Source organism: Klebsiella sp. 2-CIP_Kleb. (assembly GCF_050378715.1).
GTDB classification, from domain to species: domain Bacteria; phylum Pseudomonadota; class Gammaproteobacteria; order Enterobacterales; family Enterobacteriaceae; genus Klebsiella; species Klebsiella quasipneumoniae.
Genome location: NZ_JBNRLG010000001.1, coordinates 1407744 through 1636930, shown reverse-complemented (window position 1 = coordinate 1636930; position 229187 = coordinate 1407744). Strand labels below are relative to the sequence as shown.

The window sequence follows — 229187 nt, the reverse complement described above, 5'->3', positions numbered from 1 at the left end:
CCTTCCAGGCGGGGGTCACCGGCAGCACCGGGCCATTGAAGCCACCGGCTAGCAGGTTGCGCATCATGAGATAGCCAGCGCGCTGCGGTTTCATTGATGCGCCAATAACGGCGATGGACTTTGGTCGCAGCAGTGCTTCCAGGCCTCGTTGGCTCATACCGGTCTCCTTTCATCCCAGTGACCGAATGATTTTAAACGTTTTCCACCTGGTCCGCTGTGATACTGCCCTTATGCTGGGTTTTTCCCGCCAGGTAACGGGTCCGGAAGCGGGTGAAGTGTTCGCCAAGCGCTGCGGCGGCCGGTGCATCGCCCGCCAGGTCCAGCAGGGCGATGGCCACTTCCGCGGTACAATATTGTCCATCGGCGTGCGCCTCGCGCAGATGGTAGGCTGAGATGCGGGACAGATCGACGGAGATTATCGGCAGCGCGTCCAGATAAGGGCTCTTACGGAACATTTTACGCGCTTCGGTCCAGGTGCCGTCGAGCATGATAAACAGCGGCGGTTTGCCAGACGGCGGCGCGCTCAGGACCTGGCGCTCCGGCCCGGCGTAGGAGGCGGGGAACACCACCATCGGCTGGTAATCGGGATGGGCGACCAGGTCAAGCAGCCCCTGCGGCGGCTCGGTTCTCGACCATTGATAAGCCTCGGTATTCGGCAGAATATCGGCGATGAGCCGACCGGTGTTGCTGGGCTTCATCGGTTCCGTATCAAACATCACCAGGCAAAAGCGGCTGGTGGACTGCGCCGGCGTTAACGTGGCGCACAGACACTGCTTGAGCGGCAGCAGACAGCGCTGGCAGCGGCGGATGCGATTACCGCGCGCAAGGAAAGGGCGGGTGGCTCGCGCGAGACGTTCGGCGCGCAGGCGAAGGACAGCGTTATCAGTCATGGGAGTCGCTAATGAAAAGCGCTATTGTCGCAGAGGCTAAAACGGGGCACAAGCGGTGCCCCGGAAGGATTACTGCTGTCCGGCTTCGTTCAGCCAGCTATCAAATGGCGCTTTTGGCACCGCGCCATTGAGCATGTCGATCACTTCGCCATTTTTGAACATCATAATGGTCGGGATGCTGCGGATACGAAACCGTGCGCTAAGCTCACGTTCCGCTTCGGTGTTAACTTTCACAAAGCGCATCTTCCCGCTACGCTCTTCCGCAACGTCTTCAAAGATCGGCGCGAAGCTACGGCAGGGACCGCACCATGGCGCCCAGAAATCAACAACGACCGGCAGATCGTCCTTTAAGAGTTTATCCAGCGTTGCCCCGGTCGCGTTGATGACGTCGCCGTCAAAAAGATCGTGACCGCAGCGTCCGCACTTTGCGCCATCCGCGCTACGATCGTCCGGGAGGCGGTTCAGAGCCTGACAACTGGCACAAACGGTATTCATAACTAACCTCTGGTTATGGGTTGCAACGTGGCACGTGGCCGATATGTTTCTGTGATGTTACATATTATCGATTAAGTGTTATTTAAGGACAATGCGTTTTGTTCGATGAGTGCAATAGAGGCCGGCTTTTAAACGAAATCATGGCGAAGCGATGACACATCGGGTAATCTGCGCGCTTCGCGCAGCGCAGGTGGAGAAAATTGATGAGCGACGAACTGAAAAATAAAAGCGGCAAGGTCAAAGTGATGTATGTCCGCAGTGATGATGATTCTGACAAACGCACCCATAACCCACGTACCGGGAAAGGGGGAGGTCGTCCAGGAAAATCTCGTGTTGACGGCCGCAGCCGCCCTGCGCGTGACGAACGAAACAGCCGCGGTGACGATCGTAAACGCGATGACCGCAAGCGCGATGATTTTCATCGTGACGATGCGTCCCCGTGGCGTACCGTTTCCCGCGCCCCTGGCGATGAGACCCCGGTAAAAGAAGATCACGGCGGGATCAGCGGGAAGAGTTTTATCGATCCGGAAGTGCTGCGTCGCCAGCGCGCGGAAGAGACCCGCGTGTATGGTGAAAACGCCTGTCAGGCCCTGTTCCAGAGCCGCCCGGAAGCTATTGTCCGCGCCTGGTTTATCCAGAGCGTGACGCCGCGTTTTAAAGAGGCGCTGCGCTGGATGGCGGCTAACCGTAAAGCCTATCATGTGGTTGATGAAGCCGAGCTGGCGAAAGCCTCCGGGACCGATCACCACGGCGGCGTCTGCTTCCTGATCAAAAAACGGCACGGCACCTCTGTTGCCCAGTGGGTCGCGAAGGCCGCAGAAGAAGATTGCGTTCTGGCGCTGGAAGACGTGGGTAACCCGCACAACCTCGGGGCGATCATGCGCAGCTGCGCGCACTTCGGCGTGAAGGGCGTTGTGGTTCAGGATGCCGGCGTGCTGGAGTCCGGCGCGGCGATCCGTACGGCGGAAGGCGGTGCGGAACATGTTGAGCCGATCACCGGCGACAGCTTCATCGATACTCTTGATCAATTCCGTCAGGCGGGCTACGCGATTGTCTCGACCTCCAGCCATAATGGTACCCCGCTGTTTAAAGCCGAGCTGCCGAAGAAAATGGTGCTGGTGTTAGGCCAGGAGCGCGATGGCCTGTCGGATGCAGCGATCTCCAGCGCGGACCTCAGCGTCGCCATCGATGGTACCGGCAATGTCGAAAGCCTGAACGTCTCTGTGGCGACCGGCGTTCTGCTGGCGGAGTGGTGGCGTCAGAACAAGGCGTAATACCTGTCCCTGAATAAAAAAAGCCAGCTGATGCTGGCTTTTTTATGGCTGTTGATCACTCGCTTTCGGCGGGAAGGACCGGCATCCAGTCAATCGGCGCTTCGCCGCGCTCGGTCAGCCACTGATTGGTCTGCACGAAATGGTTGCTGCCAAAGAAGCCGCGATGTGCAGAGAGCGGTGACGGGTGCGGCGCCTTCAGTACGCAGTGGCGCTGGCGATCGATAATCGCGCCTTTCTTCTGTGCATGGGAGCCCCACAGTAGAAAGACCACTCCCTCGCAATGCTCATTGATTAACGCGATTACCTTATCGGTAAACGTTTCCCAGCCGAGACTGGCGTGCGAGTGCGCCTGCCCGGCGCGGACGGTCAGGACCGTATTCAGCAGGAGCACTCCCTGGCGCGCCCAGCTTTCCAGGTAACCATGGGTAGGGCGGGTAAAGCCAGGGATAGTGGCCTCGAGCTCTTTGTACATATTTAGCAGCGAGGGCGGGATGGCGACGCCCGGGCGAACCGAGAACGCCAGACCGTGGGCTTGCCCCGGGCCGTGATAGGGGTCCTGGCCGAGAATGACGACTTTGACATCGCCCAGTTCGGTAAAGCGAAACGCATTGAAGACGTCTTTTTGCGGTGGATAGATGGTGATCCCGGACTGGCGCTCTTCGGCGACGGTCTTCAGAGTATTGAGAAAATAGGGTTGTTGCTTTTCATCCGCCAGCACGTCATGCCAGGTTAAAGGGGTGGTCATCTTGCTCTCCTGCAAAGGGTCATTGCTATAGCTTAACGGCTTCTTTCTACAGAATAAAATCGGCACGGCTCAACGCGGGCCTTCATGCAAAAAAAATTGAAAATTTACAAAATTATTTATAGCAGCGCATGGCGTAACTTGATGTAAAACAATAAAATCCTTGCATACCCACTTAGAGTGAGTGGTTTTTATTGATTTACATCAAAGAATGCCGAAGGTGCGGCTGATATATATACACTCATACAACAATGGTTTTACCAATTGGCCGCGAAGAGGCCAAAATCGAATAAACACTGCCTGGGAGGCATCAAATGATTACTGGTATCCAAATTACTAAAGCGGCAAACGACGACCTGCTGAACTCTTTCTGGCTGCTGGATAGCGAAAAAGGCGAAGCGCGCTGCCTGTGCGCCAAAGGTGGTTTTGCGGAAGATGACGTGGTGGCGGTCAGTAAACTGGGTGAAATCGAATACCGTGAGATCCCGGTAGACGTGAAACCAGAAGTTCGCGTGGAAGGCGGTCAGCACCTGAACGTTAACGTGCTGCGTCGTGAAACTCTGCTGGACGCGGTTGAGCATCCGGAAAAATATCCGCAGCTGACCATTCGTGTTTCTGGCTACGCGGTGCGCTTCAACTCCCTGACGCCGGAACAGCAGCGCGACGTTATCGCTCGTACCTTTACCGAAAGCCTGTAAGGCTAACGCCAGATGTGAAAACGCCGGGATAACCCGGCGTTTTTTTTTACTCTTCGTTGGGCGCTGATGGCGTCCCGGCTGCGCTTGGTTTCCGGCGCTTACCGATATTTTTCGTATCGCGGTGGCGCTTTTTCACCCGCGGCTTTTCTTTTTCTTTCTCTTTTTTCTCGGCGCGTTTCGCCAGCACTTTCTTCGATGGTTTACCGGTCAGCTTCTCGCTTGGCGCGCGGGTTTTTGGTCGCAATTCATCAATCACCCGAGCTTTCAGCGGTTCTTCAACGTAGCGGCCGATCTTGCCCAGCAACAGGTGGTCGTGCGCTTCAACCAGCGAAATCGCGGTGCCTTTCTTACCTGCACGCCCGGTACGACCGATACGGTGCAGATAGATGTCGGCGGTGCGCGGCATATCGAAGTTAAAGACGTGGCTGACGTCCGGAATATCGATACCGCGGGCGGCGACGTCGGTAGCGATCAGCACGTTTACGCGGCCATCGGTCAGACGCTTGATGGCTTCGTTACGCTTGGCCTGCACCATCTCGCCTTCCAGCCAGCAGGTGTTAATCCCGGCTTCACGCAGCCAGTTGGCCAGCTCATGCACGCGCTCGCGCTTGCGCACAAAGACGATAGCGCGGGTAGCTTCCGGCTGTTGCAACAGATTCACCAGCAGTTTGGTTTTATGTTCGATATCGTCAGCGCGGTAGTACCATTGATGGATTTTCTTGCGCTCGCGAGTCGACGGGTTAGCGGAAACTTCAACCGGCTCCTCCAGAAGACGTTCGGCGAAGTCTTTGATCGCATCGCCTTCGAGCGTCGCGGAGAACAGCATGGTCTGCTTGCGCCAGCGGGTTTCACCGGCGATGGTTTCGATATCCTGCGCAAAGCCCATGTCCAGCATGCGGTCGGCTTCATCGAGGATTAGGGTCTCGACGGCGCGGCAGTCGAAGTTCTCTTCTTTTATATACTGCAGCAGGCGACCAGTGGTGGCGACCACGATGTCCTGGTTTTCGCTGAACACTTCTGCGTGGTTCATGTAGGCTACGCCGCCGGTAATGGTGGCGATATCCAGATGGGTATGCTTTGCCAGCTCGCGGGCGTGGTCAGCCACCTGCATCGCCAGCTCGCGGGTCGGCGTCAGGATAAGAATACGCGGCGGGCCGGATTTCTTACGCGGGAAATCGAGCAGGTGCTGCAACGCTGGCAGCAGATACGCCGCCGTTTTACCAGTGCCGGTCGGCGCTGAACCGAGGATGTCACGGCCATCGAGCGCAGGCGGAATAGCGGCGGCCTGAATGGCTGTCGGGCGAGTGAAACCTTTATCCTGGAGGGCCTCCAGCAGGTTTTCGTCGAGTTCAAGTTCGGAAAAAGTCGTTACAGTCATGTTCTACCTCTGAGTGGGCCGCCGATTATAGACGTTACTGACGTAATGTTCATCTGTTTGTAAGGCTATCTGTTCTCCGGTATTGTGCATAGCCTTACGTTCAGGAGTTTTTGTCGGCAAGGTTATTGAGGATGTCTCAGTCGAAGTTTGCGCTGCCGCGCAATGGTTTTACCTTCAAACAGTTTTTTATCGCCCACGATCGTTGCGCGATGAAGGTGGGTACCGACGGCATTTTGCTCGGTGCCTGGGCGCCGATTGCCGGGGTGAAGCATGTGCTGGATATTGGCGCGGGCAGCGGCCTGCTGGCGCTAATGCTCGCCCAGCGTACCGGCGATGATGTATGTATCGATGCGGTTGAACTGGACGCAGAGGCCGCCGCCCAGGCGCAGGAAAATGCTCTCGCGTCGCCATGGGCTGCGCGGGTTGAGGTCTGTCAGGCCGATATTCATCAGTGGCAGCCGCCGCAGACCCGACGCTATCAACTGATAATCAGTAACCCGCCCTTTTTTGCGGAAGGGGTGCCTTGCGCCACCTCTCAGCGGGAGCAGGCGCGGTATACCACTACGCTCGATCACGCTTCTCTGCTGACCTGCGCCGCTGAACATATCACCGAAGAAGGCTTTTTTTGCGTGGTGCTGCCGGTAGATATCGGTAATGCGTTTATCGAACGGGCAACCGCGATGGGCTGGCACCTGCGACTGCGCACTGACGTGGCGGAGACCGAGCTGCGGCCGCCGCACCGGGTGCTGCTGGCTTTCTCCCCGACGGCGGGGGAGTGTTTCAGCGACAGGCTGGCGATTCGCGGGCCAGAGCAGCAGTATTCTGAAGGCTTTACCGCTCTGACCGAGGATTTTTATCTCTTTATGTGAGCCAGGGGCGACAGTATCGACGGGCCGCTGTTCGGCAGCGACTGCGGATAATCGAGGGTGTAATGCAGACCGCGGCTCTCTTTGCGCAACATCGCGCAGCGTACGATAAGCTCCGCCACCTGCACCAGATTGCGCAGCTCCAGCAGATTATTCGAGACGCGGAAGCGGGCGTAATACTCATCCAGCTCCTGCTGCAGCATGGTAATGCGCCGCAGGGCGCGCTCCAGCCTGCGGGTGGTGCGCACAATCCCCACGTAATCCCACATCAGCAGCCGCAGCTCGTGCCAGTTATGCTGGATAACCACCAGTTCATCCGGGATCTCCACCTGACTTTCATCCCACGCCGGCAGGGTGCTAACCTTCTGGGCCAGCGGCAGGCGTCGGGCAATATCTTCCGCGGCGGACCAGCCGTAAACCAGGCACTCCAGCAGCGAGTTCGAGGCCATACGGTTCGCGCCGTGCAGCCCGGTATAGCTGACTTCGCCGATAGCGTATAACCCATCGACGTCGGTGCGGCCATTATCATCCACCATCACGCCGCCGCAGGTGTAATGTGCGGCAGGGACGACCGGTACCGGATCTTTGGTTAAATCAATTCCCAGGCCGAGCAGCTTCTCGTAAATCATCGGGAAGTGCTGGCGAACAAACGCCTCGGGTTTATGGCTGATATCAAGGAACATACAGTCCACGCCAAGGCGCTTCATCTCATGATCGATGGCGCGGGCGACGATATCGCGTGGGGCCAGCTCGCCGCGCTCGTCAAAGTCCGGCATAAAGCGGGTGCCGTCCGGGCGTTTAAGGTGGGCGCCTTCGCCGCGCAGCGCTTCGGTAAGCAGGAAGTTGCGCGCCTGCGGATGATACAGCGCGGTGGGGTGAAACTGATTAAATTCCAGATTCGCCACCCGGCAGCCCGCCCGCCAGGCCATCGCGATACCGTCTCCGGAAGAGACGTCGGGGTTAGTGGTGTATTGATAAACCTTGGCGGCTCCGCCGGTGGCGAGCACCACCGCCTTCGCGCTGCAGGTTTCCACGCGCTCTTTATTGCGGTTCCAGATCCACGCCCCGACCACCCGGCGCGTGCCTGGCAAGCCAATCTTATCCGATACGATCAAGTCGACGGCATTGCTGCGCTCAAGGATGCGGATATTGGGGTGGGCGAGGGCTTTATCGACCAACGTCGTCTCCACCGCTTTGCCGGTAGCGTCGGCGGCGTGGAGAATGCGCCGATGGCTGTGGCCCCCTTCGCGCGTAAGATGATAGCTCTCTTCGCCATTGGCCTGGACCTGAGTGTCAAACAATACGCCCTGATCGATAAGCCACTGGACGCATGATCTGGCATTGCTGGCGACGAAGGTGACCGCATGGCGATCGCATAACCCTGCGCCGGCAATCAGGGTATCTTCGACATGGGATTCAATACTGTCCGTCTCGTCGAAAACGGCGGCAATCCCGCCCTGGGCATAGAACGTAGAACCTTCGCTGATCGGCCCTTTACTCAGCACGGTCACCGAACTGTGCTCTGCCAGGCGCAGCGCAAGGGAGAGGCCGGCAGCGCCGCTGCCGATAATCAACACATCACAAGAGAAGTCAGGAGTGGTATTCATCGTCTTTGTTTAATTTACTAAACACATTTAGCTCACAATAGCACCAGCTCGTGAGGAATCGTACATTTTTTTTGGCGGGCGTTGTGACGGCTAAACAGCAGGCGAGCGGAAACGGTCTGGAGCACGGCGAAAATGAGACGCGTGGCAGGTTGATAGCATTGGATTTTATAGTGAAATAAACGCCGTGTTACGATACCCTTCAGACGGGCCTGCGCTTTTTCTTATTGACTAACCTATCGTTTAGCAACCAGGGCATATAATGATTGATAACGATCTGCCGCCGTTGCCAGACAAAAAACAAAAAGCGTAACGGAACTTTATTGTTTTCATACACTCCAACAGTCAGCTTGCTCATAATGCAGATTTTGGGTGGTGTTTTGAAGACGCATGGGAATTGGGTTTGGGGAGACATTACCTCGGATGAGCGAGCAGTTAACGGATCAGGTCCTTGTTGAACGGGTCCAGAAAGGAGATCAGAAAGCGTTTAATTTGCTGGTAGTGCGCTATCAGCATAAGGTCGCGAGCCTGGTTTCCCGCTATGTACCGCCGGGCGATATCGCTGACGTCGTTCAGGAATCGTTCGTTAAGGCATGGCGTGCGCTGGACTCTTTCCGGGGAGATAGCGCTTTTTACACCTGGTTATACCGTATCGCCGTCAATACGGCGAAGAATTATCTGGTTGCTCAGGGACGCCGTCCGCCGTCCAGCGATGTTGACGCCAACGAGGCGGAAAACTTCGAAAGCGGCGGAGCGTTGAAAGAAATTTCGAACCCTGAGAACTTAATGTTGTCAGAAGAACTGAGACAAATAGTTTTTCGTACCATTGAATCGCTCCCGGAAGATTTACGCATGGCAATTACGTTACGGGAGCTGGATGGCCTGAGCTATGAAGAGATAGCCGCTATCATGGATTGTCCGGTTGGGACGGTGCGTTCGCGTATCTTCCGGGCGCGAGAAGCTATTGATAATAAAGTTCAACCGCTTATCAGGCGTTGACGATAGCGGAATACTGGAAAAGGGTATCAGGCATGCAGAAAGAAAAACTTTCGGCTTTAATGGATGGTGAAACGCTGGATAACGAACTGCTCAACGAGCTGAGTCGTTCTTCTGAGATGCAAAAAACCTGGGAGAGTTACCACCTTATCCGCGATACGCTGCGTGGCGATACCGCAGAGGTGCTGCAATTTGATATCTCCGCCCGGGTGATGGCCGCCATTGAAAATGAGCCCGTTCGTCAGACGGCGCCGCTTATTCCTGAATCTCAGCCCGCACCACACCAGTGGCGGCAGATGCCGTTCTGGAACAAAGTGCGTCCGTGGGCCAGCTCACTAACCCAGATGGGCGTTGCCGCCTGCGTATCGCTTGCGGTTATCGTCGGCGTCCAGCACTATAATGGGCAGTCTGATGCCGCTCAGCAGCCAGAGGCGCCGGTGTTCAATACGCTGCCAATGATGGGCAAAGCGAGCCCGGTAAGTCTTGGCGTACCGGCTGACGCATCAGCAGGTAGCGGCCAGCAGGCTCAGGTCCAGGAACAGCGCCGGCGGATTAACGCCATGCTGCAGGACTACGAACTGCAGCGCCGCCTGCACGCTGAGCAGCTTCAGTTTGGCCAGGCCCAGACTCAGCAGGCCGCAGTCCAGGTGCCGGGTTATCAAACTTTAGGAACGCAATCGCAGTAATGAAGCAACTTTGGTGTGCCATGTCGCTCATGGCAGGCAGTCTGTTGTTCTCTGTCAACGCCTCGGCTGATACATCGTCCGGGGCGTTGTTGCAGCAGATGAACCTGGCCAGCCAGTCCCTCAACTATGAGCTCTCGTTCGTCAGCATCAGCAAACAAGGCGTTGAGTCGCTGCGCTATCGTCACGCGCGACTGAACAATCAACCGCTGGCGCAGCTTCTGCAGCTGGACGGTCCGCGCCGGGAAGTGGTCCTGCGCGGTACGGAAATCAGCTATTTTGAACCCGGCCTCGATCCGTTCACCCTGAACGGCGACTATATCGTCGATTCGCTGCCGTCGCTGGTTTACAGCGATTTCAAACGTCTCAGCGCAGCCTATGATTTTATCTCCGTGGGCCGTACCCGTATCGCCGACCGCCTCTGCGACGTGATCCGCGTCGTGGCTCGCGACGGCACGCGCTATAGCTTTATCGCCTGGCTGGACGCTGAGACTAAGCTGCCGCTGCGCGTTGATTTACTCGACCGCGACGGTGAAACGCTGGAGCAGTTCCGGGTCGTCTCTTTCAACGTTGGTGATAACGTTAGCGCCAGCATGGAGACGCTGGCAAAAGCGAATTTGCCGCCGCAGCTGTCGGTGCCTGAAGGGGGCGACAAAGCCAACTTCAACTGGGCGCCGACGTGGCTCCCTCAGGGCATGACTGAGGTTTCCAGCAGCCAGCGTCGTCTACCCACCTTTGATGGTCCGGTAGAATCACGTCTCTATTCCGACGGCTTGTTCAGCTTCTCGATCAATATCAACCGCGCCACCGCGGCCAGCAGCGACCAACTGTTGCGCACCGGCCGACGCACCGTCAGCACGACGGTACGCGATAACGCGGAGATCACCGTGGTGGGCGAACTGCCGCCGCAGACGGCGAAGCGTATCTCAGACAGCATTAAATTCAAGGCAGTACAATGATCAAAGAGTGGGCCACCGTGGTTTCCTGGCATAACGGCGTGGCGCAGGTGCACTGCGACGTTAAAGCCTCCTGCAGCAGTTGCGCCTCCCGCGCCGGCTGCGGCAGCCGGGTATTAAACAAGCTGGGGCCGCAGACCAGCCATACCATCAGCGTGCCCTGCGAGCAGCCGTTGACGGCGGGGCAAAAAGTGGAGCTGGGGATCGCCGAGAGCAGTCTGCTGGGTTCGGCGCTGTTGGTCTACATGGCGCCGCTGGTGGGGCTGTTTGTGATGGCGTCGATTTTCCAGGTGCTGTTTGCCAGCGATATCGCGTCACTTTGCGGCGCGCTGCTGGGCGGCGTCGGCGGGTTCCTGGTGGCGCGCGGTCTGTCGCCGCAGCTGGCAGCGCGCCAGTCGTGGCAGCCGGTGATCCTGAGCGTCGCGTTGCCGCCGGATCTGGTGCGTATCGAAACGCCTTCCTCCGACATGGGTCAGTGATTTCACTGGCCCTTATCTTTATTTACCCTTCCTGTTACAACGCCACAATTTCTGCGGTTATGCTGGATCTAACAGCATTTCCTGGTTTCAAGGATGTAGTGTAGAATGCGGCGTTTTCGGATTAAAAAACGTCAGGCACAGTACAGCGGCCTCATGATACTCGTAAGGCATAATTAACTCTAAATATGAAGAATATACGTAACTTTTCGATCATCGCTCACATCGACCACGGTAAGTCGACGCTGTCTGACCGTATCATCCAGATTTGCGGTGGCCTTTCTGATCGTGAAATGGAAGCCCAGGTTCTGGACTCCATGGATCTTGAGCGCGAACGCGGGATCACCATCAAGGCGCAGAGCGTCACCCTGGACTATAAGGCCAACGACGGTGAGACCTATCAGCTGAACTTTATCGACACCCCGGGCCACGTGGACTTCTCCTATGAAGTCTCCCGTTCCCTCGCCGCGTGCGAAGGCGCGCTGCTGGTGGTTGACGCCGGGCAGGGCGTAGAAGCCCAGACTCTGGCCAACTGCTACACCGCCATGGAGATGGACCTGGAGGTCGTTCCGGTACTCAACAAGATCGACCTGCCTGCGGCCGACCCTGAGCGCGTAGCGGACGAGATTGAAGATATCGTCGGGATCGATGCCCACGATGCGGTGCGCTGCTCGGCGAAAACCGGCGTCGGCGTGACCGACGTGCTGGAGCGTCTGGTGCGCGATATTCCGCCGCCGGAAGGCGATCCGGACGCGCCGCTGCAGGCGCTGATTATCGACTCCTGGTTCGATAACTACCTCGGCGTGGTGTCGCTGGTGCGGATTAAAAACGGCACCATGCGCAAGGGCGATAAGATCAAGGTCATGAGCACCGGCCAGGTCTATAACGCCGACCGTCTGGGCATCTTTACCCCGAAACAGGTTGACCGTACCGAGCTGAAATGCGGCGAGGTAGGCTGGCTGGTCTGCGCGATCAAAGACATCCTCGGCGCGCCGGTGGGCGATACCCTGACCGCCGCCCGCAACCCGGCAGACAAAGCGCTGCCTGGCTTTAAGAAGGTGAAACCGCAGGTGTATGCCGGCCTGTTCCCGGTGAGCTCCGATGATTATGAAGCTTTCCGCGACGCGCTGGGCAAACTGAGCCTCAACGACGCCTCTCTGTTCTACGAGCCGGAAAGTTCTACCGCGCTGGGCTTCGGCTTCCGCTGCGGCTTCCTCGGCCTGCTGCACATGGAGATCATTCAGGAGCGTCTGGAGCGTGAATACGATCTCGACCTGATCACCACCGCGCCGACGGTAGTTTACGAAGTGGAGACCACCTCCAAAGAAGTTATCTACGTCGACAGCCCGTCCAAGCTGCCGCCGCTGAATAATATTCAGGAGCTGCGCGAGCCGATCGCCGAGTGTCACATGCTGCTGCCGCAGGAGTTCCTCGGCAACGTGATCACTCTGTGCGTGGAGAAACGTGGTGTGCAGACCAACATGGTTTACCACGGTAAACAGGTGGCGCTGACCTACGAAATCCCGATGGCGGAAGTGGTGCTCGACTTCTTCGACCGTCTGAAGTCTACCTCCCGCGGCTATGCGTCGCTGGACTACAACTTCAAACGCTTCCAGGCGTCGAACATGGTACGCGTCGATGTGCTGATCAACGGCGAGCGCGTCGATGCGCTGGCGCTGATCACCCACAACGATAACGCGCCGTATCGCGGCCGCGAGCTGGTGGAAAAGATGAAAGATCTTATTCCGCGTCAGCAGTTCGACATCGCGATTCAGGCGGCCATCGGCAACCACATCATCGCGCGCTCTACCGTGAAACAGCTGCGTAAAAACGTGCTGGCGAAATGCTACGGCGGTGACGTCAGCCGTAAGAAAAAGCTGCTGCAGAAGCAGAAAGAAGGTAAGAAGCGTATGAAGCAGGTCGGTAACGTTGAACTGCCGCAGGAAGCGTTCCTCGCCATTCTGCACGTTGGTAAAGACGGCAAATAACCCTAAGGAGTTGGCATGGCGAACATGTTTGCCCTGATCCTGGTGATTGCAACCCTGGTGACGGGCGTTTTATGGTGCCTGGACAAGTTCATTTTTGCACCGAAACGTCGTGAGCGTCAGGCCGCTGCTCAGGCAGCGACCGGCGAGCAGCTGGACAAAAAGACGTTGAAGAAAGTCGGCCCGAAACCGGGCTGGCTGGAAACCGGCGCATCGGTTTTCCCGGTGCTGGCGATCGTTCTGGTGGTACGTTCATTCATTTATGAGCCGTTCCAGATCCCATCCGGTTCGATGATGCCGACTCTGCTGATTGGCGATTTCATCCTGGTGGAGAAATTTGCCTACGGCATTAAAGATCCTATCTATCAGAAAACGCTGATCGAGACGGGTCATCCGAAGCGCGGCGACATCGTGGTGTTTAAATATCCGGAAGACCCGCGCCTGGACTACATCAAGCGCGCGGTGGGGCTACCGGGGGATAAGGTCACCTACGATCCGATTGCCAAGCAGGTCACTATTCAGCCGGGCTGTAGCTCCGGACAGGCCTGCGGCAACGCGCTGCCGGTGACTTACTCCAACGTGGAGCCGAGCGATTTCGTTCAGACCTTCTCCCGCAGCAACGGCGGCGAAGCGAGCAGCGGTTTCTGGCAGCTGCCGAAGGGCGAAACCAAAGCCGACGGCATTCGCCTCACCGAGCGTCAGGAGACGTTGGGCGACGTCACGCATCGTATTCTGATGGTGCCGATTGCTCAGGATCAGGCTGGCATGTATTACCATCAGAGCGGTCTGCCGCTGGCCACCTGGATTGTGCCGCCGGGTCAGTACTTCATGATGGGCGACAACCGGGATAACAGCGCCGACAGCCGTTACTGGGGCTTTGTGCCGGAAGCAAACCTGGTCGGAAAAGCCACCGCTATCTGGATGAGTTTTGAAAAGCAGGAAGGTGAATGGCCGACCGGTGTGCGGTTATCGCGCATTGGTGGAATTCATTAATGTCATCTGCTGAATTCACGCCGCTGCTGTTATCGCAGCGGCGTGAATTATTTAGTATTTAAATCCATTCAAACTAACGACATCCCGTGTCGTTGCGTATAGAATATCCCCCCGAAGTTTTTGGTTGTCGCTCTGCCGGGTGACACTGCACACGAAAGCGTATTGGTCTGTTTCAACTTCCTGTTTGAAGCGTATGCTCAGGTCGGTTTCGTGTGCTGCATCTTTGACGCATTCATTTATTGGTAACGCATGAACCCCATCGTAATTAATCGGCTTCAACGAAAGCTGGGCTACACTTTTCATCATCAGGAGCTGTTGCAACAGGCATTAACTCACCGCAGTGCCAGCAGCAAACATAATGAGCGCCTGGAATTTTTAGGCGACTCCATTTTAAGTTTCGTGATCGCTAACGCGCTGTATCATCGCTTTCCTCGCGTGGATGAAGGCGACATGAGCCGTATGCGCGCGACGCTGGTGCGCGGCAACACGCTGGCGGAAATCGCCCGCGAGTTTGAGCTGGGCGAATGCTTGCGCCTCGGGCCGGGCGAACTGAAAAGCGGCGGTTTCCGACGCGAATCGATTCTCGCGGACACCGTTGAAGCGTTAATTGGCGGGGTTTTCCTCGACAGCGATATTCAGAACGTTGAACGCTTAATTCTCTCCTGGTACCAGACTCGTCTGGACGAAATCAGCCCGGGCGATAAGCAAAAGGATCCGAAGACGCGTCTGCAGGAGTATCTGCAGGGTCGTCATCTGCCGCTGCCGTCCTACCTGGTGGTCCAGGTGCGCGGCGAAGCGCACGATCAGGAATTTACTATCCACTGCCAGGTCAGTGGCCTGAGTGAACCGGTGGTTGGCACAGGTTCCAGCCGTCGTAAGGCGGAGCAGGCTGCCGCCGAACAGGCGCTGAAAAAGCTGGAGCTGGAATGAGCGAAGAAAAAAGTTATTGTGGGTTTGTCGCCATCGTGGGTCGTCCAAACGTTGGCAAATCCACGCTGTTGAATAAGCTGCTTGGGCAGAAGATCTCGATCACCTCCCGTAAAGCGCAGACCACCCGTCACCGCATCGTCGGCATCCATACCGAAGGGCCGTATCAGGCGATTTACGTCGATACTCCGGGCCTGCATATGGAAGAGAAGCGCGCCATTAACCGCCTGATGAACAAAGCGGCCAGCAGCTCGATTGGCGATGTTGAACTGGTCATCTTCGTGGTGGAAGGCACCCGCTGGACGCAGGACGACGAGATGGTGCTCAACAAGCTGCGCGACGCGAAAGCGCCGGTGATCCTCGCGGTCAACAAGGTAGATAACGTGCAGGAAAAAGCGGATCTGTTACCGCACCTGCAGTTCCTCGCCAGCCAGATGAACTTCCTTGATATCGTGCCGATGTCGGCGGAAACGGGGACCAACGTCGACACCATCGCGGCGATCGTGCGTAAGCATCTGCCGGAAGCGATCCATCACTTCCCGGAAGATTATATTACCGATCGTTCCCAGCGCTTTATGGCCTCCGAAATCATCCGTGAAAAACTGATGCGTTTCCTTGGCGCTGAGCTGCCGTACTCCGTCACCGTGGAAATCGAACGTTTTGTGACCAACGAGCGCGGCGGTTACGACATCAACGGCCTGATCCTCGTCGAGCGTGAAGGGCAGAAGAAGATGGTGATTGGCAACAAAGGCGCCAAAATCAAAACCATCGGTATCGAAGCGCGTAAGGACATGCAGGAGATGTTTGAAGCGCCGGTGCACCTCGAGCTGTGGGTCAAAGTGAAATCCGGCTGGGCCGATGACGAGCGCGCCCTGCGCAGTCTCGGTTATGTTGACGACCTCTGAGTTAACGCAACGTGGATGGATGGCAGCGCGCCTTTGTCCTGCATAGCCGACCGTGGAGCGAAACCAGCCTGATGCTGGACGTCTTCACGGAAGAATCCGGTCGCGTGCGCCTGGTTGCCAAGGGCGCACGCTCCAAACGCTCGAATCTTAAAGGCGCTTTACAGCCCTTTACCCCCTTGCTGGTTCGCTTCGGCGGCCGCGGCGAAGTCAAAACCCTGCGCAGCGCGGAAGCTGTCTCGCTGGCGCTGCCGCTCAGCGGCATCACCCTCTACAGCGGTCTTTACGTTAACGAGCTTATCTCCCGTGTGCTGGAGCACGAAACGCGCTTCTCCGAACTCTTTTTTGACTATTTGCACTGCATTCAGGCGCTCGCCGGGGCCAGCGGCTCGCCGGAGCCGGCGCTGCGGCGCTTTGAGCTGGCGCTGCTCGGGCACCTGGGCTATGGCGTGGATTTTCTCCACTGCGCCGGGAGCGGCGAGCCGGTGGACGACACCATGACCTACCGCTATCGCGAAGAAAAAGGCTTTATTGCCAGCCTGGTGATTGATAACAACACGTTTACCGGGCACCATTTGAAAGCGTTGGCGAGTCGCGAGTTTCCTGATGTTGATACGCTGCGCGCCGCGAAGCGCTTTACCCGTATCGCCCTGAAGCCCTATCTCGGCGGCAAACCGCTCAAGAGCCGGGAATTGTTTCGCCAGTTTATGCCCGCGCGAAAGGCGCGAGCGGATAATACGAAGAATGATTAACGAGGATTGTCATGGCTGAATTACTGTTAGGGGTCAATATTGACCATATCGCGACCTTGCGTAACGCCCGCGGCACCGCCTACCCGGATCCGGTTCAGGCGGCTTTCATTGCCGAACAGGCCGGCGCCGACGGCATTACCGTGCATCTGCGCGAAGACCGCCGCCATATCACCGATCGCGATGTGCGTATCCTGCGCCAGACGCTGCACACCCGCATGAATCTTGAAATGGCGGTCACCGAAGAGATGCTGACGATCGCCTGCGAAACCAAACCGCATTTCTGCTGCCTGGTGCCGGAGAAGCGCCAGGAAGTGACCACCGAAGGCGGGCTGGACGTCGCCGGCCAGCGCGACAAGATGCGTGATGCCTGTCAACGCCTGGCGGATGCCGGCATCCTGGTCTCCCTGTTTATCGATGCGGATGAAGCACAAATTAAAGCGGCAGCGGACGTTGGCGCGCCTTATATCGAAATCCATACCGGCTGCTATGCCGATGCTAAAACCGACGCCGAGCAGGCGAAGGAGCTGGAACGCATTGCCAAAGCGGCCGCCTACGCCGCCAGCCTCGGCCTGAAGGTTAATGCGGGTCACGGTCTGACCTATCACAACGTGAAAGCGATTGCCGCGCTGCCGGAAATGCATGAGCTGAATATCGGCCACGCGATTATTGGCCGCGCGGTGATGAGCGGCCTGAAAGAGGCGGTCGCGGAAATGAAGCGTCTGATGCTGGAAGCGCGCGGCTAATGGCCATTCTCGGGCTGGGTACCGACATCGTCGAGATCGCCCGCATCGAAGCGGTGATCGCCCGCAGCGGCGATCGCCTTGCCCGCCGGGTGCTGAGCGACCATGAATGGAGTATCTGGGAGCAGCATCAGCAGCCGGTGCGTTTCCTGGCGAAACGCTTTGCGGTCAAGGAAGCGGCGGCGAAAGCGCTGGGGACCGGGATCCGCAACGGGCTGGCCTTTAATCAGTTCGAAGTTTACAACGATGAGCTGGGCAAGCCGAAGCTGCGGCTATGGGGTGAGGCGCAACGGCTGGCGGAACGGTTGGGGGTGAGCCATATTCATGTCACGCTCGCCGATGAGCGCCATTACGCCTGCGCCACGGTGATTGTCGAAAGCTAAGCGCGACGGCGGTTAAATTTTATCCGCGTGGTGCATCAGGACGAATTTATCCCACAGCTGTTCTTCACTCTCGACGTGTGCCGGATCTTTCAGAATAGTATTCGGGATCGGGCACACCTTCTGGCAGGTGGGCGTATCGTAATGGCCCACGCATTCGGTGCAGCGGTCGCTGTTAATTTCATAAATGCTGTCACCCATCGAAATGGCCTCATTGGGGCACTCCGGCTCGCACATATCACAGTTGATGCATTTTTTGGTAATTAACAGCGCCATCAGGAAAATCTCAGAAACAACACAAACAGGGCGGGCATTATACGCCCATTTTCTGCTCAGACCAGCTTTTTCACCAGCGCTTCGCTATGGCGAATGCGCTCCGGCGCCCGCTCCAGATCCTGCTGCACCAGCCCCATAAACAGCAGGTCGGTGAGCATCATTTGCGCGCTGGTAGAAGAGATGGCCGCGCTGCGCGTCGCCTGCTCTTCGGCGATGGTGTACAGGCAGTGGGTCGCCTGCTGCTGCAGGGCGTTAGGGCTAAAGCCGGTGATCGCCAGGATCCTGGAGCCCACGCGCAGCGCTTCACCGGCCGCCATATTGATCTCCCGACGCTCGCCGGAGTAAGAGATCGCCAGCAGCAGATCGTCGCTGGACATGGCCTGCACCGTCGCCAGCAGGGCGTGCATATCCTGCTCCGAAACAGCATTAACGCCGATCTTCATCAGCTTCCAGCTAAAGTTACGCGCCACCAGGCCGGACGCGCCAATCCCGGTGACGATCACCCGCCGGGCGTTGCGCAGCAGCGTGACGGCTTCCCGCAGCGTCTCTTCAGTGTTGACGTCCAGCGAGGCATGCATGGCGGCGACATTGTCTTTAATGAGTTTCTCGCCCACCAGACGCAGCGGGTCGTCACCGCGAATGTGGTTATGTACCGGGACGGAGTGCGGATCCGGGCTGCTGGCCAGCGCTTCACTCAGCGCCAGCTTCAGCGCCGGGAAGCCTTTGAACCCCAGTTTTTGGGCAAATTTAACCACGCTGGACTGACTCACCCCGGCTTCCGCCGCCAGCTGCTGCGAGCTGAGGTGCCGGGTGTCATCGGGTTGGCTCAGAATAAAATCGGCCAACTTTTTGTCGCTCGCCGCCAGGGTGGGATAGCGCTGACGAATACGCGTTAAACAGTTCATTGGAGCTCCGCTGGAGCCGTCCGGCTCGTGACTGAAAGAATTTTTATTCGATTATAAGGGGTATACCACGAATTAAAAATTCATAAGCCACAATTTTTCCTTCGCCTGCTAATTTAATTCTTCCTTAACGGCAGGGATGTTTTCCCTCTTCATGGCATAAGACTGTTAAGCTTACCCTAACGAGAAGCGAATCCTGAGAGAAGGGGGCAGTTTGCAGCACAGTGAACGGAGAGTGGTGTTTTTCGATCTGGACGGAACCTTGCATCAACAGGATATGTTCGGCAGTTTTCTGCGCTACCTGCTGCGCCATCTGCCGCTGAACCTGCTGCTGGTGGTGGCGATGGGGCCGGCGATCCTTGCCGGGCTGGCGGTGTGCGGGCGGGCGGCGCGCTGGCCGATGAGCCTCCTGCTATGGGCGTCAACCTTTGGCCGTCGCGAGGCGGTACTGAAGCGGCTGGAAGCGGAGTTTGTCGGCTGGTTTCGTCATCATGTGACAGCGTTTCCCGTGGTTCATGCACGGCTGACGGCCTACCTGACCAGTACCGATGCCGACGTCTGGTTGATCACCGGCTCGCCGCAGTCGCTGGTGGAACAGGTCTATCGCGATACCCTCTGGCTGCCGCGGGTGAATCTGATAGCCAGCCGCACCGCGCGCCGCTGGGGCGGCTGGGTATTGACCCTGCGCTGCCTGGGCCATGAAAAGGTGGTGCAGCTGGAGAAAAAGATTGGCGCACCGCTGCAGCTGTATAGCGGCTATAGCGACAGCGAGCAGGATAACCCGTTGCTCGGCTTTTGCCAGCATCGCTGGCGGGTCACTCCGCAGGGAGAGCTGCAGCAGCTGGAGTAATAGTGTGTAATTGATAGCTCCCATGTATAATGCGCCCCGCTTTTTCTGCTGGAGTGGCCGCTGTGTCTGACCTCGAACTCAATGATGAATACTGGATGCGTCATGCCCTGACGCTGGCGAAGCGCGCCTGGGAAGAGGGTGAGGTACCGGTGGGCGCGGTGCTGGTGCATAACAATCAGGTCATTGGTGAGGGCTGGAACCGGCCGATAGGCCGTCACGACCCTACCGCCCATGCGGAAATTATGGCCTTACGCCAGGGCGGACTGGTGCTGCAAAACTACCGGCTGATCGATGCCACGCTATACGTGACCCTCGAGCCCTGCGTGATGTGCGCGGGGGCGATGGTGCACAGCCGTATCGCCCGCCTGGTGTTTGGCGCCAGGGATGCCAAGACCGGCGCCGCCGGCTCGCTGATGGATGTTCTGCACCACCCGGGAATGAACCATCGGGTTGATATTAGCGAAGGCGTGCTGGCGGAGTCCTGCTCTGCCATGCTGAGCGACTTCTTCCGCTGGCGGCGGGAAGAGAAAAAAGCGCTGAAGAAAGCCCGGGAGCAGAACGGGGAAAGTTAATACAGGTGGCCCGGGAGTTTCATCCGGGCATTATCCATCTGTTTATCGGCGCGAAACTTGAAAAAGGGCAGGGTGGTCTCCTGCGGCTGTTCGAGCTCATTGGGGAGCACGGCCGGGTAATCTTCCGCCAGGGCCAGCGTTTGCTGCTGCTGGCGCTCCTTCTCTGACAAATAGCCGACAAGGCTTATCTGATATTTGCGGATGTTTTCCACATAGGCGTAGGCCTCATGGCCGCGGGCATAGCCGTATTTTAGTTTGCTGTAATAGGGTTTCTGGCTCAGCAGCGGTAAACGCAGCTTAACGTCCGCCCAGCTGTTAGGATTGCCTTTCTGTTTGCGGGTGAGCGCCATGGCGTCCAGCATATGGGCATAGCCCATATTGTAAGCGGCCAGCGCAAACCAGATGCGTTCATCTTTCGGGATCGAATCCGGCACTTTATCCATCATATCCTGTAGATAGCGCATGCCGCCGTCGATACTCTGCGCCGCATCGGTCCGGTCAGTCAGCCCCAGACTTTGCGCCGTATTGCGCGTGAGCATCATCATGCCGCGCACGCCGGTGGGGGAGGTGGCCTGCGGATCCCAGTGGGATTCCTGCCAGGCAATCGCGGCCAGCAGGCGCCAGTCGATCTCGCGGGCGTACTTTTCAAACAGCGGCTGCACCTCCGGAAGAATGTTTTCCACCGCGCGCAGGAAGGTGCGGGTATCGACGTAATCAAAATCGTTGCCGTGGCCGAGGTACTTCTCCTCCAGGCGCGCCAGGGTGCCGTCTTCATTGATGTTGTTGAAGAAATCAAGCATCGCCGCCGACAGGGAATTATCATCGTCCCGGGCGCTGAACCAGGTGACCGGCTGTTCGTCGGTGATATCGAGGGCTACCGCCAGCTCCGGATGGACGCGCTGAAACAGGCTGACGGCCACCGAGTCGGCGATGGTGTTATCGAGTTTGCCGTCAATCACCGCCTGCATCAGCGCCGTGGTGCCGCGTTTTTCGTCCACGCGCCAGGCAAGATCCGGGTATTTCTCGGCTTTTAAGGTCTGCAGGTCGTTGATCGCCACGTGGCCCGGAGCGATGGCGAGCTGCTCGGCGGTCAGCGCCGCGAGGGTGCGCGGCCGGGTATTGCCGACGCGGTAGACCAGCTGTTGCGAAACAGAATAGTAGGTGGGGCCGGCCTGATAGTTTTTCACCCGCTCCTGGTTATAGACCAGCCCGGCAGCCAGCATATCGGCCTGACCGTCGTCGAGGTCGTCAAACAGCTGGCTGATGTTCTGCCGGACGGTTATCTTAAGCGTCACGCCGAGGTAGTCGGCAAACTGCTTCGCCAGTTCGTAGTCCAGGCCGAACGTTTTATTGTTCATGGTGGCAAAGGTCATCGGCGAGTTGATGGTGCTGATGCGCAGCTCGCCGCGAGCGATAATACCCGCCACCCGGTTCTCGGGTATACCGGACCAGGGGATCGACGGCCACAGGGCAGCCGCCAGCAAAAGGGTGACAATGCCGATGAGCAGATAATTAATCTTTAATTTTTTCAGCGCGTTAATCTTCTGCAGCTTCAGGTTCCTCAGCAGGCGATGTCCGGAAAAAACGCAAGGTTGTCGTCGAATGAGCGGCATTCTGCTTAAGAATGCGCCAGTTGGCAACTTATTCGCGATAGGCGTCACATTTATTGATAAACAGCATCAATGATTTTATTTCTACGCAAACGGTTTCGTCGGGGCGCAGGATTCACTATAATGACGCCCGTTTCCCCCCCTGGCTCACCCTGAAAGCTTCGAAGACGAGAGACTTATGATGGAAATTTTGCGTGGTTCACCTGCACTGTCGGCATTCCGTATTAATAAACTGCTGGCACGATTTCAGGCGGCCAACCTTCCGGTAAGCGCCATATACGCCGAGTATATTCATTTTGCCGATCTGAACGCCCCGCTGAGCGCTGACGATCGCGAGCGCCTGGCGCGACTGCTTAAATATGGCCCGAGCTTAAACAGCCATACCCCGACCGGTAAATTACTGCTCGTGACCCCTCGCCCTGGCACCATCTCTCCCTGGTCTTCTAAAGCTACCGATATCGCCCATAACTGCGGCCTGGCTCAGGTTGTGCGTCTGGAGCGCGGCGTGGCGTATTATGTTGAAGCCTCGACCCTGAGCGAAGCGCAGTGGACCGCGGTGGCGGCGGAACTGCACGACCGCATGATGGAGAGCGTCTTCGACGCGCTGGAAGCGGGCGAAAAGCTGTTCGCTCACCATCAGCCGACGCCGGTGACCAGCGTTGACCTGCTGGGCGAAGGGCGTCAGGCGCTGATTGACGCCAACCTCCGTTTGGGTCTGGCGCTGGCAGATGACGAAATTGACTACCTGCAGGACGCGTTTACCCGTCTGGGACGCAATCCGAACGACATCGAGCTGTACATGTTCGCCCAGGCGAACTCAGAGCACTGTCGCCACAAGATTTTCAACGCCGACTGGATCATCGACGGCGAACAGCAGCCGAAGTCGCTGTTCAAAATGATCAAAAACACCTTCGAAAAAACGCCGGACTACGTCCTGTCGGCCTATAAAGACAACGCCGCGGTGATGGAAGGGTCTGAAGTGGGGCGCTATTTTGCCGACCACCAGACCGGGCGCTACGACTTCCATCAGGAGCCGGCGCACATTCTGATGAAGGTGGAAACCCATAACCACCCGACGGCCATCTCCCCATGGCCGGGCGCGGCAACCGGCTCCGGCGGCGAGATCCGCGATGAAGGCGCCACCGGCCGCGGCGCGAAGCCGAAAGCGGGTCTGGTGGGCTTCTCGGTTTCCAACCTGCGCATCCCGGGCTTCGAACAGCCGTGGGAAGAAGATTTCGGGAAACCGGATCGCATCGTCACCGCCCTGGACATCATGACCGAAGGCCCGCTGGGCGGCGCGGCGTTTAACAACGAATTTGGTCGTCCGGCGCTGAACGGCTACTTCCGCACCTATGAAGAGAAAGTCACCAGCCATAACGGCGAAGAGCTGCGCGGCTACCACAAACCGATCATGCTGGCCGGCGGTATCGGCAACATCCGCGGCGAGCACGTGCAGAAGGGCGAGATTACCGTCGGCGCGAAGCTGATCGTGCTGGGCGGCCCGGCGATGAACATCGGCCTCGGCGGCGGCGCGGCGTCTTCCATGGCCTCCGGTCAGTCCGATGCCGACCTCGATTTCGCCTCCGTCCAGCGTGACAACCCGGAAATGGAGCGTCGCTGTCAGGAGGTGATCGACCGCTGCTGGCAGCTGGGCGACGCCAACCCGATCCTGTTTATCCACGACGTCGGCGCCGGCGGTCTCTCCAACGCCATGCCGGAGCTGGTTAGCGACGGCGGCCGCGGCGGTAAATTCCAGCTGCGCGATATCCTGAGCGATGAGCCAGGCATGAGCCCGCTGGAGATCTGGTGTAACGAATCGCAGGAACGTTATGTCCTGGCGGTCGCCCCGGAGCAACTGCCGCTGTTCGACGAGCTGTGCCGCCGCGAGCGCGCGCCTTATGCGGTTATCGGCGAAGCCACCGCCGAGCAGCACCTGAGCCTGAGCGACAGCCACTTTAACGATCAGCCGATCGATCTGCCGCTGGACGTCCTGCTTGGTAAAACGCCGAAAATGACCCGCGACGTGCAGACTCTGAAAGCCCAGGGCAGCGCGCTGGATCGCCAACCGATCACCATCGCCGACGCGGTTAACCGCGTACTGCACCTGCCGACGGTGGCCGAGAAAACCTTCCTCGTGACCATCGGCGATCGCACCGTGACCGGCATGGTCGCTCGCGACCAGATGGTCGGCCCGTGGCAGATCCCGGTGGCCAACTGCGCGGTAACCACCGCCAGCCTCGACAGCTACTACGGCGAAGCGATGGCGATGGGCGAGCGCGCCCCGGTTGCTCTGCTGGACTTCGCCGCCTCCGGCCGTCTGGCGGTTGGCGAAGCGCTGACCAACATCGCCGCCACGCAGATTGGCGAGCTGAACCGCGTGAAGCTGTCGGCTAACTGGATGGCCGCTGCCGGCCACCCGGGCGAAGACGCTGGCCTGTATGAGGCGGTGAAAGCGGTGGGCGAAGAGCTGTGCCCGGCGCTGGGCCTGACCATTCCGGTCGGCAAAGACTCAATGTCGATGAAAACCCGCTGGCAGGAAGGCAGCGAGCAGCGTGAGATGACCTCTCCGCTGTCGCTGGTGATCTCCGCCTTCGCCCGTGTCGAAGATGTTCGTCATACCGTCACGCCGCAGCTCTCGACGGAAGATAACGCCCTGCTGTTGATCGACCTCGGTAAAGGGCACAACGCGCTGGGCGCGACGGCGCTGGCGCAGGTCTATCGCCAGCTCGGCGACAAGCCGGCTGACGTGCGCGATGTCGCGCAGCTGAAAGGCTTCTGGGATGCGATGCAGGCCCTGGTGGCGCAGCGTAAACTGCTGGCCTACCACGACCGCTCCGACGGCGGCCTGCTGGTCACCCTGGCGGAAATGGCCTTTACCGGCCACTGCGGTGTGGAGGCGGATATCGCCGCGCTGGGCGACGACCGTCTGGCGGCGCTGTTCAACGAAGAGCTGGGGGCGGTGATCCAGGTCCGCGCCGCAGACCGTGAGGCGGTGGAAGCCATTCTGGCGGTTAACGGTTTGGCGGACTGTGTGCATTACCTCGGTAAAGCGGTCGAGGGCGATCGCTTCGTGCTGACCGCCGGCGGTCAGACGGTGTTTAGCGAAAGCCGCACCACGCTGCGCATGTGGTGGGCGGAAACCACCTGGCAGATGCAGCGTCTGCGCGACAACCCGGCCTGCGCCGATCAGGAGCACGAGGCGAAAGCCAACGACGCCGATCCGGGCCTTAATGTGAAGCTCTCGTTTGATATTAATGACGACGTCGCCGCGCCGTACATTGCCACCGGCGCGCGTCCGAAAGTGGCCGTCCTGCGCGAGCAGGGGGTGAACTCTCACGTTGAAATGGCGGCAGCCTTCCATCGCGCCGGCTTTGACGCCATCGACGTGCATATGAGCGACCTGCTGGCGGGCCGCACCGGTCTGGGCGATTTCCATGCCCTGGTGGCCTGCGGCGGCTTCTCCTACGGCGACGTGCTGGGGGCAGGCGAAGGCTGGGCGAAGTCGATTCTGTTCAACGAGCGCGTGCGCGATGAGTTCGCGACCTTCTTCCATCGTCCGCAGACCCTGGCGCTCGGCGTGTGCAACGGCTGTCAGATGATGTCCAACCTGCGCGAGCTGATCCCGGGCAGCGACCTGTGGCCGCGCTTTGTGCGCAACCAGTCTGACCGCTTTGAAGCGCGCTTCAGCCTGGTGGAAGTGACGCAAAGCCCGTCTCTGCTGCTGGAAGGCATGGTTGGCTCGCGGATGCCGATTGCCGTCTCCCACGGCGAAGGGCAGGTGGAAGTGCGCGACAGCGCGCATCTGGCCCAGCTGGAGAGCAAAGGCCTGGTGGCGCTGCGCTTCGTGGATAACTTCGGCAAAGTGACCGAAACCTATCCGGCGAACCCGAACGGTTCCCCGAACGGTATCACCGCCGTGACCAGCGAAAGCGGGCGCGCGACCATCATGATGCCGCACCCGGAACGCGTCTTCCGCACCGTAAGCAACTCCTGGCACCCGGAAAACTGGGGCGAAGACAGCCCGTGGATGCGTATCTTCCGCAACGCGCGTAAACAGCTGGGTTAATCTTCCCGAAGCGTGTCACGCGAACGTATCGGCCCCCTGCTCAGGCAGGGGGCTTTTTTTTATCTGTGACGGCCGGCACGCCAGGGTGTCGGGAATCACCGACAACCGGCATATTGCGGTGTCGTCAAAAGGCGACACTTAAGTTATTGATTTAAATGATGAGTAACTTGGGATACATTTGGTGTCGCTAATTGGCGACGCTATGGATAAAAAGTGTACTGTGCTGGGGTGGCTGGCTTTTATGGTTAAAGCCATATATATCAATGTGTTAATAAAATGTTTGGAAAGGTGGCATAGTTCATGCATAATAATAACCAGTGGCTCATTCACCTTCTTATGTCAGCCCCTTCGGGACGCGCTACATAAACTTCGAATGACGCACAAACAGGTGCCTGCCGTCCAACTCCTGATAATAGCCTGGCTTTATCAGACATCGGGCGAAACGTCGAGTAAGGCACCGCCTCATTCCTGAACAAAGCCAGGCCTTGCGCCTGGCTTTGTTGTTTCTGGGGCGCCGTGGCGACGGGTATCGCTTTTCTCCGGCGCGCTCCTCAGTTAGCATCGACCAGAGCTAATGATTGAGACCACACCTTTGAAGCGACTCTCTCTTTTTCCCCGTTCGCTGCGTCAGCTGGTGACGCTCTCCTTTGTGCTGATCCTGCTGCCGTTACTGGTGCTGGCCTGGCAGGCCTGGCAGAGCCTCAATGCCCTCAGCGCCCAGGCGGCGCATATCAACCGTACGACGCTGGTCGATGCCCGCCGCAGTGAGGCGATGATCAATGCCGCGCTGGAGATGGAACGCAGCTATCGCCAGTACTGCGTGCTGGACGATCCGACGCTGGCGCGCGTCTATCAAAACCAGCGGCAGCGCTACAGCCAGATGCTGGACGCGCACGCCGGCGTGTTGCCGGACGAAAAGCTCTGGCAGGCGCTGCGCCAGGATGTCAGCGATCTGGCGCAGCTGCAGTGTAACAACAGCGGCCCTGACGCCGAGGCAGCCGCCAGACTGGAAGTTTTCGCCAGTAATAACAGCGACATGGTCCAGGCGACCCGGGCGGTGGTCTATTCCCGCGGCCAGCAGCTGCAGCAGGAGATTGCCGAGCGCGGCCAGTTTTTCGGCTGGCAGGCGCTGGTGCTGTTTCTGCTGAGCCTGGCGCTGGTGCTGCTTTTCACCCGCATGATCATCGGCCCGGTGAAAGGTATCGAAAGAATGATCAATCAGCTGGGCGCAGGGAAGTCGCTGGACGACGCGGCATTGTTTACTGGCCCGCGCGAGCTGCGCTCGGTGGGCAAGCGCATCATCTGGCTCAGCGAGCGCCTGGCATGGCTGGAGTCGCAGCGGCATCAGTTTCTTCGCCATCTGTCGCATGAGCTTAAAACCCCGCTGGCCAGTATGCGTGAAGGCACCGAGCTGTTGGCCGACCGGGTCGCCGGACCGCTGACGCCGGAGCAGCAGGAGATCGTCGAGATCCTCGACAGCAGCAGCCGCAACCTGCAAAAGCTGATTGAACAGCTGCTGGACTACAACCGCAAACAGGCCGACGGCCCGGTAGCCCGGGAAGCAGTGGACCTGGTGGAGCTGGTGGAAAACGTCGTGGCGGCGCACAGTTTGCCTGCGCGGGCTAAACTGATGCATACCGAGCTGGCGCTGCGGGCGCGGCATTGTCTGGCGGAGCCTGCGTTATTGATAAGCGTAATGGATAATCTCTACTCCAATGCGGTGCACTATGGCGCTGAATCCGGTAACATTCGTATCCATAGCTACCGGCACGGAGAGCAGGTGCGTATTGATGTCGCCAACAGCGGCGAACCGATCCCGGCCGCGGAAAAGAATATGATTTTTGAGCCTTTTTACCAGGGAAGTCACCAGCGTAAGGGGGCCGTTAAAGGCAGTGGGCTGGGGTTAAGCATCGCCCGCGACTGCGTCCGTCAGATGCAAGGGGAGCTCAGTCTGGTTGACGCCCCCGCCGGGCAGGTCTGTTTTCGCATTACGCTTCCCTCAGCGCCGGAATAATCCAACTAATGAATCGATATCGGGGAACTATGTCCCAATTCCTGGCCTGGCGCCGTTCCCTTAGCGGATGGCTGCTCTCAGGCATTGCTTGTCTGACGCTGGCGGGGTGTTCCGCCGGCTTCTCGCCGCATAGTGCGGAAGGTGCCGCCGCCCCCGGGCAGGCGCAGCACCAGGTGGCCGATTTTGTCGCCGTGGACTGCGCTGATATCTGGGCGCACAGCAGCGATGCCAGCGACAAAAACCCCCTCTACTGGCTGCGGGGCATTGACTGCGCCGATCGTCTCGCGCCGGTGCAGGCGCGAGCGGAGGCGAAACGCCATACCGACGACAGCTGGCAGGACGCATTCCGCCGCGGCATTCTGCTTGCCGATGCCAAAATTACCCCTGACGAGCGCCGCGAGTTGGTGGCGCGTCTCGACACCTTCAGCCCGCAAATCGCCGTTCAGGTCCGCCCGCTATATCAGCTCTGGCGCGACGGGCAGACCCGTCAACTGCAGCTGGTGGAGGAGCGAGCCCGCTACGCGAAGCTTCAGCAGTCCAGCGATAGCGAGCTGGAGACGTTGCGCCAGCAGGAGCAGTCGCTGCGCCAGCAGCTGGAGCTGACCACCCGTAAGCTGGAGAATCTGACGGATATTGAACGCCAGCTCTCCAGCCGCAAGCCGGGCGGCAATTTCGGCAGCGAAAAAGTACCGGAGGTGATCCATGACGATCCGTAAACCGGCGCGTTTGCTGCTGGTGGATGACGATCCGGGGCTGCTGAAGCTGCTCGGCATGCGTCTGGTCAGCGAAGGCTATAGCGTGGTCACCGCCGAGAGCGGACCGGAAGCGCTGCGCGTGCTGGGACGTGAGAAAGTGGATCTGGTGATTAGCGATCTGCGGATGGATGAAATGGACGGCCTGCAGCTGTTCAGTGAGATCCAGAAGGGGCAGCCCGGCATGCCGGTGATCATTCTCACTGCCCATGGCTCGATCCCCGACGCGGTGGCGGCCACCCAGCAGGGCGTCTTCAGCTTCCTGACCAAGCCAGTTGATAAAGACGCCTTGTATAAAGCCATTGATGAGGCGCTGGAGCAGCGATCGCCAGCCACCGACGAAGCGTGGCGCCAGGCGATTGTCACCCGCAGCCCGCTGATGCTGCGCCTGCTCGAGCAGGCTGGGATGGTGGCGCAGTCCGACGTCAGCGTGCTGATTAACGGCCAGAGCGGGACCGGTAAGGAGATAGTCGCCCAGGCGATCCACAACGCCAGCCCGCGTCATGACAAGCCTTTCGTGGCGATTAACTGCGGCGCGCTGCCGGAACAGCTGCTCGAGTCCGAACTGTTCGGCCATGCTCGGGGCGCCTTTACCGGCGCGGTCAGCAACCGCGAAGGGTTATTCCAGGCCGCCGAAGGCGGCACGCTGTTTCTCGACGAGATCGGCGATATGCCTGTCGCCCTGCAGGTGAAGCTGCTCCGCGTCCTGCAGGAGCGTAAGGTTCGCCCGCTCGGCAGCAACCGCGATATCGAGATCAACGTGCGGATCATCTCCGCCACCCACCGCGACCTGCCGAAGGCGATGGCCCGCGGCGAGTTTCGCGAAGATCTGTTTTATCGCCTCAATGTGGTTAACCTGAAGATCCCGCCGCTCTCCGAACGCACGGAAGATATTCCGCTGTTGGCCAACCATCTGCTGCGTCAGTCCGCCGATCGCCATAAGCCGTTCGTGCGGGCATTTTCCAGCGATGCAATGAAGCGGCTGATGGCCGCCAAATGGCCGGGCAATGTGCGCCAGCTGGTGAACGTGATTGAGCAGTGCGTGGCCCTGACCTCGTCGCCGGTGATCGGCGATGCGCTGGTGGAACAGGCGCTGGAAGGCGAGAACACGGCGCTGCCGACCTTCGTGGAAGCGCGCAATCAGTTTGAGCTGAACTACCTGCGCAAGCTGCTGCAGATTACCAGGGGCAACGTCACCCACGCCGCGCGGATGGCTGGACGCAACCGCACCGAATTCTATAAGCTGCTGTCGCGCCATGAGCTCGACGCCAATGACTTTAAAGAGTAGCTCCGCAACATAGCGCAAGATATGATACGGTAAGCAACCGGTTACGCGACTAAGACAGGAACACCATGAAAAAGATTGATGCGATTATTAAACCTTTCAAACTGGATGACGTGCGTGAAGCGCTGGCCGAAGTCGGCATCACCGGGATGACGGTAACGGAAGTGAAAGGCTTTGGCCGCCAGAAAGGGCACACCGAACTCTACCGCGGCGCGGAGTATATGGTGGATTTTCTGCCGAAAGTGAAAATTGAAATCGTGGTGACCGACGATATCGTCGATACCTGTGTGGATACCATCATCCGTACCGCGCAGACCGGTAAAATCGGTGACGGCAAGATCTTTGTCTTCGACGTGGCGCGGGTCATTCGTATCCGTACCGGCGAAGAAGACGACGCGGCGATTTAACGCTCGCCGCTCGCTGCAGTATTGCCGGGTGGCGCTGCGCTTACCCGGCCTACAAATCCCCGCGGCGTCGGGGCTTACAGCACCTTATGCGGGCCGAAGCATTCGTAATGAATGTGGTCTTTATTGACCCCTAATTCTACCAGCTGCTTCGCTGCAAACTGCATAAACGCTACCGGGCCGCAGAGATAATACTGCATCTGCGGGTCGCGAATAGTTTCCGCCACCGCCGCTAAATCCATCAAACCTTCGCTATCAAAACGTCCTGCCTGACGGTCAGCCTCGCTCGGGTTGCGATACCAGACGTGAGCGGTAAACGCCGGCAGCGCCGCGCCGAGCGCCTGCACCTCATCGGCAAAGGCGTGGACCTCGCCATTTTCCGCCGCATGGAGCCAGTTCACCTGACCCTGATGATGGCTCTTCGCCAGCGCATCCAGCATCGCCAGCATCGGCGTTTGCCCAACGCCGCCGGAGATCAGGGTGACCGGCGTCTGCGGCTCAACATTAAGGAAGAAATCCCCCGCCGGGGCGGCCAGATAGACCACATCGCCTTCGCTGGCATGGTTATGCAGCCAGCTGGAAACCTGGCCGCCTTCCTCGCGTTTAACCGCGATGCGGTAGCCCTTACCGTCCGCTTTGCGGGTCAGGGAGTACTGGCGAATTTCCTGATATTCGAAGCCTTCCGGCTTCAGCCAGATGGCCAGATACTGCCCAGGCTGGTAATCGGCGACCGGCTGGCCGTCGACCGGCTCGAGCTCAAAGCTGGTGATAAGCTGGCTGCGCGGGGTTTTCTTCACGATGCGGAACGCGCGAGTCCCTTCCCAGCCGCCGGTTTTACTGGCGTTTTGCTGATAGATCTCGGCTTCGCGGCCGATAAAGACGTTCGCCAACACCCCGTAGGCTTTACCCCAGGCATCGAGCACTTCCTGGCCCGGACTGAACATTTCATCGAGGGTCGCCAGTAGATGGCTGCCAACAATATTGTACTGCTCCGGTTTGATCTGGAAGCTGGTGTGTTTCTGGGCGATCTTTTCCACCGCCGGCAGCAGGGCAGGCAGGTTATCGATATTGCTGGCGTAGGCGGCAATGGCGTTGAACAGCGCTTCTCGCTGGTCGCCATTGCGCTGGTTGCTCATATTGAAGATCTCTTTGAGCTCCGGGTTATGCGCGAACATCCGATCGTAGAAATGGGCGGTTAACTTTGGTCCAGTCTCTACCAGCAGAGGGATGGTGGCTTTGACCGTAGCGATGGTTTGAGCGTCGAGCATAGTGTGCTTCCTTGGGTGTTATCTTAATGATGTATTTTAAATGCATCTTAAGGAAATAACCCTGCGTTGTAAATGGTTCTTTAACACTTTCCGCCGTTGCAGTTACAACATGAAGAATTTGCATCACAATCCTGAAAAGAAATCCGTTGATACTGAGAGAGGCGTTATTGCTCAAAGCCTTGTGTCATGCGGAGCCAAACGTTTGCGTAAAATCCTTTGTCAAGACCTGTTATCACAGAATGATTCGGTTATACTGTGGGCCGTTGTCCAATCGGACCGCCTTTTTAGGCCGAAATTTTATTGTTAGCTGAGTCAGGAGATGCGGATGTTAAAGCGTGAAATGAACATTGCCGATTATGATGCCGAACTGTGGCAGGCTATGGAGCAGGAAAAAGTACGTCAGGAAGAGCACATCGAACTGATCGCCTCCGAAAACTACACCAGCCCGCGCGTAATGCAGGCGCAGGGCTCTCAGCTGACCAACAAATACGCTGAAGGATATCCGGGCAAGCGTTACTACGGCGGCTGCGAATACGTCGACGTGGTTGAGCAACTGGCTATCGACCGCGCGAAAGAGCTGTTCGGCGCTGACTATGCTAACGTCCAGCCGCACTCCGGCTCCCAGGCTAACTTTGCCGTCTACACCGCGCTGCTGCAGCCGGGCGACACCGTGCTCGGTATGAACCTGGCGCAGGGCGGCCACCTGACTCACGGCTCCCCGGTTAACTTCTCCGGCAAACTGTACAACATCATCCCTTACGGTATTGATGAGTCCGGCAAAATTGACTACGACGACATGGCGAAGCAGGCTCAGGAACACAAACCGAAGATGATCATCGGTGGTTTCTCCGCTTACTCCGGTATCGTTGACTGGGCAAAAATGCGTGAAATCGCTGACAGCATCGGCGCTTACCTGTTCGTCGATATGGCGCACGTGGCAGGCCTGATTGCCGCTGGCGTATACCCGAACCCGGTTCCGCATGCTCACGTCGTGACCACCACCACCCACAAAACCCTGGCGGGTCCGCGCGGCGGCCTGATCCTGGCGAAAGGCGGTAGCGAAGAGCTGTATAAGAAGCTGAACTCTGCGGTATTCCCAAGCGCGCAGGGCGGCCCGCTGATGCACGTTATCGCGGCGAAAGCGGTGGCGCTGAAAGAAGCGATGGAGCCAGAGTTTAAAGTTTACCAGCAGCAGGTTGCGAAAAACGCCAAAGCAATGGTGGAAGTGTTCCTGAACCGCGGCTACAAAGTGGTGTCTGGCGGTACTGAGAACCATCTGTTCCTGCTGGACCTGGTGGATAAAAACCTGACCGGTAAAGAAGCTGACGCCGCCCTGGGCCGCGCCAACATCACCGTCAACAAAAACAGCGTGCCGAACGATCCGAAGAGCCCGTTTGTGACCTCCGGTATCCGCATCGGTTCTCCGGCTGTGACTCGTCGCGGCTTTAAAGAAGCGGAAGTCAAAGAGCTGGCTGGCTGGATGTGTGACGTGCTGGACAATATCAATGACGACGCGGTCATTGAGCGCGTGAAAGGCAAAGTGCTGGATATCTGCGCCCGCTTCCCGGTTTACGCGTAAGCGTTAGCGTTGACATCAAAAAGGCCGCGTTTGCGGCCTTTTTTGCATCTGCAGATTAGCGACGGTCGAGGGAGATTGCCCCGGGGCCGGTGATTGCCAGCAGCAGGAAGGCACCGGCGATGCTGACGTTTTTCCAGAAGTTAATCATGTTCGGCAATACCGCATCGCCAGTCATATCCCAGTAGTGATGGCCAATCACCGCCGTGCCCAGGGTGTAGAAAATAAAGATGACCGCCAGCGGGCGGGTGAAAAAGCCTAGCACAATTAAAATCGCGGCAGGCACTTCCATAATGACGGCGATAATCGCCGCCAGGGTCGGCATCGGCGCGCCGGAGGCGGCCATGTATTGCACCGTACCGCTAAAGCCCAGCAGTTTGGGGTAGCCAAAAAGTAGAAACAGAACCACCACGGCGATGCGGGCGATGAGCAGTAGCAGAGAGCGGGATGCGCCAAAATCAAAATAGCGGAGTGTGTTCATAATCAGCTCGTTATGAGAGACGTGTGATTTAAACGTAATACACAAAGTTGCCAGCCGCCATAGCAGGAAAATAATAATGTCGCGCTTCGTTTCATCAGGATTTCGCCGTATCGTTGGTCGCACTTTGATGCCCGGTTATCGGATTTTAGTTAATACAACCGGTGACGGAGTGGGGAGTGCTCCGTGATGCGCGTCACGATTTAAAGACAAATGTACTCAACTTCCATATAGAGAGTGAGACACAGGTTTACTCACGATGGGGTTTATCGCCAGACTATCGCCACCATTCGGGAGGAAATCATGGTCTTGCACTCCACGCGCTGGCTGGCGCTCAGTTATTTCACTTACTTTTTTAGCTACGGTATTTTTCTGCCCTTCTGGAGCGTCTGGCTGGCCGGCAACGGGCTGACCCCGGAAACCATCGGCATTTTGCTTGGCGCCGGTCTGGTGGCCCGTTTTCTCGGCAGCCTGCTGATCGCCCCGCGGGTGAGCGACCCCTCCCGGCTGATCGCCGCGCTGCGCGTGCTGGCGCTGTTAACCTTGCTCTTCGCGCTGGCCTTCTGGGCCGGCAGCCACGTGGCATGGCTGCTGGCGATTATCATCGGCTTCAACCTGTTCTTTTCACCGCTGGTGCCGCTGACGGATGCTCTGGCCAATACCTGGCAAAAGCAGATCACCATGGACTATGGCCGGGTGCGGCTATGGGGCTCCATCGCCTTTGTGATTGGTTCGGCGCTGACCGGTAAGCTGGTGAGCCTGTTCGATTACCGGGCGATCCTGCTGATGCTAAGCCTGGGCGTCGCCTCGATGCTGCTCGGCATGTTGCTTAAGCCGTCGGTGATGCCTCAGGGGGCGTCGCGCCAGCAGCAGGGGGCCGGAATGGCGGCCTGGCTGACGCTGGTGCGCCAAAGCTGGCGCTTTCTCGCCTGCGTTTGTCTGCTGCAGGGGGCGCACGCCGCCTACTATGGCTTTAGCGCCATCTACTGGCAGCAGGCCGGCTATTCTGCCTCGGCGGTCGGTTATCTGTGGTCGTTAGGTGTGGTGGCGGAAGTGGTGATCTTCGCGCTAAGTAAAAAGGTGTTCCGCCGCTTTAGCGCGCGGGATCTGCTGCTGCTCTCTGCCCTGTGCGGGCTGGTTCGCTGGACGCTGATGGGCTGGACCACAGCGCTGCCGGGGCTTATCCTCGCGCAGATCCTTCACTGCGGGACCTTTACGGTGTGTCATCTGGCGGCGATGCGCTATATCGCCGCCCGCCAGGGCAGCGAAGTGATCCGCCTGCAGGCCGTCTACTCCGCGGTGGCGATGGGCGGGAGTATTGCCATCATGACCGTCTTCGCCGGTTTCCTCTATCAGCACCTGCACCAGGGCGTATTCTGGGTGATGGCCCTGCTGACGCTCCCGGCGATGGCTATACGGCCAAAAGCGGTGGCGGCCTAGTCCTCGAGCATCGCGCAGATATGCTGCTGCTGGCGTTCGGTGAAGCAGTTCTCCGCGTGGATCAGCGGCGGTGAAAACAGCGGCAGCGCCGTCGCATAGGGAGTGACGATAAGCGTCACCCCTTTGGGCGCGCCTTCCTTCTGAAAGCGCTCTACGCTCTGGTATTTGATATTCAGCGGCAGCAGCGTCAGTTCGCGCAGCTGCTGCTCCAGGGCCGCTTCCATATCCGGATTATCATCGGTCAGCAGCAGAACCTGCTTCTCATGCAGGTCGCTTTTCTGCATCAGCCAGGCGCCAAAGATCACCGCGATTAAGCTGGTCTCTTCCTCATTAAAACGGACGTGCCAGGCCTCCTCGAATTCGCTCAATGCCGCCTGGGTGGTGCGTAGTAAACGAGGATAGAGCCGGCTCACTTCCTCCGTGAGCGTGCTGTCGATGCCGATGGCAAACACGCTGCGGATCAATGCCTGCGACAAGTGAATATAAAGCTGGTCGCTCAGCCCCTGCTCGTCACTGAACGACCTGCCGGCGAGCATCTGAAAGCGGTGGATCAGGCCGGAAATAGCCAGCCGCAGGCGTCGATCCTGCGGGTGACCATCGCGAAGCGGATCGGGGGTTTTGAGCATCATAAACAGCAGCGAGAGGAAAAAAGGCTCTCCGACATGCGGCGGAGCGCCGACCCGGCGCTGCCAGTGGCGGACAATCTCCTGCGCCAGAGTGAACTCGGCGGCGGTCTGCGCCCAGCGTTGCTGTTCATCATTGAAGTCGGGTGAATAGCCCCGGTGATGCTCAAGCAGGCAGTACTGCAGGTACAGGCGCAGAAACTGGACGTCCCGGCAGTCGAACTGGCGATTGAGCGCTCGCGCGCAACGGTTCACCAGCGCCTGCAGGTTGGTATCATCGTACAAGGTACGGGCGATGCCTTCCTGTTTAAGCTGCGTTTTCAGCGCCGGGGTAAAATGATGGTTAACGAACTGCGGGCACAGGCGCAGCCCCCGCCGCAGCGCATGCAGCAGGCATAAACGTTGGTCGAGCGCGGCGCCTTCAATCCGATAGCTGCCGTCCACCTGTGACCGAAGGGTCAGGCGGTGGTAACGCTGAATTTCGCGTCCGGTCTCCTCGATATCCTGCCGGGCCGTGGTCTCATCAACGAGGTTGATTCTGCCAAGCCGTTCAGTCGTTACCGACTGTCCGGGCAGATAAAACATCAGGAGCACCTGGCTACGGCGCTGTGGACTGGAAAGCGCAGATGGTGGTTCAATGACGGTCATCATCTGGTAAGTTCCAGTTAGGGTTTCCGCTAAGGATAGACAATGACGGCGGCGGGGGCAGGGAAGTGCGCCCGCTTTAGCTCAGGATTGCTGGCGAAGTTCACAGAATTTTTCACGTGAGGAACAGATGAACAGAGTGAAACAATGCACCAGCGCGGCGTTTTTCATGGTTTTATCATGGACAGCCGCTGCGCATCCGCATAGCTTCATCAGTTTGCAGAGCGAGCCGGTGGTCAAAGACGGCCTGCTGAGCGCCTTTAAAATGCGCTGGACAATGGATGAAATAACCTCCTCGGATCTGCTTTACGACGCCGGAAACGCTAAACCGGGCAGCGAAGTATGGAAAAAACTGGCGGCGGAGGTGATGGCCAACGTGCTCGGCCAGCACTATTTCAGCGAGCTGTGGCACAACGGCCAGCGGGTGAAATTTGACAATCGCCCCGACGGCTACGGTCTTGAGCGCGACGGCCTGCAGGCGGTACTGACCTTCACCCTGCCGCTGGCGACGCCGCAACCCGTTGCCGGGCAGACATTTACCTTTTCCACTTTCGATCCGACCTACTATGTCGATATGTTTTATGACAAAGATAGCGATTTTTCCCTGCCCGCCGCGCTGCAGGCCGTCTGTAAGGCAACGGTGATGACGCCAAAACCGAATGACAAAATGCTCTCATACGCCCAGTCGCTGGATAAAGCGGATGCGCCGCCTGAGGATATGGCGCTGGGCAGCTATTTTGCCCAGAAGGTGACGCTGACATGTCAGTAATTTTTACCCCGCGCACGCGCACTTCGCGCTGGAAAGCGCTGTGGCCGCTGGCGCTGCTGCTGGCCGTGAGCGTAACGGGCGGCATCTGGCTGTGGCTGGCCTGGCCGCAGGTGCTGATGCAGAGCGCGGTCTGGCAGCGCGCGCTCAATCTGGAGCTCAGCCGCCTGCTGCAGGCGGTGGCGGAGAACCCGGCTGCGGCGGGGCTGTCGCTGCTTGGATTCAGCTTCGTTTACGGGGTGCTGCATGCCTTAGGGCCCGGCCACGGCAAAATTGTCATTACGACCTGGCTTGCCACCCATCCCTCAAAGCTGAAATCGAGTATTAACCTGACGCTGGCCGCCTCTTTGTTGCAGGGGCTGGTGGCTATCGCGCTGGTGGTGGTGGTGCTGGCGCTACTGCAGCTGCCAGCGCGCCAGCTGCATCTCAGCAGTTTCTGGCTGGAGAAGGGCAGCTATTTGCTGGTGGGCGCGTTAGGTCTGCTGCTCTGCTGGCGGGCGCTGAAAAAGCTGCGTCTGCTGCTGAGCCGGCCAACGTTTACCGCGTTCACCCCGCATCATGTTCATAACGAACACTGCGGCTGCGGGCATCAGCATTTCCCGGCCCCGGAGCAGCTGCAGGCCGGCGACGACTGGCGGGCTCGCACCGTGATTGTCCTGTCGATGGGCATGCGTCCCTGCTCGGGGGCGATCATGGTCCTGCTGTTCAGCAAAGTGATCGGGGTGTTCAGCTGGGGGATGGCGGCGGCGCTGGCGATGGCGGCAGGGACCTCATTGACTATCACGGCGCTGGCGCTGCTGGTGCACAGTTTTCGCCAGCTGGCGGTGAAGCTGGGTCAGCATCAGGCACCGCCGCTGTGGCGCCAGGTAGGCTGGCTGACGCTGGCGCTGGCCGGCGGCGTCATTTTGCTCGCGGCGGCAGGCGTGATGTGGTTCAGCGCCGTCCCGGCCGGCGGCGGGATCCGTCCGTTTTAGCCAGGCGTCGGGCGCAAATCCGAAAGTGGGCGCCGGCGCTTGCCGCTGACGCGGCGATGCTCTAGTTTTCCGCTTTTCGGCGGATGACAAGGAGTCGCTATGGCCGCAAATATCGTTTCTCCCGCGCAGAACGGGCGGTTCTATTATGGCTGCGCCGGCGCCGCCGGGCTGCTGGCGGGCCTGGCGATCGTCTTCTGGTTTCCAGCCCTGGCCAGCTGGTGGCCGTCCGATCTGGTGCGCGTCTACCACGCCATGCCGTATGTTATGCGATTCGGGGTGACGAGTGTCGCGGATATCCCGCTGGTGGCCTACGCCACCCTGACGCTGTCAGGCTTCGTGCTGGCCTTTTGCCATCCCGGACACAGTAAACTGCCCATCGTCGCCTGGGCTGTGCATAACCAACCCTCGCCGCGGGAGATGGTCGACTGGATCCTGCGCAGCTGGGCGTTGCAGTTGGGTTTTCTGGTGATCATTTTCTGGCGTTTCGCGTTTATGAGTAAGCTAAGCAGCGACAGGCTAATGCAGATTGCGGGCATCTGTAACGACGTTTGCTATCTGGCCACGCTGGTGCTGGCAGCAATACTGCTGCGCGACGGCTGGCGCGGCGTTAAAGGCGTTGCCGCACCGGCAGGCAATATTCGCATTCCGCTGATCGTTGCCCTGAGTTTTTATCTGCCGTTTCAGCTGGTATGGATTTTACTCAGTGCGCAGCAGTATGAGCTGCCGCTGTGGGGATGGCTGCTGCTGGTTCCGGCGATGGTGGGCGTGCTGCTCGCTCGCCTGGCGACGGTAGGAATAGCGCTGTGTTTCCGGTGCTGGCTGGGGCCGCAGGGCTGCCTGCGCTGGCGCGGACCGCTGGCTTTATTTAGCGGCCTGACGGTGCTCTGTATTGGCGGTAATGCGGTGATTCGCCAGATCCTGAGGATGCTGTCATGACATAAAAAAAGGAAGCCGCGGCTTCCTTTTTGACATCAGTAAGAGATTAACGCTTCAGCGCATCGCTCAGCTGCTCGCGCATGTTCGCCAGCATCGCTTTTACCACGCGCGGGTTACCGGCAACGATGTTGCCCGTCAGCATATAGTTATGACCGCCGGTGAAGTCGCACACGATAGCGCCTGCTTCACGAGCGATCAGCTCGCCTGCGGCGAAATCCCATGGTTTCAGGGCGATTTCAAAGTAACCGTCAACGCGGCCGGCGGCAACGTAGGCCAGATCCAGTGCGGCGGAGCCGGTACGGCGGAAATCGGCGCATTCGGTGAACATGTTGCCGAGAATATTCATGTAAGTGGTGGCGTGCTGCTTCGCCTTGAACGGGAAGCCGGTCGCGATGATGGTGCCGTCGAGGTCGCGAGCGTTGCTGCCGCGCAGACGGTAGCCGTTCAGCTGCGCGCCCTGGCCGCGGGTCGCGGTGAACAGTTCGTTACGCATCGGATCGTAAACCACCGCGACTTCAGTACGGCCTTTGATGCGTACGGCGATGGAAACAGAGAAGTGCGGCAGACGTTTAACGAAGTTGGTGGTGCCATCCAGTGGATCGATAACCCATTGAACATCCTGCTCTTCACCAGCGTGTTCACCGCTTTCTTCGGTGATAATGGTGTGCTGCGGGTAAGATTTGCGAATGGTTTCGATAATAATCGCTTCGGCGGCTTTATCGACGTTGGTCACAAAATCATTGCTGCCTTTCTGGCTGGTTTCTACGGTGTCTGGCGTTTCGTAGTGTTTGGCAATTAAATTACCCGCCTTGCGCGCGGCGCGCACGGCGATGTTCAGCATCGGATGCATCGGTCTCTCTCACTGGATGTTAAAGAACGGGAAAAAACGGCGCATATAATAACAGCGAAATCTGCTTATGTCTCCGTTTTATGGTAGCATGCCCGAATAATCTTTAGCCGAAGAACCATAATGCTGCAAAATATTCGAATCGTACTGGTAGAAACTTCCCACACCGGCAATATGGGCTCCGTTGCCCGCGCGATGAAAACCATGGGCTTAACCAACCTGTGGCTGGTCAATCCGCTGGTGAAGCCTGATTCCCAGGCCATTGCTCTGGCTGCGGGCGCCAGCGACGTCATTGGCAACGCGCAGATCGTCGATACCCTTGATGAAGCGCTGGCGGGCTGTAGCCTGGTGGTTGGCACCAGCGCGCGCTCCCGCACGCTGCCGTGGCCGATGCTCGACCCGCGCGAATGCGGTCTGAAAAGCATCGCCGAAGGCCAGCATGCGCCGGTGGCGCTGGTGTTTGGCCGCGAGCGCGTTGGCCTGACTAACGATGAACTGCAGAAGTGTCACTACCATGTGGCCATCGCCGCCAACCCGGAGTACAGCTCGCTGAACCTGGCGATGGCGGTGCAGGTTATCGCCTATGAAGTGCGGATGGCCTGGCTGGCGGCGCAGGAGCAAGCGCAGCCGGCGGTTGAACATGAAGAGGCGCCGTACCCGCTGGTGGACGATCTCGAGCGATTCTACGACCATCTTGAGCAGACGCTGCTGGCGACGGGCTTTATCCGCCCGAATCATCCGGGGCAGGTGATGAACAAGCTGCGTCGTCTGTTCACCCGCGCACGTCCGGAAAGCCAGGAGCTGAACATCCTGCGCGGCATGCTGGCGTCTATTGAGCAGCAGAATAAAGGTAAGTAAGAGCGTTAACGCCGGATGGCGCTTCGCTTATCCGGCCTACGAATCTACATCTCTGTTGTAGCCCGGGCGAGGCCTTTGGCCGACCCCGGGAGCGGCTCGAAATTAATAACGGCACGGAAAGCCAAATACCTGACTAAAACAGTCAAGTAAATAGTTGACCAAATTACTCGGGAATGTCAGACTTGGCCCTGCTATGCAATACCCATATTAATAAAAAGCCCGGCCAGGGGCGAGTTTGAGGTTAAGTAAGACATGAGACTGACATCTAAAGGGCGTTATGCCGTGACCGCGATGCTTGACGTTGCGCTCAACTCTGAAACGGGCCCGGTGCCGTTGGCAGATATTTCAGAGCGTCAGGGAATTTCGCTTTCCTATCTGGAACAGCTGTTCTCTCGCCTGCGTAAAAATGGCCTGGTTTCCAGCGTTCGTGGCCCAGGCGGTGGTTATCTGTTAGGTAAAGATGCCGGCAGTATCGCCGTCGGCGAAGTCATCAGCGCCGTGGACGAATCCGTTGATGCCACCCGTTGCCAGGGCAAGGGCGGCTGTCAGGGCGGCGATAAATGCCTGACTCACGCGCTGTGGCGCGATCTGAGCGAGCGCCTGACCGGCTTCCTGAACAATATCACCCTCGGAGAACTGGTGAATAACCAGGAGATCCTCGATGTTTCCGGTCGTCAGCATCAGCACGAAACCCAGCGCAATGCGCGCACCCAGGACGCGATCGACGTTAAACTGCGCGCCTGAGTGACCCGTCCCGTTTCGGGCTGCGGCTGACAGGGCGAGGCAGCGCGAAACGGCGGGACAACGATTATAAAGAGCTTTCAGAATCAGGCCGGGATGCTCCGACATTCCGTGTACTCGGTCGTACATCAAGCCGGTTGCCTGATTCCTTGCATTGAGTGATGTACGGAGTTTAAGAGCAATGAAATTACCGATTTACCTCGATTACTCCGCAACCACGCCGGTGGACCCGCGTGTTGCCGAGAAAATGATGCAGTTCCTGACCATGGACGGGACCTTTGGTAACCCGGCCTCTCGTTCCCACCGTTTTGGCTGGCAGGCTGAAGAGGCGGTTGATATCGCCCGCAATCAGATTGCCGAGCTGGTCGGTGCCGACCCGCGCGAAATCGTCTTTACCTCTGGTGCGACTGAATCCGACAACCTGGCGATCAAGGGTGCTGCCAACTTTTATCAGAAAAAAGGCAAGCACATCATCACCAGCAAAACCGAGCATAAAGCGGTTCTGGATACCTGCCGTCAGCTGGAGCGCGAAGGCTTCGAAGTGACCTACCTGGCGCCGCAGAGCAACGGGATTATCGATCTGAAAGAGCTGGAAGCGGCGATGCGTGACGATACCATCCTGGTTTCCATCATGCATGTGAATAACGAAATCGGCGTGGTGCAGGATATCGCTACCATCGGCGAGATGTGTCGCGCCCGCGGTATCATTTACCACGTAGACGCCACCCAGAGCGTGGGCAAGCTGCCTATCGATCTCAGCCAGCTGAAAGTGGACCTGATGTCCTTCTCCGGTCACAAAATCTACGGTCCGAAAGGCATCGGCGCGCTGTACGTGCGTCGTAAGCCGCGCATTCGTATCGAAGCGCAAATCCACGGCGGCGGCCACGAGCGCGGTATGCGTTCCGGTACTCTGCCTGTTCACCAGATCGTCGGCATGGGTGAAGCTTACCGTATCGCCAAAGAAGAGATGGAAAGCGAGATGGCGCGTCTGCGCACGCTGCGCAACCGTCTGTGGAACGGCGTGAAGGATATGGAAGAAGTGTACCTCAACGGCGACCTTGAGCAGGGCGCGCCGAACATTCTTAACGTCAGCTTCAACTATGTTGAAGGCGAGTCGCTGATTATGGCGCTGAAAGACCTGGCGGTTTCCTCCGGTTCAGCCTGTACTTCCGCGAGCCTTGAGCCATCCTACGTGCTGCGCGCGTTAGGCATGACTGATGAACTGGCGCACAGTTCTATTCGTTTCTCTTTAGGTCGTTTCACTACCGAAGAAGAGATTGACTACGCCATCAACCTGATTCGTAAATCCATTGGCCGTCTGCGCGAGCTTTCTCCACTGTGGGAAATGTTCAAACAGGGCGTGGATCTGAACAGTATTGAATGGTCACATCACTAATTCGGCACCAATAAGGAGAATTCATCATGGCATACAGCGAAAAAGTTATCGATCATTACGAGAACCCGCGCAACGTCGGCTCTTTTGACAACAGCGACGAGAACGTCGGCAGCGGCATGGTCGGCGCGCCGGCCTGCGGCGACGTGATGAAGTTGCAGATTAAAGTCAACAATGAAGGTATCATTGAAGACGCGCGCTTCAAGACCTACGGCTGTGGTTCTGCTATCGCTTCCAGCTCCCTGGTCACCGAGTGGGTGAAGGGTAAATCCCTGGACGAAGCGCAGGCGATCAAGAACACCGATATCGCCGATGAACTGGAACTGCCGCCGGTGAAAATTCACTGCTCTATTCTGGCGGAAGACGCGATTAAAGCCGCGATTGCGGATTACAAAAGCAAACGTGAAGCAAAATAATTAGTTGAGGTTTTGTTATGTCGATTACTCTTAGCGACAGTGCAGCAGCGCGAGTCAATGCCTTCCTGGCAAACCGCGGAAAAGGGTTTGGCCTGCGCCTGGGCGTGAGAACCTCCGGCTGCTCAGGTATGGCCTATGTACTGGAGTTTGTTGACGAGCCGGCGGCTGAAGACACCGTGTTTGAAGACAAAGGCGTGAAGGTCGTGATCGACGGCAAAAGTCTGCAATTCCTCGACGGCACGCAGCTGGACTTCGTCAAAGAAGGCCTTAACGAAGGGTTTAAGTTCACCAACCCGAACGTCAAAGATGAGTGCGGCTGCGGCGAAAGCTTTAACGTATAATCGGTACACCCCAACCCCACCGCGGTCACGCCGCGCGTGGGGTTTTCGTTTAGATGCATGACCCTGAGGTTACTATGGACTATTTCACCCTCTTCGGGTTACCAGCCAGCTATACCCTCTCGCTTGAACAACTGGCTGTCCGGTATCAGGATCTGCAGCGCCAGTACCATCCGGATAAATTTGCCAGCGCGCCCGCTGCGGAGCAGCTTGCGGCGGTTCAGTATTCCGCCACCATTAACCAGGCCTGGCAGACGCTGCGCCATCCCCTGACCCGCGCAGAATACCTCCTCTCGCTGCATGGCTTCGATCTGGCCAGCGAGCAGCATACCGTTCGCGATACCGCGTTCCTGATGGAACAGCTGGAACTGCGCGAAGAGTTGGATGAGATCGGCCAGGCGAAAGACGAAGCGCGGCTGGAAAGCTTTATCAAACGAGTGAAAGCGCTGTTTGATACCCGCCATCAGCTGATGGTTGACCAATTGCATAATGAGAGCTGGGAGGCGGCGGCGGACACGGTGCGTAAGCTCCGTTTCCTCGATAAACTGCGCAGCAGTGCTGAAGAACTCGAAGAAAAACTGCTCGATTTTTAATTTTCGGAAGCAATTATGGCCTTATTACAAATTAGTGAGCCCGGCCTGAGCGCCGCGCCGCACCAGCGTCGTCTGGCGGCCGGTATCGACCTGGGCACCACCAATTCTCTGGTGGCTACCGTGCGTAGCGGCCAGGCCGAGACTCTGCCCGATCATCAAGGCCGCTATCTGCTGCCGTCGGTGGTGAACTACCACGCATCGGGGCTGACCGTCGGCTATGACGCCCGGCTGAACGCCGCCCAGGATCCCGCCAACACCATCAGCTCCGTGAAACGGATGATGGGGCGCTCCCTCGCCGATATCCAACATCGCTATCCGCATCTGCCGTATCAGCTGCAGGCCAGTGAAAACGGCCTGCCGATGATCCAGACCGCCGGCGGCCTGCTGAACCCGATTCGCGTCTCCGCCGATATTCTGAAAGCGCTGGCTGCCCGGGCCACTGAAGCGCTGGCCGGCGAGCTCGACGGCGTGGTGATCACCGTTCCCGCTTATTTTGATGACGCCCAGCGTCAGGGGACCAAAGACGCGGCGCGTCTGGCGGGTCTGCACGTGCTGCGCCTGCTTAATGAACCGACCGCGGCGGCTATCGCCTATGGCCTTGATTCCGGCCAGGAAGGGGTGATTGCGGTCTACGATCTCGGCGGCGGCACCTTCGATATCTCTATTCTGCGCTTAAGCCGCGGGGTGTTTGAAGTGCTGGCTACCGGCGGCGATTCCGCTCTCGGCGGCGATGACTTCGATCATCTGCTGGCGGACTACCTGCGCGAGCAGGCAGGCTTCAGCGACCGTAGCGACAACCGCCTGCAGCGTGAGCTGCTGGATGCCGCCATCGCGGCGAAAATTGCCCTTAGCGATGCCGAGGTGGCGCACGTTGAGGTCGGCGGCTGGCAGGGCGATATCACTCGCAGCCAGTTTAACGATCTGATCGCCCCGCTGGTAAAACGCACGTTAATGGCCTGCCGCCGGGCGTTGAAAGACGCTGGCGTTGAGGCGCAAGAGGTGCTGGAAGTGGTGATGGTCGGCGGTTCGACCCGCGTGCCGCTGGTGCGCGAGCGCGTAGGCGAATTCTTCGGCCGCACTCCGCTGACCGCCATTGACCCGGACAAAGTCGTCGCCATTGGCGCGGCGATCCAGGCCGATATTCTGGTCGGCAACAAGCCGGACAGCGAACTGCTGCTGCTCGACGTTATCCCGCTGTCGTTAGGGCTGGAAACCATGGGCGGTCTGGTGGAGAAAGTGATCCCGCGTAATACCACCATTCCGGTGGCCCGCGCCCAGGAGTTCACCACCTTCAAAGATGGCCAGACGGCGATGTCCATTCATGTGATGCAGGGCGAGCGTGAGCTGGTGCAGGATTGCCGTTCGCTGGCGCGCTTTGCGCTGCGCGGTATCCCGGCGCTGCCGGCGGGCGGGGCGCATATTCGCGTCACCTTCCAGGTGGATGCCGATGGCCTGCTGAGCGTCACGGCGATGGAAAAATCGACCGGCGTGGAAGCCTCTATTCAGGTGAAACCGTCTTACGGTCTGACCGATGGCGAAATCGCCACCATGATTAAAGATTCGATGAGCTACGCCGAACAGGATATTCAGGCGCGCATGCTGGCTGAACAGAAAGTAGAAGCCGCACGCGTCCTGGAAAGCCTGACAAGCGCGCTGGCCGCCGACGCCGCGCTGTTAAGCGCCGCGGAGCGTCAGGCTATCGATGCTGCTGCGGAGCAGGTACGCGCCGCCGCGGCAGGCGACGACGCCGACGCCATTAAAGAAGCGATTAAAAATATCGACACACAAACCCAGGAATTCGCCGCCCGCCGTATGGATCAGTCGGTCCGTATCGCGCTGAAAGGCCAATCCGTGGACGAGGTTTAAAATGCCAAAAATTGTATTTCTGCCCCACCAGGACCTGTGTCCGGATGGCATCGTTGTGGAAGCTGAGACCGGTGAGACTATTCTGGATGCGGCGCTGCGTAGCGGCATCGAGATTGAACACGCTTGCGAAAAATCCTGTGCCTGCACCACCTGCCACTGCATCGTGCGTGAAGGCTTTGACTCGCTGGCGGAAAGTACCGAAGATGAAGACGATATGCTGGATAAAGCCTGGGGACTGGAGCCTGACAGCCGCCTGAGCTGCCAGGCGCGCGTCACCGACGAAGATCTGGTCGTTGAGATCCCGCGTTACACCATCAACCACGCACGCGAGCACTAATATGGCACTGAAATGGACCGACAGTCGTGAAATCGGCGAAGCGCTGTATGACGCTTACCCTGACCTCGACCCAAAAACCGTTCGCTTTACCGACATGCATCAGTGGATTTGCGATCTGGAAGAGTTTGATGATGATCCGAACGCATCCAATGAAAAAATTCTCGAGGCGATTCTGTTAGTCTGGTTAGACGAAGCCGAATAATTTTCGCGTCATGATTTATGCGGCGGTATAAAGTCGGATGAATCATCGAGCGAGAGAACGTTACGGGCTGCCATACGGTGGCCCGTTTGCTAAGAAGGATAATGATAATGACCGAAGCCATGAAGATTACGCTTTCCACTCAGCCAGCCGATGCGCGCTGGGGAGAGAAGGCGTCTTACAGCATTAATAATGATGGCATTGCCCTGCATCTCAACGGTAAAGACGACCTGGGCTTGATTCAGCGCGCGGCGCGTAAAATTGACGGCATGGGCATCAAGCATGTCGCGTTAAGCGGCAAAGGCTGGAACACCGACCGCGCGTGGGCGTTCTGGGCGGGCTATAAAGGCCCGAAAGGCACCCGAAAAGTTGAATGGCCGACCCTGGACGATGTGCAGAAAAGCGAGCTGGATAACCGTCTGACCATTATTGACTGGGTGCGCGACACCATCAATGCGCCGGCGGAAGAGCTGGGCCCGGAACAGCTGGCGCAGCGCGCCGTCGACCTGCTGTGCAGCGTGGCGGGCGAAAAGATGAGCTATCGCATCACCAAAGGCGAAGATCTGCGTGAGCAGGGCTATCTCGGCCTGCACACCGTCGGCCGCGGCTCCGAGCGTCCGCCGGTTCTGCTGGCGCTGGACTATAACCCGACCGGCGATAAAGAAGCCCCGGTATACGCCTGTCTGGTAGGTAAAGGCATCACCTTTGATTCCGGCGGCTACAGCATCAAACAGAGCGCCTTTATGGATTCAATGAAGTCTGATATGGGCGGCGCGGCGACTGTCACCGGCGCTCTGGCTTTCGCCATTACCCGCGGGCTGAATAAGCGCGTGAAGCTCTATCTGTGCTGCGCCGACAACCTGATCAGCGGCAACGCTTTCAAACTGGGCGATATTATTCATTATCGCAACGGCAAAACCGTCGAAGTGATGAACACCGACGCCGAAGGTCGTCTGGTGCTGGCGGATGGCCTGATTGACGCTTCGGCGCAGAAGCCTGAGCTGATCGTCGATGCCGCCACCCTGACCGGCGCGGCGAAAACCGCCCTCGGCAACGACTACCACGCGCTGTTCAGCTTTGACGATGCGCTGGCGAATCGCCTGCTGGCGAGCGCCCAGGCGGAAAATGAAGCGTTCTGGCGTCTGCCGCTGGCCGAATTCCACCGTAATCAGCTGCCGTCTAACTTCGCGGAACTGAACAATACCGGCAGCGCCGCCTATCCGGCCGGCGCCAGCACCGCGGCGGGCTTCCTGTCCCACTTCGTGGAAAACTACCACCAGGGCTGGCTGCATATCGACTGTTCGGCAACCTACCGCAAATCGGCCGTTGAGCAGTGGTCGGCGGGCGCGACGGGGCTTGGCGTACGTACTATCGCCAATCTGCTGACGGCTGAGTAATGGCCTTGCCGGGTAGCGCTACGCTTACCCGGCCTGGAAAATCCGCAGGCCCGTGCGGACGTCGCGCCGCCGGGCGATTTTTGAAGTAGCCAAACTATGTCCGAAACCAAAAACGAATTAGAAACCCTGCTGGAAAAAGCGGCTACCGAGCCCGCTCATCGTCCGGCATTTTTCAGCGCGCTGCTTGAGGCCACCGTCTGGGTACCGGGCAGCGCAGCCGATGGCGAGCAGATTGTCGAAGATAGCGCGCTGGATCTGCAGCACTGGGAAAAAGATGACGGCACGTCGGTCATTCCGTTCTTCACTTCGCTGGAGGCTCTGCAGCAGGCGGTGGAAGACGAACAGGCTTTCGTGATGATGCCGGCCCGCACGCTGATGGCGATGACTCTCGGCGAATCGCTGTTCCTCAACCCGAAGCTGCCGAGCGGTAAAGAATTCACCCCGCGGGAAATCAGCCATCTGCTCGGGGAAGAGGGCAGCCCGCTCAGCACCCAGACGGTGCTGGAGGGGGGCGAAGCGCTGCTGCTGTCTGAAGTCGCCGAGCCGCCGGCGCAGATGGTGGATTCGCTGACCACGCTGTTCAAAACGCTGAAAACCGTCAAGCGGGCGTTCCTGTGCTCGATCAAAGAGCACGCCGACGCGCCTGCTAATCTGCTTATCGGCATTGAAGCGGAAGGGGATATCGAGTCCATTATTCAGACCACCGGCAGCGTGGCCACCGATACCCTGCCCGGCGATGAGCCGATCGATATTTGCCAGGTGGTAGACGGCGAGAAGGGCATCAGCCACTTTATGATTGCCCATATCACGCCGTTCTATGAAAAGCGCTGGGGCAGCTTCCTGCGCGATTTCAAACAAAACCGCATTATCTGACAGCGGGGGCGCCAGCCCCCGGTTTCGCTATACTTTCAGCTCGATGCCAAAGCGGGTTGGTAAAGATTAATGCAGGGCGGCAACGATTCGCGGATAGGCTGACACCATGTGATAGAGCAGAAATCCCGCCACGCACAGCGTGACGATGCCGTTGAAGAGCGCCATATCCCCGCGCCAGGCCCGGCACCTTTCCTCTCCCAGCAGATAGCGTAGCGCTGCTACCAGCCCGGCGACCAGCATAAACGCCAGTAACACCCCCACCATCTGCGCGCTGACAATATACCAGCCCAGCGGCGTATTCACGCCCCGGGCGCTCATCAGCGCGATCTGCGCCGGCAAAATCGTCTGGAACCCGAGGGTGAGGAGCATCAGAAGGCGCAGATCCGCCAGCTGAGCATCGAATGTGCGGGCCAGACGTCGGGCGTCACGCAGCAGCAGCCCTCCTGATGTCACCGCCGCGGCAACGCTGATGTGCTGGAGAATAAAAATATATAACGCCAGGGTCCCGGATCCGACCCGGGACAAAAAGAACAGATTGCAAAAGACCATGACCAGCAGGCCAAATTTCGTCACCCAGGCACGGAGTACCTCGCCGGGCCAGCGGCGGCTTGACGCCGGATTGTGCATCATCCATGCGGCAAGCGTCGATTTACCATAACCGGGCGCGAGCAGCACCATCAGAAAACCCAGCAGCGCCTGATGACCATAGGTGATCAGCGGGACGTCTGCCAAAGTGACGCCGAGAAAGCGGGTATAGACGGAAACGGGCGCAGGAACCAGGCTTAACCATGTTCGGTTCCATTGCGGCCAAAAATAGAGGATCGCGCCGCCGACCAGCAGGCCAGCGATGCCTCCCAGCCAGGGAAGGCGCGGGGAATAAGCAAAATGTGGGTTGGAGACTAATGCCATTTTCACTCCTTGTGGTGACATTAGGTTAGGGATTAAGCGCTCCCTCCTGGAGCTGGCCCCGACGGCGCCCGTTAAGCGCGCTTTCGGCGGGAGATGGTGAATTAGTCAGGGCAACCTTCGAGCCTGGCGTAAAGATCCTCATGAAGATATTCCAGCTCCAGCAAGGCGCCATCGCGTGCCTGGTTGAGGGCTTGCTGATGCTGCCATTCGTCGTGGCTCTCCTCTCCACCGGCAAAAATCTCCTGCAGATATTCAATCAGTGACGATTCTGCCAGCCAAAGGTCATTCTCTTTACCCTCGAAGCGGACGACAGGATATTCACCCTGTTCATCACGCTCGGTGACATAGATAAATACCTGCTGATCCCCGGGATGGCAGAGGCGAATCAGGGCAGGAAGACGCGGATCGTCGTTCCAGACGGGCATCAGCTCTTCAATATCCAGCCCGATCATATCAAGGCCATTCATATAATAAGCATCTTCATCCAGCGAGTCGGAAAGCAGGACGCCATGTTCATCAATGGCGTCCAGAACCGATTCCAGCACCCGTTGACCGTGGGGGCTTGTCAGCTGGCAATCGTAAGCCAGCAGCGCTTTCAAACTTTCCGGAAGCGCCACGGTTTCGCTATTTTGCGGATCGCGGTATTTCCGTACTCGCAGGCGATCCACTTCCTCTACGGGCATCGGTTTTGGGGTGGGATTGCGGTTGTGCTTGTGTACGACATCCATGAGATCCGGTAATGAAAAAGCCATCATTCAATTTCCTTATATAGTGGGCGGCAGTAAAGCGAACCCGGCAGGCGCAAGCCCTGCGGCAGCACAGAGTAACCGGTTTAGCGGCTGGCAGGAGAAAGAGGCGGGGAAAATCAGAAATTATTTAGTGGCCGCGGAACGGGGGCCCGCGGCCATGCGGCGTTTACTGAGCGGCAGGAGCCGGTTCAATCGGCAGATCGCTGCGCGCCCCCCATTCGCTCCATGAGCCGTCGTACAGGCAGACGCCGTTCACGCCAAGCGTGGTGAGCGCCAGCACCACCACCGCCGCCGTCACGCCGGAGCCGCAGCTGGCGATAATGGGCCGGTCAAAATCGACGCCCTGACGCAAAAAGATGTCGTTCAGCTCGTCGACGGTCTTCAGCTCGCCGTTAATCACCAGATCCGTCCACGGCACGTTAAGCGCGCCGGGGATATGCCCGCGCCGCAGGCCCGGGCGCGGTTCGTCAGCCTGGCCGTTAAACCGGGCCGCCGGACGCGCATCGACAATCTGCGCCGACCCTTCATGGCTGACCAGCAGCACGTCGGTCAGGCGCTTAATTTGCTGAGGATCGAAGCGCACGTCGAATTCCCCTTCGTCCACCTCCGGCACCCCTTGTTCCAGCGGCAGTTCGTCGCGGCGCCAGCCCTCCAGTCCACCGGCCAGAATCGACACCTTCTCCACGCCAAAGGCGCGCAGCATCCACCAGGCGCGAGGCGCGGAAAACAGATTGCCTTCGTCATAAACCACGAGGTGCTTATCGCTGCAAACGCCCAGTTCGCGCATGGCGACGGCAAACGCCTCGGCGCGCGGCATCATATGCGGCAGCGGGCTGGTGTGATCGGACAGCGCCTCGATATCGAAAAACAGCGCGTTCGGCACATGGCCGGCGCGGTACTCCGCGGCCATATCGCGCAGGGCCTCCTGTCCGGCGGGCGCCATGCGGGCGTCGATAATCTGGATCTCCGGGTCATCAATATGTTCCGCCAGCCAGTCGGCGGCGACAAAAAACGAGGTGGACATAGGTGCCTCCGTTTTACTATTCATGACTGAATTGTCGGCGTTTTATCGGGTGCTGACAAGTTAAGGACGCCAGAGTGGGGACGACGTCACGGCACTTTTCTGATTAATCGGCAGAAACCCGCGTCATCACTGTTGAGAAGCGCCGCCTTAACGCATAATAAAAAGTGATAATTTGCATCAGGCCCACCGGCCGAGGGGTTAGAAGGATGAAACCATTTCGTTTAGCGGCGCTGTCACTGGCGCTCCTTACCGCATTTTCATTAACCGGGTGTGATGACAGCGGTGCACCGCAGGCTACGGCCCCGACGCCGGCCGCCGATAGCGGCCCTGGCGCGGCGGCAAAACCGGACAGCGCCCAGCTGGCGGCGCTGGCGGAAAAAAGTCAGGGCAAAGCGCTGACGCTGCTCGACGCCTCGGAGGTGCAGCTGGATGGCGCCGCGACCCTGGTGCTAACCTTTTCCGTGCCGCTGCAGCCGGACCAGGATTTCTCCCGCAGCGTACACCTGGTGGATAAGAAGAGCGGTAAGGTAGATGGCGCCTGGGAGCTGGCGCCGAACCTCAAAGAGCTGCGTCTGCGTCACCTGGAGCCAAAGCGCGAGCTGATTGTCTCGGTCGACCCGACGCTGGTCGCCCTGAACAAGGCGACGCTCGATAAACCATTCGAGAAGACTCTGACCACCCGTGATATCGCGCCAAGCGTTGGGTTTGCCAGCCGCGGCTCGCTGCTGCCGGGCAACGTGATCGCCGGGCTGCCGGTGATGGCGCTGAACGTCGATAACGTCGACGTGAACTTCTTCCGCATTAAGCCGGAATCGCTCTCGGCCTTCGTCAGTCAGTGGGAATACCGCAATTCATTAAGCAACTGGGAATCCGACGAGCTGCTGAAGATGGCCGATCTGGTATACAGCGGCCGCTTTGACCTCAATCCGGCGCGCAATACCCGCGAAAAGCTGCTGCTGCCGCTGAGCGACATCAAGCCGCTCCAGCAGCCTGGCGTCTACGTGGCGGTCATGAACCCGGCGGGTCATTATAGCTACAGCAACGCGGCGACGCTGTTTACCCTTAGCGACATCGGCGTGTCGGCGCATCGTTACCACAACCGGCTGGACGTCTTTACCCAGAGCCTGGAAAACGGCGCCGCCCAGTCTGGTATCGACGTCCAGCTGCTCAACGCCAAAGGGCAGACCCTGGCGCAGGCGAAAAGCGATAGCCAGGGCCACGTCACCCTGCAAACCGATAAAGAAGCCGCGCTGCTGCTGGCGCGCAAAGAGGGGCAGACCACGCTCCTTGACCTCAAACTGCCGGCGTTGGATCTGGCGGAGTTCTCCATTGCCGGCGCGCCTGGCTTCAGTAAACAGTTCTTTATGTTTGGCCCACGGGATCTCTATCGTCCGGGCGAAACGGTGATCCTCAATGCGCTGTTGCGCGATAGCGACGGCAAGCCGCTGGCGGAACAGCCGGTGAAGCTGGAGGTGGTCCAGCCGGATGGCCAGGTGATCCGCTCGGTGATGAGCAAGCCGGTTAACGGCCTGTACCAGTTTACTTATCCGCTCGACAGCGGCGCGGCCACCGGCATGTGGCACATTCGCGCCAGCACCGGCGACAATCAGCCCCGCGAATGGGATTTCCACGTCGAAGACTTCATGCCGGAACGCATGGCGCTGAAGCTGACGCCGCAGGCGGCGCCTGTCACGCCGAATGCCGATGTCGCCTTTGGCGTCAGCGGCGCTTATCTCTACGGCGCGCCGGCCAGCGGCAACCAGCTGCAGGGCAAACTGTTCCTGCGCCCGCTGCGCGACGCCGTCGCCGCTCTGCCGGGCTTCCAGTTCGGCGATATCGCGGAAGAGAATCTCTCCCGCAGCCTTGATGAAGTCCAGCTGACGCTGGATGAAAACGGCCATGGTGAAGTGACCACCTCAAGCCAGTGGCAGGATAGCCATTCGCCGCTGCAGGTGGTGTTGCAGGCGAGCCTGCTGGAGTCCGGCGGACGTCCGGTCACCCGTACGGTTATGCAGCCGATCTGGCCTGCCGAGGCGCTGCCGGGGATCCGCCCGCAATTTACCCTGAAGGACGTTTACGACTACCGCACTGACACCACGGTGAAGCAGCCGGTGGTGGATGAAAACAGCAACGCCGCGTTTGATATCGTCTATGCCGACGCCAAAGGCGAGAAAAAAGCCGTTTCCGGCCTGCAGGTACGGCTGATCCGCGAGCGCCGCGATTATTACTGGAACTGGTCCGACAGCGAAGGCTGGCAGTCGCAGTTCGATCAAAAAGATCTGCAGGAGGGCGAGGAGTCGCTGGATTTGCAGGCCGGCCAGATCGGTAAAGTGAGCTTTCCGGTAGAGTGGGGCTCCTATCGCCTGGAGGTGAAAGGACCGGACGATGTCGTCAGCAGCGTGCGCTTCTGGGCGGGCTACAGCTGGCAGGATAACAGCGAAGGCACCGGCGCAGCGCGTCCGGACCGGGTCACCATGAAGCTGGATAAACCGAGCTATAAGCCGGGTGACACCATCAGGCTGCACATTGCTGCTCCGGCGGCGGGTAAAGGCTACGCGATGGTGGAATCCAGCGAAGGGCCGCTGTGGTGGCAGGAGATTGACGTACCTGCCGAGGGGATGGACCTGTCGATCCCGGTGGATAAAGCCTGGAATCGCCACGACCTCTACCTCAGCACGCTGGTGGTTCGTCCTGGCGATAAATCCCGCTCGGCGACGCCGAAACGCGCGGTGGGCCTGCTGCATCTGCCGCTGGGCGATGAAAACCGTCGCCTGACGCTGGCGCTGGAGGCCCCGGATAAAATGCGCCCCAACCAGCCGCTGACGGTGAAAGTGAAAGCCAGCGTCAAAGAGGGCGAGGCGCCGAAACAGGTGAACGTTCTGCTCTCGGCGGTCGATAGCGGGGTGCTGAATATTACCGATTACGCCACCCCGGATCCGTGGAACGCCTTCTTTGGCCAGAAACGTTATGGGGCGGATATCTATGATATTTACGGCCAGGTCATTGAAGGACAGGGACGTGTGGCCAGCCTGCGCTTCGGCGGCGATGGCGACGAGTTAAAACGTGGCGGTAAACCGCCGGTTAATCATGTGACCATCATCGCCCAACAAGCGCAGCCGGTGGTGCTGAACGATCAGGGCGAAGGGACGGTGACGCTACCGATCGGTGATTTTAACGGCGAACTGCGGGTGATGGCTCAGGCCTGGACGGCGAATGACTTTGGCAGCAGCGAAGATAAAGTGGTGGTGGCCGCCCCGGTCATCGCCGAGCTGAACACTCCGCGCTTCCTCGCCAGCGGCGACACTACGCGTCTGGCGCTGGATCTCAGCAACCTGACCGATAAACCGCAAACCCTGCAGGTGCATCTTGCCGCCAGCGGGCTGGTGTCCTTGACCGAGGGTCAACTGCCGCCGGTGCAGCTGGCGCCGGGGGCACGCAGCACGCTGTTTGTGCCGGTGAGCGCGCTGGCGGGCTTCGGCGATGGCCAGGTGAACGCCACGATCAGCGGCCTGAGCCTGCCGGGGGAAACCTTCGCCCCGCTGCAGAAACAGTGGAAAATCGGCGTTCGTCCGGCGTTCCCGGCGCAGACCGTCAACAGCGGCGCCGTGCTGCAGCCCGGCGAAAGCTGGCAGGCGCCAGCGGCACAATCGGCAGGTTTCGCCCCGCAGACGCTGCAGGGCCAGCTGCTGCTCAGCGGCAAGCCGCCGCTGAATCTCGCGCGTTATATCCGCGATCTGAAAGCCTATCCTTACGGCTGCCTTGAGCAGACCGCCAGCGGTCTGTTCCCGTCCCTGTATACCAGCGCGGCGCAGCTAAAGGCGCTGGGCATCAGCGGCGATAGCGACGAAAAACGCCGCGCGGCAATTGATGTCGGCATCTCGCGCCTGCTGCAGATGCAGCTGGAAAACGGCGGCTTTGCGCTATGGGATAAAGAGGGGCCGGAAGAGTACTGGCTGACCGCTTACGCCATGGATTTCCTCGTTCGCGCCGGCGAGCAGGGTTACAGCGTGCCGGTCAACGCTATCAATAAAGGCAATGAACGCCTGCTGCGCTACCTGCAGGAGCCGGGGCTGATGACCGTACGCTACAGCGACGACGCCCAGGCCAGCCGCTTTGCCGCTCAGGCCTATGCCGCGCTGGTGCTGGCGCGTCAGCAAAAAGCCCCCCTCGGCGCCTTGCGTGAAATCTGGAGCCGTCACGACCAGGCGCGATCCGGCTTGCCGCTGTTGCAGCTCGGCATCGCGCTGAAAACCATGGGCGATGCGCCGCGCGGCGACGCCGCGCTGAAGCTGGCGGTTGCCACCCCGCGTCAGGATGAGAAACGCTGGCTGGGCGATTACGGTAGCCCGCTTCGCGATGACGCCCTGAAGCTGGCGCTGCTGGAAGAGAATAAGCTGCTGCCGGAGGTGCAAAATCAGCTTTTGAGCACGCTGTCGGAAGAGGCCTATGGCCAGCGCTGGCTGTCGACCCAGGAAACCAACGCCCTGTTCCTTGCCGGACGGACGCTGGCCGACCTGCCGGGCAGCTGGCAGGCGCAAACCTCGCTGCAGGCAGAGCCGCTGACCGGCGACAAAGCGCAAACCCGCAACCTCGACGGCGATCGGCTGGCGGCACTGCAGGTGAGCAACACCGGCAGCCAGCCGCTGTGGCTGCGCCTCGACAGCAGCGGCTATCCGCAAAGCGCGCCGCAGCCGGGCGGTAACGTCCTGGGGATTGAACGAACTATTTTCGATACCCAGGGACAGCAGAAATCGCTGTCATCACTGCGCAGCGGCGAACTGGTACTCGTCAAGCTGGAGGTGACCGCCAAACGCAACGTGCCTGACGCGCTGGTGGTTGATCTGTTGCCAGCCGGTCTGGAGCTGGAAAACCAGAATTTGGCCAACAGCAGCGCCAGCCTGCAGGAGAATGGCGAAGCGGTGCAAAACCTGCTTAACCAGATGCAGCAGGCGGATATTCAGCATATCGAGTTCCGCGATGACCGCTTCGTCGCCGCAGTCGCGGTCAATGAAGGTCAGCCGGTGACGCTGGTCTATCTGGCGCGAGCAGTGACGCCGGGCACTTATCAGGTCCCGCAGCCGCAGGTGGAATCGATGTATGTGCCGCAGTGGCGGGCGACCGGAGCGGCCAGCGGCCCGCTCACCGTGACGCCGTAAATGCGCGTATTGCCTCGGGTAAAACGCTGCTGGCGCGGGCTGGCGGCGTTTATCTTTCTGCTGTGGCTGGCGGTGCTGGCGGCCGATCGCCTGTGGCCGCTGCCGCTGCGGGACGTTACGCCCGCCCGCGTGGTGGTGGCGGAAGACGGGACGCCGCTGTGGCGGTTTGCCGACGCGCAGGGCGTCTGGCGTTATCCGGTCACTCTCGCCGACGTGTCGCCGCGTTATCTTCAGGCGCTCATCCAGTATGAAGACCGCTGGTTCTGGCGCCATCCGGGGGTCAATCCCTTCGCTGTAGTGCGCGCCGCCTGGCAGGATCTTACCTCCGGGCGGGTCATTTCCGGCGGCAGCACGCTTACCATGCAGGTGGCGCGCCTGCTCGATCCCCACCCCCGCACTTTCGGCGGCAAGCTGCGCCAGCTATGGCGTGCGCTGCAGCTGGAGTGGCATCTGTCAAAAAGCGACATTCTGACCCTCTATTTGAACCGCGCGCCGTTTGGCGGCACCCTGCAGGGTATCGGCGCGGCCAGCTGGGCCTATCTCGGGAAGCCGCCTGCCAGGCTTAGCTACGGCGAGGCGGCGCTGCTGGCAGTGCTGCCCCAGGCGCCCAGCCGTTTACGTCCGGACCGCTGGCCGCAGCGGGCCCAGGCGGCGCGCGATAAAGTGCTTGCGCGTATGGTCAGTCAGGGCGTCTGGCCGGAGCAGGCGGTAAAGGAGGCGATGGAGGAGCCGGTGTGGCTGTTTCCGCGCCAGATGCCGCAGCTGGCGCCGCTCTTCGCCCGTCGGGCGCTGGCGAGCAGTGGTGATGAAAAGGTGGTGACGACCCTCGATGCCGGACTCCAGCGGCAGCTTGAGGATCTGGCGCTGAACTGGAAATCGCGCCTGCCGCCGCGCAGTTCGCTGGCGATGGTCGTGGTCGATCACACGGATATGAAAGTCCGCGGCTGGGTGGGTTCGGCGGATATTACGGACGACAGCCGCTTTGGCCACATTGATATGGCGTCGGCGGTCCGTTCGCCGGGGTCGGTGTTGAAACCCTTCATTTATGCGCTGGCGATGGATGAGGGGCTGATTCATCCGTCGTCGTTATTGCAGGATGTGCCGCGGCGCTTTAGCGATTATCGCCCCGGTAACTTTGACAGCGGCTTTCACGGCCCGGTGAGCGCCAGCGAGGCGCTGGTGCGCTCCCTGAATCTACCGGCGGTCCAGGTGCTTGAAGCCTACGGGCCCAAACGTTTCGCGGCGAATTTGCGCAATGCCGGGTTGCCCCTGATGCTGCCCGCCGGCGCCGAGCCAAATCTGTCGTTGATCCTCGGCGGCGCCGGGGCGAGGCTGGAAGATATCGTCGCGGCATACAGCGCCTTTGCCCGCCACGGGAAGGCGGCGCGGCTGCGCATGAAGCCCGGAGACCCGCTGGTGGAAAGGGCGCTGCTATCCCCGGGGGCGGCGTGGATCGTCCGGCGCATCCTGGCCGGCGAAGCGCAACCGGTTCCCGATGCCTCACTCCCGCAAGTGGCGCCGCTGGCCTGGAAGACCGGCACCAGCTACGGGTATCGCGATGCATGGGCGGTGGGTCTCAATGCGCGTTATCTGATAGGCATCTGGACCGGGCGTCCGGACGGTACGCCGGTGGTGGGGCAGTTTGGTTTCGCCAGCGCGGTGCCGTTGCTCAATCAGGTCAATAATCTGCTGCTCGCCCGCCCGGCGATGAGCCGCGGCGGCCTGCCGGTCGATCCGCGCCCGGCTACGGTCAGCCGCGGGACGCTCTGCTGGCCCGGCGGCCAGGCGCTGCCGGCGGGCGACAGCAACTGCCGTCGTCGCCTGGCCAGCTGGCTGCTGGAAGACATCCAGCCACCGACCCTGCTGCTGCCGGGGCAGGAGGGCGTGCGCGGGATCCGCTTCCCGGTGTGGCGTAATGAACACGGCGAACGGGTGGCGGCGGATTGTCCCGGGGCGCGCGAAACGGTGGTTGAGGTTTGGCCGCTGCCGCTGGAGCCCTGGCTACCGCCGGGTGAGCGTCGCGCCGCGCGTCTGGGGCCGGCATCAAGGGCATGTCCGCCGCTGCAAACTCAGGATGTCGCACCGCTGGTGCTCTCCGGGGTCCGCGAGGGGGCGGTGATTAAACGTCTGCCGGGCGAGGCGCGGGTGATGTTGCCCCTGCAAACCAGCGGTGGGGAAGGGCGGCGCTGGTGGTTTATCAACGGCCAGCCGATAGATGCCGCCGGCGCGAGAACCACGCTAACCCTGGATAAGCCCGGCGAGTGGCAGCTGGTGGTGATGGATGAGGCAGGGCAAACGGCGGCCGCGCGTTTCACCCTGCAATAACCAGGGTAAATTTGTTGTTGGCGGTTTGTGTTTTCAATACTCATCTTATTTTAACAAAATGTTACCTTCATCCGTAGGCAGGGGCGGGGATGCTCATTATAATGCGCGCCAGGCCATACGATCGTATGTGCAACAACAGAACATTTAATTAGAGGTAATCATGGCTATTGAACGTACTTTTTCCATCATCAAACCAAACGCGGTGGCAAAAAACGTTATTGGCAGCATCTTTTCCCGCTTTGAAGCTGCAGGGTTCAAAATCGTCGGCACCAAAATGCTGCACCTGACCGTTGAGCAGGCTCGTGGTTTCTATGCTGAGCACGAAGGTCGCCCGTTCTTCGACGGTCTGGTTGAGTTCATGACCTCCGGCCCGATCGTGGTTTCCGTCCTGGAAGGTGAAAACGCGGTTCAGCGTCACCGTGATCTGCTGGGCGCGACCAACCCGGCAAACGCGCTGGCGGGTACCCTGCGCGCTGACTACGCTGACAGCTTCACCGAGAACGGCACCCACGGCTCCGACTCTGTAGAATCCGCTGCTCGCGAAATCGCGTTCTTCTTTGCTGAAGGCGAGGTTTGCCCGCGCACTCGCTAATCCTCGTCGTCTTTTCGACCGTCGCGGCGTTGGCTGCGCGCGTTCACCCCGGTCACATAGTTATCTATGCTCCCGGGGATTAATGAGAGGCTCCTGCCTCTCACCGGAGGCCAGCCTACGGCTGGTCAAATTCGTTCCCGACGAATTTGTCACTTGCTTGCCGCCTTGCGACAATCGAAAAGCCTTAGAGGATTGAGCAGTCAGTTACAGATTTTTTATCATTGCTTTGTGCAAACGTGGCAATGATGCGCCAGAATTTGTAGAATATAGCGCCCCTGGACGAGCTGTCGCTCTCCGGGGCGTTTCTTTTTCAACCCACCTGGGGCCATAACGTGTAATAACGAGGCCGGAAAACATTATGTCTGAACAAATTGTCACGCCTGATACCGCCGCTCTGACGGTGCCGAACAAAGATGCCAAAATCAACCTGCTGGATTTAAACCGTCAGCAGATGCGCGAGTTTTTCAAAAACATGGGCGAGAAGCCTTTCCGCGCCGATCAGGTGATGAAATGGATGTATCACTACTGCTGCGATGACTTTGATGAGATGACTGACATCAACAAAGTCCTGCGCAGTAAACTGAAAGAAGTGGCGGAGATCCGCGCCCCGGAAGTAGTTGAAGAACAACGCTCAACCGACGGGACCATCAAATGGGCGATTGCCGTTGGCGATCAGCGCGTCGAGACCGTCTATATCCCGGAAGAAGACCGCGCCACCCTGTGCGTCTCCTCCCAGGTAGGCTGCGCGCTGGAGTGTAAATTCTGCTCCACCGCCCAGCAGGGCTTTAACCGCAACCTGCGGGTTTCCGAAATTATCGGCCAGGTCTGGCGCGCGGCGAAAATCGTCGGCGCTGTGAAGACCACCGGCGTACGTCCGATCACCAACGTGGTGATGATGGGCATGGGCGAGCCGCTGCTAAACCTCAACAACGTCGTTCCGGCGATGGAAATCATGCTCGACGATTTCGGCTTTGGCCTCTCCAAACGTCGCGTCACCCTGTCGACTTCCGGCGTGGTGCCGGCGCTGGATAAACTCGGCGATATGATCGACGTCGCACTGGCGATCTCCCTGCACGCGCCGAACGATACCATTCGTGACGAAATCGTCCCGATCAACAAAAAGTACAACATCGAGACCTTCCTCAACTCGGTGCGCGGCTATATTTCGAAGTCCAACGCCAACCAGGGCCGGGTGACCATCGAGTACGTGATGCTGGATCATGTCAACGACGGCACTGAGCACGCCCACGAACTGGCGGCGCTGCTGAAAGATACGCCGTGTAAGATCAACTTGATCCCATGGAACCCGTTCCCGGGCGCGCCGTATGGCCGCAGCTCTAACAGCCGCATCGACCGTTTCTCCAAAGTCCTGATGGAGTACGGCTTTACGACCATCGTGCGTAAAACGCGCGGCGACGATATCGACGCCGCCTGCGGTCAGCTGGCGGGCGATGTTATCGACCGTACCAAGCGCACGCTGCGTAAGCGGATGCAGGGCGAAGCGATTGACGTAAAAGCGGTCTGACAAATGATGGCCCGTGCAGCGCAGGCGGCACGGGCCATATTTATGACCTATAGCCAGGCGAAATACGCTGATTCGGTTAATAATTACGGTGCGTTTTTGTCGACTTTGAGGCAGTATGTAGCGGCACAACAACCGCTTAGCATTCAATTTTGATTCGTCTCTGTGATCGCGCGGCTGACAGTCCTATACTGTGAGGCTGACGTACCACAGATGTCTCGCGGCGCCGGCTTTTTCCCGCGCTGAACTTTAAATTTCACGTACCAGTAGTTGTAGCGAATGAATACTGAAGCCACTCAAGATCATCAAGAAGCAAACACCACGGGCGCGCGTCTGCGTCACGCCCGCGAACAACTCGGACTTAGCCAGCAAGCGGTGGCAGAACGCTTATGCCTGAAGGTGTCCACGGTTCGTGATATTGAAGACGATAAGGCGCCTGCCGACCTCGCTTCCACCTTCCTGCGCGGTTACATCCGCTCCTATGCTCGCCTCGTACATATTCCAGAAGACGAGCTGCTGCCGATGATGGCCAAGCAAGCGCCCATCCGAGCGGCGAAAGTCGCGCCAATGCAGAGCTTCTCTTTAGGTAAACGTCGCAAAAAACGTGACGGCTGGCTGATGAGCTTCACCTGGCTGGTGCTGTTTGTGGTTATCGGCCTGAGCGGCGCCTGGTGGTGGCAAGACCATAAGGCGCAGCAGGAAGAGATCTCCACCATGGCCGATCAGTCTTCCGCTGAGCTGAACAGCGGCGACACCAGTAGCCAGAGCGTGCCGCTGGATACCAGCGCCCCGGCAGCCCCGACCGCCGATAGCGCTGCGAACAGCGCGCCAACCGATACCGCCAGCGCCCCGACCACCAGCGCACCGGCTCAGACGCCAGCGGACAATAACGCCGTTGTCGCGCCTTCCCAGGCCAATGTCGATACCGCAGGCGCAGCCCCGACGGCGCCGGCTACCCCGGCCACGCCATTGCCGACCGATCAGGCGAACGTGACGAACCCGGCGGCATCGGCGCAGGATCTGGTGATGAACTTTTCCGCCGACTGCTGGCTGGAAGTGAGCGATGCCACCGGCAAAAAATTGTTCAGCGGCCTGCAGCGTAAAGGCGGAAATCTGAACCTGAGCGGTCAGGCGCCGTATAAGCTGAAAATTGGCGCCCCGGCTGCGGTAGAGATCCAGTATCTGGGCAAGCCTGTCGATTTAAGTCGTTTTATCAGAACTAACCAGGTTGCGCGTCTGACCCTTAATGCCGAATCATCACCGGCGCAGTAACAGACGGGTAACGCGGGAGATTTTTCATGCATAACCAGGCTCCGATTCAACGTAGAAAATCTAAACGTATTTACGTTGGTAATGTGCCAATTGGCGATGGGGCTCCCATCGCCGTTCAGTCAATGACCAATACGCGCACCACTGATGTGGCTGCGACCGTAAATCAAATCAAAGCGTTAGAGCGCGTAGGCGCGGATATTGTCCGCGTCTCTGTTCCGACGATGGACGCCGCCGAGGCGTTCAAACTGATCAAACAGCAGGTCAACGTCCCGCTGGTCGCCGATATCCACTTTGACTACCGTATTGCGCTGAAAGCCGCAGAATATGGCGTCGACTGCCTGCGTATCAACCCAGGCAACATCGGCAACGAAGAGCGCATCCGCATGGTCGTAGATTGCGCACGGGATAAAAACATCCCGATCCGCATTGGCGTCAACGCCGGCTCGCTGGAAAAAGATCTGCAGGAAAAATATGGCGAGCCGACGCCGCAGGCGCTGCTCGAATCCGCTATGCGCCACGTTGATCATCTCGATCGCCTTAACTTCGATCAGTTTAAAGTCAGCGTTAAAGCCTCTGACGTCTTCCTGGCGGTAGAGTCTTATCGTCTGCTGGCGAAACAGATCGATCAGCCGCTGCACCTCGGGATCACCGAAGCGGGCGGTGCGCGCAGCGGCGCGGTGAAATCGGCGATCGGCCTTGGGCTGCTGTTGTCCGAAGGGATCGGCGATACGCTGCGCGTCTCGCTGGCGGCGGATCCAGTGGAGGAGATCAAGGTTGGCTTCGATATCCTCAAATCGCTGCGTATCCGTTCCCGCGGTATTAACTTCATCGCCTGCCCGACCTGTTCGCGTCAGGAGTTTGACGTTATCGGTACGGTGAACGCCCTGGAGCAACGTCTGGAAGATATCATTACCCCGATGGATGTTTCGATCATCGGCTGCGTGGTGAACGGCCCGGGCGAAGCGCTGGTTTCCACCCTCGGGGTGACCGGCGGCAACAAGAAAAGCGGCCTGTATGAAGACGGCGTGCGTAAAGATCGCCTGGACAACAACGACATGATCGACCAGCTTGAAGCGCGGATCCGCGCCAAAGCCTCGATGCTCGATGAAGCCCGTCGGATTGACGTTCAACAGCTTGAAGCAAAATAACGTGTTGGGAAGCGATACGCTTCCCGTGTATGATTGAACCTGCGGGCGCGAGGCGCCGGGGTTCATTTTTGTATATATAAAGAGAATAAACGTGGCAAAGAACATTCAAGCCATCCGTGGCATGAACGATTATCTGCCGGGCGAAACCGCTCTCTGGCAGCGCATTGAAGGCTCACTGAAGCAGGTGCTCGGTAGCTACGGTTACAGCGAAATCCGTTTGCCGATTGTAGAGCAGACCCCGTTATTCAAACGCGCGATCGGCGAAGTGACCGACGTGGTTGAAAAAGAGATGTACACCTTTGAGGACCGCAACGGCGACAGCCTGACGCTGCGTCCGGAAGGGACAGCGGGCTGCGTACGAGCCGGCATCGAACATGGTCTGCTGTACAATCAAGAACAGCGCCTGTGGTACGTCGGGCCGATGTTCCGCCACGAGCGTCCGCAGAAAGGCCGTTACCGCCAGTTCCATCAGATCGGCGCCGAAGTTTTTGGCCTGCAGGGGCCGGACATCGATGCGGAGCTGATCATGCTGACCGCGCGCTGGTGGCGTGAGCTGGGCATCTCCGATCACGTTAGCCTTGAGCTGAACTCCATCGGTTCGCTGGAAGCCCGCGCCAACTACCGCGACGCGCTGGTGGCTTATCTCGAGCAGTTTACCGATAAGCTTGATGAAGACAGCAAACGCCGGATGTATACCAACCCGCTGCGGGTGCTGGACTCCAAAAACCCGGACGTGCAGGCGCTGCTGAACGACGCGCCGGCGCTCGGCGATTATCTCGACGAAGAGTCGAAAGCCCACTTTGCCGGCCTGTGCGCGTTGCTTGACGATGCCGGGATCCGCTATACCGTCAACCAGCGCCTGGTGCGCGGTCTCGACTACTATAACCGCACCGTGTTTGAGTGGGTGACCACCAGTCTCGGTTCCCAGGGCACCGTCTGTGCCGGCGGCCGTTACGACGGTCTGGTTGAGCAGCTTGGCGGTCGTGCCACCCCGGGCGTGGGCTTCGCCATGGGGCTGGAACGTCTTGTTTTACTGGTCCAGGCAGTGAATCCGGAATTTAAAGCCGATCCTGTTGTCGATATATACCTGGTAGCCTCCGGAACCGATACTCAGTCCGCCGCCATGCGTCTGGCTGAGCAGGTTCGCGATGCGCTACCCGGCGTGAAACTGATGACCAACCACGGCGGCGGCAACTTTAAGAAGCAGTTCGCCCGCGCTGATAAGTGGGGCGCACGCGTCGCGCTGGTGCTGGGTGAGTCAGAGATCGCTGACGGAAACGTGGTAGTGAAGGATTTACGCTCAGGTGAGCAAACTACCGTAACGCAGGAGAGCGTTGCCGCGCATTTGCGCACACTTCTGGGTTAATCTCCCGGGAATTATTAGTCAGGAGAAGGACTGCGTGGAAACTTTTAACAACGAGAACGATCAGGTCGATGCGCTGAAGCGCTTCTTTGCCGAAAACGGCAAAGCGCTGGCGGTCGGGGTGATTTTAGGGATTGGCGCGCTGGTTGGCTGGCGCTACTGGACCTCCCATCAGCAGGATACCGCCAGAGACGCGTCGCTGGCTTACGAACAGGCGACTTCCGCGCTGAAATCAAATACGCCAGAAGTGCTGTCAGGGGCGGAGAAGTTCGCGGCTGACAATAAAAATACCTACGGCGCCTTCGCTTCTCTCGAGCTGGCACAGCATTTTGTTGAACAGAACGATCTGCCGAACGCCGAAAAGCAGCTTCAGCAGGGGCTGGCTGCCGCGTCTGATGATAATCTGAAATCGGTTATCAGTATGCGTCTTGCCCGCGTTCAACTGCAGATGAAGCAGGCTGATGCGGCGCTGAAAACCCTCGACAGCATTAAAGGTGAAGGCTGGACCGCTATTGTGGCTGATTTGCGCGGCGAAATTCTGTTGAGCAAAGGCGATAAGCAAGGGGCCCGTGCGGCGTGGGAAGCTGGCGTGAAAAGCGATGCTTCTCCTGCGCTCAGCGAAATGATGCGTATGAAAATGAATAATTTGTCCATCTGAGAGGGACTCGATGCAATTGCGTAAATTACTGTTGCCAGGGCTGCTTTCCGTTACCTTGCTGAGCGGGTGTTCGCTGTTTAATAGCGAAGAAGATGTGGTGAAAATGTCACCGCTGCCGACGGTAGAAAACCAGTTTACGCCGTCCACGTCCTGGAGCACCTCGGTTGGCGATGGTATCGGCGAATTTTACTCTAACCTTCATCCGGCCTTCGCCGACGGCGTGGTTTATGCCGCTGACCGTAAAGGCACCGTCAAAGCGCTGAACGCCGACGATGGTAAAGAGGTATGGTCGGTGAATCTGGCGGAGAAAGATGGCTGGTTCTCGCGTACCCCGGCGCTGCTTTCCGGCGGTGTGACCGTCTCGGGCGGCCATGTTTATATCGGCAGTGAAAAAGCGCAGCTGTATGCGCTGAATACCAGCGATGGTACCGTGGCCTGGCAAACCCGCGTCGCCGGCGAAGCGCTGTCGCGCCCGGTGGTGAGCGATGGCATGGTGCTGGTCCACACCAGTAACGGCCAGCTGCAGGCGCTGAATGAGACCGATGGCGCCGTGAAATGGACGGTGAACCTGGATATGCCTGCGCTCTCCCTGCGCGGCGAATCCGCTCCGGCCACCGCCTACGGCGCGGCGATCGTGGGCGGCGACAATGGCCGCGTCAGCGCGGTATTGATGCAGCAGGGGCAGATGATTTGGCAGCAGCGTATTTCCACGGCCACCGGGCCGACGGAAATCGACCGTCTGAGCGACGTCGACACCACGCCGATTATCGTCAACGGCGTTGTCTATGCGCTGGCTTACAACGGTAACCTGACCGCGCTGGATCTGCGTAGCGGCCAGATTATGTGGAAACGCGAGCTGGGTTCGGTGAATGATTTCATCGTCGATGGCAACCGTATCTATCTGGTTGACCAGAATGACCGCCTGCTGGCGCTGACTACCGATGGTGGCGTGACCCTGTGGACACAAAGCGATCTGCTGCACCGTTTGCTGACCGCGCCGGTGTTGTATAATGGCAATCTGGTGGTCGGCGATAGCGAAGGCTATATGCACTGGGTGAACCCGGAAGATGGCCATTTTGTGGCGCAGCAGAAAGTGGACAGCTCCGGCTTCCTGACCGACCCGGTTGTGGCCGATGGTCGACTGCTGATCCAGGCGAAAGACGGTACGCTGTACGCGATTACGCGTTAATTACCGCTGTCGTGAGTGATTAAGAAACGGCCCCTGGCAGACAGGGGCCGTTTTGACTTTTTTTAAAACGTCGTTATGACGATGTTGCTTAGTGATTGTATGAGGCATTTAACATGATACCTGTGGTCGCGCTTGTCGGGCGCCCTAACGTTGGAAAATCCACGCTCTTTAACCGCCTGACGCGCACTCGTGATGCGCTGGTTGCGGATTTCCCGGGGCTGACTCGTGACCGTAAGTACGGTCGGGCCGAAGTCGAAGGCCGCGAATTCATCTGTATCGATACCGGTGGTATTGATGGTACGGAAGAGGGCGTGGAAACCCGGATGGCGGAGCAGTCGCTGCTGGCAATCGAAGAGGCCGATGTGGTGCTGTTTATGGTCGATGCGCGCGCGGGCCTGATGCCGGCGGACATCGCGATCGCTAAACACCTGCGCTCTCGTGAAAAGCCCACCTTCCTGGTGGCTAACAAAACCGACGGCATCGACGTCGACCAGGCGATGGCAGACTTCTGGTCGCTTGGCCTGGGCGATATCTATCCTATTGCCGCTTCGCACGGCCGCGGCGTGACCAGCCTGCTGGAGCAGGCCCTGCTGCCATGGGTAGATGAGGTTAATCCGCAGGAAGAGGTGGATGAAGACGCCGAATACTGGGCAAAATTCGAAGCTGAGCAGAACGGTGTAGCGGAAGAAGAGCCGGAAGACGACTTCAATCCGCAGGATCTGCCGATCAAACTGGCGATTGTCGGACGTCCCAACGTCGGTAAATCGACGCTCACCAACCGCATCCTCGGCGAAGATCGCGTGGTAGTTTACGATATGCCGGGCACTACCCGCGACAGCATTTACATCCCGATGCAGCGTGACGAGCGCGAATACGTGCTCATCGATACCGCCGGGGTGCGCAAGCGCGGCAAAATTACTGACGTGGTGGAGAAATTCTCGGTCATCAAGACCCTGCAGGCGATTGAAGACGCCAACGTCGTGCTGCTGGTGATTGATGCCCGTGAAGGCATCTCCGATCAGGATCTGTCGCTGCTGGGCTTTATCCTCAACAGCGGTCGCTCACTGGTGATCGTCGTCAACAAATGGGACGGTCTGAGCCAGGAAGTGAAGGAGCAGGTGAAAGAGACCCTCGACTATCGTCTGGGCTTTATCGACTTTGCCCGGGTGCACTTCATCTCCGCCCTGCACGGCAGCGGCGTCGGCAACCTGTTTGAATCGGTACGTGAAGCCTACGATAGCGCTACCCGCCGCGTAAGCACCGCGATGCTGACCCGGATCATGAACATGGCGGCGGAAGATCATCAGCCACCGCTGGTTCGTGGCCGACGCGTGAAGCTGAAATATGCCCACGCCGGGGGCTACAACCCGCCTATCGTGGTGATCCACGGTAACCAGGTGAAGGATCTGCCGGATTCCTACAAGCGCTACCTGATGAACTATTTCCGTAAATCCCTGGACGTGATGGGCACGCCAATCCGTATCCAGTTCAAGGAAGGGGAAAACCCGTTCGCCAATAAGCGCAACACCCTGACGCCGAACCAGATGCGTAAACGTAAGCGCCTGATCAAGCACATCAAGAAAAGCAAATAATCATTAAACCCGCTTCGGCGGGTTTTTTGTGGCCGCCGCGCCGGTAAAAGTCAAAACTTTCCGCCATAATCCCGCGATACTTCGCCGGGAACAGACCGGCTCAAAAGTGGACTTATTATGCAGATTGGTTTTATCGGCCTTGGCGCGGTGGTAGAAACTGCCTATTTACCGGCGCTGCGCCGCCTGGGATACCGTATTGTTAGCTGCCAGGGCTATGACCTGGACTGCAGCAGAGCGCTGCCGGGGATCCAGCGCCGCAATTCGCTGTCGGCGCTGCTGGCCGAACCCCTGGATACGCTCTTCATTACCACCTCATCTCTCCAGCACCTGCCCGTGCTGGAGAGGGCGTTAGCCAGCGCCATTCCCCGCATCGTGGTGGAGAAACCGATTGTGGCCAACCTTGAGCAGGCCGCCCGGCTGCGGGCGCTGCTGGCGCCGGCCAGGGAGGCCGGTCGCGTGCTGGCCCTCGACCACTGGATGGCGCGTGGGTTAGCGCTGAACGCTCTTGCTCCGCCGTGGCAGGCGGAAGAGGAGGCCAGCGGCCTGCCGCCGCCGCACCTTTCAGCGCAGGATATCGTCTGGATCGAAGGCTATTTGCTGGAGCCAAGCGGCTTTAACGCTGCCGGAGAACCGGTCGCGCTCAACTTTGCCACCGGCGAGCTGGATACCCGGCAGCTGCGTCATCCCGACGGCGTGATCCTCGATATCGGTACCCATGTCCTGGCGATGCTGCGTGAAACCCTGCTCGGCTGCGGTGGCGATGTGACGCTGGACCTCGCCGTCCGGGCGGTGAAAGACCGTCTCGGCCGGGACATTGCTCATGGGGATATGGTCACCGCCGAGGGAGAGGCGCATCTGCAGGGACGCCTGGGCGATATCCCGCTGAATATCTGGCTTAACAAATATGCTGGCCCCGCGGGCGGGCAAAAGGGAATGCGGATAGGACTGCGGGATGGGCGAATGCTCGCCCTCGATCGCGCCCCTGATGGCGAGGTGGCGACGCTACAGGACGGTGAGCGGATCCAGCGCTGGACCCGGCCCGGAGCGATCTATGCGCACTGTCTCGATGAGCAGATCCTTGGCGCGGAGAATGTGTTTACCCGGGCGCCCGAAAGCGTGGCCGGGCTGACGTGGCGTCGGCTTGAGGAAGTGGAGTGGCTGCTCAGGTTGCAGCAGCAATTACGCGGCCCTCATTAAACCCGGAACATGGTAAAATAGATGCAGATAAACGTTGAAAGGAATGGTTATGGAACTTGATTGCCCTCTGTGCCACGCGCCGTTAGATGTCAAAGGCAGCAGCGCGCATTGCGCTCAGTGCGAAAGGGTATTTGCCCTTGAAGCGCGCTGCCCGGAATGCCACCAGCCGCTGGAGGTGCTGAAAGCGTGCGGCGCGGTGGATTACTTTTGCCAGCACGGGCACGGCCTGATCTCGAAAAAACGGGTGGAATTTATTCCGCTGGTTTAGGCGGCGATGGCTTTCTGGCCCGCGTTTTTTTCACCGGCGCAATCTGCCTCACTTCGCTTTCGACCCAGCCGTCTTTCAGGCGGGTGGTGAGCAGATCGCCGGTTTTGACCTGTTTTGTCTGCTTTAGTACCGTGCCGTCGCTCACCGAAGTGACGCTATAGCCGCGCGCGAGGGTGGCTAAGGGACTCACCGCCTCCAGATGGGTCACCGCGTGACCAAACCGTTCACGCCGCTCGCTGAGGCGGCCACGCATCGTTTCCGCCAGCCGGTATTCCAGCTGCTGGAGGCGCGATTGCGCCCGGTGGATGCGCGGCTGCGGGTTGTAGTGATTCAGGCGCTGAACAGTACGCTTTTGCCGCTGATCGGCGCGTTTCAACTGCGATTCCACGGCGATGCGCATCCGCTGGCGCAGGCGTTCCAGAGCGGTCTGCTGGCGGGCCAGCCGCAGCTGCGGGTGCTGCTGCTGCAGACGATGGAACAACTGGGTAAAACGGCGCTGGCGACTGGCGAGGAAATAGTCCATCGCCATCTCCAGCCGCTGCTGCCCGGCCTGCAGCTGGCGCAGCAGCTCCTGCTGATTGCGGCTGACGATCTCTGCGGCGGCAGAAGGGGTCGGCGCGCGCAGGTCGGCAACAAAATCAGCGATAGTGACGTCGGTTTCATGGCCAACGGCGCTGACGATAGGGATCTGGCTGGCGAAGATAGCTCGCGCCACCCGCTCATCGTTAAAACTCCACAGATCCTCCAGCGAACCGCCGCCGCGTCCGACAATCAGCACGTCACACTCCCGGCGCGCGTTCGCCAGCGCGATGGCGCGCACAATCTGCCCGGGAGCATCGTCACCCTGAACCGCGGTCGGGTAGACGATCACCGGCAGCCCGGGGTCGCGGCGCCTGAGGACATGAAGAATATCGTGCAACGCGGCACCGGTTTTCGAGGTGATGACCCCGACGCAGCGGGCGGGGGAGGGGAGCGCCTGCTTATGTTTTTGATCGAACAGCCCTTCCGCGGTTAACTGCGTTTTCAGCTGCTCATACTTCTGCTGCAGCAACCCTTCGCCGGCGGGCTGCATGCTTTCAACGATAATCTGGTAGTCGCCGCGCGGCTCATACAGGGTGATGTTGGCGCGAACCAGCACCTGCTGCCCGTGCTGCGGGCGGAACGTGACCCGGCGGTTGCTGTTGCGGAACATCGCGCAGCGCACCTGGGCGTTATCGTCTTTTAAGGTGAAGTACCAGTGGCCGGAAGAAGGCTGGCTGAAGTTAGAGATCTCGCCGCTGATCCAAACCTGGCCCATTTCGCGCTCAAGCAGCAGACGCACCGTCTGATTGAGGCGGCTTACGGTAAAAATTGCGGGGGATTGAGAGGGTAACATGTGAGCAAGATCAAACTTTAAATCAGCAGGTTATTCAGTCGATAGTAACGCGCTCAGAGGGGATGGCAAGTATTATTTGCAAAAAAGGGTAGATGCAATCGGTTACGCTCTGTATAATGCCACGGCAATATTTATCCACCCTGGTCGAGATATTGCCCATGCTACGTATCGCTAAAGAAGCCCTGACGTTTGACGACGTCCTCCTCGTTCCCGCTCATTCTACCGTTCTGCCGAATACAGCCGATCTCAGCACTCAGCTGACGAAAACCATTCGTCTGAATATTCCTATGCTCTCCGCAGCCATGGATACCGTAACGGAAGCGCGTCTGGCTATTGCCCTGGCACAGGAAGGCGGCATCGGCTTTATTCACAAAAACATGTCCATCGAGCGCCAGGCGGAAGAAGTTCGCCGCGTGAAGAAACATGAGTCCGGCGTGGTCACCGACCCGCAGACCGTTCTGCCGACCACCACCCTGCGTGAAGTGAAAGAGCTGACCGAGCGTAACGGCTTCGCCGGCTACCCGGTGGTTACCGAAGAGAACGAGCTGGTCGGCATCATCACCGGCCGCGACGTGCGTTTCGTTACCGATCTGAACCAGCCGGTCAGCGTCTATATGACCCCGAAAGAGCGTCTGGTCACCGTGCGTGAAGGCGAAAGCCGTGAAGTGGTCTTCGCTAAGATGCACGAAAAACGCGTTGAGAAAGCGCTGGTTGTGGATGAGAGCTTCCACCTGCGCGGGATGATCACCGTAAAAGACTTCCAGAAAGCGGAACGTAAACCGAACGCCTGTAAAGATGAGCAGGGCCGTCTGCGCGTAGGCGCTGCGGTTGGCGCCGGCGCGGGCAACGAAGAGCGCGTTGACGCGCTGGTGGCAGCGGGCGTTGACGTCCTGCTGATTGACTCCTCTCACGGCCACTCCGAAGGCGTTCTGCAACGTATTCGTGAAACACGTGCGAAATACCCAGACCTGCAGATCATCGGCGGCAACGTCGCCACTGGCGCAGGCGCGCGCGCGCTGGCGGAAGCCGGCTGCAGTGCGGTGAAAGTAGGCATTGGCCCGGGCTCCATCTGTACTACCCGTATCGTGACCGGCGTAGGCGTGCCGCAGATCACCGCCGTTTCCGACGCGGTGGAAGCGCTGGAAGGCACCGGAATTCCGGTTATCGCCGACGGCGGTATCCGTTTCTCCGGCGACATCGCCAAAGCGATCGCGGCCGGTGCGGCGGCAGTGATGGTCGGCTCCATGCTGGCCGGTACCGAAGAATCCCCGGGCGAAATCGAACTCTATCAGGGGCGCTCTTACAAATCCTATCGCGGGATGGGTTCCCTCGGCGCGATGTCGAAAGGCTCCTCTGACCGCTACTTCCAGAGCGATAACGCCGCTGACAAACTGGTGCCGGAAGGTATCGAAGGCCGCGTGGCCTATAAAGGCCGCCTGAAAGAGATCATTCACCAGCAGATGGGCGGCCTGCGCTCCTGTATGGGTCTGACCGGCTGTGGTACCATTGACCTGCTGCGTACCAAAGCTGAATTCGTACGCATCAGCGGTGCGGGCATCCAGGAAAGCCACGTTCACGACGTGACCATCACCAAAGAGTCCCCGAACTACCGCCTGGGCTCCTGATTTCTTCGCCCGACCTTGCGTCGGGCGATTTATTTACTCTGTTTCACTTGCCTCGGAATTAGCGTCAATGACGGAAAACATTCATAAACATCGCATTCTCATTCTCGACTTCGGGTCACAGTATACTCAGCTGGTGGCGCGTCGCGTGCGTGAACTGGGCGTCTACTGTGAGCTGTGGGCATGGGATGTCACGGAAGCACAGATCCGCGAATTTAATCCAAGCGGCATCATTCTTTCCGGCGGCCCGGAAAGCACCACCGAAGAGAACAGCCCGCGCGCGCCGCAGTATGTGTTCGAAGCCGGCGTGCCGGTATTTGGCGTCTGCTACGGTATGCAGACCATGGCGATGCAGTTGGGCGGCCATGTAGAAGGCTCTAACGAGCGTGAGTTTGGCTACGCGCAGGTTGAAGTGGTTAACGACAGCGCGCTGGTGCGCGGTATCGAAGACTCCCTGACCGCGGACGGCAAACCGTTGCTGGACGTGTGGATGAGCCACGGCGACAAAGTCACCGCCATCCCGTCTGACTTCGTCACCGTCGCCAGCACCGACAACTGCCCGTTCGCCATTATGGCCAACGAAGAAAAACGCTTCTATGGCGTGCAGTTCCACCCGGAAGTGACCCACACCCGTCAGGGTATGCGTATGCTGGAGCGCTTCGTGCGCGACATCTGCCAGTGCGAAGCGCTGTGGACCCCGGCGAAAATCATCGACGACGCCGTTGAGCGTATTCGCCAGCAGGTTGGCGATGACAAAGTAATCCTCGGCCTCTCCGGCGGCGTGGACTCTTCGGTGACCGCGATGCTGCTGCACCGCGCCATCGGCAAAAACCTGACCTGCGTATTCGTGGATAACGGTCTCCTGCGTCTGAACGAAGCCCAGCAGGTGATGGAGATGTTTGGCGACCACTTTGGCCTGAACATCGTTCACGTGGAAGGCGAGCAGCGCTTCCTCGACGCGCTGGCAGGTGAAAGCGATCCGGAAGCGAAACGTAAGATCATCGGCCGCGTCTTCGTGGAAGTGTTCGACGAAGAAGCGCTGAAGCTGGACGACGTCAAATGGCTGGCGCAGGGCACCATCTATCCTGACGTTATCGAATCTGCCGCTTCCGCCACCGGTAAAGCGCACGTCATCAAATCTCACCACAACGTGGGCGGCCTGCCGAAAGAGATGAAGATGGGGCTGGTTGAGCCGCTGCGTGAGCTGTTCAAAGACGAAGTGCGCAAGATCGGTCTGGAGCTGGGTCTGCCGTACGATATGCTCTACCGTCATCCGTTCCCGGGCCCGGGCCTCGGCGTGCGCGTGCTGGGCGAAGTGAAGAAAGAGTACTGCGACCTGCTGCGTCGCGCGGACGCTATCTTCATCGAAGAGCTGCACAAAGCTGACCTGTACAACAAAGTGAGCCAGGCGTTCACTGTATTCCTGCCGGTTCGCTCCGTCGGCGTGATGGGCGATGGCCGTAAATACGACTGGGTGGTTTCCCTGCGTGCGGTGGAAACCATCGACTTCATGACCGCGCACTGGGCGCACCTGCCGTATGATTTCCTCGGCCGCGTCTCTAACCGCATTATCAATGAAGTGAACGGTATCTCCCGCGTGGTGTATGACATCAGCGGTAAGCCGCCAGCAACGATCGAGTGGGAATAATCCCCGGCGTTAGTTGAATAAAACGAAACCCTCTGTTGTTACAGAGGGTTTTTTAATTTATGCCCAGCCTCAATCCCGTCATCCCTCACCGCTATCCATCACTGGGTGGTTTCCTGTGTCCCCGGTGAATGTACCCGGTTATGGTTCCGGCAGATGTTCAGCCGGCCCACGTTTTGCACCCGGGCAGAGGGCTGGACGCTTGTCCGGCTCTGTTTTACCCACCGATCGCGCCATCGCCAGCGCCAGTCCGGCAACGATCAGCGTTAACCCGGTGGAAATCCACATTCCACCCACGATACCCAGCCGATGGTTCAGCCATGCATAGGTAAAGGGGGCGGCCGCCGCCATCAGTTGCCCGGGGATCAGCAGGAGACCCGTGCGGCTGGCGTAGCTTTCTGCGCTAAACAGCGCCAGCGGCAGCGTCGCTTTCACAATCGTCACCAGCCCATTTATCGCGCCATAGCCGAGCACAAACCCGGCTGCGCACCCGGCATACGCCGTGCTGCTGACACCAAGGAGAAAACAGAGCGGCATGGCGAGCGCGGTAAAACGCGTCAGCGCGAGCGGGGTGATGCGTCGACCGGCCAGCACTTCCCCCAGCCGGGCGCCGGTCTGGCCAAATCCCCACAGCATTCCGATGGCAACCGGCAGGCCAAAGTGGCTGATAAACTCCGGCAGATGGGTGGAGGTGCCGGTGGAGATGAAGGTGATCAGCGCAATAAAGAGCGCATAACGTATGCCGTTACGCCGATTGCCATCCGCTGTTGGGGCTTTCGCTTTCGTCGATGAGCCGAGCCGCTGACGAGGCAGCTGATAACTCAGCCATGCGCTCAGCAGGCCAAACAGCGCATAGACCCGCAGGGCATCCTGCCAGGACATCACGGTGAGTAAAGCCTCCCCCAGCGGCCAGAAGAGGGCAGAGGCCAGACCGCCGGCGAGGGTGATTTGAGAGATGGTTTTCCGCGCCTGCTGGCCGTAAAGGTTCACTACCGCGGCGAACAGGGCATCATACAACGACAGCCGCATGCCGACGCCGGTCAGCAGCCAGGCGCCGTACCAGCCGACCAGCGAAGGGCTCCAGGCCATCATCGCGCAACTGGCGGCTATCAGTAAGGTTCCGCTGGTGACCACCAGTCGTCCGCCAAAGCGAGCCAGCAGACTGGCGACCAGCGGGGAGACCGCCGCCATGATCAGCATCGCAAGCGTCAGGCCAAGATAGATCTGCGGCGAGCTCCATCCCTTGTCGGCGGCGATAGCTCCGGCAAAGGTGCCGGGCATATAAAAAGAGATACCCCAGTTGATCAGTTGCTGAGCGCCCGCGGTGAAGGCTAGGCGTCGGGGAATAGCCGGTGTTCCCATGGTTTTTCATTCCGTTAAGAGAGTTGTCCTGAGCATACCCGGCAGGCTATTGTTCTGGCAGAGCGGCCACCTTATGCGCGGTATAAGAGAAACTTTGCATGACAACACTGAACCTGGGAAACCTGGCGACCTTCCGGCTGGTCGTACAGCGCGGCAGCTTCTCAGCCGCCGCCGACGCGCTGGGGATCTCCCAGCCTGCCGTCAGCCTGCAGGTGCGTCAGCTGGAGCAATTTTTACAGACCCGACTGCTGGAGCGCACCGGGCGCGGGATCAAGGCGACGGCGGCGGGAATGGCGCTGCTGGCCCACAGCGAGCAGATCGATCGGGCGGTGAATAGCGCGGTGCAGTCGGTCAGTGCATTTAGTCAGGAAGTTAATGGCTCACTGACTCTGGGGACCGGCGCGACGGCCTGCATTCATCTTCTTCCGCCGCTGCTGCAGCATCTTCGTCAGCAGCACCCACTGCTGACGGTGGGGGTGACCACCGGCAACACGCTGGATATCGTCCGGGCGGTGGAGGAAAACCGGCTCGATCTTGGGCTGGTCACGCTGCCCGTTCAGGGACGCAGTCTGGCGGTGACCGCCGTGGTGGACGAGGAGTTCGTGGTCATCCATCCCAGCCACGAGGCGGGGATCCCGGCGGTGTGTACCCCTGAGGAGCTGCAGGCGCTGCCGCTCATTGCCTTCGAGGCGGGCAGCGGCACGCGGGATCTGATTGACCGCTGGTTCCGTTCGGCGGGCCTGGCGGTCACGCCGGTGATGCAGCTGGGGAGCATCGAGGCGATCAAACGCATGGTGCGGGCCGGGCTGGGCTACAGTATTGTGCCCCGCATGGCGGTAGAGCAGGCGGAGGATCGCTATGGCTTAACGGTACATTCTCTGGCCCCGTCGCTGTACCGTCAGCTGGCGGTTGTCATGCGTCAGGATAAAGTGATTACCAAAGGAATGGCGGAAATGCTGCGTCTGCTGCAGGCCGTGCGCTTATAAATCGTCAGCGGCAAAACATGCCTCGTCAGGGATAGTGCCTCGGAAACGGGCGTCTCTACCTGCGGATAGTGGCGTATCCGGCATCAGGATCAACGGGTTACTCGCGGGCGGAGGGCTCGACGGTGAGCGTTGACTCCTGCGACGCTTTTTTATCCTGGTGATGATACCAGGCGCCGATGGAGGAGTAGACAAAGCGTCCAAAGAAGAAGAGAAAGCTGATAAGCAGTACGATACGGGTCATGCGACGGTTAAATCGATGTCGTTTACGCATACTGGGTGCCTGACTCACAAAAGGTTCCTTGAAGTATACCCGAAGATGGGCGATGGGGGTATTAAGGCACAGGAACGAGGTGGGGTCAATTGATGCAGATGTAAAAGTGCGGCAGTGAAAACATTAATTAATGTTATATAAGATAATCCTCGTATTTACATGCTCTCTTTATTAGCCACGAAAAGCTGAAAAAATAAGTTTTATTAATGTTGGTGTCAGCATTTGTTGATTTACATCAACAGCCTCATTCTCTTCACCACTAAAATCAGCGGACGTTACCGTATCGTTATTACTTATGCGGTCAGCATGGGGTGGTTGGATGCCTGCCTGAATATGCCTCGCAGGAGCAGAGGCTCTCTGTAGAGCACCTATGAATTTATTAAAATACTATCAACAATATCGCGACAAATGGTGGGCCTTACCGCTTCTCCTGCCTGTGTTATTATTACCCCTTGCCAGAGGGATGAATACATATACCATGCTGAATGGGCACATGGTTTATCTTTATTATCTTCCCCTGGCGCTGGTGCTCAGCCTGATGATGTTTTTCGGCTGGGCGGCGATCCCCGGTATTATCGTTGGTCTGCTGCTAACGCTGGCCCGGGGCATGACGCCGGAGCAGGCCGTTGGCGTACTGTTCCATTTTCTGATCCCCTGCGTGCTCTGCTGGGGCGGATATCGCATCTTTGTTCCCCAACGGCAGCAGGTATCGCACGGTAACGTCAGGCTGATGCCGCATCGTCTGTTCTGGCAAATGCTGCTCCCTTCGGTCATTTTTCTGATTTTGTCGCAGATCGCCGAGTATCTGGGGCTACATCCGCGCACAACGGATATGACCGGCGTCTCGCCGTTTAGTTTACGGTCGTTAATCACCTTTCAGGCGCTGATGGTGGGGTGCCTGACCGGTGTACCGTTATGTTATTTACTGCTGCGGGTAATTCGTAACCCTTTTTATTTGCGCGGGTATATTTCTCAGGTTCGCTTACAAATTGATCCAAAAATAAAGAAAATTGAAATTATCAGTTGGGCGGCGATATTAACCCTGTTGCTGGGTCTATTATTGATGCCGCTTAATGATAGCAGCACTATATTTAGTACAAATTATACATTATCCTTACTGATGCCGGTGATGCTGTGGGGGGCGATGCGTTTTGGCTATCGCTTTATCTCGCTGATATGGACGCCGGTACTGATCGCCGTGATCCATTTTCATTACCGTTATTTACCTATTTATCCAAGTTATAACACTCAGCTGGCGATCACCTCGTCAAGCTACCTGGTGTTCTCGTTTATTGTCGCCTATACGGCGATGCTGGCAACACAGCAGCGGCTGATCTACGCCCGCGTCCGACAGATGGCCTTCCTCGACCCGGTGGTACATATGCCGAATCTGCGGGCGCTGAGCCGGGCGCTGAACGGCGCGAGCTGGTCGACGCTCTGTTTTTTGCGTATTCCTGAGCTTGAGCTGCTGGGCCGCCACTACGGGGTGCTGTTGCGCATTCAGTATAAGCAAATGCTGGCGAATCACCTGCGTGCGCTGCTGGAGCCGAACGAAGCGGTATATCATCTTGCCGGTCACGATTTAGTGTTTCGTCTCAACAGCGAAGGGCACCAGGCGCGCATTCACTTAATTGAGCGCTCCTTGCGACAGTTCCGTTTTCACTGGGACGGGGTCCCCCTGCAGCCGCGGATCGGCATGAGCTATTGCAACGTCCGCTCGCCGGTGAAGCATCTGTATTTGCTGCTTGGCGAGCTGAACACGATTGCCGACATGTCGCTGGCCAGCGGCCATCCGGAGAATTTGCAGCGCCGCGGCGCCGGGCATGTCCAGCAGGATCTGAAAGACAAAGTGGCGATGATGAACCGCATCCTCAAGGCGCTGGAGCAAGACTATTTTGTCCTGATGGCGCAGCCTATCCAGGGCATACGCGGCGACAATTACCATGAAGTGTTGTTGAGGATGAAAGGCGAGTCGGGCGAACTGACGGGGCCCAACGAGTTCCTGCCGGTGGCGCACGAGTTTGGGCTGTCCACGCGCGTGGATCAGTGGGTCATTGAGCATACCCTGGCCTTTATGGATGCCAACCGGCGGGCGCTGCCCGGTCTGCGGCTGGCGATCAACCTCTCTCCGGTCTCGTTGAGCCGCAGTCAGTTTCCCGAGGAGGTCGAAAACCTGCTGCAGGCCTACAACATTGAGCCATGGCAGATTATTTTCGAGCTGACCGAAAACTATGCGCTCAGCAACCCCGAGCTAGTTTGCCAGACATTAGAGCACCTGCGGGCACTGGGCTGCCGGGTAGCTATCGATGATTTTGGTACCGGCTACGCCAGCTATGCGCGGTTAAAAACGATGAACGTCGATATTCTTAAAATAGACGGCAGCTTTATTCGCAATCTGCTCGCCAGCAGTCTTGATTACCAGGTGGTGGATTCAATCTGTCGTCTGGCGCGGATGAAGAACATGCAGGTGGTGGCCGAATATGTTGAATCGCCGGAGATACGCCAGGCGGTCATCGCGCTGGGGATCGATTATATGCAGGGCTATGATATTGGCGTCCCGGTGCCTCTGACGCAGCTGGCGGAGGGGATGAGCGCCTGAAGCCGTAAAAAAGCCGGGCGCGATGGCCCGGCTCGCATGATATCCATAGAGGCGATCAGGCGTCTGGCTCTTCTTCCGCAATTTTCAGCAGCCACTCCGGCACACCTTCCCAGTACTGCTGCTCTTTTTCCAGATCCAGCAGCACCAGCGCATTCTGGCTAAACCAGTTGTGCGGGAAGGTCAGCGTCCAGTGGTGAGCTTCCGTCTGCAGCCGTAGCGTCGGCGGCGTGGTGGTGGCCTGACGCTGGTTGTTCAGCAGCACGCCGAGGCGCAGCAGCTGGATCAGCGGCAGAAACTGCTTTTTCCTGAACAGCGTAAAGCGCGGCAGATCGTCGAGTTTTATCGCTTTGCGATGATAGCGCACCAGGGTGGCCATCAGCATCTGCTGCTCCTGGTTGAAGCCCGGCAGGTCGCTGTTCTGCAGAATATAGGCCGAGTGGCGGTGCATGCCGCTGTGGTTAATATTCAGGCCCACCTCATGGAGCATCACCGCCCACTTCAACAGCGCCGCCAGGTGCGGATTGGCCAGCTTGGGATTCTGCTCCTGCCACTGCTCCAGCATAAGGGTGGTGGTTTCCAGCACCCGGCGCGCCTGTTCGCGATCGATGTTGTACTGATTCGCCAGACTCTGCGCCGTACGGCTACGAATATCCTGGTGGCGGAAGCGGCCTTCCATTTCGTACAGCACGCCTTCACGCAGCGCGCCATCAGACAGACGAAGCTCTTTAATGGCTAGCGCGTCAAATACGCCGCACAGAATGGCCAGCCCCGGGGCAAAGACCGCTTTACGATCTTCCGAGAGGCCGGGCAGGCTGAGCGCGTCGAAGTTTTTATGCTTCAGCAGTTCACTGACCAGCATTTCGAGGCGCTCCGGCGTAATAAACCCGTCCTTCTCGCCCATAGCCACCAGCACTTCCTGGGCGGCCTTAATGGTACCGGAGGCGCCCAGCGCCACGGTCCAGCCCTGAATACGGAACTGCCAGGCCAGGGTTTCCAGTTTTTGCACCGCCGCCAGGCGAGCGCGCTGGAAATTTTCTTTATTGATGGTCCCGCCGGGGAAGTAGGCCTGGGAGAAACTCACGCAGCCCATGCGACGGCTTTCCACCAGCCGGGGCTCAAAATCTTCACCGATGACCAGCTCGGTCGAACCGCCGCCGATATCAATCACCAGCTTACGGCCGCGCTCCGGCTGCGTGTGCTCCACGCCCATAAAAATCAGGCGCGCTTCTTCATTACCGGAGATGATCTCGATCGGGTAGGGGATCACTTTTTCCGCGCGTTTAAGAAACTCTGCCGCATTGGTCGCCTGGCGCAGCGTATGCGTCCCGACGATGCAGACGCTGGAAGGGGAGAACCCCTGCAGGCGTTCGGCAAACAGCGACAGGCAGTTCAGCCCGCGGGTCATGGCTTCTTCGCTCAACACCGAGTTTTCATCGAGGCCATCGGCCAGATGTACGCGCTGTTTCAGGCGTCCGATGATCTGCATGGCGCCGTCGACGACACGGGCGATCACCATATGAAAACTGTTCGAACCAAGGTCAACCGCAGCGAACTCCTGCGGCCGAGGGGTTTTTTCGTTTATTGGCATAGGTTAGTCGGGTTGTTCGAGTGATTTGAGATAATCGTAAATCGCCATCTGAGCGCGCACTTTACGGCGATTGCCGCGCGGCACATAGCGATTACTCAGTTCTTTATCAAGATAGCGCGCTTTTACCGTATCGTTGAACAAGATATCAAAAATATCCAGCACCCGCTGTTTCAGGCGCGGGTCGAGCAGCGGGGCGGCAACTTCGATGCGATAATCGATATTACGCGTCATCCAGTCGGCAGAGGAGAGCCAGACCTGCTTATCGCCACCGTTTTCAAAACAATAGACCCGGTCATGCTCGAGGAAGCGGTCCACAATGCTGATGACGCGAATATTTTCGCTGATGCCTTCCAGACCGGGGATCAGCGAGCACATGCCGCGGATTAACAGGTTGACCGGCACGCCGGAGCTGGAGGCGGCATACAGTCTGTCTACCAGTCCTTTATCCACCAGGTTGTTCAGCTTCAGGGTAATACCGGACGGTTGCCCGTTCTGCGCATTGGCGATCTCGCGGTCGATCATCTCATACAGCAGACGACGCGAGTTCTGCGGCGACACCAGCAGGTAATCGAAGCTGACCGGGCGGTAGGGGTTTTCAATAAAGTTAAACACCCGGCGAACTTCATTGGTAATGCGCGCATCGGCGGTTAACAGCGAATAGTCGGTATAGATCCGCGCGGTCTTCTCGTTGAAGTTACCGGTGCCGATGTGGGCGTAGCGCACGACCTCATCGCCTTCTTTACGCGAGATCAGGAACAGCTTGGCGTGGATTTTCAGGCCCGGCGCGGAGAAGATAACGTGGACGCCCGCTTCCGTCAGGCGTTTCGCCCAGTGAATGTTGGCCTCTTCGTCAAAACGCGCCTGCAGCTCCACCACTACGGTGACTTTTTTACCGTTGTGGGCGGCGTGGATCATCGCGTCGATGATGCGCGAATCCTTGGCCACGCGGTAGATGTTGATTTTGATCGCCAGTACGCTGGGGTCGAACGAGGCCTGACGCAGCAGCTCCAGCACATGCTCAAAAGTATGATAGGGGTAGTAGAGCAGCACATCGCGTTCGCGAATGGCGTCGAAGCCGTTGCGGAATTTATCAAACCACAGATGACGCAGGCGCGGCATAGGTTTATTGACCAGATTGGCCTTACCCACGTTCGGGAAGCCGATAAAGTCTTTGAAGTTGTGATAGCGGCCGCCCGGCAGCATTGAGTCATAGTTGGAGATGGAGAGCTTATCGCGCAGCATTTCGACCATCGCGTCCGGCATATCGCGCTGGTAGACGAAGCGAACCGGCTCGGCGGTCAGGCGCTGTTTCAGGCTGGAGGACATCAGCTCCATCAGGCTCGACTCCATCTCATGCACCAGATCGTACTCGGCGTCACGGGTCATTTTCATCGAGTAGGCGTTCAGCGCATCGTAATCAAAGAAGCCTTTAAAGATGTCGTCCAGGCAATAGCGCAGAATGTTATCCAGCAGGATCATTGGTTTACGGCGGCGAGGCGCTTCCGGCGGCAGGTTTACGAAGCGCGGGACCTTATCCGACGGAATTTCCAGCAGGGCATAGTTGATGTTCTCCCCGCGGATAATCTCCACCGCCAGATAGGTGTAATCATCTTTCAGGAACTGCACGAGGTCCGTTTCGCGGTTAATCAGGATCGGCGAGATATGCTGCCGCAAATACTGTTTAAAGTAGTTGCGCAGCCAGGCCTGCTGATTGACGGACAGCTGGCGCTCGTTGATCAGGAAGATCTGGTTGCGCGCCATCTCCAGCAGCAGTTCGTTATACAGACTATCGAATTCCTGATCGGCCTTCAGAACGCGGGCCTGGATTTTGCCTAACAGGTGGCGAGAATGGGCGGTACTGCCTTGTTCTTCACTGATAATAATCCGGCGCTTAAGCTCAGCGAAGCGCACTTTGTAAAACTCATCAAGGTTGTTGGAGTAGATCCCTAAGAAGCGCATGCGCTCAATCAGCGGGTTACTCTTGTCCGCCGCTTCCTGCAGCACGCGCTCGTTAAAAGACAACCAGCTGAGTTCTTTTTCGATGTATAGCTTTTCCTGGCCCATTACCGCTCACACTCCGTTTTACTCACAGGACGTAGACTATTATGACGAATTTTTCTGCATAGCGATTTACTGTGTCACAACTATATGACAGTAAGAAGAATTATTTCTGTGAGATGTTTGATTAATAAACAATTTTAATTAAAAAAAAGCCCCGCGATGGCGAAAGGCGGGGCTGTTGTTCATTCTTCAGCGGCATAGCCCTGGGGGGGAAGCTGTCGTTCATCCAGCCAGGCGTGGTTGCCCACCATGCGCAGACGCCCCTCGACGAACCAGCTTATCACCAGCGGATAAATGGCATGTTCCTGGGTCTGTACCCGCGCCGTAACCTCTTCCTCGCTGTCGCCAGCAAAGACCGGCACTTTGGCCTGCAGGATAACCGGACCGCCATCCAGCTCATCGGTGACGAAGTGCACCGAGGTCCCATGCTCCTCGTCACCGTTTTCCAGCACCTGGCGATGGGTATGCAGGCCAGGATACTTCGGCAGTAACGAAGGGTGGATGTTCAGCAGTCGTCCCTGATAGTGGCTGACAAAGGCCGGGCTAAGGATACGCATATAGCCCGCCAGCACCACCAGATCCGGGGCGTAGGCGTCAATTTCATGCATCAGCTGACGATCGAACGCTTCCCGGTCGGCAAACTGACTTTGCGCCAGCGCGTGGGCCGGGATCCCGGCCGCGCGCGCGCGCTCAAGGCCGAACGCATCGGCCTTGTTACTGAATACCGCACGCAGGGTGCCGTTTATCTGTTTCCGGCCACAGGCGTCGATGATCGCCTGCAAATTACTGCCGCTACCGGAAATCAGCACCACAATGTTTTTCATGCAATGACCACACGCTGTTCGGAATCGGAGGCTTTGATATACCCGATTTTCCACGCGTTTTCACCTTTCTCGTTCAGCAGGGCAATGGCCTTGTCTGCTTCTGCTGCCGGCAGGGCGATAACCATCCCCACGCCGCAGTTAAAGGTACGGTACATCTCATGCTGGCTGACGTTACCGGCGGTTTGCAGCCAGTTGAAAACGGACGGCCACTGCCAGGAAGACTCATCAATCACCGCCTGGGTGTTGTCCGGCAGTACGCGCGGGATGTTTTCCCAGAAGCCGCCGCCGGTCAGATGGGCGATGGCGTGGACGTCAACGCTGGCAATAAGGTCGAGAACCGATTTCACATAGATGCGGGTCGGCGCCAGCAAATGGTCGGCCAGCGGTTTGCCGTCAAGGTCGGTGGTCTGTGGGTCAACGCCGCTAACTTCAATAATCTTACGCACCAGCGAATAGCCGTTAGAGTGCGGGCCGCTGGAGGCCAGCGCCACCAGCACATCGCCGTCAGCGACTTTGCTACCGTCGATGATTTCTGATTTTTCCACCACCCCGACGCAAAAACCCGCCACGTCGTAATCTTCGCCGTGGTACATCCCCGGCATCTCTGCGGTCTCACCGCCCACCAGCGCGCAACCGGACTGCAGGCAGCCTTCGGCGATGCCGTTGATGACGCTGGCTGCGGTATCGACGTCCAGTTTACCGGTGGCGTAGTAATCAAGGAAAAACAGCGGTTCAGCGCCCTGAACCACCAGGTCGTTCACGCACATGGCGACCAGGTCGATGCCGATGGTGTCGTGACGCTTCAGATCCATTGCCAGACGCAGCTTGGTACCGACGCCGTCGGTGCCGGAGACCAGTACCGGCTCGCGGTATTTCTGCGGCAGTGCGCACAGCGCGCCGAATCCGCCCAGTCCACCCATCACTTCCGGGCGACGGGTTTTCTTCACCACGCCCTTAATACGGTCGACGAGAGCGTTGCCTGCATCAATATCCACGCCGGCATCTTTATAGCTGAGAGAGGTTTTGTCGGTCACTGCGAAGTCTCCACGCGTTTGCGGTAAGCAAGAAAAATCGGCGCAATTCTAACAGGGAAAGCAAACGTTTGCGAGCCTGCTTTACAGTCGGCTTAAAACCGTTGGCGGATGGTCAAATTTGATACTGCTCACGAAAATGAAACCGGGTACAGCCTTGTGCTTGCCTCAGTGTCAGGTAATCCCCATCATATTACTGAAACCGGTTTCTGTGATTGATCGCCGTATGGATTACCGGTGATTTATGTTCGACAGGGGAGGGATGAATGAAGATTGCGGCATTTGATATCGGTGGCACCGCGTTAAAGATGGGCGTCATGACCCGCGACGGAAGGCTGCTGGAAACCGCGAAGCAGTCAATCAATGACAGCGATGGCGATCATATCTTACAGACCATGCTGTCGTGGCTGGCGGCCCACCCGTCATGCGAAGGCATTGCCATCAGCGCGCCGGGCTATGTCGATCCGCACAGCGGATTTATCACCATGGGCGGCGCTATCCGTCGCTTTGATAACTTCGCCATGAAATCATGGCTCGAGACGCGAACCGGGCTGCCGGTCTCGGTGGAAAACGACGCCAACTGTGTGCTGCTTGCCGAGCGCTGGCAGGGTAAAGCGGCGGAGATGGCCAATTTTCTGGTGCTCACTATCGGCACTGGCATCGGTGGAGCGATTTTTTGCCAACATCAGCTGATCCACGGGGCGCGTTTTCGCGCCGGCGAGTTCGGCTATATGCTTACCGATCGTCCCGGCGGACGCGATCCCCGTCGCTACTCGATGAATGAAAACTGCACCCTGCGGGTGCTGCGCTATCGCTATGCAGAACATATTGGCGCGCCGCTGGATAGCGTCACTGGCGAAATGATTTTTGACCGCTATGACGCCGGCGACCCGGTTTGCCAGCGTCTGGTCGCCGAGTTCTTCAATGGCCTGGGCCATGGCCTTTATAACCTCGTCAATATCTTCGATCCGCAGACCATTTTTATCGGCGGCGGCGTTGTGGAACGTCCTGGATTTCTGACGCTGCTGCGCCAGCATCTGGCCTGGTTCGGCATTGCCGACTATCTCGATACCGTCAGTCACGGCAACGATGCCGGCCTGATTGGCGCGGTTTACCATTTCAATCAGCACTATCGTTCGCCTGGCGACGATCGACCTTAGGGAGAGACTATGTCCGGATTTAAAGAAGGTTTTCTGTGGGGCGGCGCGGTGGCGGCGCATCAGTTAGAGGGCGGCTGGCAGGAGGGGGGCAAGGGGGTCAGCGTGGCGGATGTGATGACCGCCGGCGCCCACGGCGTGCCGCGGGAAATCACCGACGGCGTGGTGGCGGGAAAAAACTACCCGAACCATGAGGCGATCGATTTTTATCATCGCTACCCGCAGGACCTGGCGCTGTTTGCCGAAATGGGCTTCAAATGTTTCCGCACCTCGATTGCCTGGACGCGTATTTTCCCGCAGGGCGATGAACAGGAGCCGAACGAGGCTGGCCTGCAGTTTTATGACGATCTGTTCGACGAATGTCTGAAACACGGTATTGAACCGGTCATTACGCTGTCGCATTTTGAAATGCCCTATCACCTGGTCACCGAGTACGGCGGCTGGCGTAACCGCAAGCTGATCGACTTTTTCGTGCGCTTCGCCAGGGTCGTCTTCACCCGCTATCAGCATAAAGTGAAGTACTGGATGACCTTCAACGAGATCAACAACCAGGCTAACTACCATGAGGACTTCGCCCCTTTCACCAACTCCGGTCTGAAGTATTTGCCGGGTGAAGATCGGGAACCGGTAATGTACCAGGCCGCACATTATGAGCTGGTGGCCAGCGCCCTGGCGGTGAAAGCGGCGCGCGAGATCAACCCTGCTCTGCAGATAGGCTGCATGATCGCCATGTGCCCTATCTATCCGCTGACCTGCGCGCCGGACGATATGATGATGGCGATGAACGCCATGCACCGTCGGTACTGGTTCACCGATGTCCACGTGCGCGGCCGCTATCCGCAGCATCTGCTCAACTATTTTGCCCGCCGCGGCTTTAGCCTGGACATCACCGAAGCCGATCGTCAGGCGTTAACCGAAGGCTGTGTCGACTACATCGGCTTTAGCTACTATATGTCCTTCGCCACCAAAGCCACCGAAGACAACCCCTTGCTCGATTATGATGAAACCACCAGCCTGGTCTCCAACCCGTACGTGAAAAAGTCGGACTGGGGCTGGCAGATTGATCCGGTCGGCCTGCGCTATTCTCTGAACTGGTTCTGGGATCACTATCAGCTACCGCTGTTTATTGTCGAAAACGGTTTTGGCGCGATCGATGTTCGTGAAGCGGACGGCAGCGTGGATGACCAGTACCGTATCGATTATCTCTCCGCGCATATAGCGGAGATGAAAAAGGCGGTGGTCGAGGATGGCGTCGATCTGATGGGTTATACCCCGTGGGGCTGTATCGATCTGGTTTCCGCCGGAACGGGGGAGATGAAAAAACGCTACGGCTTTATCTACGTGGATAAAGATAATGAAGGCAACGGCACGCTGGAGCGCAGTAAGAAGAAGTCGTTCGACTGGTATAAGAAGGTGATTGCCAGCAACGGGGAGCAGCTATAATTCCCCCGTGGCGCTGCGCTTATCGGGCCGGCGGGGTTTGCGGTCCGGGTAAGCGTTAGCGCCGCCCGGCAGAACCCCGCGCTAAAACCGGAGCCTCGCCTCCGGTTTTTTTGTCTCTAAATCACTTTGCTTGATATACGTCAAGCAAGATGGGTATGGCCTAATCCGAAAAAAGCGGTATAATCCCGCGATTTTTTTTGTGGCTGCCCCTCAGAGGAGAAAGAGAATGAAGATTGTGGAAGTCAAACACCCACTCGTCAAACACAAGCTGGGCCTGATGCGCGAGCACGACATCAGCACCAAACGCTTCCGTGAACTCGCCTCTGAAGTGGGCAGCTTACTGACTTATGAAGCCACCGCCGATCTGGCGACCGAGAAAGTGACCATCGAAGGCTGGAACGGCCCGGTGGAAGTTGAGCAGATCAAGGGCAAGAAAATTACCGTCGTGCCAATCCTGCGCGCAGGCCTCGGCATGATGGAAGGGGTACTTGAGCACGTGCCGAGCGCGCGTATCAGCGTGGTGGGTATTTATCGCAATGAAGAAACCCTCGAGCCGGTACCTTACTTCCAGAAGCTGGTGTCCAACATCGATGAGCGTATGGCGCTGGTGGTTGACCCGATGCTGGCCACCGGTGGGTCGATGATCGCCACTATCGATCTGCTGAAAAACGCCGGCTGCACCAGCATCAAGGTGCTGGTACTAGTGGCGGCGCCGGAAGGAATTGCCGCGCTGGAGAAAGCGCACCCGGACGTTGAGCTGTACACCGCCTCTGTCGATAAGGGACTGAACGAGCACGGGTACATCATTCCCGGTCTCGGCGATGCCGGCGACAAGATCTTTGGTACGAAATAATCGCATAACGATAAATAAGCCGACTTTGAGAGTCGGCTTTTTTTTGAATAAAACACACATAACTAACCATCTCAGAGGAAAACACTATGACGCGCCGTGCTATCGGGGTGAGTGAAAGACCGCCGCTTTTACAGACTATCCCGCTTAGTTTGCAGCACCTGTTTGCCATGTTTGGCGCAACGGTGCTGGTGCCAATCCTGTTCCACATCAACCCGGCCACCGTGCTGCTGTTCAACGGTATTGGTACGCTGCTGTACCTCTTTATCTGTAAAGGCAAAATCCCGGCGTATCTGGGATCGAGTTTCGCCTTTATCTCTCCAGTGCTGCTCCTGCTGCCGCTGGGCTATGAAGTGGCGCTGGGCGGTTTCATTATGTGCGGCGTGCTGTTCTGCCTCGTCTCCTTTATTGTCAAAAAAGCCGGTACCGGCTGGCTGGATGTGATGTTCCCCCCGGCGGCGATGGGGGCCATCGTGGCGGTTATCGGTCTGGAGCTGGCGGGCGTGGCGGCCAACATGGCCGGGCTGCTGCCGGCCGACGGCCAGTCGCCGGACAGTAAAACCATTATTATCTCGATGGTGACCCTGGCGGTGACGGTGTTTGGTTCGGTCCTGTTCCGCGGCTTCCTGGCGATTATCCCGATCCTGATTGGCGTTCTGGTGGGCTATGCGCTGTCGTTTGTGATGGGCGTGGTCGATACCACCCCGATCGCCGAAGCGCACTGGTTCGCGCTGCCAACCTTCTACACGCCGCGTTTTGAATGGTTCGCCATCTTCACCATTCTGCCCGCTGCGCTGGTGGTGATTGCCGAGCACGTCGGTCACCTGGTGGTGACGGCTAATATCGTCAAACGCGATCTGATCCGCGACCCGGGCCTGCATCGTTCGATGTTTGCCAATGGCCTGTCGACGATCGTTTCCGGCTTCTTCGGCTCGACGCCTAACACCACCTACGGGGAAAATATCGGCGTGATGGCGATTACCCGCGTCTACAGCACCTGGGTTATCGGCGGCGCGGCGATCATTGCGATTCTGCTCTCCTGCGTCGGCAAACTGGCGGCGGCGATCCAGATCATCCCGGTGCCGGTGATGGGCGGCGTGTCGCTGCTGCTGTACGGGGTAATCGGCGCCTCAGGGATCCGCGTACTGATTGAATCGAAGGTGGATTACAGCAAGGCGCAGAATCTGATTCTCACCTCCGTGATCCTGATCATCGGCGTCAGCGGTGCCAAAGTGCACATCGGTGCCGCTGAGCTGAAAGGGATGGCGCTGGCCACCATCGTCGGTATCGCACTCAGCCTGATTTTCAAGCTTATCAGCGTCCTGCGTCCGGAAGAGGTGGTTCTCGACGCCGCGGATAGCGAAGAGGTTAAATAACGATCGTCTGACCGGGCGGCGATCCCGCCCGGTTCTCTCCGGACCTAAATCTGTGATAAACTCTTCGCGTTTTTCTGTAAGCCTATGTTGAGGTCCATCTGAACGCACCGGCACAGCTCTCTTTGCCACTGTATCTTCCTGACGACGAAACCTTCGCGAGTTTCTGGCCGGGTGATAATCCTTCCCTACTTGCTGCCCTCCAGAACGTACTGCGCCAGGAACACAGCGGGTATATTTATATCTGGTCACGTGAAGGGGCGGGTCGCAGCCACCTGTTACACGCCGCCTGCGCCGAGCTTTCCCAGCGCGGGGATGCCGTGGGCTACGTGCCGCTGGATAAACGCACCTGGTTTGTGCCGGAGGTGCTGGAGGGGATGGAACAGCTGGCGCTGGTCTGCATCGATAACATCGAGTGCGTCGCCGGGGATGAGCCCTGGGAAATGGCCATCTTTAATCTCTACAACCGGATCCTGGAATCAGGTAAAACCCGTCTGCTGATCACCGGGGATCGGCCGCCGCGGCAACTGAATCTTGGTCTGCCGGATCTCGCCTCGCGGCTTGACTGGGGGCAGATCTATAAGTTGCAGCCGCTGTCGGATGAAGACAAGCTGCAGGCCCTGCAGCTGCGCGCCAGACTGCGCGGCTTCGAGATGCCGGAGGACGTATGCCGCTTCCTGCTGAAGCGGCTGGATCGCGAAATGCGCTCGCTGTTTATGACCCTCGATCAGCTGGATCATGCCTCGATTACCGCTCAGCGCAAGCTGACGATCCCCTTCGTGAAAGAGATCCTTAAACTCTAGTCCGCCTGCGGAGTCAGTTCCTCCTCCGTCAGCCCGGTCAACCGGGCGACCAGATCGCGCGCCAGGCCACTGTGTAGCATAGCGGCGGCGATACGCTGCGCCTCTTCCTTCCGGCCTTCCTGACGGCCCTGCGCCAGGCCCTGCGCCAGGCCCCGCTCCAGGCCTTGTTGTTCCAGATATTCCGCAATTGTCATCAACGTCTCCTTGTGCTGCGGCGTACGTAACGCCAGCTCGCGAATGAACTTGATCGGCTCTCGCGCGTTGCCTGCCTGCACCAGATAGTGCATCAGGGCTTGTACCTGCGATTCCGTCGCCAGACCAGTCAATAATAATTCGCTCAGCTTGTCGAGGAGCTGCGCCAGATCGCGTTGTCGAATATGTTTTTGCAGTAACTCCAGCGTCGCCATGCGCTGATGGGTGGCAATGTCGTCATCCGGAATGACGGTAATGTCCGCCAGCGGAAACGCCCCGTGATAAAGGTGGCCGGCCAGCTCCGGAGCGACGAATTCATCGAGCCAGCGCAGCGAGAACGGGTAGGGGCTCACCAGACCGTGGTAGAAGAGAACAGGGATCACCAGCGGCAGCCGATCGTGGCCGGCATCAAGGTGGCGCTGCATGGCGGCGATGGCGTAGCGCATCAGACGAAAGGCCATATGCCGATCGGGCGTGCTTTGGTGTTCGATAAGCGCATAAATATAGCCGTCTCCCGCCGTGGTTTTCAGGGAATACAGAATGTCGGCGTAAAAGGGACGCAGATCGTCTTCGACAAAATGCCCGGACTCGAGATGCAGCGTACGCAGATCGCACACCTTAAGCAGCGTCTCGGGCAGGTACAGCCGCAGAAAATCGCGGGCGGTATCAGGATGGGAGAGATAGCTCTTAAATACGGCATCATGAGGCGTTGAGGTTGGTTTTTTCATGTTCATCCGTCCAGTGGATTGAGCGATAGATGAACAGTAGCACTGCAAGGCGGGCGGGAGGGATTGGCGTGGAAGATCTGGAATCGGCTACGTAAAAAAGCGCCGCGATAGCGCGGCGCGGGTGGGTTAGCTTACGATCTCGAGGACCTGCTCCGGCGGTCGGCCAATACGCGCCTGGCCGCGGCTAACGACAATGGGGCGTTCGATAAGCTTAGGATTGGCGACCATCGCCTGTATCAGCGCCGCGTCGCTGAGCGCCGGGTCGGCAAGATTGAGCGATTTATACAGATCCTCTTTCTGGCGCATGAGCTCGCGGGGGCTCTCCATACCCAGCAGCTGCAGCAGTTGACGCAGCGTCCCGGCATCCGGTGGCGTCTCAAGATAAAGCACCACCTCAGGATCGATGCCGTGGCTCTTCAACAGGCTCAGCGTTTCGCGGCTCTTCGAGCAGCGTGGGTTATGGTAAATTTTTACCGCGTCGGTCATGGGGTCTCCTTACATTTTTTGGTAGGGGCGGAAGCGGGCCTGTAGCTCACGTAGCTGGTCGATGCGGGCATCGTAGCGGGCCTGCTGCAGACTACCGAGTTTCACTTGCGAGCTGGCGCTGCTGAGCAGGGAAATCGCCTGTTCCAGCTGGCCGACCAGCGCCATGCTTTCTGCCCGCGCCGCCAGCTCCTGGTCGCGATTGCCCAGGGCGCCTTCCGCCTGAGCCAGCAGGTCCCAGCCGTTGCCATCCTCTTTATAGGTAAAGGTATAACGATTCAGGATGGTCGCCGCTTCCCCGGGCTGGCCGCCCTGCAGCAGGGCGTTGGCCAGGTTCAACTGCAGCACCGGATTGGTGCGCAGCTCGCGGGCGTTTTTAAGGCGGTTGATGGCGTCGCCGGTTTTCTTCTGCCCGAGGTCGATATCGGTAGCCAGATCGAGATACCAGGGATTTTGCGGATCGGCGCTGAGCAGCGGCTGCAGCGTTTTGCGCGCCTGGTCAAAGTTGTTGCTTTCCATCGCCAGCAGGGCGCGGCCATACTGCGCGGCATGCTGCTGGCGGATATTGCCTTTATCCCAGGCGTTGAGCAGATCGGTGCCCAGCTTATTGTCGCCGTTGGTGTACATTCCGAGGGTACGCGCCTTCGCCAGATAGAAGTCCGCTGAGGACTGCACGACAACCGGGCGCATCTGGTTGGCGCGGTTACGAGCATCGGCAAGCCGGCTTTCCGGCAGAGGGTGGGTGAGCAGCATTTCCGGCGGCCGCGTCGAGTAGCGCGACTCATCAAGCAGTTTACCCATAAACATCGGCATGGCCTGCGGGTCGAATCCCGAGCGTTGCAGAACCTGAATACCAATCCGGTCGGCCTCTTCTTCGTTCTGGCGGGTGAAGCTGATCATGCCCTGTTGGGTACCGGCCAGCGTCCCGGTCAGCGCCGCCATCCCGGCCTGCGGGCTGGCCATCGCCAGCAGAATTGAACCCAGCGCGCCGACCCAGGTCAGCGGCGCATTGCGCTTCTGATCTTCCATTGCGCGGGCAAGATGCCGCTGCGTAACGTGGGAAATTTCGTGCGCCATGACAGAGGCCAGTTCGCTCTCATTATCGGAATAGCGGAACAGGGCCGAGTGGAGGACCACATTGCCGCCGAAGAAGGCGAAGGCGTTGATTTGGTCGTTATTAATCAAGTAGAAGTGGAACGGGGTGCGCACCGAATTCGCATGCGAGACCAGACGCATGCCCAGCCCGTTGATGTATTGCACCAGCAGAGGGTCGTTGATCAGCGGCGCGCTGCCGCGCAGCTGGCGGACGTAGTAATCCCCCATCTGCATTTCCTGACCAATCGACAGCGTGCTTCCTGCGGAGGTCCCCATGTCCGGCAGGGTATCTGCGGAGTCAGCAAAAGCAGGGCCTAACGAACCCAGCGTCAGCGACGCGATCACGGTCGCCACCAGCGTTTTCTTCAACTGCCTGAACATAACCTCTGTCCTGTAATGTGGGTGTGCCAGTTTGACCGATTGTGCGACGCAATGTTCCCTGGCCGCATCCCAGCGAGTTTAGCTGGCGTTAGACACATTGAAAATAGGTTCTTCACGGCGGAGACGGGTTTGTCTGCTGCGCATCAAAAAGCGAAGTCTTTTTTGTGACATTTCGATACAATTCCTCCGTTTGTCGCCGCTTTGCGCTTCAGGGAAGGTTTTATGCTCGAGATGTTAATGCAGTGGTACCGCCGTCGATTCAGCGACCCTGAGGCGATAGCGCTGCTGGTTATTTTGCTTGCCGGTTTCGGCATCATGTTCTTTTTCAGCGGCCTGCTGGCCCCGTTACTGGTGGCTATCGTGCTGGCCTATTTGCTGGAGTGGCCGACCGTGCGCCTGGAGCGCATCGGTCTGTCGCGCACCTGGGCGACCTCGCTGGTGCTGATCCTCTTCGTGGGCATCCTGCTGTTGCTGGCTTTCGTGGTGCTGCCGGTGGCCTGGCAGCAGGGGATCTACCTTATCCGCGATATGCCGGGCATGCTCAACAAGCTCTCTGATTTTGCCGCCACGCTGCCGCGGCGCTATCCGGCGTTAATGGATGCCGGCATCATCGATGCGATGGCGGAAAATATGCGCACCCGGATGCTGACGGTGGGCGACTCGGTGGTCAAGTATTCTCTCGCCTCGCTGGTGGGGCTGCTTACGCTGGCGGTGTATCTGGTGCTGGTGCCGCTGATGGTCTTCTTCCTGCTGAAGGATAAAGAGCAGATGCTCAACGCGGTACGCCGCGTGCTGCCGCGCAACCGCGGCCTGGCCGGGCAGGTATGGAAGGAGATGAACCAGCAAATCACCAACTACATTCGCGGTAAGGTGCTGGAGATGATTGTCGTCAGCGTCGCCACCTGGATAGGCTTCATCCTTTTCGGCCTCAACTACTCGCTGCTGTTGGCGGTGCTGGTGGGCTTCTCGGTGCTGATCCCCTATATTGGTGCATTTGTGGTGACCATTCCGGTGGTGGGGGTGGCGCTGTTTCAGTTTGGCGCGGGCACCGAGTTCTGGAGTCTGTTCGCGGTCTATCTGATTATTCAGGGGCTTGACGGCAATCTGCTGGTCCCGGTGCTGTTCTCGGAAGCGGTGAATCTGCACCCGCTGGTGATTATCCTGTCGGTGGTGATCTTTGGCGGTTTGTGGGGGTTCTGGGGCGTCTTCTTCGCCATTCCGCTGGCCACGTTGATTAAAGCGGTGGTGCATGCCTGGCCGGATGGCCTGGTGGTCGACGACGACTAAGGCATTGAGGATAAAAAAAGACGCCGGGCGAGGTTCTCTCACCCGGCGTCTTGCTTTGCATCAGGCGTTTTCTTTCAGCCAGTTCAGCACCACGTCGTGGTGATTGCTGGTTTTGAAGTCATCAAAGACGTGTTCGATTTTGCCATCGGCATCGACGAGGAAGCTGATACGGTGGATCCCGTCGTAGGTTTTCCCCATAAAGGATTTTTCGCCCCAGACGCCAAACTGCTCGCAAACCTGATGGTTTTCATCAGACAGCAGCGTAAAGTTCAGCAGCTCTTTTTCGGCGAAGCGGGAGAGCTTTTCCGGTTTATCGGTGCTGATGCCCAGCACTTCCACACCGGCTTTCTTCAGGTCGTCCATGTTGTCGCGCAAGCCGCACGCCTGGACGGTGCAGCCCGGGGTCATGGCCTTCGGGTAAAAATAAACCAGGACACGCTGTCCCTGGAAGTCGGTTAAATTTACTTCCTCGCCGTCCTGGTCCGGTAAGCTAAATTTCGGTGCAAGATCACCGGCTTTCAGTGGGGTCATGGGTTAAACTCCATCCTGTTCATCATGCTGTGAATAATTAACGATGTTAATACTGCCTTGTGCGTTGAGTTCTGTACATAGGGCTTTGAACGCTTGTTCGATATTTGCTGCATTTTGCGTCGCAGGACTGTGGGCAGTTATCTGAATAAAAAGCTGCGCGGAATCACCGTCTCCCGGCTGCGTGCGGGAAACCAGTTCCGCGATATTCATATTCCATGTATCGCACAGGGCAGTGAAGCGCTCGATGATATGCGGTGAGTCCGGCACCTCAACCTGGACCCAGACGGTGTTTGGCATGGCCTGCGGGGGGCGCGCGGTGGTGCGTTTCATCACGATCAACAGCTCCAGCTCCGCGCCTTTCAGCGGCAGGGTTGATTCGATCAGGTTAATCGCATTCCACGACCCGGAAAGCAGCATGATAAACGTAAACTCATCACCGAGCATGGCCAGCCGGCTGTCTTCGATATTACAACCGCAGCTGCTGACGTGGCGAGTGATCGTATTCACGATGCCGGGACGGTCAGCCCCCAGGGCGGTAATAACCAGATAGTGTTGTAATGAGGCTGTCAAACCTGTTCTTCCTTTAAAAAGGTGAGGTAACATTAGGAAAGCATAAAAAAAACCGCCATACAACATCCCTGATGGCGTCGGGTCTCTTGCTTTTATTGCAGCTCCAAACGTAACATTGAGAATCTTGTCGCACTTCTGCTCTGAGGATGGCCCATGTTCACGGGAAGTATTGTAGCGCTTGTCACGCCGATGGATGAAAACGGTAATGTCTGCCGGACAAGCCTGAAAAAACTGATTGATTACCATGTCGCCAACGGAACCTCGGCGATCGTTTCGGTAGGGACTACCGGTGAATCCGCAACGCTGAGCCATGAAGAGCACGGCGATGTGGTGATGATGACGCTGGAACTGGCTGACGGGCGTATCCCGGTGATCGCTGGAACGGGAGCCAATGCAACCGCAGAGGCGATTAGCCTGACCAAGCGTTTTAACGACAGCGGCGTTGTCGGCTGCCTGACGGTCACTCCTTATTATAACCGTCCTACCCAGGAAGGCCTGTTCCAGCACTTTAAAGCTATCGCCGAACATACTGACCTGCCGCAAATTCTGTATAATGTGCCGTCCCGTACCGGTTGCGATATGCTGCCGGAAACCGTTGGCCGTCTGGCGGAAATTAAAAATATTGTCGGTATTAAGGAAGCTACAGGGAACTTAAGTCGCGTTCATCAGATCAAAGAGCTGGTTTCAGACGACTTTATTCTGCTGAGCGGTGACGATGCGACCGGTATGGACTTCATGCAGCTCGGCGGCGTGGGCGTGATTTCCGTCACCGCCAACGTGGCGGCGCGCGAAATGGCCGACATGTGCCGTCTGGCGCTGGCGGGTCAATTTGCCGAAGCCCGGGCGATTAACCAGCGTCTGATGCCATTGCATACAAAATTATTTGTCGAACCCAATCCTATCCCGGTGAAATGGGGATGCAAGGCGTTGGGTCTTGTGGCGACCGATACGCTGCGCTTGCCGATGACGCCTATCACCGACCAGGGTCGTGAAGCCGTTACCGCCGCGCTGAAGCATGCCGGTTTGCTGTAAAGTTTAGGGAGATTTGATGGCTTACTCAGTACAGAAGTCGCGCCTGGCGAAGGTTGCGGGTGTTTCGCTGGTTCTACTCCTCGCGGCCTGTAGTTCCGACTCGCGCTATAAGCGTCAGGTGAGCGGTGATGAGGCCTATTTACAGGCGTCACCGTTGAGCGAACTTCACGCGCCGGCGGGGATGATCCTGCCGATTCAGGTGGGTGATTACAACATTCCGGTGGCCAACAGCACCGGCGCGGTCGGCAAGGCGCTGGACATTCGCCCGCCGGCGCAGCCGCTGGCATTGGTTAGCGGCGCCCGCACCCAGTTCAACGGCGATACCGCGACGCTGATGGTCGAGAACGGCCGCAGCGGTTCGCTGTGGGCGCAGGTTACCAGCATTCTTCAGTCGAAGAACTACGTTATCGCCAAGCGCGATGATGCGAGCCAGACGCTGAACACCGACTGGGTTGAGTGGAACCGTCTTGATGAAGATCAGCAGTATCGCGGTCGTTATCAAATCTCCGTCAAACCGCAGGGCTATCAGCAAGCGGTGGTGGTCAAGCTGGTGAATCTGGAGCAGGCGGGTAAACCGGTTGCCGATCCGGCGTCACTGCAGCGCTACAGCACCGCCATGCTGAACGTCATTTCGGAAGGCCTGGACATGAACGCCACCAGCGCCCAGAACGCCGCCCAGCGCAGCGCGGGCGCCACCTTCGACGTGCAGAGCGCTGCCGACGATACGGGTCTGCCGATGCTCGTTGTTCGCGCGCCGTTTAACATGGTGTGGCAGCGTCTGCCAGGCGCCCTCGAGAAAGTGGGGATGAAAGTGACCGACAGCACGCGCTCTCAGGGCAGCATGGCGCTGACCTACAAGCCGCTGTCTGACAGCAGCTGGCAGGAGCTGGGCGCACGCGACCCGCAGCTGGCCTCCGGTGACTACAAACTTCAGGTCGGCGACCTCGATAACCGCAGTAGCCTGCAGTTCATCGACCCGAAAGGCCACACCCTGACGCAGTCGCAAAATGACGCCCTGGTAGCCGTATTCCAGGCCGCATTTAACAAGTAAACGAAAGGGCTGGAGCAATCCGGCCCTTTTAATATATAGTGACGCAAACGTGTGCGTATGCACATCATCCTTCAAATTGCCTCTTTGTTGGCCGCCTTCGTTCACCCCAGTCACTTACTTTTGTAAGCTCCTGGGGATTCGCTCAGTTGCCGCCTCGATGCACTTTGAATGATTTTGTGTATAGGTGGAAACGTATTTTTAGGCTCAATATCACTGGAGTAGTGAAAGATGAAAAAGCAAGCTGAGTTGTATCGTGGTAAGGCGAAGACAGTATACAGCACCGATAATCCGGACCTGCTGGTACTGGAATTCCGTAACGATACGTCAGCAGGTGATGGCGCGCGCATCGAGCAGTTCGATCGTAAAGGCATGGTGAATAACAAGTTCAACCACTTCATTATGAGCAAACTGGCAGAAGCGGGCATCCCTACCCAGATGGAAGCGCTGCTCTCCGATACCGAATGCCTGGTAAAAAAACTGGATATGGTGCCGGTGGAGTGCGTGGTGCGTAACCGTGCGGCAGGCTCGCTGGTAAAACGTTTAGGCATTGAAGAAGGAATCGAGCTGAATCCGCCGCTGTTCGATCTGTTCCTGAAAAACGATGCCATGCACGATCCGATGGTCAACGACTCCTATTGCGAAACCTTCGGCTGGGTGAGCAAAGAGAATCTGGCGCGGATGCGCGAGCTGACCTACAAAGCCAACGACGTGCTGAAAAAGCTGTTCGATGACGCCGGTCTGATTCTGGTGGACTTTAAGCTGGAGTTTGGTCTGTTCAAAGGCGAAGTGGTCCTGGGCGATGAGTTTTCGCCGGACGGCAGCCGCCTGTGGGACAAAAACACCCTCGATAAAATGGACAAAGACCGCTTCCGCCAGAGCCTTGGCGGCCTGATCGAAGCCTACGAAGAAGTGGCTCACCGTCTGGGCGTTAAGCTCGACTAACCCGCCCGCCGCCAGAAGATGGCCTCATCTTCTGGCGTCTCTTGCTGTTTCCTGTGGTAATCCTGCGCTGAACCGCCTACGATCTCTGCTATTGATACATAACAGGGAATGAGGTGCTTATGCGCTGGCAAGGGCGTCGCGAAAGCGACAATGTTGAAGATCGACGTGGACAATCAGGCTCGCCGTTTGGCGGCGGCGGGGGCGGCGGCTTCCGTCTGCCGAGCGGGAAGGGCGGCATTGTACTGCTGATTATTGTGCTGGTGGCGGGCTACTACGGCGTGGATTTGACCGGCATGTTGACCGGCGAACCGATGCCGCAGCAGCAGACCTCCACGCAGCGCTCCATCAGTCCGAAAGACGATGAAGCGGCGAAGTTTACTTCCGTCATTCTGGCCACCACCGAAGATACCTGGGGACCGATTTTTGAAAAGATGGGCCGCCAGTACCCTCAGCCAAAGCTGGTGCTCTACCGCGGCGCGACCCGTACCGGCTGCGGTACCGGCCAGTCGGTGATGGGGCCGTTCTACTGTCCTGCCGACAGTACGGTCTATATCGACCTGTCATTCTACGATGAAATGAAAAATAAACTGGGCGCCGATGGCGACTTTGCCCAGGGGTACGTCATTGCCCATGAAGTGGGTCATCACGTACAAAAACTGCTGGGCATTGAGCCGAAGGTTCGCCAGCAACAGCAGCATGCCACCGAGGCCGAAGCCAACCGGCTGTCGGTTAAGATGGAGCTACAGGCAGACTGCTTCGCCGGCGTCTGGGGGCATAATATGCAGCAGCAGGATATTCTGGAAACCGGCGATCTGCAGGAGGCGTTAAACGCCGCCGAGGCCATCGGCGACGACCGTCTGCAGCAGCAGAGCCAGGGGCGGGTGGTACCGGACAGCTTTACCCACGGAACGTCAAAACAGCGCTACACCTGGTTCAAACGCGGTTTCGACAGCGGCGACCCGGCGCAGTGCAACACCTTCGGCAGCGCGCTGTAATCGCCCCTGATGATGGACGAGCTGCTTGACCTCACCGCGCAGATGGCGCGGGAGGGGATTCGCCGCCTGCTGGTGCTCAGCGGCGACGAGGCCTGGACGCTGCAGCAGGCGCAGGCGCTGCGGGAGCGGCTCGGCGGCGATGGCCTGTGGGTGGGCTCCGAGCCGGTTTCTGCGCCCGGCGTGGCGCCTGGCGCCCTGAAGACGCTGCTGGGGCGGGAAGTGATGCACGCCTTTTTCGATGCCCGGCGCGGGTTTGATGTGGCCGCCCTGGCGGCCCTGAGCGGTACGCTGCGGGCGGGAAGCTGGCTGGTGCTGCTGACGCCCTCTTTCGCCGACTGGCCGTCCCGGGTGGATGAGGACTCCCTGCGCTGGAGCGATACGCCCGACCCGATCTCTACCCCCAACTTTGTTCTCCGCTGCTGTCGGCAGTTTATCGCCGACCCCGAGGTGCTGCTCTGGCGGCAGTCGGACTCGCCGCGGCTCCCGCTGGCCGTCCGGCGCCCTGACTGGCATCCCGCCGATGGTCACCCGCTGGCCGAACAGGCGGCGATCCTTGGGCAATTATTGCGTCTACCGCCTGGTATCGCAGCAGTGACGGCTGAACGAGGGAGAGGGAAATCCGCCCTCGCGGGCATGCTGCTGCGCCAGCTCGCGGGTGAGGCCATCGTTACCGCCCCGACCCGCAGCGCCGTCGACGTGCTGGCGAGCTTTGCCGGCGAGGCGTTTCGCTTTATGGCTCCTGATGCGTTGCTGTCATCGAAGGAAAAGGCGTCCTGGCTGATTGTCGATGAGGCCGCGGCTATACCGGCTCCGCTTCTCCGGCAGCTGGTTAGCCGTTTTCCCCGCACGCTACTTACCACGACGGTGCAGGGTTATGAGGGCACCGGTCGCGGGTTCCTGCTGAAATTTTGCGCCAGCCTGCCCTATCTGCAATTGTACAGCCTGAGCGCGCCGATCCGCTGGGCCGCAGGCTGCCCGCTGGAGTCGGCCATCAGCCAGCTGCTGATCTTCAGCGATGAGGCATTTCGCGACGCGCCGACGGGGGAGGTAGTCCTGGAGGCGGTCAATCAGTCCAGCTGGCAAACGCAGCCGGCGCTGCCGGAAGCGTTGTACCAGCTGTTATCCGGGGCGCATTACCGCACTTCTCCTCTCGATCTGCGGCGCATGATGGACGCTCCAGGCCAGGCTTTCCGCTGCGCTCGCGCCGGCGGTGCGGTGGCGGGCGCCCTGTGGCTGGTGGCCGAAGGGGGACTTTCTCCCGAACTCAGCCGGGCGGTGTGGGCGGGTTTTCGCCGGCCGCGGGGGAACCTGGTCGCCCAGTCGCTGGCGGCGCATGGCGGCACTCCCCTGGCGGCGACGCTGCGCGGGCTGCGGGTCAGCCGGATCGCCGTCCACCCAGCCCGCCAGCGCGAAGGGCTTGGGCAGCAGATGATCGCCGATATCGCCGCCGATGCCGCAGGTTATGATTATCTCTCCGTCAGCTTTGGCTATACCCCTGAGCTGTGGCGCTTCTGGCAACGCTGTGGGTTTATTCTCGTGCGGCTGGGCACCCATCGCGAGGCCAGCAGCGGGTGCTATACCGCGATGGCTCTGTTCCCGCTGACTGCAGCGGGGCATCAGCTCGCGCAACGGGAGGCACAGCGGCTACAGCGTGATGAATACTGGCTGCGCCCGTGGCGGCAAGCGTCCGCGCCGCTGCCGGCCGTTTCAGGGGCTATGCTTAGTGATGAGGACTGGCTGGAAGCGGCGAGCTTTGGTTTCGCCCATCGCCCGCTGGCCGCGGCGCTGGGTTGCCTCAATCGCCTGCTGTTGCAGGTCGACATCCCGTTGCCGGCCCTGCGCGGGCGTCTGCAGGGGGAAGAAGAGGCCGAACTCTGCGCCGCGCTGCAGCTAACAGGGCGTAAAGCCCTGCTGGCGAGATGGCGTCAGGAGGCCGCTGACGCCTTGCGCTTCCTCGATGCAGCGCGCGCCGAGGCGCTGCATCAGCAGGTGGCGAACCTGCAATTTTTTTAACTAACTCATTCAGTTAAATGGCATGGTCATATCTGGCGAGCGGCGTACACTGCCCGCATACACTAAGGAGACAGCCATGAAACACGATCATTTTATTGTTCAAAGCCCTGCGACGCCTGCGCAACAGCTGTTGCTGCTGTTTCATGGCGTGGGGGATAACCCGGTCTCCATGGGGCAAATTGGCAGCTGGTTCGCGCCGCAGTTTCCTGATGCGCTGATCGTGAGCATTGGCGGGGTGGAGCCTTGCGGTCCTGACGGTCGGCAGTGGTTTTCGGTGCAGGGAGTGACGGAAGAGAATCGTCAGCAGCGTATCGACGCCATTATGCCGACCTTTATTGAAATTGTGCGCTACTGGCAGGAAAAGAGCGGCATCAGCCCACTGGCCACCGCGCTGATCGGCTTCTCTCAGGGGGCGATCATGTCGCTGGAAAGCATCAAAGCAGCGCCGGATCTGGCTTCGCGGGTGATCGCCTTTAATGGCCGCTACGCGACGCTGCCGGTTACCGCAACGACGGCCACCACCATTCACCTGATCCACGGTGGTGACGATCGGGTTATCGATCTGGCGTGGGCGGTGTCGGCACAGGAGGCGCTGTTGCAGGCGGGGGGCGACGTGACCTTAGATATTGTGGACGATCTGGGGCATGCCATTGACGATCGCAGCATGCAGTTCGCGATCGAGCGACTGCGCTACACCGTGCCGAAGCACTATTTTGATGAGGCGCTGAGCGGCAGTACGCCGAAAGGGGACGATATCATCGAAATGCTGTAACCCCGGCGGGCGGGGTTACAGGCGGGCGCTACCGCGATAACGGCAAACTTACGGTTTCTTCGACTGGTCGTGCTTCGGCCAGTCGTCGTCATCGTCCCATTTATCGTTAAAATCACGGTGCGGCGGCAGATCGGGTTTGTTGTTGAGGAATTTTTTGTGGTCAACGCGGTTTAGATCTTTAATCACGTTGATAATTACCCCCACCAAAAAGACCAGCACCAGAATCCACCAGTGTTTAATAAGCCATTCCATGCGCGCTTCCTCTTTACGTCAGTACGTCAGGCGACCAGCTGTTCCATTACGCGTTGATACATCCGCGCCAGCAGCTGCAGGTCGGCGGCGTTCACACATTCATTAATTTTGTGAATCGTGGCGTTCACGGGGCCCAGCTCAACCACCTGCGCCCCCATGCGCGCGATAAACCGTCCGTCTGAGGTGCCGCCGTTGGTTAACAGCTGCGGTTTGATCTCATTATAGTGCTCAATGGCATTGACGACCGCATCCACCAGCTTGCCCCGTCCGGTAAGGAACGGCTGTCCGGAGAGCCACCACTCCACGCTGTAACGCAGCTGGTATTTTTCCAGCAGGGCGACCACCCGGGCTTTGATCGTCTCGTCCGTCAGCTCCGTACTGAAGCGGAAGTTGAACTGGACGAACATATCGCCAGGGATCACGTTGTTGCTGCCGGTACCGGACTGCACGTTGGCAATCTGCATGCTGGTCGGCGGGAAGTATTCATTGCCTTTATCCCACTCGATATTGACCAGCTCCGCCAGCATCGGCGCGGCGCGATGGACGGGGTTATCGGCAAGGTGCGGATAGGCGACATGGCCCTGTACGCCGTGAATGGTCAGGTTGCAGGTCAGCGAGCCGCGGCGGCCGTTTTTCACCACATCGCCGACCACTTCGGTACTGGAGGGTTCGCCGACCAGACAGTAGTCCAGACGCTCGTTACGCGCCATCAGCGTCTCCACCACTTTGACGGTGCCGTTTTTCGCGCTGGCCTCTTCATCAGAGGTGATCAAAAACGCCAGTCGGCCCCGGTGGTTCGGGTACTGCGCGACAAAACGCTCTGCGGCAACCACCATCGCCGCCAGCGAGCCTTTCATATCCGCCGCCCCGCGGCCAAACAGCATCCCGTCGCGGATGGTGGGTTCGAACGGGGGGTTGATCCAGCGGTCGGCGTCGCCTGCCGGGACCACGTCGGTGTGGCCGGCGAAGGCCAGCGTCTCGCCGTGGCCGCGCCAGGCCCAGAAGTTCTGCGTATCGCCGAAATCCATCGGTTCAACGGTAAAGCCGATCGCACGCAGGCGTTCAATCATTAACGCCTGGCATCCCGCATCATCGGGGCTAAGGGAAGGGCGGCGAATAAGCTGCTGAGCCAGCTCAATGACCGGGCAAGACATAGACTATACCTCGTTAAACTGCTGATAACTTGCTTCACTAAAACCCAGCAGCATAGGACGACCGGGCGCGCAGAGCAATGGGCGTTTGATGATCGCCGGCATTTCCAGCATCAATGCGGCGGCGGCATCGGCATTATCGATGCTGTTGCGCAGCGATTCGTCCAGTTTGCGCCAGGTGGTGCCGCGGGTGTTCAGCAGCGCCTGCCAGCCCAGTTCGGCAATAAAGGTATCCAGTTGCGCGCGGTCGAGGCCATCGGTGCGGTAGTCATGGAAGCGATAGTCAATCTGATGTGCTTCCAGCCAGCGGCGGGCTTTTTTAATGGTATCGCAGTTTTTAATTCCGTACATGGTGAGCATAGATAAACCTTTAACATTCAATTAAGCGGTTAACTCAGATATTTCCGAATATATAAGCCTTGTTGAAATAATACGTGATTCAGATGAATAAATATAACCTTTTACCGGGTATCTCATGCAATGCGTTAGGGTGATTAAAATTCGCCCAGCCGCGGGCATGATGTGAGGGCATTAACAATATTACGAAAATGTTGCTTGATGGTGCTCTGTATCACATAATTTTTACATACGAGACGGCATAGTGGCGGCAACCAGAGGTTTTATCTCTGTCAGCGGTCCACAAGACAATCAGAGCAATAGGGGAGCACAACTTCCCATCAGCAATGAAGTTATATAGAATCGACCATAATAATAAGAGAGGCTATTATGATTGAACATGAACTGGGGAACTGGAAAGATTTTATTGAAGGCATGCTTCGTAAATAAATTTCCGCAATGTGAGCAGGGGAATAACGCGACGTAAATAAGCGCGTCATGGTTCTGAACACATAAAGAAGGCGACCATCCAGGTCGCCTTTTCTGTTATTACGGCTCGCCGCCGTCGCCCGACGGTTTATTGCGGACGCTCCTTCAGCGGAAAGCGGCGACGCACCAGCACAAAGAACAGCGGTACGAAAAAGATGGCCAGCACGGTGGCGGAGATCATCCCGCCCATCACCCCGGTGCCGACCGCATGCTGGCTGCCGGAGCCGGCGCCGGTACTGGTGGCCATCGGCAGCACGCCGAAGATAAACGCCAGCGAGGTCATCAGGATAGGGCGCAGGCGCTGACGGCAGGCCGACAGCGTGGCGCTGAGCAGATCCTGGCCTTTCTCGTTAAGCTCATTGGCGAACTCGACGATCAGAATGGCGTTTTTCGCCGACAGGCCGATCACCGTCAACAGGCCCACCTGAAAGTAAACGTCATTCTCCAGGCCGCGCATCCAGGTTGCCAGCAGAGCGCCAATCACCCCGAGCGGAACCACCAGCATCACCGAGAACGGCACCGACCAGCTCTCGTACAGCGCCGCCAGGCACAGGAACACCACCAGCAGGGAAATCGCGTACAGGGCCGGCGCCTGAGCGCCGGAGAGGCGTTCCTGATAGGACATGGCGGTCCATTCGAGGCCAAAGCCGGTCGGCAGCTGCGCGGCCAGCTTCTCCATCATGTCCATCGCGGTACCGGTACTGATGCCCGGCGCCGCTTCACCGACGATCTCCACCGCCGAGTAGCCATTGTAGCGCTCCAGGCGCGGCGAACCGGTCTCCCAGCGCGAGGTGGCGAAGGCCGAGAACGGCACCATCGTGCCGCTGCTGTTGCGGACGTACCAGAGATTGATATCGTCAGGCAGCATCCGATATTTCGCCGCCGCCTGGACGTAGACTTTCTTCACCCTCCCGCGATCCATAAAGTCGTTGACGTAGCTCGACCCCCAGGCGGTTTGCAGCGTATCGTTGATGTCATCAATGGAGACGCCCAGCGCCTGAGCTTTACGCTGATCGATATCGACCTGCAGCTGCGGGCTGTCGTCGAGCCCGTTATGCCGGACGCGGGTCAACAGCGGGTTTTTAGCCGCCAGCTCAAGCAGCGTATCGCGCGCCGCCATCAGCGCATCGTGCCCCTTACCGGCGTGATCTTCCAGCTCCATGTCGAAGCCTGCCGAACTGCCGAGGCCGCTGATTGCCGGCGGGCTGCTGGCGATGACCCGGGCTTCGTTGATCTGATTAAACGCTTTGGTGGCGCGTTCAATAATGGCAAAGGAGGAGCCGGTTTGCGGATCGCGCTGGTCCCAGTCTTTGAGGCGCACAAACATGCGGGCTACGTTCTGCCCGTTGCCGCCGGGGCCGGAGCCAACGGTAGCAAACACTGACTCGACGTTCTGCTTCTCGTTATTGAGGAAGTAATCTTCCGCTTTCTGTACCACTTTCAGCGTCTGCTGTTGGGTGCTGCCGCTCGGCAACTGTACCGAGGTGGTGAACATCCCCCGATCCTCCAGCGGCAGGAACGAAGTGGGCAGATGCAGGAACAAGAACACCATCCCGCCGAGCAGGACGATGTAGATCAGCATCCAGCGCAGCGAGCGGTGAAGGATCTTGCCGACGAAAGTTTCATAGCGGCTGGCGCTGCGGTTAAAGGTGCGGTTGAACCAGCCGAAGAAGCCTTTTCGCTCATGGGATTCACCTGGTTTAATCGGCTTGAGCAGGGTAGCGCAAAGGGCCGGGGTGAGGATCATGGCCACCAGCACCGAGAGGACCATCGCCGCGACAATCGTAATAGAGAACTGGCGATAGATAGCGCCGGTGGTGCCGCCGAAGAAGGCCATCGGCACAAACACCGCCGACAGCACCATCGCGATCCCCACCAGCGCGCCCTGAATTTGTCCCATCGATTTGCGGGTGGCTTCCCGCGGCGACAGTCCTTCCTCGCTCATGATGCGCTCAACGTTCTCCACCACCACGATGGCGTCATCCACCAGCAGGCCGATCGCCAGCACCATCGCGAACATCGTCAGGGTGTTGATGCTGTAACCACAGGCATAGAGCACCGCGAAGGTGCCCATCAGCACCACCGGTACGGCGATGGTCGGGATCAGAGTGGCGCGGAAGTTCTGCAGGAAAAGATACATCACGAGGAAAACCAGCAGGATCGCCTCCAGCAGGGTTTTCACCACGTCGGTAATAGAAGCCTTCACGAAGGAGGTGGTCTCGTAGGCGACTTTATATTCCAGCCCGTGCGGGAAATACTGCGAGAGCTCATTGAGGCGAGCGATCACGCGCTCCGCGGTGGCCATTTCGTTGGCGCCGGAGGCGAGCTTAATTCCCAGGCCAGAGGCGGCCTGGCGATTGTAGCGGCTAAGATAGTCATACTTCTCCGCCCCCATCTCCACGGTAGCGACATCGCCGAGGGTCACCTCTGAGCCATCCTGATTGACGCGCAGGGTGATATTGCGGAACTGTTCCGGGGTTTGCAGCAGAGATTGCGCGTTGATGGTGGCGTTCAGCGCCTGCTTATCCACGGAAGGCGTGCCGCCGAGCTGGCCGACGGCAATCTGGGCGTTCTGCGAACTAATAGCGTCGGTAACATCCTTGGTGGTCAGCTGGAAGCTATTGAGCTTTGCCGGATCGAGCCAGATGCGCATTGAGTATTGCGAGCCGTAGGCGTCGATATCCCCCACGCCGTTGACGCGACTGAGCGGGTCCTGAATGTTACTGGCGACGTAGTCGGCGATATCCTGTTTATCCATACTGCCGTCGGTGGAGACGAAGGCGAGGGTCAGGATATTGGTATCGCCGGTCTTGCGTACCGTAACCCCCTGGTTTTGCACCGCCTGCGGCAGTTTACGCATCGCCGACTGCAGCTGGTTTTGCACCTGCTGTACCGCTTCGTCCGGGTCGGTACCGGCGGTAAAACTGAGGGTGATGGTCGCCTGGCCGGTGGCGCTGCTCTGGGATGACATATACATCAGGTTATCGAGGCCGGTCATATTCTGTTCGATAACCTGGGTGACGGTATTCTCCAGGGTTTGTGCGGAGGCGCCAGGATAGTTGGCTGTAACCCGTACATTCGGCGGGGCCAGATCGGGATACTGTTCAACTGGCAGCGACAAAATGGCAAGGGTGCCCGTCAGGCATAACAGGATTGCCAGCACCCACGCAAAAATGGGGCGATCGATAAAGAAATTCGCCATCAGAATGAAAACCTCATATGCACATGTTCTTGTTATTGCACAGCCTGTGCCACTTTAGCGCCAGCGCCTCCGGCAATCGTGGAGAAATTAAGGAGATAGTGTAATTTATCATGTTGCTTTTGCCGTATCGTAAAGAAACATCGACCTTTCGTGCCGCCAGGTCGGCCACACCGCTTCGCCCGCCGCACCCGGGGACGCATTATCCCTTGCCGGTGTGAAACCTGATTTCATATAAGTCAAAAAAATTGATCCAAAACGGATTCTTTCCAGAAAAAGGGTATCCTGGGCAAATGAACATTGTTCCGGCCTCGTCTTGTCGGGTAATAAATAGGCATGCGCATTAAGGGGTTATTCACCAATAAGACAAAAGGAAGCCATGAACCACTTTATATTGAGCGATAGCCGAAAATGTATCGGTTGCCAGGCCTGCGAAGTGGCCTGCGTAATGGCGCATAACGAGGAGCAACATGCGCTGACCCCGCAGCGCTTTTTGCCACGTATCACCGTGATTAAAGCAGAGGGGCAGCGTAACGCCATCACCTGCCGCCACTGCGAAGACGCCCCCTGCCTCCGCAGCTGCCCCAACGGCGCCATCGCCCAGACTGGCGACAGCGTTCAGGTCTGTCAGGAGAAATGCATTGGCTGTAAATCCTGCATGGTGGCCTGCCCGTTCGGGGTGATGGAGGTGGTGGTGACGCCGCAGGCCGCAGGCCAGGTGAAAGCCAGCGCGCAGAAATGCGATCTGTGCGCGGGCCGCGAGGCGGGACCGGCCTGTGTGGAAAACTGTCCGGCGCAGGCGCTGACCCTCGCCGACGATGAGACATTGACCACGATGGCCAGGCAGCGGCGTCTGCGTTCGGCCTGCCAGGAGGCGCAGCCGTGGCAGCGCGGCGCGGCCCCCGCCAGACAGCCCGACGCCGGCGAGAAGGTCAGGCAGATGGCGATGACGCCGCCGCGCGGAGAGCCGGATAAGCTGCCGGCGGAGGTGCGCAAGAACCACTTTGAGGAGATCTATCAGCCGTTCAGCCCGACCCAGGCCCGGCAGCAGGCCGCCCGCTGCCTGAAATGTGGAGAACACAGCATCTGTGAATGGACCTGCCCGCTACATAACACTATTCCGCAGTGGGTCGAGCTGGTGAAGGCAGGGGATATCGCCGCCGCGGTCGCCCTGTCCCATCAGACCAACTGTCTGCCGGAGATCACCGGCCGCGTCTGCCCCCAGGACCGGCTGTGTGAGGGCGCCTGCACCCTGCGCGAGGAAAGCGGTGCGGTCACCATCGGCAATATTGAGCGATTTATATCCGACCAGGCGCTGGCCAGTGGCTGGCGTCCGGACCTCTCGCAGATTAAGCTGAACGGTAAACGGGTGGCGATTATCGGCGCCGGGCCGGCCGGTCTGGCCTGCGCCGATGTGCTGGTGCGCCACGGCGTGCAGCCGGTGGTCTTTGACCGTCATCCGGAGATCGGCGGTCTGCTGACCTTCGGCATTCCGGCGTTCAAGCTGGATAAGTCGCTGCTGACCCGGCGGCGGGCGATTTTCAGCGAGATGGGCGTCCGCTTTGAGCTCAACTGCGAGGTGGGGAAAGATATCCCTCTGGCGACGCTGCTGGCCGAGTATGACGCGGTGTTCGTCGGCGCCGGAACCTATCGCTCCATGAAGGCCGGCCTGCCGAATGAAGAGGCCCCCGGGGTCTACGATGCGCTGCCGTTTCTTATCGCCAACACCAAACAGGTGATGGGGCTGGCGGAATCGGCGCAGGAGCCTTATGTTAACACCGCCGGGCTGAACGTGGTGGTGCTGGGGGGCGGCGATACGGCAATGGACTGCGTGCGTACCGCGCTGCGCCATGGCGCCCGCCAGGTGACCTGCGCCTATCGGCGGGATGAAGCCAACATGCCGGGCTCGAAAAAAGAGGTCAAAAACGCCCGCGAAGAGGGGGCGCTTTTTGAGTTTAACGTCCAGCCGGTGACGCTTGAGCTGGACGAGAACGGGCGGGTGAACGGGGTTCGCTTTTTGCGCACCGAGCTGGGTGCTCCGGATGCCGGGGGAAGACGTCGCCCGACGCCGATCCCCGGCAGCGAGTTTGTTATGCCGGCAGATGCGGTGATCATGGCCTTTGGCTTCCACCCGCACCGCATGCCCTGGCTGGAAGCTGCGGGGGTGGCACTGGACAGCCAGGGGCGTATTAAAGCCGGAGTGGAGAGCCGTTACCGTTATCAGACCAGCCAGGAGAAGATTTTTGCCGGCGGCGATGCCGTGCGCGGCGCCGACCTGGTGGTGACGGCGATGGCGGAAGGCCGTCACGCGGCGCAGGGGATCCTTGACTACCTGGGGCTGAAAACGACGCCGCTTCACTGACGACAAACCCGGCTCCGCAGCGTAGTATGAGGGCGTCCTTTTACGCTGTGGGGTCGGTATGTCACTCAATATTCACGTCATTAAAGATAAAATCCTCTCTGAGAACTGGTTCGTACTACGCAACATGACCTATGAGCTGACGCGGGCGGACGGCAGCGTCGTGCGCCACAAGCGCGAGGTCTACGATCGCGGCAATGGCGCCACCGTGCTGCTCTATAACCGTCATAAGCAGACGGTGGTCCTGGTGCGTCAGTTTCGGGTCGCCACCTGGGTCAATGGCAATCATGACGGCATGCTGATTGAAACCTGCGCCGGGCTGCTGGACAACGACGAGCCGGAGGCCTGCATTCGTAAAGAGGCAGTGGAAGAGACCGGCTATGAAGTGGGCGAGGTGCGAAAGCTGTTTGAGCTGTTTATGTCGCCAGGGGGCGTCACCGAAGTGGTGCATTTCTTTATCGCTGAGTACAGCGACGCGCAGCGAACGACCAGCGGCGGCGGGGTGGATGACGAAGCCATCGAGGTGCTGGAGCTGCCCTTTAGCCAGGCGCTGCAGATGGTCGCTGACGGGGAGATCCGCGACGGGAAAGCGGTCATTCTGCTGCAGTATTTGCAAACCTCTGGCCTGATGGCGGGGAACTCTGACAAATCCGATTGAGTCAGCGGCTGCCGTTGTCCAGGATAGGCGCCGTGGTTGGGTTTATCTGGGGTCGGGCGGTTCATGCTTTTTCGCATCATTTTTTTCCTCTTTCTGGCGGTGCTGCCTTGCTCACAGGCATGGTCGGCACCGGCGCAGCAGCGCTTCAACGACTGGCAGGTCACCTGTAATAACCAAAATTTCTGCGTCACCCGCAACGTGGGGCTGCATTATGGTCTGGTGATGACCCTCAGCCGCAGCGCCGGGGCGGCTACTGATGCCAGCCTGCGTATCGAACTGGGCGGCACCGGCAATCCGGTGGCGACGCTCGCGCCGATAGCGCCGCGCCTGCTGCTGGATGGTAAACCGCTGTCCCTGACCGACAAGCGCTGGCGCATTGAAGATAAACTCATTAAAACTGACGACAGCGTGACGATCGATGCGTTCCTCCAGCGGGTACAGGAGGGAAAAACCCTCTCGTTGGCCAACGGCCTGCAGACTATCTCCCTGCAGGGGCTGAAAGCGGCCCTGTTTTTTATCGACGCCCGGCAAAAGCGGGTGGGCAGCGAAACGGCCTGGGTTGGCAAAGGGGAGGAGCCGCCGCTCAGCGTACCGCCGGCGCCGGCGCTGCGCGCGGTGGCGAGCGCGGATACAGCGCAGTCGCCGCTGGGGCGTGATGAGCTCAACGATCTGATGGACTATGGCAATGAGCGGATGAGCAACAGTAACTGCTCCCTCGATCCGTTCCGCCGCGAAATTCGCGTCACTGCCCTGACGGATGACAAAGTGCTGCTGATGACCAGCTGCGAATCCGGGGCGTACAACACCGTCTGGCTGGCCTGGCTGGTCTCCCGCCAGCGCCCGTATGTCGCCCGCCAGGTGCGGCTAACGCTGCCATTTCAGCCGCCGGGCGAGGCGCCGCGGGAGATAGAGCTTATTAACGCCAGCTATGATGACCGCCGCCATGAGCTGGTGACCCTGGACAAGGGGCGCGCGTCTGGCGATTGCGGGATCCAGACCCGCTGGCGTTTTGACGGCCAGCGGTTCAGCCTCTCCCGCTACGCGCAGCAGCCGACGTGCGACAACTGGCAGGGGCCAGACGCCTGGCCCACGCTGTGGATCACCCGTTAAGTACCTGTTCGGCGGTGGCGACGATATGGTCGACCGTAAAGCCAAAGAACGGGAACAGCTGCTCCGCCGGGGCGGATTCACCGTAGCCGGTCATGCCGACAATCTTGCCTTTTAAGCCGACATATTTATACCAGTAGTCCGCTATCCCGGCCTCGACCGCCACCCGGGCGCTGACGTCCGACGGCAGCACCGACTCGCGCCAGGCCTCGTCCTGAGCGTCAAACACATCGGTGGAGGGGAGCGAAACCACTCGCACATTCACCCCGTTGGCCAACAATTTTTCCGCCGCCAGGACGGTGATCTCCACTTCCGAGCCGGTGGCGATGAGGATCAGGTCGGGTTTGCCTCCGGCATCCTTCAGCACGTAGCCGCCCCGGGCGATATCCTGCACCTGTTGCGGGGTGCGCGGCATCTGCGCCAGGTTTTGTCGCGACAGGATCAGCGCCGTCGGTCCGCCCTGACGCGCGATGGCCGCCTGCCAGGCGACAGCGGTCTCCACCTGGTCGCATGGGCGCCAGGTGCTGAAGTTGGGCGTCAGCCGCAGACTGGCCAGCTGTTCCACCGCCTGGTGGGTCGGACCGTCTTCCCCCAGACCGATGGAGTCATGGGTATAGACCATGATCTGCCGGGCCTTCATCAGCGCCGCCATGCGCGCGGCGTTGCGGGCGTATTCCACAAACATCAGGAAGGTCGAGGTATAGGGGATGAATCCCCCGTGTAGGGCGATGCCGTTGGCCACCGCGGTCATGCCGAATTCGCGCACGCCGTAGTGAATATAGTTGCCCGCGGCATCCTCTTTAATCGATGTCGAGCCAGACCATATGGTCAGGTTACTCGGCGCCAGATCCGCCGAACCGCCCAGCAGCTCCGGGAGGTGCGGGCCATACGCGTTCAGCGCGTTCTGCGAGGCTTTACGGCTGGCGATCTTCGCCGGCTCGGCCTGCAGCTTCGCCACGTAGTCGCGGGCGGTCGCGGCAAAATCCTCCGGCAGGGCGCCATCCATGCGGCGGGTCAGCTCAGCGGCCAGCTCCGGGAACTGCTGCCGGTAGGCGGCGAATTTCTCGTTCCAGGCGTGCTCGGCTTTTTCGCCGCGTGGACGCGCATCCCAGCCCTGATAGATCTCTTTCGGGATCTCAAAGGGGGGATGTTTCCAGCCCAGCTGCTGGCGGGCCAGGGCCACCTCTTTTTCACCCAGCGCCGCGCCGTGCGACTCCTCTGAGCCGGCTTTGTTGGGCGAACCGAAGCCGATGATGGTCCGACAAATGATCAGCGACGGCTTATCTTTCACCGCCTGCGCTTCCGTAATGGCCTGTTTGATGGCCTGAGGATCGTGGCCGTCAATGTCGCCGATCACGTGCCAGTGGTAGGCGCGGAACCGTTCTGCCGTATCATCGGTAAACCAGCCGTCGGTTTTGCCGTCGATGGAGATGCCGTTGTGGTCGTAAAAACCTATCAGCTTGCCCAGTCCGAGCGTGCCTGCCAGCGAACAGGTCTCATGGGAGATCCCCTCCATCAGACAACCATCGCCCATGAAAACCCAGGTGTGATGGTCGATAATCTCATGACCGGGGCGGTTAAACTGCGCCGCCAGGGTGCGTTCGGCGATGGCCATACCGACGGCGTTCGCCAGCCCCTGGCCCAGCGGGCCGGTGGTGGTCTCCACCCCGGGGGTATAGCCATGCTCCGGGTGACCCGGCGTTTTAGAGTGCAGCTGGCGGAACTGCTTCAGCTCTGACAGCGGCAGATCGTAGCCGGACAGGTGCAGCAGACTGTAGAGCAGCATCGACGCGTGGCCGTTGGACAGAATAAAACGGTCGCGGTCCACCCAGCCAGGGTTCTGCGGATTGTGCTTGAGAAAATCGTTCCACAGCACTTCGGCAATGTCTGCCATCCCCATTGGCGCACCGGGGTGGCCGGAATTGGCTTTCTGCACCGCGTCCATGCTCAGGGCGCGGATGGCGTTGGCAAGCTCTCTTCGGGACATAGTTTTCTCCGTGAGACTAAAGTGACAGTTTGGCGGCAAGCAGATCTTCCAGTTTGCGTTGATCGACGGCGAACAGGCGGATACCCTCCGCCAGCTTTTCGACCGCCATCGGATCCTGATTATGTTCCCAGCGGAACTCCGCCTCGCTGAGCGGCACCGGGCGCGGCAGGATCTGGCTGGCAGGGATCAGTTTGCGCACCACCGGGGCGTCGCTGGCCTGCAGCTCTTTTAACAGGGGCGGGGCGATGGTCAGCCGGTCGCAGCCGACCAGGGCGAGGATCTGCTCGGTGCGGCGGAAGCTGGCGCCCATCACGATGGTGTTGTATTTATGCTGTTTGAAGTAGTCATAGATATTGCGCACGGATTTCACCCCGGGATCTTCCTCAACCACGTAAGGATCCAGCGGTTTGCGCGCCTGATACCAGTCATAAATACGTCCGACGAAAGGGGAGATCAGATAGACCCCGGCCTCGGCGCAGGCCCGGGCCTGGGCGAAGGAAAACAGCAGCGTCAGGTTGCAGTGGATCCCCTCTTTTTCCAGGGTCTCGGCGGCACGGATCCCCTCCCAGGTGGAGGCCAGCTTGATCAGGATCCGCGACTTATCAATGCCCATCTCCTGATACAGCGCCACCAGATGGCGCGCTTTCTCGATGCTCTTCTCCCGGTTGAAGGAGAGCCGGGCGTCCACCTCGGTGGAGACCCGGCCAGGAATGCTTTTGAGGATCTCCGCGCCAAAATTGACCGCCAGCTTATCGCAGGCGTGAGTCACCTGCGCTTCACGGCCGCCTCCTTGCTTTTTCGCCCAGGCGATCGCGTCGTCAATGAGTCCGCTATAGGACGCCAGGCCGGCGGCCTTCAGCAGCAGGGAGGGGTTAGTGGTGGCATCTTCCGGATGGTAGTGGCGGATGGATTCGATGTCGCCGCTGTCGGCGACCACGGTGGTGAACTGCTTGATACTGTCTAGCTGATTCATAGATAAGTCCTCCTGGAACAAGGTGTTACATGAGTGCTTGCCGGTATGCGGTATAAATATTGATGAGGTACATAACCAAAAAGCATAGCAGACGGGGCTATTATTGGCGGCGAATCCGGGTAACATAACCGCTATAAATTGATAACAACCAGATCATAGCGATGGCCAGAGTTTGGCGGTGTTCAAAGTTTATCGCCCCGCCAGGAGGGATACTGTCTGCCACTGAAAGGTGAACGACAGGATGGTCATCACGCTTTTTCCCTACGAACGATACGTGAAAGAAAGGAATATAAAATGGATGAGCAGTTAAAACAGAGCGCCCTCGACTTCCACGAATTTCCGGTTCCCGGAAAAATCCAGGTCTCGCCGACCAAACCTCTCGCCACCCAGCGCGATCTGGCGCTGGCCTACTCGCCGGGCGTCGCGGCCCCCTGTCTGGAAATTGAAAAAGATCCGCTGGCGGCCTACAAATATACCGCCCGCGGCAACCTGGTGGCGGTGGTCTCCAACGGCACCGCGGTGCTGGGACTCGGTAACATCGGCGCGCTGGCCGGCAAGCCGGTGATGGAGGGCAAAGGCGTCCTGTTTAAGAAATTCGCCGGCATCGATGTGTTTGATATCGAAGTCGATGAGCTGGACCCGGATAAATTCATTAACGTCGTCGCCGCCCTCGAGCCGACCTTCGGCGGTATCAACCTCGAAGATATTAAAGCGCCTGAGTGTTTCTACATTGAGCAGCAGCTGCGCGAGCGGATGAATATTCCGGTTTTCCACGACGATCAGCACGGCACGGCGATCATCAGCACCGCGGCGATCCTCAACGGCCTGCGCGTCGTTGAGAAGAATCTGTCCGACGTGCGGATGGTGGTCTCCGGCGCCGGGGCGGCGGCAATTGCCTGCATGAACCTGCTGGTGGCGCTGGGGATGCAAAAGCACAACATCGTGGTCTGCGATTCGAAAGGCGTTATCTATAAGGATCGTGAGCCGAACATGGCGGAAACCAAAGCGGCCTATGCAGTGGAAGACGACGGCAAACGCACCCTCGATGACGTGATCGACGGCGCGGACATTTTCCTCGGCTGCTCCGGTCCGAAAGTGCTGACCCCGGAGATGGTGAAGAAGATGGCGCGCGCGCCGCTGATCCTCGCCCTGGCCAATCCGGAGCCGGAAATTCTGCCGCCGCTGGCGAAGCAGGTCCGCGATGATGCCATCATCTGCACCGGCCGCTCCGACTATCCTAACCAGGTCAACAACGTGCTCTGCTTCCCGTTCATCTTCCGCGGCGCGCTGGACGTCGGCGCGACGGCGATCAACGAAGAGATGAAGCTGGCGGCGGTGCATGCCATTGCCGAGCTGGCCCACGCTGAGCAGAGCGAAGTGGTGGCCTCCGCCTACGGCGATCAGGATTTAAGCTTTGGCCCGGACTACATCATTCCGAAACCGTTCGACCCGCGGCTGATCGTCAAGATCGCCCCCGCGGTGGCGAAGGCGGCGATGGACTCCGGCGTGGCGACGCGCCCGATCGCTGATTTTGACGCCTATATCGAGAAGCTGAGCGAGTTCGTCTATAAGACCAACCTGTTTATGAAGCCTATCTTCTCTCAGGCGCGCAAAGAGCCGAAGCGTGTGGTGCTGGCGGAAGGGGAGGAGACCCGGGTGCTTCACGCCACCCAGGAGCTGGTGTCGCTGGGGCTGGCCAAACCGATTCTGGTGGGCCGCCCAAGCGTGATTGAAATGCGCATCCAGAAGCTGGGCCTGCAGATCAAGGCCGGCGTTGACTTCGAGATCGTCAATAATGAATCCGACCCGCGGTTTAAAGAGTACTGGAGCGAGTACTATCAGCTGATGAAGCGCCGCGGCATTACCCAGGAGCAGGCGCAGCGGGCGGTGATTAGCAACACCACAGTGATTGGCGCCATCATGGTTCACCGTGGCGAAGCGGATGCGATGATCTGCGGGACTATCGGCGAATATCATGACCACTACCGCGTGGTGCAGCCGCTGTTCGGCTATCGCGACGGCGTCAGCACCGCCGGGGCGATGAATGCGCTGCTGCTGCCGAGCGGTAACACCTTTATCGCCGATACCTATGTCAATCACGATCCCTCGCCGGAAGAGCTGGCAGAGATCACCCTGATGGCGGCGGAAAGCGTGCGTCGCTTTGGTATTGAGCCGCGGGTGGCGTTGCTGTCGCACTCCAACTTTGGCTCTGCCGACTGCCCGTCAGCCAGCAAGATGCGTAAAACCCTGGAGCTGGTGAAGGCCCGCGCCCCGGAGCTGATGATCGATGGTGAAATGCATGGCGACGCCGCGCTGGTGGAAAGCATCCGCAACGATCGCATGCCGGACAGCCCGCTGAAAGGGTCGGCCAATATTCTGGTGATGCCGAATATGGAAGCCGCCCGGATCAGCTATAACCTGCTGCGCGTCTCCAGTTCGGAAGGGGTAACCGTCGGGCCGGTGCTGATGGGAGTCGCGAAGCCGGTGCATATTCTGACGCCGATCGCCTCCGTGCGTCGCATCGTGAATATGGTGGCGCTGGCGGTTGTCGAAGCGCAAACCGAACCGCTGTAAACGTCATAAAAAAGCCCCGGTACTCCGGGGCTTTTGGTCTGAATTGGCTTCGTTTAGATCCAAGCTTTCACTTTAATAAACTCGCTCAGCGCCGCTTCGGGGCTGCCGGCCTCCGGCTGGTAATCATATTCCCAGCGTACCAGCGGCGGCATCGACATCAGAATCGACTCCGTCCTACCGCCGGTCTGCAGACCGAACAGGGTGCCGCGGTCCCAGACCAGATTGAACTCGACGTAGCGGCCGCGGCGATAGAGCTGAAAGTGGCGCTCGCGCTCGCCGTACGGCGTGGCTTTCCGGCGTTCGACGATGGGTAAATAGGCGTCAGCATAGCCGTTCCCGACCGCCTGCATAAAGGCGAAGCAGTGGTCAAAATCCGGGGTGTTCAGGTCGTCAAAGAACAGACCGCCGATGCCGCGCTGCTCCTGGCGGTGCTTGAGATAGAAGTACTCATCGCACCATTTTTTATAGCGCGGATAGACTTCCTCGCCGAACGGCAGACACAGATCGCGGGCGGTACGATGCCAGTGGACGGCATCCTCTTCAAAGCCATAGTAAGGGGTTAAATCAAAGCCGCCGCCGAACCACCACACCGGGTCGGCGCCGGGCTTCTCGGCAATAAAGAACCGCACGTTGGCATGGCTGGTGGGCACATAGGGGTTCAGCGGATGAACCACCAGCGAGACGCCCATGGCTTCAAAGCTGCGTCCGGCCAGCTCCGGGCGGTGGGCCGTGGCGGAGGCAGGCATGGCGTCGCCATGGACGTGGGAGAAGTTGACCCCGGCCTGTTCGAACACATTGCCCTCGCGCAGCACCCGGCTGCGTCCGCCGCCGCCGCCTTCCCGCTGCCAGGCGTCTTCAATAAACGGCGCGCCATCTACGGCGCTCAGCTGCTGACAGAGGCTGTCCTGCAGCTGGAGCAGAAAAGTTTTAACCTGCGCGGCATCGGGTTTCATTAACGTCTCTTCGAATGGGCTTTCTGGTTATCGAACCAGTGGAAATAGCTGATAATGCCGTTGGCAATCGCGGTGGCGATTTTCTGCCGGAAGGCGGTGGTGCCGAGCAGTTTCTCCTCGTTCGGGTTAGTAATGAACGAGGTTTCCACCAGCACGGACGGTATGGACGGCGACTTCAGCACCACGAACGCCGCCTGTTCGGTATTGCGGCTGTGTAGCTTATGCACCGGCTTGATCTTTTTGAGGATATGCGAGCCCAGCGTCAGGCTGTTTTTAATGGTGTCGGTCTGCACCAGATCGAACAGCACCTGCTGCAGCAGATGGTCTTTATCCGTCGCTTTCTTACCGGCGACCTCGTCGGCGCGGTTTTCGCGATCGGAGAGGTATTTCGCCATGGCGCTACTCGCCCCGCGGTTTGACAGGGCGAACACCGAGGCGCCGGCGGCGCTCGGGTTGGTGAAGCCGTCGGCGTGGATCGACATAAACAGATCGGCGCCGTGCTGATGGGCAATCTCCACGCGGTCATACAGCGGGATAAAGGTATCGCCGGTGCGGGTCAAGCGGGCGTCAATGCCGTTGCTGCGCAAGATGCTGCGCACGTTCTTAGCGATCGCCAGTACCACATGCTTCTCTTTCGAGCCATTATGGCCGATAGCCCCGGTGTCGATGCCGCCGTGGCCCGGGTCGAGCATCACAATGCGGCGGGCGCCGGCCTTTTTGGCGGCGGGTTTGCTGTGTCCATTTGATGTTTTCAGTGGCTGCTCTTTTGCGCTGACCTGTGCAGTGACGCCGCTCAGCGTCATGGCAGCCAGCCCGGCTTTCAGCACCTGACGGCGCGAAGCAAGTATTTTTAAGGGTTTAAAAGTGCTCATTCGGCCTGAATTGTAAACAAGTGATGTCCAATGTTATATCGTATCGCGTTTGCCGTTACGACCATTCAAAATAAGAATTGTTTTACTTTTCATTTCAATACATGACAAAGTCATATTATGCCATTTTTTGTCGCTGATTTCGCCTGATATTGGCTATCAGTCATATTCGCGCCATAATCACTGTTTTTAACCGTCAATGGTGGGGAATACCATGGAGATTCGCGTTTTTCGCCAGCAGGATTTCGAAGAGGTTGTGACGCTGTGGGAGCGTTGCGATCTGCTGCGTCCCTGGAACGATCCGGAAATGGATATTGAGCGCAAGCTGAATCACGATGTCAGCCTGTTCCTGGTGGCGGAAGTGAACGGCGAAGTCGTCGGTACGGTGATGGGCGGATATGACGGCCATCGCGGGTCGGCCTACTATCTGGGGGTCCATCCGGAATATCGCGGCCGGGGTATCGCGAACGCGTTGCTCAACCGTCTGGAGAAAAAGCTGATTGCTCGCGGCTGCCCGAAAATCAATATTATGGTCCGCGAGGACAACGACGTGGTGCAGGGGATGTATGAGCGGCTGGGCTATGAGTACGCCGATGTTCTGACCCTGGGCAAACGCCTGATTGAAGATGAAGAATACTGAGTTTATCCCCGCCGATTTTGATGCCCATGGCCGTCTGCGCCTGCCTTTTCTTTTCTGGTGCGTACTGTTGTTACAGGCCCGCACGTGGGTGCTGTTCTTGATGGCCGGCGCGTCGCGCCAGCAGGGCGATGCGATTCTGAATCTGTTCTATCCCGATCACGACCGCTTCTGGCTCGGTTTACTTCCCGGCGTGCCGGCGGTGCTGGCCTTTCTGCTTAGCGGCTATCGTCAGCGCCTGCCGCGCCTGTGGCGGGCGATGCGCTGGCTGCTGGTGCTATCGCAAGTGCTGCTGTTGCTCTGGCAGCCGATGCTATGGCTGAGCGGCGAATCGCCCTCATCGCTGACCATTGCGCTGCTGGTCGCGGATGGCTATGCCCTGTGGTGGCTGGCAACCAGCCGTCGCCTCGGCGCCTGTTTTCGCCAGACTAGCTTTTAATGGCACTTTTTACCGATCGTGAACTCCAACATGCGTTGAATGACTCAGAAAGGATTGTGAAATGAAATCGCTACGTGTAATGCTCTGCGCGCTTCCGCTGGCGCTCACCGGCTGCTCAACGATGAGCGCGGTCAACTGGTCGGCGGCCTATCCGTGGAACTGGTTTGGTTCTTCCACCGAGGTGACCGAGCAGGGGGTGGGTAAACTGACGGCGTCCACGCCGCTCAACGAACAGGCCATTAGCGATGCCCTGGGGGGCGACTATCGTTTGCGCAGCGGAATGAAGACCGATAAGGGCAATATCGTCCACTACTTTGAAGCGCTGAAAGACAACAGCGTGGCCTTGACCATCAATGGCGACAACGGCGCCATCAGCCGGATTGAGGTGCGTGATGCCGAAATCAAAACCGCCAGCGGCGTGAAAATCGGCACACCGTTCAGCGATCTGTACAGCAAAGCCTTCGGCAACTGCCAGAAAGGCAGCAATGACAACGGGGCGGTCGTCGAGTGTCAGGCCGAGGGGAGCCAGCATATCAGTTACGCCTTCACCGGCCACTGGAGCGGCCCGGACGAACTGATGCCCTCCGACGATACGCTGAAAAACTGGAAGGTCAGCAAAATTATCTGGCGTCGCTAAATTGATCTGAAGAGACACGACGGCCCTGAAAAACGGTTACAATGGCGCGTTAGCAACGCGACAGCGTTGTGGTTGCATCATTTCAGGAGGAGCGATGTCTCAGGTTCAGAGCGGCATTTTGCCGGAACATTGCCGCGCGGCGATTTGGATTGAAGCCAATGTCAAAGGGGACGTTAACGCCCTGCGCGAAGCGAGCAAAATTTTTGTCGATAAAGTGGCCACCTTTCAGGCTAAATTCCCTGACGCCAAACTCGGTGCCGTGGTGGCGTTCGGCAATAACGTCTGGCGTCAGCTGAGCGGCGGCGAAGGGGCGGAAGAGTTAAAAGATTTTCCGGTCTACGGCAAAGGGCTGGCGCCGTCCACCCAGTATGACCTGCTGATTCATATTTTATCCGCCCGCCATGAAGTGAACTTCTCGGTGGCGCAGGCCGCGCTGGCCGCCTTTGGCGACGCTATCGAGGTGAAAGAAGAGATCCACGGCTTCCGCTGGGTGGAAGAGCGTGACCTCAGCGGCTTCGTCGACGGCACCGAAAACCCGGCGGGGGAAGAAACCCGTCGTGAAGTGGCGGTGATCAAAGACGGCGTGGACGCGGGCGGCAGCTACGTGTTCGTCCAGCGCTGGGAGCATAATCTCAAACAGCTGAACCGCATGAGCGTGCCGGATCAGGAGATGATGATCGGCCGCACCAAGGAAGCCAATGAAGAGATCGATGGCGACGAACGTCCGGTCACGTCGCACCTGAGCCGCGTTGACTTAAAAGAAGATGGCAAAGGGCTGAAAATTGTTCGCCAGAGCCTGCCGTATGGCACCGCCAGCGGTACCCATGGCCTCTATTTTTGCGCTTACTGCGCGCGTCTGTACAACATCGAGCAGCAGCTGCTGAGCATGTTCGGCGATACCGACGGCAAACGCGACGCGATGCTGCGCTTCACCAAACCAGTGACCGGCGGCTATTACTTCGCGCCGTCGCTTGAGCGTATTCAGGCGCTGTAATGTTGCCCCTCACCCTAACCCTCTGCCCAAAGGGGAGAGGGGACGGTACGGTGCGGTTATGGAATCTGCGTGTGGACTCTCTTTCTCCCTCTCGCTGAGGGAGAGGGAATCGTTCGGTGCGGTTATGGAATCTGCGTGCGGACTCTCTTTCTCCCTCTCCCTCAGGGAGAGGGGCGGGGTGAGGGCATTGGCGACTCAAGCGCTTCAAGTATCCTCTCCATCACCGCCTCTTCATACTCTTCAAACTCATTATTCCAGAAGCGTAAAACCCGCCATCCCTGACTCTGTAGCCAGCGGGTACGGCGAACATCGTAGACGCGTCTCTGATCGTGTTGACCGCCGTCCAGTTCAATCGCCAGCCGTGTTGCGCAGCAGGCAAAATCGAGAATATAGGGGCCAACGGGATGCTGGCGGCGAAACTTATAGCAAGCAAAACAGCGGTTGCGCAGTAAGTACCATAGTCGACGTTCTGTTGGCGTTAAGCTACGTCTGAGCTGACGAGCAAATATCTGTGTGTTTTTCATATAAACACAGTGCGCGCCTGGCTGCCGTTTGTCACAATGACACGTCTAATCTGCGAGCCGCTTTCAGCTAAGCTTTGCCAGGTGCTTATTCCCTTTTCGACTTCCAAATCGCCAAACGGTATATAAAACCGTTACTCCTTTCGTACCCGTTATAAATATGATGATCATCAGTAAATGATCATTTTTGATAAGGGTGCGCAATGGCCGTTAAATCACTGAAAAAAGGATATCTGGCGCTGGCGGCTTCCCTGCTGCTGGTGGCGCAGGCGCAGGCGACGGAGCTGCTGAACAGCTCCTATGATGTCTCCCGCGAGCTGTTTGCCGCCCTTAACCCGCCTTTTGAGCAACAGTGGGCGAAGGACAATGGTGGAGACAAGCTGACCATCAAGCAGTCGCACGCCGGCTCTTCCAAGCAGGCGCTGGCGATCCTGCAGGGCCTGAAGGCGGACGTGGTGACCTACAACCAGGTGACGGACGTGCAGATCCTGCATGACAAAGGCAACCTGATCCCGGCCGACTGGCAAAGCCGCCTGCCAAACAACAGCTCGCCGTTCTATTCGACGATGGGCTTCCTGGTGCGCAAAGGCAACCCGAAAAACATTCATGACTGGAACGACCTGGTCCGCTCTGACGTTAAGCTGATCTTCCCGAACCCGAAAACCTCGGGCAACGCGCGGTACACCTACCTGGCGGCCTGGGGCGCGGCGGATAAAGCCGACGGTGGCGATAAAGCCAAAACCGAACAGTTTATGACCCAGTTCCTGAAGAACGTCGAAGTCTTCGACACCGGCGGACGCGGGGCGACCACTACCTTCGCCGAGCGCGGCCTGGGCGATGTGCTGATCAGTTTCGAGTCGGAAGTGAACAATATTCGCAAGCAGTATGAGGCGCAGGGATTTGAAGTGGTGATCCCGAAAACCAACATTCTGGCGGAGTTCCCGGTGGCCTGGGTGGATAAAAACGTCAAAGCCAACGGCACGGAAAAGGCGGCGAAAGCCTATCTGAACTGGCTCTACAGCCCGCAGGCGCAGACCATCATTACCGACTACTACTATCGGGTAAACAACCCGAAAGTGATGGATTCGCTGAAGGATAAATTCCCGCAGACCGAACTGTTCCGCGTGGAGGACAAGTTTGGCTCCTGGCCTGAGGTGATGAAAACCCACTTCGCCAGCGGCGGCGAACTGGACAAACTGCTGGCGGCGGGGCGTAAGTAATGTTTGCTGTGTCGTCCAAGCGCGTGCTGCCGGGCTTTACCCTGAGCCTCGGCACCAGCCTGCTGTTTGTCTGTCTGATTCTGTTATTACCGCTCAGCGCGCTGGTGATGCAGCTGGCGCAGATGAGCTGGGCGCAGTACTGGGATGTGATCACCAACCCGCAGGTGGTGGCGGCCTATAAGGTGACGCTGCTGTCGGCGTTCGTGGCCTCGATTTTTAACGGCGTCTTCGGTCTGCTGATGGCGTGGATCCTTACCCGCTATCGTTTTCCGGGCCGCACGCTGCTGGATGCCTTAATGGACCTGCCGTTTGCGCTGCCGACGGCGGTAGCCGGCCTGACCCTGGCCTCGCTGTTTTCGGTAAACGGCATTTACGGGGAATGGCTGGCGAAGTTCGATATTAAAGTGACCTATACCTGGCTCGGTATCGCCGTGGCGATGGCTTTCACCAGCATCCCGTTCGTGGTGCGTACCGTGCAGCCGGTGCTGGAAGAGCTGGGACCGGAATATGAAGAGGCAGCGGAAACGCTGGGCGCCACGCGCTGGCAGAGTTTTCGCAAGGTGGTCCTGCCGGAGCTGTCGCCGGCGCTGCTGGCGGGCATCGCCTTGTCGTTTACCCGCAGCCTCGGCGAATTCGGCGCGGTGATTTTTATCGCCGGCAACATCGCGTGGAAGACGGAAGTGACGTCGCTGATGATCTTTATTCGTCTGCAGGAGTTTGACTATCCGGCGGCGAGCGCCATCGCCTCGGTGATCCTGGCCGCCTCGCTGCTGCTGTTGTTTTCCATCAATACCCTGCAGAGTCGCTTTGGTCGACGCGTGGTAGGTCACTAATGGCGGAAGTTACTCAATTGAAACGCTACGACGCGCCCCGCATCAACTGGGGCAAATGGTTTCTGATTGGCGTCGGGATGCTGGTTTCCGCCTTCATCCTTGTGGTGCCGATGCTCTACATCTTCATCCAGGCCTTCAGCAAAGGGTTAATGCCGGTGCTGGAAAACCTGGCGAACCCGGACATGCTGCACGCCATCTGGCTGACGGTGATGATCGCCTTGATTACCGTGCCGGTGAACCTGGTGTTCGGGACCTTGCTGGCCTGGCTGGTCACGCGCTTTACGTTCCCGGGACGCCAGCTGCTGTTGACGATGCTGGATATCCCGTTCGCCGTCTCGCCAGTGGTCGCGGGTCTGGTTTATCTGCTGTTCTACGGCTCTAACGGTCCGCTGGGCGGCTGGCTTGATGCACATAATCTGCAAATCATGTTCGCCTGGCCGGGCATGGTGCTGGCGACGATCTTTGTCACCTGTCCGTTTGTGGTGCGTGAGCTGGTGCCGGTGATGATGAGTCAGGGCAGCCATGAAGATGAGGCGGCGGTATTGCTGGGGGCTTCCGGATGGCAGATGTTCCGCCGGGTGACGTTGCCCAATATTCGCTGGGCGCTGCTGTACGGCGTGGTGTTGACCAACGCCCGCGCCATCGGCGAATTCGGCGCGGTGTCGGTGGTCTCCGGTTCGATCCGCGGAGAAACGCTGTCGCTGCCGCTGCAAATTGAATTACTGGAGCAGGATTACAACACCGTCGGCTCGTTTACCGCCGCGGCCCTGCTGACGTTAATGGCTATTCTGACCCTGTTTTTAAAGAGTATGTTGCAATGGCGTCTGGCCAATCAGGAAAAACGCGCGCAACAGGAGGGAAATCATGAGCATTGAGATTGCCAATATTAAGAAATCGTTTGGTCGCACCCAGGTGCTGAATGATATCTCGCTGGATATCCCTTCCGGACAAATGGTCGCGCTGCTGGGGCCTTCCGGCTCCGGGAAAACTACCCTGCTGCGGATTATCGCCGGGCTGGAGCATCAGACCAGCGGTCATATCCGCTTCCACGGCACCGACGTCAGCCGGATGCACGCCCGCGACCGTAAAGTGGGCTTCGTCTTCCAGCATTATGCGCTGTTCCGCCATATGACGGTGTTCGATAACATCGCTTTTGGCCTGACCGTGCTGCCGCGCCGTGAACGACCCAATGCGGCGGCGATTAAGGCCAAAGTGACCAAACTGCTGGAGATGGTGCAGCTGGCTCACCTGGCGGATCGCTATCCGGCGCAGCTGTCCGGTGGTCAGAAGCAGCGCGTGGCGCTGGCGCGCGCCCTGGCGGTAGAGCCGCAAATTTTGCTGCTGGATGAACCTTTCGGCGCGCTGGATGCGCAGGTGCGTAAAGAGCTGCGCCGCTGGCTGCGTCAGCTGCATGAAGAGCTAAAATTTACCAGCGTGTTCGTCACCCACGATCAGGAAGAAGCGATGGAAGTTGCCGACCGGGTGGTGGTGATGAGCCAGGGCAACATCGAACAGGCCGATGCGCCTGAACGCGTGTGGCGTGAGCCGTCCACCCGCTTCGTGCTGGAGTTCATGGGGGAAGTGAATCGTCTGCAGGGGGTTATCCGCGGCGGACAGTTCCACGTTGGCGCCCACCGCTGGCCGTTAGGCTATACCCCAGCATACCAGGGGCCGGTGGATCTGTTCCTGCGTCCGTGGGAAGTGGACATCAGCCGCCGAACCAGCCTGGATTCGCCGCTGCCGGTGCAGGTCCTGGAGGCCAGTCCGAAAGGACACTACACCCAATTAGTCGTCCAGCCTCTGGGGTGGTATGACGAACCGCTGAGCGTGGTGTTAACGGGCGATGAGGCGCCGTCCCGCGGCGAACGGCTGTTCGTCGGGCTGCAAAATGCGCGCCTGTACAACGGTACCGAGCGTATCGAGCCACGCGGCGAGCTTGCTCTGGCGCAGTCGGCCTGATAGCTTAAATCCATGTGCTTTTGCCGGGTGAGGTTGTGCTTACCCGGTCTGAAATTATCACGCGTCTGGTAGGCCGGGTAAGCGAAGCGCCGCCCGGCTTTTTTATTGAGTAAACATCGTGAATACACTCGAACACACCATCGGCAATACCCCTCTGGTCAAACTTCAGCGTCTCGGACCGGACAACGGCAGCGAAATCTGGGTCAAACTCGAAGGCAATAATCCGGCCGGTTCGGTGAAAGATCGCGCTGCGCTGTCGATGATCGTCGAAGCGGAAAAGCGCGGCGAAATTCAGCCCGGCGACGTGCTGATCGAAGCGACCAGCGGCAACACCGGTATCGCGCTGGCGATGATCGCCGCGCTGAAAGGCTACCGGATGAAGCTGCTGATGCCCGACAACATGAGCCAGGAGCGCCGGGCCGCGATGCGCGCCTACGGCGCCGAGCTGATCCTGGTCACTAAAGAGCAGGGGATGGAGGGGGCTCGCGACCTGGCCCTCGAGATGGCTCAGCGCGGAGAGGGCAAACTGCTCGATCAGTTTAACAACCCGGACAACCCCTACGCCCATTACATCACCACCGGGCCGGAAATCTGGCAGCAGACCGCAGGGCGTATCACCCACTTTGTCTCCAGTATGGGGACCACCGGCACCATTACCGGCGTGTCACGATTTCTGCGCGAACAGAGCAAACCGGTGACCATTGTCGGCCTGCAGCCGGAGGAGGGCAGCAGTATTCCCGGGATCCGCCGCTGGCCGGCAGAGTATATGCCGGGGATCTTTAACGCTTCGCTGGTGGATGCGGTGCTGGATATTCATCAGCAGGATGCCGAGAACACCATGCGTCAGCTGGCGGTGCGGGAAGGCATTTTCTGCGGCGTCAGCTCTGGCGGCGCGGTAGCCGGGGCGTTACGTATCGCCCGCGAAAATCCAGGCGCGGTGGTGGTGGCGATCGTCTGCGATCGCGGCGATCGCTACCTCTCCACCGGCGTGTTCGGCGAGGAACACTTTAGCCAGGGAGCGGGTATTTAATCATCGAGCAGGTCGGTGCCGTAGGAGTTATCGACCGTGCACAACCAGCGCTCCCCCTGCTTCTGAAAGACATAGGTTGCGCGTCGCGTAACCTGTGTTATTCCCTGTGCCGTCGGGATATCCAGCCGGGTCTCCATAATCACCAGTGCATTGCCGCCGCCCTCAATGACCTCCATTTTCCCCTGGGTTACTATCAGCCGGTGCTGGAAATAGTCGGCAATGGCGATAAACGCTTTGCGGATATTCTCTTTCCCTCTGACTACCATGCCCGGTTTGACGACCAGCGCGGCGTCTTCCGCGTAATAGCCCATCAGGGTATCGTAATCTTCCTGCGAGATAGCGCGATCGCAGGCTTCGATGACTGCTTTTAGGGTCAGGTCAATGTGATGCATCTCTGGTGCTCCTTATTGTGAGCGATGTGTCCGCCACCGTGAGCGTTTCATCCGTTTCGACGATCCGGGCATGCAGGTAAGACTACGCCTGTTTTCGTTTATTTTTACAGTAACTTGTCGGCAGTAGCTACCACTCCCCGATGCGTTCGACGCACTACCTGCGTCAGGGAGCGTCTAAGACCTGGGCTATATCGGCCGCCAGGCGGGCAATCTCATCGTCATTCAGGCGGCCCAGCGACAGACGTAGCCCGTGGGAGGGCGTACGAATGCCAAACACCTCCCCCTCGCGGACCAGCCAGCCGGCGCGGGCCAGGCGTAAGGCGTAGGGCTGGCTCGCCGTTGGCAGCGGCAGCCAGAAATTAAGGCCTTCGCCAGGCGTAGCATGGCTGTAGCCGTGCCGGGCCAGCGCTGCCGCCAGTTTCTCATTCTGGTGGCGATAGTGACGGCGGGTTTCCGTCATCGAGGCGATAAACGCCTCATCGGTGAGACAGGCCAGCGTCAGATCCTGCAGCAGATGACTGACCCACTGGCTGCCGGCGTTAAGCCGCAGGCGCAGCGCCGAGGAGGTGTCGATATCGCTGGCGATAAAGGCCAGCCGCAGGTCTGGCCCGAGGGTTTTTGACATCGAACGCACCACCGCCCAGCGCTGGGTGCTCGCGGGCAGAGGAGAAAACCAGGGCGTAGCCGACAGCAGGGCAAAATGGTCATCGACGATCGCCAGCACCTGCGGATAACGGACCAGCACCTCCCGCAGGGCATGCGCCCGGGTTTCCGTCAGGCTACAGCCGGTAGGATTGTGCGCGCGCGGGGTTAAGATCACCGCCCGCGCGCCGTTGCGTAACGCCTCCTCCAGCCCGACAGGATCCATCCCCTCGGCATCCACCGCCACCGGGCAGGGGGTAAAGCCAGCGTAACGCACCATATTGATGCTGCTAAGAAAACAAGGATCTTCAACCACCACGCCGTCGCCGGGGAGCAGCAAGGCGCAGAGCAGACGCTCCAGCGCGTCAATCGCCCCGCTGGCGAGGTTCAGGGCAAAGGGAACGGTTATCTCCCCGGCAAACCATGCCTCAGCCCATTCGCCAAGCCGCGGCTCGATGGGGGCATCGCCATACAGGTGGGGCATGCGGGCAATTTGGCCCAGATAGCGTGCTAAATCAGGCAGTCTGGCGGGGTCCGGATTGCCGCTGGAGAGATCGTTCAGCGGCGTCGTGGGGTCACCGCCCTCCAGCGCCGGCAGCGGATCCCGTGCTTTGATGGCCGTGCCGTTTCGTCCCTGGCTCACGGCCAGCCCGGAGGTGACCAGCCGTTTATAAGCGGCGGCGACGGTATTGCGATTCACCGCCAGCTGGCTGGCGAGCTCGCGTACCGGCGGCAGAACTTCTCCGGGCTGCAAGCCACCGCTCTGCACCAGATGGCGGATATGATCGAAGATATCGCTGGCGGTTTTTCCGGCAAACATTATTGACCTATGACAAAATGAAATTTAGCATAGGACGAATCATAATCAGAGCGTGACCCGCTGTCCAGCGGGGGGAGAAAAGATGGGCCAGCAAGATGACATACAATCAGTGCTCTTTCACGACAAAAGCCGGGCGTCGGAAGTCGATATCGTCGCCGTGCAGTCGCAGGTAGTTTACGGCAGCGTCGGCAACAGTATCGCGGTACCGGCGATTAAACAGCACGGTTTGCGCGTGCTGGCGGTGCCGACGGTGCTGTTCAGCAATACGCCCCATTATGAGACGTTCTATGGCGGCATTATCCCGGAGGAGTGGTTTGTCGGGTACCTGCAGGCGCTTGAGGAGCGCGACGCGTTGCGCGAACTGCGTGCGGTGACCACCGGCTATATGGGCAACGCCGTGCAAATTGAACGCCTGGCGCAGTGGCTGACGCGGGTCCGCGACCGCCATCCCGATCTCTGTATTCTGGTGGATCCGGTGATTGGCGATGTCGACAGCGGCATCTACGTCAAGGCCGAGATCCCGGACGCCTATCGTCAGCACCTGCTGCCGCTGGCGCAAGGGATCACCCCTAATCTGTTTGAGCTGGAGACGCTGAGCGGCCGGCGCTGTCGCAATCAGCAGGAGGCGGTCGCCGCGGCGCGAAGCCTGCTGTCGGACAGTCTCAAGTGGGTGGTGATCACCAGCGCGCCAGGAGAGGCCGCTTCGACAATCAATGTGCTGGTGGTGACGGCCGATGCAGTGCAGGTGGTGGTTCACCCGCGGGTGGAAACGGACTTGAAGGGTACCGGCGATCTGTTTTGCGCTGAGCTGGTGAGCGGGTTGCTTTCGGGCCTGGCGCTGGGGGCAGCGACGGAAGCAGCCGCCCAGCGCGTGCTGGAGGTGATGAACTGGACTGCCGCGCAGGGGTGTGACGAACTGATCCTGCCGCCGCTGGAGCAACAGAGATGAAAAGCTATCGGTTAGTGATCCGTCAGCAGGGACGCATTGTTGGTCATTTTGATACCACAGGGGAGGCGGCGCTGGAGGATGCCTGCGTGGCGCGGTCGCTGTTCGGCCTGGCCGGTGGATATCAGTGCGAACTGCTGGTCTCTGACGGCGAGCGGCGCATTCTGGAGAGCACCCCGGAAGGATTGCGTCTCATATCTCGCGAAAAATGCTATCAGCCGGTGACCCACGCGATATAAAAAAATGGCGCCTTTCGGCGCCATTTCTATGCAGCAATCATTACTTCTTGATGCGGATTACCGGGGTTTCACCCACGGTCACGCTACCGGACAGTTTGATCAGCTCTTTGATCTCGTCCATGTTGGAGATAACCACCGGAGTCAGGGTAGACTTGGCTTTCTCTTCCAGCAGCGGCAGATCGAATTCGATAACCGGGTCGCCGACTTTCACGCGCTGGCCTTCTTCAGCGATACGCTTGAAGCCTTCGCCTTTCAGTTCAACGGTATCAATACCGAAGTGAACGAACAGCTCGATGCCGCTATCAGATTCAATAGAGAACGCATGGTTGGTTTCGAAAATTTTACCAATGGTACCGTCTACCGGCGCGACCATTTTGTTGCCGGTCGGTTTGATGGCAATCCCATCGCCCACAATTTTTTCCGCAAAAACCACATCCGGCACGTCTTCAATGTTGACGATCTCACCGGAGAGGGGAGCAACAATCTCAATAGTTCCGGTGTCTTTCTTGTCATCAGAAACCAGAGATTTCAATTTATCAAACAAACCCATGATCTTCTCCTAAGCAGTAATTTGGGCCGCGCATCTCGTGGATTAGCAGATTGTTTTTTCTTCAATGAACTTGTTAACCAGCGTCATTAACTCGTCCGTTGTCGGTTGAGCAAGAGCCTGCTCTGCTAATACTTTCGCATCTTCGAAGTTCGTGTTACGAATAATCTTCTTGATGCGCGGGATGGAAATGGCGCTCATAGAGAATTCGTCCAGCCCCATACCCAGCAACAGAAGTGTAGCACGTTCATCGCCCGCAAGCTCACCGCACATGCCAGTCCATTTACCTTCAGCGTGAGAAGCATCAATAACTTGCTTAATCAGATTCAGTACAGACGGTGACATCGGCTGGTAAAGATGTGAAATCATATCATTACCACGGTCAACTGCCAGAGTATATTGCGTTAAATCATTGGTGCCGATACTAAAGAAATCAACTTCTTTGGCCAGATGACGAGCAATGGTCGCCGCAGCCGGTGTTTCCACCATCACGCCGATCTCAATGGATTCGTCAAATGCTTTACCTTCGTCACGCAGTTCCTGTTTGTAGATTTCGATCTCTTTCTTCAGCGCACGCACTTCTTCAACAGAGATGATCATCGGGAACATAATGCGCAGCTTACCGAAAGCGGAGGCACGCAGGATGGCGCGAACCTGATCGCGGAGGATCTCTTTACGATCCATGGCGATACGCACGGCACGCCAGCCGAGGAACGGGTTCTCTTCTTTCGGGAAGTTCATGTACGGCAGCTCTTTGTCGCCGCCGATGTCCATGGTACGCACGATAACGGCCTGAGAGCCACAGGCTTCAGCCACCGCTTTATAAGCCGCAAACTGCTCTTCTTCGGTTGGCAGCGCGTCGCGATCCATGAACAGGAATTCAGTACGATACAGGCCTACGCCTTCGGCGCCGTTGCGCTCAGCACCTTCGACGTCGCGAACGGTACCGATGTTGGCGCACACTTCAACCTGATGGCCGTCGAGAGTAATCGCCGGCAGATCTTTCAGTTTCGCCAGTTCGGCTTTTTCTTCCGCAACCTGAGCCTGCAGATTACGCAGCGCTTCAATTTGCTCGTTAGACGGGTTGATCAGAACCTGGTTGTTCACCGCGTCGAGAATCAGATAGTCGCCGTTTTTCACCTGAGCCGTGATGCTGCCGGTGCCCACGATGGCCGGCAGTTCCAGGGAACGCGCCATGATGGAGGTGTGGGAGGTACGGCCGCCCGCGTCGGTGATGAAACCCAGCACTTTTTTCAGGTTCAGCTGTGCGGTTTCAGACGGGGTCAGATCGGCGGCGACGAGGATGACTTCATCCTGAATCGCGCTCAGATCGATGATAGCCAGACCAAGGATGTTGCGCAGCAGGCGCTTACCGATATCACGTACGTCAGCCGCACGTTCTTTCAGGTATTCATCGTCCAGCTCTTCCAGGGCAGTGGCCTGACCGTCGATAACTTCATTGGCTGCCGCGTCGGCAGTCATGTGCTTATCTTTAATCAGGGCTATGATTTCCTGCTCAAGCTCCTCATCTTCCAGCAGCATAATATGCCCTTCGAAGATGGCTTCTTTTTCTTCACCGAAAGTTTCACCAGCTTTGGTTTTGATGACCTCCAGCTGGGCGGAGGCCTTGGCGCGGCCGCTCAGGAAACGTTCGACTTCCTGATCAACCTTATCGGCAGAAATTTTCTTCCGGTCGATGACAATTTCATCTTCCTTCAGCAGCAGTGCTTTGCCGAAGGCGATACCCGGGGATGCTAAAATGCCTGAAATCATAACCCTACCTTACTTGTGACTGATATGAAAAAGAACCCGTGAACTTACTCGAGTTCAGCCATCAGTTTAACCAGATGCTCAACAGCTTTCTGCTCATCTTCGCCTTCCGCGGAGAGGGTCACTACGGTGCCCTGGGTCAGGCCCAGAGTCTGCAGTTTGAACAGGCTTTTGGCGCTGGCGCTTTTGCCGTTGGAGGTTACAGTGATCTCAGAAGTGAAGCCTTTAGCTTCTTTAACAAACTGAGCAGCAGGGCGGGTGTGCAGACCGTTCGGAGCGGTAATGGTAACTTCTTGCTGGAACATTATATTTCCCCAACTTATAGGTTTAGTGTTGTGGACCTAAAGTCTAGTCTAACGACTCGACTTTAGCCTGTATTGTTAGCGCCGGCGTTACGTTTCCGGCCTTGGCGTCGGCAGCGCCTGGCGCTGCGAAGACCTGCGGGCCATTGACGTCTAGCACGTCATTAAACATTATGCCGCGAAAGGAAGACTTGAACCAAATCATAAAATCGATTCAGCTGGCGGAAATCCTCTTCTGAATAATTTCGCGCATCAAAATAAATGTGCTGGTTAAATACCAGACCCTACGAGGTGAATCAATGCCAGGAGGGGTAAAACTTTGACGTATGCCACAAAAAAGCACCTGAAAAGGTGCTTTTTTACACATTATTTACAAGCTGGCACTACTGTTGCAGTTCTTTCTCGGTGAAGAGATCGGCAAACAGCGCGGTGCTTAAATAACGCTCACCCGAGGAAGGCAGGATAACCACAATATTCTTATTGGTAAAGGCCTCATCTTCCTGCAGCTTCAGCGCCGCGGCAACGGCGGCCCCGGAAGAGATACCCGCCAGGATGCCTTCTTCTTCCATCAGGCGGCGTGCGGTGGAGATCGCTTCATCATTGGTGATGCCGATTACTTTGTCCACCAGCTTCAGATCCAGGTTGCCAGGAATGAAGCCGGCGCCGATGCCCTGAATTTTGTGCGGGCCCGGCTTGAGCTCTTCCCCCGCCAGCGCCTGGGAGATGACCGGCGAATCGGTCGGTTCAACCGCGACGGTGATCAGATCTTTTTTGCCCTTGGTGTTTTTAATGTAGCGGCTGACGCCGGTCAGCGTACCGCCGGTACCGACGCCGGAGATGAAGACATCCACCTGACCGTCGGTGTCTTCCCAGATTTCCGGACCGGTGGTCTTTTCGTGGATTTCCGGGTTAGCCGGGTTGCTGAACTGCTGCAGCAGCAGGAATTTTTCCGGGTTGCTGGCGACAATCTCTTCCGCTTTCTGAATGGCGCCTTTCATGCCTTTGGCGCCTTCGGTCAGCACCAGGTTGGCGCCCAGCGCTTTCAGAAGCTTACGACGCTCAATGCTCATGGTTTCCGGCATGGTTAGCGTTAGCTTGTAGCCGCGTGCCGCCGCCACGTAGGCGAGGGCGATACCGGTGTTGCCGCTGGTCGGTTCGACCAGTTCCACGCCAGGTTTCAGCACGCCGCGCTTTTCAGCATCCCAGATCATATTGGCGCCGATACGGCATTTTACGCTAAAGCTCGGGTTACGAGATTCTACCTTTGCCAGGATACGGCCGTTACCAATGCGGTTCAGTCGTACCAGCGGCGTATGACCGATAGTCAGGGAGTTGTCTTCAAAAATCTTACTCATGGCCCGTCCTTAACTGTATGAAATTTGGGGGTACGGCATCAGCATACCCGCTTAAAGAATATGCGGAAGTAAGGATTTAGCATATCTATATGCGTAAGGGAAATAATGATGTGCAAGAAGGAATAAGCGGAGATATAAGGAGCGGCGCTCGCCGCTCCCGGGGGGAGGTGTGACGACTACTTCCAGCTGGCGTGTCTGTCGCGATAGCAATCGACCCACATGGCGGTGGCGCCGCAGATAGCCACCGGGAGGATCACCAGGTTTAACACCGGGATCATGGTGAACAGGCTGGTGAGCGCGCCAAACTGCATATTCATCACCTTGCGACTGCGCAGCGCTTCGCGCATGGTCCTGAAGGGGACCTTGTGGTTATCGAAGGGGTAATCGCAGTATTGAATCGCCAGCATCCATGCGCTGAACAGGAACCAGAGTACCGGAGCCACCGTCTGGCCAACGCCGGGTATAAAGTAGAGCAGCAGCAGCACGATGGCGCGGGGCAGGTACCATGCCAGCTTCTGCCACTCACGCTTCATGATGCGTGGAATATCCTTCATGATGCCAAAGACGCCGACGTCCGGCGGGGTGGCGCCAGTCAGACGCGCTTCCAGCTGTTCCGCCAGCAGGCCGCTGAACGGGGCGGCAATCCAGTTGGCAATAGTAGAAAAGAAGTAGCCAAACACCAGCAGGATCGACAGCACCACCACCGGCCACAGCAGGTAGTTCAGCCACTGCAGCCAGTCAGGTACATGGCTCATCAGCGAAGGGATCCAGCTGTCGAGACGGGTAAACAGCCACCAGAAAGCACCGCCCATCAGCAGCACGTTAACCAGTAAAGGCAGGAAGACATAACGACGTATGCCCGGCAGCCCGATGAGTTTCCAGCCCTGCGAAAAATAGTGTACGCCGCTACGCGGGGTCGGTGCGGATGATGAAACCATAGCCAGGCATTGCTCCTTTTTTAACATCCAGTGTGAATGCTCGCTTATTTTATCGGGTCGTCAGACAATAACCAGTTAGGAAATGTTCGAAAAAACAGCAAAAAGCACGATTTAGTTCATCTTTATGTGGTGAAAGCGACCGACACACTTGCACTTGAGGTAATCGGCAAATACTCTTAGTGAGTAAATGTTTGCCGTGGTGGCAAGGTGTTAGAACAACAGAGAATATAATGATGCAGGATTTGCGTCTGATATTAATCATTGTTGGCGCGATCGCCATAATCGCTTTACTGGTACATGGTTTCTGGACCAGCCGTAAAGAACGTTCTTCGATGTTTCGCGATCGCCCACTGAAACGTATGAAGTCGCGCGACGATGAGTCGGAAAACGACGACTTTGATGATAATGTTGAAGGCGTAGGTGAAGTCCGCGTTCATCCGGTGACTCACGCTCCGCACGGCGCGCATGGGGAGCATGAAGCCCCTCGTCAGGCGCCGCAGCACCAGTACCAGCCGCCTTACGAGCGCCAGATGCAGCAGCCTGTGCGTCCTGAGGAACCGGTTCGTCAGGCGCCGCCGCCGCGCCAGGCCCCGGTACAACCGCAGGGACAACCGTCTGCGCCGCATGCGGCTCCACAGCCGGGCTGGCAACAGCCGCAACCCGCGCAGCCGCCCGTGCAACCGCAACACCAGCCGCAGCCTGTTGTGCAACAGCCTGTCGCGCCGCAGCCGGTGACCCCGACCGTCGCCCAGCCGCAGCCGGCCGCTCCGCAGCAGCCTGCGCCACAGCCTGTTGCCGCGCCGCAGCCCGCGGTGGCTGAACCGCAGCCGACAGAGCCGCAGCAGCCTGCAGCGCCGCAGCCGAAAGAGCGTAAAGAGACGGTCATCGTGATGAACGTCGCCGCGCACCATGGCGCGCAGCTTAACGGCGAGGTGCTTATCAATAGCATCCAGCAGGCCGGCTTCAAGTTTGGTGAAATGAATATTTTCCACCGCCATCTGAGCCCGGACGGCAGCGGCCCGGTGCTGTTCAGCCTGGCCAACATGGTGAAGCCGGGGACCTTCAATCCGGACAGCATGGCGGATATGATGACCCCTGGGGTGACTATCTTTATGCAGGTCCCTTCCTACGGTGATGAACTGCAGAACTTCAAGCTGATGCTGCAGTCTGCGCAGTATATCGCCGATGAAGTGGGCGGCGTGGTGCTTGACGATCAGCGTCGCATGATGACGCCGCAAAAACTGCGTGAATACCAGGATCGTATTCGCGAAGTGAAAGACGCGAACGCCTGACGTCCCGCGTTATCTCAACTCCTTCTCAACCCCCGCCTGTCGGGGGTTTTTTATCATTGATGGTGTGATATGGAACCGATCGAACAACAACTGACTGAACTGCGAACCACGCTTCGCCATCATGAATACCTGTACCACGTTATGGACGCGCCGGAAGTGCCCGATGCGGAGTATGACCGGCTGATGCGCGAGCTGCGCGAGCTGGAGAGCCAGCATCCGGAGCTGATTACCCCGGATTCGCCGACTCAGCGCGTGGGGGCGGCGCCACTGACCGCCTTCAGCCAGATCCGCCATGAAGTGCCGATGCTGTCACTGGACAACGTGTTTGACGAAGAGAGCTTTCTGGCCTTCAACAAGCGGGTGCTGGATCGCCTGAAAAGCACTGACCCGCTCATCTACTGCTGCGAGCTGAAGCTCGACGGCCTTGCGGTGAGCATTCTCTACGAAAACGGCGTGCTGGTGCAGGCGGCGACCCGCGGCGACGGCACCACCGGCGAGGATATTACCTCTAACGTGCGAACCATCCGCACCATCCCGCTCAGGCTGCATGGCGATAATATCCCCGCACGCCTGGAGGTGCGCGGGGAAGTGTTCCTCCCGCAGGCCGGGTTCGAAAAAATCAATGAAGAAGCTCGCCGCACCGGCGGAAAAGTGTTTGCTAACCCGCGCAATGCGGCGGCGGGCTCGTTGCGCCAGCTGGACCCGCGCATCACCGCGAAGCGACCGCTTACTTTCTTCTGCTACGGCGTTGGGGTGCTGGAGGGCGGTGAGCTGCCGGCCAGCCACTCGGCCCGTTTACAGCAGTTTAAAGCATGGGGATTACCGGTGAGCGATCGCGTCACTCTTTGCCATACCCCCGAGGAAGTGCTCACTTACTATCGTAAAGTCGAGGAAGATCGTCCCCATCTGGGCTTTGACATTGATGGCGTGGTGATCAAAGTCGATTCGCTGGCGCTGCAGGAACAGCTGGGTTTCGTCGCCCGCGCGCCGCGCTGGGCCGTGGCCTTTAAGTTCCCGGCCCAGGAGCAGATGACTTTCGTCCGGGACGTGGAGTTCCAGGTGGGTCGCACCGGGGCGATTACGCCGGTGGCGCGCCTGGAGCCGGTCCATGTCGCCGGCGTGCTGGTGAGCAATGCCACTTTGCATAACGCCGATGAGATTGAACGCTTAGGCTTGAAAATCGGCGACAAGGTGGTGATTCGCCGGGCAGGCGACGTGATCCCTCAGGTGGTCAACGTGGTGCTTTCCGAACGTCCGGCAGATGCCCGGGATGTTGAATTCCCGACCCACTGCCCGGTCTGTCAGTCAGACGTTGAGCGAGTGGAAGGCGAGGCGGTAGCCCGCTGTACCGGCGGCCTGATCTGCGGCGCGCAGCGCAAAGAGTCGCTCAAGCACTTTGTCTCCCGTCGCGCGCTGGACGTTGACGGCATGGGCGATAAGATCATCGACCAGCTGGTGGAGAAAGAGTACGTCCATACCCCGGCGGATCTGTTCCGGCTGACCGCAGGGAAACTGACCGGGCTGGATCGGATGGGGCCGAAGTCCGCGCAAAACGTGGTCAACGCTCTCGAGAAAGCCAAAGAGACAACCTTCGCGCGTTTCCTCTACGCCTTGGGCATTCGCGAGGTAGGAGAAGCCACGGCGGCAGGCCTGGCGGCGCATTTTGGCACCCTCGAAGCCCTGGAGCAGGCTTCCATTGAGGAGCTGCAGAAGGTCCCTGATGTCGGCATCGTCGTCGCCACCCATACTTTCAACTTCTTTGCCGAAGAGAGCAACCGCGATGTCATCGCGCAGCTGCTGGCGGAAGGGGTTCACTGGCCGGCTCCGGTGGTGGTGAAGGCGGAAGAGATTGACAGCCCGTTTGCAGGCAAAACCGTCGTCCTGACCGGCAGCCTCAGTCAACTGTCGCGGGATGATGCCAAAGCGCGTCTGGTGGCGCTGGGGGCGAAGGTGGCGGGCAGCGTGTCGAAGAAAACCGATCTGGTGATTGCAGGCGAAGCGGCGGGTTCTAAGCTGGCGAAAGCGCAGGAGCTCGGCATCGAGGTGATTGACGAAGCCGAAATGATGCGTCTGCTGGGAGAATAACGTGGATAAAGCGCAGCTGGTCGAGATCGCCAATACCGAGATGCCGTTCGGTAAATACAAGGGGCGTCGTTTAATCGATGTCCCGGAGGAGTATTTATTGTGGTTCGCGCGCAAGGATCAATTCCCTGCCGGCCATCTCGGCGAGCTGATGGCGCTGACCCTGCTGATTAAAAGCGAGGGACTGAGCGATCTGGTCCAGCCCCTGAAGAAAGCGCGTTAAGCTTTGGCAGCGTTAGTCTTTTCCTGAGCGAGACGCGCATCGGTTTGCTGTTTATAGCGCCGCGCCAGCACCGCGCAGACCATCAGCTGGATTTGATGGAAGATCATCAGCGGCAGCACCATGATGCCGAGGATGGAGGTCGGGAAGAGAATATTGGCCATCGGGATGCCGTTGGCCAGGCTCTTTTTCGAACCGCAGAAGACGATGGTAATTTCATCAGCTTTGTTAAAGCCGCAGCGGCGGGCGACGAACACGTTGACCGCGATGACGATGGCCAGCAGCACCAGGCTGACTACCACGATAAACAGCAGCGATCCCAGGCCCACTTTATGCCAGATCCCGTTCACCACCGCCTCGCTAAAGGCGGAGTAGACCACCAGCAGAATCGAGGTCTGGTCGGTCTTACCAATCCACTTCTTATGCTTCGCCACCCAGTTGCCGATCCACGGCCGCGATAAATGGCCGAGCACGAAAGGCAACAGCAGCTGCAGCATGATCTTTCCGACCTGCTCGAGGCTACCGCCTGCGCCGTGAAGGTTCATCAGGACCCCCACCAGCAGCGGTGAAACAAAGATGCCCAACAGGCTGGAGGCCGAAGCTGAGCAGACCGCCGCCGCGACGTTGCCTCCGGCCAGCGAGGTGAAGGCGATGGCGGATTGCACGGTGGCCGGCAGAATGCACAAATAAATAAAGCCGCTGTAGAGCATCGGATCGACCTTCACCGGCGCCCACCAGGCAAACAGAACCCCCAGCACCGGGAAGAGGATAAAGGTGCTGCACATCACCCACAGATGCAAACGCCAGTGGCTGCCGCCGGCGATAATTGCCTCCCGGGAGAGTTTGGCGCCATGCATAAAGAACAGCAGGGCGATGGCGGCGGTGGTGAGATGTTCAAAGAAGGGGACGAAAGCGCCACGGGCCGGGAAGAATGAGGCCAACAGGACAACGGTGACCAGGGTTGCCGTAAACGGATCGAGAATGCGGAAAAGTTTCATAAACGCTCCTGAAAAGAGATGCGCTATTGTGCTTTTTTTGATTTGAGAAATAAAATTGATTTATTGCATCTATTCATGAATTAAAAAGATGAATTACTCTCTGCGTCAGTTAAAAGTATTCGTTACCGTTGCCCGCGCCAGGAGCTTTAGCCGGGCGGGGGAGATGATTGGCTTAAGCCAGTCGGCCGTCAGTCACAGCGTCAAGGAGCTGGAGCATCAGACCGGAGTCCGTCTCCTTGACCGTACCACCCGGGAGGTGGTCCTCACCGAGGCGGGTCAGCAGCTGGCAGGCAGGCTGGAGCGTTTGCTCGATGAGCTTGCGGTGACGCTGCGCGATGCCGGTCGGGTAGGCCAGCAGCTGAGTGGCACCGTTAAGGTCGCCGCCAGTCAGACGATTTCCGCCCACCTTATTCCGCAGTGTATTGCTCACAGTAATCGACGTTATCCTGATATCGATTTTGTGCTGCACGACCGGCCCCAGCAGTGGGTCCTGGAGAGTATTCGCCAGGGAGAAGTGGATTTTGGCATCGTGATTGATCCGGGCCCGGCGGCCGATCTGCAGTGCGAGGTGGTCCTGGCGGAACCTTTTTTGCTGCTCTGCCGGGAGGATCATCCTTTTGCCAGCCTGACTGAAGTGCCATGGCAGGCGCTACAGGATGAGAGACTGATCCTGCAGGACTATGCTTCCGGCAGCCGTCCGCTGATTGATGCGGCGCTCAGCAGGCTGGCTGTCCGGGCGAACATTGTGCAGGAGATTGGCCATCCGGCAACGCTGTTTCCGATGGTGGAATCGGGAATTGGCATCAGCGTACTGCCGGCGCTGGCGCTGCCGTTACCGCAGGGAAGCCATCTGGCGGTAAAGCGACTGGCTCCGGTAATGGAGCGGCAGCTGATGCTGGCATGCCGGAAAAACCGCTCGCTGTCGACCGCCGCCCAGGCGTTATGGGAAATCGTGCGAGAAGAAGGGGGCAATCTCACCGCCGCCAGGGTTGAAGATCCGCTGTATCAGCGTTGATCGCGGTTTATCGCCACGGGGAAGCTCGTGGCCGGGGCTGTGTTCCACGCATAGCAAAAAGGCGCCTTTAGGGCGCCTTTTTACATTGGTGGGTCGTGCAGGATGACTCGACTTCGCCTCGCCCTTCGGGCCGTCGCCGCAAGCGGCTCCGTTGTCTCACTGCGTTCGACCCGAACCTGCTGCAGGTTCGAATCGTTGAGTTCGGCGCATAGCAAAAAGGCGCCTTTAGGGCGCCTTTTTACATTGGTGGGTCGTGCAGGATTCGAACCTGCGACCAATTGATTAAAAGTCAACTGCTCTACCAACTGAGCTAACGACCCGAAGTGGTGGGTGATGACGGGATCGAACCGCCGACCCCCTCCTTGTAAGGGAGGTGCTCTCCCAGCTGAGCTAATCACCCACTTCGGTACTTCACATTTTGACAGAAAATTCAGCTGGCGAGAAAGTGGTGGGTGATGACGGGATCGAACCGCCGACCCCCTCCTTGTAAGGGAGGTGCTCTCCCAGCTGAGCTAATCACCCACTTCTCAATTTTCTGTTCTACACGGCGGAGACTACGTTAAGTAGTGGTGGGTGATGACGGGATCGAACCGCCGACCCCCTCCTTGTAAGGGAGGTGCTCTCCCAGCTGAGCTAATCACCCCCGCTGTGTGGAGTCGCATTATAGGGAGAGTTGAAAATGAGTCAACGCCTTTTCTAAAGAATTCGTTCGTTCGTCGTAAAATTAAACAAAGCGATCGTAAAACCGGCGTCATAGCATGATTTATAAACAAAAATGGCAAACCGCGACGTTCCGACGGGAACAACATTGAGGAATCAGCCCACGGTGTTAGAATATTGACCCATAATTTCCACCGGACATTGCCGTCTATCGGCATCTTTATTAAACGTAAGGCCAATTCATGAAAATCAAAACTCGCTTCGCGCCAAGCCCAACCGGCTATCTGCACGTTGGCGGTGCGCGTACTGCTCTCTATTCCTGGCTTTTTGCCCGTAACCACGGCGGTGAGTTTGTACTGCGTATTGAAGACACCGATCTCGAACGCTCCACCCCGGAAGCAATTGAAGCCATCATGGATGGCATGAACTGGCTGAATCTGCAATGGGACGAAGGTCCCTATTACCAGACCAAACGTTTCGATCGTTATAACAACGTGATCGATGAGATGCTGGAAGCCGGTACCGCTTATAAATGCTATTGCTCGAAAGAGCGTCTGGAAGCGTTGCGCGAAGAGCAGATGGCGAACGGTGAGAAGCCGCGTTACGATGGCCGCTGCCGCCATAGCCACGAGCATCATGCCGACGATGAGCCGTGCGTGGTGCGTTTCGCCAACCCGCAGGAAGGGTCAGTTATTTTTGACGATCAGATCCGCGGACCTATCGAGTTCAGCAACCAGGAGCTGGACGATCTGATCATTCGCCGTACCGATGGTTCCCCGACCTACAACTTCTGCGTCGTCGTGGATGACTGGGACATGGCGATCACCCACGTGATCCGTGGTGAAGATCATATCAATAACACGCCGCGCCAGATCAACATCCTTAAAGCGCTGAACGCGCCGGTGCCGGTATACGCGCACGTATCGATGATTAACGGCGACGATGGCAAGAAACTCTCCAAGCGCCACGGGGCGGTCAGCGTGATGCAGTATCGCGACGATGGCTACCTGCCGGAAGCGTTGCTTAACTATCTGGTGCGTCTGGGCTGGTCCCATGGCGATCAGGAGATCTTCACCCGCGAAGAGATGATCGAGTTCTTCTCGCTGGGGGCGGTCAGCAAATCCGCCAGTGCGTTCAACACCGACAAGCTGCTGTGGCTGAACCATCATTACATCAATACGCTGCCAGCGGAGTATGTGGCGACCCATCTGCAGTGGCATATCGAGCAGGAAAATATCGATACCCGCAACGGTCCGCAGCTGGCCGAGTTGGTGAAGCTGCTCGGCGAGCGTTGCAAAACGCTGAAAGAGATTGCCCAGAGCTGCCGCTACTTCTATGAAGAGTTCGCTGAGTTCGACGCCGACGCGGCGAAGAAACATTTGCGTCCGGTAGCGCGTCAGCCGCTGGAGGTCGTCCGCGACAAGCTGGCGGCGATTAGCGACTGGACGGCGGAAAACGTCCACCACGCGATTCAGGCAACCGCTGATGAGCTGGAAGTGGGCATGGGTAAAGTCGGTATGCCGCTGCGCGTGGCCGTTACCGGTGCTGGGCAGTCTCCTGCGCTTGACGTAACCGTCCATGCAATCGGCAAGTCCCGTAGCGTAGAGCGTATCAATAAAGCGCTGGCTTTTATCGCTGAGCGCGAAGGCCAGGCGTCCTGACGGGGACGTAGATGATATAACGGCAGGATATACTCCTGCCGTTTTTTTTGTCTGTTATACCGGGCTGGCGATGCCGAGGCGGGCAAGAAAACCGCTAATCCCTTCCCGGGCCAGCAGGTCGCGGAGCTGCAGCTGTTCTGCCGGAGTCATCAGTTGCAGGGTTTCTGTGATTTGCCGCCAGATCGCGTCCGCCTCATTGACCAGGTAAGCGCCTGGCGATTCCGCGAGATGATTGTCGCTAAAAAGATGGCGTCTGGCGGGAATGTTAGTCAAAAACTCACGCACCGGTTGGTCGATGACCACCAGTCGCGCTCGTCCCCCTTTAACGCCGGGTATCGCTTCTGTGCGCCATTTCTTCTCCCGAACCCAGCGATTGATCGTTTGTCTGGCCAGCCCCAGGCAGTCGGCAAGCTCTGCGGGCGTCATTTTATCTTTTAGTTTCATCATGGTTTACCGATCGCGGATCCCTAACCGAAGCAGTAACCCGGTGATCCCCTCGCGCAGCAACAGCGACATAAGCTGCTTCTGCTCGCTGGGGGTGAGTTCTTTACAGAGGGTCAGCAGCAGCGATTCCAGATCGCTGTCGTGGGGAGAATAGGTGCCGGGCGTCTCCGCCACGCGCTGGGCGCTGCGGATAAACTCCCTGACTTGCTCATTGACATGGACCAGGCGCGCCTTGCCGCCCTGGACGCCAGGCCGCGGAGAGGTCTGCCAGCCTTCTTTCCGCACCCACTTATTGATAGTTTGCCGACTGTAGCCGGTCAGATGGGCGATTTCTTCAGGTGTCATTCGTTCCTTGAGCATACTATTTCCTGAGTAAATGTATGGGAATTAGCTGTCCATGTTATAGCATCCTTTTACTGGAAAAGGTGACCTGTTTAACTTCTGGCTGCGATAAGGCTCGCAATGTCAGCAGGTTGCCTGCTTTTTCAGCGATTGAATCGAGAAGGATAATTTTGCCGTTGACACCTGAGCGAGGAATTCATATTATGCCGCCCGTCAACACGACACGCTTTACGTTACGGGGCTATAGCTCAGCTGGGAGAGCGCTTGCATGGCATGCAAGAGGTCAGCGGTTCGATCCCGCTTAGCTCCACCAAATTCTGCACCCAGCGGATTTGGTTCGTAAAGAGGTCCTGTGGGGCTATAGCTCAGCTGGGAGAGCGCTTGCATGGCATGCAAGAGGTCAGCGGTTCGATCCCGCTTAGCTCCACCAAAATTCAGAACCCTCGCTTCGGCGGGGGTTTTTGTTTTTATCTATTTTCATGTAAAGCATTTTCTGCTTAAGTCAGTTAATCTCCAGCAATTAAAATCGAAAGTAATTTCAGACTTTTTCCTGATAAATCACCTTGCCTGCCCTAAATAAGCAACATAACATTTCCCCCATTAAACGTAATGAGGTTGCCGGAGTTTTAATTAACAATAATGGTTGATAAAATTAACATTAATATCAAAAAAACTCTGTTGGCCTTTATCGTCTGTTTAGTCGCTATTCCGCTGGCTCGTTTTATTTCACCGCAAACGGTTATTGATGGCAATCTTATTTATATTGCCTGGCTGCCCATTAGCGTGATGTTTTCTGTTATTTTTATCTTTGGCCGCTATGCGATTGCGCCATTAATCCTCGCATTTGCCATCACCAATTGCTTTCTTATTAAATTAACGCTACCGCAGGCGCTTATCTTACTCTTTTGTCAGCTGTTTGCGGTGTTCTTCTCCTGCGCTATTCTAAGACTGATGGTGGGTAAGCGCTGGCGCTGTGGCCCGACGGCAAAACATATGGGAGCGCGGATCTTCTGGGGCGGCTTCTTCGCGCCGGTGCTGCTGAAACTCACCATGTACCTTGCCGGGCAATATTTTGCTTTTCCCTTATCTATTACCAGCTATTTTGGCAGTATGCCATTGATTTATACCGTAATAGATATTCAAAGTTTAATCAGCGCGGCATTAATTTTTACCACTTTTTTATATTATCCAATGCGGATGATTATCAATCCACGCTACGCCCGACGTTTCTGGCGGCAGGAATGTTTACCGTGGCTGGCAGCAAAATATCGTTCCTTTACGCTATATTGGTTTATTGCGCTGGCGGTGATATTAACGCTATTGTGTGCGCCGTATCAGTCTGAATTTATTGCCGGTTATTTAGTTCCGGTGATTTTTATCGTCTACTTTATCGGGATTAGCCGAATTGGTCATGCGCTGCTGCGTATTTCATGGTCGGTCTCGGCTTTTTTACTGGTGGTGTATAACAAAAACTTTCTCCAGGGCGTCCAAAGCGAGTATTCATTATCCTTTGTGCTCTCAGTGCTGATCTCCTTTACTATCTGTTTGTTTTATATGGCAGACACCTATGCCCGTAGCGACCGCAATAAACGCCGCTGGCGTAGTCAGGCGGAAGAAGATCCGCTGACTGGCTTGCCTAACCTGCGCGCGCTGGAGAGCCATTTACAGAGCTGCCCGCAGCAGGTTATCTGCAGCCTGCGTATTCATAATCTCGACTTTCTCAGCAGGCATTATGGCCTGATGATGGGGGTGGACTGTAAACGGCAGATAATTCGGGCGCTGCAACCGCTGCTGGGGGCGGCGGATAAAGTTTTCCAGGTGCCGGGCAGCGAACTGATCCTCGTGCTTGACGGACCGGAGCCTTCGTCCCGTTTGCACCATATGGTCGCGGTTCTCAACCACAAAAAATTCAGCTGGCACAATCAGCCGCTGGATCTGGAGTTTGGCGCGGCCTGGGGCCGCGACGACGGTCAGCGCGAGGGTCTTCACCAGATGCTGGGTCAGCTAAGCTGGCTTTCCGAACAGGCGGGCAGCGAACGTCGGGTGCTGGCCCTGGATGAGGAGCAGGAGCTGGTGGTGGATCAAACCACCGAACAGGTGCGCCTCCTCATGCGCGTCAAGCAGGTGCTCAAAGAGCGGGCGCTGATGCTCTATGCGCAGCCGATTCATAACAGGGAAGGGGAGGGATATCATGAGATCCTCACCCGCATGCGCTGTGGCGATAGCGTCATTATGCCCGATCAGTTTATCCCGTTGATTGTGCAGTTTAACCTCAGCCAACGTTTCGACATGCTGGTGCTGGAGACCTTGTTCAGCGTGCTTCATCAGCACCCTGGCCAGCGATTCTCGGTCAATCTGCTGCCTGCAACTCTAATGCAAAAGGACAGCGCCGCGCAAATTATCGCGCTGTTTCAACGCTATGCGGTCTCACCAGGCCTTATCACTATTGAAGTCACTGAAGAGCAGGCCTTTTCCAATGCCGACATCAGCCAGCAAAATCTTGAAGCGCTGCGCGCGTTTGGCTGTGCCATCGCCATTGATGACTTTGGCACCGGGTATGCGAACTATGAACGACTGAAGCATCTGCAGGCCGATATCATCAAGATTGACGGCTGCTTCGTTCGCGACATCCTCACTGACCCGCTGGATGCCATTATGGTGAAATCGATTGTTGAGATGGCGCGGGCGAAACAGATGAGCGTGGTGGCGGAATATGTCGAAAGCGAACCGCAAAAAGCGCGCTTGCTGGAGCTGGGGGTGAATTATCTGCAGGGCTACCTGGTGGGCAAGCCCCGGCCGCTGGGCGAATGACGGGTAAAAAAAAGCCGGGCATTGCCCGGCTCAGAGGACTGGCGCCTGTTACAGAACCAGAGCCGCAATTGAAGCAGACAGTACGCTGACCAGCGTGGAGCCGTAAACCAGCTTCAGACCGAAGCGTGAAACCACGTTGCCCTGTTCTTCGTTCAGACCTTTAATCGCCCCGGCGATGATGCCGATAGACGAGAAGTTGGCGAAGGAGACCAGGAATATAGAGATAATGCCTTCCGCACGCGGGGAGAGCGTCGAGGCGATTTTCTGCAGATCCATCATGGCGACGAATTCATTGGAGACCAGCTTGGTGGCCATAATACTACCCACCTGCAGCGCTTCGCTTGCCGGCACACCCATCACCCAGGCGACCGGGTAGAAGATATAGCCAAGGATCCCCTGGAAGGAGATGCTGTAGCCGAACCAGCCGGTCACGGTAGCGAACAGGGCGTTCAGCGCGGAGATCAGCGCGATGAAGCCGATCAGCATCGCCGCCACGATAATCGCAACTTTAAAGCCCGCCAGAATGTATTCGCCCAGCATCTCGAAGAAGCTTTGACCTTCGTGCAGATTCGACATCTGCAGATTTTCTTCACTCTCTTCCACGCGGTACGGGTTAATCAACGACAGCACGATAAAGGTGCTGAACATGTTGAGCACCAGCGCCGCGACGACGTACTTCGGCTGCAGCATGGTCATATACGCGCCGACGATGGACATCGATACGGTGGACATCGCGGTCGCCGCCATGGTGTACATACGGTTGCGCGACATTTTGCCGAGAATATCTTTATAGGCAATAAAGTTTTCCGACTGGCCGAGGATCAGCGAGCTGACGGCGTTGAAGGACTCCAGTTTGCCCATGCCGTTGATTTTCGACAGCACGGTACCGATGGCGCGGATAACAATCGGCAGGATGCGAATATGCTGCAAAATACCGATCAAAGCGGAAATGAAGACGATAGGGCACAGAACCTTAAGGAAGAAGAAGGCCAGACCTTTGTCGTTCATGCTGCCGAACACGAAGTTTGTCCCTTCGTTGGCAAAGCCGAGAAGTTTTTCAAACATCTCGGAGAAGCCTTTCACAAAACCCAGACCAATATCGGAGTTGAGGAAGAACCAGGCCAGCAGGACTTCAATGACAAGCAGTTGAACAACATAACGAATACGGATCTTTTTACGGTCATGACTGACCAACAGGGCCAGTATAGCCACCACAACGATCGCGAGGACAAAATGCAAGACGCGGTCCATAGTTGCTCCAAATATGAGGCAGGTTAAATTTCCGTGCACATTCTATGCAACGGCTTTAAAGAAAACGAGATCAATTGCACACTATTGCAAGGAACTGTGACCAATGGCAAAAATAGTGATCAAACATCCACTTTTGTTATGTTACGTAAAGGTTTTAAAAGTTGCATTCTTGTACTACTCTTAATATTTGGCGCGATCGGGTTTTCTGACGCCCTTTTCCATATCCGGCCAGCAATTGTTCCCTCCTATCACAGCAATTATTATCTCCATTCTAAATGAACTTGATAATCATTCGCATTTTGATAGCATGAAACATAGCAAAGGCTATATTTCCAGAGGCAGAAGATGACTAGCAGTCGCGTTGAGAATAGCAGTAGTCGCGCCGCGCGCAAGGTGAAGCTCGCCTTAATGGGGCCCGCTTTCGTCGCTGCCATTGGCTATATCGATCCGGGTAATTTCGCCACGAATATTCAGGCTGGCGCCAGCTTTGGCTATCAGCTGCTGTGGGTCGTAGTATGGGCCAACCTGATGGCGATGCTGATCCAGGTGCTCTCTGCCAAACTGGGCATTGCCACCGGTAAAAACCTGGCCGAGCAGATCCGCGACCATTACCCGCGCCCGGTCGTGTGGTTTTACTGGGTACAGGCGGAAATCATCGCCATGGCCACCGATCTGGCCGAATTTATCGGCGCTGCGATTGGCTTTAAGCTGGTGCTGGGCGTATCGCTTCTGCAAGGGGCGGTGCTGACCGGGGTGGCGACCTTCCTGATCCTGATGCTGCAGCGGCGCGGGCAAAAACCGCTGGAGAAGGTGATTGGCGGCTTGCTGCTGTTTGTTGCCGTCGCCTATGTCGTTGAATTGATCTTTTCCCAGCCCGCGCTGGCTCCCCTGACCAAAGGGCTGGCGATCCCTACGCTGCCCAACGGCGAGGCGGTATTCTTAGCCGCCGGGGTGCTGGGGGCCACTATTATGCCGCACGTGATCTACTTACACTCCTCGCTTACCCAGCATCTGCACGGCGGGACGCGAAAAGAACGCTATAACGCGACCCGCTGGGATGTGGCGATCGCCATGACCATTGCGGGGTTCGTTAACCTGGCGATGATGGCGACCGCCGCGGCGGCATTCCACTTCAACGGCCATACCGGCGTCGCCGATCTCGATCAGGCTTACAGAACGCTTGAGCCACTGCTGAGCCACGCGGCGGCGACTATCTTTGGCCTCAGCCTGGTCGCTGCAGGTTTATCCTCGACGGTGGTGGGGACTCTCGCAGGCCAGGTGGTCATGCAGGGCTTCATCCGCTTTCATATTCCGTTGTGGTTTCGCCGGGCGGTCACCATGCTGCCGTCGTTTGTCGTCATTCTGCTGGGACTGGATCCAACGCGTATTCTGGTGATGAGTCAGGTGTTGCTCAGCTTTGGTATTGCGCTTGCCCTGGTGCCGCTGCTGATATTTACCAGCAATGCAAAGCTAATGGGAGACCTGGTGAATACCCGTTGGGTGAGAGGCATCGGCTGGGCGATAGTCGCCATTGTGGTGAGCCTGAACGGCTGGTTAATTGTGGGATCGCTGCTCGGGGTGGATTGATGACTTCCTGCTGCGGAATAAAGCAAAGGGGAGCCGATGGGCTCCCCTTTTCGTCTGTTAGTGATGGCCATGTCCATGACCGTGACCGCGTCCGCCGGGACCACGTCCCCAGCCGCCGCGATGGTCGTCGCGGTCGCTCCAGCCCGCGCGATAGCCGCGCTCCCAGGCTTTATCTCTGCCTTTGTCCCAGCCGCGGTGCCAGCCGTTGTCATGACGATGCCAACGGTTATCACGCCATTCATAGTGACGACGCCAGTAATCACGGTCGCGCCAGCCGCCACCGTCCCAGTAGTTACCGTAATTGTCACGATCGCCTATTTGTAATTTTACTGATGGCAGCAGGGTGATTTCACCAGCGTTAGCGACTAGTGGCGCTGCGGCCAGCAGTACTGCTGCCAGAATCAGTGACCTGAACATACTCTTCTCCTTCACGATCGGGGCCGTAAGCGGCCTGTTAACCTGATATTACGGGCCGGTAAAGACCCGTCGCATCGGACGAACTCCGAAAGCGCAGAAAAGAGCACTTTTTGCTAAAGTAACATTTGCTTTACAGCGCCAGGATGGCATCAATCGCCGCGCACTCCCCGGCGCTGAAATGACGGTTTTTCAGCATCCCTACCGCATCATCCAGCTGGGCGGTTTTGCTGGCGCCGATCAGCACGGAGGTGACTTTCTCCTCGCGCAGCACCCAGGCCAGCGCCATCTGCGACAGCTTCTGCCCGCGGGCTTCCGCCAGCGTATTCAGCTGACGAATTTTTTCTAATTTGGCGCGGGTCAGCTGCTCCGGCTGCAGAAAACGACTGCTGCTGGCGGCGCGTGAGTCTGCCGGAATGCCGTTAAGATAGCGGTCGGTGAGCTGCCCGCCGGCCAGCGGTGAAAACGCTATACTTCCCACCCCTTCGGTCTGCAAAAAATCCAGTAATCCCTCTTCCACACCGCGTTCAAACATGGAGTAGCGAGGCTGGTGAATGACGCAGGGGGTGCCGAGGTCGTTAAGGATTTTCACCGCTTCTCGCGCCAGGGCGAGCGGATAGTTAGAGAGGCCGACGTACAACGCTTTACCCTGGCGGACAAGATGATCGAGCGCGCGCATCGTTTCCGTCAGCGGTGTCTCCGGGTCCGGGCGGTGATGATAAAAAATATCGACATACTCCAGCCCCATGCGCCGCAGGCTCTGGTTCAGACTGGCCACCAGGTATTTGCGTGAACCCCAGTCGCCGTAAGGGCCGTCCCACATGGTGTAACCCGCTTTGGTGGAGATGATCAACTCATCGCGATAGGGCAGGAGGGCCTCTTTAAGGATGCGGCCAAAATTGCTCTCCGCCGATCCCGGCGGCGGCCCATAATTATTGGCCAGGTCGAAATGGGTAATGCCGAGATCAAACGCGTGCAGGAGCATCTGCCGGCTGGTTTCCACCCGCGTTTCATCGCCAAAGTTATGCCACAGACCGAGAGAAATCGCCGGGAGCTGAAGGCCGCTGCGCCCGCAGCGACGATAGGCCATCGTTTGATATCGCGTGGTGCTTGCCTGGTAAACCATTCTTCCTCCGCAGATAAAACAAGTTGTGTATACGTTTACACTAATCAATGTTTTGCGTGGAGTACACCGCTTTTTGGGCGTAACTATTGCTTTACACCGGCTTTATCGTCCCCCTTCTGGACAGGCGGATCGCTTATTCAATACTCAAATTACACCTGCACCAAAATGAGGATAATGGACATGCAACCGACCTACACTATTGGGGATTATCTGCTGGATCGCCTCGTTGACTGCGGTATTGACCGCTTGTTCGGCGTACCAGGAGATTACAACTTACAGTTTCTCGATCGCGTCATCGCGCACAGCGCCTTGGGGTGGGTCGGCTGCGCCAACGAGCTGAATGCGGCCTATGCTGCTGACGGTTACGCACGGATTAAGGGGGCCGGCGCGTTATTAACAACCTACGGCGTCGGCGAACTAAGCGCCCTGAACGGCGTGGCGGGAAGCTATGCGGAGCATATTCCGGTATTACATATCGTCGGTGCGCCCTCCACTGGCGCTCAGCAGCGCGGCGAACTGCTGCATCACACCCTGGGTGACGGCGATTTCCGCCATTTTGCGCGAATGAGCGAGCAGATCACCTGTAGCCAGGCGCTGCTGACCGCTGGCAACGCCTGCCATGAGATCGACCGTGTTCTGCGCGATATGCTGACGCATCATCGACCCGGCTATCTGATGTTGCCGGCCGATGTCGCCAGAGCGGCAGCGATCGCCCCAGCGCAGCGCTTGCTGGTGGAGGCCGCTCCGGCGGATCAAAACCAGCTCGCCGGATTCTGCGAACATGCCAGCTGCCTGCTGCGGGGCAGTCGACGCATTTCCCTGCTGGCAGACTTCCTCGCGCAACGCTATGGCCTGCAGAACACGCTCCGGGAGTGGGTAGCGAAAACCCCCGTCGCCCACGCCACCATGCTCATGGGCAAGGGGCTGTTCGATGAGCAGCAGAGAGGTTTTGTCGGCACTTACAGCGGCATCGCCAGCGCGCCGCAGACCCGGGAGGCTATCGAAAACGCCGACACCATCATCTGCATTGGTACGCGCTTCACCGACACTATCACCGCAGGGTTCACCCAGCATCTGGCGCGGGAGAAGACCATTGAGATCCAGCCCTTCGCCGTCAGGGTGGGCGATCACTGGTTCAGCGGCGTGCCGATGGATCAAGCCCTGGCTGCGCTGATGTCCCTTTCCGCACCGCTGGCGGCGGAGTGGGCGGCGCCTCAGGTCGTGGCGCCGGAAGTGGAAGAGGAGGGCGAAGGCGAGTTAACCCAGAAGAATTTCTGGTCGACAGTGCAGGATGCGCTGCGCCCCGGCGATATTATCCTCGCCGATCAGGGGACGGCGGCATTTGGCATCGCGGCGCTTAAGCTCCCCTCTGAGGCATCGCTGATCGTCCAGCCGCTGTGGGGATCGATTGGTTTTACCCTCCCGGCCGCCTATGGCGCGCAAACCGCGGCGGCAGAGCGGCGGGTGGTGCTGATCGTCGGCGATGGCGCCGCCCAGCTGACGATTCAGGAAATGGGCTCTATGCTGCGCGATAAACAAAAGCCGCTTATTCTGCTGCTGAATAACGAAGGGTATACCGTAGAACGGGCGATTCACGGTCCGGAGCAGCGCTACAATGATATTGCCCTGTGGGACTGGCGGCGCCTGCCGGAAGCCTTCGCCCCGGACGTTGCCTCGCGCTGCTGGCGGGTTACGCACACTGCTGAGCTACGGGAGGCGATGGCGGAGAGTATCACCTCCGATACTCTCACCCTGGTGGAAGTGATGCTGCCGAAAATGGATATCCCCGATTTCCTGCGCGCGGTGACGCAGGCGCTGGAGGAACGAAACAGCCGCGTTTAGTCGGTATGGTGTCTGGCAATCATTAAGGGCCTCCCGGCCAGCAGCAGCCAGGCCGGGAGCATCACAATGCACAGCAGCGGCAGCAGCGTGGTGTCCGGAACCACCACAGCGGCCATAAACAGGCTCAGCCAGCCGTCGCGGGTGACGACCAGCACCATGCCGAGGATCGCGCAGGAGACGGTAATTGCCGCCGGCACGGCGTCCACGTGGGCATGCAGCATCAGCCCCAGCGCCACGCCGACGAAGACCGCGGGGAAAATCCGCCCGCCGCGAAAGCCGCAGGCCGAGGCGAGAACCAGCGCAGCCAGTTTGACCAGCGCAATGAGCAGATAATCCGAGGCGGTCAGCGTCTGGCTGAAGGCCAACTGCTGCATCTCATCCAGCCCCTTAAACAGCGTTAAATGTCCGCCAATGGTTCCAAGGATCCCTAACAGCAAGCCGCCGAGGCCCAGCGTCAGGATTGGGTTTTTCAGGCGATGCATCAGCGTGTGCAGGCGCGGCAGACACCAGACGGCGACCATACCGACAGCGATAGCGATCAGGGCGACGATCATGCCGCTGACGATATCGACGAAGTGCATCTGGCTATAGTGCGCGATCGGCAGCGTGAAGTGGGGGTGGAAAAACAGCCCGGTCGTCAGCGCGCCCGCGGCGGCGGCAAGCATCGGGGCAAACAGACGATCCCACAGCGGCGACTCGTTGCTGCTGTTCAGGGTTTGCGAAAAAATCAGCGCGGCGGCCACCGGGGTGCCGAAGAGGGCGCCGATGGTGCCTGAGGCCGCGAGAATGGTCCAGTCCAGAGAGCTGACCCGGGGGAACAGTCGGGAGCCGACGGCGACGGCCAGCGCAATATTCACCACCATAATTGGATGCTCCGGGCCCAGGCTGACGCCGCCGGCGAGGCCAAGGATCAGCGCCGCCAGCAGCCCGGGCAGCGCGCCGGTGGCAATAGGCGCGCCGATTAACGACTCGGTCGCCGGGTCCGGCCCGGCGTGCCCCGGGCTGTAACGGACGACCAGGCCCACCGCGATCCCCGTCGCCGTGAGAATGGCGATGATCCACAGCGGGTTGTCGGCGCTCACCCCAAACTGCACAGGCAGATTGCTCCACAGGATGCGCTGCAGCAACGCGGCAACTTTCATCGCGCCGATCAGGATCAAACTGGAGGCGATGCCAATCAGGATAGCTGGCACCGACAGGATCAGCATTGTTCTGGCGCGAGGATGGAGCATGAAAATGTCCTTGTTAAAGTTCAGGAGCACTACTTTGCCTTTGTCGACGGGGACCGTCGATGCAAATGGTGCTGAAACGATAAAGTTAAGGCGGCGTCTGATACCCGTGGCCTCGTTAATAGGCTACTTTGCATTGATTACAAACTAAATGTGACCTGTGTCGCTAAACAAGGGGCGTCCGCGAGTTGGACGTTGTTGTTAAGCCGCCATGAATTTACAGTGTGCCAAAAGATTTATTTTGACTTTAGCGGAGCCGTAACGGAATGACAAAATTTGCTTTAGTAGGAGATGTCGGGGGGACCAACGCCCGCCTGGCGCTGTGTGATCTGGCGAGCGGAGAGATCTCTCGTGCAAAGACCTATTCCGGGCTCGATTACCCCAGTCTGGAGGCGGTGGTGCGCGTCTATCTCGAGGAGCATCAGGTGACCGTCAGCGAAGGCTGTATCGCCATCGCTTGCCCGATCACCGGCGACTGGGTGGCGATGACCAACCATACCTGGGCCTTCTCCATCGCCGAGATGAAGCGCAACCTTGGCTTTGCGCACCTGGAGATTATTAACGATTTCACCGCCGTTTCAATGGCCATCCCGATGCTGAAAGCTGAGCACCTGATTCAGTTCGGCGGCAGCGCGCCGGTAGCTGGCAAACCGATCGCCGTTTATGGCGCCGGAACCGGGCTGGGCGTAGCCCATCTGGTGCACGTTGATAAGCGCTGGGTCAGCCTGCCTGGCGAAGGCGGCCATGTCGATTTTGCGCCGAACAGTGAAGAAGAGGGCATTATTCTGGAAGAGCTGCGCGCTGAACTGGGGCACGTCTCCGCAGAACGCGTGCTCTCGGGGCCTGGTCTGGTCAACCTCTATCGCGCGATAGTCAAATCGGATGGTCGACTGCCGGAGAACCTGCAGCCGCGTGAGGTCACCGAGCGGGCGCTGGCGGATAGCTGCACCGACTGTCGCCGGGCGCTGTCGCTGTTCTGCGTCATTATGGGGCGCTTCGGTGGAAACCTGGCGCTGACCCTGGGGACGTTTGGCGGCGTGTATATCGCCGGCGGCATCGTGCCGCGCTTCCTGGAGTTCTTTAAAGCCTCCGGCTTCCGCGGCGGTTTTGAGGACAAAGGCCGATTTAAAGCCTATGTCCAGGATATCCCGGTTTACCTGATCGTGCATGACAACCCAGGCCTGCTGGGCTCCGGCGCGCATCTGCGTCAGACGCTGGGTCAGGTGCTGTAAGCGCATTCCTCCCGGGCTACCGCCGTAGCCCGGCAAGGCGGGGCTCCCCGTCGTCTACAGATTCATCAGCTGGCGAAACTCTTTCACTTTACTGCGACTGACCGGAACCTGAAACTCCAGGTCGCGCAGGCGTAGCACGTAGGTATTGTTAAACCATGGCTCAATTTCACGAATTTTGCTGAGATTCACACAGTACGAGCGGTGACAGCGAAAGAAATGTGCGGTGGGCAGTTTGCTGCAGAATTCGGTAATGTTCATCGGCATGACGAAAGACTCCCGGCGAGTGTAGACGAAGGTCATCTTCTCGTGTGCCTCTGCATAATAGATATCATGGATACTGGTGACGATGATCCGCTCATCTTTTATCAGATTGATGGTGTCGTTTTCCCGAGGCGCCGCGCTGGCTAGCCCGGAGGCGGCGTTATTTTGCTGCTGCCAGGCGGCGGTCAGCTTCTGCAGCATATTGATGATGCGCGACTCCTGGTAGGGCTTGAGGATGTAGTCAAACGCCTCCAGCTCAAAGGCTTCCACGGCGTGTTCTTTCCACGCGGTGATAAAAACGATAAAAGGCTTATGGGCGAACTGGCTGATGTTCTGCGCCAGCAGAACGCCGTCCAGCGACGGAATATTGATATCGAGAAAGATGGCGTCGACCTTGTTGTGCTGGAGAAATTTCAGCACGTCCAGGCCGTCGTCAAAGCTGCCGACGATCTCCATCTGGCTGTGGGTATTGATAAGCCAGGAGAGCTCCTGTTGGGCCAGAAACTCATCCTCCACAATGATAACTTTCATCTTTTCTCCGCTCATGACAACAGAGACTCCGTCAGCGCCTGCGGCGTAGAGTGATTGGGGACATAAAAGGCGATTTCCGTTCCTGGCGTCAGGGTGCGGATATGCAGCCCCTCGCCGTAGAGCAGTTTCACCCGATGATGAACGTTGAGCAGGCCGATTTTGTTACCTGGCATTTCATCGGCTTCCACGCGGGCGACCACGGCGGGATCGATGCCGTTGCCGGTGTCGCGAACGCTGATGCGAACCCGATTGCCGCACTCATTGATGCCGATCGTCACCACCCCTTTCCCTTTACATGGCTGAATGCCGTGCACAATGGCATTTTCCACCAGGGGCTGGATAAGCAGGCTCGGGATCACGCAGCTGACGTCGTCGTCAATATCATAGATGACCGTCAGTTTGTCGCCGAATCGCGCCTGTTCAATGGCGATGTAATCTTTGATCTGATACAGCTCTCGTTTGATATCGATCTGCTCATCGTCTTTTAATTCGATGTTATAGCGCAGATAGCGCGACAGATTAAAAATGAGCTGGCGCGCGGTGTCCGGATTAAGGCGAATCGAGGAGGAGATCGCGTTCAGGGCATTGAATAAAAAGTGTGGGTTAATCTTGCTTTGCAGAGCGCGCAGCTCCGCTTTGTTGGCCATCTCCCGCAGCTGTTCGGCGCGGGAAACCTCCAGCTGGGTGGAGATGATTTGTGACAGGCCTATCGCCATCTCCTGCAGCGTCGAGGTGATGCGATGGGCGTGGCAGTAATAGATTTTTAGCGTGCCGGTGACCACCCCCTTTTCCCACAGCGGGATGATCATTAAGGAGTGGATCTCCGGCGTGCGGTGGGCTTCGTCATTGTTTTTTATAATGATCTTTCCATAACGAATGGCCTGTCGGGTGGTGGGGCTGATGACATCGTCATGGTGTTGATAGTTGGCTTCACCGACGCCCACGTAGGCCAGCACGTGTTCCGTATTGGTGATTGCCACCGCGTCGGCGGTAATGTCGCGGCGGATGATGTCGCAAACCTGGCGCAGAGAATCGCTGTTGACCTGACGGAACAGCGGCAGGGTTTTGTTGGCAATGTCGAGCGCCAGTTTCGCCTGCCGCGCGGCGCTGGCCTCCTTTTCCCCTTCCACGCTCTGCACCAGCAGCACGATAAAGCCGATGCAGACGCTGCCAAGGATCATCGGGATACCAATTTTCGAGACGATATCCAGGCCGAGGCTCAGAGAGGGCGCCCAGACTATCACCAGGATCATGGTCAGGGTCTCGCAGACCATGCCGGCCAGAATGCCGATTTTCCAGCGTTGATCGCGGGCCACCTTGCGGTTAATCAACCCCGACAGCAGACCGGCGATGATGCTGGTGATAAAGCAGGGTACGGCGGTCACGCCGTCAATATCAATCAGATAGCGGTGCACACCGGCAATCACCCCGACAATGGCTCCCACCCATGGGCCAAACAGGATCCCGCCGGACATCACGGCGATGATGCGCACGTTTACCAGCGATCCTTCCACCGGCACACCGGACCAGGTACTGAAGAGCGCGAACAGCGAGAAGATGGCGGTGACAGCCAGCAGCTCTTTCGGCGTATGCGCTGATTTATGCAGCAGTTCGCGGAACAGGCGCAGGCGAATAAGGAAAAACAGGCAAATAAGCATCAGGGCCGCACGATCATAGACCGCCAGCATCATAGTAAAGATTTCGTGCATGGGTGCGCCGCGTCAGTGGCCAGAAAAGAACATGATAAAAAACCTGACGACAGAAGACCAGCCGCAGAAAAATAATGAGGAAAAGACGCACTTTTAAAAGGGGATTGATTGGTGGGGGGCGATGTACCGCTAGACAGCAGGGGAAACGATAAATACCGGTGATAGAAAAGATATCAATATGTTACCACTTGCATACAAAACGGTATTCATCCCGCGGCGTACTGCCGTATTTAGCGCAGACGATACCCGTTTTTAACGCCAGTGATTATTTTTCGTCAGGGCTCTCGACAACGTGTTTTTTTTCAGGTTATTTTCTAAACGAGCCGCAACAGCGGCAGCGTCGCTCGGACGGTCCGGGCGCTAACGTTAATCAGAGGAACCTATGGCTGAATCCAGTCCTGAACGCCGTTTTACGCGTATCGATCGTCTCCCCCCGTACGTTTTTAATATTACTGCCGAACTGAAAATGGCTGCGCGCCGGCGCGGCGAAGATATTATCGATTTCAGTATGGGCAATCCCGATGGCGCGACGCCGCCGCATATCGTGGAAAAACTCTGCACCGTCGCGCAGCGGCCTGACACCCATGGTTACTCAACTTCGCGGGGGATCCCACGCCTGCGTCGCGCTATTTCGCGCTGGTATGAAGAACGCTATAACGTCGATATCGATCCGGAATCGGAAGCGATTGTCACCATTGGTTCGAAAGAGGGGCTGGCGCACCTGATGCTGGCGACGCTGGATCATGGCGATACCGTGCTGGTGCCGAACCCCAGCTATCCGATCCATATCTACGGCGCGGTGATTGCCGGGGCGCAGGTGCGCTCGGTGCCGCTGGTGGAAGGGGTGGATTTCTTTAACGAACTGGAACGCGCCATCCGCGAGAGCTATCCGAAGCCGAAGATGATGATCCTTGGCTTTCCCTCGAATCCGACCGCGCAGTGCGTCGAGCTGGATTTCTTTGAAAAGGTTGTCGCCCTGGCGAAGCAGTATGACATCCTGGTCGTCCACGATCTGGCCTATGCCGATATCGTGTATGACGGCTGGAAAGCGCCCTCCATTATGCAGGTGCCTGGCGCGCGCGATGTCGCCGTCGAGTTCTTTACCCTGTCGAAAAGCTATAACATGGCCGGCTGGCGAATTGGCTTTATGGTCGGCAATAAGACCCTGGTGAACGCGCTCGCCCGCATCAAAAGCTACCATGACTACGGCACGTTTACGCCGCTGCAGGTGGCGGCGATAGCGGCCCTGGAGGGCGATCAGCAATGCGTGCGGGATATCGCGGAACAGTATAAGCGCCGCCGCGATGTGCTGGTGAAAGGGCTCCACGAGGCCGGCTGGATGGTTGAGTGTCCGAAGGCGTCCATGTACGTCTGGGCGAAAATTCCGGAACCTTATGCCGACATGGGCTCGCTGGAGTTTGCGAAAAAGCTGCTTAACGAAGCGAAGGTTTGCGTCTCTCCGGGGATTGGCTTTGGCGATTATGGCGATACCCATGTCCGCTTCGCGCTGATCGAGAACCGGGACCGGACGCGTCAGGCGATCCGCGGCATCAAGGCGATGTTCCGCGCGGATGGCTTACTGCCCGCCGCGAGCTAGCGCTTCGGCGAATACGCTATAACAAAAACGGGAGCCTGTGGGCTCCCGTTTTTTTGACACCGCTGCAGTCTAGATCATCAGGGCAAAAGTACCGGCCCAAACGATGACCATAAAAGAGAGACCCATAAAGAAGTATTTCACGACTCATCACTCCACGCGCTTATACGACGTTCAAATGAATTAATTGTTCTGTTTTTCAAGGGCTGTCGCCGGTGAAATCTCACCCTGCGGCAGCTCGCAATTCTGTGCGTTTAATGCTCCAGATGGCGCTAATGTACGCCTAAAAAATCAGGGAAACAAGGGGCATTTTTTTATTAATTTTTAGTTACTTACGAGTGTCGTGATTCGGCGACACATTAATTTCGCCCGGTAATAAATTTAGCGCCAGCGACGCTACCAAAACGGGTTTCTCGTTAGTGAGATTAGCGGGGCTAGTCAGGCTTGGCGCGCGGCATTCAGGTTGCCACGCGCCGCCGGTTTAATGCAGATCAGAGGCGCGCTGTCGCCACTCGGCCGGGTAGTGCGCTGGGATAAAGCGCAGCGTGAGCGCCATGAGTAACAGGACACAAAGCGCATGCCAGGACCAGTCAAGGGTGTAGTTCCCGCTCAGGCTACGCAGCAGGCCGGAAAGCCAGGGCGACAGGCCGGCGATGATAAATCCGATACCTTGCATAAAGGCTACCAGCCGGCCGGCCACCGTCGGTTGCCCGGCGTGATCGAGGGCCAGCACCAGGCACAGGGGAAACGCGCCGCCCAGACCCACGCCGCAGGCGAGGGCCCAAAGCGCTGGGAAGTGCTGCGGCAGCCAGATGAAGCCGCAGAACCCAATCAGCTGTAGCGCCAGAGCAAGCAGCAGAAGCTGGCGCCGGTCATCCTGGCGAGCCAGCGCCGGCAGCAGCAGCGCGCCCGCGGTTTGCCCAACCGTCAGCAGCGCCAGCAGCGAGCCGCTGTACTGGGCGCTGTCGCCAAGCTGCATATAGTAGGGCGGCAGCCAGGCGATTAGACTGGCGTAGCCGGCGTTGATCAGTCCGAAATAGAGTCCCAGCGTCCAGGCGCGGCGCTGGCCAATAATCGCCACCCGGGGCGCGGCGCTGGTCTGATGCGGGGCGCGGGGCAGGTGCCGACAAATCGCCAGCCAGCTGAACAGGGCGAGGAGGGCGGGGAGCGCCCACCAGGCCAGCGCATCCCGCCATGCTGTGCTATGCGACGCCAGCCATGGCGTAAACGCAGCGCCTAACCCGCCACCGCCCATTAGCGCCGCTGACCATAGCCCCATCACCAGCGGCGTCCGGCGGGCGAACAAGCGCTTAATTACCGCTGGGATGGCAGCCTGGATTATGCCGATGCCAACGCCTCCGGCCAGGGCGCTGGTGAGCAGTAGGCCGCTATTCGGAGCGATTTCCCGCAGCAGGGCGCCCGCCGCGATAATCAGCAGGCTTAGCGCAATGCTACGGTTTTGACCGACATAACGATCGACCGAACCGGCGGCCAGCGCCAGCACGCCCATCGCTATCACCGGCAGGGCGGTCAGTAGCGCGGCCAGGGTATAGCTCATCCCGCTGGCGGCACGGATCTCCGGAAGCAAAGGACCGATGGAGGTGAGCAGTGGTCGCATATTTATGCCGATCAGCACCAGGATCCCCAGCGTCAGATTCTGTCGCAACACGGCTTTCATGGCTGCTGTTCCGCCCACCGCTGATAAACTGCCAGCCCCTCCGGCTGCGGGCGATGATGGATCGGCAACGTCTGCTGCGCCAGCGGCTGCTGAAACTGCTGATAAATCGCGGCTGTGGATAGCTGGAAAGGTTCTCCGTCCTGATTGCTGTTGGCGAAAAACACTTCTCGCACGCCGGTTAAATAGAGGGCGCTAAGACACATCGGGCAAGGTTGTCCGCTGGCGTAGATAACGCACTCGCGCAGAACCTCGCTCCCCAGCCTGGCGGCAATATCGCGGACGGCATTCAGTTCGGCATGCGCCGTTGGGTCGCCGCTTAGATGAAAGGTATTGACGGCTTCGGCAACAACCTCGTCATGGCGCACCAGCACGGCGCCAAAGGGACGACCACCGTGGCTGATGTTGTGTTTTGCCAGCGTTAGGGCGCGCTGGAGATAGCGATCGTGAGCGGACATAGTCACTCCTGCATAAGATGCTGTTCAGGGAAAAAAAGCAACGGGTCGGGCGTAGAGGGTACGTAACTTGTTTCATAAGTTAAAAGACTTATTTATGATTAACCCTAGTTGAATTACTTATAGGTAAGCGGATGCTCCTGCGCCATCTTTCCTACTTTATCGCCGTGGCAGAACACCGTGGCTTTACTCGCGCCGCCGCGGCGCTGCACGTCTCCCAGCCTGCGCTGTCACAGCAGATCCGCCAGCTTGAAGCCATGCTGGAGGTTCAGCTTTTCGACCGTTCTGGCCGTTATACCCGGTTAACCGATGCCGGAGAGATCTGGCTGGAGTATGCCCGCCGGGCGTTACGCGATCTTGAGGAAGGGCGGCGCGCTCTGCATGACGCTGAGGATCTGCAGCGTGGCAAACTCCGCATTGCCATGACGCCGACCTTCACCACCTACATGCTGGGACCGCTGGTGGAAAACTACTATCGACGCTACCCCGGAGTGAAATTGCTGATTCAGGAGATGAACCAGGAGCGCATGGAAACGATGTTGCTGCAGGATGAACTGGATGTCGGCATTGCCTTTGACGAAAGCCGTTCCCGGGATATTGTCGTTCATCCGCTGCTGACGGAAACCCTCGCGTTGGTGGTGAGCCGCAGTCATCCTCTGGCCAGAGAGAACGCCCTCCGGCTGCAGGCGCTCGACGCGCAGCCGCTGATTTTACTGAGCAGCGAGTTTGCCACCCGGGAGCAGATCGATCGTTATTGCCGTCGTCATCGGCTCGAACCTGACGTGCGGATGGAGGCCAACTCTATCGGCGCCCTTCTGTCGGTCATTCGGCGCACGTCCCTTGCGACACTGCTGCCGGCGGCGATCGCCGGGCAGTTTGATGATGTAGTGGCTATTGAGCTCGAACCTGCGCTGCTGCAGCGAACGGCCTGTTTGCTACAGCGCAGGGATGCATGGCAGAGCGCCGCGGCACGCGAATTTATCGCCCTGGCGCGGGAGATTGCGCTAACGCTTGAGCAGGAAAACTGCCAGCCTCCTGCCTGACGGCCTGCGTCGCTCGGCGGCGAGCCTGGACTAACGGTGGGTTGCGCTGCTGAAGTCGGCCTCATTGGGCAGGACATCCTCTCTCAGCATGACTTCCTCCTTAAGCCTTTCCAGCACGTGATGAAAGAGCTGGGTCTTGTCTGGCTCAGCCATCTTCTGCAATTTCACATTAAATAAAGTATGGGACTGAATTAGATCGTGGATAAATTCCAGCAGTACCTCACTTTGCGGAAGGGAGGTTAATTCCTGATGGATATAACCGGTTTGTTGCCGTAGCGGATTTTTTGTGACATCCATCGGTCGGGCGCTAATGCTATGGGCAAATATTTTCTCAATTGCCTGACTGGTAATATAGAGCCGGTTCAATGACAGGGTGGGGTTTTCTGCCTCCTGCGGAATGAAGTGACAATATACAAACGGTTTCTCAGGCAGCATCATGCTGAGCCTGTTTTCATGATGAATATCGTCAGGCGCCTCCAGTAACGCCATTAAATTCCGGCTGTGCGGATGCCAGAGTCCTGACGCAGTGACCTTGACGTTGAACTGCGTGACGGTATTCCCGCGCAGGGTTTCCATGACGGGAATATCGCCATCAAGCCGCAGAATGCTATGGATATGAGAGTGTGGCGACAAGAAGGTCTCCACCGTCTCCGATGAATTGAGTGGATTAAATGTGCTGGTTACTTCTTTTTCCTGATGAGAAAGGACGGCGAGTTTTAATGTTCCCCGCGTCGGGTTAAGCTTCAGGCATAGATTGATCGCGCCGATATCATGCCAGTGAAGAATGTCTTCAATTTCGCAGTTTAATAATTTTTGCGCCCGGGGGAGAGAACAATACTCCATTGGCGGTAAATTATTTAATTTCCAGATATTCCGTTCTGTTATATTCATAAGGTTTTTTTGTTGCTGAAAAAAATAGCGGTTAGTATTGGGCGTAATCATCTAATAGCCACGTTTTATTGCCTGGGTTTAATGACCTGATTAATGAAATGCATTCACGTTGAGAATATTATATCGATAAGTTGATTATTCTTATTGTTACGTCAGATATTAACTTGACTGGGTTATCCTATCATTTATTTCGCTCGAGAAAAATAGTTTGCTTAGCGCCTGAATACAACACTTTTTTGTTATTTTTTATTAATGACTCCGACGAGGGAGAACACATCATGAGGAAAACGCGGCTCTCGAGATAAATGCCATGACGACAGGGATAACGCAAACGGACGCTCTCGGCATCCGTTTGCGGCGGCCATGCTTATCGGCTGACAGAGGGATAGCGATCCCCCGGCTGCGCGATGGCATACCAGGCCATCATCTCCGCGGTTCCCGGCTGCCCTTCAGCTGGCGCCCAGTCCATGGTGTCGATTTCAGCAAGCGGTTGATAAGCGCCTTGTTTGACTTCAAATACCATTCCTCCTGCGTCAAGTGAGAGCACCGTATGCCAGGTGCCGGGCTCCATTTCCAAGGCCGTGCAGGTTTCACCCAACACCACCCGGTTAGTAATCACGCCATGGTCATCAAAATTTAGCACCACAAAGCGGCCTTTCAGCGGCAGCAAAAGTTCAAAAGTATGTCGGTGCCGGTGCGGGCGGATATAGGTGCCGGGTTCCATAGCGATAGCCAGGCGCTGCACCGGATCGCTCAGCTCAAGGTGAAAATTGCGATGGGCACGTAAGCGCGGGGAAGTGGCTGCCGCTTCGCTCTGCTGCTGCATATCGCTAAGGGTGATCTGTTTCATACCAACGCCTGGCTCCTTTGTTGTCCAGAGAGTGTTTAATCGGCAGGGCGGTAGGTTGACGCCCAGGCCACGCGATATTGTACTCAGAAAGCGTGTTGCTGTCGGTTAATTGTCGAGGCTATCGAGTACAGGAGGACTTCTGCCAGGCAACCACACAATTCCTTCCTGCTTTTTTTGCCTGGTACAGGGCGTCGTCGGCGCGGTTAAGTAATTCAGTCTCTACCGTTTTAGGATCCTCCGTAGTGGCAAGGCCGATACTGATCGTGACGCTCTCGGGGAGTTTAACCCTGCTGCTGACGTCGCCTGGGGAGATAATAGCCTGGCGAATCCGCTCGGCGATGAGTTGCGCCTGCTGTTGGCCGACGTCAGGCAGTAATAGTGCAAATTCCTCGCCGCCTGTTCTGGCCACAATATCATCTCTTCGAACCTGATCCTGAAGAACCCAGGCTACATACTGAATAACAAGATCTCCCTGAAAGTGGCCATATTTGTCATTTATGCGTTTGAAATGATCGATGTCGCATAACAAGATAGACAATGGTTTTTGCACAGAGACCCGTTGCATTTTTTTTGTCAGCGCAAGGTAAAAATAGCGGCGGTTGTACAGCTGCGTCAGATAATCACGAATCGAGTTCTGATAGGCATTCTCATATTTATTGTTGGATAATTGATAAAGCTTAAACGCATTAAGGAAAATAATAATAATAAAGATCAGGGTGCCCAGCGTTTCGAAAAGCCTCGCTTTATACCATGTGTTTTCGCTAGCGACATCTGCGGTTGTTAAGAAAGAGAAGGTTAAGATATAAACGAAGCAGTAAAAATAGATTCCTGTCCAGAATATATTTCTGAAGCGGGTTAATGCAATCGTCGTGAAAAAGAGGAGCGTCCACATGTAAACCATTATATTACTGGCTAAGCGAATCGTTGGTTCATACAAGTGCGTTGAGGAAAATCCAACAATCAGGACGATAGCTAAAGTAAGGCTTATGCAGGCAAAGGTAATAATAATGTGATTATGGGAGGCCAGCAGGCGATGAGAACGAAATCTGTATACTAATGCCGCGGTGATGATTTGGGTGAGTGTTAAGGCGTTGCGGTAAAAGTAATACCGCAGAAATTCCTTGTATGAGATTGAGTCGTTGAGATTGCAATAAAACAGTTTGCTGTAATTTTGTAACGCAAGAATCATCATTATGGCAGAGCCAATAAAGGCACAGGCTACTGGTATGAGAAACAGACAGCGTTTATCACTTAAGTATTTTAAAGCGATAGTTATTGATATTAAAAAGTAAAATATCAATATAATAAGGGTCATGCCGTAAAACAACAACGGCGCCGGGGTCGTTATCGTGTTAATGTAGGTTGTGGTAAAATTAATTAAGCAAAATAGCGCCAGTATAGATACAATAAAAAACAACGGTGTCCGGAGCGTTGATGAGGCTGAAGGCCTGTTCATTAGGTCATACCTGTCAGGGTAAGAAAACTATGTTGTTATGATCGTGAATATCAATATTGTGAATGACGGTGAGGAGTGAGCAGTATGCTTTTCGTGCGGTTGCTGCTGACGATATCATTACGTTTTACAACTCATCTTTTCCTGTGAGTCTTTCATTTTATTTGTAAAATGATCACTGGTGTTTTCCTCTTTTTAAAAAGAGGAATGGCGCAACGGGTTTTATATCTATAAATAAATCACTTTGTGCGTTAACAGGGAGGGGCATTGATGATCAGGTCGGTACTAGCTTGAGTGAACTATCTACCGGAGCTGCAGAAAAATCATCAAAAATCGCCGTGGATCCGTCATAAAACAGGAGGGGCGTGGTGTCCCCTGCAGGAATCATGTTTATACTTAACACAATGATTTTTAATTGTTTTAATTGTTTTGATTTTTTTGTGCCCCGCAATATGCCCCCAACTACTATCAATAGATGAATTTAAGTATGTTGGCTGCTATATGAGCAATAAGGCTACTGTTCTAAATAGCTGCGCGGAATAGTAGATCACTGAAAGGGAACTCAGCCCGGATTGTGCGATCTGATCAATCGCCAAACCAACCAAAACCACCAACCGGACTGAGCGATGCCGATCATAGCACCAATACCCCGTGGCGAACGACGCCTGATGCAGAAAGCTATTCATAAAACGCGCGATAAAAATCATGCCCGCAGACTCACGGCCATGCTGATGCTTCATCGGGGTGAACGGGTCAGCGATGTTGCCAGAACTCTCTGTTGTGCCCGTTCATCCGTTGGTCGCTGGATTAACTGGTTTACGCACTCAGGTATTGAAGGCCTGAAATCCTTACCCGCAGGGCGCTCCCGACGCTGGCCTTTTGAACATATCTGCACCCTGTTACGTGAGCTGATAAAGCATTCTCCCGGCGATTTTGGTTATCAACGTTCACGCTGGAGCACCGAATTACTGGCAATAAAAATCAATGAGATAACCGGTTGCCAGTTACATGCAGGAACCGTTCGCCGCTGGTTGCCATCTGCGGGGCTTGTATGGCGCAGGGCCGCGCCAACTCTGCGTATCCGTGACCCACATAAAGATGAAAAGATGGCGGTAATCCACAAAGCGCTGGATGAATGCAGCGCAGAGCATCCGGTATTTTATGAAGATGAAGTGGATATCCACCTTAATCCTAAAATCGGTGCGGACTGGCAGTTGCGCGGACAGCAGAAACGGGTAGTGACGCCGGGGCAGAACGAAAAATACTATCTGGCCGGCGCACTGCACAGTGGCACGGGTAAAGTCAGCTACGTGGGCGGCAACAGCAAAAGTTCAGCGCTGTTTATCGCTCTGCTGAAGCACCTGAAAGCCACTTACCGGCGGGCGAAAACAATCAAGCTGATCGTTGATAACTACATTATCCATAAAAGCCGCGAAACACAGCGCTGGTTGAAAGCAAATCCCAAGTTCAGGGTAATTTACCAGCCGGTTTACTCGCCGTGGGTGAATCATGTGGAACGGCTATGGCAGGCACTTCATGACACGATAACCCGTAATCATCAGTGCCGCTCAATGTGGCAGTTACTGAAAAAGGTCCGCCATTTTATGGAAACCGCCAGCCCATTCCCCGGAGGAAAACATGGTCAGGCAAAAGTGTAGCGGTATTAGGCGCAGCTATTTAGTAGTGAAAATTTTGGCATGGATAACAGGATGTGAGTTCAGCACGCAAAACTCCTCTAAGAGATAGTTTTTCCAAATGTATTAGTCACATAGAGCGAAACCCTAGAAGAAGATGGCTGCTTTTAGCCTAAAAACCTCGTAAAATTGAGTTGATAACAATTTTGAGGACATTAGCAATGAATGCGCTTTCGGAGTTACTTTTTCGAATTGAACAAGCTTCACCCACTCAGCGTGACAAAGGTACAACCTTTGAAAATCTTTGTGTTCAGTATTTTATTAATGAACCTAAGTATGCCGAACTCTACAGCGATGTGCTGAGTTATGCCGGATGGATAGAGCAATTTGGCGATACTGTCGGGATTGCGACGAAAAAAGATGCCGGTATTGATTTGGTGGCGATTACTAAAACCGGTGACTTTCATGCCATTCAGTGCAAAAACTACAATCAGACTAAAATAGCCAAAAAAGACATTGATAGCTTTCTTGCTGCCTCCGACAAAACCTATTTTACGCTCCGGTATATTGTCGCCTCCACGGATAACTGGACGGAGGAAGCCAAAGACATGCTGCGGGACAAGGCGGTTCCGGTCACGGCATTGAGTCTGACTGACCTTGAACAAAGCGCATTAGACTGGACACAATTCGAATTTGATCCGGAATACAAACCGGTGATGAAAGCGAAAAAACAGCTCCGTCCTCATCAGGTTCCTGCGCTTGAAGCTGTCAAAAAAGGACTCAGTACGGCTGATCGTGGCAAGCTCATTATGGCGTGCGGAACGGGGAAAACATTTACCTCTCTGCGGATAGCGGAAGCTGTCGCCGGACGCGGGAAAACGGTGCTGTTTCTTGTTCCGAGTCTGGCATTGCTGAGTCAAACGCTGGATGAGTGGACACAGGATACACTGATTGATCTGCGCTGTTTCGCGGTCTGCTCTGATAGTGATGTTGGCAAGAAAAACCATGATGACAATGTTGTCGTCGGGATCAGCGATTTGAAATATCCCGCCACCACGAATGCAAAAAGCCTGGTGAATGCGTTTAATCAGCCCGATATTTTTGGCAGTGATAAACAACCTCACATGAACGTGGTTTTTTCAACTTATCATTCTGTTGATGTGATCCATCTGGCGCAAAAACTGGGCTTTCCTGAGTTTGATTTCATTATTTGTGATGAAGCGCACCGCACGACAGGGGCGACTTTTGAGGGGGATGATGAGTCTGCCTTCGTCCGCATTCATGATAATGCGTATATTGCCGGTAAAAAGCGGTTATACATGACCGCCACACCGCGCATTTTCGGCGATGATGCAAAAGAGACTGAAGGTGTCACACTCTGCTCGATGGATGATACAAACCTCTACGGTGACGACTTGTATGTTATTACCTTCTCAAAAGCCGTTCAGTTAGGGATATTGTGTGATTACAAAGTCATTGTACTCGCAGTAGAAGAAAAGCATGTCAGCCGCCGCATTCAGTCTTTACTGAAGGATGAAAACAACCAGCTTAAAGTGGATGATGCAGCAAAAATCGTGGGTTGTTGGAAAGCACTGGCAAAACAGGGACTAGCTGCCTCTGATAGTAGTCAACCTGATGCTATGAAGAGGGCTGTTGCCTTCTGTCAGGTAATTGAAAAAGATTTTCGCGGCAAAACGCATAAAGTCAGTTCAAAACTCATCACTGAAATGTTCGGGGCAGTGGTTGAAGCCTATCAGGCATCCGAGATTGAACATCTCAGGGAAACTGCGCCGGAGCAGGAGATTGACCCGTCATTAAAACTTCAGTGTCAGGTTAAGCATGTTGACGGCGGCATGAATGCCACGGAGAAAAAGTCCAAAATTGAATGGCTGAAAGCGGAAACAGATGAGAATGTCTGCCGGATATTGTCCAACGTCCGTTGTTTATCTGAAGGCGTAGATGTGCCTTCGCTGGATGCAGTGTTGTTTTTAACCCCGAGAAGCTCTCAGGTGGATGTGGTGCAGTCAGTCGGGCGTGTTATGCGTCGCGCTGAAGGTAAAGAGCTGGGCTACGTCATTCTTCCTGTTGTGATCCCCGCTGGTGAAGAGCCGGAAACTGCCTTAAACAATAATCAGGCATACCGTGTCGTCTGGCAGGTGCTGAATGCACTTAGGGCGCATGATGATCGCTTTGATGCCATGATAAATAAGCTGGAATTTAACGGCAAGGACACCGCCAGAATGGAGGTGGTTGCCGTTGCTGATAACGTGGTGAAGAAAACCAAGCGGCAGACTAAAAAATCGGAGCTTGCAGGGAAAGCACGTAAAAGTAGTGGTATTGGCTCGGCGGTTACGTCAGCGCCTGAGCAGTTTGATATTGAGTTCTCAGTCGGGGAAATTGAGCGAGCACTGTACGCCAAAATCGTCAAAAAATGCGGTAACCGCCATCACTGGGAAGACTGGGCGAATGATATTGCCAAAATTGCCCGCACCCATATCGACCGTATTCACGTTATTCTGGAAAATCCTGCCAATACGGCCGAAATCAGCGCCTTCAGTGCATTTGCGGATGAACTGCGTGATGACCTGAATAATAGCGTTTCTGACGATGAAATAATTGAAATGCTGGCACAGCATCTGATTACCAAGCCCGTCTTTGATGCCCTGTTTGCTGATTACAATTTTACCGACCATAACCCGATGAGTACGGCGATGCAGAACGTCCTGAATACGTTGCAGGAGCATCATCTCGAAAAAGAAGCCAGTACGCTGAACAGTTTCTATGAGTCCGTCAAAATGCGGGCTGACGGTATCACGACGGCGGAAGGCAAGCAGCAGATTATCGTGCAGTTATACGATAAGTTTTTCAGAAATGCATTCCCGCGAATGACGGAGCGTCTGGGAATTGTGTATACCCCTGTTGAGGTGGTCGATTTTATTATTCACAGTGTGAATGACGTGCTGAAGCAGGAGTTCGGACAAACACTGGCGGACAAAGGCGTGCATATTCTTGACCCGTTCACCGGTACTGGCACATTCATTACCCGTCTGATGCAAAGTGGTCTTATCCCGCCAGATAAACTGGCGTATAAATTTAAAAATGAAATCCATGCGAATGAAATCGTCTTATTAGCCTATTACATTGCGGCGATTAATATCGAGGCGGTTTACCACAGCATCACGGAAGAATCGGACTACACGCCGTTTGAAGGCATATGTCTGACTGATACCTTTGAAATGTATGAAAAAGATGATTTAGTCAGTGCAGTGCTGGTTGATAACAGTGAACGACGTAAGCGTCAAAAGGCACTGGATATTCGGGTGATTATCGGAAATCCGCCTTATTCAATCGGACAGTCAAATGCTAATGATAATAACGCTAATGTGGCTTATCCAATTTTGGATGCAAGGATAGAATCTACTTATGCCAAAAATTCAAAAGCCGTTTTGTCTAAAGGTTTATACGACTCATATATTAGGGCTATTCGTTGGGCTAGCGATAGGGTTGGAAAGCAAGGTGTGATTGGGTTTGTTACTAACGCAGGATATATTGATTCGAATTCTGCAGATGGATTACGTAAGTGTTTGGCAGAGGATTTCAGTAGTTTATACTTTTTCCATTTAAGAGGAGATCAGAGAACATCTGGAGAAAAATCGCGACAAGAAGGCGGGAAAATTTTTGGTAGTGGAAGTCGTGCGCCGATAGCTATAGCTATTTTAGTGAAAAATCCTGCAGCAAAAAAATATGGTCAGATTTATTTCCATGATATTGGCGATTATCTTTCGCGCGAAGAAAAATTGGAAAAAATCTCTGATTTTGCCAGCATTAACGGTATTGAAAAAATACATGGTTGGCAGTCAATTACACCTGATGCTTATAACGACTGGCTGAATCAGCGCGATGATAGTTTTGATCTCTTCTTGCCTATAGGTAATAAAAAAGACAAATCAAATAATTGTTTGTTTGTCGATTATTCTCTTGGGGTTTCAACAAATAGAGATGCTTGGGTTTTTAACTCTTCGAAGAAGAAGTTAATAAAAAACATAGAGACAACAATAAAGTATTACAATGATCAGTTGAGTGCTGGGGTTGGTGTTGATGATATTCAAATTAATCTTAATAAAATAAGTTGGACAAGAGGTTTAAAGCAAAACTTCATTAAAGGTAATAAAATTGACATCAATAATGGTGAGGTAAGAATTAGTACATATAGACCTTTTTTTAAAAATCATCTTTATTTTAGTAAAGAACTAAATGAAATGCAGTTGCGAATGCCATATTTTTTTCCTTTTGAAGGCGTTGAAAATATTGTTATTTGTGTTAGTGGAGTGGGGGCAAAAAAAGGATTTTCAACATTGGTTATGAATGGTTTGTTTTGTATGGATACAGTTGAAAAAGGTCAAGCTTTTCCTTTGTACATATACGAAAAAAAATCAGATGTCATAAGTAATAATTTGGGTTATTCAACTGGTACGAATTACTCTAGGAAAGATTCAATTAGTGATGAAGGAATTAAGATATTTCAGGACTTCTACAAAACAGAAAAGATCAACAAAAAAGATGTTTTTTATTATGTTTATGGTTTGCTTCATTCAAATGAATATCGCGAAAGATATGCTGATAACCTTTCTAAGGAGCTACCGCGTATCCCATGCGTGAAAAAGCTGGAAGATTTTTGGGCGTTCTCTAATGCAGGTTTTGACTTGGCTAGTCTGCATTTAAACTATGAAACAGTCGAACCATATAAAGCAACTATTGATACCGGTAACCTGATTTACTCCCAGTTAGGTAAAGAAGATTTTTATGTCGAAAAGATGAAATTTGCTAAAAAAGATGAAAAAGACACTGTCATCTATAATAACAAAATACGCATAAAAAACATTCCGATTGAAGCCTATGACTATATTGTGAATGGTAAGTCAGCTCTTGAGTGGGTGATGGAACGGCAAGGTGTGTCAACACATAAAGATAGTGGTATTGTGAATGATGCCAATGACTGGGCGGTCGAAACAATGGGAAATGCCAAATACCCATTAGAATTATTCCTCCGGGTTATCACTGTCAGCCTTGAGACTCTGAGGATTGTGAAGGAATTACCCAAGCTGGATATTTAGCAGTATATAAAAGGCAGGATGGGACTTAGTGCTGTCCTGCTTATACATTTTTGCTATTTTAAAATAGCAGCGATAGAGCTTAGCTGTCTCAGAAAGCATATAATTTTTTAGCTTCTGATAGTTGCCTCACCTTTAATCTTACTAACTATTTGTGTGCTGATTCGATGTTTTTCTGCTTAATTTTTTTTCGATTTTAGTGGACGCCCCCGAAAGTAGTGGTCATAAATGCTGATTTTTAGCTGATGAAACAAGCCTGACTTCCTTTCAAATATTATTCTGATTTTACGATCAATAGCTCGTTTTTTATCCGGTAGTAAGTCGCTCGGCTGATTCCAGCTGCCTTCATGATTAGTTCAGGTTTTACTCCTTGCTCCAACATCTCTCGAACGATCTCACGGGCTTCCTGATTTTTCTCCCTGCCAATGTATATGCCTTCGCTTTTAGCCCTCTCTATGCCTTGCTGTTGGCGTTTACGGCGTGTTTCGTAATCCTGTCGCGCCATTGTGGCAAGGATATCTATCAACATTGCATTTACGGCTCTCAGGATACCGCTGGTTAGGTCATTGCCTGCTATCTCAACCATCTGCCAGCTCGTTGGCAAATCCATTGATACAATGATTAACCCTTTTCGGTTGAGCGTATCTTTCAGTTCAACCCATGCGCTATGTTCCAGACGGCTCAGACGATCTATAGCTTCCACTAGCAACAGATCGCCGGGCTGGGCTTCAGACAATAGCCGCATAAGCTCTATGCGCTCCAGCTTCGCCCCGCTAGCATTTTCTATGTACTCTCCAGCAATCTGCCAGCCTTTTGATTTTGAAAATTCACGTAGGCTGGTAAGTGCTCGATCAGCGTGTTGCCCCTCAGTTGATGCTCGGCAGTAAATTCTAACGTTCATTGCATTGTCTCAATAGGGTTATGAATATAATTGCAAATGATACATAAGGCATTTTGTGTAGTCAAAATGTTCCTAGGTAATCCTATTGAGACTTTGTATCACCTTATCGTTACGGTATACCCAATTGAGACAATGATAACGGCTGGTGTTTAAGGTGATATATTGAGCTAGCCGAAAGAAACAGCCCGACACCGTTTTTACCGTATGAGATAATTTGTTGTGCTGGTGGGGGTGCTTGCCAGTACTTGGAATGGTACAAATCTGTACCATTGTTCGACGGTCTATTAACAAGGAGTGTTAAGATGGAAAAAGACCTGAAAGAGTTGCGGGAATACCTATTACTTTCCCCCGTCTATCCTGAAATTAACGATTGTTTGGCTAGTCTCTCAATGGAAGACGTGACCAATGAAGAGTTCGCGGAACGTTTGGGAATTGCTCCTGATTGGATGGATGCTATAGATACTAGCCAACTTGCTTAAGATAGGACGCGCCATTGCTGGGCGCGTTTCTCATTTCTCCCGTAGCACTACGCATACCATCTAATAAATTTCACCATCAAAATCAGTAGATTGATAAAATGTCACTCAAATCTGTAATAAGTATCACAATTTTTAAACCTAATTGAAATATAATGTTATTAGATATTATCTAATGGAGGTAGTTTAATGTCTTATGCGTTGATTGATAATGCTTCGTTAACAGCAGTCGAAAGAACACTGGGTGATATTCTTGTTAAGAATCCAGATACTATTAACGGAGATCTAGTCGCTTTTGAAAATCTTATTCAAGCGATACTTTTTTACGATACCCTGATCTGTGTAGATAATTATAAAAAAGAATATAGAGATAAACGCATTGCTAAATTTGACTTTATTAAATTTGTATCTGAAAGTGATTTTCAACTCAGTGAACTTGATCAGTTAGCACAAGTTGAATCTCGGCAAATCACTCCCGAAATTAGAGGTGGGGAGTTTGTTGACGATGATTTTAGGCAACTTGTAGAGATGCTTAAGCTGAATATGATTTGCACATGGGATCTTCGGTCTAGCGTGTATTACTTAACAATGAAAATGCTTGGTCAGCCCGGTACTCCTGAATATGCGAAATATAGTGAACTAAGTGCATCGATTTTTAATGAATTATCAGATGCTTCTGATACGAAAGGGTACTGGTCAACCGATGTGAAGCTAGTGAGTTCATCTGGACATGAATATACTGAGCGTGAATTTGAACTAGAAAGGGAAAAATCTACTCGCGGTAAAGGAGGTATGACTCGTTCACTTGAAATGTTTATCGCATCGCTAAATTGGCTGGCATATAAATCTATTTATTACAGCGTCATTGCTAAGCATTTTAAAGCAGACTCATTTATTCATCCAATAAGGCATGCATATCAATTGCATTGGATGAAAAAAACAGGTGCTTTTGGTCATGATTATACTGCAAGGTTGGTGCAATCGTTGTCTGATAAAATCAGTACTGCAAGATCTGAAATTGTAGATCATGGACGCACATCTACTATTTCATTAGATTTACCAATATTTTCTGCATGGCTAGCAAACGAAACAGGAAATGTCTCTCAAGTTATCAATTCAGCTTTAGAGCTTAGAACACATGATCATTTTCGTACGTGTCGAGATGTAATCCGAGAGATTCATGTGACCTACGATGAATCGGGGATAAGTGCAGGAAATAAAAAAGTAACAAAATTACTAAGTGATTTAGATAAAATATCTGGAGATATTAAACGAAGCTACGGTGTTCCATCAAATCAAGGTATTCAAGGCAGTTTTTTGATAAAATGTATAAATTCATTGACAGGACTCGTGGGTATTCCAGGTTTGCCTGATAAAGAGTTTGCACTGAGCACTCCTGAATTTATGAAGTCTAAACAACATAAAGCATTTTCTACCGTTTTCAAGGATGTTACTAACGAACTAACAAGCATTGAACGTTTAGGTGGGCTTCGGGATAAATTAGCGTCGAACTTTACTATTGATGATTCTTATTATACCGAGCCAAAAACAGAGGATCCGAGATTCCGTTACGTAAGTAGTAATTGGAAGCAGCCAATGTAGATATAGTTAAATGTATAATAATAAGTAATAACAATTTACAGACATTATTGAATTAAAAATATTGCGTTAGGGTATAATATCTAACGCAATTAGATTGAAAAGTTAATTAAATAGTTAGTCAGAGCTAACTTCTTGTATTGTTAGTTACACTGCCTAACCTACAGACAAAAAGCCCCTCAGAATTGTGCTTACGCGCTCAAATTTCACTGCTGGGGATTTTTACGTACATTCAACCCAAAAAGTGACCAAAAAAGTGCTTACAGAGTTGACGTTACGTTGACGTTGTTTTCTGAAAATGATCCCTTGGTGACTTATTTTATGTATTTGATTTTACGTTTTTTATTTAATGTTTTATCACTTTAAACTAACGTCAACTTATCCTTATAGAGCGATTAATTTCTATAAGTACTTTTTCTCAAAATTTGATTTTTACGGATGGAAGTCCATCAAAGAAACGTCATTTTTTTCTAAGACTTTGATCTTTCGTTTACGGTGTTAGTGGGGACTTCGGTCATCGAGCGCGATGCGCTCTTCTGACCGTTTCAATGGATAGGTTCGCCTTCTTGCGCCTCTCGCGGCGTTTGCCGCGCTCCGCGCTTTTGGCGGTTTGGCAGGCATATCTCTCTTATTATTGGTCGTTTTTTGCACTGCCTTGTCACGATCTGTCACTACTAGTAGTAATGGTCATAACCTCCGCTTTCTCTTCTGGCTCTGGATGCTCTCACTCGTGCTTTTCTTAACATCCTTAACAGCGGGTGGGTTTGTACTTTGTTCGAGTTTATTATCTGTGAGGATAGTAACTCCCTGCGCTCTGTCTCTGCCTCTTTGGTGACCGCTATCACTGATAAATCCCAATCGTGTTTGCTAATTAACGGTGCTTGGAACGGGGTGATTGGTGAGCGATTTATGTCTTGTCGTTTCAATGTACGCTGTATCTGTCGCTTAGCTTTGTAGTTGTCTTTCCTTGATGCCTGAACGGCTTTTAGTATGCGTCTTACAGCATGAAAGCCAGTGATAGAAAGTGTTTCTTTTTTTATCTCATGCCGCGCCCAGCCATTCGAATAACCCCAAACGTTGGCATCTGACCAATCATATAGGCTCTTGCTCGCCTCTCTATTAAAGTCATTTAACTTAGTTTCGGGCTTTGCCATGTAATCAATCTGTTTACCTATACACTTTGTAGGCTCTGAATATTGCTGACCTTTCAAATCTAGATCCCACTGGGGAGGAACATTTGATGGGATTGCATTGTTTGCCAGTGTTACCCATTTGCTGATAATTTTGCCAGTTTGCCCATTAATGCTTCTTTCGTTCATCATGATTATTGCGTGTACGTGCGGCTCTGACTGGTGTCGAGCCCACTCCATGACGTAAACCCACTGATTGCCTTTCGAAGTCAACCATCTGGTAAGTGCCTTTAACGCTTTGTTGAATTTCTCTGGCGTTGTTCCCTTAACGGGTCTGAAGGTAAAGGAGTAGGGGATACCACTAGTTGATTCGACATCCAGAGTAAACAAAGCTCGCCTCATTGTACGCCATTTCTTCTTTGTCCAGGCTGGTGGTATGCAGTGGTTAGCCTTTGATGATTGGCGTTTATTCTCCGCCTTTAATTCATTACGTTTGTACGTAACTGATTTCACATAAGCTAATGTGCGACCATTGATGCGATTGATTACGGCTTGTGATTTTGTGGATAGACTCGAGTCTTTATCGTATAATTCCATGTGTAAAGTTCATATATTTTAATTGCTTCAAAGCCGACTCTCGCAAAGTCGGCTTTCTGCTTTGTCAATCACAGGTATTTGGTTTCAATACCCTTGTAAACAGTTCTAAGCGTGTCTTCAGGCACTTTGCCCACCAGCCCACGCAACAACGACAACGTTATGTTTACCTTACGCAATGTCTTTACATATCTGGCGTTCGTCCTCCAGATCTTCAATGTTTCGTCTTTATCGCTGTGGTATGCTTCTAAATTGCGTTCTGTGACGTGATACGCCCCTGTTTTAAACTGCTCAACAGGAATTCCCCAATCGTTGCGTAACAGCGTTAAAACGCGACTACGTTCGTGATTTCCGGCTTTCCTTAATATGTCGTCAAACTCCTTTGGGGTAAGCTTCCTGCCACTTAGTAGGCTATCGCGTATATTTGCGGCGACCTGAGTACGTGTCAGAGTGCTCATTTTCGTCCCCCCAGAAATCTGTCGGAAAATTGATCAAGGCTGGAGGCAAGCCACACCCGGCGCTTGCGTCCATTGATGGTCTGATTTATATAGGGAGGAAAGCTGGGGATATATCGCTTTAACTGATAGAAGCGTGACTGACAGACGCCAAGATATTCTGCTGCGTCTTTAGCGGTCAGGTAATTAATCATTTTATTCCCTTACTGTTGTACCAAAATGCAATACGGGGGAGACTTCCTGTCTCCCCAAATTACTCTACAAATTTTGTGCGATTAAATCAGATCGATTACTAAGTAAGTATCGCCAGAGGCAATGCCGATAGCTTTTCCACCGCTGGTGGATTTCACATCATAAACCCAGGTGCTGGTGCTTACCTTTTGTGGCACTGATCTAATCAGTTCCGCGAAGGTTTCAAAATCAACATGGGTTACGTTCAGTTTTTGATTGGTGGGGTTCAACTGCATTCTTAATACCTAATAACGTATTGTTTGTATCCTGTTTGTTTCTGATCTTTAGTTGCTACGCGATTCGGCTATACGTTGATCGATCCAGTCATCGATCTCGCTTTCAATAAAAGCTATTGCGCGAGCACCAATCTTGACTGATTGGGGGAATTGTCCGCGGCTCATCAGAGCATATACCCACGCCTTGCTATAACCTGTGCGTTTCAAAACCTCAGATAGCCGAATCAGCGACTTTTTCATATCTACCTCGTAATACGTTGCTTGACTATGTGAGATAGTAAATCATTGTTTTTTTAAGTTTTCTGTGAATTTGGAGAAAAAGTTTTCGGGAAAGGAATTGTCCCAAATTGGGCGTTTGTTTTCGTCTCTCCAGCCAATTTGGGAACATCATTATCTTACTTTGTTATCTTTCCCAAAAAATTGGGTGCGTGCCGCTGCAAAGTCTTTTTTAGAAGCGTTCTTAGATTATCCATGGTCATGCCAGCATCATTGTATTCTTCACTGTACTTTGCGATGTTATTTGCTGCTTTCTCGCACACCGCGGATTGGTTGAGCTTTCCATTCTTTCTAACGTCCTCGCTGGATTCATATAAAGCAATCGCCAGCCCAGCAATCATTTTCCAGGCGGTGTTTTTGCCGCGCCAGTCACTGGGGATCGACCCACTTTCTGTTTCCTCTGCTATCGGTTCATCAATGTTGTCATCTTCCAGTTCGGGGAAGAAGTTCACCAACTCGGAGCGCCTGAAATAAAACGAATCGTAAGACCCATACCAATCATCCTCATCATCGTGATATAAAAAGTCTTCTCCTTTCCTAACGTTGAAAGTCCCTTCTTCCCCCGGTATCGGGCTCTCCCTGTATTCATGCCCCATAGCCAGAAGACCTAAAAACTCCACACACTGCTTTTCAAAGTCTTCATTAGTTGTAAAACCTGATACCCAATCGAACTGATAAAAGCCCAGCCCCCCTAAAGTATCGGGTTTAGCCTTGCTGAATCTGTAGTTACTTAAGATAGCGGCAGCTATCATTCTTTCATTTTCATTGTTTAGCCTTGCCAGTTCGCTGATCAGATTACCAAACCAGATTTTATCTTCTGACTCGTTATAAAACGCATCTAGTCCTGTCATCTTAGTCACGGCGTGTTCTCCTTCCGAACTCGTAAGGGCTTATATGTATTTCTCGATTGGCGTCCAGATAATCTGCCCACCATTGAAGCATTAGTTTGCGTTCTTCTAAGTAATCAGCCTTGTGCTTGTAGGCTCTTTTAACGTCTTTATATTCTTTGTGGCTCATCTGGCGCTCTACTGCGTCCTCTTGCCACAAACAGGACTCCATCAGGGAACTACAGGCTGTGGCACGGAATCCATGTCCAGTTACGTCCTCTTGCGTGTTATAACCCATTAAGCGTAATGCCTTATTTACCGTGTTTTCACTCATCACGCCTTTTGTGTTTCTTTCATTCGGAAACACAACATCGTAGCTTCCGCTTAGTTCTCTCAACTGCTCGACAATAGAAACAGCCTGACGGCTAAGAAGCACGATATGTTCGTCTTTTCCCGTCTTTGTGCCACGGGTGGAAAACCTCACACCATCGATAGGCTCTCGTTTTTTAGGGATAATCCACTCAGCCCGATCAAGGTCAAACTCTTTCCAACGGGCAAACCTTAACTCGCTTGAACGAACAAAGGTCAACATGGTTAGCTCAATGGCAAGGCGGGTAAGAGGATTACCTTTAAAGCTGCTCAATCGAGTGAAAAAGTCTGGTAAATCTCTGGGATGCAGTGCGGCATGATGCTTAGTTTCATATTGCATTAACCGGACATCGAGATCATTCGTGATGATTTCTGTCTTAATACCCCTCAGACGGGCGCTATGTATGATGTCCTTAACTCGTTGTTTAAGTCGGTTGGCTGTATCGTGTTTCCCAGCGTCATCTACCTTCTTAAACAAAGGTAAAATTGTCATCGCCTCCAGTTTGCGAATATCCGAAGTGCCAATGTGAGGGAAAATATACATTTCAAGGCTTCTAAGTACGCGTTTTCGGTGGTCTTCGTTCCACATCTGGTGGCTTTCAACCCATTGACGTCCTATCGTCTCAAAAGTGAATGCGCCTTTTTCTTCCGCCTTTGCTGCTCTTTGTTCGGCTTTGGGATCTATTCCTCTGGATAGCAGCTTCCTGGCGTCGTCTCGTTTTTCTCTGGCGTCTTGTAAGCTGATGGTTGGATATACCCCAAAAGCAAGTCTGTCTTCTTTCTTGTCTGATGGGCGGCGATACTTCATACGCCAATACTTCGAACCGGTCTGGGATAATTCAAGATAAAGACCACCGCCATCAGACAGCTTATAAGCTTTGTCTCGTGGCTTGGCTGTTTTGCACTGACGATCTGTCAATTTGTTGAGGGTGTTTCTGGTCATATTGGGGGCACATATACAATCGAACCAACAATGCCCCAAATTATGCCCCATAGACTTACTTGATTTCAATAGACGGTAATGGACGTCAAGAGAGGAAAATATCTTTTTTTTTAGATGGTTGCAGGGGATTTGTGGACGATGGTAGACGTTGGTGTACGGCGGGATGGTGTCCCCTGCAGGAATCGAACCTGCAACTAGCCCTTAGGAGGGGCTCGTTATATCCATTTAACTAAGGGGACAAGGCGGCACGAGTATAGCGTTTTTCGCCCGCCTGAGTAAGTGCCATACCGTCTGACTGCTTAAACCCTCGCCATTCTGAGCGCTTTTTTTATGCCCGGTCGGCGTTTTTGGCTTTTCCGGCGGCCTGCGCGCGGGCTTCTGCTTTTCGCTTGTTGCTCATGTCGTTACGGATCTGCGCATGGCTCAACAGCGCGAAGATGAAGGTTCCGCCGCAGATATTTCCCGCCAGCGTCGGCAGGGCGAACGGCCAGATGAAGTCGCTCCAGGGAAGGCTTCCGTTAAATACCAGATAGAGGATCTCTACCGAGCCCACCACGATATGGGTGGTATCCGCCAGGGCGATAAGCCAGGTCATCAGAATGATCACCACGATCTTGGCGGCGCCGGCAAGGGGAAACATCCAGACCATGGTGGCGACCAGCCAGCCGGAAATAATCGCATTGGCGAACATCTCCGTCGGGCTGTTTTTCATCACATCTTCAGCGATGCTGACGAAGGCCTGGCGGGTCGGCTCATCAACAACAGGCATATAATTGAAGGCCCATGCGGCCACCGCGGTGCCGATGAGATTGCCCGCCAGTACCACCGACCATAGCCGCATCAGCAAACCGACGTTTCCGGGGGTGGGATTGTGCATCACCGGCAGTACGGCGGTGACCGTGTTTTCCGTGAACAGCTGCTGGCGGGCCATAATCACGATAATAAAGCCGAAGGTATACCCGAGGTTCTCGAGTAAAAATCCGCCAGGGATCCCCTCCAGCTTGACGTGAAAAATCCCTTTCGCCAGCAGGGAGGCGCCCATCGACAGACCGGCTGCAATCGCCGACCACAGCAGGGCCAGCGCATCGCGCTCCATCTCTTTTTCCCCTTCCTGGCGAATATGTTCATGGATCGCCATAGCCCGAGAGGGAAGGCGATCTTCGTCAACTTCTATCTCTTCACCTCGCTGTTTTTCTTCACTTTCGACCTCGCGTTCGTCATCCGCAGGCTTTAATTTGTTATCGTCTGGTTCATCCATTTCACGGCCCTCGCTGACAAGTTATCTAGTTAAAGCGTAGCGGCTTTCCCTGGCGACTGGCTGGGGATACTCTTAAATCGCAAAAATGGTTACGCCAGATTTTTATCGCTCCGCTAGAATAGGAGCCCCGCGATCTCGTTATTCCCAGGCTATGATCAAATCAACAACTTGGGTGATATAGACATCGTTCAACGTGCTGTTACAATCGCTCACATCTTTACGGGCGGAAACGTTGTCTTTCCGTCATGGATGGCAACTCGCGATAGCCATAAAAACCAGGGAGACATCTATGAATTATCGCCTGTCGGCGCTTGCGCTTGGCGCCACATTGCTGGTGGGATGTGCCAGTTCCAGCTCTGGCGATCAGCCGCAGGGGCGCTCAGACCCGTTAGAAGGGTTTAACCGCACGATGTTCAATTTCAACTTTAACGTGGTTGATCCTTACGTGCTTCGTCCCGTCGCGGTGGCATGGCGTGACTATGTTCCGCAGCCGGCGCGCAATGGCTTAAGTAACTTCACCAGCAACCTGGAAGAGCCGGCGGTGATGGTGAACTCCTTCCTGCAGGGCGACCCCTATAAAGGAATGGTCCACTTTACCCGCTTCTTCCTGAACACCATCCTCGGGATGGGGGGGCTGATCGATGTCGCCGGGATGGCTAATCCGCAGCTGCAGCGCGTTGAACCGCATCGTTTCGGCAGCACGCTTGGCCACTATGGCGTCGGCTATGGTCCGTATGTGCAACTGCCATTCTACGGCAGCTTTACCCTGCGCGACGAAGGCGGCGATATGGCCGATGGCCTCTATCCGGTGCTCTCCTGGCTGACCTGGCCGATGTCGATCGGCAAATGGGCGGTGGAAGGCATTGAAACACGCGCTCAGCTGCTGGATTCCGACGGTCTGCTGCGCCAGTCTTCCGATCCTTACATTATGGTGCGTGAAGCTTACTTCCAGCGTCATGACTTTATCGCCAACGGCGGTAAGCTGACCCCGGCGGACAATCCGAACGCCCAGGCCATTCAGGATGAACTGAAAGATATCGATTCACAGTAATCGGCAAAGAAAAAAAAGGGTGAACATGATGTTCACCCTTTTTTGTTGTGTGCCGCTTATCAGAAGCGGTAGTTGAAGTTGGCGCCGTACAGCCAGGCGGTCCCTTCGGAGCGGAAGGTATACGGGCCTTCCTTGATTTCAACATGCTGCCCGTGCATATAGGAAATCCCGACGTCAACCGACGCATCCTTGTTGAACGCGTAGGTGGTACCCGCGCTCAGCCACAGGCGATCCTGATCCGGAATGGAAATGGAGCGATTGTTGGCTGGTACCGGGCTGTCATCGAAGGCGATACCGGTGCGGAAGGTCCAGTTATCGTCATAATAATAGGTGGTCCCCAACGCAAGTCGGTAGGCGTCCTTAAAGCCTTCCTCTTTATAGAACAGCGTCTGGCCGTTGCTGCCGGTGGCTTTCAGCTCCTGGAACTGACTCCAGCTGGTGTAGGTCAGACTGTAGTGGACCGCCCACTGCGGCGCTACGCGGTTATAACCCGACAGCTCCCACATTTCCGGCAGGTTAAGGGTCAGTGAACCGTCGGTGGTTTGGCCATTAGTACCTGCTGGCAGACCGAAGTTGCCGAGGATCTGGTTATAGGCTGCCGGCAGGCTGCTGCGGTAGTTACCGTCGAAGTCGATCTTGACCTCGGAACGGTAGGTTAAACCGTAGCGGTTATTTTTATCCAGCTCGTAGAGGATACCGGCGTTCCAGCCAAAGCCCCAGGCGTTGCCGTTAAGATGGGCGATCTGCGTGTCGGCCGGGATCTTCGCTACCTGGCCCGCCAGCGCCGGCGGCAGCGCGCCCGAGCCAGCGACAATCTGCCCCAGATCGCCAGCATAGCGCTCGATCTTCGCCTTAGCGTAGACCGCGTCAAAGCCTAAGCCGAAGCTCCAGTTGCTGTCGAGACGGTAGGCGCCGCTCAGGTTAAAGTTCGCGGTGGTCAGGTCGGTTTTCCCGCCCATGCTGCCGGCGGCATAGTCATCGTTGTATTCGGTTGCCAGGCCGTAGTTGGAGGTGATGGACGCCCCCCAACCAAACTGATCGTTAATCGGCGCGACAAAGTGGAAGTTAGGTACCCACGCCGTCGGGGCGATATTGTCTGCATTCAGGCTTTTGCCGGTGGGTGAAGTCCCGGAGACATTGACGCCCGGATCGACAAAAACGGCGCCCGCCGACATGGTCGGACGGTCAAACATCATAATTAATGCCGGGTTACGACTGGCATTGCCTGCATCGTCTGCGATAGCCCCTTCACCGGAATAGGCCCGACCCAGCCCTGATGAAGAGAATTCGTTGAGCTGGAAGCCTGCTGACCAGGCCTGGGTGGAAACAAGTGCGACAGCCACTGCAAGGGCAGATTGGGTAAAGCGGGTTTTCTGGCTCATGCCCATAACCTCATTGAGTTATTTTTTTTTAAACTATGTTACATGCCGTAACAGAAGCGCGGAAGTGTAGGGTCTGCGGTACAACAGAGAAATCAGACCAGTGCGCTGAGTATAGGTCTGACCAGATGAGTTGTTGCAAGTTTGTTTATGAAGTTTTTCAATTGTGATAACAGAAACGCGATCCAGCTGGCAAAATTGTCGGGGGGAAGGAGAGAGAGAAAAGGTGATTTTTGTTTTAGATCATTTTTAAGTGTGATTTCTGTCACTTAACGCCGCGATGGCGATTATCGGCTGGAGGCAGACCAGGGAGCGGGCGTAAAATAGGCACATAAATTGTCTGGCACCGCAGGTGCATATCCAGAGGAAATCTACGATGAGTAAATGTAGCGCTGATGAAACCCCGGTTTGCTGCTGTATGGATGTTGGGACCATTGTCGACAACACCGACTGCACCGCCTCATACAGCCGCGTATTCGCCAACCGTGCGGAAGCAGAGCAAATGCTCGCCGCGCTGAGCGAAAAAGCCCGCAGTGTGGAATCTGAACCGTGCAAGATTAATCCCGTCTTCGCCGACGTTGACGGCGGCGTACAGCTGGATATCGATTTTGTGTTTAGCTGTGAGGCCGAATCCCTGATCTTCCAGTTGGGTCTGCGTTAATCCCTCCGCTTAACGCCCCGTGAAAGGGGCGTTATCTTTTCCGTTCAATGTGTTTTGGCTCGCAATTTTTCGCTTCCCCGATTGGCTTAATGTAAAAAATTAGTTAACAATGCTATCAGGTCAGACCACTTGTTTGTCTTGGTTAACAGGGGAGAGTTATGAGTCAGGCATTACCGCTTATCACCCGGCAGGGCGATCGCATTGCCATTGTCACAGGGTTACGCACGCCGTTTGCGCGTCAGGCGACGGCATTTCATGGCATTCCCGCCGTTGATTTAGGAAAAATGGTGGTTGGCGAAATGCTGGCGCGCAGCGACATTCCTGCGCAAGCCATTGAGCAACTGGTCTTTGGTCAGGTCGTGCAGATGCCGGAGGCGCCGAATATCGCCCGGGAAATTGTGCTCGGTACCGGAATGAGCGTGCACACCGACGCTTACAGCGTCAGTCGCGCCTGCGCCACCAGCTTCCAGGCCGTGGCGAATGTCGCTGAAAGCCTGATGGCCGGCACCATCCGCGCCGGTATCGCCGGCGGTGCCGACTCCTCCTCTGTGTTGCCTATCGGCGTCAGCAAAACGCTGGCCCGCACGCTGGTAGATGCGAACAAAGCCCGCACGCTGAGCCAGAAACTGAAGCTGTTTTCCCGCCTGCGGCCGCGCGACCTGCTGCCGGTTCCCCCGGCGGTTGCTGAATATTCAACCGGCTTACGGATGGGCGATACCGCCGAGCAGATGGCGAAAAGTTGGGGGATCACCCGGGAACAACAGGATGCGCTGGCACATCGTTCACACCAGCTGGCAGCGAAAGCCTGGGAGGAGGGCAAACTGTCCGCAGAGGTGATGACCGCCTATGCTTCTCCCTTCCGCGAACCGCTGGAGCAGGATAACAATATCCGTAAAAATTCAACCCTCGCGGATTACCAAAAGTTACGTCCGGCCTTCGACCGTAAACATGGCACCGTTACCGCCGCCAACAGCACGCCGCTGACGGATGGCGCGGCGGCGGTGATCCTGATGACCGAGTCGCGGGCCAAAGAGCTGGGTCTGACGCCGTTGGGTTATCTGCGCAGCTATGCCTTTACCGCCATCGATGTCTGGCAGGATATGCTGCTGGGGCCCGCATGGTCCACGCCGCTGGCGCTGGAGCGCGCTGGCCTGACGCTGGCTGATCTCACGCTTATCGATATGCACGAAGCTTTCGCCGCGCAGACGCTGGCCAATCTCCAGTGTCTGGCAAGCGACCGCTTTTCCCGCGAGGTGCTGGGCCGCGCGCAGGCCACCGGTGAGGTGGATGAGAGTAAATTTAACGTCCTCGGCGGCTCTATCGCCTACGGTCACCCCTTTGCCGCCACCGGCGCGCGGATGATCACCCAGACGCTGCATGAGCTGCGGCGACGGGGAGGGGGATTTGGTCTGGTGACGGCCTGCGCGGCAGGCGGTCTGGGCGCGGCGATGATTGTGGAGGCTGAATAATGGATACTGTTTCCGCTTTTAAGCTTGAGGTCCGTGCGGACAAAATCGCGGTGATCACCATTGATGCTCCGGGTGAAAAAATGAATACCCTGAAGGCCGAGTTCGGCAATCAGGTGCGGGGACTGATACGCCAGATACGCGACGATAAGTCGGTGCGCGGCGTGGTATTTATCTCCGCCAAAGCCGATAACTTTATCGCCGGCGCAGACATCAACATGATTGCCCGCTGCCGCAGCGCGCAGGAGGCGGAAGCGCTGGCGCGCCAGGGGCAGCAGATTATGGCCGAAATCCATGGCTTGTCGATTCCGGTCATTGCCGCCATCCATGGCGCCTGTCTGGGCGGCGGACTGGAGCTGGCGCTGGCCTGCCATGGCCGCATCTGTAGCGATGACGAAAAAACCCGACTCGGGTTGCCGGAGGTACAGCTTGGTCTGCTGCCGGGTTCCGGTGGGACGCAGCGTTTACCGCGGCTAATCGGCGTCAGCACGGCGCTGGATATGATGCTCACCGGCAGGCAATTACGGCCGCGCCAGGCGCTGAAGGCCGGTCTGGTGGACGAGGTGGTGCCGCAGACAATTTTACTGCAGGCGGCGGTGGAGCTGGCGCTGAAGGGACGTCCGACCAGCCGCGAGGTGCCGGTTCGCGAACGCGTGCTGGCGGGCCCCCTCGGTCGCCATCTGTTATTTCAGTACGTCGGCAAGCAAACGCAGCGCAAGACCCAGGGCAACTACCCGGCGGTGAAGCGAATTTTGCAGGTCGTCGAGAATGGTCTGGCCCACGGCTGCAGCAGCGGTTACGCCGAAGAGGCCCGCGCGTTTGGCGAACTGGCGATGACCCCGCAGTCGCAGGCGCTGCGATCGATCTTCTTTGCCAGTACCGATCTGAAAAAAGACCGTGGCGCCGAGGCGGAACCCGCTCCGCTGAGAAGCGTTGCAGTCCTGGGCGGCGGCCTGATGGGCGGGGGGATCGCCTATGTGACCGCCTGTAAAGGCGGACTGCCGGTGCGAATTAAAGATATTCAGCCGAGCGGGATCAACCACGCCTTAAAGTACAGCTGGGATCTGCTGAACAAACAGGTTCGCCAGCGCCGACTGCGCCCCAGCAAGCGCGATCGTCAGCTGGCGCTGATCACAGGCACTACCGACTATCAGGGCTTTGCCCATCGCGACGTGGTGATTGAGGCGGTATTCGAAGACCTGGCGCTGAAACAGCGGATGGTCAGTGAAGTGGAGCAAAACGGCGGGCCGCAGACTATCTTTGCCTCGAATACGTCGTCGTTACCAATAGGCGATATAGCCGCCCATGCCAGCCACCCTGAGCGGGTGGTCGGCCTGCACTTTTTCAGTCCGGTGGAGAAAATGCCGCTGGTTGAGGTGATCCCGCATAAGGGAACCGATCCGCAGACCATTGCCACGGTGGTGCAACTGGCTAAACGTCAGGGGAAAACGCCGATCGTCGTGGCGGACAAAGCGGGCTTCTATGTGAACCGCATTCTCGCGCCGTATATAAATGAAGCGATGCGTCTGCTGGTGGAGGGAGAACCGGTTGAGGTGATTGATAAGGCCCTGGTGAAATTCGGTTTTCCGGTGGGACCGGTTCAACTGCTGGATGAGGTGGGTATCGATACCGGCACCAAAATTATTCCCGTACTGGAGAATGCCTTTGGAGAACGTTTTAGCCCGCCTGCAAACATCATTGACGCGATTTTGAAGGACGATCGCAAAGGTAGAAAAAATAATCGTGGTTTCTATCTTTATGAGATAAAAGGGCGTAAAAGCAAAAAACGGCCCGACCCGGCAGTCTATCCGCTGCTGGGCATCGACCGCCCGCAGTCGCGGTTGTCCGCGCAGCAGGTGGCCGAGCGCTGTGTGATGCTGATGCTTAACGAGGCGGCGCGCTGCTTTGATGAGCAGATCATCCGTAGCGCGCGCGATGGTGATATCGGCGCCGTATTTGGTATAGGGTTTCCGCCATTTCTTGGCGGCCCGTTCCGGTATATGGATACTATCGGCGCGGGTGAAGTTGCCGCGATCCTGCAGCGCCTGGCCGCCCAGTACGGCCCACGTTTTACACCCTGTGACACTTTGTTACGCATGGCCGAACAGGGGACCACCTTTTGGCCAGCGGATGAACGGCTGACCTAAGTTGTGGTCAAAGAAGGTAAATCCGGCTGCGGATGACGCTGTTGATTGGCTGTTTTGTAAACAATCATTGACTATACTTACGCCATTGAGGTAAAAAACAGCGTTTCATTCGTTGAATGGATCAGGCACAATGCCCGGCCACCGGGTTGCCTGCGTATTGTCTTCGCAGGCTAAACTTCGGTGCTTCTGGTTAACAAAAGCGGTGCAATATGCAAGTTTTTATTATGCGTCACGGCGACGCTGCCCTCGATGCAGCCAGCGACTCGGTTCGTCCATTAACCGTATGCGGTTGTGATGAGTCTCGTCAGATGGCAACCTGGCTGAAAGGTCAAAAAGTGGATATTGAGCGCGTTCTTGTCAGTCCCTATCTGCGTGCGGAACAGACGCTGGATATTGTTGGGGAGTGCATGAACCTGCCGAAACATGTCGACGTGATGCCGGAACTCACGCCGTGCGGCGATGTAGGTATGGTGAGCGCCTATCTGCAGGCGCTGGCAAATGAAGGCGTGGCGACGGCGCTGGTCGTCTCCCACCTGCCGCTGGTGGGGTACCTCGTCTCAGAGCTGTGCCCGGGGGAAACGCCCCCGATGTTCACCACCTCGGCTATCGCCTGCGTCAATCTGGACGCCGACGGCAAGGGTGAATACCTCTGGCAGAAAAGCCCCTGCAACCTCAAAATGGCCAACGCCATCTGATGGCCCCCGGAGCTCGCCGTCAAGGCAGCTCCGGTGGTTGCCACTCCTCGACCTCAATCAGAATCAGCAGTGCGGCGTCACCGCCGTACTCTTTTGGCGCCTGATGAAAAGCCATAATGTGTGGATGCTGCGCCAGCCACAGCGGGGTTTGCTGTTTGAGAATGTGCTTGCCGTGCCCGTGCATCACGCAGGCGCAAAACACATGCTCGCGGCGGCAGGCGGCAATCAGCGCGCCCAGTTCCTGTTTGGCCTGCTGCTGGGTGAGCCCATGCAAATCGAGAAACAGTTCCGGCGAATAATCCCCACGGCGCAGCTTTTTCAGCTCAAAATGGCTGACGTCGGCGCGGACATATTTCGTCGAGCCTTCGGTATTCAGTAGCGGCTGAAACTCATCGGAAAAATAGTGGCTGTTGTCGGCCTGTTCCTGCAACAGACGCTTAGGGGCAACCTCGGTGATTTTCTTGCGCTGCGGGCGGTGCACGATGGTGTCCTGTTTGATCTTCCGCGTGCCGGTCATCAGCTGACGGAACAGCGCCTGATCCTCCTCGCTAAGCGATGTCTTCTTTTTCATTGTCCGCTCTCATTAATACTTTGCGCTAGTTTACCCGACTCAATATCCCTTCGGGCAAGGAAAACCTGTTTTTTCCCCCGCCACCCTACGCAAGAATGCTGATTTATCGCCGTCTTCATGGCACACTAGCCGCCGAATTTATAGCAGAGTGTGCCCTGGAGGATGTCGTGGATAAAATTTTTGTTGATGAGGCAGTCAATGAGCTGCATACCATTCAGGACATGCTGCGCTGGGCGGTAAGCCGTTTCAGCGCTGCTAATATCTGGTACGGTCACGGGACTGACAACCCGTGGGACGAGGCGGTACAGCTGGTGCTGCCTTCACTGTATCTGCCGCTGGATATCCCGGAAGATATGCGCACTGCGCGCCTGACCTCCAGCGAGAAACACCGCATTGTAGAGCGGGTGATTCGCCGCGTGAACGAGCGTATTCCCGTCGCCTATCTGACCAACAAAGCGTGGTTCTGCGGCCATGAGTTTTTCGTTGATGAGCGGGTGCTGGTGCCGCGCTCCCCGATCGGCGAACTGATCAATAACCAGTTTGCCGGTCTAATTAACCATAAGCCGCAGCATATCCTTGATATGTGCACCGGCAGCGGCTGCATCGCCATCGCCTGCGCCTATGCCTTCCCGGAAGCCGAAGTCGACGCCGTGGATATCTCCCCGGACGCGCTGGCCGTCGCCGAGCACAACGTGGAATCCCATGGCCTGATCCATCACGTGACCCCGATCCGTTCCGACCTGTTTCGCGATCTGCCGAAGCTACAGTACGATCTGATCGTCACTAATCCGCCGTATGTCGATGAAGAGGACATGGCCGACCTGCCGGAAGAGTATGAGCATGAGCCGGTTCTGGGTCTGGCCTCCGGAAGCGATGGCCTGAAGCTGACGCGCCGCATCCTCGGCAATGCGCCGGATTATCTCAGCGACGACGGCATTCTGATTTGTGAAGTCGGTAACAGCATGGTACATCTGATGGAGCAGTATCCGGACGTGCCGTTTACCTGGCTTGAGTTTGATAACGGCGGCGACGGCGTCTTTATGCTGACCAAACAGCAGCTGATTGACGCTCGCGCGCACTTCGGTATTTATAAAGACTAAAAAAAACAACACGCCAACATAACGACAAATAATGGAGCCGTGATGGCAGGAAATACAATTGGACAACTCTTTCGCGTCACCACCTTCGGCGAGTCGCACGGCCTGGCGCTTGGCTGCATCGTTGATGGTGTGCCGCCGGGCATTCCGCTGACCGAAGCCGATCTGCAGCACGACCTCGATCGTCGTCGCCCGGGCACCTCGCGTTACACCACGCAGCGTCGCGAGCCGGATCAGGTCAAAATCCTCTCCGGCGTCTTCGAAGGCGTCACCACCGGGACCAGTATCGGGCTGCTGATTGAGAACACCGATCAGCGTTCGCAGGATTACGGCGCGATCAAAGATCTGTTCCGTCCTGGCCATGCGGATTACACCTACGAACAAAAGTATGGTCTACGCGACTATCGTGGCGGCGGTCGCTCCTCCGCCCGCGAAACCGCGATGCGCGTGGCGGCCGGGGCGATTGCCAAAAAATTCCTCGCCGCGAAGTTCGGCATCGTCATTCGCGGTTGCCTGACGCAGATGGGCGACATTCCGCTGGCCATTAAGGACTGGGAAGAGGTTGAACAGAATCCCTTCTTCTGCCCGGATCCGGAGAAAATCGACGCTCTCGATGAACTGATGCGCGGTCTGAAAAAAGAGGGCGACTCCATTGGCGCCAAAGTTACCGTCGTCGCCGACGGCGTACCGCCGGGCCTTGGCGAGCCGGTCTTTGACCGCCTTGACGCCGATATCGCCCATGCGCTGATGAGCATCAACGCCGTGAAAGGCGTGGAGATTGGCGACGGCTTCGAGGTGGTGAAGCTGCGCGGCAGCGAAAACCGCGATGAGATCACCAAAGCCGGATTCCAGAGCAACCACGCCGGCGGCATTCTTGGCGGCATCAGCAGCGGTCAGCAGATCGTTGCCAACATCGCGCTGAAGCCGACCTCCAGTATTACCGTTCCCGGTCATACCATTAACCGCTTTGGCGAAGAGGTGGAGATGATCACCAAAGGGCGTCACGATCCGTGCGTCGGCATTCGCGCCGTACCGATCGCTGAGGCCATGCTGGCGATCGTTTTAATGGATCATTTTATGCGTCAGCGCGCGCAGAATGGCGACGTGACGACGACAATTCCACGCTGGTAACCATGAAAAACACCGTTATCGCCCTGTTGGCGCTGCTGGCCAGCGCCGGCAGCCTGGCCGCCACGCCATGGCAGAAGATATCCCAGCCAATCGGCGGCAGCGCGCAGTCGATTGGCGCGTTCTCCAATGGCTGTATCGTTGGCGCCGAGGCGCTGCCGCTGAACGCTGTCGGCTATCAGGTGATGCGTACCGATCAGCGGCGCTACTTCGGTCATCCGGATCTGATTCAGTTTATTCAGCGCCTGAGCAATCAGGTGCACAATAAAGGCATGGGGACCGTGCTGATTGGCGACATGGGGATGCCGGCAGGCGGCCGTTTTAACGGCGGCCACGCCAGCCATCAGACGGGCCTCGATGTCGATATCTTCCTCCAGCTGCCGCAGACGCGCTGGACATCGTCCCAGCTGCTGAAGCCGCAGGCCCTGGATCTGGTCGCCAGCGATGGCAAACGCGTGGTACCGTCGCTGTGGAGTCCGCAAATCAGCCAGCTGATCAAGCTGGCGGCGGAAGATAGCGAAGTGACCCGCATCTTCGTCAACCCGGCGATTAAACAGCAGCTGTGCCTGGACGCGGGAAGCGACCGCCAGTGGCTGCGCAAAGTTCGTCCCTGGTTCCAGCATCGCGCCCATATGCACGTCCGTCTGCGCTGCCCGGCAGGCAGCCTGGAGTGCGAAGATCAGGCGCCACCGCCGGCCGGCGATGGCTGCGGAGCGGAGCTGCAGAGCTGGTTCGAGCCACCTAAACCCGGGTCTACCCCACCTGTGAAGAAGACGCCGCCGCCGTTGCCGCCTTCCTGCCAGGCGCTACTGGATGAGCATGTGCTGTAATGGATAGTTTTATCGAGTTGTTTTCCGTATCGCCGCTGGTGCTGGTGGTGCTTTTTTTTGTCGCCATCCTGGCCGGTTTTATTGATTCACTGGCCGGGGGCGGGGGCTTACTGACCGTGCCGGCGCTTATGGCGGCAGGCATGCCGCCGGCCCAGGCGCTGGCGACCAATAAGCTGCAGGCCTGCGGCGGATCGCTGTCGGCGACCCTCTACTTTGTCCGGCGCAAGGTGGTCAATCTCGCCGATCAGAAGCTGAATATTCTGATGACCTTTATCGGTTCAACCGCCGGCGCGCTGCTGGTCCAGCACGTGCAGTCCGATATTCTTAAGCAGATCCTGCCGTTGCTCGTGATCGGCATCGGTCTCTATTTTCTGCTGATGCCGAAACTGGGCGAAGCGGACCGGCAGCGTCGGCTCTACGGTCTTCCGTTTGCGCTGGTCGCCGGCGGCAGCGTCGGGTTTTACGACGGTTTTTTCGGCCCCGGCGCCGGTTCGTTTTATGCGCTGGCGTTTGTCACCCTCGCCGGGTTTAACCTGGCGAAGTCGACGGCCCACGCCAAACTGCTCAACGCCACCTCGAACGTCGGCGGCCTGCTGCTGTTTATTATCGGCGGGAAGGTTATCTGGGCTACCGGCTTTGTGATGATGGCCGGACAATTTATTGGCGCCCGCGCCGGCTCCCGGCTGGTGCTGAGTAAAGGGCAATCGCTGATCCGACCGATGATCGTTATCGTCTCGGCGGTGATGAGCGCGAAGCTTCTCTACGACAGCCACGGGGCTGAGATTTTGCAGTGGTTGGGAATTCATTAATGCAACAGCAACACCATTATCAGCAGCTGATCGATCTCTTCGATAGCTGCTTTGCCGCAGATTTTAATACTCGCCTGGTGAAAGGCGACGATGAGCCGATCTACCTTCCGGCAGACGATGGCACGCCATATCACCGTATCGTCTTCGCGCACGGTTTTTTTGCCAGCGCTCTGCACGAGATCTCCCACTGGTGTATCGCCGGCAAGGCTCGCCGCGAACAGGTGGATTTTGGCTACTGGTACTGCCCGGACGGTCGCGATGCAATGACCCAAAGCCAGTTTGAGGACGTCGAGGTGAAACCGCAGGCCCTGGAGTGGCTGTTCTGCGTGGCGGCGGGATTTCCGTTTAACGTCAGCTGTGACAATCTGGAAGGTGACGTCGAACCCGATCGCATCGCCTTTCAGCGCCGGGTACATGCCCAGGTGATGACTCTGCTTGAACAAGGGATCCCCGAACGTCCGGCGCGTCTTATTCGCGCACTACAACACTATTATCAAACGCCGCCATTGACGGCAGAACACTTTCCGTGGCCGGAAGACCTGCACTAAGGCCACACATTACATGACAAGAGGTAAGACGATGATCGCGGAGTTTGAATCACGCATTCTGGCGCTGATTGACAACATGGTAGACCACGCCAGTGATGATGAACTGTTTGCCGGCGGTTATCTGCGCGGCCACCTGACGCTGGCGGTGGCAGAGCTGGAAGGTGAGGGCGAGCATTCAGCTGAAGCGGTACACAGCAAAGTCAGCCATAGCCTGGAGAAAGCCATCGGCGCTGGCGAGCTGTCGCCGCCGGACCAAATTCTGGTGCAGGGCATGTGGGAAAACCTGTATCTGCAGGCAAAAAATCAGGCCTGAGCCATGTTGTAGCCCGGGTCAGGCGTCAGCCGTACCCGGGAAATTGCCTGCCCTCATGGTTTTATTTCACCGCTTTTCCCTTCAGCAGTTTTCTCACCCATAGCCGATTCGGATTCAGCGCCGCCAGGGTGTCGCTATCCAGCGGCAGCGGTTCAGCGCTCATCTGCGCCGCCAGTATCTCAGCGCTTAACGGCGCGGTGCAAATGCCTCGCGATCCGAGGGCGCCAAGCATAAACAGGTTATGAAAGACCGGCGCGCTACCGGCGCTATCCTGCCGTTCGTGGAGGTTGGCGTATTGCGTCAATGTCGCCGCATAGTCCGGGACGTTGCCGACCATCGGCAAATGATCGCGGGTGGCGCAGCGCACGCCGCAGCGGGCGTCACTTGCGCTGATATCCACGTCCTGCGGCCACTCCGCGCCCGGGAAGCAGTCGATCAGCCGTTGCCGGTTGTGCTGCTGATCTCCTTCGCTGAAGGTGGTGTCGGTTTTGCCGCGATGGTAGCTGGCGCCAATACAATGCTGCTGGTTTTGCGGATTCTGCGGCGTCAGGTAGCCGTCGTAGCACAGCACCTGGCGCAAAGCGGAAAGCCGCGGGGTGGTGGGTATATGGCTGACCTGGCCACCCACGGGATAGACGGGCAACGGCGCGGTTTGCGCAAAATCCGCGATGCGGTGGCCGTTGGCCAGCACGACCGCCTGATGATAGCGCTGGTGGTTGAGCAGCCAGCCATCGCCTTCTGCACTCAGCGTCTCGACCTGATAACCATAATGCACGTGCAGACCGCGAGTTGCCGCCAGCGCCAGCAGCTCGGCGGTGAGCTGCTGTGGACACAGCCAACCGCCGGCCGGATAGGTTATGCCGCCGCAGCCGGTCTCGACGCCGGTCAGCTCCGCGGCCTGATCCGCCGTCACCGCGCAGGCGATATCAGGGGGCAACTCCAGGGCCAACATCTGGGCGATTTTGTGCGCGCTTTTTTCATCCCAGCCAAGCTGGGTGACCCCGCACCATTGATGATCGAACAGCACCGGCAGCGCGTCGTAGGTGCGGCGGGCGAAGGTAAAGGCGGCCGGGAAAAAGCGCGCCAGCGCCGGATCGTGCTGGCTTAACAGCGGGTAGAGCGCGCCCTGGCGATTACCGGAGGCGCCCTGCGCCGGGGCGTCGTCCGCGCAGTAGAGGGTCACCTGCCAGCCGCGACGCAGCAGCGCCAGGGAGAGCAGGGCGCTGGCGATACCGCCGCCGACGATGGCCGCTTCGCGGGCCTCGCTGCCTCGGCGGGCGAACCAGGGCGCGCGCGCCGGAAAGGCCAGCGTTTGCGCCATCTCGCCGGTCAGCATCTCCCGTTTGCGGCCGAAGCCCTTGGTTTTACGCAGGGTAAATCCGGCTTCCTGCAGGCCGCGGCGGACAAAACCGGCGGAGGTAAAAGTGGCCAGTGTTCCGCCGGGACGCGCCAGGCGCGCCATGGCATTGAACAGATCCTGGGTCCACATGTCGGGATTTTTCGCCGGGGCAAAGCCGTCGAGAAACCAGGCGTCCACCTGCTGATTCAGCGAATCATCCAGCTCTCTGGTCAGCTCGTTGATATCGCCAAACCACAGATCGAGCGTCACCCGTCCGCCGTCGAGCAGCAGACGATGGCACCCGGCGAAGGCCGAAGGCCATTGCGCTTGCAGCTGTTCTGCCCATGGGGCCAGCTCTGGCCAGCGCTGGTGCGCCAGGCGGAGATCTTCCGCCTTCAGCGGATATTTCTCAAAACTGATGAAATGTAACCTTTGCAGGGTAACGTCCGGGTTATCGCGAACAAAAACGTCAAACGCCTGCCAGAGAGTGAGGAAATTGAGCCCGGTGCCGAAGCCGCTCTCCGCAACGATCAACAGCGGGCGAGGGTGGCTGGAGAAGCGCTCCGGCAGGCGATTTCCGCCGAGAAAGACGTAGCGCGTCTCTTCCAGACCGTTGTCATTGGAAAAGTAAACATCGTCGAAATCTCGGGAAACAGGTGTACCCTCAGCATTGAATTCCAGGTTGGCGGGTTGTATAGCGTTTTGTTTCACGTAAGTTACTCGAATCACAAGGCGTAGCGCGATCTTAGCGATGTGTGCCTGAGGGCGCAAATTTATACACAAAATGTCTGATCGGACTTGTTCGGCGTACAAGTGTACGCTATTGTGCGACACGAAACTTAAAATAGTGAGACTTACAGAGGTATTTAATGAAACGTGCAGTGATTACTGGCTTGGGCATCGTTTCCAGCATCGGTAATAACCAGCAGGAAGTCCTGGCATCTCTGCGTGAAGGACGTTCAGGGATCACTTTCTCTCAGGAGCTTAAAGATTCAGGGATGCGCAGCCACGTATGGGGCAACGTCAAACTGGATACCACTGGCCTCATTGACCGCAAAGTAGTGCGCTTCATGAGCGACGCCTCCATCTATGCTTACCTGTCCATGGAACAGGCCGTTGCCGACGCAGGTCTGGCGCCGGAAGCATACCAGAATAACCCGCGTGTCGGCCTGATCGCAGGCTCCGGCGGCGGCTCCCCGAAATTCCAGGTCTTCGGCGCTGATGCCATGCGTAGCCCGCGTGGTCTGAAAGCCGTGGGTCCGTATGTGGTCACCAAAGCGATGGCTTCCGGCGTTTCCGCCTGCCTCGCCACGCCGTTTAAAATCCACGGCGTTAACTACTCCATCAGCTCCGCCTGCGCCACTTCCGCACACTGCATCGGTAATGCGGTAGAGCAGATTCAGCTGGGCAAACAGGATATCGTCTTTGCCGGCGGCGGCGAAGAGCTGTGCTGGGAAATGGCCTGCGAGTTCGACGCCATGGGCGCGCTGTCCACCAAATACAACGACACTCCAGAAAAAGCCTCCCGCACCTATGACGCCAACCGTGACGGCTTCGTTATCGCCGGCGGCGGCGGTATGGTCGTGGTGGAAGAGCTGGAACATGCTCTGGCGCGCGGCGCGCACATCTATGCCGAAATCGTCGGCTATGGCGCAACCTCCGATGGCGCAGACATGGTAGCTCCATCGGGTGAAGGCGCAGTGCGCTGTATGCAGATGGCGATGCACGGCGTGGATACCCCGATCGACTACCTGAACTCTCACGGCACCTCCACGCCGGTCGGCGACGTGAAAGAGCTGGGCGCGATCCGCGAAGTGTTCGGCGATAACAGCCCGGCTATCTCGGCGACCAAAGCGATGACCGGCCACTCGCTGGGCGCGGCGGGCGTACAGGAAGCTATCTACTCCCTGCTGATGCTGGAGCACGGCTTTATCGCGCCGAGCATCAACGTCGAAGAGCTGGACGAGCAGGCAGCCGGCCTGAACATCGTCACCAAACCGACTGACGCTAAGCTGACCACCGTGATGTCCAACAGCTTCGGCTTCGGCGGCACCAACGCCACGCTGGTGATGCGTAAATACAACGCCTAATCAGCACGCGATGCACTGAGGGGAGCCACCGGCTCCCCTTTTTTGTCATCTTGACAGGGTAAGGTCCCGCAGGCACACTGCTGGCGAATCCATTAGTCTCTCCACTAATGCGTAAGCGTTTAACGTCAACCAACGCGCCTTAACCCTGATAGTCAGGTGGAGGGGGCGTGTCGCTTTGCTCGCCTTACTCTGCGAATCTGGAGTAATGCATGTCCGCAGTCACTGAAACAACATCTCATTCTTCCGCGAATTTTTCGCTTTTTCGCATTACATTCGCCGTCTTTTTGACCTATATGACCGTCGGTTTGCCGCTGCCGGTGATCCCGCTATTTGTCCATCAGGAGCTGGGATTTGGTAACACTGTGGTCGGCGTGGCGGTGGGGATCCAGTTCCTCGCCACCGTTCTGACCCGCGGCTACGCCGGGCGTCTGGCAGACCAGTACGGCGCCAAACGTTCCGTCCTGCAGGGGATGCTGGCCTGCGCCCTGGCCGGTGCGGCCTGGCTGGCCGCTGCGCTGCTGCCGCTGCCGGTGTTCGCGAAGTTGGGCCTGTTGCTGCTGGGCCGCCTGATCCTCGGGTTTGGCGAAAGCCAGCTGCTGACCGGCAACCTGAGCTGGGGGATGGGCCTGGTGGGGCCGGCCCGCTCCGGCAAAGTGATGTCATGGAACGGCATGGCGATGTACGGTTCGCTGGCGGTGGGCGCCCCGCTGGGATTGTTAATATATAGCCATTTTGGCGTGGCGGTCCTCGCCTGCGTCACCATGACACTGCCGCTCGTCGCCTGGCTCATCAACGGGACGGTGCGCAAAGTGGCGGCGCACGGAGGCGAGCGGCCTTCACTGTGGAGCGTCATCGGCATGATCTGGCGGCCGGGGATTGGTCTGGGCCTGCAGGGCGTCGGCTTTGCGGTGATCGGCACCTTCGTCTCCCTCTATTTTGCCAGCCATCACTGGCCGATGGCCGGCTTTACCCTGACGGCGTTTGGCGGCGCTTTTGTGCTGATGCGGGTGCTGTTCGGCTGGATGCCGGATCGGTTTGGCGGCGTTAAAGTGGCGATGGTCTCGCTGCTGATAGAGGCGGTCGGTCTGACGCTGCTGGGGCTGGCGTCGGGCGTCTGGGTAGCGCTGGCCGGCGCGGCGCTGACCGGATGCGGCTGTTCGCTTATTTTCCCGTCGCTTGGCGTGGAGGTGGTGAAGCGCGTCCCGGCGCAGGTGCGCGGCACTGCGCTCGGCGGCTATGCGGCCTTTCAGGATATCTCTTATGGCCTGACCGGGCCGCTGACCGGTCTACTGGCCACTTCGCTGGGCTACTCGTCGGTATTTCTTGCCGGCGCCCTCTGCGCGGCGCTGGGGATCCTCGTCACCCTCATCTCATTTCGCCGCTAGGTTGTTGTCCGGCCTGAAACCGCTGTAGTCAACACCGTGGCGTTTGGCATGAAAGGGAGCCGTGAACGCCACCTGTGCCTGCTGGGCTACAGCAGGAGCCACAGCACCAGGAGCAGGACAACCGCGCCCAGCGCCAGCTGCCAGGGCTTAGCGGCCCATGTCCGCCTGGTCACGGGCTCCTCCTGCGGGATCGCCAGCGTCTCCTGGGCGCGGGCTACCCGCAGCACAAACACCTTGTTCAACAGCGCCAGGATCTGCGCCGGGCTCAGCGTGGTCTGCGGCGTAACCTGCCAGTTGCGACGGGCAAAGTCGACAATCTTCTGCCACTCTGCGGCCTCAAGCGGCTGCTTGAGCGCTCCCTGCAGCGAGGTCAACGTCGGCGCGGTTTGCGCGCTGAGGGTCTGCCGCGCCTGTAGCCAGTAGGAAAGCGGCGTGAAGTGCGTCGCCGGGATCAGCTCCCCGGACTTGACGCCGCAAAGTTCCAGCATGGACTGCCAAATCAGCTTGCTTGGTTCGCCGGTGGCGGCCGCCAGCTTCGTCACCAGCTGATTGAGCGTGTTGTGCTCGGCTGGCAACAGCGGGCGGAGGGTCGGCGGGCGCTGCTGCGGCTGCGGGATAGACAGCTGACCACGCTGCAGCAGATGCAGAATGTGCTCCAGTTGCGTCTGGCTGAGGGCATGCAGCGCCGTTTGCCCATAATGCTGACGAATATAATCGCTCACCGCCTGACGGTTATTGCCCTGGCCGAGCAGATCGCTGAGCTGCGCCAGGGTCTGGCGATGATGATGATTGTCCTGCGCGGCGGCTAAGCGCTGGTTGAGACTGGCCTCTGCGGCGCTGAAATGGCGGGCCAGCAGGGGCGTGTCGCCTTTTAGTCCGAGATCATGTTTGACGCAGGCCCACACTTCCGCATTCTGCTGCGAGGTCAGCGCCACCAGGCGCGTGATCAATCGCTCCAGGACGGTGCGTTGCTGCATGGAAAGCGAAGGTTCGCCGGTGGCGGCAGTGCCTGATGGGCCTCGCCCAGGAGGACGGTCTGGCATATCTGCAAGGGGGTGCGTCATGATTCATCCTTTCGATATCGCGGTACTGGAACCAGGTGATGAGTATGCCTGGCGGCCAGATTATGGCACACTTCCCCGGTTAACTCTCGTTCTCAGACAGGTACTGAACTGTGAAAATCCTCGTTGATGAAAATATGCCCTATGCCCGTGAGCTTTTTAGCCGTTTAGGCGACGTGCAGGCGATCCCGGGCCGCCCGGTTCCGGCCGATGCCCTGACCGATGCGGATGCCTTAATGGTGCGCTCGGTCACCCGGGTCAATGAAGCATTGCTTGCCGGCAAGGCCATCAGGTTCGTCGGCACCGCGACCGCAGGCACCGATCATGTCGATCAGGCGTGGCTGCAGCAGGCGGGGATTGGTTTCTCCGCGGCGCCCGGCTGCAACGCCATCGCGGTGGTGGAGTATGTCTTTTCAGCGCTGCTGATGCTGGCCGAACGTGACGGCTTCGCGCTGCGCGATCGCACCGTCGGGATCGTCGGCGTCGGTAACGTCGGCGGGCGGCTGCAAAAGCGCCTGGAGGCGTTGGGTATCAAAACCCTGCTTTGCGATCCCCCGCGTGCCGACCGCGGCGACGAAGGCGACTTCCGCTCCCTCGACGATCTGGTCCAGCAAGCTGATGTCATCACCTTCCATACCCCGCTGTATAAAGAAGGGCAATATAAAACCCTGCATCTGGCGGATGAGGCGCTGATTAGCCGCCTGAAGCCCGGAACGATTTTGATCAACGCCTGCCGCGGGCCGGTGGTGGATAACGCTGCGTTGCTGAAACGACTGGAAGCCGGTCAGTCCCTGAGCGTGGTGCTGGACGTTTGGGAGCCGGAGCCGGATCTCAACGTAGAGCTTCTTAAGCGAGTGGATATCGGCACGGCGCATATCGCCGGCTATACCCTTGAAGGGAAGGCGCGCGGGACGACGCAGGTGTTCGAAGCCTATAGCGCCTTTATCGGCCATCCGCAGCAGGTGGCGCTGGATACCCTGTTGCCGGCCCCGGAGTTTGGCCGCATCACCCTGCATGGCCCGCTCGATCAGCCGACGCTGAAAAGACTGGTACATTTGGTGTATGATGTGCGCCGCGATGATGCGCCGCTGCGGAAGGTGGCGGGCGTCGCCGGTGAATTCGACAAGCTGCGTAAAAATTATCAGGAACGTCGCGAATGGTCTTCGCTGTACGTGCAGTGCAGCGATGAGCAGGCGGCGGCCCTGTTGCGCCAGCTCGGTTTTAACGCCGTGCATCATCCTGTTCGTTAATGTCTTCTTAATGCCCCTGCCGGATACTCCGGCAGGGCCGCTTTATTTCTGGAGTAAACCACCATGTCTGAAGGCTGGAATATTGCCGTACTGGGCGCAACGGGCGCCGTAGGCGAAGCCCTGCTCGAAACTCTTGCTGAACGCCAGTTCCCGGTGGGGGAGATTTTTGCTCTGGCGCGCAATGAAAGCGCGGGCGAACATCTGCGTTTTGGTGGCAAGTCGGTGATCGTCAAGGACGCCGCCGAGTTTGACTGGACCCAGGCCCAGCTGGCTTTCTTTGCCGCAGGCGCAGAAGCCAGTGCGGCGTATGTCGAAGATGCGACAAACGCCGGGTGTCTGGTTATCGATCTCAGCGGCCTGTTTGCGCTGGAGCCGGACGTACCGCTGGTGGTGCCGGACGTGAACCCGTTTGTGTTAGGCGATTACCGCAACCGCAATCTGATTGCGGTGCCCAACAGTCTGACCAGCCAGCTGCTGACGGCGCTCAAGCCGCTTATCGATCAGGGTGGACTGTCGCGCATTAGCGTCACTAACCTGCTCTCCGCCTCAGGGCAGGGGAAAAAAGCGGTGGATGCGCTGGCAGGGCAGAGCGCCAAGCTGTTGAACGGCATCCCCATCGATGAAGACGATTTCTTTGGCCGCCAGCTGGCGTTCAACATGCTGCCGCTGCTGCCGGATCGTGAAGGTAGCGTGCGCGAAGAGCGCCGTATCGTCGATGAAGCGCGCAAAATTCTGCAGGATGACGGGCTGATGATCTCCGCCAGCGTCGTCCAGTCGCCGGTCTTCTACGGCCATGCGCAGATGGTGAACTTTGAAGCGATGCGTCCGCTGGCGGCGGAAGAGGCGCGTGACGCCTTTACCCGCGGCGAGGAGATCGAACTGTCTGAAGAGGGCGAATTCCCCACTCAGGTTGGCGACGCCTCCGGTAACGCCCGTCTCTCCATCGGCTGCGTGCATAATGACTACGGCATGCCGGAGCAGGTCCAGTTCTGGTCGGTGGCGGATAACGTCCGCTTCGGCGGCGCGCTGATGGCGGTGAAGATCGCCGAGAAGCTGATTGAGGAGTACCTGTACTGATGTCTGAGATGGAGCAACAGCCGGTCTGTAAAATCGCGCTGGGCATCGAGTACGACGGTAGCAAATATTACGGCTGGCAGCGGCAAAACGAAGTGCGCAGCGTGCAGGAGAAGCTGGAAAAGGCGCTCTCGCAGGTGGCGAACGAACCGATTACCGTCTTTTGCGCCGGCCGCACCGACGCCGGTGTCCATGGCACCGGCCAGGTGGTGCATTTCGAAACCCGGGCGCAGCGTAAAGATGCCGCCTGGACGCTGGGGGTAAATGCGAATTTACCTGGTGACATCGCGGTGCGTTGGGTCAAACATGTACCGGCGGATTTTCATGCCCGGTTCAGCGCCACGGCGCGCCGCTATCGTTACGTCATCTATAATCATCGCCTGCGTCCGGCGGTATTGAGTCATGGCGTCACGCATTTTCACCAGCCGCTCGACGCCGCGCGCATGCAGCGCGCCGCGCAGTGTCTGCTGGGGGAGAATGACTTCACCTCGTTTCGCGCAGTGCAGTGCCAGTCGCGAACCCCGTGGCGCAACGTGATGCACATTAACGTTAACCGCTACGGCGCTTATGTGGTGGTGGATATCAAAGCGAATGCCTTTGTACATCATATGGTCAGGAATATTGTGGGCAGCCTGATGGAAATCGGGGCCGGTAACCAGCCGGAGAGCTGGATGGCAGAACTGCTGGCAGCAAAAGACAGGACGCTCGCTGCGGCAACGGCAAAAGCGGAAGGGTTGTATCTGGTGTCGGTGGATTACCCGGCCCATTATGATTTACCGGTGCTGCCAATGGGCCCGCTGTTTCTGGCGGACTAATAGGGTCATTAAGGGTAAAGACAAACATGGACTTGATTCACTTTTTAATTGATTTCATCCTGCATATTGATGTGCACCTGGCCGAGCTGGTCGCCCAGTACGGCGTCTGGGTTTATGCCATTCTGTTTTTGATTCTGTTCTGCGAAACCGGGCTGGTGGTGACGCCGTTTCTGCCGGGAGATTCCCTGCTGTTCGTCGCGGGCGCGCTCTCGGCCCTGCCCACCAACGATCTTAATGTCCATCTGATGGTATTGCTGATGGTCATCGCGGCGATCGTCGGCGATGCGGTCAACTACACCATTGGCCGGCTGTTCGGCGAAAAGCTGTTCAGCAATCCGAACTCGAAGATTTTCCGTCGCAGCTATCTGGATAAAACCCATAGCTTCTACGAACGTCACGGCGGAAAAACCATTATCCTCGCGCGCTTTGTGCCGATAGTCCGAACCTTCGCGCCGTTTGTGGCGGGAATGGGGCATATGTCCTATCGTCATTTTGCGGCCTATAACGTCGTCGGGGCGCTGCTGTGGGTGCTGCTGTTCACCTACGCCGGCTATCTGTTTGGCGATCTGCCGGTGGTGCAGGAGAACCTTAAGCTGCTGATCGTGGCGATCATCGTGCTTTCCGTCCTGCCGGGCGTGATTGAGATTATTCGCCATAAGCGGGCGGCGACGAAGCAGGCGAAGTAGTTTAGCCTGTGTTGCGCGTGACGGTGCAGAGCGTCACGCGCAGCGGTTTGACCACTTTTTTATCCCATGTTCCGGGATGATATGATTTAATGTGCAACATTCATGGTCTGTAAGAGGCAAAAATGGCATTATGCGCCCCTTACGACAAAACTGGCATCGACCAGGTTCAGGCAGAAAGGTTATCAATGAGCTGGATTGAACGAATTAAAAGCAACATCACTCCCACCCGCAAGGCGAGCATTCCTGAGGGTGTATGGACCAAGTGCGACAGCTGCGGTCAGGTACTCTACCGCGCCGAGCTGGAGCGCAACCTGGAGGTTTGTCCTAAGTGCGATCACCATATGCGCATGTCGGCGCGTAATCGCCTGCATAGCCTGTTGGATGAAGGTTCTCTGGTGGAACTGGGAAGCGAACTTGAGCCAAAAGATGTGCTGAAGTTCCGCGATTCAAAAAAATACAAAGACCGCCTGGCGTCCGCTCAAAAAGAGACGGGCGAGAAAGACGCGCTGGTGGTAATGAAAGGTACGCTCTACGCGATGCCGGTTGTGGCCGCCGCTTTTGAATTCTCCTTTATGGGGGGGTCGATGGGTTCCGTCGTTGGCGCACGCTTTGTGCGCGCGGTGGAGCAGGCGCTGGAAGATAACTGCCCGCTGATCTGCTTCTCCGCCTCCGGTGGCGCCCGTATGCAGGAAGCGCTGATGTCGCTGATGCAGATGGCGAAAACCTCCGCGGCGCTGGCGAAAATGCAGGAGCGCGGATTACCGTACATCTCTGTGCTGACCGACCCGACCATGGGCGGCGTATCGGCGAGCTTTGCGATGCTGGGTGACCTGAACATTGCCGAGCCGAAAGCGCTGATCGGCTTTGCCGGTCCTCGCGTCATTGAGCAGACCGTACGTGAGAAGCTGCCGCCGGGATTCCAGCGCAGTGAGTTCCTGATTGAAAAAGGGGCGATCGATATGATCGTTCGCCGTCCGGAAATGCGTCTCAAGCTGGCCAGCATTCTGGCGAAGCTGATGAACCTGCCGGCGCCGGTTGCCGCTTCGGAAACGCCTCATGAAGGCGTGGTGGTGCCGCCGGCACCGGATCAGGAACCCGAGGCCTGATAAAGCAGAGGGCAGGGCCTGGCGGCGCTGCCCTTTTTTATTCATACGCGTTAACCGTCAATTCTTGCGGGCATCATGGAAAAAGATCCTATTCCTCAGGCCACGTCGCCCCTGGCTACGTGGCTTTCTTATCTGGAACATCTGCACAGTAAAACCATCGACCTGGGGCTGGCGCGCGTCAGCGAGGTCGCGCGGCAGATGGATATCGTCAAACCGGCGCCGTTCGTCTTTACGGTCGCGGGCACCAATGGCAAAGGCACCACCTGCCGCACGCTGGAAACCGTCCTGATGGCGGCCGGCTATAAAGTGGGGGTCTACAGCTCTCCGCATCTGGTGCGTTACACCGAACGCGTGCGCATTCAGGGAGCGGAACTGCCGGAGGCGGCGCATACGGCCTCGTTTGCGGAGATTGAAGCGGCGCGGGGCGACATCTCGCTGACCTACTTTGAGTACGGCACGCTCTCTGCGCTATGGTTGTTTAAGCAGGCGCAGCTGGACGTGGTGATCCTGGAGGTGGGGCTCGGCGGCCGTCTCGACGCCACTAATATCGTGGATGCCGATGTCGCCGTGGTTACCAGCATCGCTCTCGATCATACCGACTGGCTGGGACCGGATCGCGAAAGTATCGGCCGGGAGAAAGCCGGTATCTTCCGTGACGGAAAACCGGCGGTAGTAGGGGAGCCGGATATGCCGCACACCATTGCTGAAGTGGCGAGCGAGAAGGGCGCCCTGCTCCAGCGCCGCGGCGTCGACTGGCGCTATGAGGTGGAAGGCGAGACATGGTCTTTCCGCGACGCGGGCGGGGCGTTAAGCCGCCTGCCTCTGCCTCAGGTGCCGTTGCCGAACGCCGCCACGGCCGTGGCGGCGCTGCGCGCCAGCGGACTTGCCGTGGATGACGCTATCCTGCGCGCGGGGATCCGCGACGCGATGCTGCCGGGACGCTTTCAGATAATCAGCGACGCCCCGCGGGTGATCCTCGATGTGGCGCATAACCCGCACGCGGCGGCTTATCTCGCCGGGCGTCTCAAAACGTTAGCGAAAACGGGACGCGTGCTGGCGGTTATTGGTATGCTGCATGATAAGGACATTGCCGGCACGTTGGCCAATCTGGCCCCGGAAGTCGACGCCTGGTACTGCGCGCCGCTGGAAGGGCCGCGCGGGGCGACGGCGGAGCAGCTGGTGGAACATTTGCGTGGCGGCACAGTCTATAGCAGCGTGGCGCAGGCGTGGCATGCGGCCATGGCTGACGCTAAAGTGGAAGATACCGTGCTGGTGTGTGGTTCGTTTCACACGGTCGCACAGGTTATGGAAGAGATAGACGCGGGGAGAATCGGTGGCGAGTAAGTTTCAGAACCGTTTAGTCGGGACAATCGTGCTGGTGGCGCTGGGGGTGATTATCCTGCCAGGGCTGCTGGACGGGCAGAAAAAGCATTACCAGGATGAGTTTGCCGCGATCCCGCTGGTGCCGAAACCGGGCGATCGTGATGAACCGGATATGCTTCCGGCGGCGACTCAGGCGCTGCCTTCGCAGCCGCCGGAAGGGGCGGCGGAAGAGGTGCGGGCGGGCGATGCCGCCGCGCCATCGTTAGATCCGTCGCGTATCCCGGTGAACAGCAACAGCTTCGATGACGTTCAGGAGCCGGTAGTGGCCGCGAAACCCCAGCCTAAACCTCAGCCGAAGCCGCAGCCGCAACAGCAGGCCGCGACGCCAACGCCACCGCCTGCTAAGCCACAGCAGCAACAACCGCAGCAGCAGGCGGCCCTGCCGGCGCCGACCGGCAAAGCCTATGTGGTTCAGCTGGGCGCGTTGAAGAACGCCGATAAGGTGAACGAGATCGTTGGTAAACTGCGGGCGTCGGGCTTCAAAGTGTATACGTCGCCTTCGACGCCGGTACAGGGTAAAATTACCCGTATCCTCGTCGGGCCGGATGCGTCAAAAGACAAGCTCAAGGGCCAGCTGGGCGATCTGCAACAGATCTCCGGGCTCAGCGGGGTGGTGATGGGCTTCACCCCGAACTGATTGTTTTTTCCGCGATGCGGAAAGAACGCGGCGGGGCTAAACGCCCCGTAAACCCTGTCTCAGCCGCCCTGAAGAGGCGAAAGACAGTCTGGCGTTGAATGTTTTTTCAGCGCCATTTTTATTTCTGTAGGGCAAGGAAATCCCTACGCAAACGTTTTCTTTTTCTGTTAGAATGCGCCCCGAACTGGACGACAGGGCGTAAAATCGTGGGACGTATATGGTCTGGATTGATTACGCCATTATGGCGGTGCTGGGTCTTTCTTGCCTGGTCAGCCTGATCCGCGGCTTCGTTCGCGAAGCTTTATCGTTAGTCACGTGGGGTTGCGCGTTTTATGTCGCCAGCCACTACTACGCTGATCTGTCTGTCTGGTTTACGGGCTTTGAGGATGAACGGGTTCGAAATGGGATTGCTATTGCGGCGCTGTTTATCGTGACGCTCATCGTTGGCGCTATCGTGAACTATGTGATAGGCCAGCTGGTGGAGAAAACCGGTTTGTCAGGTACCGACAGGGTATTGGGGATCTGCTTCGGCGCGCTACGTGGGGTGCTGATCATCGCCGCTATTCTGTTCTTCCTTGACACCTTTACCGGGATGGCGAAGAGCGATGACTGGCATCAGTCGCAGTTTATTCCCTATTTTACCCCCGTCATCAGATGGTTTTTTGAATACCTGCAAAGCTCGTCAAGTTTCTTGCCTAAAGTATAGACTTTAGGTCGTTGCTGAACGAGGAAAAGACGTATGTGCGGTATTGTCGGTATCGCCGGTGTTATGCCGGTTAACCAGTCGATTTATGATGCGCTAACGGTGCTCCAGCACCGTGGACAGGATGCCGCTGGCATCATCACCATTGATGCTAACAACTGCTTCCGGTTGCGTAAGGCTAACGGGCTGGTAAGCGACGTATTCGAAGCCCGCCATATGCAGCGTATGCAGGGCAATATGGGGATTGGCCACGTGCGTTACCCCACGGCGGGCAGCTCCAGCGCCTCCGAAGCGCAGCCGTTTTACGTCAACTCGCCGTATGGCATCACGTTGGCGCATAACGGCAACCTGACCAACGCCCATGAGCTGCGTAAAAAGCTGTTTGAAGAAAAACGCCGCCACATCAATACCACCTCAGATTCCGAAATCCTCCTCAATATTTTCGCCAGTGAGCTGGATAACTTCCGTCACTACCCACTGGAAGCGGATAACATCTTTGCCGCGATTGCGGCGACCAACCGCTTGATCCGCGGCGCGTACGCTTGCGTGGCGATGATCATCGGTCATGGCATGGTGGCCTTCCGCGACCCGAACGGCATTCGTCCGCTGGTGTTGGGCAAACGTGACGTAGGCGATGGCCGCACCGAGTATATGGTGGCCTCGGAAAGCGTGGCGCTTGACACCCTTGGCTTTGAATTCCTGCGCGATGTGGCGCCGGGCGAAGCGGTTTATATTACCGAGAAGGGCCAGCTGTTTACCCGTCAGTGCGCCGATAACCCGGTCAGCAACCCGTGCCTGTTCGAGTACGTCTATTTTGCCCGTCCGGACTCGTTTATCGACAAAATTTCCGTCTACAGCGCCCGCGTTAATATGGGAACCAAGCTGGGCGAGAAGATTGCCCGCGAGTGGGAAGATCTGGATATTGACGTCGTTATCCCGATCCCGGAGACCTCCTGCGATATCGCGCTGGAGATCGCCCGCATCCTCGACAAGCCTTATCGACAGGGCTTCGTGAAGAACCGCTACGTCGGCCGCACATTTATCATGCCGGGCCAGCAGCTGCGTCGTAAGTCTGTGCGCCGCAAGCTCAACGCCAACCGTGCGGAGTTCCGCGATAAGAACGTGCTGCTGGTGGACGATTCCATCGTTCGCGGCACCACCTCGGAGCAGATCATCGAGATGGCGCGCGAAGCAGGGGCGAAAAAAGTGTATCTGGCCTCAGCCGCGCCGGAAATTCGTTTCCCGAACGTGTACGGTATCGATATGCCGACCGCCAACGAACTTATCGCTCATGGCCGCGAAGTGGATGAGATCCGCCAGATCATCGGCGCCGATGGCCTGATTTTCCAGGATCTCAACGATCTGATCGAGGCGGTGCGCGCGGAAAATCCGGATATTCAGCAGTTTGAATGTTCTGTGTTCAACGGCGTGTACGTCACCCGGGATGTCGACCAGCAGTACCTCGACTACCTCGATTCCCTGCGTAACGATGATGCCAAAGCGGTTCAGCTGCAGAACGAAGTCGAAAACCTCGAGATGCACAACGAGGGTTAAGCCGTTCACGCGTCGCGGGCCTGCCGTTCCTGATGGACGGCGGGCCTTTTTTTCGCCCGGCAACGGTGCGTCAATGGTTGCGCCAACGGCTATAATCCGGCAAAGTCTGCGGCATGACGCGCAAGGGGTAACAGAACGTGAAACGACTGATTATTGGCATTTCCGGCGCCAGCGGCGCCATCTATGGCGTGCGGATGCTGCAGGTGCTGCGGGATGTGCCGGATATTGAAACCCATCTGATCCTCAGTCAGGCGGCGCGCCAGACGCTGGCGATGGAGACCGACTTTACCGTGCGTGAAGTGCAGGCGCTGGCTGATGTGGTGCATGATGCCCGCGACATCGCCGCCAGTATCTCCTCCGGCTCGTTTAAAACCGCCGGGATGGTGATTTTACCCTGCTCAATGAAAACGCTCTCGGGTATTGTCCATAGCTACACGGATGGTCTGCTGACGCGGGCGGCGGATGTGGTGCTGAAGGAGCGTCGTCCGCTGGTGCTCTGCGTGCGGGAGACTCCGTTCCATCTTGGCCATCTGCGACTGCTGGTGCAGGCTGCGGAGCTGGGGGCGGTGATTATGCCGCCGGTGCCGGCCTTCTACCATCGGCCGCAAAGCCTGGATGATGTTATCAACCAGACCGTCAACCGGGTACTCGATCAGTTCGACATTAGCCTGGAACAAGACTTATTTACGCGCTGGCAAGGGTCACAGGATTGCACCAAATAGGTGCGTGAAATGTACGCTTGCGCTGCGCTGGTGCAAATTTGTCGTCCCGATCAAATCCTCGACATTTATTTCGTCTTTTTGCGCTCAGGCGCTGCGGTTTCGCCAGTAATGCTGGTATCTTCCCTTTTAAGACAATCCTGCAACTTTATTTTAACAAATTTAACCCTGTTCCCGGCACGCACCGGGAAGATGGCACAAAAACTGCAGGATTGATCGGCAATCACCATAACAAGCAACGCACCACATCACGACACTTAAGGGTACTGTATGAAGAAGACGATTCTGGCTCTCTCTTTACTCGTGGGAATGAGCAGCACGGCCAGTGTGTTTGCTGCTCTGCCGCAGAGCATTCGCATTGGCACTGACGCGACCTATGCGCCCTTTTCGTCGAAAGACGCGAAAGGGGACTTTGTTGGCTTTGATATCGATTTAGGCAATGAACTGTGCTCCCGTATTAAGGTGAAATGTACCTGGGTCGGCAGTGATTTTGACTCCCTGATCCCCTCCCTCAAGGCGAAGAAAATTGACGCCATCATCTCCTCGCTCTCCATCACCGAGAAGCGCCAGCAAGAGATCGCCTTCTCTGACAAGCTTTATGCCGCCGACTCCCGGCTGATCGCGGCCAAAGGCTCGCCGATCCAGCCGACGCTGGAGGCGCTGAAAGGTAAGCACGTCGGCGTGCTGCAGGGCTCCACGCAGGAAGCCTATGCTAACGATCGCTGGCGCAGCCAGGGCGTTGACGTGGTGGCATATCAGAACCAGGACCTGATCTATTCCGACCTCTCCGCTGGTCGTCTGGATGCGGCGCTGCAGGATGAAGTCGCCGCCAGCGAAGGCTTCCTGAAGCAGCCTGCCGGGAAAGATTTCGCCTTTGCCGGCCCGTCCGTTAAAGACAAAAAGTACTTTGGCGACGGCACCGGTATCGGCCTGCGTAAGGACGACGCCGAGCTGAAAGCCGCGTTTGATAAAGCGCTGGGCGAGATGCGCAAAGACGGCACCTACGACAAAATGGCGAAGAAATACTTCGATTTTAACGTCTACGGCGACTAAGACTGCCGCAGGCCCGCGCTATCGGGTGGGCCTGCCGCCATGCTCGTGTAAAAGCCCTGAAAAGGTGCATCGCCAGACGCTGTGGATCATTTTAGTGCAAAGGCAGGCGCTTTTGCGGCTAAAAAATGCATAGTTAAGCGTTTGTGATGCAAAAAAATGGCCTTTCTGGTGCATAAATCTTTGCCCTCAAGGGGCGAATAATGGCACGATAACTGGTGTTAATAGTTCTAATAAACCCGTTAGAATGACAGTCTGTCGAGGATAGTTATGAAAAAACTGGCGTTGTCTCTCTCTTTAGCGCTGGCCCTTTCCAGCGTTTCCACGGTCTTTGCCGCTATTCCGCAAAAAATTCGTATCGGTACCGATCCGACTTATGCTCCCTTCGAATCGAAGAATGCGCAGGGGGAATTGGTGGGTTTTGATATCGATCTGGCAAAAGAGCTGTGTAAGCGTATTAATACCCAATGTACCTTTGTGGAAAACCCGCTGGATGCGCTGATCCCCTCTTTAAAAGCGAAGAAAATCGACGCGATTATGTCTTCGCTGTCGATTACCGAAAAGCGTCAGCAGGAAATCGCTTTCACCGACAAACTGTATGCGGCTGATTCGCGTCTGGTGGTGAAAAAGGGCAGCCCGGTAACGCCGGATCTTGCCACCCTGAAGGGTAAGCGCGTGGGCGTGCTGCAGGGTACGACGCAGGAAACTTATGGTAATGAGCACTGGGCGCCGAAAGGTATCGAAATTGTCTCCTATCAGGGGCAGGACAATATCTATTCCGACCTGACCGCCGGCCGTATTGACGCCGCTTTCCAGGATGAGGTCGCGGCCAGCGAAGGGTTCCTGAAACAGCCTATCGGTAAAGATTATCAGTTTGGCGGTCCGTCGATTAAGGACGAAAAGCTGTTCGGCGTCGGCACCGGTATGGGGCTGCGTAAGGAAGACAACGAACTGCGCGAAGCGCTGAATAAAGCGTTTGCAGAGATGCGTAAGGACGGCACCTACGACAAGCTGGCGAAAAAATATTTCGATTTTAACGTATACGGCGAATAATTCTCACGCCTCACCATTGCGCGTCCGATTCACGCGCAATGGTGGATGACAGACAGGGTAGGCAGCATGCTGTATGGGTTTTCACAGGTTATTTTGCAGGGTGCGCTTGTCACCCTGGAGCTTGCGCTCAGCTCGGTCGTTCTCGCCGTCCTGATTGGGCTGGCGGGCGCTGGCGCAAAGCTATCGAGCAATCGTCCTCTGGCGCTGGTATTTGAAGGCTATACCACACTGATCCGCGGCGTCCCCGACCTGGTGCTGATGCTGTTGATTTTCTACGGCCTGCAGATTGCGCTTAACAGCGTTACCGACGCGCTGGGCATGGCGCAGTTTGATATTGACCCGATGATCGCCGGGATTATTACCCTTGGCTTTATCTATGGCGCCTATTTTACGGAAACCTTCCGCGGCGCCTACCTGGCGGTGCCGAAGGGGCATATCGAAGCGGCCACCGCCTTTGGCTTCAGCGGCGGGCAGACGTTCCGGCGCATCCTGTTCCCGGCGATGATGCGCTACGCGCTGCCGGGGATCGGCAACAACTGGCAGGTTATCCTCAAGGCGACGGCGCTGGTCTCGCTGCTGGGGCTGGAGGATGTGGTCAAAGCCACGCAGCTGGCGGGCAAAAGCACCTGGCAGCCGTTCTACTTCGCCATCGTCTGCGGCCTGATTTATCTGGTATTTACCACCCTTTCTAATGGCGTACTGCTGCTGCTCGAACGCCGCTATACCGTTGGCGTCAAGAGGGCTGACCTGTGATTGAAATTATTCAGGAATATTGGAAATCCCTGCTGTGGACCGACGGCTATCGCTTTACCGGCGTGGCGATTACCTTATGGTTGCTGATCTCTTCGGTGGTCATGGGGGGCATCCTGGCGGTCTTTCTGGCAATCGGCCGCGTTTCGAGCAATAAGTTCATCCAGTTTCCCATCTGGCTGTTTACTTACATATTTCGCGGCACGCCGCTGTATGTGCAGCTGTTGGTCTTTTACTCCGGTATGTACACCCTGGAAATCGTCAAAGGCACTGAACTGCTGAACGCCTTTTTCCGCAGCGGGCTAAACTGTACGGTGCTGGCGCTGACCCTGAACACCTGCGCTTATACCACCGAAATTTTCGCCGGCGCGATCCGCTCGGTACCGGCGGGCGAAATTGAAGCGGCGCGGGCCTACGGCTTCTCTTCGGTCAAACTGTACCGCTGCATCATCCTGCCTTCCGCGCTGCGGATTGCGCTGCCGGCCTACAGTAACGAAGTGATCCTGATGCTGCACTCGACGGCGCTGGCGTTTACCGCTACGGTGCCGGATCTGCTGAAAATCGCCCGCGATATCAACTCGGCCACCTATCAGCCGTTCACCGCCTTTGGCATCGCCGCAGTGCTCTATTTAATTATCTCGTATGTGCTGATTAGCTTGTTCCGCAAAGCGGAAAAGCGTTGGTTGCAGCATATCAAACCTTCTTCGACGCATTGAGAACGCCATGTCCGACAATAAATTAAACGTTATCGATCTGCATAAACGCTATGGGGAACACGAGGTGCTGAAGGGCGTCTCGCTGCAGGCGAAAGCCGGGGACGTTATCAGTATCATCGGTTCATCGGGTTCCGGGAAAAGTACCTTTTTACGCTGTATTAACTTCCTTGAAAAACCGAGCGAAGGCACGATCGTCGTCAGCGGCCAGAATATTGGCCTGGTACGGGATAAAGACGGTCAGCTGAAGGTGGCCGACAAGAACCAGCTGCGCCTGCTGCGCACCCGGTTGACCATGGTGTTTCAGCATTTCAATCTGTGGAGCCATATGACGGTGCTGGAGAACGTCATGGAGGCGCCGATTCAGGTGCTGGGCTTAAGCAAACAGGAAGCGCGCGAACGGGCGGTAAAATACCTGGCCAAGGTCGGGATAGACGAACGTCAGCAGGCGAAATACCCGGTGCATCTTTCCGGCGGCCAGCAGCAGCGTGTCTCTATTGCCCGCGCGCTGGCGATGGAGCCGGAAGTGCTGCTGTTCGATGAGCCGACCTCCGCGCTGGATCCGGAGCTGGTGGGCGAAGTGTTACGCATCATGCAGCAGTTGGCGGAAGAGGGGAAAACCATGGTGGTGGTGACCCACGAAATGGGCTTTGCCCGCCACGTCTCTTCACATGTCATTTTCCTGCATCAGGGAAAAATCGAAGAGGAAGGGCATCCGGACGCGCTGTTCGGCGCGCCGAAAAGCCCGCGCCTGCAGCAGTTTCTGAAAGGTTCGTTGAAATAAACGGCTTACCCGGCGTCTGCGGGCGCCGGGTGGGATTCACGCTCCAGCCGGTAAATCCAGTCATCGTAATCGACGCCGTTCAGATGATAGGCTTTCTCCAGCACCTGCGTGCGCACAAAGCCTTGCTTCTCCAGCAGGCGCGATGATCCACGATTCTCTCCCAACACCCAGGCATTGATGGCCTGTACCCCCAGCGTGCTGAAACCATAATCGCAGATCGCCCGCAGCGCTTCGCTGGCATAGCCTTTTCCCTGAGCCTCGGGCAGCAGCGCATAGCCGACGTCGGCCTCGTGCGGATTTTTAGGGCTGATGCGAAGCCCAATATCGCCCAGCGCATCGCCGCGCTTATTACGCAGAACATACACGCCGGGATCGGCGCAGCGACTGGCGAACACGCTGCGCAACGTCTCCTCGCTTAACACTTCGCCCATAAAACGCATCACCTGCGGATCCTGGCGCAGGCGCAGAAAAAAGGGCCAGTCATCGGTAACAAAGCGGGTAAGCGAAAGGCGAGGCGTGGTGATGGTCGTCATAAAGCAGTCAATTCGAAGAAGGAAAGGCCTACCTTAGCACTTTGCTTCGCCAGGTAACACCGGCGAACCGGCCGACTGGCGATGAACTCAGGCGCTTCAGGGCGCTGGCTGTCCGGGATATGGCGATGCTGCAGCGCCAGGCTGAGGCCATCCAGGCGTGGAGCATGAGCCAGCAGAATGGAATCAGGGGAGCCAATGCTCCCCTGTGTCAGCCATTAACTCAGCACATCCTTTAGCGCTTCGTCGAGATCGTACCAGCGGAAGGCGAAGCCGGCGGCTTCCAGTCGCTTAGGCAGCGCGCGCTGGCCGCCGAGCACCAGCACAGCGGATTCGCCCATCAGCAGGCGGATGGCGGCGGCGGGAACGCGGAAAATCGCCGGTCGATTGAGCGCATGACCCAGCGCGTGCGCGAACTGCTCGTTATGCACGGGATAGGGCGAAACCATATTGAATGGGCCGCGCAGATCGTTATCCAGCAGCCACAGAATGCCGTTAACCATATCGTCGATATGGATCCAGGCCAGGTACTGTCTGCCGCTGCCGATAGGCCCACCGAGGCCGAGCTTAAAGGCCGGGGTCATTTTGCCAAGAATACCGCCCCGCGGCGCCAGTACCACGCCGGTGCGCAGCAGACAGACGCGGGTGCGCTCGCTTTGCGCTTCGCAGGCAATTTGCTCCCAGCGGGCGCAGAGCTTATGGGTAAACTCATTGTGCGGCGGCTCTTCTTCTGTCACCACCACTTCGCCGAGGTCGCCGTAATAGCCGGTGGCTGACCCGCTGATCAGCACGGAGGGAGGAGTATCGCTGGCGTGGAACAAGCCCACCAGCCGCTGAGTGAGATCCCAGCGACTATGGCATAAGCGCTGTTTCTGCTCGGCGGTCCAGCGTTTATCGGCGATGGGCTCGCCCGCCAGATTGATGACGGCATCAATGTCATTGAGGTGGTGATGGCCCTCGAAATCGCGCCACAGCGTGACGCGCGGATCGAGACGGGCGCGGGCGGTATCCGGATGTCGGGTGGAGACCGTGACGCTATGCCCAAGCTCCAGCAGTCTGGGTATCAGATGTCGGCCAATCAGGCCGGTACCACCAGTAAGCAGGATCTTCATACCACCTCCCTGACATGGTTAGCGCCGCCAGCTCATGGTCATGGATACCGAGTCGGCATAGCGCAGCGCGTGAAGTTTATCGATCTCCACTTCAGCATATGTGACCCAGTGATGTTCGCATGCGATATTCAGCACATCCTGAGTTAATTTTTCCAGCAGCGAGAAACGACCATTCTCAAGATGGCTAATGATGCGTTTGGTAATGGTGCGGTAGTTCAACGCATCATTAATGTCCTCGCTGTCGCGCGCTTTATCGGCAGGGTAGTGAATGGCCACATTCACTACCACATCCTGGCGGTTGGCGATCTCTTCCTCTTTAATACCAATAAAAGTACGCAGGCGCAGGTTCTTAATACGAATAATGGCGTCTGGTTGAGACATTGCAGGCTTCCTCCGTGGTTTAAGTCCTGCAATCATACAACAAAGCGCGACGGGCGAGCAGGGGGTTAATAAGGCTGAATTTTTAGCATCGCTTCCACCGTCGCCGGCCGCAGCTTAATGCGCTCATACCAGTTATGCACCGCCGGATAGTTCGCCAGATCGATCCGCTGGCGGACATGGCAGTTCACCCAGGGCCAGGCGGCGATGTCGGCGATGCTGTAGTGGTCCCCGCCCAGCCACGGGCTGGATCCCAGGCGGTGATTCAGTACCCCATAGAGTCGCTGGGTTTCCACCTGAAAACGCTCAATCGCGTAGGGCACGGTTTGCGGCGCTGAGTGGGAAAAATGCTGATTTTGCCCCAGCATCGGCCCCAGGCCGCCGACCTGCCAGAACAACCACTGCAGGGTGGTATAGCGCGCCCGCAGCTCCCCGCTCAGCAGCTTGCCGCTTTTTTCCGCCAGATAGAGCAGGATGGCGCCGGACTCGAAGACGCTCAACGGCGCGCCGCCGTCGGCAGGCATGTGGTCGACGATAGCTGGAATTTTGTTATTCGGCGAAATCGCCATAAACTGCGGATGAAACTGCTCCCCTTTGCCAATATCGACCCGAATTAGCCGATAGGCCAGCTGCGCCTCTTCGAGAAACAGGGTGATTTTGTGGCCGTTTGGGGTGGGTGCATAGTAGAGATCGATCATAATATTTCCCGCCGTCGTGGGTCGCAAACTGATCGAGTATAGGTGAAGCTGCGCGACCCGGGAAAAAATCCGCGAGCGGGGCGCCAGCCACGCAGCGGACGAGCAGTGACATCGCCGGTAAGACAGGCTATGTTGGTTTATTGCCCTGTCTACCAACCCTGAGGAAGTTATGAGCCAGCCTGTGATTACCCTGTGGTCCGATGCCGATTTTTTCTCACCGCACGTGATGTCTGTTTATGTCGCGCTGCAGGAAAAGAGCCTGCCTTTTAGCCTTAAAACCATCGACCTGGGCAGCGGCGAACATCTGCAGGCCGGCTGGACGGGCTATACTGCCACCCGTCGCGTACCGCTGCTGGAGGTTGACGATTTCGCGCTGAGCGAGTCTTCGGCGATTACCGAATATCTGGATGAGCGTTTCGCGCCGCCTGAGTGGGAGCGCCTTTATCCACACGATCTGCAAAAGCGGGCCCGCGCCCGGCAGATCCAGGCCTGGCTACGCAGCGATCTGGTGCCCATTCGTGAAGAGCGATCCACCGCCGTGGTGTTTGGCGGGGTGAAAATGCCGGCGCTCAGCGAGGCAGGCAAGCGGTCGGCGGAAAAACTGTTTGCCACCGCTACCACGCTGCTGGCCCACGGCGGGCAAAATTTATTCGGCGAATGGTCTATTGCCGATGCCGACCTGGCGCTGATGCTCAATCGTCTGGTTCTTAATGGCGATGAGGTGCCGGAGGCGCTGGCGGATTATGCGACTTTCCAGTGGCAGCGGGCCTCAATCCAGCGTTACGCGGCGCTTTCCGCCAAACGCGGAGGCTGATAACCCGCCGCGCTTCCGCTATCATAGAGGCATCGTAACCAGTGGAGATGGAACCTATGAAGCTGATGTTTGCCTCCGATATTCATGGTTCGCTACCTGCGACGGAACGCGTGCTTGAGCGGTTCGCGCAAAGTGGCGCCAGGTGGCTGATCATCCTCGGCGATGTGCTTAATCACGGGCCACGCAACGCGCTGCCGGAAGGCTATGCGCCGGCGGAGGTGGCCGAGCGGCTGAACAGCGTGGCGGAGCGCATCATTGCGGTTCGCGGTAACTGCGACAGCGAAGTGGATCAAATGCTGCTTCGTTTTCCCATGACCGCGCCCTGGCAGCAGGTGCTTGGCGAAGGCTACCGCTTGTTTCTGACCCACGGTCATCTTTATAGCCCGGACAATTTGCCACCACTTGCCGCTGGCGATGTCCTGGCGTATGGCCATACTCATATTCCGGTTGCTGAAAAACGCGGGGCGTTCTCTCTGTTTAATCCAGGCTCAGTGAGTATCCCAAAAGGGGGATATTCCGCCAGCTATGGGCTACTGGATGAGGGGCGTCTGCAGGTTTTAGCACTCAATGATAATCAGGTTATTGCAGAGGTCGCAATTTACCCGTAATTTAGCCCTCAATCATAAAGACGCGCCGCAAGAGCGCTTTTAAAGTAAGGTTTCCTGATGGCGGAACAGAATCATTTGGCAAGCACAGAATGGGTCGATATTGTTAATGAAAACAATGAGGTGATAGCACAGTCCAGCCGCGAGCAGATGCGCGCGCAGTGCCTGCGCCACCGGGCGACCTATATCGTCGTTCACGACGGAATGGGGAAAATTCTGGTGCAGCGACGCACCGAGACAAAAGACTTTCATCCGGGCATGCTGGATGCCACCGCCGGCGGCGTCGTGCAGGCTGATGAGCAGCTGCTGGAGTCGGCCCGTCGCGAGGCAGAAGAGGAGTTAGGCATCGCCGGGGTGCCGTTTGCCGATCACGGCCAGTTCTACTACGAAGATAAATTCTGCCGCGTCTGGGGAAGCCTGTTCAGCTGCGTCTCCCACGGGCCGTTTGCCCTGCAGGAAGAGGAGGTGAGCGAGGTGTGCTGGTTAACGCCGGAAGAGATCACCGCCCGCTGCGATGAGTTCACGCCCGACTCGCTGAAAGCGCTGGCGCTGTGGATGACCCGTAACGCCGGCAACGAGTATGATGACGCGGAAGAGAGCGAGCGCGAATAAACGCGCTAACGCGTGGCAGCAACTGCTGTTCGCCTCCTGACAAATAAAGGCAGCCATCTGGCTGCCTTTTGCTTTCTCTCAGCGGGCGATTACTTCTGCTGCTGAGCTGACTGGATCGCGGTCAGTGCGATGGTGTAGACGATATCGTCAACCAGCGCGCCACGAGACAGATCGTTGACCGGCTTGCGCATACCCTGCAGCATCGGCCCGATGGAGATCAGGTCGGCAGAGCGCTGTACCGCTTTGTAAGTGGTGTTACCGGTGTTCAGATCCGGGAAGATGAACACGGTCGCGCGGCCAGCTACCGGCGAGTTCGGCGCTTTGGATTTCGCGACGTCAGCCATCACCGCGGCGTCATACTGCAGCGGGCCGTCGATCATCAGGTCAGGACGTTTTTCCTGCGCCAGACGGGTCGCTTCGCGGACTTTTTCTACATCGCTACCCGCGCCGGAAGTACCGGTGGAGTAGGAGAGCATCGCCACGCGCGGTTCGATGCCGAAGGCAATCGCGGAGTCAGCGGACTGAATCGCGATTTCCGCCAGCTGCTCTGCGGTCGGATCCGGGTTGATCGCGCAGTCGCCGTAAACATAAACTTGTTCCGGCAGCAGCATGAAGAACACGGAAGAGACCAGCGAGCTGCCCGGTGCGGTTTTGATCAGCTGCAGCGGCGGACGAATGGTGTTGGCGGTGGTGTGTACCGCGCCGGACACCAGGCCATCGACTTCGTCTTGTTCCAGCATCAGGGTGCCGAGAACCACGTTATCTTCCAGCTGCTCGCGGGCGACGGCTTCGGTCATGCCCTTGTTCTTACGCAGTTCGACCAGGCGAGCCACGTAGCTTTCGCGCACCACTTCCGGGTCGACGATTTCGATACCGGCGCCCAGCTCAACGCCCTGCGCTGCTGCAACGCGGTTAATCTCATCCGGGTTGCCCAGCAGCACACAGGTGGCGATCCCGCGTTCGGCGCAGATGGCTGCAGCTTTCACGGTACGCGGCTCGTCGCCTTCCGGCAGAACGACGCGTTTGCCGGCTTTGCGCGCCAGCTCGGTCAGCTGGTAGCGGAAGGCTGGCGGAGAGAGACGACGGCTGCGCTCGGAGGTCGCGGTCAGCGATTCGATCCAGTCGGCGTTGATGTAGTTGGCAACGTATTCCTGAACTTTCTCAATGCGCTCGTGATCGTCAACCGGTACTTCGAGGTTGAAGCTCTGCAGGCTCAGGGAGGTCTGCCAGGTGTTGGTGTTGACCATAAACACCGGCAGGCCGGTGGCGAAGGCGCGTTCGCACAGCTTGCTGATGCGCGCGTCCATTTCATAGCCGCCGGTCAGCAGGATGGCGCCGATTTCCACGCCGTTCATCGCTGCCAGGCAGGCGGCAACCAGCACGTCAGGACGATCTGCGGAAGTAACCAGCAGCGAACCTGCGCGGAAGTGCTCCAGCATGTGCGGGATGCTGCGCGCGCAGAAGGTCACGGATTTCACGCGGCGGGTGTTGATATCGCCTTCGTTGATGATGGTCGCATTCAGGTGATGGGCCATGTCGATCGCGCGGGTGGCGATCAGATCGAAGCTCCACGGTACGGCGCCCAGCACCGGCAGCGCGCTGCCTTTTTGCAGCTGAGCCGGGTCGATCTTCACGACTTTCGCTTTGGATGAGTCGTCGAAAATTTCCGACAGGTCAGGACGGGTACGGCCCTGCTCGTCGACCGGCGCGTTCAGTTTGTTGATGATAACGCCGGTGATGCTGGTGTTTTTCGCGCCGCCAAAGCTGTTGCGGGTCAGTTCAATACGCTCGTTCAGCTGTTCTGGCGTATCGGTGCCTTGCGACATGACGAAGACGATTTCCGCGTTCAGGGTTTTGGCGATTTCAAAGTTCAGCGCCTGGGCGAACTGATGCTTACGGGTCGGCACCAGGCCTTCCACCAGCACCACTTCCGCGTCCTGGGTGTTCGCGTGATAGTTAGCGATGATCTCTTCCATCAGCACATCTTTCTGATTGCTGGAGAGCAGAGATTCAACGTGGTTCATCTTCAGCGGTTCAGCAGCGGTGGTGGTGGAGGAGCTGGCGCGAACGATGGTGGTGGTCTGGTCCGGGGCATCGCCGCCGGAGCGCGGCTGGGCGATAGGTTTAAAGACGCTCAGACGAACGCCTTTGCGTTCCATAGCGCGGATCACACCGAGGCTGACGCTGGTCAGACCTACGCTGGTACCGGTAGGAATTAACATGATAGTACGGGACACGGTATATCCTCTTTCGTTACCGCCAGTATCAGGCGGGATACAAAACAGCACCACCAGCGACCCGTCATACTCCACGTTGCACGTGCGTTGGCTCTACTTGCTCACCCCGGTCGCGTATGCGCCGGGGATCTGCTGTGTCGCCGCCTTCCTGCAGCGCGAAGTATTGCGGGTCAGGGCTGGCGGTGTGGAATTATGCGGTCAGACGGCTGGCGTCTTGCGCGATGACCAGCTCTTCGTTGGTCGGGATAACCACGGCAGGACGGGTGCCTTCTTTGTTGATGAAGCCAGACTTGCCGAAGCGGGCAGCCAGGTTACGCTCATGGTCAACTTCGAAGCCCAGTACGCCCAGTTTGCCCAGCGACAGCTCACGCACCATCGCGGCGTTTTCACCGATGCCACCGGTGAAGACCACGGCGTCGAGACGGCCGTCCATCAGCGCGGTGTAGGAGCCGATGTATTTCGCCAGGCGGTGGCAGTAGACGTCCATCGCGCGTTTAGCGTCGGCTTTTTCCTGGTAGTTGTCTTCCACGTAGCGGCAGTCGCTGGTGACTTCGGTCAGGCCCAGCAGGCCGGACTCTTTGGTCAGCATTTTGTTGATGGCGTCAACGCTCATGCCCAGGGTGTCGTGCAGATGGAAGATGATTGCCGGATCGATATCGCCGGAGCGGGTACCCATCACCAGGCCTTCCAGCGGGGTCAGACCCATGGAGGTGTCAACGCATTTGCCGTTACGAATAGCGGAAACCGAACCACCGTTGCCAAGGTGGCAGGTGATGATGTTCAGCTCTTCAACCGGCTTGTTCAGGATCTTAGCGGCTTCCTGAGTCACGTAGAAGTGGCTGGTGCCGTGTGCGCCGTAACGACGAACGCCGTGCTCTTTGTACAGGCTGTACGGCAGGGCGTAGAGATAGGATTCTTCCGGCATGGTCTGGTGGAACGCCGTATCGAATACTGCCACGTTTTTGTCTTTCAGGTGCGGGAAGGATTTCAGCGCTTCAGCGATGCCGATCAGATGTGCCGGGTTGTGCAGCGGTGCGAAGGACGCCGCGTCTTTAATGCCCTGAATCACGGACTCGTCGATGACGACGGAGCTGGTGTATTTTTCACCGCCGTGGACGATACGGTGGCCAATTGCGGTCAGCTGAGCAGACAGTTCTGGTTTTTGTGCCAGAATAGTGTTAACGATAAAGTTCAGTGCTTCGCTGTGCGCGGCGCCCGCGCCTAATTCGGCTTCTTGTTTGCCGCCGTCAATTTTCCATTTGATACGGGCTTCTGGCAGGTGGAAGCATTCCGCTAAACCGGACAGGTATTCGTCGCCGTTAACGGCGTCAAGGATAGCAAATTTCAGAGAGGAGCTACCGCAGTTCAGAACCAGTACTAACTTACTCGACATGGAAGTACCTTTTTATGATACGTGGCTAAAAAAACGTCAGTGTGTCATTAGCGTAGCGCAGGATGACCTCGACATTTATGATTAACATCATGCCTTGTTCTGTTTTCAGGCACGATGAGATAAGTACATTTGATTTTATGCCATTTTGCATAATTTTCAGCCAATGGCAGAATATGCGATAATTTGACTAGCCTGGCAAAAGAGTCTATCCGCCCTTTCAGGCGGGCACAGGATACCTGATTGCGGCATCCTTTGCCAAAATCTTTTGAACGATGTCATGCATAGTTGGTGTTTTGCACGAATTTTTTAAGTTTTATATGTAAAGTTGAGGTAAAGCCATGTCGACCCCTGAGAAACGCCCCGTTAGCTTCTTTAGCTTGTTCAACCGCGGGCAGCACTACGCGAAGACCTGGCCTCTCGACAAGCGCCTCGCGCCGGTATTTATTGAAAACCGCATCATTCGTGCCACCCGCTACGCCATCCGCATCATGCCGCCGATCGCCATTTTCACCCTCTGCTGGCAGATAGCGCTGGGCGGCCAGCTGGGGCCCGCCGTGGCCACCGCGCTGTTTGCACTGAGCCTGCCGATGCAGGGGTTATGGTGGTTGGGTAAACGTTCAGTGACGCCGCTGCCGCCTTCCATTCTTAACTGGTTCTACGAAGTACGCGGCAAACTGCAGGAGGCGGGGCAGGCGCTGGCGCCTGTCGAAGGCAAGCCCGATTATCAGGCGTTGGCTGACACGCTTAAGCGCGCCTTCAAACAACTCGATAAAACTTTCCTTGATGATTTGTAATTCACTACGGAAAACGCATATAAAAGAAGGCGCATGATTTATGCGCCTTCTTTATTTCACGCCCTACCGTGCTACAGGAGTCACAACATGGAAATGACCAATGCGCAGCGTCTGATTTTATCCAATCAGTACAAGATGATGACGATGCTCGACCCGGACAATGCGGAGCGCTACCGTCGTCTGCAAACCATCATTGAGCGTGGGTATGGGCTGCAGATGCGTGAACTGGACCGCGAGTTCGGCCAGCTGACGGAAGAAACCTGCCGTACCGTAATCGACATCATGGAGATGTACCACGCGCTACACGTCTCCTGGACCAACCTGAAAGATGCGGCGGGTATCGACGAGCGTCGGGTCACCTTCCTCGGATTTGATGCCGCCACCGAAGCGCGTTTTCTCGGCTACGTGCGCTTTATGGTCAACGTTGAAGGCCGTTACAGCCACTTTGACGCCGGCACCCATGGCTTTAACTCGCAGACCCCGATGTGGGAGAAATATCAGCGGATGCTGAGCGTCTGGCACGCCTGCCCACGCCAGTATCATCTGAGCAGTAACGAAATTAACCAAATCATCAATGCCTGAGGGAGGTGCCCGTGCAGTGTAAAGGTTTCCTGTTCGATTTAGACGGGACGCTGGTGGATTCCTTGCCGGTGGTGGAGCGTTCATGGTGCAAATGGGGGGATCGTTTCGCCATTGACCATGATGAAATTCTCAGTTTTATTCACGGCAAGCAGGCCATTACCTCCATTCGCCATTTTATGCCGGGTCGCAGCGAGGAGGATATCCAGGCCGAATTCCGTTATCTCGAGCAGATGGAAGCCACTGATATCGAAGGCATCGTCGCTCTACCGGGGGCGTTAGCCCTGCTGAATACGCTCAATGAGGCCGGGATCCCGTGGGCGATTGTCACCTCCGGCTCGATTCCGGTTGCCCATGCGCGTCACCGCGCGGCGGGCCTGCCGATGCCGGAGGTGTTTGTCACCGCTGAGCAGGTGAAGCATGGCAAGCCGGCGCCGGACGCCTATCTGCTGGGCGCCGAGCGGCTGGGTCTGCCTGCCGGGGAGTGCGCGGTGGTGGAAGACGCGCCGGCGGGGCTCCTCTCCGGACTGGCGGCCGGCTGTCGCACTATCGCGGTCAACGTGCCCGCCGATGCCCCCCGTCGGGATGAAGCCGACCTCGTGCTGAGCAGCCTGGAAGATCTGGTGGTTGAACGCCAGACTGACGGCGTGGTAAATGTGCGTCTTAAAGCGTAAACCCATGATTTCGCCCCGCGTCGTCGGGGCTTTTTTATGCCACTATGTCGACTCCCACTTGTGACAAGGAAACGTTGTGAACGGTGAATTGATTTGGGTTTTATCCCTCCTGGCCATCGCGGTTGTGCTGTTTGCTACCGGTAAGGTGCGCATGGATGCTATCGCCCTGATGGTCATTGTCGCCTTTGTCCTCAGCGGCACGCTGACGCTGACTGAAGCTTTTTCCGGGTTCAGCGATCCTAACGTGATCCTGATTGCCGCCCTGTTTATTATCGGCGACGGCCTGGTGCGTACCGGGGTGGCCACCAAGATGGGCGCCTGGCTGGTTAGCGTGGCAGGCAACAGCGAAACCAAAATGCTGATCTACCTGATGCTCACCGTCGCCGGGTTGGGCGCGTTTATGAGCTCCACCGGCGTGGTCGCCATTTTCATTCCGGTGGTCCTTAGCGTCTCGGCGCGGATGAATACCTCACCCTCGCGGCTGATGATGCCGCTGAGCTTCGCCGGGCTTATCAGCGGGATGATGACCCTGGTGGCGACGCCGCCCAACCTGGTGGTCAACAGTGAACTGCTGCGCGAAGGACTGCACGGCTTCAGTTTTTTCAGCGTCACGCCGATTGGCCTGGTGGTGCTGATCCTGGGCATCGTCTATATGCTGGCGGTGCGCTTTATGCTGAAGACGGATAATGGCGATTCCGCGCGCGATGGGCGAAAAAGAAGTACCTTTCGCGATTTGATCCGCGAATATCACCTCACCGGCCGCGCCCGCCGGCTGGCGATCCGACCCGGTTCGCCGATGATCGGTCAGCGGCTGGATGATTTAAAGCTGCGTGAGCGCTACTGTGCCAACGTCATCGGCGTTGAGCGCTGGCGGCGGTTCCGTCGGGTGATTGTTAACGTTAATGGGGTCTCGGAATTTCGCGCCCGCGACGTCCTGCTGATCGATATGTCTGCCTCCGATGTCGACTTGCGCCAGTTCTGCGGCGAGCAAATGCTCGAGCCGATGGTGCTGCGCGGGGAGTATTTTGCCGATCAGGCGCTGGATGTGGGGATGGCGGAGGTGGCGCTGATCCCGGATTCAGAGATGATAGGCAAAACGGTGCGTGAGATAGCCTTCCGCACCCGGTTTGGTCTCAATATCGTCGGCATGAAGCGCGATGGCAAGGCGATGGATGGTTCCGTGGTCGATGAGCCGCTGCAGCTCGGCGATATTCTGCTGGTGGTCGGCAACTGGCGGCAAATTGCCCTGCTGGCGAAGCGCGGCCGGGATTTCGTGGTGCTCAATATGCCGGTTGAGGTCGATGACGCTTCGCCGGCCCACAGCCAGGCTCCGCACGCGATTTTCTGTCTGGTCCTGATGGTGGCCCTGATGCTGACGGATGAAATCCCCAACCCCATCGCCGCGATCATCGCCTGTCTGCTGATGGGCAAATTCCGCTGTATCAACGCCGAAAGCGCCTACAAGGCGATCCACTGGCCGAGCATCATTCTGATTGTCGGGATGATGCCGTTCGCCCTGGCGTTGCAGAAAACCGGTGGGGTGGATCTGGTGGTTAAGGGACTAATGGACGTCGCCGGAGGCGAGGGGCCTTATCTGATGCTCGGCTGCCTGTTTGTGATGTGCGCGGCGATAGGCCTGTTTATCTCTAACACGGCCACCGCGGTGCTGATGGCGCCTATTGCCCTGGCGGCGGCGAAGTCGATGGGTGTGTCGCCGTATCCCTTTGCCATGGTGGTGGCGATGGCGGCTTCGGCGGCGTTTATGACCCCGGTCTCTTCGCCGGTTAATACTCTGGTGCTTGGCCCGGGTAAGTACTCATTTAGCGATTTTGTCAAAATCGGCGTGCCCTTTACCGTGCTGGTGATGGTGGTCTGCGTTCTGCTGATCCCGGTGCTCTTCCCGTTTTAAGAGATGCAGGCCGGGTAGGGGGCGACCGCTGCCCGGCCTGAAAAATTACAGCGGCGAATCCTGGCTGATTTCATCCAGCGACAGCTGGAAGCTCGGGACAAACACCTGCATAAAGTAATCCATCTCCGCGCTGCGCCGCGACGCCAGCGTTTTTTCCAGACGGCCTTTGGCCAGCAGAAATTCGTTGTTGCCCGCCGACAGCTCTTCGAGGCATTTCAGGTAGGCGCAGAGGGCGTCAGCCTGTTTGACGATCGACTGCTCTTCCTCACTGTAATGATGCTCGTCAATCAGCGGTTCGAAAATATCGCGCAGCTCGTCAGGCACCATATCCACCAGCTTCTGCTGGGCGATTTTCTCAATCGCCTTATATTCCTGAGCAATCTGTGAATTAAAATATTTCACTGGGGTAGGGAGATCACCGGTTAAAACCTCGGAGGCGTCGTGGTACATCGCCAGCAGGGCGATACGCTCTGGGTTGACCTGGCCGCCAAATTTGCGGTTTTTAATCGCCGCCAGCGCGTGGGCGACCATCGCCACCTGCAGGCTGTGCTCGGAGACATTTTCGGTGCGCACGTTGCGCATCAGCGGCCAGCGGTTAATCAGTTTCAGACGGGAGAGGTGGGCAAAGAAATGACTCTGACTCATAGGGACCCTTAATCAGTGACAACATCGGGTTCCATTGTGCGCAGGGATCGCCGCCGGATGCAAATGCCGGCGGCAGCACGACTAAAGCTGATGGTAGCCGGAGAGAAAGCGGCCAAAGCGGGAGATCGCCATCTCCAGGTCGTCTTCGCGAGGCAGGGTCACAATACGCACGTGATCCGGCCACGGCCAGTTAAAGGCAGTACCCTGCACCAGCAGCACTTTCTCCTGCAGCAGGAAATCGAGCACCATTTTCTGGTCGTCGTGAATATTGAAGCGTTTGGCGTCAATTTTCGGGAACATGTACAGCGCGCCTTTTGGCTTCATGCAGGAGACGCCCGGAATATCGTTGATCAGCTCCCAGGCGCGGTTGCGTTGTTCATACAGACGCCCGCCGGGAATGATGAATTCGCTGATACTCTGGTAGCCGCCCAGCGCGGTCTGGATAGCATGCTGGGCCGGCACGTTG

214 protein-coding genes, 7 tRNA genes, 1 other RNA gene and 1 pseudogene (2 of these 223 cut by a window edge) are annotated in these 229187 nt (G+C 57.2%); 136 read left to right on the top strand and 87 right to left on the bottom strand.

Translation table 11 applies throughout. The features are described from left to right. From ACQUTP_RS07915 to trxC, 3 genes are all read right to left on the bottom strand, one after another. Positions 1–157: the 5' portion of a bifunctional acetate--CoA ligase family protein/GNAT family N-acetyltransferase gene (locus ACQUTP_RS07915; RefSeq protein ID WP_023318891.1), read on the bottom strand. Its footprint begins 2495 nt before the window's first position; the window shows 157 of its 2652 coding nt (coding positions 1–157); the start codon lies at positions 155–157; its stop codon lies off the left edge, out of view. A 34-nt stretch (positions 158–191) separates the two neighbouring features. Then, entirely contained in the window at positions 192–890 is a 699-nt protein-coding gene (gene tapT, locus ACQUTP_RS07910) for a tRNA-uridine aminocarboxypropyltransferase (protein ID WP_032456473.1), read from the bottom strand. A 69-nt stretch (positions 891–959) separates the two neighbouring features. Next, positions 960–1385 carry a thioredoxin TrxC gene (gene trxC, locus ACQUTP_RS07905; protein ID WP_002914091.1) on the bottom strand — a complete coding sequence of 142 codons (426 nt, stop codon included), beginning with the start codon at positions 1383–1385 and terminating at the stop codon, positions 960–962. Positions 1386–1588: 203 nt separating this feature from the next. Between trxC and ACQUTP_RS07900 the strand changes: the two genes are divergently transcribed. Then, positions 1589–2659 (top strand): tRNA/rRNA methyltransferase, encoded by a 1071-nt coding sequence (locus ACQUTP_RS07900; protein WP_004201815.1) that lies wholly within the window; start codon positions 1589–1591, stop codon positions 2657–2659. Between the two features lie 55 nt (positions 2660–2714). Here ACQUTP_RS07900 and ung read toward each other — a convergent pair whose 3' ends face one another. Continuing rightward, the gene (ung, locus tag ACQUTP_RS07895; RefSeq protein WP_004201816.1) at positions 2715–3404 is read right to left on the bottom strand and encodes a uracil-DNA glycosylase; all 690 of its coding nucleotides are present in this window, start codon (positions 3402–3404) and stop codon (positions 2715–2717) included. A gap of 311 nt (positions 3405–3715) precedes the next feature. Here ung and grcA point away from each other — a divergent pair, with 311 nt between their 5' ends. Beyond that, a complete protein-coding gene (gene grcA / locus ACQUTP_RS07890; protein ID WP_002914084.1) occupies positions 3716–4099 on the top strand; it encodes an autonomous glycyl radical cofactor GrcA in 384 nt (127 codons plus the stop codon). A 46-nt stretch (positions 4100–4145) separates the two neighbouring features. Here the strand turns inward: grcA and srmB are convergent, their stop codons facing one another. After that, positions 4146–5477: an ATP-dependent RNA helicase SrmB gene (srmB, locus tag ACQUTP_RS07885; protein ID WP_004201817.1), complete on the bottom strand. Its 1332-nt coding sequence runs from the start codon at positions 5475–5477 to the stop codon at positions 4146–4148. Positions 5478–5608: 131 nt separating this feature from the next. On the opposite strand from srmB, the gene trmN reads away from it, so the two are divergent. Further along, positions 5609–6346 (top strand): tRNA(1)(Val) (adenine(37)-N(6))-methyltransferase TrmN, encoded by a 738-nt coding sequence (gene trmN / locus ACQUTP_RS07880; protein ID WP_004201818.1) that lies wholly within the window; start codon positions 5609–5611, stop codon positions 6344–6346. Here the strand turns inward: trmN and nadB are convergent. After that, positions 6331–7950: an L-aspartate oxidase gene (nadB, locus tag ACQUTP_RS07875; protein WP_004201819.1), complete on the bottom strand. Its 1620-nt coding sequence runs from the start codon at positions 7948–7950 to the stop codon at positions 6331–6333. The genes trmN and nadB overlap by 16 nt on opposite strands. A 319-nt stretch (positions 7951–8269) precedes the next feature. Here nadB and rseD point away from each other — a divergent pair, with 319 nt between their 5' ends. The 12 genes from rseD (at position 8270) to acpS (ending at position 17740) form a co-directional block, all read left to right on the top strand. Then, on the top strand, positions 8270–8374 hold the full coding sequence (rseD, locus tag ACQUTP_RS07870; protein ID WP_122383554.1) for a rpoE leader peptide RseD: 105 nt from the start codon (positions 8270–8272) through the stop codon (positions 8372–8374). Next, complete coding sequence (gene rpoE / locus ACQUTP_RS07865; protein ID WP_002914074.1) at positions 8371–8946, top strand: RNA polymerase sigma factor RpoE; 576 nt, start codon at positions 8371–8373, stop codon at positions 8944–8946. The genes rseD and rpoE overlap by 4 nt, the downstream gene beginning before the upstream one ends. Before the next feature lie 32 nt (positions 8947–8978). Next, positions 8979–9629: an anti-sigma-E factor RseA gene (gene rseA / locus ACQUTP_RS07860; RefSeq protein WP_004201820.1), complete on the top strand. Its 651-nt coding sequence runs from the start codon at positions 8979–8981 to the stop codon at positions 9627–9629. After that, positions 9629–10585: a sigma-E factor regulatory protein RseB gene (rseB, locus tag ACQUTP_RS07855; RefSeq protein WP_004201821.1), complete on the top strand. Its 957-nt coding sequence runs from the start codon at positions 9629–9631 to the stop codon at positions 10583–10585. Before rseA ends, rseB begins: the two co-directional genes overlap by 1 nt. After that, positions 10582–11061 carry a SoxR-reducing system protein RseC gene (gene rseC / locus ACQUTP_RS07850; protein ID WP_004201822.1) on the top strand — a complete coding sequence of 160 codons (480 nt, stop codon included), beginning with the start codon at positions 10582–10584 and terminating at the stop codon, positions 11059–11061. Before rseB ends, rseC begins: the two co-directional genes overlap by 4 nt. Before the next feature lie 185 nt (positions 11062–11246). Further along, a complete protein-coding gene (lepA, locus tag ACQUTP_RS07845) occupies positions 11247–13046 on the top strand; it encodes a translation elongation factor 4 (RefSeq protein ID WP_004201823.1) in 1800 nt (599 codons plus the stop codon). Positions 13047–13061: 15 nt separating this feature from the next. Then, positions 13062–14036, top strand: a complete 975-nt coding sequence (gene lepB / locus ACQUTP_RS07840) for a signal peptidase I (RefSeq protein WP_004201827.1) — start codon at positions 13062–13064, stop codon at positions 14034–14036. Between the two features lie 249 nt (positions 14037–14285). Beyond that, entirely contained in the window at positions 14286–14966 is a 681-nt protein-coding gene (gene rnc / locus ACQUTP_RS07835; protein ID WP_002914065.1) for a ribonuclease III, read from the top strand. Further along, positions 14963–15868, top strand: coding sequence for a GTPase Era (gene era / locus ACQUTP_RS07830; RefSeq protein WP_017900415.1), 906 nt, complete (start codon positions 14963–14965; stop codon positions 15866–15868). Before rnc ends, era begins: the two co-directional genes overlap by 4 nt. 11 nt (positions 15869–15879) lie before the next feature. After that, positions 15880–16617 (top strand): DNA repair protein RecO, encoded by a 738-nt coding sequence (recO, locus tag ACQUTP_RS07825; protein WP_004201833.1) that lies wholly within the window; start codon positions 15880–15882, stop codon positions 16615–16617. A gap of 11 nt (positions 16618–16628) precedes the next feature. Next, positions 16629–17360 (top strand): pyridoxine 5'-phosphate synthase, encoded by a 732-nt coding sequence (gene pdxJ, locus ACQUTP_RS07820; RefSeq protein ID WP_017900416.1) that lies wholly within the window; start codon positions 16629–16631, stop codon positions 17358–17360. Further along, the gene (acpS, locus tag ACQUTP_RS07815; protein WP_004201835.1) at positions 17360–17740 is read left to right on the top strand and encodes a holo-ACP synthase; all 381 of its coding nucleotides are present in this window, start codon (positions 17360–17362) and stop codon (positions 17738–17740) included. Before pdxJ ends, acpS begins: the two co-directional genes overlap by 1 nt. Before the next feature lie 12 nt (positions 17741–17752). On the opposite strand, the gene ACQUTP_RS07810 is transcribed toward acpS, so the two are convergent. Continuing rightward, positions 17753–18013, bottom strand: coding sequence for a YfhL family 4Fe-4S dicluster ferredoxin (locus tag ACQUTP_RS07810; RefSeq protein WP_004144350.1), 261 nt, complete (start codon positions 18011–18013; stop codon positions 17753–17755). Positions 18014–18069: 56 nt separating this feature from the next. Continuing rightward, positions 18070–18918 carry a MurR/RpiR family transcriptional regulator gene (locus tag ACQUTP_RS07805; RefSeq protein WP_048325378.1) on the bottom strand — a complete coding sequence of 283 codons (849 nt, stop codon included), beginning with the start codon at positions 18916–18918 and terminating at the stop codon, positions 18070–18072. Between the two features lie 211 nt (positions 18919–19129). Here ACQUTP_RS07805 and yfhb point away from each other — a divergent pair, with 211 nt between their 5' ends. After that, positions 19130–19765 carry a phosphatidylglycerophosphatase C gene (gene yfhb, locus ACQUTP_RS07800; protein ID WP_017900418.1) on the top strand — a complete coding sequence of 212 codons (636 nt, stop codon included), beginning with the start codon at positions 19130–19132 and terminating at the stop codon, positions 19763–19765. Positions 19766–19827: 62 nt separating this feature from the next. After that, complete coding sequence (gene tadA, locus ACQUTP_RS07795) at positions 19828–20337, top strand: tRNA adenosine(34) deaminase TadA (RefSeq protein WP_017900419.1); 510 nt, start codon at positions 19828–19830, stop codon at positions 20335–20337. Here the strand turns inward: tadA and mltF are convergent. Further along, a complete protein-coding gene (mltF, locus tag ACQUTP_RS07790; protein ID WP_285755179.1) occupies positions 20334–21950 on the bottom strand; it encodes a membrane-bound lytic murein transglycosylase MltF in 1617 nt (538 codons plus the stop codon). The two genes, tadA and mltF, sit on opposite strands and share 4 nt — an antisense overlap. 175 nt (positions 21951–22125) lie before the next feature. Between mltF and purL the strand changes: the two genes are divergently transcribed. The 5 genes from purL to glnB all read left to right on the top strand — a co-directional run bounded on the left by purL (position 22126) and on the right by glnB (position 30471). After that, the gene (gene purL / locus ACQUTP_RS07785) at positions 22126–26013 is read left to right on the top strand and encodes a phosphoribosylformylglycinamidine synthase (protein ID WP_043520116.1); all 3888 of its coding nucleotides are present in this window, start codon (positions 22126–22128) and stop codon (positions 26011–26013) included. Between the two features lie 592 nt (positions 26014–26605). Continuing rightward, a complete protein-coding gene (locus tag ACQUTP_RS07780; RefSeq protein ID WP_004201845.1) occupies positions 26606–28027 on the top strand; it encodes a sensor histidine kinase in 1422 nt (473 codons plus the stop codon). A gap of 29 nt (positions 28028–28056) precedes the next feature. Continuing rightward, positions 28057–28743, top strand: a complete 687-nt coding sequence (gene qseG, locus ACQUTP_RS07775) for a two-component system QseEF-associated lipoprotein QseG (RefSeq protein ID WP_004201847.1) — start codon at positions 28057–28059, stop codon at positions 28741–28743. Continuing rightward, complete coding sequence (gene glrR, locus ACQUTP_RS07770; protein WP_004201849.1) at positions 28730–30067, top strand: two-component system response regulator GlrR; 1338 nt, start codon at positions 28730–28732, stop codon at positions 30065–30067. Before qseG ends, glrR begins: the two co-directional genes overlap by 14 nt. Before the next feature lie 65 nt (positions 30068–30132). Then, the gene (glnB, locus tag ACQUTP_RS07765) at positions 30133–30471 is read left to right on the top strand and encodes a nitrogen regulatory protein P-II (protein WP_002914032.1); all 339 of its coding nucleotides are present in this window, start codon (positions 30133–30135) and stop codon (positions 30469–30471) included. Positions 30472–30545: 74 nt separating this feature from the next. Here the strand turns inward: glnB and hmpA are convergent, their stop codons facing one another. Then, entirely contained in the window at positions 30546–31736 is a 1191-nt protein-coding gene (hmpA, locus tag ACQUTP_RS07760) for an NO-inducible flavohemoprotein (protein ID WP_109882556.1), read from the bottom strand. A 325-nt stretch (positions 31737–32061) separates the two neighbouring features. Here hmpA and glyA point away from each other — a divergent pair, with 325 nt between their 5' ends. Then, positions 32062–33315, top strand: a complete 1254-nt coding sequence (gene glyA / locus ACQUTP_RS07755; RefSeq protein WP_002914027.1) for a serine hydroxymethyltransferase — start codon at positions 32062–32064, stop codon at positions 33313–33315. A 55-nt stretch (positions 33316–33370) separates the two neighbouring features. Here the strand turns inward: glyA and ACQUTP_RS07750 are convergent, their stop codons facing one another. Continuing rightward, the gene (locus tag ACQUTP_RS07750; RefSeq protein ID WP_004201855.1) at positions 33371–33793 is read right to left on the bottom strand and encodes a DoxX family protein; all 423 of its coding nucleotides are present in this window, start codon (positions 33791–33793) and stop codon (positions 33371–33373) included. Between the two features lie 300 nt (positions 33794–34093). On the opposite strand from ACQUTP_RS07750, the gene ACQUTP_RS07745 reads away from it, so the two are divergent. Next, positions 34094–35230: a 3-phenylpropionate MFS transporter gene (locus ACQUTP_RS07745; RefSeq protein ID WP_109882555.1), complete on the top strand. Its 1137-nt coding sequence runs from the start codon at positions 34094–34096 to the stop codon at positions 35228–35230. On the opposite strand, the gene csiE is transcribed toward ACQUTP_RS07745, so the two are convergent. After that, positions 35227–36504, bottom strand: coding sequence for a stationary phase inducible protein CsiE (gene csiE, locus ACQUTP_RS07740; protein WP_017900424.1), 1278 nt, complete (start codon positions 36502–36504; stop codon positions 35227–35229). The genes ACQUTP_RS07745 and csiE overlap by 4 nt on opposite strands. 124 nt (positions 36505–36628) lie before the next feature. Here csiE and ACQUTP_RS07735 point away from each other — a divergent pair, with 124 nt between their 5' ends. The 3 genes from ACQUTP_RS07735 to ACQUTP_RS07725 all read left to right on the top strand — a co-directional run bounded on the left by ACQUTP_RS07735 (position 36629) and on the right by ACQUTP_RS07725 (position 39174). Then, positions 36629–37267, top strand: coding sequence for a DUF1007 family protein (locus ACQUTP_RS07735; protein WP_004201860.1), 639 nt, complete (start codon positions 36629–36631; stop codon positions 37265–37267). After that, positions 37258–38238 carry a nickel/cobalt transporter gene (locus ACQUTP_RS07730; RefSeq protein WP_109882554.1) on the top strand — a complete coding sequence of 327 codons (981 nt, stop codon included), beginning with the start codon at positions 37258–37260 and terminating at the stop codon, positions 38236–38238. Before ACQUTP_RS07735 ends, ACQUTP_RS07730 begins: the two co-directional genes overlap by 10 nt. Positions 38239–38337: 99 nt before the next feature. Further along, on the top strand, positions 38338–39174 hold the full coding sequence (locus ACQUTP_RS07725) for a hypothetical protein (protein ID WP_108450913.1): 837 nt from the start codon (positions 38338–38340) through the stop codon (positions 39172–39174). Positions 39175–39220: 46 nt separating this feature from the next. On the opposite strand, the gene suhB is transcribed toward ACQUTP_RS07725, so the two are convergent. Next, a complete protein-coding gene (suhB, locus tag ACQUTP_RS07720) occupies positions 39221–40024 on the bottom strand; it encodes an inositol-1-monophosphatase (protein WP_002913995.1) in 804 nt (267 codons plus the stop codon). 120 nt (positions 40025–40144) lie between these two features. Here suhB and trmJ point away from each other — a divergent pair, with 120 nt between their 5' ends. From trmJ to sseB, 11 genes are all read left to right on the top strand, one after another. Continuing rightward, on the top strand, positions 40145–40879 hold the full coding sequence (gene trmJ / locus ACQUTP_RS07715; RefSeq protein ID WP_017900427.1) for a tRNA (cytosine(32)/uridine(32)-2'-O)-methyltransferase TrmJ: 735 nt from the start codon (positions 40145–40147) through the stop codon (positions 40877–40879). 252 nt (positions 40880–41131) lie between these two features. Further along, complete coding sequence (gene iscR, locus ACQUTP_RS07710) at positions 41132–41623, top strand: Fe-S cluster assembly transcriptional regulator IscR (RefSeq protein WP_002913993.1); 492 nt, start codon at positions 41132–41134, stop codon at positions 41621–41623. 178 nt (positions 41624–41801) lie between these two features. Continuing rightward, the gene (gene iscS / locus ACQUTP_RS07705; RefSeq protein ID WP_017900428.1) at positions 41802–43016 is read left to right on the top strand and encodes a cysteine desulfurase; all 1215 of its coding nucleotides are present in this window, start codon (positions 41802–41804) and stop codon (positions 43014–43016) included. 26 nt (positions 43017–43042) lie between these two features. Further along, entirely contained in the window at positions 43043–43429 is a 387-nt protein-coding gene (gene iscU, locus ACQUTP_RS07700; protein ID WP_002913991.1) for a Fe-S cluster assembly scaffold IscU, read from the top strand. A 17-nt stretch (positions 43430–43446) separates the two neighbouring features. Further along, positions 43447–43770, top strand: coding sequence for an iron-sulfur cluster assembly protein IscA (iscA, locus tag ACQUTP_RS07695; RefSeq protein WP_002913979.1), 324 nt, complete (start codon positions 43447–43449; stop codon positions 43768–43770). Positions 43771–43844: 74 nt separating this feature from the next. Then, entirely contained in the window at positions 43845–44360 is a 516-nt protein-coding gene (gene hscB, locus ACQUTP_RS07690) for a co-chaperone HscB (protein WP_004201868.1), read from the top strand. A gap of 15 nt (positions 44361–44375) precedes the next feature. Further along, entirely contained in the window at positions 44376–46226 is a 1851-nt protein-coding gene (gene hscA / locus ACQUTP_RS07685; RefSeq protein WP_004201870.1) for a Fe-S protein assembly chaperone HscA, read from the top strand. A 1-nt stretch (position 46227) separates the two neighbouring features. Further along, positions 46228–46563, top strand: coding sequence for an ISC system 2Fe-2S type ferredoxin (gene fdx / locus ACQUTP_RS07680; protein ID WP_004201872.1), 336 nt, complete (start codon positions 46228–46230; stop codon positions 46561–46563). A gap of 1 nt (position 46564) precedes the next feature. Then, positions 46565–46765 carry a Fe-S cluster assembly protein IscX gene (gene iscX / locus ACQUTP_RS07675; protein WP_002913954.1) on the top strand — a complete coding sequence of 67 codons (201 nt, stop codon included), beginning with the start codon at positions 46565–46567 and terminating at the stop codon, positions 46763–46765. A gap of 107 nt (positions 46766–46872) precedes the next feature. Continuing rightward, positions 46873–48159, top strand: a complete 1287-nt coding sequence (gene pepB / locus ACQUTP_RS07670; RefSeq protein ID WP_428902365.1) for an aminopeptidase PepB — start codon at positions 46873–46875, stop codon at positions 48157–48159. 96 nt (positions 48160–48255) lie between these two features. Then, on the top strand, positions 48256–49032 hold the full coding sequence (gene sseB, locus ACQUTP_RS07665) for an enhanced serine sensitivity protein SseB (RefSeq protein WP_004201877.1): 777 nt from the start codon (positions 48256–48258) through the stop codon (positions 49030–49032). Between the two features lie 66 nt (positions 49033–49098). On the opposite strand, the gene ACQUTP_RS07660 is transcribed toward sseB, so the two are convergent. From ACQUTP_RS07660 to sseA, 3 genes are all read right to left on the bottom strand, one after another. Then, complete coding sequence (locus tag ACQUTP_RS07660; RefSeq protein ID WP_109882553.1) at positions 49099–49941, bottom strand: hypothetical protein; 843 nt, start codon at positions 49939–49941, stop codon at positions 49099–49101. A gap of 101 nt (positions 49942–50042) precedes the next feature. Then, complete coding sequence (locus tag ACQUTP_RS07655) at positions 50043–50693, bottom strand: DUF5066 family protein (protein WP_043520429.1); 651 nt, start codon at positions 50691–50693, stop codon at positions 50043–50045. 163 nt (positions 50694–50856) lie between these two features. Further along, positions 50857–51714: a 3-mercaptopyruvate sulfurtransferase gene (sseA, locus tag ACQUTP_RS07650; protein ID WP_043520136.1), complete on the bottom strand. Its 858-nt coding sequence runs from the start codon at positions 51712–51714 to the stop codon at positions 50857–50859. Between the two features lie 206 nt (positions 51715–51920). Between sseA and ACQUTP_RS07645 the strand changes: the two genes are divergently transcribed. From ACQUTP_RS07645 to ACQUTP_RS07590, 12 genes are all read left to right on the top strand, one after another. Further along, on the top strand, positions 51921–56870 hold the full coding sequence (locus ACQUTP_RS07645) for an alpha-2-macroglobulin family protein (RefSeq protein ID WP_109882552.1): 4950 nt from the start codon (positions 51921–51923) through the stop codon (positions 56868–56870). Further along, on the top strand, positions 56871–59195 hold the full coding sequence (gene pbpC / locus ACQUTP_RS07640) for a peptidoglycan glycosyltransferase PbpC (RefSeq protein ID WP_109882551.1): 2325 nt from the start codon (positions 56871–56873) through the stop codon (positions 59193–59195). Between the two features lie 160 nt (positions 59196–59355). Next, entirely contained in the window at positions 59356–59787 is a 432-nt protein-coding gene (ndk, locus tag ACQUTP_RS07635) for a nucleoside-diphosphate kinase (RefSeq protein WP_004144312.1), read from the top strand. Positions 59788–60145: 358 nt separating this feature from the next. Further along, entirely contained in the window at positions 60146–61312 is a 1167-nt protein-coding gene (locus tag ACQUTP_RS07630; RefSeq protein ID WP_002913894.1) for a bifunctional tRNA (adenosine(37)-C2)-methyltransferase TrmG/ribosomal RNA large subunit methyltransferase RlmN, read from the top strand. A 276-nt stretch (positions 61313–61588) separates the two neighbouring features. Continuing rightward, positions 61589–62581, top strand: coding sequence for a cytoskeleton protein RodZ (rodZ, locus tag ACQUTP_RS07625; protein ID WP_004201889.1), 993 nt, complete (start codon positions 61589–61591; stop codon positions 62579–62581). A 26-nt stretch (positions 62582–62607) separates the two neighbouring features. After that, positions 62608–63729, top strand: coding sequence for a flavodoxin-dependent (E)-4-hydroxy-3-methylbut-2-enyl-diphosphate synthase (gene ispG, locus ACQUTP_RS07620; RefSeq protein WP_285755166.1), 1122 nt, complete (start codon positions 62608–62610; stop codon positions 63727–63729). Positions 63730–63820: 91 nt separating this feature from the next. Continuing rightward, positions 63821–65095, top strand: coding sequence for a histidine--tRNA ligase (gene hisS / locus ACQUTP_RS07615; protein ID WP_004201891.1), 1275 nt, complete (start codon positions 63821–63823; stop codon positions 65093–65095). A gap of 34 nt (positions 65096–65129) precedes the next feature. Beyond that, positions 65130–65750, top strand: a complete 621-nt coding sequence (locus tag ACQUTP_RS07610) for a YfgM family protein (RefSeq protein WP_004201892.1) — start codon at positions 65130–65132, stop codon at positions 65748–65750. A 10-nt stretch (positions 65751–65760) separates the two neighbouring features. Further along, positions 65761–66939 (top strand): outer membrane protein assembly factor BamB, encoded by a 1179-nt coding sequence (gene bamB / locus ACQUTP_RS07605; RefSeq protein WP_004201895.1) that lies wholly within the window; start codon positions 65761–65763, stop codon positions 66937–66939. A gap of 113 nt (positions 66940–67052) precedes the next feature. Further along, positions 67053–68531, top strand: a complete 1479-nt coding sequence (gene der, locus ACQUTP_RS07600) for a ribosome biogenesis GTPase Der (RefSeq protein ID WP_004201897.1) — start codon at positions 67053–67055, stop codon at positions 68529–68531. Between the two features lie 117 nt (positions 68532–68648). Further along, the gene (locus tag ACQUTP_RS07595; RefSeq protein ID WP_148390351.1) at positions 68649–69728 is read left to right on the top strand and encodes a Gfo/Idh/MocA family oxidoreductase; all 1080 of its coding nucleotides are present in this window, start codon (positions 68649–68651) and stop codon (positions 69726–69728) included. Positions 69729–69777: 49 nt separating this feature from the next. Continuing rightward, entirely contained in the window at positions 69778–69996 is a 219-nt protein-coding gene (locus ACQUTP_RS07590; protein ID WP_004201901.1) for a zinc ribbon domain-containing protein, read from the top strand. On the opposite strand, the gene xseA is transcribed toward ACQUTP_RS07590, so the two are convergent. Further along, on the bottom strand, positions 69980–71371 hold the full coding sequence (xseA, locus tag ACQUTP_RS07585; protein ID WP_017900437.1) for an exodeoxyribonuclease VII large subunit: 1392 nt from the start codon (positions 71369–71371) through the stop codon (positions 69980–69982). The genes ACQUTP_RS07590 and xseA overlap by 17 nt on opposite strands. Positions 71372–71529: 158 nt before the next feature. On the opposite strand from xseA, the gene guaB reads away from it, so the two are divergent. After that, entirely contained in the window at positions 71530–72996 is a 1467-nt protein-coding gene (gene guaB, locus ACQUTP_RS07580) for an IMP dehydrogenase (protein WP_004151980.1), read from the top strand. Positions 72997–73063: 67 nt separating this feature from the next. Further along, the gene (guaA, locus tag ACQUTP_RS07575; protein WP_004201905.1) at positions 73064–74641 is read left to right on the top strand and encodes a glutamine-hydrolyzing GMP synthase; all 1578 of its coding nucleotides are present in this window, start codon (positions 73064–73066) and stop codon (positions 74639–74641) included. 138 nt (positions 74642–74779) lie between these two features. Here guaA and ACQUTP_RS07570 read toward each other — a convergent pair whose 3' ends face one another. After that, on the bottom strand, positions 74780–76000 hold the full coding sequence (locus ACQUTP_RS07570; protein WP_049003905.1) for an MFS transporter: 1221 nt from the start codon (positions 75998–76000) through the stop codon (positions 74780–74782). A 73-nt stretch (positions 76001–76073) separates the two neighbouring features. Here ACQUTP_RS07570 and ACQUTP_RS07565 point away from each other — a divergent pair. Continuing rightward, positions 76074–76986, top strand: a pseudogene (locus ACQUTP_RS07565) (LysR family transcriptional regulator). Positions 76987–77083: 97 nt separating this feature from the next. Here the strand turns inward: ACQUTP_RS07565 and ACQUTP_RS07560 are convergent. Continuing rightward, positions 77084–77257: a YfgG family protein gene (locus ACQUTP_RS07560; RefSeq protein ID WP_017900441.1), complete on the bottom strand. Its 174-nt coding sequence runs from the start codon at positions 77255–77257 to the stop codon at positions 77084–77086. A 370-nt stretch (positions 77258–77627) separates the two neighbouring features. Here ACQUTP_RS07560 and ACQUTP_RS07555 point away from each other — a divergent pair, with 370 nt between their 5' ends. Then, the gene (locus ACQUTP_RS07555) at positions 77628–79856 is read left to right on the top strand and encodes a sensor domain-containing phosphodiesterase (protein WP_148390350.1); all 2229 of its coding nucleotides are present in this window, start codon (positions 77628–77630) and stop codon (positions 79854–79856) included. Positions 79857–79911: 55 nt separating this feature from the next. On the opposite strand, the gene ppx is transcribed toward ACQUTP_RS07555, so the two are convergent. The 4 genes from ppx to purM all read right to left on the bottom strand — a co-directional run bounded on the left by ppx (position 79912) and on the right by purM (position 85363). Beyond that, positions 79912–81444 carry an exopolyphosphatase gene (gene ppx, locus ACQUTP_RS07550; RefSeq protein WP_004201914.1) on the bottom strand — a complete coding sequence of 511 codons (1533 nt, stop codon included), beginning with the start codon at positions 81442–81444 and terminating at the stop codon, positions 79912–79914. Positions 81445–81447: 3 nt separating this feature from the next. After that, positions 81448–83508, bottom strand: coding sequence for a polyphosphate kinase 1 (gene ppk1 / locus ACQUTP_RS07545; protein WP_002913838.1), 2061 nt, complete (start codon positions 83506–83508; stop codon positions 81448–81450). Positions 83509–83687: 179 nt separating this feature from the next. Further along, entirely contained in the window at positions 83688–84329 is a 642-nt protein-coding gene (purN, locus tag ACQUTP_RS07540) for a phosphoribosylglycinamide formyltransferase (RefSeq protein WP_004201920.1), read from the bottom strand. After that, positions 84326–85363: a phosphoribosylformylglycinamidine cyclo-ligase gene (purM, locus tag ACQUTP_RS07535; protein ID WP_004201922.1), complete on the bottom strand. Its 1038-nt coding sequence runs from the start codon at positions 85361–85363 to the stop codon at positions 84326–84328. Before purM ends, purN begins: the two co-directional genes overlap by 4 nt. Positions 85364–85626: 263 nt before the next feature. Between purM and bglK the strand changes: the two genes are divergently transcribed. The 5 genes from bglK (at position 85627) to ACQUTP_RS07510 (ending at position 90986) form a co-directional block, all read left to right on the top strand. Then, on the top strand, positions 85627–86520 hold the full coding sequence (gene bglK, locus ACQUTP_RS07530) for a beta-glucoside kinase BglK (RefSeq protein WP_017900443.1): 894 nt from the start codon (positions 85627–85629) through the stop codon (positions 86518–86520). Positions 86521–86529: 9 nt separating this feature from the next. Beyond that, the gene (locus ACQUTP_RS07525) at positions 86530–87960 is read left to right on the top strand and encodes a 6-phospho-beta-glucosidase (protein WP_017900444.1); all 1431 of its coding nucleotides are present in this window, start codon (positions 86530–86532) and stop codon (positions 87958–87960) included. Positions 87961–88186: 226 nt separating this feature from the next. Then, entirely contained in the window at positions 88187–88813 is a 627-nt protein-coding gene (gene upp / locus ACQUTP_RS07520; RefSeq protein ID WP_004201927.1) for a uracil phosphoribosyltransferase, read from the top strand. Between the two features lie 86 nt (positions 88814–88899). Then, on the top strand, positions 88900–90186 hold the full coding sequence (uraA, locus tag ACQUTP_RS07515) for a uracil permease (RefSeq protein ID WP_017900445.1): 1287 nt from the start codon (positions 88900–88902) through the stop codon (positions 90184–90186). A gap of 98 nt (positions 90187–90284) precedes the next feature. After that, positions 90285–90986, top strand: coding sequence for a DnaA inactivator Hda (locus ACQUTP_RS07510; RefSeq protein WP_020947395.1), 702 nt, complete (start codon positions 90285–90287; stop codon positions 90984–90986). Here the strand turns inward: ACQUTP_RS07510 and ACQUTP_RS07505 are convergent. The 3 genes from ACQUTP_RS07505 to bepA form a co-directional block, all read right to left on the bottom strand. Further along, a complete protein-coding gene (locus tag ACQUTP_RS07505; RefSeq protein ID WP_017900446.1) occupies positions 90983–91906 on the bottom strand; it encodes an Rpn family recombination-promoting nuclease/putative transposase in 924 nt (307 codons plus the stop codon). The genes ACQUTP_RS07510 and ACQUTP_RS07505 overlap by 4 nt on opposite strands. A 126-nt stretch (positions 91907–92032) precedes the next feature. Continuing rightward, a complete protein-coding gene (arsC, locus tag ACQUTP_RS07500; protein WP_004201931.1) occupies positions 92033–92392 on the bottom strand; it encodes an arsenate reductase (glutaredoxin) in 360 nt (119 codons plus the stop codon). Between the two features lie 9 nt (positions 92393–92401). Beyond that, on the bottom strand, positions 92402–93865 hold the full coding sequence (bepA, locus tag ACQUTP_RS07495; protein ID WP_004201932.1) for a beta-barrel assembly-enhancing protease: 1464 nt from the start codon (positions 93863–93865) through the stop codon (positions 92402–92404). A 51-nt stretch (positions 93866–93916) separates the two neighbouring features. Between bepA and ACQUTP_RS07490 the strand changes: the two genes are divergently transcribed. Together ACQUTP_RS07490 and ACQUTP_RS07485 are read left to right on the top strand one after the other, a co-directional pair. Next, positions 93917–94033 carry a hypothetical protein gene (locus ACQUTP_RS07490; protein WP_032425793.1) on the top strand — a complete coding sequence of 39 codons (117 nt, stop codon included), beginning with the start codon at positions 93917–93919 and terminating at the stop codon, positions 94031–94033. A gap of 54 nt (positions 94034–94087) precedes the next feature. Then, complete coding sequence (locus ACQUTP_RS07485; RefSeq protein WP_004201933.1) at positions 94088–95152, top strand: AI-2E family transporter; 1065 nt, start codon at positions 94088–94090, stop codon at positions 95150–95152. Between the two features lie 60 nt (positions 95153–95212). On the opposite strand, the gene bcp is transcribed toward ACQUTP_RS07485, so the two are convergent. Beyond that, positions 95213–95683 carry a thioredoxin-dependent thiol peroxidase gene (gene bcp / locus ACQUTP_RS07480; protein ID WP_004201935.1) on the bottom strand — a complete coding sequence of 157 codons (471 nt, stop codon included), beginning with the start codon at positions 95681–95683 and terminating at the stop codon, positions 95213–95215. Positions 95684–95686: 3 nt separating this feature from the next. Beyond that, positions 95687–96253 (bottom strand): glycine cleavage system transcriptional repressor, encoded by a 567-nt coding sequence (locus tag ACQUTP_RS07475; protein ID WP_002913804.1) that lies wholly within the window; start codon positions 96251–96253, stop codon positions 95687–95689. A gap of 153 nt (positions 96254–96406) precedes the next feature. Here ACQUTP_RS07475 and dapA point away from each other — a divergent pair, with 153 nt between their 5' ends. The 6 genes from dapA to ypfH all read left to right on the top strand — a co-directional run bounded on the left by dapA (position 96407) and on the right by ypfH (position 103058). Continuing rightward, positions 96407–97285 (top strand): 4-hydroxy-tetrahydrodipicolinate synthase, encoded by an 879-nt coding sequence (gene dapA / locus ACQUTP_RS07470; RefSeq protein ID WP_017900447.1) that lies wholly within the window; start codon positions 96407–96409, stop codon positions 97283–97285. 16 nt (positions 97286–97301) lie between these two features. Further along, positions 97302–98336 (top strand): outer membrane protein assembly factor BamC, encoded by a 1035-nt coding sequence (bamC, locus tag ACQUTP_RS07465; RefSeq protein ID WP_004201942.1) that lies wholly within the window; start codon positions 97302–97304, stop codon positions 98334–98336. A 228-nt stretch (positions 98337–98564) separates the two neighbouring features. Further along, positions 98565–99278, top strand: coding sequence for a phosphoribosylaminoimidazolesuccinocarboxamide synthase (gene purC, locus ACQUTP_RS07460; protein WP_002913801.1), 714 nt, complete (start codon positions 98565–98567; stop codon positions 99276–99278). A gap of 119 nt (positions 99279–99397) precedes the next feature. Continuing rightward, positions 99398–100273 carry a KPN_02809 family neutral zinc metallopeptidase gene (gene ypfJ, locus ACQUTP_RS07455; protein WP_004201945.1) on the top strand — a complete coding sequence of 292 codons (876 nt, stop codon included), beginning with the start codon at positions 99398–99400 and terminating at the stop codon, positions 100271–100273. A 9-nt stretch (positions 100274–100282) separates the two neighbouring features. Further along, positions 100283–102286, top strand: coding sequence for a tRNA(Met) cytidine acetyltransferase TmcA (locus ACQUTP_RS07450; protein WP_428902364.1), 2004 nt, complete (start codon positions 100283–100285; stop codon positions 102284–102286). Between the two features lie 76 nt (positions 102287–102362). Then, positions 102363–103058 (top strand): esterase, encoded by a 696-nt coding sequence (gene ypfH / locus ACQUTP_RS07445; protein WP_004201952.1) that lies wholly within the window; start codon positions 102363–102365, stop codon positions 103056–103058. A gap of 48 nt (positions 103059–103106) precedes the next feature. Here ypfH and ACQUTP_RS07440 read toward each other — a convergent pair whose 3' ends face one another. The 3 genes from ACQUTP_RS07440 to ACQUTP_RS07430 are packed head-to-tail and all read right to left on the bottom strand — an operon-like array spanning position 103107 to position 104821. Further along, positions 103107–103310 carry a YpfN family protein gene (locus ACQUTP_RS07440; RefSeq protein WP_002913768.1) on the bottom strand — a complete coding sequence of 68 codons (204 nt, stop codon included), beginning with the start codon at positions 103308–103310 and terminating at the stop codon, positions 103107–103109. 26 nt (positions 103311–103336) lie between these two features. After that, a complete protein-coding gene (gene dapE / locus ACQUTP_RS07435; protein ID WP_004201953.1) occupies positions 103337–104464 on the bottom strand; it encodes a succinyl-diaminopimelate desuccinylase in 1128 nt (375 codons plus the stop codon). 3 nt (positions 104465–104467) lie between these two features. Continuing rightward, positions 104468–104821 carry an ArsC family reductase gene (locus tag ACQUTP_RS07430; RefSeq protein WP_004201956.1) on the bottom strand — a complete coding sequence of 118 codons (354 nt, stop codon included), beginning with the start codon at positions 104819–104821 and terminating at the stop codon, positions 104468–104470. A 366-nt stretch (positions 104822–105187) separates the two neighbouring features. Here ACQUTP_RS07430 and ypfM point away from each other — a divergent pair, with 366 nt between their 5' ends. Then, positions 105188–105247: a protein YpfM gene (gene ypfM, locus ACQUTP_RS07425; protein ID WP_100181659.1), complete on the top strand. Its 60-nt coding sequence runs from the start codon at positions 105188–105190 to the stop codon at positions 105245–105247. Positions 105248–105374: 127 nt separating this feature from the next. Here the strand turns inward: ypfM and acrD are convergent, their stop codons facing one another. Further along, a complete protein-coding gene (gene acrD / locus ACQUTP_RS07420) occupies positions 105375–108488 on the bottom strand; it encodes a multidrug efflux RND transporter permease AcrD (RefSeq protein ID WP_004201959.1) in 3114 nt (1037 codons plus the stop codon). Positions 108489–108864: 376 nt separating this feature from the next. On the opposite strand from acrD, the gene aegA reads away from it, so the two are divergent. From aegA to ACQUTP_RS07405, 3 genes are all read left to right on the top strand, one after another. Further along, positions 108865–110847 (top strand): formate-dependent uric acid utilization protein AegA, encoded by a 1983-nt coding sequence (gene aegA, locus ACQUTP_RS07415; protein ID WP_004201961.1) that lies wholly within the window; start codon positions 108865–108867, stop codon positions 110845–110847. Between the two features lie 58 nt (positions 110848–110905). Then, positions 110906–111502 carry a GDP-mannose pyrophosphatase NudK gene (gene nudK / locus ACQUTP_RS07410; protein ID WP_023318855.1) on the top strand — a complete coding sequence of 199 codons (597 nt, stop codon included), beginning with the start codon at positions 110906–110908 and terminating at the stop codon, positions 111500–111502. Positions 111503–111565: 63 nt separating this feature from the next. After that, entirely contained in the window at positions 111566–112612 is a 1047-nt protein-coding gene (locus tag ACQUTP_RS07405; RefSeq protein WP_032456449.1) for a DUF1176 domain-containing protein, read from the top strand. Here ACQUTP_RS07405 and tkt read toward each other — a convergent pair. Both tkt and tal read right to left on the bottom strand, forming a co-directional pair. Next, a complete protein-coding gene (gene tkt, locus ACQUTP_RS07400) occupies positions 112602–114596 on the bottom strand; it encodes a transketolase (RefSeq protein ID WP_285755158.1) in 1995 nt (664 codons plus the stop codon). The two genes, ACQUTP_RS07405 and tkt, sit on opposite strands and share 11 nt — an antisense overlap. A 16-nt stretch (positions 114597–114612) precedes the next feature. Then, positions 114613–115569, bottom strand: a complete 957-nt coding sequence (gene tal / locus ACQUTP_RS07395) for a transaldolase (protein ID WP_004201965.1) — start codon at positions 115567–115569, stop codon at positions 114613–114615. Positions 115570–115863: 294 nt separating this feature from the next. Here tal and maeB point away from each other — a divergent pair, with 294 nt between their 5' ends. After that, positions 115864–118143, top strand: coding sequence for an NADP-dependent oxaloacetate-decarboxylating malate dehydrogenase (gene maeB / locus ACQUTP_RS07390; protein WP_004201966.1), 2280 nt, complete (start codon positions 115864–115866; stop codon positions 118141–118143). A gap of 53 nt (positions 118144–118196) precedes the next feature. On the opposite strand, the gene hemF is transcribed toward maeB, so the two are convergent. Next, the gene (gene hemF, locus ACQUTP_RS07385) at positions 118197–119096 is read right to left on the bottom strand and encodes an oxygen-dependent coproporphyrinogen oxidase (protein ID WP_023318852.1); all 900 of its coding nucleotides are present in this window, start codon (positions 119094–119096) and stop codon (positions 118197–118199) included. Then, a complete protein-coding gene (gene amiA, locus ACQUTP_RS07380; protein WP_004201984.1) occupies positions 119096–119968 on the bottom strand; it encodes an N-acetylmuramoyl-L-alanine amidase AmiA in 873 nt (290 codons plus the stop codon). The genes hemF and amiA overlap by 1 nt, the downstream gene beginning before the upstream one ends. Before the next feature lie 211 nt (positions 119969–120179). Here amiA and ACQUTP_RS07375 point away from each other — a divergent pair, with 211 nt between their 5' ends. From ACQUTP_RS07375 to ACQUTP_RS07360, 4 genes are all read left to right on the top strand, one after another. Further along, positions 120180–120605: a GNAT family acetyltransferase gene (locus tag ACQUTP_RS07375; RefSeq protein WP_002913637.1), complete on the top strand. Its 426-nt coding sequence runs from the start codon at positions 120180–120182 to the stop codon at positions 120603–120605. Further along, positions 120592–121041, top strand: coding sequence for a DUF2919 domain-containing protein (locus ACQUTP_RS07370; protein WP_017900453.1), 450 nt, complete (start codon positions 120592–120594; stop codon positions 121039–121041). The genes ACQUTP_RS07375 and ACQUTP_RS07370 overlap by 14 nt, the downstream gene beginning before the upstream one ends. 61 nt (positions 121042–121102) lie before the next feature. Then, positions 121103–121678: an RpoE-regulated lipoprotein gene (locus tag ACQUTP_RS07365; RefSeq protein WP_048295270.1), complete on the top strand. Its 576-nt coding sequence runs from the start codon at positions 121103–121105 to the stop codon at positions 121676–121678. A gap of 94 nt (positions 121679–121772) precedes the next feature. After that, the gene (locus ACQUTP_RS07360; RefSeq protein ID WP_004201987.1) at positions 121773–122672 is read left to right on the top strand and encodes a Dyp-type peroxidase; all 900 of its coding nucleotides are present in this window, start codon (positions 121773–121775) and stop codon (positions 122670–122672) included. A gap of 161 nt (positions 122673–122833) precedes the next feature. On the opposite strand, the gene ACQUTP_RS07355 is transcribed toward ACQUTP_RS07360, so the two are convergent. Further along, positions 122834–123196, bottom strand: coding sequence for an endonuclease domain-containing protein (locus tag ACQUTP_RS07355; protein WP_074194558.1), 363 nt, complete (start codon positions 123194–123196; stop codon positions 122834–122836). 200 nt (positions 123197–123396) lie between these two features. On the opposite strand from ACQUTP_RS07355, the gene cysP reads away from it, so the two are divergent. The 5 genes from cysP (at position 123397) to cysM (ending at position 128235) form a co-directional block, all read left to right on the top strand. Beyond that, entirely contained in the window at positions 123397–124413 is a 1017-nt protein-coding gene (gene cysP / locus ACQUTP_RS07350) for a thiosulfate/sulfate ABC transporter substrate-binding protein CysP (protein WP_017900457.1), read from the top strand. After that, the gene (gene cysT / locus ACQUTP_RS07345) at positions 124413–125246 is read left to right on the top strand and encodes a sulfate/thiosulfate ABC transporter permease CysT (protein WP_002913626.1); all 834 of its coding nucleotides are present in this window, start codon (positions 124413–124415) and stop codon (positions 125244–125246) included. The genes cysP and cysT overlap by 1 nt, the downstream gene beginning before the upstream one ends. Continuing rightward, a complete protein-coding gene (gene cysW / locus ACQUTP_RS07340; protein ID WP_004201990.1) occupies positions 125246–126121 on the top strand; it encodes a sulfate/thiosulfate ABC transporter permease CysW in 876 nt (291 codons plus the stop codon). The genes cysT and cysW overlap by 1 nt, the downstream gene beginning before the upstream one ends. Then, a complete protein-coding gene (cysA, locus tag ACQUTP_RS07335; protein ID WP_004201991.1) occupies positions 126111–127205 on the top strand; it encodes a sulfate/thiosulfate ABC transporter ATP-binding protein CysA in 1095 nt (364 codons plus the stop codon). Before cysW ends, cysA begins: the two co-directional genes overlap by 11 nt. A 118-nt stretch (positions 127206–127323) precedes the next feature. After that, positions 127324–128235 (top strand): cysteine synthase CysM, encoded by a 912-nt coding sequence (gene cysM / locus ACQUTP_RS07330; RefSeq protein WP_048325320.1) that lies wholly within the window; start codon positions 127324–127326, stop codon positions 128233–128235. Here the strand turns inward: cysM and ACQUTP_RS07325 are convergent. Continuing rightward, entirely contained in the window at positions 128232–128627 is a 396-nt protein-coding gene (locus ACQUTP_RS07325) for a YybH family protein (protein WP_004201993.1), read from the bottom strand. The genes cysM and ACQUTP_RS07325 overlap by 4 nt on opposite strands. A gap of 163 nt (positions 128628–128790) precedes the next feature. After that, entirely contained in the window at positions 128791–130089 is a 1299-nt protein-coding gene (gene ptsJ / locus ACQUTP_RS07320; RefSeq protein ID WP_285755148.1) for a transcriptional regulator PtsJ, read from the bottom strand. A gap of 82 nt (positions 130090–130171) precedes the next feature. Between ptsJ and pdxK the strand changes: the two genes are divergently transcribed. Next, positions 130172–131038, top strand: coding sequence for a pyridoxine/pyridoxal/pyridoxamine kinase (gene pdxK, locus ACQUTP_RS07315; protein ID WP_004201995.1), 867 nt, complete (start codon positions 130172–130174; stop codon positions 131036–131038). Next, positions 131035–131274 carry a hypothetical protein gene (locus tag ACQUTP_RS07310; RefSeq protein WP_004201996.1) on the top strand — a complete coding sequence of 80 codons (240 nt, stop codon included), beginning with the start codon at positions 131035–131037 and terminating at the stop codon, positions 131272–131274. The genes pdxK and ACQUTP_RS07310 overlap by 4 nt, the downstream gene beginning before the upstream one ends. A 40-nt stretch (positions 131275–131314) precedes the next feature. On the opposite strand, the gene crr is transcribed toward ACQUTP_RS07310, so the two are convergent. The 5 genes from crr to cysZ all read right to left on the bottom strand — a co-directional run bounded on the left by crr (position 131315) and on the right by cysZ (position 136186). After that, on the bottom strand, positions 131315–131824 hold the full coding sequence (gene crr, locus ACQUTP_RS07305; RefSeq protein ID WP_000522253.1) for a PTS glucose transporter subunit IIA: 510 nt from the start codon (positions 131822–131824) through the stop codon (positions 131315–131317). A 42-nt stretch (positions 131825–131866) separates the two neighbouring features. Beyond that, positions 131867–133594, bottom strand: a complete 1728-nt coding sequence (gene ptsI / locus ACQUTP_RS07300; protein WP_004201998.1) for a phosphoenolpyruvate-protein phosphotransferase PtsI — start codon at positions 133592–133594, stop codon at positions 131867–131869. 44 nt (positions 133595–133638) lie between these two features. After that, a complete protein-coding gene (gene ptsH / locus ACQUTP_RS07295) occupies positions 133639–133896 on the bottom strand; it encodes a phosphocarrier protein Hpr (RefSeq protein ID WP_002913505.1) in 258 nt (85 codons plus the stop codon). 380 nt (positions 133897–134276) lie between these two features. Next, positions 134277–135248, bottom strand: coding sequence for a cysteine synthase A (cysK, locus tag ACQUTP_RS07290; RefSeq protein WP_004202001.1), 972 nt, complete (start codon positions 135246–135248; stop codon positions 134277–134279). Between the two features lie 176 nt (positions 135249–135424). Then, positions 135425–136186: a sulfate transporter CysZ gene (gene cysZ / locus ACQUTP_RS07285; protein ID WP_017900461.1), complete on the bottom strand. Its 762-nt coding sequence runs from the start codon at positions 136184–136186 to the stop codon at positions 135425–135427. A 230-nt stretch (positions 136187–136416) separates the two neighbouring features. Between cysZ and zipA the strand changes: the two genes are divergently transcribed. The 3 genes from zipA (at position 136417) to ACQUTP_RS07270 (ending at position 139783) form a co-directional block, all read left to right on the top strand. Next, complete coding sequence (zipA, locus tag ACQUTP_RS07280) at positions 136417–137478, top strand: cell division protein ZipA (protein ID WP_004202003.1); 1062 nt, start codon at positions 136417–136419, stop codon at positions 137476–137478. 69 nt (positions 137479–137547) lie between these two features. Continuing rightward, positions 137548–139563 (top strand): NAD-dependent DNA ligase LigA, encoded by a 2016-nt coding sequence (ligA, locus tag ACQUTP_RS07275; RefSeq protein WP_004202005.1) that lies wholly within the window; start codon positions 137548–137550, stop codon positions 139561–139563. A 1-nt stretch (position 139564) separates the two neighbouring features. Then, positions 139565–139783 (top strand): DUF3820 family protein, encoded by a 219-nt coding sequence (locus ACQUTP_RS07270; protein ID WP_004202007.1) that lies wholly within the window; start codon positions 139565–139567, stop codon positions 139781–139783. Here ACQUTP_RS07270 and ACQUTP_RS07265 read toward each other — a convergent pair. Next, the gene (locus ACQUTP_RS07265) at positions 139780–140778 is read right to left on the bottom strand and encodes a bile acid:sodium symporter family protein (protein WP_043520190.1); all 999 of its coding nucleotides are present in this window, start codon (positions 140776–140778) and stop codon (positions 139780–139782) included. The genes ACQUTP_RS07270 and ACQUTP_RS07265 overlap by 4 nt on opposite strands. Positions 140779–140866: 88 nt before the next feature. Between ACQUTP_RS07265 and ACQUTP_RS07260 the strand changes: the two genes are divergently transcribed. Next, on the top strand, positions 140867–141793 hold the full coding sequence (locus ACQUTP_RS07260; protein ID WP_064187540.1) for a LysR family transcriptional regulator: 927 nt from the start codon (positions 140867–140869) through the stop codon (positions 141791–141793). An 86-nt stretch (positions 141794–141879) separates the two neighbouring features. On the opposite strand, the gene ACQUTP_RS07255 is transcribed toward ACQUTP_RS07260, so the two are convergent. The 5 genes from ACQUTP_RS07255 to ACQUTP_RS07235 form a co-directional block, all read right to left on the bottom strand. After that, a non-coding RNA gene (locus ACQUTP_RS07255) (RtT sRNA) lies at positions 141880–142015 on the bottom strand. Between the two features lie 22 nt (positions 142016–142037). After that, positions 142038–142113: transfer RNA gene (locus ACQUTP_RS07250), tRNA-Lys, on the bottom strand. A 4-nt stretch (positions 142114–142117) separates the two neighbouring features. After that, positions 142118–142193: transfer RNA gene (locus ACQUTP_RS07245), tRNA-Val, on the bottom strand. A gap of 46 nt (positions 142194–142239) precedes the next feature. Further along, a tRNA-Val gene (locus tag ACQUTP_RS07240) sits at positions 142240–142315 on the bottom strand. 45 nt (positions 142316–142360) lie between these two features. Then, positions 142361–142436: transfer RNA gene (locus tag ACQUTP_RS07235), tRNA-Val, on the bottom strand. 259 nt (positions 142437–142695) lie between these two features. Here ACQUTP_RS07235 and gltX point away from each other — a divergent pair. Beyond that, positions 142696–144114 carry a glutamate--tRNA ligase gene (gene gltX, locus ACQUTP_RS07230; RefSeq protein WP_004202014.1) on the top strand — a complete coding sequence of 473 codons (1419 nt, stop codon included), beginning with the start codon at positions 142696–142698 and terminating at the stop codon, positions 144112–144114. Between the two features lie 54 nt (positions 144115–144168). Here the strand turns inward: gltX and ACQUTP_RS07225 are convergent, their stop codons facing one another. Together ACQUTP_RS07225 and ACQUTP_RS07220 are read right to left on the bottom strand one after the other, a co-directional pair. Next, entirely contained in the window at positions 144169–144561 is a 393-nt protein-coding gene (locus ACQUTP_RS07225) for a MerR family transcriptional regulator (RefSeq protein WP_057216533.1), read from the bottom strand. A 3-nt stretch (positions 144562–144564) separates the two neighbouring features. Next, positions 144565–144918 carry a YfeC-like transcriptional regulator gene (locus ACQUTP_RS07220; RefSeq protein WP_004202017.1) on the bottom strand — a complete coding sequence of 118 codons (354 nt, stop codon included), beginning with the start codon at positions 144916–144918 and terminating at the stop codon, positions 144565–144567. Between the two features lie 219 nt (positions 144919–145137). On the opposite strand from ACQUTP_RS07220, the gene ACQUTP_RS07215 reads away from it, so the two are divergent. The 3 genes from ACQUTP_RS07215 (at position 145138) to ACQUTP_RS07205 (ending at position 147711) form a co-directional block, all read left to right on the top strand. Continuing rightward, positions 145138–145213, top strand: a tRNA-Ala gene (locus tag ACQUTP_RS07215). A gap of 41 nt (positions 145214–145254) precedes the next feature. Then, positions 145255–145330, top strand: a tRNA-Ala gene (locus ACQUTP_RS07210). Positions 145331–145539: 209 nt separating this feature from the next. Continuing rightward, positions 145540–147711 (top strand): EAL domain-containing protein, encoded by a 2172-nt coding sequence (locus tag ACQUTP_RS07205; RefSeq protein WP_080841613.1) that lies wholly within the window; start codon positions 145540–145542, stop codon positions 147709–147711. A gap of 48 nt (positions 147712–147759) precedes the next feature. Here the strand turns inward: ACQUTP_RS07205 and nupC are convergent, their stop codons facing one another. Then, positions 147760–148962, bottom strand: coding sequence for a nucleoside permease NupC (gene nupC / locus ACQUTP_RS07200; protein WP_012540950.1), 1203 nt, complete (start codon positions 148960–148962; stop codon positions 147760–147762). A 345-nt stretch (positions 148963–149307) separates the two neighbouring features. Between nupC and ACQUTP_RS07195 the strand changes: the two genes are divergently transcribed. Further along, positions 149308–150549: an Nramp family divalent metal transporter gene (locus ACQUTP_RS07195; protein WP_004202021.1), complete on the top strand. Its 1242-nt coding sequence runs from the start codon at positions 149308–149310 to the stop codon at positions 150547–150549. A gap of 57 nt (positions 150550–150606) precedes the next feature. Here the strand turns inward: ACQUTP_RS07195 and ACQUTP_RS07190 are convergent, their stop codons facing one another. Next, the gene (locus ACQUTP_RS07190; RefSeq protein ID WP_004202022.1) at positions 150607–150966 is read right to left on the bottom strand and encodes a DUF2502 domain-containing protein; all 360 of its coding nucleotides are present in this window, start codon (positions 150964–150966) and stop codon (positions 150607–150609) included. A 130-nt stretch (positions 150967–151096) separates the two neighbouring features. Further along, positions 151097–152089, bottom strand: a complete 993-nt coding sequence (locus ACQUTP_RS07185; protein ID WP_128335711.1) for an aldo/keto reductase — start codon at positions 152087–152089, stop codon at positions 151097–151099. A gap of 180 nt (positions 152090–152269) precedes the next feature. Here ACQUTP_RS07185 and ACQUTP_RS07180 point away from each other — a divergent pair, with 180 nt between their 5' ends. Beyond that, a complete protein-coding gene (locus ACQUTP_RS07180) occupies positions 152270–153931 on the top strand; it encodes an alpha-keto acid decarboxylase family protein (RefSeq protein WP_130944536.1) in 1662 nt (553 codons plus the stop codon). Here the strand turns inward: ACQUTP_RS07180 and ACQUTP_RS07175 are convergent. Next, complete coding sequence (locus tag ACQUTP_RS07175; protein ID WP_043520431.1) at positions 153928–155163, bottom strand: ion channel protein; 1236 nt, start codon at positions 155161–155163, stop codon at positions 153928–153930. The two genes, ACQUTP_RS07180 and ACQUTP_RS07175, sit on opposite strands and share 4 nt — an antisense overlap. Positions 155164–155426: 263 nt before the next feature. On the opposite strand from ACQUTP_RS07175, the gene glk reads away from it, so the two are divergent. Further along, a complete protein-coding gene (gene glk / locus ACQUTP_RS07170) occupies positions 155427–156392 on the top strand; it encodes a glucokinase (RefSeq protein WP_004202027.1) in 966 nt (321 codons plus the stop codon). 54 nt (positions 156393–156446) lie between these two features. Here the strand turns inward: glk and ACQUTP_RS07165 are convergent, their stop codons facing one another. Together ACQUTP_RS07165 and ACQUTP_RS07160 are read right to left on the bottom strand one after the other, a co-directional pair. Continuing rightward, a complete protein-coding gene (locus ACQUTP_RS07165; RefSeq protein WP_004202028.1) occupies positions 156447–157184 on the bottom strand; it encodes a LytR/AlgR family response regulator transcription factor in 738 nt (245 codons plus the stop codon). An 11-nt stretch (positions 157185–157195) separates the two neighbouring features. Continuing rightward, entirely contained in the window at positions 157196–158893 is a 1698-nt protein-coding gene (locus ACQUTP_RS07160; protein ID WP_285755142.1) for a sensor histidine kinase, read from the bottom strand. Between the two features lie 382 nt (positions 158894–159275). On the opposite strand from ACQUTP_RS07160, the gene alaC reads away from it, so the two are divergent. Then, positions 159276–160490 (top strand): alanine transaminase, encoded by a 1215-nt coding sequence (gene alaC, locus ACQUTP_RS07155; protein ID WP_004202031.1) that lies wholly within the window; start codon positions 159276–159278, stop codon positions 160488–160490. Between the two features lie 69 nt (positions 160491–160559). On the opposite strand, the gene ypdK is transcribed toward alaC, so the two are convergent. From ypdK to ACQUTP_RS07140, 3 genes are all read right to left on the bottom strand, one after another. After that, positions 160560–160631: a membrane protein YpdK gene (ypdK, locus tag ACQUTP_RS07150; RefSeq protein ID WP_099119320.1), complete on the bottom strand. Its 72-nt coding sequence runs from the start codon at positions 160629–160631 to the stop codon at positions 160560–160562. A 337-nt stretch (positions 160632–160968) separates the two neighbouring features. After that, positions 160969–162165: a CynX/NimT family MFS transporter gene (locus ACQUTP_RS07145; RefSeq protein ID WP_004202032.1), complete on the bottom strand. Its 1197-nt coding sequence runs from the start codon at positions 162163–162165 to the stop codon at positions 160969–160971. Continuing rightward, positions 162162–162620: a nucleoside deaminase gene (locus ACQUTP_RS07140; RefSeq protein WP_285755140.1), complete on the bottom strand. Its 459-nt coding sequence runs from the start codon at positions 162618–162620 to the stop codon at positions 162162–162164. Before ACQUTP_RS07140 ends, ACQUTP_RS07145 begins: the two co-directional genes overlap by 4 nt. A 131-nt stretch (positions 162621–162751) precedes the next feature. Between ACQUTP_RS07140 and cynR the strand changes: the two genes are divergently transcribed. Further along, positions 162752–163660 carry a transcriptional regulator CynR gene (gene cynR / locus ACQUTP_RS07135; RefSeq protein WP_285755138.1) on the top strand — a complete coding sequence of 303 codons (909 nt, stop codon included), beginning with the start codon at positions 162752–162754 and terminating at the stop codon, positions 163658–163660. A 30-nt stretch (positions 163661–163690) separates the two neighbouring features. Here cynR and ACQUTP_RS07130 read toward each other — a convergent pair whose 3' ends face one another. The 3 genes from ACQUTP_RS07130 to ACQUTP_RS07120 all read right to left on the bottom strand — a co-directional run bounded on the left by ACQUTP_RS07130 (position 163691) and on the right by ACQUTP_RS07120 (position 166857). After that, complete coding sequence (locus ACQUTP_RS07130) at positions 163691–164551, bottom strand: hypothetical protein (protein WP_025999167.1); 861 nt, start codon at positions 164549–164551, stop codon at positions 163691–163693. Between the two features lie 367 nt (positions 164552–164918). Next, positions 164919–165401, bottom strand: coding sequence for a WbuC family cupin fold metalloprotein (locus ACQUTP_RS07125; protein WP_285755136.1), 483 nt, complete (start codon positions 165399–165401; stop codon positions 164919–164921). Between the two features lie 118 nt (positions 165402–165519). Further along, entirely contained in the window at positions 165520–166857 is a 1338-nt protein-coding gene (locus ACQUTP_RS07120; RefSeq protein ID WP_285755134.1) for a sensor domain-containing diguanylate cyclase, read from the bottom strand. 623 nt (positions 166858–167480) lie between these two features. Between ACQUTP_RS07120 and ACQUTP_RS07115 the strand changes: the two genes are divergently transcribed. Both ACQUTP_RS07115 and ACQUTP_RS07110 read left to right on the top strand, forming a co-directional pair. Next, positions 167481–168512: an IS630-like element ISEc33 family transposase gene (locus ACQUTP_RS07115; protein ID WP_070550106.1), complete on the top strand. Its 1032-nt coding sequence runs from the start codon at positions 167481–167483 to the stop codon at positions 168510–168512. A 197-nt stretch (positions 168513–168709) separates the two neighbouring features. Next, complete coding sequence (locus tag ACQUTP_RS07110; RefSeq protein WP_228362446.1) at positions 168710–173602, top strand: DEAD/DEAH box helicase; 4893 nt, start codon at positions 168710–168712, stop codon at positions 173600–173602. A gap of 271 nt (positions 173603–173873) precedes the next feature. On the opposite strand, the gene ACQUTP_RS07105 is transcribed toward ACQUTP_RS07110, so the two are convergent. Next, positions 173874–174500, bottom strand: coding sequence for a recombinase family protein (locus tag ACQUTP_RS07105; protein WP_070550102.1), 627 nt, complete (start codon positions 174498–174500; stop codon positions 173874–173876). A gap of 302 nt (positions 174501–174802) precedes the next feature. Here ACQUTP_RS07105 and ACQUTP_RS07100 point away from each other — a divergent pair, with 302 nt between their 5' ends. Next, a complete protein-coding gene (locus ACQUTP_RS07100) occupies positions 174803–174979 on the top strand; it encodes a hypothetical protein (RefSeq protein WP_000409797.1) in 177 nt (58 codons plus the stop codon). Between the two features lie 186 nt (positions 174980–175165). Next, on the top strand, positions 175166–176578 hold the full coding sequence (locus ACQUTP_RS07095) for a hypothetical protein (RefSeq protein ID WP_000119350.1): 1413 nt from the start codon (positions 175166–175168) through the stop codon (positions 176576–176578). Between the two features lie 671 nt (positions 176579–177249). Here ACQUTP_RS07095 and ACQUTP_RS07090 read toward each other — a convergent pair. The 9 genes from ACQUTP_RS07090 to ACQUTP_RS07050 all read right to left on the bottom strand — a co-directional run bounded on the left by ACQUTP_RS07090 (position 177250) and on the right by ACQUTP_RS07050 (position 182894). Next, the gene (locus ACQUTP_RS07090; RefSeq protein WP_123001942.1) at positions 177250–177897 is read right to left on the bottom strand and encodes a replication protein; all 648 of its coding nucleotides are present in this window, start codon (positions 177895–177897) and stop codon (positions 177250–177252) included. A 473-nt stretch (positions 177898–178370) separates the two neighbouring features. Then, positions 178371–178757, bottom strand: coding sequence for a hypothetical protein (locus tag ACQUTP_RS07085; RefSeq protein WP_048337197.1), 387 nt, complete (start codon positions 178755–178757; stop codon positions 178371–178373). Further along, positions 178754–178948 carry a hypothetical protein gene (locus ACQUTP_RS07080; RefSeq protein WP_077270265.1) on the bottom strand — a complete coding sequence of 65 codons (195 nt, stop codon included), beginning with the start codon at positions 178946–178948 and terminating at the stop codon, positions 178754–178756. Before ACQUTP_RS07080 ends, ACQUTP_RS07085 begins: the two co-directional genes overlap by 4 nt. Before the next feature lie 81 nt (positions 178949–179029). Then, positions 179030–179221 carry a hypothetical protein gene (locus tag ACQUTP_RS07075; RefSeq protein ID WP_048337196.1) on the bottom strand — a complete coding sequence of 64 codons (192 nt, stop codon included), beginning with the start codon at positions 179219–179221 and terminating at the stop codon, positions 179030–179032. Positions 179222–179269: 48 nt separating this feature from the next. Further along, positions 179270–179461 (bottom strand): helix-turn-helix transcriptional regulator, encoded by a 192-nt coding sequence (locus ACQUTP_RS07070; protein ID WP_000749077.1) that lies wholly within the window; start codon positions 179459–179461, stop codon positions 179270–179272. A gap of 155 nt (positions 179462–179616) precedes the next feature. Further along, entirely contained in the window at positions 179617–180357 is a 741-nt protein-coding gene (locus ACQUTP_RS07065) for a hypothetical protein (protein ID WP_048337195.1), read from the bottom strand. Next, positions 180350–181636, bottom strand: coding sequence for a tyrosine-type recombinase/integrase (locus ACQUTP_RS07060; protein WP_070550100.1), 1287 nt, complete (start codon positions 181634–181636; stop codon positions 180350–180352). The genes ACQUTP_RS07065 and ACQUTP_RS07060 overlap by 8 nt, the downstream gene beginning before the upstream one ends. A 164-nt stretch (positions 181637–181800) precedes the next feature. After that, a tRNA-Arg gene (locus tag ACQUTP_RS07055) sits at positions 181801–181875 on the bottom strand. A gap of 89 nt (positions 181876–181964) precedes the next feature. Continuing rightward, entirely contained in the window at positions 181965–182894 is a 930-nt protein-coding gene (locus ACQUTP_RS07050) for a formate/nitrite transporter family protein (protein ID WP_017899501.1), read from the bottom strand. A gap of 289 nt (positions 182895–183183) precedes the next feature. Between ACQUTP_RS07050 and mlaA the strand changes: the two genes are divergently transcribed. After that, the gene (gene mlaA, locus ACQUTP_RS07045) at positions 183184–183945 is read left to right on the top strand and encodes a phospholipid-binding lipoprotein MlaA (protein ID WP_004201799.1); all 762 of its coding nucleotides are present in this window, start codon (positions 183184–183186) and stop codon (positions 183943–183945) included. A 59-nt stretch (positions 183946–184004) separates the two neighbouring features. Here the strand turns inward: mlaA and fadL are convergent, their stop codons facing one another. Next, positions 184005–185327: a long-chain fatty acid transporter FadL gene (gene fadL / locus ACQUTP_RS07040; RefSeq protein ID WP_004201798.1), complete on the bottom strand. Its 1323-nt coding sequence runs from the start codon at positions 185325–185327 to the stop codon at positions 184005–184007. 373 nt (positions 185328–185700) lie between these two features. Between fadL and ACQUTP_RS07035 the strand changes: the two genes are divergently transcribed. The 4 genes from ACQUTP_RS07035 to sixA all read left to right on the top strand — a co-directional run bounded on the left by ACQUTP_RS07035 (position 185701) and on the right by sixA (position 190293). Beyond that, positions 185701–185985 (top strand): YfcZ/YiiS family protein, encoded by a 285-nt coding sequence (locus ACQUTP_RS07035; protein ID WP_004201797.1) that lies wholly within the window; start codon positions 185701–185703, stop codon positions 185983–185985. A gap of 158 nt (positions 185986–186143) precedes the next feature. Next, positions 186144–187454 (top strand): acetyl-CoA C-acyltransferase FadI, encoded by a 1311-nt coding sequence (gene fadI, locus ACQUTP_RS07030; protein ID WP_057216383.1) that lies wholly within the window; start codon positions 186144–186146, stop codon positions 187452–187454. Further along, the gene (gene fadJ / locus ACQUTP_RS07025) at positions 187454–189598 is read left to right on the top strand and encodes a fatty acid oxidation complex subunit alpha FadJ (protein WP_069135488.1); all 2145 of its coding nucleotides are present in this window, start codon (positions 187454–187456) and stop codon (positions 189596–189598) included. The genes fadI and fadJ overlap by 1 nt, the downstream gene beginning before the upstream one ends. Positions 189599–189807: 209 nt before the next feature. Continuing rightward, positions 189808–190293, top strand: a complete 486-nt coding sequence (gene sixA / locus ACQUTP_RS07020; RefSeq protein ID WP_004201794.1) for a phosphohistidine phosphatase SixA — start codon at positions 189808–189810, stop codon at positions 190291–190293. A gap of 19 nt (positions 190294–190312) precedes the next feature. On the opposite strand, the gene smrB is transcribed toward sixA, so the two are convergent. Then, positions 190313–190864, bottom strand: coding sequence for an endonuclease SmrB (gene smrB / locus ACQUTP_RS07015; protein WP_004201792.1), 552 nt, complete (start codon positions 190862–190864; stop codon positions 190313–190315). Between the two features lie 167 nt (positions 190865–191031). On the opposite strand from smrB, the gene prmB reads away from it, so the two are divergent. Genes prmB through ACQUTP_RS06985 form a run of 6 tightly spaced genes read left to right on the top strand, consistent with a single transcriptional unit; the run spans position 191032 to position 195589 of the window. Beyond that, entirely contained in the window at positions 191032–191964 is a 933-nt protein-coding gene (gene prmB, locus ACQUTP_RS07010) for a 50S ribosomal protein L3 N(5)-glutamine methyltransferase (RefSeq protein ID WP_004201790.1), read from the top strand. Between the two features lie 42 nt (positions 191965–192006). Then, positions 192007–193092, top strand: a complete 1086-nt coding sequence (aroC, locus tag ACQUTP_RS07005) for a chorismate synthase (RefSeq protein ID WP_004201789.1) — start codon at positions 192007–192009, stop codon at positions 193090–193092. Between the two features lie 2 nt (positions 193093–193094). Next, positions 193095–193919 (top strand): penicillin-insensitive murein endopeptidase, encoded by an 825-nt coding sequence (mepA, locus tag ACQUTP_RS07000; protein WP_004201788.1) that lies wholly within the window; start codon positions 193095–193097, stop codon positions 193917–193919. Further along, complete coding sequence (locus tag ACQUTP_RS06995) at positions 193919–194728, top strand: sulfite exporter TauE/SafE family protein (protein ID WP_004201787.1); 810 nt, start codon at positions 193919–193921, stop codon at positions 194726–194728. The genes mepA and ACQUTP_RS06995 overlap by 1 nt, the downstream gene beginning before the upstream one ends. Then, complete coding sequence (locus tag ACQUTP_RS06990) at positions 194728–195276, top strand: elongation factor P hydroxylase (RefSeq protein ID WP_004201786.1); 549 nt, start codon at positions 194728–194730, stop codon at positions 195274–195276. The genes ACQUTP_RS06995 and ACQUTP_RS06990 overlap by 1 nt, the downstream gene beginning before the upstream one ends. Before the next feature lie 31 nt (positions 195277–195307). Beyond that, a complete protein-coding gene (locus tag ACQUTP_RS06985; protein WP_004201785.1) occupies positions 195308–195589 on the top strand; it encodes a YfcL family protein in 282 nt (93 codons plus the stop codon). A 61-nt stretch (positions 195590–195650) separates the two neighbouring features. Here ACQUTP_RS06985 and mnmC read toward each other — a convergent pair whose 3' ends face one another. Next, complete coding sequence (gene mnmC, locus ACQUTP_RS06980) at positions 195651–197639, bottom strand: bifunctional tRNA (5-methylaminomethyl-2-thiouridine)(34)-methyltransferase MnmD/FAD-dependent 5-carboxymethylaminomethyl-2-thiouridine(34) oxidoreductase MnmC (protein ID WP_004201784.1); 1989 nt, start codon at positions 197637–197639, stop codon at positions 195651–195653. A gap of 158 nt (positions 197640–197797) precedes the next feature. Here mnmC and fabB point away from each other — a divergent pair, with 158 nt between their 5' ends. Both fabB and ACQUTP_RS06970 read left to right on the top strand, forming a co-directional pair. Then, entirely contained in the window at positions 197798–199018 is a 1221-nt protein-coding gene (fabB, locus tag ACQUTP_RS06975) for a beta-ketoacyl-ACP synthase I (protein WP_002913291.1), read from the top strand. Between the two features lie 209 nt (positions 199019–199227). Beyond that, the gene (locus ACQUTP_RS06970; protein ID WP_043520214.1) at positions 199228–200403 is read left to right on the top strand and encodes an MFS transporter; all 1176 of its coding nucleotides are present in this window, start codon (positions 199228–199230) and stop codon (positions 200401–200403) included. Between the two features lie 86 nt (positions 200404–200489). Here the strand turns inward: ACQUTP_RS06970 and flk are convergent, their stop codons facing one another. Next, entirely contained in the window at positions 200490–201467 is a 978-nt protein-coding gene (flk, locus tag ACQUTP_RS06965; protein WP_017899511.1) for a flagella biosynthesis regulator Flk, read from the bottom strand. A 110-nt stretch (positions 201468–201577) separates the two neighbouring features. On the opposite strand from flk, the gene pdxB reads away from it, so the two are divergent. From pdxB to ACQUTP_RS06915, 10 genes are all read left to right on the top strand, one after another. After that, positions 201578–202714, top strand: coding sequence for a 4-phosphoerythronate dehydrogenase PdxB (gene pdxB / locus ACQUTP_RS06960; RefSeq protein ID WP_004201779.1), 1137 nt, complete (start codon positions 201578–201580; stop codon positions 202712–202714). 63 nt (positions 202715–202777) lie between these two features. Next, a complete protein-coding gene (locus ACQUTP_RS06955; RefSeq protein WP_004201776.1) occupies positions 202778–203791 on the top strand; it encodes an aspartate-semialdehyde dehydrogenase in 1014 nt (337 codons plus the stop codon). Beyond that, positions 203791–204603, top strand: a complete 813-nt coding sequence (truA, locus tag ACQUTP_RS06950) for a tRNA pseudouridine(38-40) synthase TruA (protein WP_043520221.1) — start codon at positions 203791–203793, stop codon at positions 204601–204603. Before ACQUTP_RS06955 ends, truA begins: the two co-directional genes overlap by 1 nt. A 26-nt stretch (positions 204604–204629) precedes the next feature. Then, entirely contained in the window at positions 204630–205289 is a 660-nt protein-coding gene (locus tag ACQUTP_RS06945) for a DedA family protein (RefSeq protein WP_048295251.1), read from the top strand. 185 nt (positions 205290–205474) lie between these two features. Beyond that, a complete protein-coding gene (gene accD / locus ACQUTP_RS06940; RefSeq protein ID WP_004201773.1) occupies positions 205475–206395 on the top strand; it encodes an acetyl-CoA carboxylase, carboxyltransferase subunit beta in 921 nt (306 codons plus the stop codon). 75 nt (positions 206396–206470) lie between these two features. Beyond that, entirely contained in the window at positions 206471–207739 is a 1269-nt protein-coding gene (folC, locus tag ACQUTP_RS06935; protein WP_100050766.1) for a bifunctional tetrahydrofolate synthase/dihydrofolate synthase, read from the top strand. Beyond that, positions 207729–208415 carry a cell division protein DedD gene (gene dedD, locus ACQUTP_RS06930; protein ID WP_004201770.1) on the top strand — a complete coding sequence of 229 codons (687 nt, stop codon included), beginning with the start codon at positions 207729–207731 and terminating at the stop codon, positions 208413–208415. Before folC ends, dedD begins: the two co-directional genes overlap by 11 nt. Before the next feature lie 217 nt (positions 208416–208632). Then, complete coding sequence (cvpA, locus tag ACQUTP_RS06925; RefSeq protein WP_002913214.1) at positions 208633–209121, top strand: colicin V production protein; 489 nt, start codon at positions 208633–208635, stop codon at positions 209119–209121. Positions 209122–209154: 33 nt separating this feature from the next. Next, on the top strand, positions 209155–210672 hold the full coding sequence (purF, locus tag ACQUTP_RS06920) for an amidophosphoribosyltransferase (protein WP_004180758.1): 1518 nt from the start codon (positions 209155–209157) through the stop codon (positions 210670–210672). A gap of 137 nt (positions 210673–210809) precedes the next feature. After that, positions 210810–211394 carry a UbiX family flavin prenyltransferase gene (locus tag ACQUTP_RS06915; RefSeq protein WP_004180755.1) on the top strand — a complete coding sequence of 195 codons (585 nt, stop codon included), beginning with the start codon at positions 210810–210812 and terminating at the stop codon, positions 211392–211394. A gap of 65 nt (positions 211395–211459) precedes the next feature. Here the strand turns inward: ACQUTP_RS06915 and ACQUTP_RS06910 are convergent, their stop codons facing one another. Next, the gene (locus ACQUTP_RS06910) at positions 211460–211621 is read right to left on the bottom strand and encodes a hypothetical protein (protein WP_004140952.1); all 162 of its coding nucleotides are present in this window, start codon (positions 211619–211621) and stop codon (positions 211460–211462) included. 40 nt (positions 211622–211661) lie between these two features. On the opposite strand from ACQUTP_RS06910, the gene argT reads away from it, so the two are divergent. The 5 genes from argT to hisP all read left to right on the top strand — a co-directional run bounded on the left by argT (position 211662) and on the right by hisP (position 215741). Then, on the top strand, positions 211662–212444 hold the full coding sequence (argT, locus tag ACQUTP_RS06905; protein ID WP_004180753.1) for a lysine/arginine/ornithine ABC transporter substrate-binding protein ArgT: 783 nt from the start codon (positions 211662–211664) through the stop codon (positions 212442–212444). Between the two features lie 267 nt (positions 212445–212711). Then, on the top strand, positions 212712–213494 hold the full coding sequence (gene hisJ, locus ACQUTP_RS06900) for a histidine ABC transporter substrate-binding protein HisJ (RefSeq protein WP_002913209.1): 783 nt from the start codon (positions 212712–212714) through the stop codon (positions 213492–213494). 66 nt (positions 213495–213560) lie between these two features. Continuing rightward, complete coding sequence (locus ACQUTP_RS06895; protein ID WP_004201769.1) at positions 213561–214247, top strand: histidine ABC transporter permease HisQ; 687 nt, start codon at positions 213561–213563, stop codon at positions 214245–214247. Further along, positions 214244–214960 (top strand): histidine ABC transporter permease HisM, encoded by a 717-nt coding sequence (gene hisM / locus ACQUTP_RS06890; RefSeq protein ID WP_002913207.1) that lies wholly within the window; start codon positions 214244–214246, stop codon positions 214958–214960. The genes ACQUTP_RS06895 and hisM overlap by 4 nt, the downstream gene beginning before the upstream one ends. Before the next feature lie 7 nt (positions 214961–214967). Continuing rightward, complete coding sequence (hisP, locus tag ACQUTP_RS06885) at positions 214968–215741, top strand: histidine ABC transporter ATP-binding protein HisP (RefSeq protein ID WP_002913206.1); 774 nt, start codon at positions 214968–214970, stop codon at positions 215739–215741. A gap of 5 nt (positions 215742–215746) precedes the next feature. Here hisP and ACQUTP_RS06880 read toward each other — a convergent pair whose 3' ends face one another. Further along, entirely contained in the window at positions 215747–216274 is a 528-nt protein-coding gene (locus tag ACQUTP_RS06880; protein ID WP_004201767.1) for a GNAT family N-acetyltransferase, read from the bottom strand. A 119-nt stretch (positions 216275–216393) separates the two neighbouring features. On the opposite strand from ACQUTP_RS06880, the gene ACQUTP_RS06875 reads away from it, so the two are divergent. Then, a complete protein-coding gene (locus tag ACQUTP_RS06875) occupies positions 216394–216510 on the top strand; it encodes a hypothetical protein (protein ID WP_032425776.1) in 117 nt (38 codons plus the stop codon). On the opposite strand, the gene ACQUTP_RS06870 is transcribed toward ACQUTP_RS06875, so the two are convergent. The 3 genes from ACQUTP_RS06870 to yfcG all read right to left on the bottom strand — a co-directional run bounded on the left by ACQUTP_RS06870 (position 216490) and on the right by yfcG (position 218459). Then, positions 216490–217383: a TIGR01777 family oxidoreductase gene (locus ACQUTP_RS06870; RefSeq protein ID WP_004201764.1), complete on the bottom strand. Its 894-nt coding sequence runs from the start codon at positions 217381–217383 to the stop codon at positions 216490–216492. The two genes, ACQUTP_RS06875 and ACQUTP_RS06870, sit on opposite strands and share 21 nt — an antisense overlap. 18 nt (positions 217384–217401) lie before the next feature. Continuing rightward, positions 217402–217764, bottom strand: coding sequence for a dihydroneopterin triphosphate 2'-epimerase (gene folX, locus ACQUTP_RS06865; RefSeq protein WP_002913200.1), 363 nt, complete (start codon positions 217762–217764; stop codon positions 217402–217404). Between the two features lie 65 nt (positions 217765–217829). Beyond that, on the bottom strand, positions 217830–218459 hold the full coding sequence (yfcG, locus tag ACQUTP_RS06860; protein WP_428902363.1) for a GSH-dependent disulfide bond oxidoreductase: 630 nt from the start codon (positions 218457–218459) through the stop codon (positions 217830–217832). 169 nt (positions 218460–218628) lie between these two features. Between yfcG and yfcF the strand changes: the two genes are divergently transcribed. Genes yfcF through yfcD form a run of 3 tightly spaced genes read left to right on the top strand, consistent with a single transcriptional unit; the run spans position 218629 to position 220490 of the window. Then, positions 218629–219273, top strand: coding sequence for a glutathione transferase (yfcF, locus tag ACQUTP_RS06855; RefSeq protein WP_428902362.1), 645 nt, complete (start codon positions 218629–218631; stop codon positions 219271–219273). 56 nt (positions 219274–219329) lie between these two features. Beyond that, entirely contained in the window at positions 219330–219881 is a 552-nt protein-coding gene (gene yfcE / locus ACQUTP_RS06850; RefSeq protein ID WP_004201761.1) for a phosphodiesterase, read from the top strand. A 57-nt stretch (positions 219882–219938) separates the two neighbouring features. Then, complete coding sequence (yfcD, locus tag ACQUTP_RS06845; protein WP_002913197.1) at positions 219939–220490, top strand: NUDIX hydrolase YfcD; 552 nt, start codon at positions 219939–219941, stop codon at positions 220488–220490. A gap of 89 nt (positions 220491–220579) precedes the next feature. On the opposite strand, the gene pta is transcribed toward yfcD, so the two are convergent. Together pta and ackA are read right to left on the bottom strand one after the other, a co-directional pair. Continuing rightward, a complete protein-coding gene (gene pta / locus ACQUTP_RS06840) occupies positions 220580–222727 on the bottom strand; it encodes a phosphate acetyltransferase (RefSeq protein WP_004201759.1) in 2148 nt (715 codons plus the stop codon). 190 nt (positions 222728–222917) lie between these two features. Beyond that, on the bottom strand, positions 222918–224120 hold the full coding sequence (gene ackA / locus ACQUTP_RS06835; RefSeq protein ID WP_004201756.1) for an acetate kinase: 1203 nt from the start codon (positions 224118–224120) through the stop codon (positions 222918–222920). Positions 224121–224458: 338 nt separating this feature from the next. Here ackA and yfbV point away from each other — a divergent pair, with 338 nt between their 5' ends. The 4 genes from yfbV to ACQUTP_RS06815 all read left to right on the top strand — a co-directional run bounded on the left by yfbV (position 224459) and on the right by ACQUTP_RS06815 (position 228076). Beyond that, positions 224459–224914 (top strand): terminus macrodomain insulation protein YfbV, encoded by a 456-nt coding sequence (yfbV, locus tag ACQUTP_RS06830; protein ID WP_002913194.1) that lies wholly within the window; start codon positions 224459–224461, stop codon positions 224912–224914. An 87-nt stretch (positions 224915–225001) separates the two neighbouring features. After that, on the top strand, positions 225002–225496 hold the full coding sequence (locus tag ACQUTP_RS06825) for a YfbU family protein (RefSeq protein ID WP_004201754.1): 495 nt from the start codon (positions 225002–225004) through the stop codon (positions 225494–225496). Between the two features lie 11 nt (positions 225497–225507). Beyond that, entirely contained in the window at positions 225508–226167 is a 660-nt protein-coding gene (locus tag ACQUTP_RS06820; RefSeq protein WP_004201751.1) for a sugar phosphatase, read from the top strand. Positions 226168–226243: 76 nt separating this feature from the next. Next, positions 226244–228076: an SLC13 family permease gene (locus tag ACQUTP_RS06815; RefSeq protein WP_004201750.1), complete on the top strand. Its 1833-nt coding sequence runs from the start codon at positions 226244–226246 to the stop codon at positions 228074–228076. 45 nt (positions 228077–228121) lie between these two features. Here the strand turns inward: ACQUTP_RS06815 and yfbR are convergent, their stop codons facing one another. Continuing rightward, complete coding sequence (yfbR, locus tag ACQUTP_RS06810; RefSeq protein WP_004201749.1) at positions 228122–228721, bottom strand: 5'-deoxynucleotidase; 600 nt, start codon at positions 228719–228721, stop codon at positions 228122–228124. Between the two features lie 81 nt (positions 228722–228802). Beyond that, positions 228803–229187: the final stretch of an alanine transaminase AlaA gene (alaA, locus tag ACQUTP_RS06805; RefSeq protein ID WP_004201748.1), read on the bottom strand. It continues 833 nt past the right edge of the window; the window shows 385 of its 1218 coding nt (coding positions 834–1218); its start codon lies off the right edge, out of view — the gene reads right to left on this strand; it ends in the stop codon at positions 228803–228805.

Coding starts and splice junctions, on each gene's coding strand:
- tapT (WP_032456473.1), bottom strand. CDS start 890: ATGACTGATAACGCTGTCCTTCGCCTGCGCGCCGAACGTCTCGCGCGA.
- trxC (WP_002914091.1), bottom strand. CDS start 1,385: ATGAATACCGTTTGTGCCAGTTGTCAGGCTCTGAACCGCCTCCCGGAC.
- ACQUTP_RS07900 (WP_004201815.1), top strand. CDS start 1,589: ATGAGCGACGAACTGAAAAATAAAAGCGGCAAGGTCAAAGTGATGTAT.
- ung (WP_004201816.1), bottom strand. CDS start 3,404: ATGACCACCCCTTTAACCTGGCATGACGTGCTGGCGGATGAAAAGCAA.
- grcA (WP_002914084.1), top strand. CDS start 3,716: ATGATTACTGGTATCCAAATTACTAAAGCGGCAAACGACGACCTGCTG.
- srmB (WP_004201817.1), bottom strand. CDS start 5,477: ATGACTGTAACGACTTTTTCCGAACTTGAACTCGACGAAAACCTGCTG.
- trmN (WP_004201818.1), top strand. CDS start 5,609: ATGTCTCAGTCGAAGTTTGCGCTGCCGCGCAATGGTTTTACCTTCAAA.
- nadB (WP_004201819.1), bottom strand. CDS start 7,950: ATGAATACCACTCCTGACTTCTCTTGTGATGTGTTGATTATCGGCAGC.
- rpoE (WP_002914074.1), top strand. CDS start 8,371: ATGAGCGAGCAGTTAACGGATCAGGTCCTTGTTGAACGGGTCCAGAAA.
- rseA (WP_004201820.1), top strand. CDS start 8,979: ATGCAGAAAGAAAAACTTTCGGCTTTAATGGATGGTGAAACGCTGGAT.
- rseB (WP_004201821.1), top strand. CDS start 9,629: ATGAAGCAACTTTGGTGTGCCATGTCGCTCATGGCAGGCAGTCTGTTG.
- rseC (WP_004201822.1), top strand. CDS start 10,582: ATGATCAAAGAGTGGGCCACCGTGGTTTCCTGGCATAACGGCGTGGCG.
- lepA (WP_004201823.1), top strand. CDS start 11,247: ATGAAGAATATACGTAACTTTTCGATCATCGCTCACATCGACCACGGT.
- lepB (WP_004201827.1), top strand. CDS start 13,062: ATGGCGAACATGTTTGCCCTGATCCTGGTGATTGCAACCCTGGTGACG.
- rnc (WP_002914065.1), top strand. CDS start 14,286: ATGAACCCCATCGTAATTAATCGGCTTCAACGAAAGCTGGGCTACACT.
- era (WP_017900415.1), top strand. CDS start 14,963: ATGAGCGAAGAAAAAAGTTATTGTGGGTTTGTCGCCATCGTGGGTCGT.
- pdxJ (WP_017900416.1), top strand. CDS start 16,629: ATGGCTGAATTACTGTTAGGGGTCAATATTGACCATATCGCGACCTTG.
- acpS (WP_004201835.1), top strand. CDS start 17,360: ATGGCCATTCTCGGGCTGGGTACCGACATCGTCGAGATCGCCCGCATC.
- ACQUTP_RS07810 (WP_004144350.1), bottom strand. CDS start 18,013: ATGGCGCTGTTAATTACCAAAAAATGCATCAACTGTGATATGTGCGAG.
- ACQUTP_RS07805 (WP_048325378.1), bottom strand. CDS start 18,918: ATGAACTGTTTAACGCGTATTCGTCAGCGCTATCCCACCCTGGCGGCG.
- mltF (WP_285755179.1), bottom strand. CDS start 21,950: ATGCCGCTCATTCGACGACAACCTTGCGTTTTTTCCGGACATCGCCTG.
- purL (WP_043520116.1), top strand. CDS start 22,126: ATGATGGAAATTTTGCGTGGTTCACCTGCACTGTCGGCATTCCGTATT.
- qseG (WP_004201847.1), top strand. CDS start 28,057: ATGTCCCAATTCCTGGCCTGGCGCCGTTCCCTTAGCGGATGGCTGCTC.
- glrR (WP_004201849.1), top strand. CDS start 28,730: ATGACGATCCGTAAACCGGCGCGTTTGCTGCTGGTGGATGACGATCCG.
- glnB (WP_002914032.1), top strand. CDS start 30,133: ATGAAAAAGATTGATGCGATTATTAAACCTTTCAAACTGGATGACGTG.
- hmpA (WP_109882556.1), bottom strand. CDS start 31,736: ATGCTCGACGCTCAAACCATCGCTACGGTCAAAGCCACCATCCCTCTG.
- glyA (WP_002914027.1), top strand. CDS start 32,062: ATGTTAAAGCGTGAAATGAACATTGCCGATTATGATGCCGAACTGTGG.
- ACQUTP_RS07750 (WP_004201855.1), bottom strand. CDS start 33,793: ATGAACACACTCCGCTATTTTGATTTTGGCGCATCCCGCTCTCTGCTA.
- ACQUTP_RS07745 (WP_109882555.1), top strand. CDS start 34,094: ATGGTCTTGCACTCCACGCGCTGGCTGGCGCTCAGTTATTTCACTTAC.
- csiE (WP_017900424.1), bottom strand. CDS start 36,504: ATGATGACCGTCATTGAACCACCATCTGCGCTTTCCAGTCCACAGCGC.
- ACQUTP_RS07735 (WP_004201860.1), top strand. CDS start 36,629: ATGAACAGAGTGAAACAATGCACCAGCGCGGCGTTTTTCATGGTTTTA.
- ACQUTP_RS07730 (WP_109882554.1), top strand. CDS start 37,258: ATGTCAGTAATTTTTACCCCGCGCACGCGCACTTCGCGCTGGAAAGCG.
- ACQUTP_RS07725 (WP_108450913.1), top strand. CDS start 38,338: ATGGCCGCAAATATCGTTTCTCCCGCGCAGAACGGGCGGTTCTATTAT.
- suhB (WP_002913995.1), bottom strand. CDS start 40,024: ATGCATCCGATGCTGAACATCGCCGTGCGCGCCGCGCGCAAGGCGGGT.
- trmJ (WP_017900427.1), top strand. CDS start 40,145: ATGCTGCAAAATATTCGAATCGTACTGGTAGAAACTTCCCACACCGGC.
- iscR (WP_002913993.1), top strand. CDS start 41,132: ATGAGACTGACATCTAAAGGGCGTTATGCCGTGACCGCGATGCTTGAC.
- iscS (WP_017900428.1), top strand. CDS start 41,802: ATGAAATTACCGATTTACCTCGATTACTCCGCAACCACGCCGGTGGAC.
- iscU (WP_002913991.1), top strand. CDS start 43,043: ATGGCATACAGCGAAAAAGTTATCGATCATTACGAGAACCCGCGCAAC.
- iscA (WP_002913979.1), top strand. CDS start 43,447: ATGTCGATTACTCTTAGCGACAGTGCAGCAGCGCGAGTCAATGCCTTC.
- hscB (WP_004201868.1), top strand. CDS start 43,845: ATGGACTATTTCACCCTCTTCGGGTTACCAGCCAGCTATACCCTCTCG.
- hscA (WP_004201870.1), top strand. CDS start 44,376: ATGGCCTTATTACAAATTAGTGAGCCCGGCCTGAGCGCCGCGCCGCAC.
- fdx (WP_004201872.1), top strand. CDS start 46,228: ATGCCAAAAATTGTATTTCTGCCCCACCAGGACCTGTGTCCGGATGGC.
- iscX (WP_002913954.1), top strand. CDS start 46,565: ATGGCACTGAAATGGACCGACAGTCGTGAAATCGGCGAAGCGCTGTAT.
- pepB (WP_428902365.1), top strand. CDS start 46,873: ATGACCGAAGCCATGAAGATTACGCTTTCCACTCAGCCAGCCGATGCG.
- sseB (WP_004201877.1), top strand. CDS start 48,256: ATGTCCGAAACCAAAAACGAATTAGAAACCCTGCTGGAAAAAGCGGCT.
- ACQUTP_RS07660 (WP_109882553.1), bottom strand. CDS start 49,941: ATGGCATTAGTCTCCAACCCACATTTTGCTTATTCCCCGCGCCTTCCC.
- ACQUTP_RS07655 (WP_043520429.1), bottom strand. CDS start 50,693: ATGGCTTTTTCATTACCGGATCTCATGGATGTCGTACACAAGCACAAC.
- sseA (WP_043520136.1), bottom strand. CDS start 51,714: ATGTCCACCTCGTTTTTTGTCGCCGCCGACTGGCTGGCGGAACATATT.
- ACQUTP_RS07645 (WP_109882552.1), top strand. CDS start 51,921: ATGAAACCATTTCGTTTAGCGGCGCTGTCACTGGCGCTCCTTACCGCA.
- pbpC (WP_109882551.1), top strand. CDS start 56,871: ATGCGCGTATTGCCTCGGGTAAAACGCTGCTGGCGCGGGCTGGCGGCG.
- ndk (WP_004144312.1), top strand. CDS start 59,356: ATGGCTATTGAACGTACTTTTTCCATCATCAAACCAAACGCGGTGGCA.
- ACQUTP_RS07630 (WP_002913894.1), top strand. CDS start 60,146: ATGTCTGAACAAATTGTCACGCCTGATACCGCCGCTCTGACGGTGCCG.
- rodZ (WP_004201889.1), top strand. CDS start 61,589: ATGAATACTGAAGCCACTCAAGATCATCAAGAAGCAAACACCACGGGC.
- ispG (WP_285755166.1), top strand. CDS start 62,608: ATGCATAACCAGGCTCCGATTCAACGTAGAAAATCTAAACGTATTTAC.
- bamB (WP_004201895.1), top strand. CDS start 65,761: ATGCAATTGCGTAAATTACTGTTGCCAGGGCTGCTTTCCGTTACCTTG.
- der (WP_004201897.1), top strand. CDS start 67,053: ATGATACCTGTGGTCGCGCTTGTCGGGCGCCCTAACGTTGGAAAATCC.
- ACQUTP_RS07595 (WP_148390351.1), top strand. CDS start 68,649: ATGCAGATTGGTTTTATCGGCCTTGGCGCGGTGGTAGAAACTGCCTAT.
- ACQUTP_RS07590 (WP_004201901.1), top strand. CDS start 69,778: ATGGAACTTGATTGCCCTCTGTGCCACGCGCCGTTAGATGTCAAAGGC.
- xseA (WP_017900437.1), bottom strand. CDS start 71,371: ATGTTACCCTCTCAATCCCCCGCAATTTTTACCGTAAGCCGCCTCAAT.
- guaB (WP_004151980.1), top strand. CDS start 71,530: ATGCTACGTATCGCTAAAGAAGCCCTGACGTTTGACGACGTCCTCCTC.
- guaA (WP_004201905.1), top strand. CDS start 73,064: ATGACGGAAAACATTCATAAACATCGCATTCTCATTCTCGACTTCGGG.
- ACQUTP_RS07570 (WP_049003905.1), bottom strand. CDS start 76,000: ATGGGAACACCGGCTATTCCCCGACGCCTAGCCTTCACCGCGGGCGCT.
- ACQUTP_RS07560 (WP_017900441.1), bottom strand. CDS start 77,257: ATGCGTAAACGACATCGATTTAACCGTCGCATGACCCGTATCGTACTG.
- ACQUTP_RS07555 (WP_148390350.1), top strand. CDS start 77,628: ATGAATTTATTAAAATACTATCAACAATATCGCGACAAATGGTGGGCC.
- ppx (WP_004201914.1), bottom strand. CDS start 81,444: ATGCCAATAAACGAAAAAACCCCTCGGCCGCAGGAGTTCGCTGCGGTT.
- ppk1 (WP_002913838.1), bottom strand. CDS start 83,508: ATGGGCCAGGAAAAGCTATACATCGAAAAAGAACTCAGCTGGTTGTCT.
- purN (WP_004201920.1), bottom strand. CDS start 84,329: ATGAAAAACATTGTGGTGCTGATTTCCGGTAGCGGCAGTAATTTGCAG.
- bglK (WP_017900443.1), top strand. CDS start 85,627: ATGAAGATTGCGGCATTTGATATCGGTGGCACCGCGTTAAAGATGGGC.
- ACQUTP_RS07525 (WP_017900444.1), top strand. CDS start 86,530: ATGTCCGGATTTAAAGAAGGTTTTCTGTGGGGCGGCGCGGTGGCGGCG.
- upp (WP_004201927.1), top strand. CDS start 88,187: ATGAAGATTGTGGAAGTCAAACACCCACTCGTCAAACACAAGCTGGGC.
- uraA (WP_017900445.1), top strand. CDS start 88,900: ATGACGCGCCGTGCTATCGGGGTGAGTGAAAGACCGCCGCTTTTACAG.
- ACQUTP_RS07505 (WP_017900446.1), bottom strand. CDS start 91,906: ATGAAAAAACCAACCTCAACGCCTCATGATGCCGTATTTAAGAGCTAT.
- arsC (WP_004201931.1), bottom strand. CDS start 92,392: ATGACCGACGCGGTAAAAATTTACCATAACCCACGCTGCTCGAAGAGC.
- bepA (WP_004201932.1), bottom strand. CDS start 93,865: ATGTTCAGGCAGTTGAAGAAAACGCTGGTGGCGACCGTGATCGCGTCG.
- ACQUTP_RS07490 (WP_032425793.1), top strand. CDS start 93,917: ATGTTCCCTGGCCGCATCCCAGCGAGTTTAGCTGGCGTTAGACACATT.
- ACQUTP_RS07485 (WP_004201933.1), top strand. CDS start 94,088: ATGCTCGAGATGTTAATGCAGTGGTACCGCCGTCGATTCAGCGACCCT.
- bcp (WP_004201935.1), bottom strand. CDS start 95,683: ATGACCCCACTGAAAGCCGGTGATCTTGCACCGAAATTTAGCTTACCG.
- dapA (WP_017900447.1), top strand. CDS start 96,407: ATGTTCACGGGAAGTATTGTAGCGCTTGTCACGCCGATGGATGAAAAC.
- bamC (WP_004201942.1), top strand. CDS start 97,302: ATGGCTTACTCAGTACAGAAGTCGCGCCTGGCGAAGGTTGCGGGTGTT.
- purC (WP_002913801.1), top strand. CDS start 98,565: ATGAAAAAGCAAGCTGAGTTGTATCGTGGTAAGGCGAAGACAGTATAC.
- ypfJ (WP_004201945.1), top strand. CDS start 99,398: ATGCGCTGGCAAGGGCGTCGCGAAAGCGACAATGTTGAAGATCGACGT.
- ACQUTP_RS07450 (WP_428902364.1), top strand. CDS start 100,283: ATGATGGACGAGCTGCTTGACCTCACCGCGCAGATGGCGCGGGAGGGG.
- ypfH (WP_004201952.1), top strand. CDS start 102,363: ATGAAACACGATCATTTTATTGTTCAAAGCCCTGCGACGCCTGCGCAA.
- ACQUTP_RS07440 (WP_002913768.1), bottom strand. CDS start 103,310: ATGGAATGGCTTATTAAACACTGGTGGATTCTGGTGCTGGTCTTTTTG.
- dapE (WP_004201953.1), bottom strand. CDS start 104,464: ATGTCTTGCCCGGTCATTGAGCTGGCTCAGCAGCTTATTCGCCGCCCT.
- ACQUTP_RS07430 (WP_004201956.1), bottom strand. CDS start 104,821: ATGCTCACCATGTACGGAATTAAAAACTGCGATACCATTAAAAAAGCC.
- acrD (WP_004201959.1), bottom strand. CDS start 108,488: ATGGCGAATTTCTTTATCGATCGCCCCATTTTTGCGTGGGTGCTGGCA.
- aegA (WP_004201961.1), top strand. CDS start 108,865: ATGAACCACTTTATATTGAGCGATAGCCGAAAATGTATCGGTTGCCAG.
- nudK (WP_023318855.1), top strand. CDS start 110,906: ATGTCACTCAATATTCACGTCATTAAAGATAAAATCCTCTCTGAGAAC.
- ACQUTP_RS07405 (WP_032456449.1), top strand. CDS start 111,566: ATGCTTTTTCGCATCATTTTTTTCCTCTTTCTGGCGGTGCTGCCTTGC.
- tkt (WP_285755158.1), bottom strand. CDS start 114,596: ATGTCCCGAAGAGAGCTTGCCAACGCCATCCGCGCCCTGAGCATGGAC.
- tal (WP_004201965.1), bottom strand. CDS start 115,569: ATGAATCAGCTAGACAGTATCAAGCAGTTCACCACCGTGGTCGCCGAC.
- maeB (WP_004201966.1), top strand. CDS start 115,864: ATGGATGAGCAGTTAAAACAGAGCGCCCTCGACTTCCACGAATTTCCG.
- hemF (WP_023318852.1), bottom strand. CDS start 119,096: ATGAAACCCGATGCCGCGCAGGTTAAAACTTTTCTGCTCCAGCTGCAG.
- amiA (WP_004201984.1), bottom strand. CDS start 119,968: ATGAGCACTTTTAAACCCTTAAAAATACTTGCTTCGCGCCGTCAGGTG.
- ACQUTP_RS07375 (WP_002913637.1), top strand. CDS start 120,180: ATGGAGATTCGCGTTTTTCGCCAGCAGGATTTCGAAGAGGTTGTGACG.
- ACQUTP_RS07370 (WP_017900453.1), top strand. CDS start 120,592: ATGAAGAATACTGAGTTTATCCCCGCCGATTTTGATGCCCATGGCCGT.
- ACQUTP_RS07365 (WP_048295270.1), top strand. CDS start 121,103: ATGAAATCGCTACGTGTAATGCTCTGCGCGCTTCCGCTGGCGCTCACC.
- ACQUTP_RS07360 (WP_004201987.1), top strand. CDS start 121,773: ATGTCTCAGGTTCAGAGCGGCATTTTGCCGGAACATTGCCGCGCGGCG.
- ACQUTP_RS07355 (WP_074194558.1), bottom strand. CDS start 123,196: ATGAAAAACACACAGATATTTGCTCGTCAGCTCAGACGTAGCTTAACG.
- cysP (WP_017900457.1), top strand. CDS start 123,397: ATGGCCGTTAAATCACTGAAAAAAGGATATCTGGCGCTGGCGGCTTCC.
- cysT (WP_002913626.1), top strand. CDS start 124,413: ATGTTTGCTGTGTCGTCCAAGCGCGTGCTGCCGGGCTTTACCCTGAGC.
- cysW (WP_004201990.1), top strand. CDS start 125,246: ATGGCGGAAGTTACTCAATTGAAACGCTACGACGCGCCCCGCATCAAC.
- cysA (WP_004201991.1), top strand. CDS start 126,111: ATGAGCATTGAGATTGCCAATATTAAGAAATCGTTTGGTCGCACCCAG.
- ACQUTP_RS07325 (WP_004201993.1), bottom strand. CDS start 128,627: ATGCATCACATTGACCTGACCCTAAAAGCAGTCATCGAAGCCTGCGAT.
- ptsJ (WP_285755148.1), bottom strand. CDS start 130,089: ATGTTTGCCGGAAAAACCGCCAGCGATATCTTCGATCATATCCGCCAT.
- pdxK (WP_004201995.1), top strand. CDS start 130,172: ATGGGCCAGCAAGATGACATACAATCAGTGCTCTTTCACGACAAAAGC.
- ACQUTP_RS07310 (WP_004201996.1), top strand. CDS start 131,035: ATGAAAAGCTATCGGTTAGTGATCCGTCAGCAGGGACGCATTGTTGGT.
- crr (WP_000522253.1), bottom strand. CDS start 131,824: ATGGGTTTGTTTGATAAATTGAAATCTCTGGTTTCTGATGACAAGAAA.
- ptsI (WP_004201998.1), bottom strand. CDS start 133,594: ATGATTTCAGGCATTTTAGCATCCCCGGGTATCGCCTTCGGCAAAGCA.
- ptsH (WP_002913505.1), bottom strand. CDS start 133,896: ATGTTCCAGCAAGAAGTTACCATTACCGCTCCGAACGGTCTGCACACC.
- cysK (WP_004202001.1), bottom strand. CDS start 135,248: ATGAGTAAGATTTTTGAAGACAACTCCCTGACTATCGGTCATACGCCG.
- cysZ (WP_017900461.1), bottom strand. CDS start 136,186: ATGGTTTCATCATCCGCACCGACCCCGCGTAGCGGCGTACACTATTTT.
- zipA (WP_004202003.1), top strand. CDS start 136,417: ATGATGCAGGATTTGCGTCTGATATTAATCATTGTTGGCGCGATCGCC.
- ligA (WP_004202005.1), top strand. CDS start 137,548: ATGGAACCGATCGAACAACAACTGACTGAACTGCGAACCACGCTTCGC.
- ACQUTP_RS07265 (WP_043520190.1), bottom strand. CDS start 140,778: ATGAAACTTTTCCGCATTCTCGATCCGTTTACGGCAACCCTGGTCACC.
- ACQUTP_RS07260 (WP_064187540.1), top strand. CDS start 140,867: ATGAATTACTCTCTGCGTCAGTTAAAAGTATTCGTTACCGTTGCCCGC.
- gltX (WP_004202014.1), top strand. CDS start 142,696: ATGAAAATCAAAACTCGCTTCGCGCCAAGCCCAACCGGCTATCTGCAC.
- ACQUTP_RS07225 (WP_057216533.1), bottom strand. CDS start 144,561: ATGATGAAACTAAAAGATAAAATGACGCCCGCAGAGCTTGCCGACTGC.
- ACQUTP_RS07220 (WP_004202017.1), bottom strand. CDS start 144,918: ATGCTCAAGGAACGAATGACACCTGAAGAAATCGCCCATCTGACCGGC.
- ACQUTP_RS07205 (WP_080841613.1), top strand. CDS start 145,540: ATGGTTGATAAAATTAACATTAATATCAAAAAAACTCTGTTGGCCTTT.
- nupC (WP_012540950.1), bottom strand. CDS start 148,962: ATGGACCGCGTCTTGCATTTTGTCCTCGCGATCGTTGTGGTGGCTATA.
- ACQUTP_RS07195 (WP_004202021.1), top strand. CDS start 149,308: ATGACTAGCAGTCGCGTTGAGAATAGCAGTAGTCGCGCCGCGCGCAAG.
- ACQUTP_RS07190 (WP_004202022.1), bottom strand. CDS start 150,966: ATGTTCAGGTCACTGATTCTGGCAGCAGTACTGCTGGCCGCAGCGCCA.
- ACQUTP_RS07185 (WP_128335711.1), bottom strand. CDS start 152,089: ATGGTTTACCAGGCAAGCACCACGCGATATCAAACGATGGCCTATCGT.
- ACQUTP_RS07180 (WP_130944536.1), top strand. CDS start 152,270: ATGCAACCGACCTACACTATTGGGGATTATCTGCTGGATCGCCTCGTT.
- ACQUTP_RS07175 (WP_043520431.1), bottom strand. CDS start 155,163: ATGCTCCATCCTCGCGCCAGAACAATGCTGATCCTGTCGGTGCCAGCT.
- glk (WP_004202027.1), top strand. CDS start 155,427: ATGACAAAATTTGCTTTAGTAGGAGATGTCGGGGGGACCAACGCCCGC.
- ACQUTP_RS07165 (WP_004202028.1), bottom strand. CDS start 157,184: ATGAAAGTTATCATTGTGGAGGATGAGTTTCTGGCCCAACAGGAGCTC.
- ACQUTP_RS07160 (WP_285755142.1), bottom strand. CDS start 158,893: ATGCACGAAATCTTTACTATGATGCTGGCGGTCTATGATCGTGCGGCC.
- alaC (WP_004202031.1), top strand. CDS start 159,276: ATGGCTGAATCCAGTCCTGAACGCCGTTTTACGCGTATCGATCGTCTC.
- ACQUTP_RS07145 (WP_004202032.1), bottom strand. CDS start 162,165: ATGAAAGCCGTGTTGCGACAGAATCTGACGCTGGGGATCCTGGTGCTG.
- ACQUTP_RS07140 (WP_285755140.1), bottom strand. CDS start 162,620: ATGTCCGCTCACGATCGCTATCTCCAGCGCGCCCTAACGCTGGCAAAA.
- cynR (WP_285755138.1), top strand. CDS start 162,752: ATGCTCCTGCGCCATCTTTCCTACTTTATCGCCGTGGCAGAACACCGT.
- ACQUTP_RS07130 (WP_025999167.1), bottom strand. CDS start 164,551: ATGAATATAACAGAACGGAATATCTGGAAATTAAATAATTTACCGCCA.
- ACQUTP_RS07125 (WP_285755136.1), bottom strand. CDS start 165,401: ATGAAACAGATCACCCTTAGCGATATGCAGCAGCAGAGCGAAGCGGCA.
- ACQUTP_RS07120 (WP_285755134.1), bottom strand. CDS start 166,857: ATGAACAGGCCTTCAGCCTCATCAACGCTCCGGACACCGTTGTTTTTT.
- ACQUTP_RS07115 (WP_070550106.1), top strand. CDS start 167,481: ATGCCGATCATAGCACCAATACCCCGTGGCGAACGACGCCTGATGCAG.
- ACQUTP_RS07110 (WP_228362446.1), top strand. CDS start 168,710: ATGAATGCGCTTTCGGAGTTACTTTTTCGAATTGAACAAGCTTCACCC.
- ACQUTP_RS07105 (WP_070550102.1), bottom strand. CDS start 174,500: ATGAACGTTAGAATTTACTGCCGAGCATCAACTGAGGGGCAACACGCT.
- ACQUTP_RS07100 (WP_000409797.1), top strand. CDS start 174,803: ATGGAAAAAGACCTGAAAGAGTTGCGGGAATACCTATTACTTTCCCCC.
- ACQUTP_RS07095 (WP_000119350.1), top strand. CDS start 175,166: ATGTCTTATGCGTTGATTGATAATGCTTCGTTAACAGCAGTCGAAAGA.
- ACQUTP_RS07090 (WP_123001942.1), bottom strand. CDS start 177,897: ATGATGAACGAAAGAAGCATTAATGGGCAAACTGGCAAAATTATCAGC.
- ACQUTP_RS07085 (WP_048337197.1), bottom strand. CDS start 178,757: ATGAGCACTCTGACACGTACTCAGGTCGCCGCAAATATACGCGATAGC.
- ACQUTP_RS07080 (WP_077270265.1), bottom strand. CDS start 178,948: ATGATTAATTACCTGACCGCTAAAGACGCAGCAGAATATCTTGGCGTC.
- ACQUTP_RS07075 (WP_048337196.1), bottom strand. CDS start 179,221: ATGCAGTTGAACCCCACCAATCAAAAACTGAACGTAACCCATGTTGAT.
- ACQUTP_RS07070 (WP_000749077.1), bottom strand. CDS start 179,461: ATGAAAAAGTCGCTGATTCGGCTATCTGAGGTTTTGAAACGCACAGGT.
- ACQUTP_RS07060 (WP_070550100.1), bottom strand. CDS start 181,636: ATGACCAGAAACACCCTCAACAAATTGACAGATCGTCAGTGCAAAACA.
- ACQUTP_RS07050 (WP_017899501.1), bottom strand. CDS start 182,894: ATGGATGAACCAGACGATAACAAATTAAAGCCTGCGGATGACGAACGC.
- mlaA (WP_004201799.1), top strand. CDS start 183,184: ATGAATTATCGCCTGTCGGCGCTTGCGCTTGGCGCCACATTGCTGGTG.
- fadL (WP_004201798.1), bottom strand. CDS start 185,327: ATGAGCCAGAAAACCCGCTTTACCCAATCTGCCCTTGCAGTGGCTGTC.
- ACQUTP_RS07035 (WP_004201797.1), top strand. CDS start 185,701: ATGAGTAAATGTAGCGCTGATGAAACCCCGGTTTGCTGCTGTATGGAT.
- fadI (WP_057216383.1), top strand. CDS start 186,144: ATGAGTCAGGCATTACCGCTTATCACCCGGCAGGGCGATCGCATTGCC.
- fadJ (WP_069135488.1), top strand. CDS start 187,454: ATGGATACTGTTTCCGCTTTTAAGCTTGAGGTCCGTGCGGACAAAATC.
- sixA (WP_004201794.1), top strand. CDS start 189,808: ATGCAAGTTTTTATTATGCGTCACGGCGACGCTGCCCTCGATGCAGCC.
- smrB (WP_004201792.1), bottom strand. CDS start 190,864: ATGAAAAAGAAGACATCGCTTAGCGAGGAGGATCAGGCGCTGTTCCGT.
- aroC (WP_004201789.1), top strand. CDS start 192,007: ATGGCAGGAAATACAATTGGACAACTCTTTCGCGTCACCACCTTCGGC.
- mepA (WP_004201788.1), top strand. CDS start 193,095: ATGAAAAACACCGTTATCGCCCTGTTGGCGCTGCTGGCCAGCGCCGGC.
- ACQUTP_RS06995 (WP_004201787.1), top strand. CDS start 193,919: ATGGATAGTTTTATCGAGTTGTTTTCCGTATCGCCGCTGGTGCTGGTG.
- ACQUTP_RS06990 (WP_004201786.1), top strand. CDS start 194,728: ATGCAACAGCAACACCATTATCAGCAGCTGATCGATCTCTTCGATAGC.
- ACQUTP_RS06985 (WP_004201785.1), top strand. CDS start 195,308: ATGATCGCGGAGTTTGAATCACGCATTCTGGCGCTGATTGACAACATG.
- fabB (WP_002913291.1), top strand. CDS start 197,798: ATGAAACGTGCAGTGATTACTGGCTTGGGCATCGTTTCCAGCATCGGT.
- ACQUTP_RS06970 (WP_043520214.1), top strand. CDS start 199,228: ATGTCCGCAGTCACTGAAACAACATCTCATTCTTCCGCGAATTTTTCG.
- flk (WP_017899511.1), bottom strand. CDS start 201,467: ATGACGCACCCCCTTGCAGATATGCCAGACCGTCCTCCTGGGCGAGGC.
- ACQUTP_RS06955 (WP_004201776.1), top strand. CDS start 202,778: ATGTCTGAAGGCTGGAATATTGCCGTACTGGGCGCAACGGGCGCCGTA.
- truA (WP_043520221.1), top strand. CDS start 203,791: ATGTCTGAGATGGAGCAACAGCCGGTCTGTAAAATCGCGCTGGGCATC.
- ACQUTP_RS06945 (WP_048295251.1), top strand. CDS start 204,630: ATGGACTTGATTCACTTTTTAATTGATTTCATCCTGCATATTGATGTG.
- accD (WP_004201773.1), top strand. CDS start 205,475: ATGAGCTGGATTGAACGAATTAAAAGCAACATCACTCCCACCCGCAAG.
- folC (WP_100050766.1), top strand. CDS start 206,471: ATGGAAAAAGATCCTATTCCTCAGGCCACGTCGCCCCTGGCTACGTGG.
- cvpA (WP_002913214.1), top strand. CDS start 208,633: ATGGTCTGGATTGATTACGCCATTATGGCGGTGCTGGGTCTTTCTTGC.
- purF (WP_004180758.1), top strand. CDS start 209,155: ATGTGCGGTATTGTCGGTATCGCCGGTGTTATGCCGGTTAACCAGTCG.
- ACQUTP_RS06910 (WP_004140952.1), bottom strand. CDS start 211,621: ATGGTGATTGCCGATCAATCCTGCAGTTTTTGTGCCATCTTCCCGGTG.
- argT (WP_004180753.1), top strand. CDS start 211,662: ATGAAGAAGACGATTCTGGCTCTCTCTTTACTCGTGGGAATGAGCAGC.
- hisJ (WP_002913209.1), top strand. CDS start 212,712: ATGAAAAAACTGGCGTTGTCTCTCTCTTTAGCGCTGGCCCTTTCCAGC.
- ACQUTP_RS06895 (WP_004201769.1), top strand. CDS start 213,561: ATGCTGTATGGGTTTTCACAGGTTATTTTGCAGGGTGCGCTTGTCACC.
- hisP (WP_002913206.1), top strand. CDS start 214,968: ATGTCCGACAATAAATTAAACGTTATCGATCTGCATAAACGCTATGGG.
- ACQUTP_RS06880 (WP_004201767.1), bottom strand. CDS start 216,274: ATGACGACCATCACCACGCCTCGCCTTTCGCTTACCCGCTTTGTTACC.
- ACQUTP_RS06875 (WP_032425776.1), top strand. CDS start 216,394: ATGGCGATGCTGCAGCGCCAGGCTGAGGCCATCCAGGCGTGGAGCATG.
- ACQUTP_RS06870 (WP_004201764.1), bottom strand. CDS start 217,383: ATGAAGATCCTGCTTACTGGTGGTACCGGCCTGATTGGCCGACATCTG.
- folX (WP_002913200.1), bottom strand. CDS start 217,764: ATGTCTCAACCAGACGCCATTATTCGTATTAAGAACCTGCGCCTGCGT.
- yfcG (WP_428902363.1), bottom strand. CDS start 218,459: ATGATCGATCTCTACTATGCACCCACCCCAAACGGCCACAAAATCACC.
- yfcF (WP_428902362.1), top strand. CDS start 218,629: ATGAGCCAGCCTGTGATTACCCTGTGGTCCGATGCCGATTTTTTCTCA.
- yfcE (WP_004201761.1), top strand. CDS start 219,330: ATGAAGCTGATGTTTGCCTCCGATATTCATGGTTCGCTACCTGCGACG.
- yfcD (WP_002913197.1), top strand. CDS start 219,939: ATGGCGGAACAGAATCATTTGGCAAGCACAGAATGGGTCGATATTGTT.
- ackA (WP_004201756.1), bottom strand. CDS start 224,120: ATGTCGAGTAAGTTAGTACTGGTTCTGAACTGCGGTAGCTCCTCTCTG.
- yfbV (WP_002913194.1), top strand. CDS start 224,459: ATGTCGACCCCTGAGAAACGCCCCGTTAGCTTCTTTAGCTTGTTCAAC.
- ACQUTP_RS06825 (WP_004201754.1), top strand. CDS start 225,002: ATGGAAATGACCAATGCGCAGCGTCTGATTTTATCCAATCAGTACAAG.
- yfbR (WP_004201749.1), bottom strand. CDS start 228,721: ATGAGTCAGAGTCATTTCTTTGCCCACCTCTCCCGTCTGAAACTGATT.